205 protein-coding genes and 2 other RNA genes (1 of these 207 running past the window's edge) are annotated in these 227,591 nt (G+C 68.1%); 88 read left to right on the top strand and 119 right to left on the bottom strand.

The window, feature by feature from the left end; translation table 11 throughout:
• From EDC64_RS05280 to EDC64_RS05270, 3 genes are all read left to right on the top strand, one after another.
• Positions 1-437, top strand: the final stretch of a protein-coding gene (locus EDC64_RS05280; RefSeq protein WP_132030208.1) for a LysR family transcriptional regulator. Its footprint begins 499 nt before the window's first position; the window shows 437 of its 936 coding nt (coding positions 500-936); the start codon falls outside the window, past its left edge; its stop codon occupies positions 435-437.
• A gap of 96 nt (positions 438-533) precedes the next feature.
• Positions 534-1,244 (top strand): AzlC family ABC transporter permease, encoded by a 711-nt coding sequence (locus tag EDC64_RS05275; protein ID WP_132030207.1) that lies wholly within the window; start codon positions 534-536, stop codon positions 1,242-1,244.
• Positions 1,237-1,545 carry an AzlD family protein gene (locus tag EDC64_RS05270; protein ID WP_132030206.1) on the top strand — a complete coding sequence of 103 codons (309 nt, stop codon included), beginning with the start codon at positions 1,237-1,239 and terminating at the stop codon, positions 1,543-1,545. Before EDC64_RS05275 ends, EDC64_RS05270 begins: the two co-directional genes overlap by 8 nt.
• A gap of 3 nt (positions 1,546-1,548) precedes the next feature.
• On the opposite strand, the gene EDC64_RS05265 is transcribed toward EDC64_RS05270, so the two are convergent.
• From EDC64_RS05265 to EDC64_RS05205, 13 genes are all read right to left on the bottom strand, one after another.
• The gene (locus EDC64_RS05265; RefSeq protein WP_132030205.1) at positions 1,549-1,995 is read right to left on the bottom strand and encodes a DUF3592 domain-containing protein; all 447 of its coding nucleotides are present in this window, start codon (positions 1,993-1,995) and stop codon (positions 1,549-1,551) included.
• Between the two features lie 130 nt (positions 1,996-2,125).
• A complete protein-coding gene (locus EDC64_RS05260; protein WP_132030204.1) occupies positions 2,126-3,352 on the bottom strand; it encodes an MFS transporter in 1,227 nt (408 codons plus the stop codon).
• A 7-nt stretch (positions 3,353-3,359) separates the two neighbouring features.
• Positions 3,360-3,860 carry a MarR family winged helix-turn-helix transcriptional regulator gene (locus EDC64_RS05255; protein ID WP_165933646.1) on the bottom strand — a complete coding sequence of 167 codons (501 nt, stop codon included), beginning with the start codon at positions 3,858-3,860 and terminating at the stop codon, positions 3,360-3,362.
• A gap of 152 nt (positions 3,861-4,012) precedes the next feature.
• Positions 4,013-4,804 carry an ABC transporter permease gene (locus EDC64_RS05250; protein ID WP_132030202.1) on the bottom strand — a complete coding sequence of 264 codons (792 nt, stop codon included), beginning with the start codon at positions 4,802-4,804 and terminating at the stop codon, positions 4,013-4,015.
• Between the two features lies 1 nt (position 4,805).
• Positions 4,806-5,696 carry an ABC transporter ATP-binding protein gene (locus EDC64_RS05245; protein ID WP_132030201.1) on the bottom strand — a complete coding sequence of 297 codons (891 nt, stop codon included), beginning with the start codon at positions 5,694-5,696 and terminating at the stop codon, positions 4,806-4,808.
• A complete protein-coding gene (locus EDC64_RS05240) occupies positions 5,696-6,754 on the bottom strand; it encodes an ABC transporter substrate-binding protein (RefSeq protein WP_165933645.1) in 1,059 nt (352 codons plus the stop codon). Before EDC64_RS05240 ends, EDC64_RS05245 begins: the two co-directional genes overlap by 1 nt.
• Before the next feature lie 95 nt (positions 6,755-6,849).
• Positions 6,850-7,854, bottom strand: coding sequence for an amidohydrolase family protein (locus EDC64_RS05235; RefSeq protein WP_132030199.1), 1,005 nt, complete (start codon positions 7,852-7,854; stop codon positions 6,850-6,852).
• Between the two features lie 14 nt (positions 7,855-7,868).
• A complete protein-coding gene (locus tag EDC64_RS05230) occupies positions 7,869-8,378 on the bottom strand; it encodes a (2Fe-2S)-binding protein (protein ID WP_132030198.1) in 510 nt (169 codons plus the stop codon).
• Positions 8,375-9,199: an FAD binding domain-containing protein gene (locus EDC64_RS05225; protein ID WP_132030197.1), complete on the bottom strand. Its 825-nt coding sequence runs from the start codon at positions 9,197-9,199 to the stop codon at positions 8,375-8,377. The genes EDC64_RS05230 and EDC64_RS05225 overlap by 4 nt, the downstream gene beginning before the upstream one ends.
• Positions 9,196-11,556, bottom strand: a complete 2,361-nt coding sequence (locus tag EDC64_RS05220; RefSeq protein WP_132030196.1) for a xanthine dehydrogenase family protein molybdopterin-binding subunit — start codon at positions 11,554-11,556, stop codon at positions 9,196-9,198. Before EDC64_RS05220 ends, EDC64_RS05225 begins: the two co-directional genes overlap by 4 nt.
• A gap of 131 nt (positions 11,557-11,687) precedes the next feature.
• Positions 11,688-12,908, bottom strand: a complete 1,221-nt coding sequence (locus tag EDC64_RS05215; RefSeq protein ID WP_132030195.1) for an FAD-dependent oxidoreductase — start codon at positions 12,906-12,908, stop codon at positions 11,688-11,690.
• 525 nt (positions 12,909-13,433) lie between these two features.
• Complete coding sequence (locus EDC64_RS05210; RefSeq protein WP_132030194.1) at positions 13,434-14,141, bottom strand: cupin domain-containing protein; 708 nt, start codon at positions 14,139-14,141, stop codon at positions 13,434-13,436.
• Between the two features lie 197 nt (positions 14,142-14,338).
• Complete coding sequence (locus tag EDC64_RS05205) at positions 14,339-15,406, bottom strand: ABC transporter substrate-binding protein (protein ID WP_245504563.1); 1,068 nt, start codon at positions 15,404-15,406, stop codon at positions 14,339-14,341.
• 189 nt (positions 15,407-15,595) lie between these two features.
• Between EDC64_RS05205 and EDC64_RS05200 the strand changes: the two genes are divergently transcribed.
• Entirely contained in the window at positions 15,596-16,273 is a 678-nt protein-coding gene (locus EDC64_RS05200) for a TetR/AcrR family transcriptional regulator (protein ID WP_165933643.1), read from the top strand.
• A complete protein-coding gene (locus tag EDC64_RS05195) occupies positions 16,270-17,064 on the top strand; it encodes a glutathione S-transferase family protein (protein ID WP_165933642.1) in 795 nt (264 codons plus the stop codon). The genes EDC64_RS05200 and EDC64_RS05195 overlap by 4 nt, the downstream gene beginning before the upstream one ends.
• A 27-nt stretch (positions 17,065-17,091) precedes the next feature.
• On the opposite strand, the gene EDC64_RS05190 is transcribed toward EDC64_RS05195, so the two are convergent.
• Together EDC64_RS05190 and EDC64_RS05185 are read right to left on the bottom strand one after the other, a co-directional pair.
• Positions 17,092-17,403, bottom strand: coding sequence for a hypothetical protein (locus EDC64_RS05190; protein ID WP_132030190.1), 312 nt, complete (start codon positions 17,401-17,403; stop codon positions 17,092-17,094).
• 122 nt (positions 17,404-17,525) lie between these two features.
• Entirely contained in the window at positions 17,526-20,084 is a 2,559-nt protein-coding gene (locus EDC64_RS05185) for a ligase-associated DNA damage response DEXH box helicase (RefSeq protein ID WP_132030189.1), read from the bottom strand.
• Positions 20,085-20,383: 299 nt separating this feature from the next.
• On the opposite strand from EDC64_RS05185, the gene ftsW reads away from it, so the two are divergent.
• From ftsW to EDC64_RS05120, 13 genes are all read left to right on the top strand, one after another.
• Entirely contained in the window at positions 20,384-21,553 is a 1,170-nt protein-coding gene (ftsW, locus tag EDC64_RS05180; protein WP_132030188.1) for a putative lipid II flippase FtsW, read from the top strand.
• Positions 21,550-22,677 carry an undecaprenyldiphospho-muramoylpentapeptide beta-N-acetylglucosaminyltransferase gene (murG, locus tag EDC64_RS05175; protein WP_132030187.1) on the top strand — a complete coding sequence of 376 codons (1,128 nt, stop codon included), beginning with the start codon at positions 21,550-21,552 and terminating at the stop codon, positions 22,675-22,677. Before ftsW ends, murG begins: the two co-directional genes overlap by 4 nt.
• On the top strand, positions 22,674-24,089 hold the full coding sequence (murC, locus tag EDC64_RS05170) for a UDP-N-acetylmuramate--L-alanine ligase (protein WP_132030186.1): 1,416 nt from the start codon (positions 22,674-22,676) through the stop codon (positions 24,087-24,089). The genes murG and murC overlap by 4 nt, the downstream gene beginning before the upstream one ends.
• A gap of 75 nt (positions 24,090-24,164) precedes the next feature.
• A complete protein-coding gene (locus EDC64_RS05165; RefSeq protein WP_132030185.1) occupies positions 24,165-25,052 on the top strand; it encodes a cation diffusion facilitator family transporter in 888 nt (295 codons plus the stop codon).
• Positions 25,053-25,120: 68 nt separating this feature from the next.
• On the top strand, positions 25,121-26,056 hold the full coding sequence (gene murB, locus EDC64_RS05160; RefSeq protein WP_132030184.1) for a UDP-N-acetylmuramate dehydrogenase: 936 nt from the start codon (positions 25,121-25,123) through the stop codon (positions 26,054-26,056).
• Positions 26,057-26,119: 63 nt separating this feature from the next.
• A complete protein-coding gene (locus EDC64_RS05155) occupies positions 26,120-27,040 on the top strand; it encodes a D-alanine--D-alanine ligase (RefSeq protein ID WP_132030183.1) in 921 nt (306 codons plus the stop codon).
• Complete coding sequence (locus tag EDC64_RS05150) at positions 27,007-27,978, top strand: cell division protein FtsQ/DivIB (RefSeq protein ID WP_245504545.1); 972 nt, start codon at positions 27,007-27,009, stop codon at positions 27,976-27,978. Before EDC64_RS05155 ends, EDC64_RS05150 begins: the two co-directional genes overlap by 34 nt.
• 32 nt (positions 27,979-28,010) lie before the next feature.
• A complete protein-coding gene (ftsA, locus tag EDC64_RS05145) occupies positions 28,011-29,300 on the top strand; it encodes a cell division protein FtsA (RefSeq protein ID WP_132030425.1) in 1,290 nt (429 codons plus the stop codon).
• 86 nt (positions 29,301-29,386) lie between these two features.
• Positions 29,387-31,057, top strand: a complete 1,671-nt coding sequence (ftsZ, locus tag EDC64_RS05140; protein WP_132030182.1) for a cell division protein FtsZ — start codon at positions 29,387-29,389, stop codon at positions 31,055-31,057.
• A 285-nt stretch (positions 31,058-31,342) separates the two neighbouring features.
• Positions 31,343-32,296, top strand: a complete 954-nt coding sequence (gene lpxC / locus EDC64_RS05135) for a UDP-3-O-acyl-N-acetylglucosamine deacetylase (protein WP_132030181.1) — start codon at positions 31,343-31,345, stop codon at positions 32,294-32,296.
• Between the two features lie 287 nt (positions 32,297-32,583).
• Positions 32,584-33,003 carry an SRPBCC domain-containing protein gene (locus tag EDC64_RS05130; RefSeq protein WP_132030180.1) on the top strand — a complete coding sequence of 140 codons (420 nt, stop codon included), beginning with the start codon at positions 32,584-32,586 and terminating at the stop codon, positions 33,001-33,003.
• A 39-nt stretch (positions 33,004-33,042) separates the two neighbouring features.
• On the top strand, positions 33,043-34,680 hold the full coding sequence (locus EDC64_RS05125; RefSeq protein ID WP_132030179.1) for a UbiD family decarboxylase: 1,638 nt from the start codon (positions 33,043-33,045) through the stop codon (positions 34,678-34,680).
• 158 nt (positions 34,681-34,838) lie between these two features.
• The gene (locus EDC64_RS05120) at positions 34,839-35,018 is read left to right on the top strand and encodes a Myb-like DNA-binding domain-containing protein (RefSeq protein WP_132030178.1); all 180 of its coding nucleotides are present in this window, start codon (positions 34,839-34,841) and stop codon (positions 35,016-35,018) included.
• A gap of 58 nt (positions 35,019-35,076) precedes the next feature.
• Here the strand turns inward: EDC64_RS05120 and EDC64_RS05115 are convergent, their stop codons facing one another.
• From EDC64_RS05115 to EDC64_RS05100, 4 genes are all read right to left on the bottom strand, one after another.
• A complete protein-coding gene (locus tag EDC64_RS05115; protein WP_132030177.1) occupies positions 35,077-35,538 on the bottom strand; it encodes a hypothetical protein in 462 nt (153 codons plus the stop codon).
• Between the two features lie 201 nt (positions 35,539-35,739).
• Entirely contained in the window at positions 35,740-36,915 is a 1,176-nt protein-coding gene (locus EDC64_RS05110) for a hypothetical protein (RefSeq protein ID WP_132030176.1), read from the bottom strand.
• Positions 36,916-37,005: 90 nt separating this feature from the next.
• On the bottom strand, positions 37,006-37,845 hold the full coding sequence (locus tag EDC64_RS05105; RefSeq protein WP_132030175.1) for an alpha/beta hydrolase: 840 nt from the start codon (positions 37,843-37,845) through the stop codon (positions 37,006-37,008).
• Positions 37,846-37,942: 97 nt separating this feature from the next.
• Complete coding sequence (locus EDC64_RS05100) at positions 37,943-38,527, bottom strand: TetR/AcrR family transcriptional regulator (protein ID WP_132030174.1); 585 nt, start codon at positions 38,525-38,527, stop codon at positions 37,943-37,945.
• Between the two features lie 139 nt (positions 38,528-38,666).
• On the opposite strand from EDC64_RS05100, the gene EDC64_RS05095 reads away from it, so the two are divergent.
• The 3 genes from EDC64_RS05095 (at position 38,667) to EDC64_RS05085 (ending at position 40,699) form a co-directional block, all read left to right on the top strand.
• Entirely contained in the window at positions 38,667-39,368 is a 702-nt protein-coding gene (locus EDC64_RS05095; RefSeq protein WP_132030173.1) for a glutathione binding-like protein, read from the top strand.
• Between the two features lie 11 nt (positions 39,369-39,379).
• Positions 39,380-40,090, top strand: coding sequence for a glutathione S-transferase family protein (locus tag EDC64_RS05090; protein ID WP_132030172.1), 711 nt, complete (start codon positions 39,380-39,382; stop codon positions 40,088-40,090).
• 78 nt (positions 40,091-40,168) lie between these two features.
• Positions 40,169-40,699, top strand: a complete 531-nt coding sequence (locus tag EDC64_RS05085; RefSeq protein WP_207915903.1) for a flavin reductase family protein — start codon at positions 40,169-40,171, stop codon at positions 40,697-40,699.
• A gap of 10 nt (positions 40,700-40,709) precedes the next feature.
• Here the strand turns inward: EDC64_RS05085 and EDC64_RS05080 are convergent, their stop codons facing one another.
• The 12 genes from EDC64_RS05080 to EDC64_RS05025 form a co-directional block, all read right to left on the bottom strand.
• The gene (locus tag EDC64_RS05080) at positions 40,710-41,627 is read right to left on the bottom strand and encodes a LysR family transcriptional regulator (RefSeq protein ID WP_132030171.1); all 918 of its coding nucleotides are present in this window, start codon (positions 41,625-41,627) and stop codon (positions 40,710-40,712) included.
• A 137-nt stretch (positions 41,628-41,764) separates the two neighbouring features.
• Entirely contained in the window at positions 41,765-42,754 is a 990-nt protein-coding gene (locus EDC64_RS05075; protein ID WP_132030170.1) for a Gfo/Idh/MocA family protein, read from the bottom strand.
• A gap of 214 nt (positions 42,755-42,968) precedes the next feature.
• Positions 42,969-44,144, bottom strand: coding sequence for an MFS transporter (locus EDC64_RS05070; RefSeq protein WP_132030169.1), 1,176 nt, complete (start codon positions 44,142-44,144; stop codon positions 42,969-42,971).
• Between the two features lie 16 nt (positions 44,145-44,160).
• Positions 44,161-44,922 (bottom strand): sulfite exporter TauE/SafE family protein, encoded by a 762-nt coding sequence (locus tag EDC64_RS05065; RefSeq protein ID WP_165933641.1) that lies wholly within the window; start codon positions 44,920-44,922, stop codon positions 44,161-44,163.
• A gap of 246 nt (positions 44,923-45,168) precedes the next feature.
• A complete protein-coding gene (locus EDC64_RS05060) occupies positions 45,169-46,275 on the bottom strand; it encodes an LLM class flavin-dependent oxidoreductase (RefSeq protein WP_132030167.1) in 1,107 nt (368 codons plus the stop codon).
• Positions 46,276-46,478: 203 nt separating this feature from the next.
• Positions 46,479-47,291 (bottom strand): 3-oxoadipate enol-lactonase, encoded by an 813-nt coding sequence (gene pcaD / locus EDC64_RS05055; RefSeq protein ID WP_132030166.1) that lies wholly within the window; start codon positions 47,289-47,291, stop codon positions 46,479-46,481.
• Positions 47,292-47,457: 166 nt separating this feature from the next.
• Complete coding sequence (locus EDC64_RS05050) at positions 47,458-48,858, bottom strand: TRAP transporter large permease (RefSeq protein WP_132030165.1); 1,401 nt, start codon at positions 48,856-48,858, stop codon at positions 47,458-47,460.
• Positions 48,859-48,867: 9 nt separating this feature from the next.
• Positions 48,868-49,383, bottom strand: a complete 516-nt coding sequence (locus EDC64_RS05045; RefSeq protein WP_132030164.1) for a TRAP transporter small permease — start codon at positions 49,381-49,383, stop codon at positions 48,868-48,870.
• Positions 49,384-49,471: 88 nt separating this feature from the next.
• Positions 49,472-50,554: a C4-dicarboxylate TRAP transporter substrate-binding protein gene (locus EDC64_RS05040; protein ID WP_132030163.1), complete on the bottom strand. Its 1,083-nt coding sequence runs from the start codon at positions 50,552-50,554 to the stop codon at positions 49,472-49,474.
• Between the two features lie 357 nt (positions 50,555-50,911).
• The gene (locus tag EDC64_RS05035; RefSeq protein WP_132030162.1) at positions 50,912-51,355 is read right to left on the bottom strand and encodes a cupin domain-containing protein; all 444 of its coding nucleotides are present in this window, start codon (positions 51,353-51,355) and stop codon (positions 50,912-50,914) included.
• Positions 51,356-51,387: 32 nt separating this feature from the next.
• The gene (locus EDC64_RS05030; RefSeq protein ID WP_132030161.1) at positions 51,388-52,626 is read right to left on the bottom strand and encodes an FAD binding domain-containing protein; all 1,239 of its coding nucleotides are present in this window, start codon (positions 52,624-52,626) and stop codon (positions 51,388-51,390) included.
• Positions 52,627-52,742: 116 nt separating this feature from the next.
• Positions 52,743-53,594: a TetR/AcrR family transcriptional regulator gene (locus tag EDC64_RS05025; protein WP_245504544.1), complete on the bottom strand. Its 852-nt coding sequence runs from the start codon at positions 53,592-53,594 to the stop codon at positions 52,743-52,745.
• A 117-nt stretch (positions 53,595-53,711) separates the two neighbouring features.
• On the opposite strand from EDC64_RS05025, the gene ku (EDC64_RS05020) reads away from it, so the two are divergent.
• Both ku (EDC64_RS05020) and ligD read left to right on the top strand, forming a co-directional pair.
• Positions 53,712-54,602: a non-homologous end joining protein Ku gene (gene ku / locus EDC64_RS05020; RefSeq protein WP_132030159.1), complete on the top strand. Its 891-nt coding sequence runs from the start codon at positions 53,712-53,714 to the stop codon at positions 54,600-54,602.
• A gap of 3 nt (positions 54,603-54,605) precedes the next feature.
• Complete coding sequence (gene ligD, locus EDC64_RS05015) at positions 54,606-57,233, top strand: DNA ligase D (RefSeq protein WP_132030158.1); 2,628 nt, start codon at positions 54,606-54,608, stop codon at positions 57,231-57,233.
• A 10-nt stretch (positions 57,234-57,243) separates the two neighbouring features.
• Here ligD and ku (EDC64_RS05010) read toward each other — a convergent pair whose 3' ends face one another.
• Positions 57,244-58,116: a non-homologous end joining protein Ku gene (gene ku, locus EDC64_RS05010; protein WP_132030157.1), complete on the bottom strand. Its 873-nt coding sequence runs from the start codon at positions 58,114-58,116 to the stop codon at positions 57,244-57,246.
• A gap of 195 nt (positions 58,117-58,311) precedes the next feature.
• Here ku (EDC64_RS05010) and mbfA point away from each other — a divergent pair, with 195 nt between their 5' ends.
• Positions 58,312-59,289, top strand: a complete 978-nt coding sequence (gene mbfA, locus EDC64_RS05005) for an iron exporter MbfA (RefSeq protein WP_132030156.1) — start codon at positions 58,312-58,314, stop codon at positions 59,287-59,289.
• Between the two features lie 12 nt (positions 59,290-59,301).
• Here the strand turns inward: mbfA and EDC64_RS05000 are convergent, their stop codons facing one another.
• The 5 genes from EDC64_RS05000 to EDC64_RS04980 form a co-directional block, all read right to left on the bottom strand.
• Complete coding sequence (locus EDC64_RS05000) at positions 59,302-60,714, bottom strand: allophanate hydrolase (protein WP_132030155.1); 1,413 nt, start codon at positions 60,712-60,714, stop codon at positions 59,302-59,304.
• Positions 60,711-61,499 carry an ABC transporter ATP-binding protein gene (locus EDC64_RS04995; RefSeq protein WP_132030154.1) on the bottom strand — a complete coding sequence of 263 codons (789 nt, stop codon included), beginning with the start codon at positions 61,497-61,499 and terminating at the stop codon, positions 60,711-60,713. The genes EDC64_RS05000 and EDC64_RS04995 overlap by 4 nt, the downstream gene beginning before the upstream one ends.
• On the bottom strand, positions 61,496-62,287 hold the full coding sequence (locus tag EDC64_RS04990) for an ABC transporter permease (protein ID WP_132030153.1): 792 nt from the start codon (positions 62,285-62,287) through the stop codon (positions 61,496-61,498). Before EDC64_RS04990 ends, EDC64_RS04995 begins: the two co-directional genes overlap by 4 nt.
• A 36-nt stretch (positions 62,288-62,323) precedes the next feature.
• Complete coding sequence (locus EDC64_RS04985) at positions 62,324-63,349, bottom strand: ABC transporter substrate-binding protein (protein WP_132030152.1); 1,026 nt, start codon at positions 63,347-63,349, stop codon at positions 62,324-62,326.
• 283 nt (positions 63,350-63,632) lie between these two features.
• Complete coding sequence (locus EDC64_RS04980; RefSeq protein ID WP_165933640.1) at positions 63,633-69,218, bottom strand: Calx-beta domain-containing protein; 5,586 nt, start codon at positions 69,216-69,218, stop codon at positions 63,633-63,635.
• Between the two features lie 233 nt (positions 69,219-69,451).
• Between EDC64_RS04980 and EDC64_RS04975 the strand changes: the two genes are divergently transcribed.
• The 3 genes from EDC64_RS04975 (at position 69,452) to EDC64_RS04965 (ending at position 75,816) form a co-directional block, all read left to right on the top strand.
• A complete protein-coding gene (locus EDC64_RS04975) occupies positions 69,452-70,555 on the top strand; it encodes a sensor histidine kinase (RefSeq protein ID WP_132030150.1) in 1,104 nt (367 codons plus the stop codon).
• On the top strand, positions 70,540-71,289 hold the full coding sequence (locus EDC64_RS04970; RefSeq protein WP_132030149.1) for a LytR/AlgR family response regulator transcription factor: 750 nt from the start codon (positions 70,540-70,542) through the stop codon (positions 71,287-71,289). The genes EDC64_RS04975 and EDC64_RS04970 overlap by 16 nt, the downstream gene beginning before the upstream one ends.
• 312 nt (positions 71,290-71,601) lie before the next feature.
• On the top strand, positions 71,602-75,816 hold the full coding sequence (locus tag EDC64_RS04965; protein ID WP_132030148.1) for a Calx-beta domain-containing protein: 4,215 nt from the start codon (positions 71,602-71,604) through the stop codon (positions 75,814-75,816).
• Between the two features lie 60 nt (positions 75,817-75,876).
• Here the strand turns inward: EDC64_RS04965 and EDC64_RS04960 are convergent, their stop codons facing one another.
• The gene (locus EDC64_RS04960; RefSeq protein ID WP_132030147.1) at positions 75,877-76,917 is read right to left on the bottom strand and encodes an Ldh family oxidoreductase; all 1,041 of its coding nucleotides are present in this window, start codon (positions 76,915-76,917) and stop codon (positions 75,877-75,879) included.
• 102 nt (positions 76,918-77,019) lie between these two features.
• Complete coding sequence (locus tag EDC64_RS04955; RefSeq protein WP_132030423.1) at positions 77,020-77,904, bottom strand: VOC family protein; 885 nt, start codon at positions 77,902-77,904, stop codon at positions 77,020-77,022.
• A gap of 334 nt (positions 77,905-78,238) precedes the next feature.
• Here EDC64_RS04955 and EDC64_RS04950 point away from each other — a divergent pair, with 334 nt between their 5' ends.
• On the top strand, positions 78,239-78,760 hold the full coding sequence (locus EDC64_RS04950) for a MarR family winged helix-turn-helix transcriptional regulator (protein ID WP_132030146.1): 522 nt from the start codon (positions 78,239-78,241) through the stop codon (positions 78,758-78,760).
• A 7-nt stretch (positions 78,761-78,767) separates the two neighbouring features.
• Here the strand turns inward: EDC64_RS04950 and EDC64_RS04945 are convergent, their stop codons facing one another.
• From EDC64_RS04945 to EDC64_RS04920, 6 genes are all read right to left on the bottom strand, one after another.
• The gene (locus EDC64_RS04945; protein ID WP_132030145.1) at positions 78,768-79,670 is read right to left on the bottom strand and encodes an alpha/beta hydrolase; all 903 of its coding nucleotides are present in this window, start codon (positions 79,668-79,670) and stop codon (positions 78,768-78,770) included.
• A gap of 82 nt (positions 79,671-79,752) precedes the next feature.
• Positions 79,753-80,802 (bottom strand): LolA family protein, encoded by a 1,050-nt coding sequence (locus tag EDC64_RS04940; RefSeq protein ID WP_245504543.1) that lies wholly within the window; start codon positions 80,800-80,802, stop codon positions 79,753-79,755.
• Positions 80,803-80,846: 44 nt separating this feature from the next.
• Complete coding sequence (locus EDC64_RS04935; RefSeq protein WP_420808945.1) at positions 80,847-83,402, bottom strand: DNA translocase FtsK; 2,556 nt, start codon at positions 83,400-83,402, stop codon at positions 80,847-80,849.
• A 13-nt stretch (positions 83,403-83,415) separates the two neighbouring features.
• The gene (locus EDC64_RS04930) at positions 83,416-84,615 is read right to left on the bottom strand and encodes an aminotransferase class I/II-fold pyridoxal phosphate-dependent enzyme (RefSeq protein ID WP_245504542.1); all 1,200 of its coding nucleotides are present in this window, start codon (positions 84,613-84,615) and stop codon (positions 83,416-83,418) included.
• A gap of 188 nt (positions 84,616-84,803) precedes the next feature.
• The gene (locus EDC64_RS04925; RefSeq protein WP_132030143.1) at positions 84,804-85,772 is read right to left on the bottom strand and encodes a bifunctional riboflavin kinase/FAD synthetase; all 969 of its coding nucleotides are present in this window, start codon (positions 85,770-85,772) and stop codon (positions 84,804-84,806) included.
• Positions 85,773-85,859: 87 nt separating this feature from the next.
• Positions 85,860-86,750, bottom strand: coding sequence for a TIGR01459 family HAD-type hydrolase (locus EDC64_RS04920; protein ID WP_132030142.1), 891 nt, complete (start codon positions 86,748-86,750; stop codon positions 85,860-85,862).
• Between the two features lie 334 nt (positions 86,751-87,084).
• Here EDC64_RS04920 and EDC64_RS04915 point away from each other — a divergent pair, with 334 nt between their 5' ends.
• Complete coding sequence (locus EDC64_RS04915) at positions 87,085-87,873, top strand: hypothetical protein (protein WP_132030141.1); 789 nt, start codon at positions 87,085-87,087, stop codon at positions 87,871-87,873.
• A 15-nt stretch (positions 87,874-87,888) separates the two neighbouring features.
• Here EDC64_RS04915 and murD read toward each other — a convergent pair whose 3' ends face one another.
• The 3 genes from murD to EDC64_RS04900 form a co-directional block, all read right to left on the bottom strand.
• The gene (gene murD / locus EDC64_RS04910) at positions 87,889-89,277 is read right to left on the bottom strand and encodes a UDP-N-acetylmuramoyl-L-alanine--D-glutamate ligase (protein ID WP_132030140.1); all 1,389 of its coding nucleotides are present in this window, start codon (positions 89,275-89,277) and stop codon (positions 87,889-87,891) included.
• Between the two features lie 130 nt (positions 89,278-89,407).
• On the bottom strand, positions 89,408-90,325 hold the full coding sequence (locus tag EDC64_RS04905) for a cation diffusion facilitator family transporter (protein WP_132030139.1): 918 nt from the start codon (positions 90,323-90,325) through the stop codon (positions 89,408-89,410).
• Between the two features lie 142 nt (positions 90,326-90,467).
• Complete coding sequence (locus EDC64_RS04900) at positions 90,468-90,803, bottom strand: hypothetical protein (protein ID WP_132030138.1); 336 nt, start codon at positions 90,801-90,803, stop codon at positions 90,468-90,470.
• Positions 90,804-91,238: 435 nt separating this feature from the next.
• Between EDC64_RS04900 and EDC64_RS04895 the strand changes: the two genes are divergently transcribed.
• Together EDC64_RS04895 and EDC64_RS04890 are read left to right on the top strand one after the other, a co-directional pair.
• Positions 91,239-91,451 carry a hypothetical protein gene (locus EDC64_RS04895; RefSeq protein ID WP_132030137.1) on the top strand — a complete coding sequence of 71 codons (213 nt, stop codon included), beginning with the start codon at positions 91,239-91,241 and terminating at the stop codon, positions 91,449-91,451.
• A gap of 250 nt (positions 91,452-91,701) precedes the next feature.
• Complete coding sequence (locus tag EDC64_RS04890) at positions 91,702-91,914, top strand: cold-shock protein (protein ID WP_132030136.1); 213 nt, start codon at positions 91,702-91,704, stop codon at positions 91,912-91,914.
• A 296-nt stretch (positions 91,915-92,210) separates the two neighbouring features.
• Here EDC64_RS04890 and mraY read toward each other — a convergent pair whose 3' ends face one another.
• The 7 genes from mraY to EDC64_RS04855 form a co-directional block, all read right to left on the bottom strand.
• Positions 92,211-93,293, bottom strand: coding sequence for a phospho-N-acetylmuramoyl-pentapeptide-transferase (gene mraY / locus EDC64_RS04885; RefSeq protein WP_132030135.1), 1,083 nt, complete (start codon positions 93,291-93,293; stop codon positions 92,211-92,213).
• 4 nt (positions 93,294-93,297) lie between these two features.
• On the bottom strand, positions 93,298-94,734 hold the full coding sequence (locus tag EDC64_RS04880; RefSeq protein WP_132030134.1) for a UDP-N-acetylmuramoylalanyl-D-glutamyl-2,6-diaminopimelate--D-alanyl-D-alanine ligase: 1,437 nt from the start codon (positions 94,732-94,734) through the stop codon (positions 93,298-93,300).
• Positions 94,731-96,176: a UDP-N-acetylmuramoyl-L-alanyl-D-glutamate--2,6-diaminopimelate ligase gene (locus tag EDC64_RS04875; RefSeq protein WP_132030133.1), complete on the bottom strand. Its 1,446-nt coding sequence runs from the start codon at positions 96,174-96,176 to the stop codon at positions 94,731-94,733. Before EDC64_RS04875 ends, EDC64_RS04880 begins: the two co-directional genes overlap by 4 nt.
• Positions 96,177-96,249: 73 nt before the next feature.
• A complete protein-coding gene (locus tag EDC64_RS04870; protein ID WP_132030420.1) occupies positions 96,250-98,010 on the bottom strand; it encodes a peptidoglycan D,D-transpeptidase FtsI family protein in 1,761 nt (586 codons plus the stop codon).
• Positions 98,011-98,231: 221 nt separating this feature from the next.
• The gene (ftsL, locus tag EDC64_RS04865; protein ID WP_132030132.1) at positions 98,232-98,900 is read right to left on the bottom strand and encodes a cell division protein FtsL; all 669 of its coding nucleotides are present in this window, start codon (positions 98,898-98,900) and stop codon (positions 98,232-98,234) included.
• Positions 98,901-99,938: a 16S rRNA (cytosine(1402)-N(4))-methyltransferase RsmH gene (rsmH, locus tag EDC64_RS04860; RefSeq protein ID WP_132030131.1), complete on the bottom strand. Its 1,038-nt coding sequence runs from the start codon at positions 99,936-99,938 to the stop codon at positions 98,901-98,903. It lies immediately after the preceding gene.
• The gene (locus EDC64_RS04855) at positions 99,935-100,405 is read right to left on the bottom strand and encodes a division/cell wall cluster transcriptional repressor MraZ (protein WP_132030130.1); all 471 of its coding nucleotides are present in this window, start codon (positions 100,403-100,405) and stop codon (positions 99,935-99,937) included. The genes rsmH and EDC64_RS04855 overlap by 4 nt, the downstream gene beginning before the upstream one ends.
• A 284-nt stretch (positions 100,406-100,689) precedes the next feature.
• On the opposite strand from EDC64_RS04855, the gene EDC64_RS04850 reads away from it, so the two are divergent.
• The 4 genes from EDC64_RS04850 to EDC64_RS04835 all read left to right on the top strand — a co-directional run bounded on the left by EDC64_RS04850 (position 100,690) and on the right by EDC64_RS04835 (position 103,268).
• Entirely contained in the window at positions 100,690-101,397 is a 708-nt protein-coding gene (locus EDC64_RS04850) for a TerB family tellurite resistance protein (RefSeq protein ID WP_132030129.1), read from the top strand.
• Positions 101,394-102,161, top strand: coding sequence for an N-acetylmuramoyl-L-alanine amidase (locus tag EDC64_RS04845; protein ID WP_245504541.1), 768 nt, complete (start codon positions 101,394-101,396; stop codon positions 102,159-102,161). The genes EDC64_RS04850 and EDC64_RS04845 overlap by 4 nt, the downstream gene beginning before the upstream one ends.
• A 59-nt stretch (positions 102,162-102,220) precedes the next feature.
• Positions 102,221-102,593: RNase P RNA component class A (rnpB, locus tag EDC64_RS04840), an RNA gene on the top strand.
• A gap of 186 nt (positions 102,594-102,779) precedes the next feature.
• On the top strand, positions 102,780-103,268 hold the full coding sequence (locus EDC64_RS04835) for a DUF1993 domain-containing protein (RefSeq protein WP_132030128.1): 489 nt from the start codon (positions 102,780-102,782) through the stop codon (positions 103,266-103,268).
• A gap of 99 nt (positions 103,269-103,367) precedes the next feature.
• Here EDC64_RS04835 and EDC64_RS04830 read toward each other — a convergent pair whose 3' ends face one another.
• A complete protein-coding gene (locus EDC64_RS04830) occupies positions 103,368-105,407 on the bottom strand; it encodes a c-type cytochrome (protein WP_245504540.1) in 2,040 nt (679 codons plus the stop codon).
• A 210-nt stretch (positions 105,408-105,617) separates the two neighbouring features.
• On the opposite strand from EDC64_RS04830, the gene ligA reads away from it, so the two are divergent.
• The 3 genes from ligA (at position 105,618) to EDC64_RS04815 (ending at position 109,871) form a co-directional block, all read left to right on the top strand.
• A complete protein-coding gene (gene ligA / locus EDC64_RS04825; protein WP_132030127.1) occupies positions 105,618-107,768 on the top strand; it encodes an NAD-dependent DNA ligase LigA in 2,151 nt (716 codons plus the stop codon).
• 197 nt (positions 107,769-107,965) lie between these two features.
• Positions 107,966-109,303 carry an Nramp family divalent metal transporter gene (locus EDC64_RS04820; protein ID WP_132030126.1) on the top strand — a complete coding sequence of 446 codons (1,338 nt, stop codon included), beginning with the start codon at positions 107,966-107,968 and terminating at the stop codon, positions 109,301-109,303.
• A gap of 70 nt (positions 109,304-109,373) precedes the next feature.
• Entirely contained in the window at positions 109,374-109,871 is a 498-nt protein-coding gene (locus tag EDC64_RS04815) for a ferritin (RefSeq protein ID WP_132030125.1), read from the top strand.
• Between the two features lie 136 nt (positions 109,872-110,007).
• Here the strand turns inward: EDC64_RS04815 and recR are convergent, their stop codons facing one another.
• Positions 110,008-110,613 (bottom strand): recombination mediator RecR, encoded by a 606-nt coding sequence (gene recR, locus EDC64_RS04810; RefSeq protein WP_132030124.1) that lies wholly within the window; start codon positions 110,611-110,613, stop codon positions 110,008-110,010.
• A 205-nt stretch (positions 110,614-110,818) separates the two neighbouring features.
• Between recR and EDC64_RS04805 the strand changes: the two genes are divergently transcribed.
• Together EDC64_RS04805 and EDC64_RS04800 are read left to right on the top strand one after the other, a co-directional pair.
• Positions 110,819-111,988: an HPP family protein gene (locus tag EDC64_RS04805; protein ID WP_132030123.1), complete on the top strand. Its 1,170-nt coding sequence runs from the start codon at positions 110,819-110,821 to the stop codon at positions 111,986-111,988.
• Positions 111,985-112,371 carry a group III truncated hemoglobin gene (locus tag EDC64_RS04800; RefSeq protein WP_132030122.1) on the top strand — a complete coding sequence of 129 codons (387 nt, stop codon included), beginning with the start codon at positions 111,985-111,987 and terminating at the stop codon, positions 112,369-112,371. The genes EDC64_RS04805 and EDC64_RS04800 overlap by 4 nt, the downstream gene beginning before the upstream one ends.
• A 7-nt stretch (positions 112,372-112,378) precedes the next feature.
• On the opposite strand, the gene EDC64_RS04795 is transcribed toward EDC64_RS04800, so the two are convergent.
• The 4 genes from EDC64_RS04795 to ffs all read right to left on the bottom strand — a co-directional run bounded on the left by EDC64_RS04795 (position 112,379) and on the right by ffs (position 114,870).
• Positions 112,379-112,699, bottom strand: coding sequence for a YbaB/EbfC family nucleoid-associated protein (locus tag EDC64_RS04795; RefSeq protein WP_132030121.1), 321 nt, complete (start codon positions 112,697-112,699; stop codon positions 112,379-112,381).
• Positions 112,700-112,711: 12 nt separating this feature from the next.
• Positions 112,712-114,502 carry a DNA polymerase III subunit gamma/tau gene (locus EDC64_RS04790; RefSeq protein WP_132030120.1) on the bottom strand — a complete coding sequence of 597 codons (1,791 nt, stop codon included), beginning with the start codon at positions 114,500-114,502 and terminating at the stop codon, positions 112,712-112,714.
• Between the two features lie 52 nt (positions 114,503-114,554).
• Positions 114,555-114,752 (bottom strand): hypothetical protein, encoded by a 198-nt coding sequence (locus EDC64_RS04785; protein WP_132030119.1) that lies wholly within the window; start codon positions 114,750-114,752, stop codon positions 114,555-114,557.
• Between the two features lie 19 nt (positions 114,753-114,771).
• An RNA gene (gene ffs / locus EDC64_RS04780) (signal recognition particle sRNA small type) lies at positions 114,772-114,870 on the bottom strand.
• 120 nt (positions 114,871-114,990) lie between these two features.
• Here ffs and EDC64_RS04775 point away from each other — a divergent pair.
• The 3 genes from EDC64_RS04775 (at position 114,991) to EDC64_RS04765 (ending at position 118,438) form a co-directional block, all read left to right on the top strand.
• Positions 114,991-115,401: an HIT domain-containing protein gene (locus EDC64_RS04775; RefSeq protein ID WP_132030118.1), complete on the top strand. Its 411-nt coding sequence runs from the start codon at positions 114,991-114,993 to the stop codon at positions 115,399-115,401.
• A gap of 77 nt (positions 115,402-115,478) precedes the next feature.
• A complete protein-coding gene (gene nudC, locus EDC64_RS04770) occupies positions 115,479-116,441 on the top strand; it encodes an NAD(+) diphosphatase (RefSeq protein WP_132030117.1) in 963 nt (320 codons plus the stop codon).
• Between the two features lie 260 nt (positions 116,442-116,701).
• Positions 116,702-118,438, top strand: a complete 1,737-nt coding sequence (locus tag EDC64_RS04765) for a uracil-xanthine permease family protein (protein ID WP_165933639.1) — start codon at positions 116,702-116,704, stop codon at positions 118,436-118,438.
• Positions 118,439-118,488: 50 nt separating this feature from the next.
• Here the strand turns inward: EDC64_RS04765 and EDC64_RS04760 are convergent, their stop codons facing one another.
• Positions 118,489-119,337 (bottom strand): prephenate dehydratase, encoded by an 849-nt coding sequence (locus tag EDC64_RS04760; protein WP_132030115.1) that lies wholly within the window; start codon positions 119,335-119,337, stop codon positions 118,489-118,491.
• Positions 119,338-119,578: 241 nt separating this feature from the next.
• Here EDC64_RS04760 and EDC64_RS04755 point away from each other — a divergent pair, with 241 nt between their 5' ends.
• Positions 119,579-120,274, top strand: a complete 696-nt coding sequence (locus EDC64_RS04755) for a c-type cytochrome (protein ID WP_132030114.1) — start codon at positions 119,579-119,581, stop codon at positions 120,272-120,274.
• Between the two features lie 166 nt (positions 120,275-120,440).
• Here the strand turns inward: EDC64_RS04755 and EDC64_RS04750 are convergent, their stop codons facing one another.
• From EDC64_RS04750 to EDC64_RS04720, 7 genes are all read right to left on the bottom strand, one after another.
• Complete coding sequence (locus EDC64_RS04750; RefSeq protein WP_132030113.1) at positions 120,441-121,688, bottom strand: phenylacetate--CoA ligase family protein; 1,248 nt, start codon at positions 121,686-121,688, stop codon at positions 120,441-120,443.
• 25 nt (positions 121,689-121,713) lie between these two features.
• Complete coding sequence (locus EDC64_RS04745; protein WP_132030112.1) at positions 121,714-122,565, bottom strand: ABC transporter ATP-binding protein; 852 nt, start codon at positions 122,563-122,565, stop codon at positions 121,714-121,716.
• Between the two features lie 116 nt (positions 122,566-122,681).
• Complete coding sequence (locus tag EDC64_RS04740) at positions 122,682-123,962, bottom strand: ABC transporter substrate-binding protein (RefSeq protein WP_132030111.1); 1,281 nt, start codon at positions 123,960-123,962, stop codon at positions 122,682-122,684.
• Between the two features lie 74 nt (positions 123,963-124,036).
• On the bottom strand, positions 124,037-125,107 hold the full coding sequence (locus EDC64_RS04735) for a branched-chain amino acid ABC transporter permease (RefSeq protein ID WP_132030110.1): 1,071 nt from the start codon (positions 125,105-125,107) through the stop codon (positions 124,037-124,039).
• 4 nt (positions 125,108-125,111) lie between these two features.
• Entirely contained in the window at positions 125,112-126,005 is an 894-nt protein-coding gene (locus EDC64_RS04730) for a branched-chain amino acid ABC transporter permease (RefSeq protein ID WP_132030109.1), read from the bottom strand.
• A 136-nt stretch (positions 126,006-126,141) separates the two neighbouring features.
• Positions 126,142-128,085, bottom strand: coding sequence for a long-chain fatty acid--CoA ligase (locus EDC64_RS04725; RefSeq protein WP_132030108.1), 1,944 nt, complete (start codon positions 128,083-128,085; stop codon positions 126,142-126,144).
• A gap of 22 nt (positions 128,086-128,107) precedes the next feature.
• The gene (locus tag EDC64_RS04720) at positions 128,108-128,914 is read right to left on the bottom strand and encodes an ABC transporter ATP-binding protein (protein ID WP_245504539.1); all 807 of its coding nucleotides are present in this window, start codon (positions 128,912-128,914) and stop codon (positions 128,108-128,110) included.
• Between the two features lie 285 nt (positions 128,915-129,199).
• Between EDC64_RS04720 and EDC64_RS04715 the strand changes: the two genes are divergently transcribed.
• The 5 genes from EDC64_RS04715 (at position 129,200) to EDC64_RS04695 (ending at position 135,328) form a co-directional block, all read left to right on the top strand.
• Positions 129,200-129,883, top strand: a complete 684-nt coding sequence (locus EDC64_RS04715; RefSeq protein WP_132030107.1) for a TetR/AcrR family transcriptional regulator — start codon at positions 129,200-129,202, stop codon at positions 129,881-129,883.
• 159 nt (positions 129,884-130,042) lie between these two features.
• Positions 130,043-131,650 (top strand): carboxyl transferase domain-containing protein, encoded by a 1,608-nt coding sequence (locus EDC64_RS04710; protein WP_132030106.1) that lies wholly within the window; start codon positions 130,043-130,045, stop codon positions 131,648-131,650.
• A complete protein-coding gene (locus tag EDC64_RS04705; protein ID WP_132030105.1) occupies positions 131,647-132,423 on the top strand; it encodes an enoyl-CoA hydratase-related protein in 777 nt (258 codons plus the stop codon). The genes EDC64_RS04710 and EDC64_RS04705 overlap by 4 nt, the downstream gene beginning before the upstream one ends.
• Positions 132,420-134,426, top strand: coding sequence for an acetyl-CoA carboxylase biotin carboxylase subunit (locus tag EDC64_RS04700; protein WP_132030104.1), 2,007 nt, complete (start codon positions 132,420-132,422; stop codon positions 134,424-134,426). Before EDC64_RS04705 ends, EDC64_RS04700 begins: the two co-directional genes overlap by 4 nt.
• Positions 134,423-135,328, top strand: a complete 906-nt coding sequence (locus tag EDC64_RS04695) for a hydroxymethylglutaryl-CoA lyase (protein WP_132030103.1) — start codon at positions 134,423-134,425, stop codon at positions 135,326-135,328. Before EDC64_RS04700 ends, EDC64_RS04695 begins: the two co-directional genes overlap by 4 nt.
• A gap of 15 nt (positions 135,329-135,343) precedes the next feature.
• Here the strand turns inward: EDC64_RS04695 and EDC64_RS04690 are convergent, their stop codons facing one another.
• The 4 genes from EDC64_RS04690 to EDC64_RS04675 all read right to left on the bottom strand — a co-directional run bounded on the left by EDC64_RS04690 (position 135,344) and on the right by EDC64_RS04675 (position 138,651).
• The gene (locus EDC64_RS04690) at positions 135,344-136,210 is read right to left on the bottom strand and encodes a type 1 glutamine amidotransferase (protein WP_132030102.1); all 867 of its coding nucleotides are present in this window, start codon (positions 136,208-136,210) and stop codon (positions 135,344-135,346) included.
• 89 nt (positions 136,211-136,299) lie between these two features.
• Positions 136,300-137,247: a DMT family transporter gene (locus EDC64_RS04685; RefSeq protein WP_132030101.1), complete on the bottom strand. Its 948-nt coding sequence runs from the start codon at positions 137,245-137,247 to the stop codon at positions 136,300-136,302.
• Between the two features lie 6 nt (positions 137,248-137,253).
• Complete coding sequence (locus EDC64_RS04680; RefSeq protein WP_132030100.1) at positions 137,254-138,006, bottom strand: SDR family NAD(P)-dependent oxidoreductase; 753 nt, start codon at positions 138,004-138,006, stop codon at positions 137,254-137,256.
• A gap of 153 nt (positions 138,007-138,159) precedes the next feature.
• Positions 138,160-138,651: a MarR family winged helix-turn-helix transcriptional regulator gene (locus EDC64_RS04675; RefSeq protein WP_132030099.1), complete on the bottom strand. Its 492-nt coding sequence runs from the start codon at positions 138,649-138,651 to the stop codon at positions 138,160-138,162.
• A 301-nt stretch (positions 138,652-138,952) separates the two neighbouring features.
• Here EDC64_RS04675 and EDC64_RS04670 point away from each other — a divergent pair, with 301 nt between their 5' ends.
• Complete coding sequence (locus tag EDC64_RS04670; protein WP_132030098.1) at positions 138,953-139,759, top strand: creatininase family protein; 807 nt, start codon at positions 138,953-138,955, stop codon at positions 139,757-139,759.
• Here the strand turns inward: EDC64_RS04670 and EDC64_RS04665 are convergent.
• The 9 genes from EDC64_RS04665 to EDC64_RS04625 all read right to left on the bottom strand — a co-directional run bounded on the left by EDC64_RS04665 (position 139,749) and on the right by EDC64_RS04625 (position 150,997).
• The gene (locus tag EDC64_RS04665; RefSeq protein WP_132030097.1) at positions 139,749-140,369 is read right to left on the bottom strand and encodes an NUDIX domain-containing protein; all 621 of its coding nucleotides are present in this window, start codon (positions 140,367-140,369) and stop codon (positions 139,749-139,751) included. The two genes, EDC64_RS04670 and EDC64_RS04665, sit on opposite strands and share 11 nt — an antisense overlap.
• Positions 140,366-142,000 carry an ABC transporter ATP-binding protein gene (locus EDC64_RS04660; protein WP_132030096.1) on the bottom strand — a complete coding sequence of 545 codons (1,635 nt, stop codon included), beginning with the start codon at positions 141,998-142,000 and terminating at the stop codon, positions 140,366-140,368. Before EDC64_RS04660 ends, EDC64_RS04665 begins: the two co-directional genes overlap by 4 nt.
• Before the next feature lie 63 nt (positions 142,001-142,063).
• Complete coding sequence (locus tag EDC64_RS04655) at positions 142,064-143,224, bottom strand: ABC transporter permease (protein ID WP_132030095.1); 1,161 nt, start codon at positions 143,222-143,224, stop codon at positions 142,064-142,066.
• A gap of 3 nt (positions 143,225-143,227) precedes the next feature.
• Complete coding sequence (locus tag EDC64_RS04650; protein WP_132030094.1) at positions 143,228-144,337, bottom strand: microcin C ABC transporter permease YejB; 1,110 nt, start codon at positions 144,335-144,337, stop codon at positions 143,228-143,230.
• 46 nt (positions 144,338-144,383) lie between these two features.
• A complete protein-coding gene (locus tag EDC64_RS04645) occupies positions 144,384-146,318 on the bottom strand; it encodes an extracellular solute-binding protein (protein WP_132030093.1) in 1,935 nt (644 codons plus the stop codon).
• On the bottom strand, positions 146,315-148,243 hold the full coding sequence (locus tag EDC64_RS04640) for an extracellular solute-binding protein (RefSeq protein WP_132030092.1): 1,929 nt from the start codon (positions 148,241-148,243) through the stop codon (positions 146,315-146,317). Before EDC64_RS04640 ends, EDC64_RS04645 begins: the two co-directional genes overlap by 4 nt.
• Before the next feature lie 145 nt (positions 148,244-148,388).
• Positions 148,389-149,057 (bottom strand): YceI family protein, encoded by a 669-nt coding sequence (locus EDC64_RS04635; protein WP_245504538.1) that lies wholly within the window; start codon positions 149,055-149,057, stop codon positions 148,389-148,391.
• 86 nt (positions 149,058-149,143) lie between these two features.
• Positions 149,144-150,424, bottom strand: a complete 1,281-nt coding sequence (gene ispG / locus EDC64_RS04630; protein WP_132030415.1) for a flavodoxin-dependent (E)-4-hydroxy-3-methylbut-2-enyl-diphosphate synthase — start codon at positions 150,422-150,424, stop codon at positions 149,144-149,146.
• Between the two features lie 57 nt (positions 150,425-150,481).
• Entirely contained in the window at positions 150,482-150,997 is a 516-nt protein-coding gene (locus EDC64_RS04625; RefSeq protein ID WP_132030091.1) for a Fur family transcriptional regulator, read from the bottom strand.
• Positions 150,998-151,162: 165 nt separating this feature from the next.
• On the opposite strand from EDC64_RS04625, the gene EDC64_RS04620 reads away from it, so the two are divergent.
• The 3 genes from EDC64_RS04620 (at position 151,163) to EDC64_RS04610 (ending at position 153,634) form a co-directional block, all read left to right on the top strand.
• Complete coding sequence (locus tag EDC64_RS04620; protein ID WP_132030090.1) at positions 151,163-151,651, top strand: hypothetical protein; 489 nt, start codon at positions 151,163-151,165, stop codon at positions 151,649-151,651.
• 143 nt (positions 151,652-151,794) lie between these two features.
• Positions 151,795-152,580, top strand: a complete 786-nt coding sequence (locus EDC64_RS04615; protein WP_132030089.1) for a 3-hydroxybutyrate dehydrogenase — start codon at positions 151,795-151,797, stop codon at positions 152,578-152,580.
• A gap of 13 nt (positions 152,581-152,593) precedes the next feature.
• Positions 152,594-153,634, top strand: coding sequence for a patatin-like phospholipase family protein (locus EDC64_RS04610; protein ID WP_132030088.1), 1,041 nt, complete (start codon positions 152,594-152,596; stop codon positions 153,632-153,634).
• Between the two features lie 8 nt (positions 153,635-153,642).
• Here EDC64_RS04610 and EDC64_RS04605 read toward each other — a convergent pair whose 3' ends face one another.
• Positions 153,643-154,389: a DUF3750 domain-containing protein gene (locus EDC64_RS04605; RefSeq protein WP_245504561.1), complete on the bottom strand. Its 747-nt coding sequence runs from the start codon at positions 154,387-154,389 to the stop codon at positions 153,643-153,645.
• 136 nt (positions 154,390-154,525) lie between these two features.
• Here EDC64_RS04605 and EDC64_RS04600 point away from each other — a divergent pair, with 136 nt between their 5' ends.
• Positions 154,526-155,080: an O-acetyl-ADP-ribose deacetylase gene (locus EDC64_RS04600; RefSeq protein WP_245504537.1), complete on the top strand. Its 555-nt coding sequence runs from the start codon at positions 154,526-154,528 to the stop codon at positions 155,078-155,080.
• A complete protein-coding gene (locus EDC64_RS04595; RefSeq protein WP_132030086.1) occupies positions 155,049-155,804 on the top strand; it encodes an RluA family pseudouridine synthase in 756 nt (251 codons plus the stop codon). Before EDC64_RS04600 ends, EDC64_RS04595 begins: the two co-directional genes overlap by 32 nt.
• On the opposite strand, the gene EDC64_RS04590 is transcribed toward EDC64_RS04595, so the two are convergent.
• Positions 155,794-156,678: a DMT family transporter gene (locus EDC64_RS04590; protein WP_132030085.1), complete on the bottom strand. Its 885-nt coding sequence runs from the start codon at positions 156,676-156,678 to the stop codon at positions 155,794-155,796. The genes EDC64_RS04595 and EDC64_RS04590 overlap by 11 nt on opposite strands.
• Positions 156,679-156,849: 171 nt before the next feature.
• On the opposite strand from EDC64_RS04590, the gene EDC64_RS04585 reads away from it, so the two are divergent.
• Positions 156,850-157,707 (top strand): LysR substrate-binding domain-containing protein, encoded by an 858-nt coding sequence (locus EDC64_RS04585; protein ID WP_132030084.1) that lies wholly within the window; start codon positions 156,850-156,852, stop codon positions 157,705-157,707.
• 80 nt (positions 157,708-157,787) lie between these two features.
• Here the strand turns inward: EDC64_RS04585 and EDC64_RS04580 are convergent, their stop codons facing one another.
• The 4 genes from EDC64_RS04580 to EDC64_RS04565 all read right to left on the bottom strand — a co-directional run bounded on the left by EDC64_RS04580 (position 157,788) and on the right by EDC64_RS04565 (position 161,802).
• Entirely contained in the window at positions 157,788-158,735 is a 948-nt protein-coding gene (locus EDC64_RS04580) for a glucokinase (protein ID WP_132030083.1), read from the bottom strand.
• 114 nt (positions 158,736-158,849) lie between these two features.
• On the bottom strand, positions 158,850-160,337 hold the full coding sequence (locus EDC64_RS04575; RefSeq protein ID WP_132030082.1) for a tripartite tricarboxylate transporter permease: 1,488 nt from the start codon (positions 160,335-160,337) through the stop codon (positions 158,850-158,852).
• Positions 160,337-160,801, bottom strand: a complete 465-nt coding sequence (locus EDC64_RS04570) for a tripartite tricarboxylate transporter TctB family protein (RefSeq protein WP_132030081.1) — start codon at positions 160,799-160,801, stop codon at positions 160,337-160,339. The genes EDC64_RS04575 and EDC64_RS04570 overlap by 1 nt, the downstream gene beginning before the upstream one ends.
• 17 nt (positions 160,802-160,818) lie before the next feature.
• Positions 160,819-161,802, bottom strand: a complete 984-nt coding sequence (locus EDC64_RS04565) for a tripartite tricarboxylate transporter substrate binding protein (protein WP_420808948.1) — start codon at positions 161,800-161,802, stop codon at positions 160,819-160,821.
• Between the two features lie 394 nt (positions 161,803-162,196).
• Between EDC64_RS04565 and EDC64_RS04560 the strand changes: the two genes are divergently transcribed.
• From EDC64_RS04560 to EDC64_RS04535, 6 genes are all read left to right on the top strand, one after another.
• Positions 162,197-162,940 carry a Tim44/TimA family putative adaptor protein gene (locus tag EDC64_RS04560; RefSeq protein WP_132030413.1) on the top strand — a complete coding sequence of 248 codons (744 nt, stop codon included), beginning with the start codon at positions 162,197-162,199 and terminating at the stop codon, positions 162,938-162,940.
• 25 nt (positions 162,941-162,965) lie between these two features.
• Positions 162,966-164,165 (top strand): murein transglycosylase A, encoded by a 1,200-nt coding sequence (gene mltA, locus EDC64_RS04555; protein ID WP_245504536.1) that lies wholly within the window; start codon positions 162,966-162,968, stop codon positions 164,163-164,165.
• Positions 164,162-164,731 carry a Smr/MutS family protein gene (locus EDC64_RS04550; protein WP_132030079.1) on the top strand — a complete coding sequence of 190 codons (570 nt, stop codon included), beginning with the start codon at positions 164,162-164,164 and terminating at the stop codon, positions 164,729-164,731. Before mltA ends, EDC64_RS04550 begins: the two co-directional genes overlap by 4 nt.
• Entirely contained in the window at positions 164,728-165,093 is a 366-nt protein-coding gene (locus EDC64_RS04545; protein ID WP_132030078.1) for a helix-turn-helix domain-containing protein, read from the top strand. Before EDC64_RS04550 ends, EDC64_RS04545 begins: the two co-directional genes overlap by 4 nt.
• Positions 165,094-165,161: 68 nt before the next feature.
• Complete coding sequence (locus EDC64_RS04540) at positions 165,162-165,479, top strand: PRC-barrel domain-containing protein (RefSeq protein ID WP_132030077.1); 318 nt, start codon at positions 165,162-165,164, stop codon at positions 165,477-165,479.
• A 108-nt stretch (positions 165,480-165,587) separates the two neighbouring features.
• Complete coding sequence (locus tag EDC64_RS04535; RefSeq protein ID WP_132030076.1) at positions 165,588-168,191, top strand: TIGR02302 family protein; 2,604 nt, start codon at positions 165,588-165,590, stop codon at positions 168,189-168,191.
• Positions 168,192-168,296: 105 nt separating this feature from the next.
• On the opposite strand, the gene EDC64_RS04530 is transcribed toward EDC64_RS04535, so the two are convergent.
• On the bottom strand, positions 168,297-169,226 hold the full coding sequence (locus EDC64_RS04530) for a glycosyltransferase family 2 protein (protein ID WP_165933638.1): 930 nt from the start codon (positions 169,224-169,226) through the stop codon (positions 168,297-168,299).
• 151 nt (positions 169,227-169,377) lie between these two features.
• On the opposite strand from EDC64_RS04530, the gene EDC64_RS04525 reads away from it, so the two are divergent.
• The 3 genes from EDC64_RS04525 to EDC64_RS04515 all read left to right on the top strand — a co-directional run bounded on the left by EDC64_RS04525 (position 169,378) and on the right by EDC64_RS04515 (position 173,031).
• Complete coding sequence (locus EDC64_RS04525) at positions 169,378-170,796, top strand: lipopolysaccharide biosynthesis protein (protein WP_165933637.1); 1,419 nt, start codon at positions 169,378-169,380, stop codon at positions 170,794-170,796.
• A gap of 94 nt (positions 170,797-170,890) precedes the next feature.
• Positions 170,891-171,559, top strand: a complete 669-nt coding sequence (locus EDC64_RS04520) for a hypothetical protein (protein WP_132030073.1) — start codon at positions 170,891-170,893, stop codon at positions 171,557-171,559.
• Entirely contained in the window at positions 171,559-173,031 is a 1,473-nt protein-coding gene (locus EDC64_RS04515) for a hypothetical protein (protein WP_132030072.1), read from the top strand. Before EDC64_RS04520 ends, EDC64_RS04515 begins: the two co-directional genes overlap by 1 nt.
• A gap of 19 nt (positions 173,032-173,050) precedes the next feature.
• On the opposite strand, the gene EDC64_RS04510 is transcribed toward EDC64_RS04515, so the two are convergent.
• Genes EDC64_RS04510 through EDC64_RS04495 form a run of 4 tightly spaced genes read right to left on the bottom strand, consistent with a single transcriptional unit; the run spans position 173,051 to position 176,594 of the window.
• Entirely contained in the window at positions 173,051-173,737 is a 687-nt protein-coding gene (locus tag EDC64_RS04510) for a P-loop NTPase family protein (RefSeq protein ID WP_132030071.1), read from the bottom strand.
• A 25-nt stretch (positions 173,738-173,762) separates the two neighbouring features.
• Positions 173,763-175,949 carry an SLBB domain-containing protein gene (locus EDC64_RS04505; protein ID WP_132030070.1) on the bottom strand — a complete coding sequence of 729 codons (2,187 nt, stop codon included), beginning with the start codon at positions 175,947-175,949 and terminating at the stop codon, positions 173,763-173,765.
• Position 175,950: 1 nt separating this feature from the next.
• Entirely contained in the window at positions 175,951-176,316 is a 366-nt protein-coding gene (locus tag EDC64_RS04500; protein ID WP_132030069.1) for a hypothetical protein, read from the bottom strand.
• Positions 176,313-176,594: an STAS domain-containing protein gene (locus EDC64_RS04495; protein ID WP_274594936.1), complete on the bottom strand. Its 282-nt coding sequence runs from the start codon at positions 176,592-176,594 to the stop codon at positions 176,313-176,315. Before EDC64_RS04495 ends, EDC64_RS04500 begins: the two co-directional genes overlap by 4 nt.
• A gap of 186 nt (positions 176,595-176,780) precedes the next feature.
• On the opposite strand from EDC64_RS04495, the gene EDC64_RS04490 reads away from it, so the two are divergent.
• The 3 genes from EDC64_RS04490 to EDC64_RS04480 are packed head-to-tail and all read left to right on the top strand — an operon-like array spanning position 176,781 to position 179,658.
• Positions 176,781-177,863, top strand: coding sequence for a glycosyltransferase (locus tag EDC64_RS04490; protein WP_132030068.1), 1,083 nt, complete (start codon positions 176,781-176,783; stop codon positions 177,861-177,863).
• Positions 177,860-179,014 carry a glycosyltransferase family 2 protein gene (locus EDC64_RS04485; protein WP_132030067.1) on the top strand — a complete coding sequence of 385 codons (1,155 nt, stop codon included), beginning with the start codon at positions 177,860-177,862 and terminating at the stop codon, positions 179,012-179,014. Before EDC64_RS04490 ends, EDC64_RS04485 begins: the two co-directional genes overlap by 4 nt.
• 5 nt (positions 179,015-179,019) lie before the next feature.
• A complete protein-coding gene (locus EDC64_RS04480) occupies positions 179,020-179,658 on the top strand; it encodes a sugar transferase (RefSeq protein WP_132030066.1) in 639 nt (212 codons plus the stop codon).
• Positions 179,659-179,686: 28 nt separating this feature from the next.
• On the opposite strand, the gene EDC64_RS04475 is transcribed toward EDC64_RS04480, so the two are convergent.
• The 3 genes from EDC64_RS04475 to EDC64_RS04465 all read right to left on the bottom strand — a co-directional run bounded on the left by EDC64_RS04475 (position 179,687) and on the right by EDC64_RS04465 (position 183,453).
• Positions 179,687-180,826 carry a glycosyltransferase family protein gene (locus EDC64_RS04475; RefSeq protein ID WP_132030065.1) on the bottom strand — a complete coding sequence of 380 codons (1,140 nt, stop codon included), beginning with the start codon at positions 180,824-180,826 and terminating at the stop codon, positions 179,687-179,689.
• An 8-nt stretch (positions 180,827-180,834) separates the two neighbouring features.
• A complete protein-coding gene (locus EDC64_RS23445) occupies positions 180,835-182,283 on the bottom strand; it encodes an O-antigen ligase family protein (RefSeq protein WP_165933636.1) in 1,449 nt (482 codons plus the stop codon).
• Positions 182,284-182,391: 108 nt separating this feature from the next.
• Positions 182,392-183,453 carry a glycosyltransferase family 4 protein gene (locus tag EDC64_RS04465; protein ID WP_132030064.1) on the bottom strand — a complete coding sequence of 354 codons (1,062 nt, stop codon included), beginning with the start codon at positions 183,451-183,453 and terminating at the stop codon, positions 182,392-182,394.
• A gap of 170 nt (positions 183,454-183,623) precedes the next feature.
• Here EDC64_RS04465 and EDC64_RS04460 point away from each other — a divergent pair, with 170 nt between their 5' ends.
• Together EDC64_RS04460 and EDC64_RS04455 are read left to right on the top strand one after the other, a co-directional pair.
• On the top strand, positions 183,624-184,322 hold the full coding sequence (locus EDC64_RS04460) for an orotate phosphoribosyltransferase (protein WP_132030063.1): 699 nt from the start codon (positions 183,624-183,626) through the stop codon (positions 184,320-184,322).
• Positions 184,323-184,331: 9 nt separating this feature from the next.
• Entirely contained in the window at positions 184,332-185,402 is a 1,071-nt protein-coding gene (locus EDC64_RS04455) for a quinone-dependent dihydroorotate dehydrogenase (protein ID WP_132030062.1), read from the top strand.
• A 12-nt stretch (positions 185,403-185,414) separates the two neighbouring features.
• Here the strand turns inward: EDC64_RS04455 and mscL are convergent, their stop codons facing one another.
• Positions 185,415-185,840, bottom strand: coding sequence for a large conductance mechanosensitive channel protein MscL (gene mscL / locus EDC64_RS04450; protein ID WP_132030061.1), 426 nt, complete (start codon positions 185,838-185,840; stop codon positions 185,415-185,417).
• Between the two features lie 330 nt (positions 185,841-186,170).
• On the opposite strand from mscL, the gene fabA reads away from it, so the two are divergent.
• From fabA to EDC64_RS04425, 5 genes are all read left to right on the top strand, one after another.
• The gene (gene fabA, locus EDC64_RS04445; RefSeq protein WP_132030409.1) at positions 186,171-186,701 is read left to right on the top strand and encodes a 3-hydroxyacyl-[acyl-carrier-protein] dehydratase FabA; all 531 of its coding nucleotides are present in this window, start codon (positions 186,171-186,173) and stop codon (positions 186,699-186,701) included.
• 68 nt (positions 186,702-186,769) lie between these two features.
• Positions 186,770-187,987, top strand: coding sequence for a beta-ketoacyl-ACP synthase I (gene fabB / locus EDC64_RS04440; RefSeq protein ID WP_132030060.1), 1,218 nt, complete (start codon positions 186,770-186,772; stop codon positions 187,985-187,987).
• Between the two features lie 109 nt (positions 187,988-188,096).
• Entirely contained in the window at positions 188,097-188,948 is an 852-nt protein-coding gene (gene fabI, locus EDC64_RS04435; RefSeq protein ID WP_132030059.1) for an enoyl-ACP reductase FabI, read from the top strand.
• A 196-nt stretch (positions 188,949-189,144) separates the two neighbouring features.
• Positions 189,145-189,918: a bestrophin-like domain gene (locus tag EDC64_RS04430; RefSeq protein ID WP_132030058.1), complete on the top strand. Its 774-nt coding sequence runs from the start codon at positions 189,145-189,147 to the stop codon at positions 189,916-189,918.
• A gap of 99 nt (positions 189,919-190,017) precedes the next feature.
• The gene (locus EDC64_RS04425; protein ID WP_132030057.1) at positions 190,018-192,033 is read left to right on the top strand and encodes a methyl-accepting chemotaxis protein; all 2,016 of its coding nucleotides are present in this window, start codon (positions 190,018-190,020) and stop codon (positions 192,031-192,033) included.
• 158 nt (positions 192,034-192,191) lie between these two features.
• Here EDC64_RS04425 and pnp read toward each other — a convergent pair whose 3' ends face one another.
• From pnp to rimP, 8 genes are all read right to left on the bottom strand, one after another.
• Positions 192,192-194,369 (bottom strand): polyribonucleotide nucleotidyltransferase, encoded by a 2,178-nt coding sequence (pnp, locus tag EDC64_RS04420; protein WP_132030056.1) that lies wholly within the window; start codon positions 194,367-194,369, stop codon positions 192,192-192,194.
• Positions 194,370-194,586: 217 nt separating this feature from the next.
• Positions 194,587-194,856, bottom strand: a complete 270-nt coding sequence (gene rpsO / locus EDC64_RS04415) for a 30S ribosomal protein S15 (RefSeq protein WP_132030055.1) — start codon at positions 194,854-194,856, stop codon at positions 194,587-194,589.
• 231 nt (positions 194,857-195,087) lie between these two features.
• Entirely contained in the window at positions 195,088-196,128 is a 1,041-nt protein-coding gene (gene truB, locus EDC64_RS04410; RefSeq protein ID WP_132030054.1) for a tRNA pseudouridine(55) synthase TruB, read from the bottom strand.
• Positions 196,125-196,544: a 30S ribosome-binding factor RbfA gene (gene rbfA / locus EDC64_RS04405; protein WP_132030053.1), complete on the bottom strand. Its 420-nt coding sequence runs from the start codon at positions 196,542-196,544 to the stop codon at positions 196,125-196,127. The genes truB and rbfA overlap by 4 nt, the downstream gene beginning before the upstream one ends.
• 142 nt (positions 196,545-196,686) lie before the next feature.
• Complete coding sequence (infB, locus tag EDC64_RS04400; protein WP_132030052.1) at positions 196,687-199,938, bottom strand: translation initiation factor IF-2; 3,252 nt, start codon at positions 199,936-199,938, stop codon at positions 196,687-196,689.
• On the bottom strand, positions 199,935-200,678 hold the full coding sequence (locus EDC64_RS04395) for an RNA-binding protein (RefSeq protein ID WP_245504535.1): 744 nt from the start codon (positions 200,676-200,678) through the stop codon (positions 199,935-199,937). The genes infB and EDC64_RS04395 overlap by 4 nt, the downstream gene beginning before the upstream one ends.
• Positions 200,679-200,699: 21 nt before the next feature.
• The gene (gene nusA, locus EDC64_RS04390; RefSeq protein ID WP_132030051.1) at positions 200,700-202,307 is read right to left on the bottom strand and encodes a transcription termination factor NusA; all 1,608 of its coding nucleotides are present in this window, start codon (positions 202,305-202,307) and stop codon (positions 200,700-200,702) included.
• Positions 202,307-203,239, bottom strand: coding sequence for a ribosome maturation factor RimP (rimP, locus tag EDC64_RS04385; RefSeq protein ID WP_132030050.1), 933 nt, complete (start codon positions 203,237-203,239; stop codon positions 202,307-202,309). The genes nusA and rimP overlap by 1 nt, the downstream gene beginning before the upstream one ends.
• Positions 203,240-203,587: 348 nt before the next feature.
• Here rimP and EDC64_RS04380 point away from each other — a divergent pair, with 348 nt between their 5' ends.
• The 3 genes from EDC64_RS04380 (at position 203,588) to EDC64_RS04370 (ending at position 205,568) form a co-directional block, all read left to right on the top strand.
• Positions 203,588-204,322, top strand: coding sequence for a dienelactone hydrolase family protein (locus EDC64_RS04380; RefSeq protein WP_132030049.1), 735 nt, complete (start codon positions 203,588-203,590; stop codon positions 204,320-204,322).
• Positions 204,323-204,502: 180 nt separating this feature from the next.
• The gene (locus tag EDC64_RS04375; protein ID WP_132030048.1) at positions 204,503-204,922 is read left to right on the top strand and encodes a hypothetical protein; all 420 of its coding nucleotides are present in this window, start codon (positions 204,503-204,505) and stop codon (positions 204,920-204,922) included.
• A gap of 40 nt (positions 204,923-204,962) precedes the next feature.
• Entirely contained in the window at positions 204,963-205,568 is a 606-nt protein-coding gene (locus tag EDC64_RS04370; RefSeq protein WP_245504534.1) for an OmpA family protein, read from the top strand.
• A 69-nt stretch (positions 205,569-205,637) separates the two neighbouring features.
• On the opposite strand, the gene EDC64_RS04365 is transcribed toward EDC64_RS04370, so the two are convergent.
• Positions 205,638-206,087, bottom strand: a complete 450-nt coding sequence (locus EDC64_RS04365) for a YbjN domain-containing protein (RefSeq protein ID WP_165933635.1) — start codon at positions 206,085-206,087, stop codon at positions 205,638-205,640.
• 213 nt (positions 206,088-206,300) lie between these two features.
• Between EDC64_RS04365 and croR the strand changes: the two genes are divergently transcribed.
• The gene (gene croR / locus EDC64_RS04360) at positions 206,301-206,753 is read left to right on the top strand and encodes a 3-hydroxybutyryl-CoA dehydratase (RefSeq protein ID WP_132030045.1); all 453 of its coding nucleotides are present in this window, start codon (positions 206,301-206,303) and stop codon (positions 206,751-206,753) included.
• 64 nt (positions 206,754-206,817) lie between these two features.
• Here croR and EDC64_RS04355 read toward each other — a convergent pair whose 3' ends face one another.
• Positions 206,818-207,402 carry a cob(I)yrinic acid a,c-diamide adenosyltransferase gene (locus tag EDC64_RS04355; RefSeq protein ID WP_132030044.1) on the bottom strand — a complete coding sequence of 195 codons (585 nt, stop codon included), beginning with the start codon at positions 207,400-207,402 and terminating at the stop codon, positions 206,818-206,820.
• Between the two features lie 87 nt (positions 207,403-207,489).
• The gene (locus tag EDC64_RS04350; protein ID WP_132030043.1) at positions 207,490-207,684 is read right to left on the bottom strand and encodes a twin transmembrane helix small protein; all 195 of its coding nucleotides are present in this window, start codon (positions 207,682-207,684) and stop codon (positions 207,490-207,492) included.
• A 237-nt stretch (positions 207,685-207,921) separates the two neighbouring features.
• Between EDC64_RS04350 and EDC64_RS04345 the strand changes: the two genes are divergently transcribed.
• Positions 207,922-209,928 carry an acyltransferase family protein gene (locus EDC64_RS04345; RefSeq protein ID WP_132030042.1) on the top strand — a complete coding sequence of 669 codons (2,007 nt, stop codon included), beginning with the start codon at positions 207,922-207,924 and terminating at the stop codon, positions 209,926-209,928.
• 12 nt (positions 209,929-209,940) lie between these two features.
• Here EDC64_RS04345 and EDC64_RS04340 read toward each other — a convergent pair whose 3' ends face one another.
• The 3 genes from EDC64_RS04340 to secB all read right to left on the bottom strand — a co-directional run bounded on the left by EDC64_RS04340 (position 209,941) and on the right by secB (position 212,882).
• Positions 209,941-211,635 (bottom strand): acyl-CoA dehydrogenase family protein, encoded by a 1,695-nt coding sequence (locus tag EDC64_RS04340; protein ID WP_132030041.1) that lies wholly within the window; start codon positions 211,633-211,635, stop codon positions 209,941-209,943.
• 138 nt (positions 211,636-211,773) lie between these two features.
• A complete protein-coding gene (locus EDC64_RS04335; protein ID WP_132030040.1) occupies positions 211,774-212,403 on the bottom strand; it encodes a hypothetical protein in 630 nt (209 codons plus the stop codon).
• The gene (secB, locus tag EDC64_RS04330) at positions 212,400-212,882 is read right to left on the bottom strand and encodes a protein-export chaperone SecB (RefSeq protein ID WP_132030039.1); all 483 of its coding nucleotides are present in this window, start codon (positions 212,880-212,882) and stop codon (positions 212,400-212,402) included. Before secB ends, EDC64_RS04335 begins: the two co-directional genes overlap by 4 nt.
• A 104-nt stretch (positions 212,883-212,986) precedes the next feature.
• Here secB and EDC64_RS04325 point away from each other — a divergent pair, with 104 nt between their 5' ends.
• Entirely contained in the window at positions 212,987-213,202 is a 216-nt protein-coding gene (locus EDC64_RS04325; RefSeq protein ID WP_132030038.1) for a DUF1674 domain-containing protein, read from the top strand.
• 16 nt (positions 213,203-213,218) lie between these two features.
• Here EDC64_RS04325 and EDC64_RS04320 read toward each other — a convergent pair whose 3' ends face one another.
• A complete protein-coding gene (locus tag EDC64_RS04320; RefSeq protein ID WP_132030037.1) occupies positions 213,219-214,025 on the bottom strand; it encodes an undecaprenyl-diphosphate phosphatase in 807 nt (268 codons plus the stop codon).
• A 227-nt stretch (positions 214,026-214,252) separates the two neighbouring features.
• Here EDC64_RS04320 and EDC64_RS04315 point away from each other — a divergent pair, with 227 nt between their 5' ends.
• Genes EDC64_RS04315 through EDC64_RS04305 form a run of 3 tightly spaced genes read left to right on the top strand, consistent with a single transcriptional unit; the run spans position 214,253 to position 217,016 of the window.
• Entirely contained in the window at positions 214,253-214,942 is a 690-nt protein-coding gene (locus EDC64_RS04315) for a glutathione S-transferase family protein (RefSeq protein ID WP_132030036.1), read from the top strand.
• A gap of 17 nt (positions 214,943-214,959) precedes the next feature.
• Entirely contained in the window at positions 214,960-216,129 is a 1,170-nt protein-coding gene (gene queG / locus EDC64_RS04310) for a tRNA epoxyqueuosine(34) reductase QueG (RefSeq protein WP_420808944.1), read from the top strand.
• On the top strand, positions 216,126-217,016 hold the full coding sequence (locus EDC64_RS04305; RefSeq protein ID WP_132030035.1) for an SDR family oxidoreductase: 891 nt from the start codon (positions 216,126-216,128) through the stop codon (positions 217,014-217,016). The genes queG and EDC64_RS04305 overlap by 4 nt, the downstream gene beginning before the upstream one ends.
• Here EDC64_RS04305 and EDC64_RS04300 read toward each other — a convergent pair.
• From EDC64_RS04300 to hpt, 3 genes are read right to left on the bottom strand one after another with little or no spacing between them, the layout of a single operon-like run.
• Entirely contained in the window at positions 216,971-218,290 is a 1,320-nt protein-coding gene (locus tag EDC64_RS04300) for an SGNH/GDSL hydrolase family protein (protein ID WP_132030034.1), read from the bottom strand. The genes EDC64_RS04305 and EDC64_RS04300 overlap by 46 nt on opposite strands.
• A 4-nt stretch (positions 218,291-218,294) precedes the next feature.
• Positions 218,295-219,617, bottom strand: coding sequence for a hypothetical protein (locus tag EDC64_RS04295; RefSeq protein WP_132030033.1), 1,323 nt, complete (start codon positions 219,615-219,617; stop codon positions 218,295-218,297).
• 15 nt (positions 219,618-219,632) lie between these two features.
• Positions 219,633-220,169: a hypoxanthine phosphoribosyltransferase gene (hpt, locus tag EDC64_RS04290; protein WP_132030032.1), complete on the bottom strand. Its 537-nt coding sequence runs from the start codon at positions 220,167-220,169 to the stop codon at positions 219,633-219,635.
• A gap of 339 nt (positions 220,170-220,508) precedes the next feature.
• Between hpt and EDC64_RS04285 the strand changes: the two genes are divergently transcribed.
• On the top strand, positions 220,509-222,431 hold the full coding sequence (locus tag EDC64_RS04285; protein ID WP_165933634.1) for an ATP-dependent helicase: 1,923 nt from the start codon (positions 220,509-220,511) through the stop codon (positions 222,429-222,431).
• Positions 222,432-222,437: 6 nt separating this feature from the next.
• A complete protein-coding gene (locus EDC64_RS04280; protein ID WP_132030030.1) occupies positions 222,438-222,896 on the top strand; it encodes a hypothetical protein in 459 nt (152 codons plus the stop codon).
• 182 nt (positions 222,897-223,078) lie between these two features.
• Here EDC64_RS04280 and EDC64_RS04275 read toward each other — a convergent pair whose 3' ends face one another.
• From EDC64_RS04275 to EDC64_RS04260, 4 genes are all read right to left on the bottom strand, one after another.
• Positions 223,079-223,618, bottom strand: coding sequence for a DoxX family protein (locus EDC64_RS04275; protein WP_245504533.1), 540 nt, complete (start codon positions 223,616-223,618; stop codon positions 223,079-223,081).
• A 523-nt stretch (positions 223,619-224,141) separates the two neighbouring features.
• Positions 224,142-224,882 (bottom strand): HvfC/BufC N-terminal domain-containing protein, encoded by a 741-nt coding sequence (locus EDC64_RS04270; protein WP_132030029.1) that lies wholly within the window; start codon positions 224,880-224,882, stop codon positions 224,142-224,144.
• Positions 224,883-224,885: 3 nt separating this feature from the next.
• A complete protein-coding gene (gene bufB / locus EDC64_RS04265) occupies positions 224,886-225,746 on the bottom strand; it encodes an MNIO family bufferin maturase (RefSeq protein ID WP_132030028.1) in 861 nt (286 codons plus the stop codon).
• A gap of 51 nt (positions 225,747-225,797) precedes the next feature.
• Positions 225,798-226,085, bottom strand: coding sequence for a BufA1 family periplasmic bufferin-type metallophore (locus EDC64_RS04260; RefSeq protein ID WP_132030027.1), 288 nt, complete (start codon positions 226,083-226,085; stop codon positions 225,798-225,800).
• 190 nt (positions 226,086-226,275) lie between these two features.
• On the opposite strand from EDC64_RS04260, the gene EDC64_RS04255 reads away from it, so the two are divergent.
• Positions 226,276-226,839: a sigma-70 family RNA polymerase sigma factor gene (locus tag EDC64_RS04255; protein ID WP_132030026.1), complete on the top strand. Its 564-nt coding sequence runs from the start codon at positions 226,276-226,278 to the stop codon at positions 226,837-226,839.
• The gene (locus EDC64_RS04250; protein WP_132030025.1) at positions 226,836-227,471 is read left to right on the top strand and encodes an NrsF family protein; all 636 of its coding nucleotides are present in this window, start codon (positions 226,836-226,838) and stop codon (positions 227,469-227,471) included. Before EDC64_RS04255 ends, EDC64_RS04250 begins: the two co-directional genes overlap by 4 nt.
• Positions 227,472-227,591: the final 120 nt, after the last annotated feature.

The following is a 227,591-nucleotide window of genomic DNA, read 5'->3' as shown; positions in this document are numbered from 1 at the left end:
GCGCCACCCCCGCTTATCTCGCGCAGGCGGGCGAGCCGCAAAACTTCGCCGATCTCGCCGGCCACCGCCTCCTCGCCACGCACAGCCAGGATCCGTGGCGGCTGGAAGGGCCGGAGGGACCTGTGGTCCACCGGGTGCATTCCACCTTGCGGACCAATTCCAACGAGGTGGTCCGGGCGGCGGTGCTCGCCGGCGTGGGCATCGCGCTGCGCTCGACCTGGGATGTCGGGCCGGAACTGCGCTCGGGTGCGCTCCGGGTGGTGCTCCCGGCATTCCACGCATCCAGCCGGGTCGGCGTGTTCGCGGTCTACCCCTCGCGCCGCTTCCTGCCGCAGAAGGTGCGGGTCTTCATCGACCATTTCGCGGCGCTGTACGGATCGGTCCCGCCCTGGGACGAGGGGCTGGACACGCTGCTCTCCCCCGCACTGACGGCGTAGCTCGCCCCCCGGCCATGCGCAAATCGGGTTGGTCGGCGCCGTCACCTGTTGCATAAGCGGCCAACTTCTCGTGCCGGATGTCGTGTGCCCCGGGCTATGGACGACACAGCTTCCCCCCGCGTCCGCTTCACCCGCGCCGGCTTTCTCGCAGGCGCCCGGGTGATGGGGCCCATGATGCCGGGCATGTGCCTGTTCGGCCTCGCCTTCGGTGCCGCGGCGGCGCAGAAGGGCTTCTCCGCCTTGGAAGTCGCGCTGTCGAGCGGCCTGGTCTTCGCCGGGCTCGCCCAGATGGTCGCGCTGGAAGGCTGGACCAACGACTGGACCCCCGGCGGACTTCTCGCGCTCGGCTTCCTGACCTTCACCGTGAACACGCGCCACCTGCTGATGGCGGCCTCGATGCGGCCATGGCTCGGCCAGTTGCCGGGCTGGCAGGCCTACCCGACCTTGTTCTTCCTCGCCGACAACAATTGGGCGGCGACCATGCGCTACCACACGAAAGGCGGGCGCGACGTCGGCTATTTCGTGGGGTCCGGCGCGTTCACCTGGCTGATGTGGGTGCTCTCCTCCGCCGCCGGCCAGGTGCTAGGCGGCGGGCTGCCGGACCCGAAGGCGGTGGCGATCGACCTCGTCGTGCCCGCTTTCTTCATCGCCATGCTGGTGCCGAACTGGCGCGGGCGGCGGGAATTCGTCGGCTGGGGCGTGGCGGCGGCGGTGTCGGTCGCCGCCTCCTTCTTGGTGCCGGGCTGGTGGTTCATCTTCATCGGCGCCGTGGCCGGCGCGGTGGCGGGCGGGTTCGTCGATGAATAGCGTCGATGCCGGGACCCTCGCCGGGATCGCCGTGATGGCGGTCACCACCTTGTTCAACCGGACAGCCGGCTTCGTACTGATGCGCTTCGTGCCGCTGACGCCGCGCGTCCGGCGTATCCTGGAATGCCTGCCGGGCGCGGTGCTGATCGCGATCATCGCCCCCGCCGCCGCGCACGGCGACCTCGCTATGATCCTCGGCCTCGCGGCCGCTCTTCTCGCCGCGAAATTCCTCAAGAGCGACTTCTTCGCCGTCCTCGCCGCCGTGGTGGTCGGTGCGACGGTCCGCTATTTCGGCTATTGAGCCTCACAGCAGGCGGCGAAGCCCCAGCAGCAGCAGACAGACGAGCGTCACGCCCAGACCGGCCCAGCCGAAGGCGGCGGGCGGCGGGGTGAGATCCAAGGCGGCATCCTCCGGCAAAGCGGGATTGACCTTCACCTCCACGTCGCGCGCCCCGGCAAGTCGCGCCTGTACCGCCGCCGCATCGGGCCAGAGCCGCCCCGGCCAGTCGATCAGCCGCACGCGCCCGCCTTCATAGGCCCGGCCGCCGAACCTGTAACGGTAGCGCAGTCCGCCCCCGAGCGTGCCCCAAGCGGTCGGACGCGCCGCGCGCGTCACCTCGCCACGGGCGGCGACCCAGCCCGCGGCCTTCCCGGCCTTGGCCCGGGCGCCGAAGGCGATGGCCGCGAAAATGATCCCACCGATCACGCCGACCGACAGGACATACGCGACCACGCGGCCGACGATCTCCATCCGCTGCTCCTCCGGCGTTCTGCCGCCCGTCGAGCTTCGTGCCCTGGCCCGGCAACGTCAATGCGCCGAGCGACGCAGCCGAGCGCCACCGTCGATCAAGGCGGCGCACACGAACGGGCGCCACCGACCCTCAATCCACCACGGCGGCCGGCGCGGACGATAGGGCCGGCGGCCGGCGGCGGCCGACGAGGCTCAGCACGATCGCGCCGAGCGTGAATGCGGCGACGACGAGGAACACGCCGCGCGGTGCGCCGTGGTCCATCAGCGGCCCGAAGATGAAGGGCGCAACCATGTTGCCGAGGCTGAAGCCGGTGGTGACGATCGCGAACACCCGGCCGAAGGCCCCCGCGGGCGTCGCCGCTTTCACGATCAGGTCGCGCGAGGGCAGGACGAGGCCGTTGGTGAAGCCGCCCACCGCAAACACCACGAGCAACATGGTGGCATCGAATTGCAACAGCCCGACCAGGACGAGCGCGGCGGCGGAGGCGCCGAGCCCGGTTGCCATGACGAGATCGTGCCGGGGAAACCGCTCGGCGACGAAACCGCCCACCAACACGCCGAGGGTGAGGAGGAAAAGATAGCTCGACACCGCCGCCGCGCCCGCCACGATCGGCATCCCCCAGGCCTGCGTCAACGCGACGACGGTATAGCCCTGGACGCCGGCATTGGACGCGGCGAGGCAGGCGAAGACGAACAGGTTGCGCACCACTTCCGCCGACCAGATCCGGGTCGGACCGGACGGCGCCGTCGTCACCGGTGCGGAGGAGCGATCTGCGAGCAGCGGCCAGCCGGCCAGAAGGATCAGCGCCACCACCGCGCCGAGGCCGGCGGCGCACAACATCGCCATCCGCCAGCCGAACAGCGAAGCGAGCAGAATCAGGATTCCGGGGGCGCAGGCCGCGCCGAGGAAACCGGAAAAGGTGTGGACGGAGAAGGCATAGCCGAGGCGCTCGGGGGCGATCCGATAGGCGAGGATCCGATAGGCGGCCGGGTGATAGGCGGTGTTGGCGAGGCCGAGCACGCCGAACGCCACCACGAGGCCGGTAAAGCTCGACGAGAGTGCGGCGGCGGCGACGGCGGCAGCCCCGAGCAGAAGCCCGAGCATGAACACGCCGCGCGCGCTCCAGGCATCCGCGAGCCCACCGACCGGCACCTGGAGCAACACCGTCACCAGACTGAAGGCGGCGAGCGGCAGACCCAGCGTGGTGAAGCCGACGTCGAAATCCGCCTGTACCGCCAGGAACAGCGGCGGCAGAAGCAGCATGTAGAAATGGCTGACGAAGTGCGCCGCGCTCACCAGCGCTACGACGCTCGCATCCCGGCGGCGCGTGCCGCCCTTCCCGACGTCCTGCCCCATGGTCCTCTTATCGTTCCGCAAACCGCAGGACCGTGCGGCCCAGTGAATTGTTCTCCTCGATCAGCTTGGAGAGAAGGGCAAGAAAGATTTTCCGCTCGGTCGCCGAGAGCGGGCCGAGGAAGCGCTTCTGGATGTCGGCAAACCGTTCGTTGCCGGCCAGAACCATTTCGCGGCCGCGTTGCGTCAGATAGACTTTCTTGGTGCGGCGGTCGTGGGGCGCGGTATGCCGCACGATCAGGGCGCCCTTCTCCAGCCGGTTCAGCACGTCGGCATTGTTGGCACGGTCGACGCCGAGTTCGGTGCCCACCGCGGCCTGCTCCATCCCCGGATTGACCGCGATGATCGAGAGAGCACCGAACTGAAGCGGGGTCAGCTCCAGCTCGGCCATGCCCTCGATGAACACCGCGACGCTGATCTGGTGCAACCGGCGCACCAGAAAGCCGGGACGCGACCAGAGCGAGAACAGGCCCTCCACCGGTTCGGTGATCTCGGTCCCGTTCAACGCCATCGCCGCCGCTTCGGTGCCGGCCCCCGCGCGGGGGAGACGGACGGTCCGGCCAGGCTTGGGGGCAGAATTTGGGGGAGACTTGGGCCCAGGATTGGGCCCAAGCTTGGCCTCAGGCGTGGCCTCAGACTTGGCCTCAGACTTGGGGGACGGCCTCACCCGCCACCCCCCGGCGCCAAATTCTGCCCGCGCACCGCCCATCCGGTCATGCGCCTCTCGATCACGGCAAAGAAGAGATAGGTGACGACGCCCATGGCGGCGATCACGGCGAGGCCAGCGAACATCAGGGGGACCCGGAACTGGGAGGAAGCCTGAATCATCAGATAGCCGATGCCGTCGTTCGACGCCAAGGTCTCCGAGATCACCGCCCCCACGAAAGCGAGGGTAATCGCGACCTTCAGCGAGGCGAAGAAATAGGGCATGGCGCGCGGCAGGCCCACCTTGAGCAGAATGTCGGTGCGCGAGGCGCCGAGCGAGCGCAGCACGTCCTCGAGTTCCGGCTCGACCGTCGCGAGCCCGGTCGCCACATTGACCGCGATCGGGAAGAAGCACAGCAGGAAGGCGGTGGCGACCGCGGTCGGCTGACCGATGCCGAGCCACAGCACCAGGACCGGCACCATCGCGACCTTCGGCACCGAATTAAAGCCGATCAGGACCGGATAGAGGCCGGCATAGACCAGCCGCGAGGAGCCGATGAAGATGCCGAGCAACAGGCCGACGACAATGCCCAGCACGAAGCCGAGCAGGGTCGATACCATGGTGTGCCAGGCATGGATCAGGATCGAATCGCGATACTGAAGAAAGGCCTCGAAGATGGCGGTCGGCGCCGGCATCACGAACGGCTCGATCTGGAACACCATCACCACGGCCTGCCAGATCAGCAGCAGGCCGATCGTGACCACCCAGGGTGCCAGCCGCTCCATGTTTCTGCGGGAGTTCGGGCTCATGTCAGGACGCCTTTGCCTTGGCCGCTTGCTTCGCCTCGTTCCGGACCTGGGCGATTTGGCTACGGATGGTGTGGACCAGATCGACGAAACGCGGCTCGAAGGTGCTGTCCACCGTGCGCGGCCGCGGCAGGTCGACCTCGTGCTTCGCGATGATCGTGCCGGGGCGGGCGCTCATCACATAGATGGTGTCGGCGAGAAAGGCCGCCTCACGCAGATCATGGGTCACCAGGATGCAGGTGAAGCGACGCTCCATCCACACCTCCTGGAGCACGCCCCACAATTCCTCGCGGGTGAAGGCGTCGAGCGCGCCGAACGGTTCGTCCAGCATCAGGAGATCCGGGTCGTGGATCAGCGAGCGGCACAGATTGGCGCGCTGCTGCATGCCGCCCGAGAGCATCCAGGGGAATTTGTCCTCGAATTCCCCGAGCCCGACGGTCTCGAGCAGATCCCGCGCCTTGCGCAGATACTCCGCCTTGTGAGCGCGCAGCCGCGTGCGGTGCGGCTGGACGATTTCGAGCGGCAGCATCACGTTGGACAGAAGCGGCCGCCAGGGAAGGAGCGTCGGGTTCTGGAACGCCATGCCGACGATCTTCAGCGGCCCGGCCACCTTCGCGCCGCCGACCGAGATGCTGCCCTCGGTCGGCGGCAGCAGCCCGGTCACCAGCTTCATCAGCGAGGACTTTCCGCAACCCGAAGGGCCGACCACCGCGACGAAGCGGCCCTTCTCGATCGCCATGTGCGTATTGGACAGGGCCTTCAGCCCTTCCGGACCGCCATAGGAGAGGCTGACGCCGTCGAGCTTGACGAACGGCGCCGCACCCGGGCCGCCGCCCGCATCCCCCTGGGGAGCGGACGGAAGCGCCGAAGCCGGGGTTGGAGAGAAGGCCAGCATCAGGTGAACCGCCGATCCTTGAGGGGGGGCAGGAACTGGTCGTCATAGACCTGGGCGACGCTCGGCTCCGGCTTGAGGTCGAGGCTCTCGGTGAGGATGCCGATGCTCTTGACCAGACGCTCGTTGGTGACCGCACCGAGGCCGTTCGCCATCACGTTCTTGGTCAGGACGTGCTTGGCATAGACGAAGTTGAGCCGCGCCAGTTCCACCTTCGGATCGAGCAGGCGCTCGCGCTTGCTGACGGCGGCGATGCAGCCCTCTCGGTCCTTATTGCCCTCGACCCAGCAGCGGGCGATCGCCTGCGCCATGCGCTTGGTCAGGTCCGGCTTGGTCTCCATCATCGCCTTGGAGGCGACGAAGGAATTGCCGGGCGCGGCGAAGCCGTTCTCCGAATAATAGAGCAGGACGATGTCCTCCTGCTTCACACCGCTCTCCATGAGATTGAAGATCGCGGTGTAGTCGAACGCGATCACGGCATCGACTTCGCCCTTCAGCAACAGCGTGTCGCGCAGCTTCACATCGATATTGACGAAGTCGATCTTGGTCGGATCGATATTGTGGGCCTTCAGAAGCGCCGGAAGAATCCGGGTGGCGGCGGAGGAGGCCGCGACGCCGATCCTCGCCCCGACCAGCTGATCGAGCTTGGTGAGCGGCTTGCGCTTGAGGCTCAGGACCACGGCGGGGAAGTTGTCGAACACCATCATCGCCGACTTCAGGCCCACGGTCGGATTGCGGCCGACGAACTCGACCACGGTCGCGAAATCCGCCGTCGCGAATTCGTGGGTCCCGCTGGCGATGCGCCGGACGGCTTCGCCCGAGCCGGCGGATCCGTCGAGCTGGATGTCGATGCCGAGATCCTTGAAGAAGCCCTTCTCGACGCCGTAAAAGAACGGCGCGTTACCGCCGTAAATGCGGAATTCCAGGCTGAATCGCACGGAATCCGCCGCCCGCGCGACGTGCGGCATCGCGACGATGCCGGCGGCGCCGAGCGCGGCGGCGCCCTGAAGCAGGGTGCGACGGGTCAGACCCGGCAATCCCGGAAGTGTCAATTTCGTCATGTCGATCCCCATTTCTTCGGTTCAAGAAATCTGGAAGTGATCTTGTCGGCGGGCCCTTTCCGGGCCCGCTTCTGGGCGGTTACGCGGTACGATCCTCAGCTCAACTTCATCATGCGGCGGAGATTGCCGCCCATGATCTTCTCCCGCTGCTCCGGCGTCAGATCGAGGGCATCCAGCACGCGCAGGGTCTCGCGGATGAACTGGTAGCCCCCCTCGGGGTCGAACGGGCAGTCGCTGGCGAAGACGATCTGCTCGACCGGGAAGAAATCCAGGCCGCATTTCGTGCCGGACAGCGAACCGAACAGCGCCGTATCGGCGTAGAACATGCGGAAATAGTCGATCGGCCGCTTCTTCAGCGACTTCAGCAGGCCTTCGTAATCCTCGTCATTGGTGCGGCTGCCGAGCTGGTCCCAGCCGGGGCCGACGCGCCCCTCGAAGAACGGGATCATCGCCCCCATGTGGTGGGTGATGATCTTCAGAGTCGGCAGTCGCTCCAGGATCTTGGAGAACACGATGTGGGACATGGCGGCGCTGGTCTCGTACGGCCAGCCGAATGTCCACCAGATCTCGTATTTCGACTTCTTCTCCGACTTGTAGTCGACGAAATCCGGACCGCGCGACGGGTGCAGCCAGATCGGCAGATCGTGGTGCGCCATGCGCTCGAAGATCGGATAGAACTCCTCCTCGTCGAGCGGCCGGCCATTCACATTGGTGAAGATCTGCACGCCCTTGGCACCGAGATCGCCGATCGCCCGGTCTATCTCTGCGACCGCCGCCTCGGGATTGTTCATCGGCAGTGAGGCGATAAAGGCGGGGAAATGATCGGGATACTTGGCGACGAGCTCCGCAAAACCGTCATTGGCGATGCGCGAGAGTTCCGGGGACAGATCCGGGCCGACGATGTACTCCACCGCGGGCATGGAATTGGCGAGAACCTGCTGGTAATCGCCGAAGCTGTCGATCATGCGCAGCCGCGCCTCGACGTCCCAGAGGGTCGGCAGGTTCAGCCAGCGCTTGATCGCGCCCTTATTGGCGACGTGCTGCTGCATCCGCTCGAAATAAGCCGGCGGAAACAGGTGCGTATAGGCATCGAGACGCATGGACGGGTCCACCCTCAACTCGTTGACAGGTCTGGTGTGCGAAGGTCCGCGCCCGGCGCGGGATGAAGCTCGGCCGCGGCGGCGCGGATGGCGGCGACGATGCCCATATAGCCGGTGCAGCGACACACCTGGCCGGACAGCTCGCGCCGCACGGTGGCCTCGTCCGGCCGTGTGTGGCGGGCGATGATGTCGCGCGCGGCGATCAGCATGCCGGGGGTGCAGAAGCCGCATTGCAGCGCATGCTGCTCGTGGAAATGGCGCCGGATGACGTCCATGGTGGCATCTGCCCGGGTGCCCTCGATGGTCTCGACCGTCCTGCCGTCGCACATCACCGCGAGCACGATGCAGGACCGCACCGGTAGGCCGTCGAGCGTCACCGTGCAGGCGCCGCAGGCGCCGTGCTCGCAGCCGAGATGGGTTCCGGTCAGGCGCAGCCGGTCCCGCAGCAGATCGGCCAGGATGTCCCGCGGCTCGACCTCTTCGCGGACGCGGTCGCCATTGAGGGTGAGAGTGATGGCGGTCATGCGCTCCACGCCTCCTCGGCGGCACGGGTGACGGTGGCGAGATGACAGCGGGCGCGGTAGGGGTCCGCATCTTCGCCGAGGGCGGCGAGCTCGGCCTTCACCGTCGCCCGCAGCGCAGCGGAATCGCGCGCCGCCAAAGCCGCGCCCGCCGCCGGCAGGAGGCGGGGATGAGAGGACGTGCCGGTCAGGGCGATCCGCCCGCCGCCGTCCGGAAGCAGGATCGCCACGGCGAGCGAATCCGAGAAGGCGCCGCTCTTGCGGGCCACTTTGCTGGTGCCCCAACGCGCACCCTCCGCCAGGCGCGGAATCCGGAAGCCGGTGATGATTTCCGCCGGTGCCCGCGCGGTCTCGTACGGGCCGAGGAAGAAGCCGTCCGCCGGCAGCGTCCGCGCGCCGTCCGGCCCGGCGAGCAGGATGTCCGCGCCGAGCGCCAGAAGACAGCACGGCCAGTCGGCGGCGGGGTCGGCCAGCGCGACCGAGCCGCCGATCGTGCCGAGATTGCGGACCGCGCGATAGGCGATGCGGCCGGCAATGCGCGCCATCAGGCCATGCGAGGGATCGGGGATCGCGCCGTCCTCGATCGCGGCATGGGTCGTGGCCGCGCCGATCACGACATGGGTCGCATCGGTCTCGGTCCGCTTCAGCGCCGCGATCCGCGAAATATCGACGAGGGTCTCGAAGCCGGTGAGCCGCAGGCTCATCATCGGGATCAGGGACTGGCCGCCGGACACCGGCATCGCCGCATCGCCGGCCTCGGCGAGGAGAGAACAGGCCGCGGCGAGGTCCGCCGGGCGCACATAATCGACCGCAGCGGGCTTCATACGGCATCCTCCGAACGATCGCCGCACGCCGCCGCAACCGCGTCCGAGACCCGGCGCGGCGTGAGCGGGGTTTCCCAGATCCGCGCCCCGAAATCGCGCAGGGCATCGCTTACCGCATTGGCGATGGCGGCCGGCGGGGCGATGGCGCCGCCCTCCCCCATGCCCTTCACACCGTATTCGGTGCCGTGCGCCGGGGTGACGAGATGATGGATGCGCAGCGCCGGAAGCTCGGGCGCGCAGGGCACCATATAATCCCCGAACGTGGTCGCGAGCGGCTGGCCGTCCGCGTCGTAGGGGATCTCCTCATAGAGCGCCGTCCCGATGCCTTGGGCGACCCCGCCGATGATCTGGCCGTCGACGATCATCGGATTGATCATCGTCCCGCAATCCTCGGCGATGGCATAATCGAGGGTCGTTGTGACGCCGGTCTCCGGGTCCACCGCCACCACCGCCGCATGGGCGCCATAGGAGAAGAAGCCGCCGGATTCCTCCGGCTCGTAGGTCGCGGTCTCGTCCAGCAGAGGCGGCATGCCGGCAGGCAGGAATTCCTGGCGGACATTCGCCGCGCGCGCGATCTCGGCGAGCGAGACCTTGCCGTTCGGCCCGTGCACCGCTCCGTCCGCGAGGCGGGTGTCGGCAACGTCCGCCTGGAGCAGATGGGCGCCGATGCGGCGGGCCTTGTCGGCGAGGGCGCGCGTCGCCCGCGCCACGGCGCCGCCCGAAAACACGATGCTGCGCGAGGCGAAGGTGCCGAAGCCGAACGGCGTCAGCGCGGTGTCGCCATAACGTACCGAGATGGCGTGGGGATCGAGAGAAAGCTCCTGCGCCGCGATCTGGGCGAGCGAGGTTTCGAGACCCTGGCCATGATTCTGGATGCCGACGAGCAGAAGCAGCGTCCCGTCCGGCAGCATGCGCGCGGTCGCCGATTCGTAGCCCGGGACGATGCGCGACTTGCGCTTGGTCCATTCCGCGGCGCCGTGGCCGCTCTGCTCGGTATAGACCGCGAACCCGACGCCGATGCGCCGTCCGTCGTCTTCGCCCGCCTGCTGGCGCCGGCGCAGCGCCGCGAGGTCCACCATCTCCCGAACCCTTTCGAGCGCCTGGGGATAATCGCCGGAATCGAGCTGCATGCCGCCGATGGTGCGGTAGGGCATCTGGTGCGGTCCGACGAGATTGATGCGCCGGACCTCGGCCGGCTCCATGCCGATGGCATGCGCCAGTTCGTCGACGGCGCGCTCGATCGCGAAACAGGCGCCGGGGCGCGCGACGCCGCGATAGGGTCCCATCGGCGCCTTGGAGGTCGCGACCGTGTGGGTTTCCACATGGAGCGCCTGCATCTGATAGGGGCCCGGCAGGTTGCGGGCCGCCATGCTCGCTTCCATGAACGGACCCGACGGCCAGAGCGAATAGGCGCCGGCATCGATATGGACCTCGCCCTTCAGGCCGAGGAGCCGCCCCTCGCGCGTGGCATAGAGCGTGATGTCGTAATGGTGCTCGCGGCAATGCACCGAGGCCATGAGATGTTCGCGGCGATCCTCGATCCAGCGCACCGGGCGGCCGGTCTTCAGCGCCAAGGCACAGACCGCCACCTCCTCGGGCATGAGCCGGTTCTTGCCGCCGAAACCGCCGCCGACGTCTGGCGCGATAAGGTGCAATTTGTGCTCCGGCAGCCCGAGTGCCATGGCAAGGCCGATGCGCATCACATGCGCGCCCTGGGTGGAGAGCGTCACCACCAGTTCGTCCAGCCGGTGATCCCAATACGCAAGCACGCCCCGGCCTTCGAGCGACACCGTCGCCTGCCGGTTCATGCGGAAGGTCCGGCGCAGCGCGACCGGAGCGGCGGCTGCGACCGCGGCGATGTCGCCCTCGGTGACGGTCGCGTGGATGAAGGCGTTGTCCGGGAATCCGTCGTGGAGGATCGCGGCGCCGGGGGCGAGCGCCTCTACCGTGTCGACCACCGCCGGGAGCGCATCGACCTCGACCCCGACCTGGTCCGCGAGATCCTCCGCCTGCGCCCGCGTCGGCGCCAGGCAAGCGGCCACGATCTGGCCGACGAAATGCACCTTGTCGCGGGCGAAGGCATGGTACGGCGCGGCGCGGAAGCTCGGCAGTTCCGGGCCGCCGTCGATCGGCTTCAGGTGAGGAAAGTCTTCCGCCGAGAAGACGCGGGCGCCGTCGGGCTTCGCCACCGCGCCGAGCCGGCCATGGGCGAACTGGCTGCGGACGAACGCGACCTCCAGCAGTCCGGGCACCCGGACGTCCGCGGTGAAGGTTGAGGCGCCGAGGAGATGGCGGCGATCCTCCTTGCGCAGGAGGCGCACCCCGACCCAGCCCTGCGTGTCAGCATCTGCGGACATGCCGCGGTCACCCCGTCTGAACGCCTTCCGATAGGGAAGGACAAGTGGTCTAGACCCCGCGACGCGGGACGAAATGGACTTCGCGCCCGGCTCCCTCCCGTGCCGCCGAGGCGCGGGACCGCGGCCCGCCTTCAGAGCACCTCGTTGGCTTCGCGCAGACTGTCGAACAGCGACGAGCGGAACAGGAACTTGCGGTGCAGTGCGAGATCCTCGGAGGTCTTGCGCAGCCGGTCGAGATGCTCGCGTCGCAACGCCGGATCGCGTTCTTCCAGCGACTTCTTGTTGAGGATCGTCTGGGCCTGGACGAAATCGACCTGCGCCTTGCGGCGCTGGCGGGTGTAGCGGTCGAACACGTCCGGCTCGGCCCGGCCGAACCAGACGTCGGCGAGCTTGTCGGCGAGGTTCATGGCATCGTGGATGCCACCATTCATGCCCATGCCGCCGATCGGATTGTTGACGTGCGCGCTGTCGCCGGCGAGCAGGACGCGGCCCTTGTTGAAGGTTTTCGCGACGCGCTGATGCACGGCATAGAGCGCGTGATAGGCGATGTCGTAATCGCCCGCCTTCGGGAACAGGCCCTGAAGGCGGCGCTGCACGCCCTCGGCGCTGAGGGCCGCCTCGTCGGGCTCATCGGCCGGCACGGGGAAGATGCCGCGCCAAACACCCTCTTCGTCTTCACCCTTCACCTTGAACAGGTTCAGCCATTCGTCGGGATCGGAGAAATAATTGCGGGTGCAGTAGCCGGTGCCGGCACCGATGAAGTCGAACTGGGTGCCGATCTTGATGAAGCGCTCCGGCCAGGTGAAGCCTTCGAACTCGATGTCGGCGAGCCGGCGCACCGTGGAGCGTCCGCCGTCTGTGCCGATGATGTAGCGCGCCTGGAGGAGTTCGGTCTCGCCGGCCGGATTGACCACCGTCGCCTCGACCTTGTCGGCGCTCTGGCCGAGATCGACGAGGCGGGTCGAGAAGCGCATGTCGGCGAGCGGATGGCTCTCCAGCCGTTTCATCACGGCGCGCACCAGCTTGTACTGCTCCCATTGCAGCACGAAGGGATAGGCGACCTCCCCTTCCAGCACCTGCACGTCGAACACCGCCACGAGTTCACCCGTCGTGCGGTCGCGGAAATGGAAGATCGGGGACTGCAGGCCGGTCTCGAATGCATCGTCGAGAAGGTCGAGTTCGGCGAGCATTTCGACCGTCGGAGGGTGCACGGTGGCGGCGCGCTGGTCCATTTTCGGCTCGGCGTCCGCCTCGACGATCGTCACCGGAATTCCTTTGCGGATCAGGGCCAACGCCATCACGGCGCCCACCGGCCCGCACCCCGCCACGATGACCCGCTCCACCGACTTCATCACCCTCGCCCTCGCCGCTCCGGACCACAAGAATGTAAGGATACTTACAAATGTGCGCGGGCGGATCAATAGGTCGCGCGCATTTTTTGATCGAGATCAATGTTTGTGCATATGCAGCATGCGTAGGCAGCGATTCCCTTGCGCTGCAACACTCCGGCGTCGCCGTCAGACCGGCGCGCGCCGTCGCAGGCCGCGAAATGCAGCGGTCAAGGATGGTGCAATGGCGGGAGGGGAAGCGCGTGCCAGGCGGAGAATGCCGAGGCGGAATCGGCGAAGCGAGGCAGGCGCTTGGCGCGCGTGCGGGCCGCGGACGCCGATGCGGGATCCTGCGAACGCCGGATCGGATCACGCCGCTGCGACGCGGTCGAAACTCGAATTATTGACAGGACAGAGACGGCTCAGCCGCCGGCGCCCGAACGCGAAGACTGAAACAAATGAAGCCGACGTCCCCGGGGCGTCGAGGCGACCGACAAAGGCCGCCTCGGGACGCCGTCCGGCCGCCGATTTCAGCAGCCGGCGCTGCGTTCAGGAGGCCTCGTGGACCGTAACGAACTTGCTGGGGGCGTGAAACTCGAGAAAGCTCAGGCCTTCTTTGTCCGCGCTGCGCAGCCCATGGCTGTCGTTGACCGCGAAATAGACGAAGTCGCCGGCCGAAACCGGATGCTCCGCCCCATTCGCGAGAACCAAAGCGTTGCCGGTGAGAAAGAAGAACACGCTCTCCGCATTGGGATGATGGTGGCTCTTGGTCCAGGTGTCGCCGGTATATTTGACGATCATGCCGTGCGACCGCTCGGACGGGATCGATTCCTTGCCGACGAGAAATACGCGCTGCTTCAGCTGCTCGGGAACGTCGAGCACCGGGAGCGAATCGACCAGGATCGCGTCGGCGGTCGCGGGAACACCGGGCAGGTCCGGGCCTTTGGCCGTGACGACATAGAGCCGGCTCTGCCCTGCCACCCCGGTAATCGTGACCACGCCGCCCTCGGCGAGCGGCAGGAAGGCGCCGGCGGAAAAGGGCTGCGTCCGCCCGGCCGTTTCGAGCACCGCATCGCCCGAGAACAGATAGAGATAGGCGTCCGTGCCCGGCGCGGCCTCGACCGCATGGGCACCGCCTTTCGGCAGATCGACGAAGCGGGCGGAAAGGAATTCGCCCGGCTCGATCAGATCGATTTCGGAGGGGCCCGCACCGGCCGCCGGCGAAGCGAGATCACTGGAACGCACAAGTTGAGACATGGACGACTCCAAGGCAAAGCGCGAGCGCCAGATCCGGGCCGACGGGCCGCATCTCTGACGTCATGAAAAATTTTCGTGTCGGGGGGTGAAAGGCGGCCCCCTCAAATCCAATTGTCCGACGCCGCCGCGGGCGTGAAGACCGTTCGGAGGGCCCGAGCGACGCCCGCAGAGCCATTTGTGCTGCGGGCGTCGAACCGTCAGAGCGGCGGCTTCAGTCCGGCGAGCCATTTCGCGATCTCGGCGTCCGTCTCGGGAACCTTCAGGCCCCGCGCCCATTCGCGCATCGCCTTGTCGTCGATCGTGTTGACGCCGTCGATCAGTTCGGAGGTATAGAAATCCATCGGATCGACCTTGCCTTCGAGGCCGAGAATCTCGACGAAATCGGTCCAGTTCTCCTTCGAGAAGGAACACCATTTGTCGTTCGCCGCCGCGTCGCGGGAAATCAGCGGCGCGCGCGTCTTGATGATGGTGACGGCATCGCTGATCGCCTTCTCGCGCGAGATGCCGCTCGGGATCGACGCCGGGTGCATGTAATAGCTGACGCGCACCGCAGCTTCCGGGTTCTCGGTCATCACGATGATCGAGCGGATCAGCCCCTTGAGGATGCCGAGGGCTTCCGCCTTGTGGCCCTCGTACCAGGGCCGGGCAAAGGCGAAGACATAGGCGGTTGCCGCATTCTTCATATTGTCCGGCTGATCGAGCACGCGCACGTTCACGCCCAAGGTCTTCAGGCGCACCACGTCCACATCGGCGTTCAGCAGCGCGTCGATGCGGCCGGAATCGAGCGCCACCGCCGCCTGCTGCCCATCTCCTACCGCCACCAGATTGACGTCGGCGAAGGCGATGCCGGCATGTCGAAGCGCGAATTTGAGATAACCCACGCCGCCATAAGCGAGCGTCGGAACGCCGATCCGCTTGCCCTTCAGATCCGCATAGCCCGTGATCGGGCTGTTCGGCAGGACCGAAATACGGTGCAGCACGCCACGCAGATAGACGCAGGGGATGACCGCCGGCAGCTTCCGCCCTTCGGCCGCCGAGGTCAGGATGATGTCCTGTGTGCCCGTGCTCATGGTGATCTGGCCGGACAGCATCAGCTGAAGGTTTTCGGACGCCCCCTGGGTACCGACCGATTTGGGCTGAATGTCCTTGCCGAACAGGCCCAGCGCCTGGCCGATCCACATGTTGGAGAAGCCCGGATTAAAGCTGCGCGAGGACACGCCGATGACCGGCTCGGCGACTTGCGCGAAGGCCGGGGCCGGCAGCATCAAGGCTGCGCTCAACAGGACTGTAGAGATACGGAGGGTTCGTCGCGGCGTCGGCATGCCCAAGCTCCCGGATTGATCGAGCAACCTCTTCGGTGGTCTCCAGCAGCCATTCGGCTTTCTTGAGAAGCTGGAACAAGCCGTTGAAAAAGTCAAACGTCCGTCTTATTTTTTATCGCCTGGAGAACGCCCTTGAACCGGTCGGAAGACACCACCGCGATCCCCGCCGCCGACGACCCGAGCGGGCGCCTGCTGGATGCCGCCGAGCGGCTCTTCGCCGAACGCGGGTTCAATGGCGTTTCGGTGCGCACGATCACGGCGGAAGCCGGGGTCAATCTCGCCTCGGCGCATTATTATTACCGCACCAAGCTGTCGCTGTTCCGCGCCGTCTTCGAGCGCCGTGTCCTGCCGATGAACGCGGAACGCCTCGCGCGGCTGGAGAAGGCCTGGCCGGACCGCAGCCTCGCGCCCGATCTGCGCGAAGTGCTGGAAGCCTTTATCGGCCCGACCATCATCGTCAGCAGCGAGGCCGGCGAGACCTTCCGCCGGCTCTCCGGCCTCTCCTCGACCGATCCCGCGCCCGAAGTGCGCGAAACCGTCTTCGGCCTCTATGACGAGGTGGCGCCGCTGTTCGTCGCGGCGCTGAGGAAGATCCGGCCGGATCTCGGCGAGCGCGATCTGCTCTGGCGCCTGAAATGCATCTTCGGCGCGATGATGTTCGTGCGCGCCGACAATGGCCGCCCGGAGCAATTGGTCGGCCTCCCGCACGCCCCGGTCGATGCCGAAGAGGCGATGCGGCATCTCATCCCCTATCTCGCGTCGATTTTCGAACTGCCCCCTGTCGCACCCACCAAAAGGCGCCGAAAATGATCGAAATCTGGCATTCGCCTCTGTCGCCCTGCGCGCAAAAGGTGCGCCTCGTGCTTGCGGAAAAGGGGCTCGCCTTCGAGGGCCATATCGTCAATCTCGCGGACAAGGAGAACCTTCGTCCCGAGTATCTGGCCCTCAACCCCAAGGGGGTGGTGCCGACGCTGCGGGACGATGGGGTGATCGTGACGGAATCGACGATCATCATCGAATATCTCGACGACCGTTATCCCGATCCGGCGCTGCGGCCCCACGATGCGGTCGGCCGCGCCCGGATGCGCTATTGGACCAAGATGGTGGACGAGAAGATCCATCCCGGCTTCGGCGAACTCGGTTGGCCGCTCATGGTCCGGCCGGCCTGGCTGAAAAAGACCGAGGCGGAGCAGCAGGCGATGCTCGCGGCGGTGAAGGACCCCAAGCGGCGCGAACGCCAGGCGCGGCTTCTGGCGGCCGGCCTGTCCTCCCAGGAAACCCGTGATTCGGTGCGCATGCTCGACGCCACCATGGCCGAGATGGATGCCGCCTTGTCCACGGGCGGTCCGTGGATCACGGGAGAGACCTTCAGCCTCGCCGACGCGGCCCTCATTCCCTATGTCTGCGCGCTGGAGCATTTCGGCATGGGCGACATGGTGCGCGAGCGCCATCCGCCGGTCGCCGCCTGGATCGCGCGATGCCGGCAGCGCCCGTCTTTCGAAGTGGCGATCCGGGCGGTGGTGCCGGCATCGCGCTGGGCGGAACTGGCCGAGCGGGGCGCCGACGCCTGGGCGACGCTCCGCCCGAGCCTCGCGGCCTGACGCCGGATCGGCGCCGCGCCGCGGCGCCTATCGCGGGCTTGCGCGCGACTTGATGTTCTCGATTTCGAGAAGCTGCGCCTCGAGCATCACCAAAGCCCGACGCTCCGGCTCGGTGAGCTTGCTGTGGTCCATGTGGCGCATGATCACCTGGAGCGCCTCGCCGATCCGGCCGATCTGCCGGCCATAGCTGCCGACATCCTTCAGGATGGTCTTTTCGAGATCCGGGCGCGGCGTGTCGCCGATGATGACGTTGAAGAAGCCGAACTGGGAGCCGAAGAACTCCCAGGGATTGATCGGCTGGTAGAGATTTTCCGGAGCGAAGGAGAAGGGCGCAGCCATAGGTCGATCTTCCGATAAGGAGGCCTCAACCCTGAATTGCGTCTCCGCGCACGGTCAAAGTCAAGCTCGGATCTGACCTCCGCTCGTCGACGGGCGCGGATCGCCGGCCGGGGCCATGCACCTCACGTCATCGCCTCCCGGACGAGTGCCTCCTCGGCCTCCTCCAGGAGCGCCTCCGAGGTGTCAGCGCCGCCGACGCTTTCCCGGCCGATCTCAAGCAGAACCGGCACCGAGAGCGGCGAGACCCGGTCCAGCGGCTGATGGACGATGCGGCCCCGCACCCGCATCAGCATGTCGGACAGGCGCCGCACGTCGAGCAGCCCGGTGGCGGCGTCCGCCCGCGCGGCGCGCAACAGCATGTGGCCAGGTTCATGCCGGCGCAGCACGTCGTAGACCAGGTCGGTGGACACCGTGACCTGGCGCCGCGTCTTCTCCTTGCCGGGAAAGCGCCGCTCGATCAGCCCCGCGATGATCGCGCACGTGCGGAAGGTACGCTTCATCAGCGAACTCTCGGCGAGCCAGGCTTCGAGGTCGTCGCCGAGCATGTCGGGATCGAACAGGGCCGCGAGCGAAAGCCGCCCGTCCGACACCGCGGCACCCATGTCGCCCGCCGCATAGACCGCGATGGCATAATCGTTGGCGACGAAGCCGAGCGGCTTGAGCCGCGCCCGCTCCAGCCGGCGCGTCAGCAGCATGCCCAGCGTCTGGTGGGCGAGCCGACCCTCGAAGGGGTAGCAGACCAGATAAAAGCGCCCGGCCCGTGCGAAGGTCTCGACCAGCAGATCGCTCCGCCCGGGAAGGCGGGAGCGGACACGCTGCAATTCGAGCCAGTCGCGCACCTGGGCCGGCAGGGCGCCCCAGCGCTCCGGCGCCGCGAGCAGCGCCCGCACGCCCGCGGCGAGGAAGGTGGAGAGGGGGAACTTTCCGCCCTCGTAGGACGGCACCTTGGGCTCGGTGGCGGTGCTGCGGGAGACGTAGATCTCCTCTTCCACCATCGCCTCGTAGCGCAGGATTTCGCCGGCGAAGACGAAGGTGTCTCCCGGAACCAGCGTCTCGACGAAATATTCCTCCACCTCCCCCAGCACTTTGCCGCCATAGCGCGGCCGTCCCGCCACGCCGCTCTTGGCGGCGCCGCGCGCGGAGACCAACCGCACCTTGATCATCGTCGCCTCGACGATGGTGCCGACATTCAGGCGATAGGACTGGGCCACCATCGGATTTGCGACGCGCCAGAGGCCGTCCTTGGTCCTGCGGATCTTGGCGTAGCGCTCATAGGCGCGCAGCGCGTAGCCGCCGGTGGCGACGAAATCGACGACCTGCTCGAAGTCGGCGAAGTCGAGATCCCGATAGGGCGCAGCCGAGCGCACCTCGCGGAACAAAGCCTCGGCCGAGAAGGGCGTGGCACAGGCCATGCCGAGCACATGCTGGGCGAGCACGTCGAGCGCACCCGTCCGCTCGGGCGGGGTGTCCTGGGCGCCGGCCCGCACAGCCTCCAGCGCGGCGCGGCATTCCAGAACCTCGAAGCGGTTCGCCGGAACGAGGACGGCGTGAGAACTCTCGTCGAGCCGGTGATTGGCGCGTCCAATGCGCTGCATCAGGCGCGAGGCCCCTTTGGGCGCGCCGATATTGATCACCTGGTCGACATCGCCCCAGTCGATGCCGAGATCGAGCGAAGAGGTGCAGACCACCGCCCGCAGCCGCCCCGCGGCCATCGCGCTCTCGACCCGGCGCCGCTGCTCGACGTCGAGCGATCCGTGGTGGAGCGCGATCGGCAGATTGTCCTCGTTGATGCGCCACAATTCCTGGAACAGGAATTCCGCCTGCCAGCGCGTATTGACGAAGACCAGGCTCATTTTATGGGCGCCGATCAGCCCGTACACTTCCGGCAGCGCGTGCAGCGCAGTGTGGGTCGCCCAGGGCATTGGCACACGGGTCTCAAGCATCGAGACGTCCGGTGCCGCACCGCCCGCGGCGACGAGAAGATCGGCCATGGCCCCGCTTTCGGTCTGGCCGACCAGATAGCGGCGCAGATCGTCCGGCTCCGCCACCGTCGCCGATAGCCCCACCGCCTGGAGACCGGGCGCGACGGCGCGCAGCCGTGCCAGCGCGAGCGCGAGGAGGTCGCCCCGCTTGGATATGACGAGGGCATGCAGCTCGTCGAGGATCACGCGCTTCAGCCCCGAGAACAGATGGGCCCCGTCGCTGGAGGCGAGGAGGAGAGAAAGCTGTTCGGGCGTGGTCAGGAGGATGTCGGGCGGGTCGCGCCTCTGCCTCTGACGGCGCGAAGCGGGGGTGTCGCCGGTGCGGGTCTCGACCCGGATCGGCAGGCCCATTTCCGCCACCGGCGCCTCGAGATTGCGCGCGATGTCCACCGCCAGCGCCTTGAGAGGCGAAATATAGAGGGTATGGAGCGGCGAGATCCGCTCCGGCGGCGTGCGCCCGGCACTGCCGGAGGTGCGCCGCGCGTCGCGGGCCTCCCCCAGTTCCACAAGGGTGGGAAGGAAGCCCGCGAGGGTCTTGCCCGCACCGGTCGGCGCGATGAGCAGAGCGGACCGGCCGGCTTGGGCGCAGGCGAGGAGGTCGAGCTGGTGGGCGCGCGGCTGCCAGCCCCGCGCCGCGAACCAGGCGCGAAAATTCGCGGGCAGCGCGCGGGGCGCGTCGGCACGGGGCGCCGCCGTCACCGCCGCGCGTCCCGGAGCGGCGCCGGCATGCGCGCGCGCATGTCGCGCGATCGGCTCGCAGGCAGCGCAGAACCCGCCGCCGATGTCGGATCGGCCGGCGCGGGAGCGGCGCGGGGCGGGGCGGCATCCCGGGGCGGAGCCAAAACGCCACTCATGTGTCGCGCGCCCCCGTCCGGAGGGAAAGGGGCCGGATCCGGCCGACCGCGCGAGATCGCGCAACGGAGGCTGCGGGCCTTAATCGCGTGTCAACCAAGCAGCCCCATTCTGGCGCTCCGCATCCAGCCTGGAGTTCCGTCCCCATGATGTCGCGCGCCGATCGCACCGTGCTCAGCGAATGGTGGTGGACGGTGGACCGCCTGCTGCTCGGCGCCCTGTTCGTGCTCATGACGATGGGGATCGTGCTGTGCCTCGCGGCCAGCCCACCCGTGGCGGCGCGGCTCGGCATTCCCGATCCGTTCCATTTCGTCCAGCGGCAGGTGCTGTTCCTGGTGCCGGCGACCGCCGTGCTGATCGGCACGTCCTTCCTCTCGCCCCGCTCGATCCGGCGCGTGTGCATGGCGGTATTCCTCGTCTTCCTGGCCCTGCTGTTCGCCACCCTGGTCTTCGGTCCCGAAGTGAAGGGTGCGCGCCGCTGGCTGATGATCGCCGGCATCACGGTCCAGCCTTCGGAATTTCTCAAGCCCGCTTTCGTCGTGCTCGCAGCCTGGCTGTTCGCGGAGAGCAGCAAGCGACCCGAAATGCCGGCGCAGCTTCTCGCCATGGGGCTGCTCGGAATCGTGGTGCTGCCACTCATCATGCAGCCGGATTTCGGCCAGACCATGCTGGTCATTCTGGTGTGGGGCGCGCTGTTCTTCCTGGCCGGCCTGCGCTGGATCTGGATGGTCGGCCTCGTCGGGCTCGGAATCGGCGGCATCGTCACGGCCTATAATGTGGTGCCGCACGTCCGAAAGCGCATCGACCGCTTCCTCGATCCCGATTCGGGCGACACCTACCAGATCGACACCGCGCTCGAGAGCTTCCGCCATGGCGGCTGGTTCGGCCAGGGACCGGGCGAGGGGACGGTCAAGCGGATCCTGCCGGACGGCCACACCGATTTCGTCTTCGCCGTGGCGGCGGAGGAGTTCGGCATCATCCTGTGCCTGATCCTGCTCGGCCTGTTCGCCTTCATCATCGTCCGCAGCCTGACCCGCGCGCTCGACGAACAGGACCCCTTCGCCCGCTTCGCGGCGACCGGGCTCGCCTTGCTGTTCGGGCTGCAAGCCTCGATCAACATGATGGTGAACGTGCATCTCATCCCGGCCAAGGGGATGACCCTGCCCTTCATCTCCTATGGCGGCTCCTCGCTGATCTCGCTCGCCTTCGGCATGGGCATGCTTCTGGCGCTGTCGCGCCGGCGCCCCGGCGCGGCCGCCCTCGCCGCGCTCAGCGAACCGCCGATGGACCGGCGGGCCGCGTCCGGCGCCGCATGAGCCCGCAGCTCGCGCTCCTCGCCGCCGGCGGCACCGGCGGCCACCTCTTCCCCGCCGAGGCCCTCGCCGCGGCGCTGGAGGCGCGCGGCCTGCGGGTCGACCTCGCGACCGACCACCGCGCCGCGCGCTATGTCGGCGCCTTTCCGGCCGGCCGGATGCATATCCTGCCCTCCGAGACGGTGCGCGGCCGCTCGCCGGTCGCGCTCGCCAAGACCGCCTATGCGCTCGCCTCCGGCCTGCTCGCCGGCCTCGCTTTAATGCGCCGGCTGAAGCCGGCGGTGGTGGTCGGCTTCGGCGGCTATCCCACCCTGCCCCCGCTGGTGGCGGCGCGCCTTCGCGGCGTCCCGACCCTGATCCACGAGGCGAACGGCGTCATGGGGCGGGCGAACCGCCTGCTCGCGCCGCGCGTGACGGCGATCGCAACCGGATTTCCCGGCATCTGCGCCGGCGAGCCGGCGCTCGCGGAAAAGGCGGTCTGGACCGGCAACCCGCTGCGCGCGGCGGTGATCTCGGCCGCGGCCTTGCCCTTCCCGCCCACCGGCGAGGCGTTTCGGCTGCTCGTGTTCGGCGGCAGCCAGGGCGCCCGCGTGATGGCGGACGTCGTCCCCGACGCCGTCGCCCGCCTCGAACCCGCGCTGCGCGCCCGTCTCAGAGTGGTCCAGCAGGCCCGCCCGGAGGATATCGAGCGGGTGCGGGAAGCCTATGCCCGGGCCGGCGTCGCGGCGGACATCGCGCCCTTCTTCAAGGATCTGCCGGAGCGCATGGCGCAGGCCCATCTCGTCATTTCGCGCTCCGGCGCCTCGACGGTGGCCGAACTCGCCGCGATCGGCCGGCCCGCTGTCCTGGTGCCGCTGCCCCACGCGCTGGACCAGGACCAGGCCGCCAATGCCCGGCTCATCGAACGCGCTGGCGGCGCCCTGCTTGTGCCGCAGGACGCCTTCACGCCCGAGCGGGTCGCCGGCGAACTGCGCCGCCTCGCGGCCGATCCCCACGCATTGACGGCGATGGCCGAAGCGGCGAGAAGCGCCGGCGCGCTCGATGCCGCCGACCGGCTGGCGGACCTCGTCGTGCATCTGGCGCGGGGGGCGCCGATCGCCTCGTTCGAAGGAAGGTCCACGGAATGAAGCTGCCCCAGGCCCTCGGCTCGATCCATTTTGTCGGCATCGGCGGCATCGGCATGAGCGGCATCGCCGAGGTGCTGCACAATCTCGGCTATCAGGTCCAGGGCTCGGACGTGGCCGAGAGCGCGAACGTCAAGCGCCTGCGCGACAAGGGCATCGCCGTGACCGTCGGGCACGATGCGGCGAACGTCGCCGCGGCCGACGTGGTCGTGGTCTCCTCCGCCATCAAGCGCGACAATCCCGAGCTTCTCGCTGCCCGCGCCCGCCGGCTGCCGGTGGTGCGCCGCGCCGAGATGCTGGCGGAACTGATGCGCCTGAAGAGCTGCGTCGCCATCGCCGGTACCCACGGCAAGACCACGACCACCTCTCTGGTCGCAACCCTGCTCGATGCCGGTGGCATCGACCCGACCGTGATCAATGGCGGCATCATCAACGCCTACGGCACCAATGCCCGGCTCGGCGACGGGGAATGGATGGTGGTCGAGGCCGACGAAAGCGACGGCACCTTCCTGAAACTGCCGGCCGAAGTCGCGATCGTCACCAATATCGACCCCGAGCATCTCGATCATTTCAAGACCTTCGAGCGGGTCCAGGAAGCCTTCAAGGCGTTCGTCGAAAACGTGCCGTTCTACGGCTTCGCCGTGATGTGCATCGACCATCCCGTGGTCCAGGCCATGGTCGGGCGGATCGAGGATCGGCGGGTCATCACCTATGGCGAGAACCCGCAGGCCGACGTCCGGCTGGTCGACGTCGATCTGAAGGGCGGCATCACCCGCTTCTCGATTCTGTTCCGCGACCGCGCCGGCGACGTCGTCCACCGCATCGACGATCTGCGCCTGCCGATGCCCGGTCGCCACAATGCGCTGAACGCCACCGCCGCGATCGCCGTCGCGCACGAGCTCGGCGTCTCGGATGACGCCATTGTCGGCGCCCTGGCCGCCTTCGGCGGCGTCAAGCGGCGCTTCACCCGGACCGGCGAGTGGAATGGGGCCGCCATCTTCGACGATTACGGCCACCACCCGGTGGAGATCGCGGCCGTCCTGAAGGCCGCCCGCGCGGCGACCGAGGGGCAAGTGATCGCGGTCGTCCAGCCGCACCGCTACAGCCGCCTCGCCGCCTTGTTCGACGATTTCTCCACCTGCTTCAACGAGGCCGACCACGTCATCGTGGCGCCGGTCTATGCCGCGGGGGAGGCGCCGATCCCCGGCGCCGACCGCGACCATCTGGTGCAGGGCCTGCGGGCGCGCGGCCATCGCAGCGTGACGGCGCTCGAAGGCCCCGAAGCCCTCGCCGGCCTCGTCGCCGGCCTCGCCAAGCCCGGGGATTACGTGATCTGTCTCGGCGCCGGCAACATCACGCAATGGGCCTACGCGCTTCCCGCGGAACTGGCCGCGGGCGCCGCCGAGGCGCGGTGACGGCCGCGGTTGCGCTGCAGCGCGGGAGCCGCTAGGCAGTCGGCATCGCAACCGATCCCGGGGGACCCGACGAGGATGAAGCGCGCCCTCTGGGTCGCCGCCGCGAGCGTCGGCGTCGGCATCGCCGTCCTCGGCATCAAGACGCTCGCCTGGTGGGTCACCGGCTCGGTCGCCCTGCTCTCGGACGCGCTGGAAAGCATCATCAATGTCGCCGGATCGCTCGGCGCGCTGGTCGCGCTGAAGATCAGCGCACAGCCGGCCGATGCCAACCATCCTTACGGGCACCACAAGGCCGAATATATTTCCGCCGTCGCGGAAGGCGTGCTGATCGTGCTGGCGGCGGGCTCGATCCTGCGCGAGGCCTATCTCGGCTTCCTCGATCCGCGGCTGCCCGACCAGCCCTGGGACGGCGCCGCGCTCAATGCCCTCGCCACCGTGATCAATGCCGCGTGGTGCGTCGTTCTGATGCGCACCGGCCGGAAATGGCGCTCCCCGGCGCTCAGCGCAGACGGCCGCCACCTCTTCACCGACGTCGTGACCTCCGGCGGCGTCCTGATCGGCTTCGCCTTGGTGCCGCTCACCGGCTGGCCCGTGCTCGACCCGGCGATCGCCGCCATCGTCGCAATCAATATCCTGTGGACCGGCTGGAGCCTCATGCGCAGTTCGGTCAGCGGCCTGATGGACGAGGCCCCGCCCGCCGACGTCGTGGCGCGGATCCGCGATCTGGTGTCCATTCATGCCGAAGGCGCGCTCGAGGCCCATGATCTGCGCACCCGCCATGCCGGCCGCATCACCTTCGTCGAGTTCCATCTCGTGGTCCCCGGCGCGATGACGGTCGCCGCCGCGCACGACATCTGCGACCGGATCGAACAGGCGTTCGAGGCGGACATGGAGGACATGGAGATCACCATCCATGTCGAGCCGGAGGGCGAGGCCAAGCATCGCGGCGTGGTGGTGCTGTGACGGAACTCCGCGGCGGCCCGGTCGCGGTGCGCGTTGGCAGGGCGCCGGCCAGAAGGTAAAGCGACGGCATGCACGCCCCCGGTCCCGGCTTTTCCGATCTCGTTCCCGCGCTGTCCGCCGCGCTGCCGGAGCTGCGCGGCCGGCTGGTGGCGAACGCCCCGCTCGCCCCCCTCACCTGGTTCCGTGTCGGCGGACCGGCGCAGGTCCTGTTCGAGCCGGCGGACGAAGCGGACCTCGCTTATGCGCTGACGCACCTCCCGGCCGATCTCGCCGTCACGGTGATCGGCCTCGGCTCCAACCTGATCGTGCGCGACGGCGGGCTGCCGGGTCTCGTGGTCCGCCTCGGCAAAGGCTTCGGCACGATCACCGTCGAGGGGCTTGACGTTCAGGCGGGCGCGGGCGCGGCCGACGTGAAGGTGGCGCGGGCGGCCGCCGAGGCCGGGATCGGCGGCCTCGCCTTTCTGCGCGGCATTCCCGGCGCGATCGGCGGCGCGCTGCGGATGAACGGCGGCGCCTATGGCGGCGAGGTCAAGGACGTTCTCGTCTCCTGCCGGGCGGTGACGCGCAACGGATCGGTCCGCGTCCTGAGCGCGGCCGAAATGGGCTTCACCTATCGCCATTGCGCCGCTCCCGACGACCTGATCTTCACCGCGGCGCGGTTTCGGGGTGCCCCCGGCGTGCCCGCCGAGATTGCTGCGGAAATGGCGCGAATCACCGCCTCGCGCGAGGCGACGCAGCCGGTGAAGAGCCGCACCGGCGGTTCCACCTTCAAGAATCCCGAAGGCGGGAAGGCCTGGCAGCTCGTCGATGCGGCGGGCTGCCGGGGCCTGACCCTCGGCCGGGCCCAGGTGTCGGACCTGCACACCAATTTCCTGATCAATCTCGGCGGGGCGACCGCTGCCGAAATTGAGGCGCTGGGCGAGGAGGTCCGCCGCCGCGTGCGCGAGACCAGCGGCATCGCGCTCGAATGGGAAATCAAGCGGATCGGCATCCCCGCCGGTTAAAGGATTGCAAACGCCGCGCGCGCTTTAATCCGTCCCGCCCTCCGGGATCAACAGGATCATTCCATGCCGAAACATGTCGCGGTGCTGATGGGCGGCTGGTCCGCCGAGCGCGAGGTCTCGCTCCGGTCGGGGGCGGCCTGCTCCGCCGCGCTCGAGGCCGCGGGCTACGCGGTCACGCGTGTCGATGTCGGGCGCGACGTCGCCGAGGTGCTCGCCCGCTTGAAGCCGGACGCCGCGCTCAACGTACTGCACGGCCGGCCCGGCGAGGACGGCACGATCCAGGGCATTCTCGAAATCCTGCGCATCCCCTATTCGCATTCCGGCGTCCTCTCCTCGGCGCTCGCCATGGACAAGGCACAGGCCAAGGTGGTGATGGCGGCGGCCGGGATCGCGGTGCCGGACGGCTTCGTGGTGTCGCGGGCGGAAGCGGCGCGGGGCCACGTGATGGCGCCGCCTTACGTGCTGAAGCCGGTGGCCGAGGGCTCCAGCGTCGGCGTCTTCATCGTGCGCGAGGACCAGGATCACCCGCCCCAGGAGTTGCACCGCACGGATTGGCCGCACGGCGAAACCCTGCTCGCCGAGCGGTTCATTCCCGGCCTCGAACTGACCTGCGCGATGATGCGCGGGGAGCCGCTGGACGTCATCGAGATCGAAGCGACCCACGCTTTTTACGATTACGAATCCAAATACGCGCCCGGCGGCTCGCGGCACATTCTTCCGGCCCGGATTTTACCCGAAGTTTACCAACAGGTGCGGATACTTACTGCACTGGCGCACAAGGCGCTCGGTTGCCGGGGCGTCTCCCGTGCGGACTTCCGATACGACGCGCGGACCGGGGATGCCTCGGGCCTCGTCTGCCTGGAGGTCAACACGCAGCCCGGCATGACCGAGACCTCTTTGGTGCCCGAACTGGCGGCCCATGCGGGCGTTTCTTTCGGCGAGCTTGTGACATGGATGGTGGAGGACGCATCGCTGGACCGCTGAAGCCCGGCTCCGCGCGCCGGGACGCCGGCCAGCCCGCCGGCCGCCGCACGCCGGTTCCCATGCGCGAGCCGGCGCCTGCCAGCCGCACCGCCCTCCTGCTCCGCCGAATCACCGTGCGCCTCGGCGCCTCGCGGATCGGACGGCGCGGCGCGAGCCTGCTCACTGTTCTGGTGATCGGAGGCTTCTCGGTCTATGGCGTGATCCTCGGCGGCCATATCGAAGAAGCCGAATCGATCCTGGTGGATGTCGGGGATCTCGCGGCGAACGCCGCGGGCTTCAAGGTGCGGCAGGTCAATCTCTCCGGCCAGAACCATGTGACGCCGCCCGAAATCCTGGCCGCGGCGGGGATCAAGTCCAGCACCTCGATCCTGTTCGTCGATGCCGACGCGACGCGCGCCCGGCTCGAAGCGATGCCCTGGATCGCCGCCGCCACGGTCCGCAAGCTCTATCCGGATCGCATCGATATTTCGGTCGTAGAGCGCGAGGCCTATGCGCTCTGGCAGTTCAACGGCCAGATCCAGGTGATCGCGCGCGACGGCATGCCGATCGCGCCCTATTCCGACGATCCGCGCTATGTCAGCCTGCCGATCGTGGTCGGCGAAGGTGCCGAGAAGCGGGTCGGCGAGATCGTCGAGGCGCTCGGCCGGGTACCGGTGATCCGCGACCGGGTGCGCGCGGCGATCCTGGTCGCCGACCGCCGCTGGACCCTGAAGATGCGCAATGGCATCGACGTGCGGCTTCCCCAGGAAGGGCTGGACGACGCGCTGTTCCAGCTCTCCGAGCTCGACCGCGAGAAGAAGCTGCTGACGCGCGACATCACCATCGTCGACCTGCGGCTGCCGGACCGGATCGTGGTCCGCCTGTCGGACAGCGCGTTCGAGACCCGGATGCAGGCCCTGAAGGCGAAAGCCAAGGCCAAGAAGGGAGGCGCGGCGTGAGGCACCGGCTGGCTCAGGGCTTCGCCCCGAAAATGCGTCCGATCCCGCAGAAGAAGAGCGGCATCGTCGCGGTGCTCGACATCGGCACCAGCAAAGTGGTGTGCGCGATCGCCCGGCTGAAGCCGCGCGGCGCCTCCGACGTTCTACACCGCCGCACCCATGCGATCGATGTGCTGGGCATCGGCCATACCCGCGCCCATGGGGTGAAGGGCGGCGCGATCATCGACATGACCCGCGCCGAACTGGCGGTGCGCCAGGCCGTCGACATGGCCGAGCGGGCGGCGGGGGTGCAGATCGCCTCCGTCATCGTCGGCGTATCCGGCGCCCGGCTCTCGTCGCAGCATTACGAGGCGGCGGTACGCCTGACCGCCCCGGCGGTCGAGGAATTCGACATCCGCCGCGTGCTTGAGGCCGCCTCCACCTTCGCCGTGGGCGACGGGCGGGCGGTGATGCACGCGCTGCCGGTCGGCTATTCGCTCGACGGACGGCGGGGCATCGGCGAACCGTGCGGCATGCTCGGGCGCGAACTCGGCGTCGACATGCATGTGGTGACCGGCGACATGACGTCGCTGAAGAATCTCGTTTTGTGCATCGAGCGCTGCCATCTCGGCATCGAGGCGATGGTGTGCGCGCCCTATGCGGCGGCGCTCTCCTCGCTCACCGACGACGAGATGGAACTCGGCGTGACCCTCATCGACATGGGCGCCGGCACCACCACCTTCTCCGTCGTATCCGGCGGCCACTGCCTTTATGTCGACGGCATCGCGCTCGGCGGGCAGCACATCACCAACGACGTGGCGCGCGGCCTGCCGGCCCGGCTCGCCGATGCCGAGCGACTCAAGGCGCTGCACGGCGCCGTGGTCGCGGTGTCGTCCGACGACCACGACATGCTCACCATCCCCGCTTTGTCTGGGGATGACCGGGACCAGCCGAACATGGTTCCGAAATCCCGCCTCGTGACTATCGTAAAACCGCGAGCGGAAGAGATCGTGGAACTGATTCGCGACCGCCTGAAGGCTTCCGGCCATGCCGGCGATGCGGGGCGCCGGCTGGTTCTGACCGGCGGCGCGGCGCAATTGCAGGGTTTGCCGGACCTTATGGCGCGGGTGATCGGGCCGCAGGTGCGAATCGGCCGCCCGCTCGGCGTGTCGCGGCTGCCGGAAGCGGCGCGCGGCGCCGCGTTCGCGGTTGCGGCGGGTTTGCTGGTCTATCCGCAGGTGGCGGGGCTCGAACATTTCGAGCCCCGCCGCCGCCAGGCGGCCGGCGCCGAGGGTGCGACGTATTTCGGCCGCGTTGGACGCTGGTTGAAGGACAGTTTTTAGAGATGGTTAACCGAGTTGGTCTTAACTCGGGTCAAGCCTCGGAATCGAACGGCGTCACGGCGCCTCTGGCGCTACGGAGTGAGAACATGTCGATCAACCTTCAGATGCCCGACATTCGGGAGTTGCGGCCCCGGATCACCGTGTTCGGTTGCGGTGGCGCCGGCGGCAACGCCGTCAACAACATGATCAATTCCGGCCTGACCGGCGTCGAGTTCGTGGTCGCGAACACCGACGCCCAGGCCCTGTCCCTCTCCAAGGCCGAGCGCCTGGTGCAGATGGGCGTCGCGGTGACCGAAGGTCTCGGCGCCGGCTCGCAGCCGGAAGTCGGCCGCGCGGCGGCCGAAGAGGTGCTCGACGAAATCCGCGACCACCTGTCCGGCTCGCACATGGTGTTCATCACCGCCGGCATGGGCGGCGGCACGGGCACCGGTGCGGCGCCGGTCGTGGCCCGCGCGGCACGCGAACTCGGCATCCTGACCGTCGGCGTCGTCACCAAGCCGTTCCATTTCGAAGGCCAGCGCCGCATGCGGGTGGCCGAGCACGGCATCAACGAACTGCAGAAGACGGTCGACACGCTGATCGTCATCCCGAACCAGAACCTGTTCCGGGTCGCCAACGAGAAGACCACCTTCGCCGACGCCTTCGCGATGGCCGACCAGGTGCTCTATTCGGGCGTCGCCTGCATCACCGATCTGATGGTCAAGGAAGGCCTGATCAATCTCGATTTCGCCGACGTCCGCGCCGTGATGCGCGACATGGGCAAGGCGATGATGGGCACCGGCGAGGCCTCCGGCGACAAGCGCGCCCTCCAGGCCGCCGAGGCGGCGATCGCCAATCCGCTGCTCGACGAGACCTCGATGCGCGGCGCCGGCGGCCTGCTGATCTCGATCACCGGCGGCAACGACATGACGCTGTTCGAAGTGGACGAGGCGGCGACCCGCATCCGCGAGGAGGTCGATCCCGACGCCAACATCATTCTCGGCGCCACGTTCGACCAGAGCCTCGACGGCATCATCCGCGTCTCGGTGGTCGCGACCGGCATCGATCCGGCCGTCATCCCCGAGCAGATCCAGACCCGCGGCGAGGGCCTGCCGGACCTGCAGGGCCGCAAGATGTCGAATGCCGGCCGCGCCGCGGTCGAGCAGGCGCGCGACGCGCAGATCCGCAAGGCGGTCGATGCGATCACCGCCGAGGATCTGATGGCGCTGGAAATGAAGGCCCCGCCGAAGCCGGCGCCCGCCCCGGCGCCGCAGCAGGCGGTCGCGATCGACGAAGTCACGATCCGCGCCGCCGCGCCCAAGCAGACCTATTATGCCGAGCCCGAACCGGCCCCGGCGCCGGCCCCGGCCACCCACGAAGACGAGTTCTCGCCTTATATCCCGCCCCAGGCGCAGCGCCCGCGCACCCCGCGCATGCCGCGCGTGGAGGAATTGCCCATGCCGGCGCAGAACCAGATCCGCGCCCAGCGCGGCGAAGCTCCGGCCGAGCAGAAGAAGATGACGCTGCTCCAGCGGCTCGCCAATGTCGGCATGGGCCGCCATGCGGAGGAGCCGGAGGCGGCGCGCGCGCCCCAGCCGACCCTGCGCGCCCCCGCCCCGCCGGCCGCCAAGCCGCAGGGCCGCGAGCCGGTCTCGGAATTCGCCAAGCGCCCCGCGGCGCGGCCGGCGGCCGAGGTCCCGACCCGTCATCCCCAGCAGCCCGGCCACGAGGACGACCAGCTCGAAATTCCCGCCTTCCTGCGCCGCCAGGCGAACTGACGGTTAAGCGAAGCGGTAACCCTGTTGGCTGTAACACAGGCTTGCGCCCGGACCTCGTGTCCGGGCGTAATCATTTGATAAGAAAGATAAAATTAGGATTTGGCCTCGGTAACAGGCGGTAAGCAAGCGTGATTTGGCGCAGTGCGGCAAGCCGTCTAGTTTCTCGCTCGAACCTTGCGCAACGCTGACGTGGTCGATTCGATCCATGCCGGCGCAGATGGGCAGGGAAATGACGATCAGAGGCGAAGGCAGAGCGGCATCGCGCCGGGGCGCTTTCGAGGCGGAATGACTTCAGATCTGCAGACGACGCTCGCCGGTCAAGCCGCACTCAAGGGTGCGGGCGTGCATGCCGGCGTCGATGCCCATCTGGTCCTGAAGCCCGCCGGCGCCGATACCGGCATCGTCTTCTCCCGCACCTTCGCCGATCAGGCGCCGCGCCGCATCGCAGTCTCCCGCCAGTCGGTGCAGGCCACCGATCTCGCGACCGTCCTCGGCGACCGGTCCGGCGCGCTGGTCGCCACCGTCGAGCATGTGCTCGCCGCGCTGTCCGGCCTCGGCGTCGACAATGCCGAGGTCGAGATCGACGGGCCGGAAGTGCCGATTCTCGACGGCAGTGCCGCGCAGATCGTCGCCGCGGTCGATTCGGTCGGTATCGCGCCGCTCTCCGGCCGCCGCAAATATCTCAAGGTGCTGAAGCCGGTCCGGGTTGAGAACGGCGCCTCGTTCGGCGAACTCAGCCCCTATGATGCCGGCTGCCGGCTCGAGGTGGAAATCGAGTTCGACCATCACGCCATCGGCCGCCAGCGCTTTGCCGGCACGCTCTCGCCCGGCGTGTTCCGCCGCGAACTCGCCCCCGCCCGGACCTTCGGCTTCCTGCGGGATGTCGAGCGCCTGCGCGGCGCGGGCTATGCGCTCGGCGCCTCGCTCGACAACACCGTCTGCCTCGACGCGGACGGCGTGATGAATGCCGAGGGCCTGCGCTTTTCCGACGAATTCGTGCGGCACAAGGCGCTCGACGCGGTGGGCGACCTCGCGCTCGCCGGCCTGCCGCTGCTCGCCCGCTACCGGTCGTTCCGCGGCGGTCACAAGCTGAACTTCCAGGTGGTCGACGCCCTGCTCGCGGACCGCTCGGCCTTCGCCGTGGTCGAGGCCCCCGCCCGCACCCGTCGCGAGGCGGCCGAGCTGTCGGTCGGCGGCTCCGTCGGCGCCCCGGTCCTCGCTTACGCGCCCGAGCGCTGAGGCCCACAGCCGGCGACGCAGCGGGCCGTCTCTCTTCGACCGGAGCGGCCAGCCACCTCCCCGACGCATTCCGTCCGACCGACCTGTTTTCCGCCCTGCGCCCCCCTTGAGAGAGCGACCATATCCGCGTCTCAAAAAGTTGAGCCGGCGACCGCGAACGGTCTGGAGACCAGAGCCGACACTGGCGTGTCGCAATCCTTCATCTATAAGCCTTTCCACTTAAAAAGCGCTGGTAGCGAAGCCTTTTCTTCTGCAAATTGAACTAAGCTGGCCATCAGGGGGATAGGATGCCGGAGCACGCGTTGCACCATGAGGTGAAGATCCAAGCCGAATTCAACCGCGTGCAGGAGGCCCTGATGACGCCCGAGGGCCTGTCCGGCTGGACCATGGCGCAGGTGTCGGGCCCGGTGGACGGCGCCTGGACCCTCGCTTACCCCGATGGTCCTGTCTTCGTCTGGAAAGTGCGCGCGGAGCAGACCGCCCGGGTCGTTTGGGATTGTGTCGACGGGCCGGGCGACGCCCCCGGCACGCGCCTTCAGTTCGATCTGAGCCAATTGCCCGACGGTCGCGTCAAGGTGGTTTTCGCCCATGACGGCTGGCCGCACGACGCCGGCAATTTTAAGACCTGCAACGCGCTCTGGGGCCTGCTGCTGCATCAATTGCGAGGCTTCGCCGAGACCGGCGCGCCCGCGCCGCTCTTGTCCTGACATCGCCCGGCTTATTTCCTCACAGACCCAGGCAGCCCCATGGCCGCACAGCAATCCTTGCCCGATTTCGTCGCCGCGCTCGATGCAGCCGGCTTTCTGGTGCGCGTAACAGCGCCGACGCGGGTCGACCAGATCCCGCACGTCCTGGAATCCAATCCCACCAAAGCGGTGCTGATCGAGACCATCGTCGACAGCGAATTCTCGCTGCTCGCCAACGCCTATTCCAACCAGGACATGTATGCCTGGGCGATGGAATGCGACAAAACCCGGACCGGGCTCGAAATGGTCGCCAAGGCGAAGGGGCGGGTCAAGTGGGAGACGGTCGCGACCGCCCCCTGCAAGGAGGTGATCCTCACCGGCGACGACGTCGACCTCACCCGCCTGCCGATGTTCCTCCACCACGACCGGGACGGCCACGCTTACACCAACGACAATCTGTTCATCAGCAAGCACCCCGACACGGGGGTGTATGACTGGGGCGTCTACCGCTCGATGTTCCGCGCCAAGAACGAGAAGTCGGTCGACATGACCTGCACCTCGCACCGCCAGCGCATCAATGCGATGGCGGCGGCGGCCAAGGGGCAGAATCTCGAGGTCGCCATCGTCATCGGCGGGCCGATCCTCGACAAGATCGCGTGCCTTGCCGGGGTCCCCGGCGACACCGACGATTTCGAAGTGCTGGGCAGCTTCTACGGCGCCCCGGCCAAGATGGTGAAGTGCGAGACGATCGACGTGGTGGTGCCGGCCAATGCCGAGATCGTGCTCGAATGCGAGCTGATGGCGCTGGAGGGCCTGTCCTTCGACGAGGGTCCCTATGGCGAGTTCACCGGCATGTATGGCGGCGGGCTGAAGCACAATTACCGCCTCAAGGTGAAGGCGATGACCTACCGCAAGGGGGGCATCTACCAGCACGGCACGATCGGCGGCCTGCATCCCTGGTTCACCGACAACATGCTCCAATTGCCAGCGATCGAGGCCGATCTGTTCGGCGCGCTGAAGCAGGCGGGGATCGACGTGAAGGAGGTGCGCTCGCCGGCCGGCGGCCTCTCCAACATCGCCTATGCCAAGATCAACCCGCTCGGCGCGGGCGATGCCAAACAGGCGCTCGGCATCATGCTCACCGCCTCCAAGCAGGGCCTGCCCAAGGTGGCGATGGTGTTCAACACCGATGTCGACATCTGGGACGACCAGGCGGTTCTCGCCGCGATGGCGTTCCGCTTCATGCCGGACCGCGACACCGTCATGATCAAGGACTGCAACACCATGACGGTCGACCCCAAATGCGAGATCCCCGGGGTCGCCTCCAAGATCGGCTTCGACTGCACCATTCCGATCGGGCCGTCGTGGAATCCGGACGAGTTCGCGCGCAGCGCCCTGTGCGACCTCGGCGATCCCCCGGCCGGGGTGGTACCGATGACGGAAGAGGCTCTCACCGCCGACATGGAGGCCCTGATCAAGGCGCAGCCGCGCGCCTGGCGCGAGATTCTCGCGCATTATCATGGCCAGCCTTATCCCGTGATCTACCGCGCCTTCGGCGCCCTGCGCCATCGCCTCGGCCGGGCCAACGACGCGCCTTGGTACCGCTACACCTTCGCGGACGGCCCCTTCGCCTATGAGGCGAAGCCGAAGCCGGCATCGAACTTCGATCCCAAGCACGTCGCGCCGACACCCGTCTAACGCACGCACCGATCAGGTTGCCTCAGCCTGATCGGTGAACCGGCCTCTGAGGCCCCCTGCTCGGGTCGGCACCGCCATGAAAGTGGGACGGTTCGTCGCCATCACGGCTATAGAAGGCGCGAACGCCGGAGATGGAGCCGGCCCAGCAGGAACAGACCATGGCCGAGCGATTTGAACGGCACCGCCAACCCTGGACGCACGAGGAGCTCGAGAAGCTCAAACTGCTCGCCAAGAAGGGCATGTCCCTGAGGGCGATTTCGAAAGCCATGACGCGCAGCGAGGAATCCATCAAAGACCGCGCCAAACTCGACGGCATCGGGATCGCCCGGCTCCGCTAGGCCGCGTGCAGCCCGCGGCCGCGCGCCCCGCCTCAGCCGGGCGAGCCCCGCCGGAGCCTCAGCAGCCCTCCTCCCAGCGCACCGTCATCGCGCCGTGCCCGGACGGTCCGCTCCATTCGAGACGCCCTTCGCCGCCTTGCCCGCCGCCATCATTCCGCACGGCTGGATTCACACGGCCCTTGATCATGCGGATCTGTCGCCCGCCGACGGTCCCGACCCAATATGCGGATGGGTCGCCCGCCGTCGCGGTCGCGGCGGTGATCCTGCCATCGATCTTGAAGAGCGCCTTCTTCCGCGCGTCCTGCGTGTCGAAGATGGCGACGAGATCCTTGTTGCGAAACAGCGCGAAGCTGCAGCCGGAGGACTGCCACCGGCCAAGGTCGGCGTTGGAGATTGCGGCGAAGTCGAGCTTCGGGGAATTTGCCGCTCCCGCGAGGATCTGTTCCGCCGCTGAGGAAAAAGAAGGCGCGGCCAGCGTGCCGACGGCGGCCAGCGCAAATACGAATAGCGAATGACGCATCGTGCGATATCCCCGTTCCTGCGACCCTGACCCCTGGCCTGGTCCCCTCTGGCGACGGACGGCCGGCGTCGACCAAGCTGGATTGGCTTCGACGCCCTATCTCGAGCACCTGAAGCGAAGTCAATCCACCCGCCGTTTTCCGGACGCACGCGGCGTCCGGCTTTGGCCGCCCCTCCTGCGGCGGCGTTCCGCGCGCGCCGGTCAGGCGGCCCCGCGCGTCGCTGGGGTGATCGGCGCCAGCAGGAGCAGCGCGAGGATCAGGGTCGCCGCCACGATCGCAGAGGCGCTGAGCTCGCCGGCCGCGCCCACGGCCCAGGCCGCGCCGAGGCCGGTGCACAGCAGCGGCACCGATACGCCGAGGCCGAGATGCAGGAGCGCCGGCCAGCGCCGCCAGTTCGCCAGCATCAGCGCGCCGGTCACGGCGCACAGGGCGATCGTGCCGGCGGGGAAGAGATACCCGCTCGCCGCGGCATAGCCCTGGCCCTTTCCCAAGACGTGCAACGGTGGAAAGAAACCGGGCGCCGTCGCCCAGCTCCACAGATCGAGGACCAAAGCGAAGGCGGTTGCGGCGAGGCCCACGGAGATCGCGACCTTCCAGCCCCGGACCGGGACCAGTGCGAATGCGACCAAGACCGGCCAATAGAGAAAGACGATCCGCGCCGTCCCGAGAAGACCAAGAGCCAAAGTGAGGACGACCAGGACCGCCGGCGACCGGGCCTCGGCGAGACCCAGCGTGACCGCCACGAGGAGCAGCATGAGGGGGATGTAATCAAGCCCGGTCACGGTCATGTGCCAGGCGGCGAGGCTCGAGAACAAAAGCGCCAGAGCGAGATTGATCGCGCCCCAGGAGGTGCCGCCGGTGCGTGCGGCGAAGGCCGCCGCGGCGATGGCGAGGGGCGTGAGGAGGCCGTACAGGCCGGTGAGCGACAGCGGCGCCACGAGGAGGATCCAACCCGGCCCGGCGCTGATCGGATTGCCGGTATAGAGCCGCATCGCGTAGGAATTTCCCGTGCGCACCAGTGATTGCGCACCGGTGATGAGCCCGTCGTCATTGTCGCTGCCGAGGCCGGACGTCTTGCGCGCGTCGGCATAGGAATAAATGATCAGCGTGAGCAAGGTGATAACGGCGAGACCGCACCAGAACATCCAGCGGCGGTCGAGCGCCGCGATCAGCGCCGCGCGCCGGGATGGGACGAGCGCATACCAGCTGCCCCCGAGCGCCAGCGCGAGATAGAGCGCGCCGGCCGGCCAGGGATTGGGGACGAAACGGAAAATCGCATAAAGCGAGGGGACATGCAGGACCAGCGGCAGGACGGCCCACCAGACCGCCTCCGCCGGCACCTTCAGCCGCTCCGCCGCCGCGCTCCCGCCCGACACGTCTCGTCTCCCGCCTGAAACGCCCGCTTGCGCGCGCGGATTTCCGCGAGGGAGTAAAGCAGGACCCGCCGGCCGGAGCCACCGCTCAGGTCACGCATCCGCTCCGAGGGTGCGGCGCAGCCAGTCGGCGACGCGGGCGCAGACCAGATCCTCGACGCCGTTGTAGAAATGATCGCAGCCCGGCAGGACCTGGGCCTCGCACGGGCCGCCGGCCCGTTCGGCATAGATCTCGGCGGGATAGCCGACCGGAGATTCGTCGTCGCCGCGGATATAGAGGGTCGGCACCTTGATCTCGGGGGCAAGGTCGAGGATGGCGTGCATCGTGGTCAGCCGGTCGACATAGCTGGCGGCGGAGATGACGTACCACCAGCCGGGCACCAGCATCAGCGTGTCGCCGCGCCCCTCGGCCACCAAGGCCCGGGCCTCGGCGAGAACCTCGGCGCTGCGCGCCTGGGCGAGATGGCCGGACATGGACAGGCTCTGGAGCACGGTGTCGCCCGCGCCCCCGCGATGCGCGGAGAGCAGGATCAGCGCCGGCGTCTCCGGCCGGTCGTGAACGTGCTTCACGGCCAGCATGCCACCATTGCTGTGGCCGATGACGACCGGCGCGGGAAAGCCGCGCTCGGCCATCCAGCGCGCGGCGAGGGCATTGTCCTCGATCCCTTCGGCGGTGGTCTGGAACGCGGCGCCCTCGGCGGCGCGGCTGTTGCGGATCGACAGAATGTCGTGGCCGCGCCGGTTGAAGGCGAGGCAGGCATAGCCCATGGAGGTCAGAACCGGCGGCAGGAAACGCAGCGCGCCGGTGTAGAAATTCATCGTATTGCCGTGGAACAGCAGCACGCCGCCGCGCACCGGGCCGGACTCCGGCTCATGGAACGCCCCGTCCAGCGGCAAAGTCGGGGTGTCGATCGAAACGAGCTGCGTACGCATATTGGCCTCCCGGACGTCCTGAGGACGCGTTGGTCTTGGGCAGGTGGATATCGGCGGAGACCCGGCCGGGTCAAATGGCGGAGAACGAAAGGCGGGGTCAAACCGCGGGATCGGGGGGAACGAGCAGGTCGACCAGGGTGCGCGCCGTGGCGCGCAGAGCGGCCGGATCGCCGTAGACGCGCTCCATCACCGCGAGGCCGCGCGTGAAGGTCACGACGAGGCGGGCCGCCGCCTCGGCCGGCACCGCCAGCCGTTCCGCCGCGCCGGGACGCGCCAAGGCCGCCATCAGGATCGCGTCGAGCCCGTCGAGCAGGCCGCGGACCTCGGTGCGGATCCGCGCGCCGGTCGGCTCGCCGGCGGTGCGGGTGGAGAGGCATCCCGGCGCCGGGGACCCGGAGGTCATATTGTCGATTGCGGCTTCGAGAAAAGCCTGAAGAGCCAAGCGGATATCCGGCCCCTCCAGGGCCTGCGCCACGGTGGCGAGGAAGCGCGCCTCATAGCGGCCGAAGGTCCGCAGGAAGAGTTCTTCCTTGTCGCCATAGGCGTGATAGAGGCTGCCGCGCTGGACCCCGGTGGCGCAGGCAAGATCGAGCATGGAGGTCGCGCCGAAGCCCTTCGCGCGGAACACGGCCTCCGCCTTGGCCAGCACGTCCTCCTCGTCGAACCTGCGCACTCCGGCCATGAGCGGCCCGCCTCCTCGTCCGATCTCTGACAGCTGATGCTTGACAGTCCTGTCAAATTTGACACTCTTGTCAAGGATACAGGGCGCGCCGCCTCTGTCCAGGGCCCCCCCGAGCGCGCCGACCCTCAGGGAGACCAGGATGATCGAGCTGCTGTACTGGACCACGCCCAACGGCCACAAGGTCCTTCTCGCGGTGGAGGAAATGGGGCTCCCCTACAAGATCACCACGGTCAATATTTCCAAGGGCGAGCAGTTCGATCCCACCTTCCTCGCGACCAGCCCGAACAACCGCATCCCGGCCATGATCGACCACGCGCCGGAGGACGGCGCAGGGCCGCTCGGCGTGTTCGAATCGGGCGCAGTGCTGGAATATCTCGCCGACAAGAGCGGCCAGTTCCTGCCGAAGCCGGCGCGCCCGCGCTACGAGGTCCTGCAATGGCTGTACTGGCAGATGGGCGGGCTCGGCCCGATGGCCGGGCAAGCGCATCATTTCCTGCATTACGCGCCCGAGCGCATCGCTTATCCGAGCGAGCGCTACACCAAGGAGGCCAATCGGCTCTATGGCGTGCTCGACCGGCGCCTGGCGGTCGCGGATTATGTCGGCGGCGACTATTCAATCGCCGACATGGCGATCTATCCCTGGGTGCATCTCGCCCCGCGCCATGGCCAGGACATGGCCGAGTTTCCGAACGTGAAGCGCTGGTACGATGCCATCGCCGCCCGCCCGGCGGTGCAGCGCACTTATGAAATCGCCGCCTCGATCAACACCGCGCCGAATGTCAGCGAGGCCTCGCGTGCGCTGCTGTTCGGCCAGACCGCCAAGCTGCCCGCAGCGACCTGAGGGGACACGCCATGACCGCCCCCGCCACCTTGTACGAACTGGCCGGCGCAGATCCGGATCTGCGCTTCAGCCCGCATTGCTGGAAGGCCCGCATGGCGCTCGCCCACAAAGGCGTCGCGGTCGCCGGCGTGCCGTGGCGCTTCACGGAGAAGGAGGCGATCGCCTTCTCCGGTCAGGGCCTCGTCCCGGTTCTCGTCGCCGACGGCGAGACGGTGAGCGATTCCTTCCGCATCGCGGAATATCTCGAGACGCGCTATCCCGACCGTCCGTCGCTGTTCGGCGGCGAGACGGGCCGGGCCATCGCGCGCTTCGTGAATTCCTGGGCGGACACCGCATTGGTCCCGGCGGTCGCCAAGCTGGTCGTGCTCGACATTTATGAGCGGCTCGACCCGAAGGACCGTGATTATTTCCGCGCCACCCGTGAAAAGCGCTTCGGCATGCCGCTCGAACAGGTTGTCGGCGACCCCGCGGTGCGGCTCTCCGAGCTGCGCCAGGCGCTCACCCCGCTGCGCCACATGCTCCAGCACCAGCCCTTCATCTGCGGCGCCGCGCCGGCTTATGCCGATTATTGCGTGTTCGGCATGCTGATGTGGGCGCGTTGCGTCAGCCCGGTCGAAACGCTGGCGGCGGACGACCCGGTGCATGGCTGGCGCGAGCGCCTGCTCGACGCGTACGACGGCCTCGCGCGGGGCGCGCGCCATTGCGCACCGTGCGGCAATTAGCGGTTCTGATCAGGGCAATTACACATCATAATTTGAGTTTATGCAGTGGGCTCCCCATGTTGCGGGGAGCCCCTTGCCATGAGGATTGTCTGCGTGAGCCATATGCCGCCCGATCTCGAAACGCTCGCCCCGATCCTGCCGCGCCATCTGCGCGACGTGCTGGGCTCGTTCACGACCGGCGTCGTGGTGGCCACGACGCTCGGGACCGGGGGACGCCCGGTCGGCCTCACCATAAATTCGTTCAACTCGGTGTCGCTCGATCCGCCGCTGATCCTGTGGAGCCTCGCGCTGAAGGCGCCCAGCCTGTCCGCGTTCCGGGCGGCCGACAGCTTCGTCATCAACATTCTGGCCGAGCACCAGGAACAGCTCGGCCGGCGGTTCGCGACCCCGTCCGAGGACAAATTCGCCGATGTCGCCTTCGAGGCGGGCATGACCGGCGCGCCGGTCCTCCTCGACACGGCGGCCCATCTCGAATGCCGCGTCCATGCCCGCCACCCCGGCGGCGACCACGAAATCTATCTCGGCGAAGTGGTGGCGCTGCAGGATCGCGGCCATGCGCCGCTGGTCTATCACCGCGGCAAGTTCTGCCGCATCGACGCCCAGGGCTGAGCCCGGCCGGTCAGAAATAACCGGCCCAGAACTGATTGAGGCGCTCCGCCTCCTCGCGCAGCAATTCCAGGAACATCGCGGCGGGCGGCGCGATGACCTGGCGCGACGGCTCGATCAGGACCAGATCGAGCGGCGCCACCGGGTCGACGATGGGCTGGACCGAAAGCGGCAGCCGGTCGATATCCGCGGCCAGCATGATGGCCGGGACCACGGTGCGCCAGTCCGAGGCGGCGACGAAATCCAGCGTGCCCATCATCGAATCCATTTCCAGCATGCGCTCGATCTGGACCCCGTTGGAGGCGATATAGGTCTCGATCAGCGAGCGCCGCGTATTGGCGATCGAGGGCAGGATCAGCTTCACCGGCCCGAGCGCCTTCATCTTTACCGGCTTGAGGTGCCAGTCCGGTTCCATCCGGCTGACCAGCGTCTCGTGGGTGGTAAGGAAATGCTGGGTCTTCAGCCCCGGCCGCCCCGGGATCGAGGGCACGATGGCGAAGTCGAGTTCGCCGGTCAGCACGCTGTTGGTGAGGATCGGGCTGAACGCCTCGACAACGCGGATCGAGACGTTGGGATAGTCCTTGATGAAGCGCCGCATCGCCGGGGCCAGGGTGACGCGGGTCATGGTCGGCATCAGGCCGACCGCGATATCGCCGGAGACGCCGTGGCCGAACATCATCATGGCCTGGTTGGTCGCCTCCTGGAGGCGCAGCATCTCGACGCAGCGGCTGTAATAGGCATCGCCCGCCGGGGTCGGCGTCACCCGCCCCTTTTCGCGGGAGAACAAGCGGACCCCGAACCGCTCCTCGAGCTTGCGGATGTGCTGCGACACGCCGGACTGGGTGCCATGTTCGCGCAGCGCCGCCGCGGTGAAGGACCGCTCCTCATAGGCGGCGACGAACAGGCGGATCTCTCTCAGGCTTTCGGCCACGGCGGCACGGGTCTCCAGGCAGGCGCAAACGTCCGAAGCCGGCTCTACAGGCGGCACCGGCGGCGTGCAAGGACGGGACGGCCAGGCCGTCCCGTCCGGGCGCGCAATTCACCGTGTCCCGGCGTGGCCGGCCCCGATCAGGGGCAGACCGCGAGCTCGTTGGTCTGCGCCGAGACGAACACCGCCTCGAGCGCCGCGACGGTGTCGATCATCTGGTCCATCTCGATCGGATAGGGCTCACCGCCGGCCGCGGCGCGGGCGAACGCCTCGAGATTGGCGCGGACCGCCGGCGCGGGCGGATATTCCAGGTCCTCGCGCGGCTTGTCGCGGATCACATAGGTCGCGGTCCAGCCCTCGGAATTCTCCGGATGCGCCTTGTCGCGCACCTCGGCCCAGCCCTTCGAGCCATAGACCGCGATGCGGCCGTCGAACGGCGTGGTCAGGATCGCCGACAGAAGCGAGGTCGAGCCGTTCTTGAAGTTCAGCGTCAGGGCCAGGGTGTCGCCGTTCTCCCATTCGGTGGCGAGGGTGCGCAGCGAGGTCAGGACGCGCTCGCACGGACCGAGAATGGCGGTCGAGAGATCGAGCAGATGGACGCCGGTGGCGGTGACCGGGCCGACCGGATTGGACGCTGAGATGCGCCAATTGCCCTTCGGCAAAGCGAGGAACTTGTCCTGGCTGAAATTCGCCTCGACCTGGACGATGGTGCCGAGCTCGCCGGCCTTGATGCGCTTCATCATGTCGATGATCGGCGGCTCGAAGCGGCGCTCGTGGCCGACGCCGAGGACCACTTTGTTGGCGCGGCACACCGCGACCGCCGTCTCGGCGTCGGCACGCGTCAGGCAGAGCGGCTTCTCGCAGAAGACGTGCTTGCCGCGGCTCGCCGCCGCCACGATCTGGCCGGCATGGAATTGCTGCGGGGTGCAAAGCACGACGCCCTCGACCTCGGGATCGTCCAGCACCGCCTCGAAGCTGGGCAGGAAACGCGCGCCGCGCTCGGCGGCCAAAGCGTCCTTCGCCGGATCGATGTCGGTCGCCGCGACGATCTTGATGTCGGGGCTGCCCTGCAGCACGCGCAGAAGCGTGCCGCCCCACCAGCCCATCCCGATCAGTCCAACCTTGAGCATGTCTTTCGTCCCTGATTTTCTGGAGCGGTCGCCGGACCGCCGCACCTCGGCACGGCGCGGACCGGTCCCCCACGACCCGGCGACGTGCCGGTCCGCCAGCCTTGCATGCGCACATGCAGGCGCACCGGACCCGGTCCCGCGCGTCGCCGCGGCACTGTGCGCAAGCCGGTCCGGGAGCACAAATTATGAACTCTTCTAAAGCTCATTCGATTTTCTAATGGCCGCGCGACGCCGCGCGCCGGTCTGCCGCGTGGATCCCGGCCGCGGCGATCGTCATGGCGAGGCCGATGCCGCAGGCGAGTTCCCAGCCGCCGATCACGAAGGCCCAGGCCCCCACCGCCGAGCCGACCGCGCCGCCGGAATAGAAGATCGTGAAGAACAGGCCGTTGAGGCGGCTGCGCGAATCGGAGCCGAGCGCGAGCACGGTGCGTTGGCTGAGGACGAGGCTCGAGGCCACGCCGCAATCGAGCAGAATGCCGGCGACCACCAAGGCGCCGAGCGCGACCGGTCCGCCCGCGCCGCCGGGGACGCACAGCAGGAAGGCGACCGCCGAGGCGGCGAGCGCCGCCAGCGCGCCGATCCTGCCCCAGCCGCGATCGGCCGCCCACCCGACCCAGGGCGCGGCCGCCGCGCCGGTCACGCCGATCAGCGCGAAGATCGCGATTCCGGTCTGGCTCATGCCGTAGGCCGGACTGGCCAGAAGCAGGGGAATCACCGTCCAGAACAGTGTGAAGGCGCCGAACAGGAAGAATTGCACGCCCGCCCGCCGCCGCAGCACCGGATGGGCACGCAGCAGATCGCGCATCGAGCGCAGCAGCGTGCGATAGCGGAAGCCGGCGCCGGGATGGCGCTTGGGCACCTGCCGCGCGATCGCGGCGGCGACCAGGGCCACCAGCCCCGCCGACATCAGGAAAATGGCGCGCCAGCCGAGCACGTCGGCGACCAGGCTGGAAATCGGCCGCGCCAGCATCATCCCGAGCAGGAGGCCGGACAGGACCTTGCCGACCACGCCGCCGCGCGCCTCCGGCGGGGCGAGATGGGCGGCGAACGGCACGATGACCTGCGCCACCGAAGCGGAGATGCCGAGCACGAGGGCGGCCGCCAGGAACATCGCCGCATTCTGCGCCAGGCCCGCACCGATCAGCGCCAGCGCCACCACCAGGAGGGCGGTCACGATCAGACGGCGGTTTTCGAACCGGTCGCCGAGCGGCACGACCAGCATCATGCCGAGGCCGTATCCGACCTGAACCACGGTCATGGCGAGGCCGGCCGCGGCCGGCGAGATGCCGAGATCGACGCTGATCGGGCCGAGCAGCGGCTGGGCATAATACAGGTTCGCGACCGCGACCCCGCCGGCAAAGGCGAGAAGGAGGGTGAGACCGGGACCCATCAGAACACACCCGCCATCATGGAATCAGACCGACCGCGCTGCCGAGCAGCTTGGCGCCCGCCAGCACCAGGAGGATGTGCACCCAGAACAGGAGCCGGTCGCGGTCGAGCCGGTCGTGCAGCCGTTTGCCGAGATAGGCGCCGAGCGGGATCGCCGGGAACAAAGCGGCGGAATAGATCAGCAGATGCGCACGATCGAGCCCGATCGCCGCCATCAGCGGCAGCCGGGTGACGTTGGCGATGGTGAAGACCGCCGACATGGTGCCGGCATAGACCGTCTTGGTGAGGGGACGGCGCATCAGATAGACCGCCACCGGCGGCTGGCCGGCATTGGCGAGGAAGGTCGTCAGCCCGCCCACGAGGCCCCAGCCGAGCGCGCGCACCCGGGACAGATCGAGCGGCGGCTTGGGTGCCGGGCCGAACAGCAGGCGGCGCAGCGCGAAGGCGAGGATCGCCGCGCCGATCAGCGCGCCGGTGGCATCGCGCGGCAGGCCGGCAAACACCGCCGCGCCGAGAATCATACCGCAGAACACGCCGGTCGCGATCCACACCACGTCCGGCATCGACCAGGTGCGGGGCGGAAACACCTTCAGCGAGGCGATGTCCATGAGCGGCAGGAGCGGGGTGAGAACCACCGCCGCATCGACCGGGTCCATGACCAGAGCGAGCACGGGTATGCCGACCACGGCGAGCCCGCCGCCGAAGGCGCTCTTGGCGAAAGCGATGAGGAAGACCGCGGCGAAGCCGGCCAGAACGATCTGCGGTGCGAACTCCGACATCCCCATCCCCGTTGCGCCGGCCGCCGTCCGGCAGGCGCAAGCGTCACGCGTGCAAAATCCCGGCCGCGCCGCGGATTATGCGGGCGGATCTCCCGGCCCGATCGCCGCAGGCGGCACACAGGGGCGTGGCGCGGAAGACGGTGCGGACCGGGCGAAAGAAACGGCAGGGCGAAAGAAACAGCAAAAATCCGCCGGGGGCGAAAACCCCCGGCGGCAGGTCGAGGCATCGGTCTCGGGGACTGAAGCCTATTCGGCGGCGCGCGAGGCGCCTGCGGTGCGGCCGTCGATCAGCGGCACCACCTTCTCGGCGAGGAGCACCATGGAGCGGCGCGCGAGATCGCGATCCGCCCAATCCTTGCCGGCATAAAGCAGAGTGCCGAACGGGCCGGTCTGCTCCTGGAACTTCAGGAGATCGTCAGCCACCTTGTCGGGCGTGCCCCAGATCACCAGCTCGTCCACCACCTTCTCGATCGTGAGGTCGTCGTCGGACATTTTGGGATCCGACTTGAAGAGCTCGGCCCGCTTGTTGGCCTTCATCTTGGTCAGAAGCTGATTGTAATAGAAGCGATACGGGCTGTTCGGCCCGGTCGCGTACTCGCGCGCGGTGGCGAGATCATCGGCGACGAACACGCTCTTGGCGACGCGCCAGTCGGCCGGGTCGGCGACGCGGTTCACCCGCTCGCAGCCCTCGACATATTTCGGCCAATGGGTCGCGACCCATTTGGGCATCAGGAAGTTGGCCGAGATCGGCAGCCAGCCGCGGGACGCGGCCTCGACCACGCCCTTGGAATACGGCGCCACCACCGTCACGACGATCGGCGGATGGGGGCGCTGCAGCGGCTTGGCGATGATGCCCTGGCCGATCGCCGCCATCAGCTGGCGCTCGGTGCTGATCTTCCAGTATTTGCCGTCGATATTATAGGGCGCCTCGCCGGCCCAGATCGCCAGCACGGAATTGATGCCCTCGACGAACATGGCGTTGCGGTCGGCATCGAGATTGCCGAACACTTCCGCGTCCGACAGCAGGCCGCCGGGGCTGATGCCGAAATTGAACCGGCCGTCCAGCATGTGGTCGAGCATGGCGATTTCCGCGGCGACCGCTGCCGGGTGGCTGTTCGGCATATTGATGGTGCCGGTGCCGAGCCGGATATTCTTGGTGTGCGAGGCGATCCAGGCGAGGAACATGGCGCAGGAGGTGATGTTCTCCGCCTGGTCCGTGACATGCTCGCCGCAATAGGCCTCGGTGAAGCCGAGTTCGTCCGCGAGGACGAAGGCCTCCCGGTCCTCCGCGAGGGTTTTGCGCCAATCCTTGTCCAGGGGATGGATCGGCATGGTGAAGAAACCAAGCTTCATCACTACGCTCCGTCAGTCTGCCCGCAGAATAGGGCGCCGGCCCCATGCGGAAAAATGATTGTTCCTGATGCCGGGGATTACCCGGCCTGATCGCCACGTCGCAGATGCGTCGCGCCGGCCTGCCCCCGGACAGACCGCGCGGCCCGCGGGTGCGGACCCGGCCGGAGCCGGGCCGCGGCCTCCGGGTTTCGTCCTGAGGCGCTCTATTTGAGGCCCGCGCCGCTCAGCCAGCCGCCGACCGCCGCATTGTAGGCTTCGGGATTTTCCATCGGGATGATGTGGGCGGCCGGGGCGATCTCGACATAGGCCGCGCCCGGGGTGAGCGCCGCCATCTCCTTCATCGCGGCGGGCGGGGCGCCGCCGTCGGATGCGCCGGCGACATAGAGGACGGGGGCCTTGATGGTGTCGAGGCTGCGCTTGTAGTCGAGCCCCTTCAGCGCTTCCGCGCAGGCGATATAGCCTTCGGTGTCGCAGGCGAGAATCATGGCGCGCGCTTCCTCGATCGCGTCGGGATTGGCGGCGCGGAAGCCTTCCGTGAACCAGCGCTCGATGGTGAAGTCGACCACGCCCTGCATGCCGCCGGCGGCACGGATCGCCGCGATGCGGGTGTTCCAGCTGTCGACGAAGGGCGGGATCGAATCCGACCGCGCCGCACAGCAGACGAGGCGGTTGACGCGGTCGGGATAGGTGATGGCGACGCCGAGGCCGGTCATGCCGCCCATGGACAGGCCGACGATGTCGGCCTTGTCGATGCCGAAATGGTCCATCAACCCGACCAGATCGGCGGCGAAGGTGGCCATGGAATAAGGTCCGGCCGGCGCGGAAGAGCGGCCATGGCCGCGGGTATCGTAGCGCAGGACCCGGTGGGTGGCGGTGAAGGTCGCCATCTGCAGGCGCCAGCTTTCCAGCGTGCAGGCGAGGGAGTTCGACAGAACCAGCCAGGGCTTGCCGGCCTCGCCATCGACGCAAGCGGCGAGGTCCGCACCGTTGACGGAAATCTTTTCGATGTCGCTCATGAAATCCTCCCAGATGGGCCAGGGTCGTTGGGACCGGGCGCCGCCGCGGCGGCTTGCCGAAACGGGTAGCGCACCGGGGAATGGCAGCGGAAATCATTGTTTATGATCCCGCGGATTACCGGCTCTGATTGGCGCCGGCCGCACGTGCGGCCGGCGGGACTGCGCCCTACCCGCCGACCTTGCCGAGATTGGGCAGCCAGGTCGCGATCTGGGGGAAGACGATGAGCAGGACGATCACCGTCAGAAGGCAGATCCAGAACGGCACCGCGCCGCGGAAGATCTCGCCCACCGAGAGGTTCTCCTGTGGCAGCGCCGCTTTCACGGTGAAGACCAGGATGCCGAAGGGCGGGGTCAGAAGGCCCGTCTCGATCGCGATGATGCCGATCATGGCGAAGGCCAGCGGATCATAGCCGAGGGCGGCGGCGATCGGGGCGAACACCGGAACCGTCAGGAGGATGATCGAGATCGAATCGATCACGCAGCCGAGCACGAACCAGATCAGGATCATGATGCCGAGAATGGCGAGCGGCGGCAGCCCGGTATCGAGGAAGAAAGCCTGCACCGCCCCGGTGATGCCGGTCATCGACAAAACGCGGGAATAGAGCTGCGCCATGACGAGCAGCAGCAGGAGCGGCGCGGAGGTGCGGCCCACCGTGAGGACGACGTCGAAAATCTCCTTCAGCCGCATGCCGCGGCCGATGGCGATAAACAGCGCGAGGGTCGCGCCGACGCCGGCGCCCTCGGTCGGGGTGAACACGCCGAACCAGATGCCGCCGAGCACGCTGAGGATCAGGACCAGGACCAGAAGCGTGCCGACGAGGGTCTTACGGAAGTCGGCGTCTTCGACGACCGGCGCCACCGCCGCCACGCGCGGCCCGCCGCGGCCTGCCACAGCAGTCCCCGACGCGGTGACGGAGACCACGCCGGGGGCGGCGGCTTCGCCGACCAAGGCGGGGTTCCGAATCGCGAAGATGACGATGTAGACGCAATAGGCGGTGACGACGAGGAAGCCCGGCACGATGCCGGCGAGGAACAGGCTGCCGATCGACTGCTCGGTGATCACCCCCCAGACGATCATCAGCACCGAGGGCGGAATGAGCATGCCGAGGCAGGCGCTGCCGGCGATGCAGGCGAGGGAGAATTGGCGGTCGTAGCCGTAGCGCTTCATCTCGGGATAGGCGATGCGCGAGAACGCCGCCGCGGCGGCGATGCTGACGCCGGAGACGAAGGCGAAGATGGCGTTGGCGAACACGGTGGCGATGCCGAGCCGGCCGGGCAGCCATTTGGTCAGCCTGTTCACCAGCGTGAACAGATCGCTCGCCGCGCCGCAGCGGGCGAGGAACTCGCCCATCAGGATGAACAGCGGGATGACCGCGAAGATATAGTCCCGGATCGCCTCATAGGCGGTGTTGGAGATGAAGGACCGCACGACCTCCAGGTCGCCGTTCATCATCAGGTAGATGCCGAGGGCGGAGGTGATGCCGAGGGCGACGGCGATGTGGGTCCCGAGGAAGACCAGGCCGAGCAGGACCCCCACCACCAGCATCATCTGGGTTGCATCGAACATGGGGAAGCCTCAGTGGGAGACGCCGGTGGACACGATCTCGGCGCGCCGGGCGGCGACCACCTGGCGTGCGGCGAGGAGCAGATAGGCGAGGAGCGCAAGCCCGGTGCCGGCGAGCACGGCGAGACGGACGGGCCACATCGGCACCCGCAGGGCGCCCTCGCCCTCATATTCGCCGCTGTCCCAGGCGTGCATGAACCCGTCGATCGAGCCCCAGAAGATCAGGCCGAACAGAAGCGCGCCGAGCAGCGAGCCGAGAATGCCCAGCACCACCTGGACCGGAACGGGGAAATTGGCGGTGAAGGCGTCCACCTGCATCATCCCGCCGGACAGGATGGCGTAGCTCGCCTGCAGATAGCAGATGATGACGATCGAGCTCGACACCAATTCCGGCGTGCCCTTCAGCGGCGTGCCGAACAGGACGCGGCCGATGACGTCGGCGCACACCACGAAGCAGAGCAGGAAGGCGAGCGTGGAGGCGATGACGAGGAGCGCCTTCGAGACGACGGTAAGCGCGGTTCCGATCATGACGAACCCATTTGCTTGAACGACCGGCGAACATGCGGACCCGGGCCGCCCCGAAGGGCGGCCCGGATCGCAGGCGCGGACGCAGATGTCACTTGAGCTGGTAGCGCACCGGCCATTTGTGGCCGTTCTTCTCGTACAGCTCCAGGGCGAGGGTCAGCACCTCGGTGCCCGGCAGGCCGGCCTTGTCGAGCTCGGCGGCCTTCTCCTTCGGCCAATCCTTCAGCGAGTTGGCCCAGTCGAGGCGGACGCTGTCGGGGACCGCGCTCTTCACCTTGGCGCCGAGCTCCTTGAGCTGGGCGATCTGCTTGGGATAGTTCTCGTCGTTGACCGTGCCGGTCTTGGCCTCGAACTCGCGCGCGACCTCGAGGATGATCGCCGCGACGTCCTTCGGCAGCCTGTCGAAGCGCGACTTGTTGATGGTCAAACCGTGCCAGGTGATCGCGCCGAAGCCGGTCTCGGTATAATAAGGCGAGACTTCGTAGAGCTTGAAGTTGACGACGCCCGACGGGAACATGATCCAGCCATTGTACACGCCGGTCTGCATCGCGGTGTAGGATTCCGGCAGCGAGGACTGGACCGGGATCGCGCCGGCATATTCCAGCCACTTCAGATTGAGGCCCGCGCCCGCCAGCTTGCGGCCCTTCAGGTCCGCAACGGTGTTCCAATCGAAGGTGGTGGTGAGGTTGTAGCCATTGTCCGAGATCAGGGCGATCAGCTTCTGATTGAACTTCTTCTCGAACACTTCGCTCATGTACGGCACCTTGTCGTACACTTCGCGCGCCACCTTCACGCTCGTCACCGAGCTCATGGAGGAGAAGGGCAACATCACCTGGAACGCCTGCATGGGCAGATTCGAGGGCTCGAAGCAGAAGCAATAGCCGCCGATGTCGATGATGCCGGACTGCACGCCTTCCAGCGTGTCGGCGACCTTCACCATCGATCCGCCATAGCCCTCGACGAACTCGATCTTGTGGCTGGTCTTCTCGGCCACCCGCTTCGTGACTTCCGGCACGAAGAAATTCTGCATCAGATTGACATAGGTGTTCACGGCCGGATGTCCGGACGCGATGCGCAGGCGGATCGTCTCGGCCGTCGCCGGCAGCGCGAACACCGCGGCGAGGCCGCCGGCGAGCGCCGCGGCGAGAGTGGATTTGCGCAGAATTTGATTCATCTCAAAGTTTCCTCCTGGAACAGTGATTATTGAGACGGGCCGCTAACCTTTGCGCCATCGCAGCGCAGCATGCTGAGCCCCCGGCATTCGCAGATGCGAAAGGCAGATCGCTCTGCTTTCACATGATCCCGTGCCGTCTTTACCTCGTATTAGGTGCGAGGCCGGGACATCGCCAAATGATCATTTGTGATCGAGAGTATCATTTTTTCTAATGTCCGGCATGCGTCGGTCGCGATCTTCAGACGCGCCGAAACGTGCCCGCCGGCCTGCCCGACGGACACAAAATTTCCTTCAAATTCAAGCCCTTACTGAGCCTGCCGAAAGGGCGGGCGGGAATTTCTCCGCCGCGGGGCGGCGCTAGGCGGCCTGTTCCAGGCCCGCCAGAACGGGCGCGGCGAGAGGCAATGGCGCGTTCGCGCTGTCAAGAAATTCCACGGTTGTGAACACGAGGTCCGTGGTGCCGAGATTCTCCAGGTCGTGCGTCATGAAGCCCCCCGCCTCGAAGCTCAGATGGCGGGTCTCGCCGGGCGTGTAGGTGACGTCGACGATGCGGCCGTCGCCATAATGGGAGCGTGCCTCCCCGCCGGTGACCGAGGTCCAGAAATAATCCAGGACATGGGTGTGGAAGCCGATGCGCTCCCCCGGCTTGAGGGTCAGGGTCCAGACCCGGACCCGATCGGTCTGCGAGACGAGGCGGGTGCCCACCTCGCCATTTCCGGCGCGGGCAGCGAATTCCGCCCGCAGCGCGGCGGGCCATTCGGCGGGCGCGTCCGGCCAGCTCGTGATGACGTGCTTGGTCATGGCTGATCCTCCCTTCGGTTCAGCGGCGGGGATTACGCGGCGATGCCGGCATTCACGGCGGTCTCCGCCATGATGGCCTCCGGCTGCCGGTGGCGTTCGGCGCTGATTCGCTCGTCTTCGGTCAGAAGCTGGGCCTGCATATAGGCGCCGAGCTGGCGGGCGCGGCGCACCACGGCCGCGCCGTAGGGCCGGCGCAGCGCGTCGAACGCCTGGAGCGCGGCTGGCACGTCGGAGGTCCGGGCGAGCGCCGCGGCGAGCGCCGCGGCATCGCCGGCCGCTTTGGTGACGCCCATACCGACATGCGGACGCGCCACGAACGCGGCATCGCCGAGGATGACGGTATGCGCGCCGAGCGCCATGCGCGGCGTCTCGAGATCCTGGATCACCTGGATGAAGGGCTGGGCGGTGCGGGCGACCACTTCGGCGAACTGGGGCGAGAGCGTCTCGGCCGCGGTGCGGCGCAGCGCGGCGATCACATCGGGCCGGATCTTGTTCGGCGGGATCGACAAAGCGTGCTCGACCCCGTCGCTGTCGGTCAACAAATCGCGCAGTACGGTGTCGGACGGCGCCGGACGGTACCAGACGAAATTGTAGCGCCGCCGGCCATATTCCATCGCCTCGTCCTCGCCCGCCACGGGATAGCCGAGCATCTGCTCGCCGGGCGGCAGGGAGAAGGCGAAATAATTCACCATGTCCGCCCGCGCGCGGGCCGACAGGTCGCTCTCGGGGACGAGGCCGCGCCAGGCGATATAGCCGGCATATTTGGGCTTGGCCTCGGGCACGAACTGCCCCCGCACGGTGGAGAAGATTCCGTCCGCGCCGACCAGGAGCGCGCCCGTCTCACGCCCGCCATCCTCGAAATGGGCGACGACGCCGTCGGCGCCCTCCTCGACCGCGGCGAGATTGCGGCCGTGATGATAGAGATCGGCGGGCAGCGTCTCGCGCAGGATGCCGTAGAGATGGCCCCAGGAGGTGACGACCTGCTCCAGCGCGCGCTCGCCCGACACCGATCCGTCGCGCGCGAACACCCGGCGTCCGGGAACGAACACGCCGACCCGCGCGGCCTCGCTGTCCGCGCCGCAGGCCTTCAGGATCTCGAACAATTCGGCATGGGTGACGATGCCGGCGCCGCGCCCCGAAAGCTCGGAGCCGATGCGCTCATAGACATGCACGTCCCAGCCGAGCCGGCGCAGGCTGAGCGCCGTGAACAGACCCGCCATGGACCCGCCGATGATCAGCGCGCGCTTCGACGCCCCGGCCGTGCCCGCCATGTCGCTCTCCTCGCATCCTCCCCGGCCGCCACCTTCACCGGGGGCGTTCCGGTATTGATCAGTCGATAAATGATGCCGCAGAAGCGCGCTACGGTCAAGCGCTATTTATCGACCGATCAATTACCGCTTCGAGCCGGCGGATCCCGCCGCGCCCGGTGCCCCTTCTTCGCCGTCGGCGGGGCCGCCTTCACGGGTGCGGCGATCGCCTTCTGCCGAATCCGGGGCGCCGCCCCCTCCACGGCCGTCCGGATCCCGGCCTTCGTCTCGGCCGCGGTCTTCGTCGCCATCCTGGTCTTGGATTTGGTCTCCGCCGCCACCGGCGCATCGAGGCTGGCGAGCGCTTCGGGCGCGCCCTTTAGGAAGGCGCGCACCCGCAAAGCGAGATCGGCATCGAGATCGTCGGGGAACGGCATGCCATAGATGAAGCGCCGCACGCCCATATAGAAGATCGAGGCGTGCAGGCCCCAGACCAGTTCGACCTCGGCATCGGAGATCGGCGGCTCGGTCGGCAGACCGCGCTCGTGGCGCAGTTCGCGCACCACGAGGTCGAAGGCGGTGCGGTGCAGGAAGGCGAGATAGCGGGCGTTGAAGTCGAGTCCCTTCAGCCCGGCGAACATGAACAGGCGCACCCATTCGTAGGTCAGCAGAACCCGCGCATAATCCTGGTAGAAGCGCGTCAGGCGCTGTTCGAGGGGCACGCTGCGGTCCTTCAGAGCGGGCCCCCATTCCGGCTTCCACGGATTGAGGTAGACCTCCTCGTACACCCGGTCGAGGAGGGCCTCCTTGCTCGGGAAATAGCGGTAGAGCAGCGGCTGGGTGATGCCGATCCGTGCGGCGAGGTCGCGGGTCGAGCCGTCGAAGCCCTGCTCCGCGAAAAAGGCGATCGCCGCCGTGACGATGGCCGCCTCGCGCGCCTTCGGATCGAGGCGGCGCTTGTCGGCCGGTGTGCGTTCAGCCGGAAGTGGCACGCGGCTCTCCGTTGGTTGAGCCCCGGCATAGCATCGCATTTCCCCGACAGGAACCGGGAACGCAAACGCGGCGGCAGCGTTTGGAATTCCGGACTCGGGTAAGGTGGAGAAGCGATCGTGGCCCCGCGCGCAACGTGGAAAGGTTTCCTGAAGCTGGCGGACCTGTCGTGTGCCGTCAGCCTGCATACGGCGGTGTCGTCGTCCGGGCGCATCGCCTTTCGCACCATCGACCGCACCACGGGTCACGCCGTGCGCCGGCGCTTCGTCGATGAGGAAACCGGCGACGTGGTGGAGCGCGAGGATCAGGTGAAGGGCTATCCGACCGCGGCCGGCGACCATGTCGTGATCGAGCCAGAGGAGGTCGCCGCGACCGTGCCCGAGGCCGACAAGATGCTCGACGTCGCGGGCTTCCTGCCGTGCGACGCCATCGATCCGGTGTTCTTCGACCAGCCCTATTTCATCGCCCCCGCCGACCCGGTCTCCGCCAAGGTCTTCTCCGTGCTCCAGGCCGGCATGACCGCGAAGAAGGCGGCCGCAATCGCCCACGCGGTTCTGTTCCGCCGCGCCCGCACCGTCCTGCTGCGTCCCCATGGCGAGGGGATGATCGCGACGACGCTGCATTTCGACTACGAGGTGCGCGCCGAGGAGGAGGCCTTCTCGGACATCGCCGACATGAAGGTGGAGGGCGAGATGCTCGATCTCGCGACCCATATCATCGCCACGAAAAGCGGCGAGGTGGACCCGCACGAATTCGAGGACCGCTACGAGGCGGCGCTGGCCGATCTCGTGCGGATGAAGATCGCGGGCAAGCCGATCCGCGCCAAGAAGGCGCCCGCGCGCACCAATGTCGTCAATCTGATGGACGCCCTGCGCCGCAGCGCGGCCGGCGACCCGCCCGAAAAGTCCAAGAAGGCGCCGGCCCGCAAGGCCGCGTCCCGCACCAAGGCCGCGGCCGAGAAGCCGTCCAAGACGGCCGCGAAATCCCCCGCCCGGCGCAAAGCGGGGTAAAGCGTGGCGCTCGACCGCTACAACGCCAAGCGCGACTTCGCCCGCACGAAGGAGCCGCGCGGCGAGGCTGGCGCCGACGGCGGCAGGGCCTATCTGATCCAGAAGCACGACGCCCGCCGGCTGCATTACGATCTGCGCCTCGAACTCGACGGCGTGCTGCTGAGCTGGGCGGTGACGCGGGGCCCGAGCCTGGTGCCGGGGGAGAAGCGACTCGCGGTCCATGTCGAAGATCATCCCCTCGCTTACGGCGATTTCGAAGGCACGATCCCGAAGGGCGAATATGGCGGCGGCACCGTGCTGCTCTGGGACCGGGGCAGCTGGGCGCCGATCGGCGACGCCAAAAAGGGCCTGAAGAAGGGCCACCTGGAATTCACCCTGGACGGCGAGAAGCTCACCGGGCGCTGGCACCTCGTCCGGCTGCGCGGCAAACCGGGGGAAAAGCGCGAGAACTGGCTGCTGATCAAAAGCGAGGACGCCGCCGCCCGCGCGCCGGAGGCCCCCGACATCCTCGAGGAACGTCCGGAATCGGTGAAGACGGGGCGGCAGATCCCCGACATTGCCGGCGAGGCGCCCGGCTGGTCGTCCAAGACGGGTGCCATCGCGTCCGCCCGGGATAAGACGGCAGGGACCAAGAAGACGGCTGCCGATTCCGCCGGCAGATCCGCCGGCAGATCCGCGCGCGCGAAAACCGCCGGCTCGCCATCGCCCCGCAAGCCGCGCGGCGAGAGCACGATGCAGAAGGGCGGCACCCCTCCCCCCACGGCATTGGAGGGGGCTCGGCCGGGTCCGCTGCCCGATTTTCTCCCGCCGCTGCTCGCGACGCGCGTCATGGCCGCGCCGGCGGGGGAAGCTTGGATCCACGAGATCAAATTCGACGGCTACCGGATCCAGGCGCGCATCTCAGGCGGAAAGGTCCGCCTTCTGACGCGCGGCGGGCTCGACTGGACGGCACGGTTCGGCGCGGCCATCGTCGACGCGCTGCGCGCTTTGCCGGCGGACGCGGCATTGATGGACGGCGAACTCGTGGTGGAGGGTGCCGGCGGCGCCTCGGACTTTTCCGCCCTGCAGGCGGATCTGTCGGCGAGCCGCAAGGATCGCTTCATCCTGTATCTGTTCGACCTGATGCATCTCGACGGCGCCGATTTGACGGGCTGTCCCCTCATTGTCCGCAAGGCGGCGCTGGCCGCGCTGCTCGACGGTGCGGGCGATCCCTTGCGGGTGAGCGCGCATTTCGAGGAAGACGGGGCCCTCGTGCTGCGACATGCCTGCCGGCTCAGCCTGGAGGGCGTGGTCTCCAAAAAGCGGGACTCGCGTTACGTCCCCGGCCGCGGGCGGACCTGGGTCAAGAGCCGATGCGCGGAGCGTCAGGAACTGGTGATCGCCGGCTACGTCCCCTCCACCACCGGCCGCGATGCGATCGGCTCTCTGGTTCTGGGCTATTATGGCCCGGACGGTCTGGTCCATGCCGGGCGGGTGGGAACCGGCTTCTCCCAGGCGACGGCGGGCGCGCTGATGCGCGAGCTGAAGCCGCTGAAGCGCAAGACCAGCCCGTTCGCCGCGCGCCTGCCGGCCGAGGCGGCGCGGGGCGCCGTCTTCGTCGCGCCCGACCGCGTCGCCGAGGTCGAGTTTCGCGGCTGGACGGCGGATGGCAGCCTGCGGCACGCGGCGTTCCGCGGGCTGCGGGACGACAAGGATCCGCGCGAGGTGGTGCGCGAGAGCGGAGGAGACGCCATGGCGCAGGCGCCGCGCAGCAAGGTCCGCCTCACCCATCCCGACCGGCTCTATTGGCCCGATGCCGGGGTCACCAAGGCCGGGCTCGCGGACTATTATGCCGAGGTCTGGCGCGCCATCGCGCCGTTCGTGGTCAACCGGCCGCTGGCGCTGGTGCGCTGCCCGGAGGGGATCGCGGGCCAGTGCTTCTTCCAGAAGCATGTCTGGCGCGGCGCCGCGAAGGCCATCCGCCTAATGCCCGATCCCAAGGCGCCGGACGATCAGCCGCTCGTCAGCGTCGCCGATCTCGACGGGCTGATCGGCCTGGTCCAGGCCGGCGTGCTGGAAATCCATCCCTGGGGCGCGACCTTCGACGCGCTCGAACAGCCGGACCAGATGATCTTCGATCTCGATCCGGGGGAGGGCGTCGCCTGGCCCGAGGTGATCGCCGCCGCCCTCGAGGTGCGCGCGCGGCTCGCGGCGCGGGGCCTCGAAAGCTTCGTGAAGACCTCCGGCGGCAAGGGGCTGCACGTCGTCGCGCCCTTGGTGCCGAAGGCGGACTGGACTGTGGTCAAGCCCTTCACCAAGGCGCTCGCTGACGAAATGGCCAAGGACGCGCCGGACCGCTTCGTCGCCACCGTCGCGAAGGCGAAGCGGACGGGGCGCATCCTGATCGATTATCTCCGCAACGGGCGCGGCAGCACGGCAGTCGCGCCCTATTCCACGCGGGCTCGGCCCGGCGCGCCGGTCTCCATGCCGCTCGCCTGGGAGGACTTGTCGCCGGAAATCGGACCCGCGCATTTCACGGTGCTGAACACGGTGGCCCGGCTGGCCGCGCTCGAACGCGATCCATGGGCGGACTTCCGGGCGGCGGCAAAGCCGCTCCCGGTGCCGGCGTCCCGGCGCCGCAAGAGGGATTAGCGCCGCGCGGTCAGGACTTGCCGCGCCGGCCTCCCGGCTTCTCCGCGGCCAGGGAGCGCCGCAGGGCCTCGGTGATGTCGACCACGTTGCCGGGCGCGTCCTGCGCCTTGTCTTCGCTCCGGGCGGCGCGGCGCGGCCGGCCGCCCTTCTGCTTGCGGGCGATCAGCGCCCGCACCTCCTCCTGCACCGGATCGGCGAACAAAGCGGCGTCCCATTTCACCGTGCGCGCGTCGATCAGCCGCTCGATCAGCTTGGCGACCTTGGGATCGGCCTTGCCGTCGTCCGAGGCGGGATAGAGCCCATCCGGCGCGCGCACCTCCTCGCCATAGCGCAGCGTCCAAAGCAGCATGCCCTTGCCGCGGGGCGTCACCAGAACGGGATGCTCCCGGCGATAGAGGACGAGGCGCGCGAAGCCGGCGGTTCCGGTCTTCTCCATGGCCGCGCGGATGACCGCGAAGGCTTCCGCGCCGACCGCCCCGTCGGGCGCCAGAAAGTGCGGCTTGTCGTACCAGAGCCAAGGCACGGAGGCGGCCGCGACGAAACGCTCGATGTCGATGGTGCGCGTGCTGTCGAGCGCCACCGCCTCCAATTCCTCGTCCTCGAAGGCGATGTAATCGTCCGCGCCGCGCTCGAAGCCCGGCCGCAGATCCTCCTCTTCGACCGCTTCGCCGCTCTCGGGATCGTAATAGCTCGCGCGCACCCGGTTGCCGGTGGCGCGGTTGAGGGTGTGGAACCGGACCTTGCCGCTTTCCGTCGTCGCGGGAGTGAGGGAAACCGGGCAGGTGACGAGGGAGAGTTTCAGAAAGCCCTTCCAATACGCGCCCCGCCCTGCCCCGGCGCCCGTGTGCGTCTTTGCGCGTTTCTCTTTCGACCGTGCCGCCATGGGTCATTCTCCTGCTGCGGCAACGCCCGCGCTGACCAAACGGTTGCATTCCGTTCGCCGCCGGCCTCGGGCAGAGCCAAACTGCCGCGGCAACGCCATCTGGCCGCAGGCCCCCGCCCGTGCCAGAGACAGGCATCTGGGGGCGGTTCCGCAGAACGCGCGGCGCCCTGCCTCAGGACGGCAAGGGGCACCACGATGATTCCCGGCTTCGGCGCGCGGCGCCAGTTCTCCGATCTCACCGAGAAAGAAATCCTCGCGCTCGCCATCTCCTCCGAGGAGGATGACGGGCGCATCTATGCCGATTACGCGGAGATCGTGCGGGCCGACTATCCCGCCACGGCCCGCATGCTGGACGGCATGTCGGCGGAGGAGAACCGCCACCGCCAGGCGCTCATCGCGGAGTTTCAGCGCCGGTTCGGCCCGCACATCCCGCTGATCCGCCGCGAGCATGTCGCCGGCTATTACGCCCGGCGCCCGGTCTGGCTGGTGAAGAATCTCGGCATCGCCCGGATCCGCGGCGAGATCGCGCGGATGGAGGACGAGGCGGCGCATTTTTACCGCGCGGCGACGGCCAAGGCCGCCGATACCGGCACCCGAAAGCTGCTCGGCGACCTCGCGGCGCAGGAGGAGCAGCATCTCGCGACCGCCGAGGCGCTGGAAGCCGCCAACCTCCCGCAGGAAGCGAAGCACGAGGAGGACGAGAAGGAAAAGCGCCAGTTCGTCCTGACCTGGGTCCAGCCGGGACTCGCCGGGCTGATGGACGGCTCGGTCTCGACCCTCGCGCCGATCTTCGCCACCGCCTTCGCGACGCAGGATTCCCACACCACGCTTCTGGTCGGCGTGGCCGCTTCGGTCGGTGCGGGGATTTCCATGGGATTCACGGAGGCCGCCCATGACGACGGCGTGATTTCCGGCCGCGGCTCGCCGCTCAAGCGCGGCTTCGCCTCCGGGATCATGACGGCGGTCGGCGGGCTCGGCCACGCGCTGCCTTATCTGATCCCGCATTTCTGGACCGCGACCGCGCTCGCCTGCGTGGTCGTGTTCGTCGAGCTCTGGGCCATCGCCTGGATCCAGAACCGCTACATGGAGACGCCCTTCTTCCGCGCCGCCATCCAGGTCGTGCTGGGCGGCGCTCTGGTTCTCGCCGCCGGCATCCTGATCGGCTCGGGCTGAGGGGCGCGCCCCTCAGCCCTGTGGCCCCCCGGTGACCGCGCCGGAGGCCGTCAGATAGGCGTCGCCGAACGAGGCCACGACGGCGTCCTGAAGCTCCAGGGCGAGGAAGGTGATGCCCTGGGGCAGGCCGTCGCTTCGAAAGCCGTTCGGCACCGCGACGCCGCACATGCCGAGCAGATTGACGAAATTGGTGTAGATGCCGAGCTTGGAATTGAGGGCGATCGGGTCGGCCTCGACCTGCGCCTTGGTGAAGGTGGTCGGCGTGCTCGGCACCACGAGGACGGAAATCTCACGGAACAGGCGCCGGACATATTGCCGGATCTCGGCCAGCCGGTGCTGCGCGCGGAACAGGTCCCGGGCGGAGTATTGGTTGCCGGATTCCAGGATGGTGCGGGTCACGGGGTGGAGCTGGCTGCCATAGCGCTCCAGCTTCGGCGCGAGCCAGGTGGTGCGCTCGGCGATCCAGGGTCCGTCATAGAGGATGGCCTGCGCCTCGTTCAACAGCGCGAAATCGATCTCGACCGGTGTGCCGCCCATCGCGGTCAGCCGCGCGATCGCGGCGTCGAACAGCGCGGCCGCATCGGCATCGCCGTGGAAGTCGCGCTGCGCCGCCATCGGGACGCCGAACGCGAAGCGCTCCGGAATGGGCGCGATGGCGAGGTCGACCGTGTCGGCCTGGGGCCGCGAGAACGCGTCCGCATCGTCATAGCCGGCCATTTCGCGGAATACGGTCATGCCGTCGGCGCAGCTCAGGGCGAAGACCGAGATGGTCTCGATCGAGCGCACCACGCCGCCGCCGCTCACCGCGCGGTTGGAGATCAGACCGGGGGTGGGCTTGATGCCGACGATGTTGTTCAGCGCCGCCGGCACCCGCCCGGATCCGGCGGCATCGTTGCCGAGCGAGAAGGCGACGAGGCCCGCCGCCACCGCCACGCCCGACCCGGCGCTGGACCCGCCGGGGATGAAGTCCGGGTTGAACACGCACGAGGCGGACGGCCTTTCCGTGCGCACGCCGACGAGGCCGAGCGCGAACTGGTCCATCGAGGTCTTGCCGATCACGATCGCCCCGCCCGCGATCAGGCGGCTGATCGCAGGTCCGGTGGTCTCGGCAATGTAACGCGAGACGGCGAGCCCGCTCGTCGTCGGCAGGCCCGGCACGTCGAGATTGTCCTTGATCGCGCAGGGGATTCCCCAGAGCGGACCGGCATCTTGGGGGATTTCTCCGAGGGCCGCGGCCTGCGCCAGCGCCGTCTCCTTCGGAACGAGATGGTTCCACACGCCGTCCTCGCCGCGCGCGGCGATCCGCGCATAGACGAGCTCGATGATTGCGGCCGGGGTCAGGGTGCGGGCGCGATAGGCGCGGCCCAGCGCGCCGATCTCGAGCCGCATCCCGGGATCGACAGGGTTCGACGCGGTCTCGGTCATTTTCTAACCTCGCGCTGGAAGACGTCCAGCGTATGGGCCTTCGTCGCCACGAAGGCGGGCGTTGAGAGGGTCGCCACGGTGCGGGGCCGCGGCACGGTGAAGTCGATGATCTCGGCGATCTGGGTGGGGCGCTTGGTCAGGAGCAGAACGATGTCGGCGAGGAACACCGCCTCTTCGAGATCGTGCGAGACCAGGACCATGGTCGTGCCGGTCTCCATGAACACCTGCTGGAGCTTCTCGCGGATGAACAGGGTCATCTCGTAATCGAGGGCGGAGAACGGCTCGTCGAGGAACAGGACCTCGGGCTCCGGCACCAAGGCGCGCATGATGGAGACGAGCTGCTGCTGGCCGCCCGACAATTCGTAGGGATAGCGGGCGAGATCGAACCGGACGTCGAACGCGGCGACGATCCGGTCGACGCGGGCGGCGATCTCCGCGCGCGCCATGCCGGCAAGGGCGAGGGGGTAGCGGATATTGTCGATCGCCCGCTTCCAGGGAAACAGCGCGTCCCGGTAGTTCTGGAACACGTAGCCGACCTTCGTGTCCTTCAGCGTCTTGCCGTCGAACAGGATCTCGCCCCGCTCGTAGGGCATCAGGCCGGCGATCATGTTGATCAAGGTCGACTTGCCGCAGCCGTTCGGGCCGAACACCGCGATGATCTTGTTGCGCGGGATGTCGAGATCGAAATCCCGGTAGAGCGGCGCCGGTCCAAAGCTCTTGCAGAGCCCCCGGATGGTGATCGCCGGCCAGGTCCGGCCGCCGGAAGCTTGAGGCGGGCGCGTCATGCCCGCCCGCTCCAATGCACCACCTTCTTGTCGAGGATCAGGAACAGGAGATTGAGGACATAGCCGAGCACGCCGGCAGCGAGGATCGATCCGTACATTTCCCGCACATTCATGATCTGCTGCGCATTGATGATGCGCTGGCCGAGCCCGCTGTCCGAGCCGATGAACATCTCCGCGACGACGACGATCACCAGAGCGAGGCTGATTCCGCTGCGCAGGCCGACAAAGGTCTGCGGCAGGCTCTCCCAGAGCAGGACGTCGCGGAACACCTGAAAGCGGGTCGCCCCCATGACGGTCGCCGCCATGACCCGCGTGCGCTTGGCGTTCATCACGCCATAAGCACTGTTGAACAGGATCACCAGGACGGCGGCGAAGGCCGAGATCGCGATCTTGTTGAAGTCGGAAATCCCGAAGATCAGCATGAACAGCGGGATCAGCGCGCTCGACGGCGTGGAGCGGAAGAAGTCGATGACGAATTCCACGCTCCGATAGAGCGATTCCGACGCGCCGAGGGCGACGCCCAGCGGCACCCCGATGACGGTCGCGATCAGGAAGGCCTGCACGGTCCGGCTCAGCGTCATCAGGAAGTCGCCCGCGACGGCACCGCTGACCGTCACCGACCACAGATGCTTCAGGGTGGAGACCGGACCGGGCAGAAGGATCGGGCTGATCGTGCCGCTCTCGACCAGAAGGCTCCAGGCGGCGATGAGCAGCGCCGGCCCGATGAAGGGCAGCCAGAGCCGCCGGCTGCCCAGCCGCCGGGCGATGGGCGCGAGATAGGATGTCATGGGACGCCTTGTCGTACGATGCGTGCCGGCGCGCGCTCAGCCCTGATAGGCCATGCGGGCCGCGTTCAGTTCCTGCATCACGACCTTCTTTGCGAAGAAGAGGTCGAACAGCTTCTGCGTCATCGCCCAGTCGTCCGGCGTCATCTCGCTGTACATGCGATAGCCCGACACCGGCACCTCGGAGATCAGGTCCCCCTCGATCGCCGTGTAGCCCTTGAGATATTTATTCGCCTCGGTCTTCTTGTCCCGGACATAGGCGACGCCCTTCGCATAGGCGCCGATCACCGCCTTGGCGGCGGCGGGATTGCGGGCGATGAAATCCGCGCTCAGCGAGGCGGCGCCGCCGAACCAGGGCGCCTGTGGATTGCCGAAGACGTAGCGCGAGACCACGGCGGTTTCGAGGATCTTGGAGATATTCTGCTTGCGGCCGACCACGGCGGTCGGTTCGAGGACATAGGCGGCATCGACCTGGCCGGCGGCGAGCGCGGGGAGAAGCTGTGGCACCGGCAGCTCGATCACCTTGGGCGCAGCGATGCCGGCGCCTTCGAGCACCGCCTTGGCGAGCGTGACGTTGTTGATGCCGGGACCGCAGGCATAGCGCTTGCCGGCAATCTCCTTGACCGAGGTCAGCGTGCTGTCCTTCGGCACGATGATGTGGTCGATGACGTAGGTCGCATTGGCGAAGTTGAGGCAGAACAGCTTGATCGAGCCGGGCGCCTGGGCATCCGCGAGCGCCAGGGTCGGCGAGGAGGTGCCGTTCGCCGAGCCCTCGACACGGCCGGCGATGATGGCTTCGACGACCTGATTGGGACCAGCGAACTTGACTGCCTCGATATCGATCCCCGCCTCGGCGAAATAGCCCTCCTCGACCGCCGAAAAGAAGGCAAGCCCGCCGGAGATCGGCCAATAGCCGAGCTTGACCTTGGTCCGCGCCTGGGCGATCGCCGGCATGGCGAGAGCGGTCGCGGCTGCGACCGATCCCACCAGGACGGACCGGCGGGTGACGGAGGACGCAGCGCCGGAGGCGGACAGGGCCGGAGCGCGTGTCTTCTCTGTGGACATGAACAGTTCCCCTTGCGCAAACAATTTTCTTAAGGGGAAAGCAAGGGCCGTGCCACGTGCGCCGCGGGGCCGCGTGTTCGTCCGTAAGGGAAAGTGAAGATCTGGCTGCGGGCCGATTCCCGACAAAGCGGAACCGCGCCCGTTATTGCGGCAGGGAGCCGCCCAGTTCAGCGCCAGTCCGGCACCGCGCGCGCAGCGGCTCCGGGCGTCGGGGAACGCCCGGAGCCGTGCCGCGCCCGGCGCCCGTGCGGGCGGCGGAGGCCGGAGGCGGCGGGGGCGGCGATCAGGCGAACAGGTCGATCAAGCCGGGATTGACCGACCCCGCGCCGATAAAGCCGAAGCTCACCTCGTCATCGGCACCGAGCGCCCCGTTCCAGGCCGCGTTGCGGATGACATAGCCGTCGGCGTCGCGGGAGACGATTTCGGCGTTCCAGATGTCGGTGATTTCGTAGGGCATGCTGATCTCGATCTGCCAGCCGCTCGCCGCCGCCCCGTCATTGTGGAGGGTCACCGCGGCATTGAAGCCCGATCCCCACGAATCGATCACCGCGAGCATGGCTTCGAGATCGCCCGTGGGGGCCGGATCGTCCGGGTCTTCGCCGGGATCGACCGGATCCGGATCGACAGGATCGACCGGCGCGGCGTCGTCGTCGAGAATGGTCGCGCGTCCCTCCGCCATGCCGATCATCGCGCCCTGCGCATCGGTGAGCATCAGCAGGAAATATTCGTCGGCCTCGTCCAGAGTGTCGGGCGTGACGGCGACCGAGATCACTTTGCTCACTTCCCCGGGCGCGAACGTGATCGTGCTGCTCACCGGGGTGAAGTCGGACGCGTCGGCATCCCCGGCCAGGGTGTGATAGCCGACCGTCACCGCCTCGCCGGACGCCTCCGACAGCGTCACGAGGAAATCGGCCTGGGTGACCACCGGCGCCCCGCCGCCGTCGCCGCCCGGCACGTCGGTCGAAAAGTCGAACTGGATCGGCTCGAGATAAGCGAGCTTCTCCGAAATGGCGGTGCGCCAGTCATCGGCGAGGATGCCGCCGGTATCGGTCGAATTCGGGTTCCACGACCAATAGGTCCAGGAAATGCCCTGATCGCCCGGGGCGAGATCGGAGACGCCGTCATTGTCGAAATCGCCCGCGAGATACGAGGTGATCGCCTCGAACCAGGGCGCGTCCTTAGGGTCCTGAAGGCGCGTGCCGAACTCGCCGATCAGCACCGGGGCGATGTTCTCGCGATAGATGTAGCCCCACATCTCGTCGAACTTCGCCGGCAAATCGGCGGCGAAATCGGGGTCCTGGAACCAGGGCTGGGCATAGATCGAGTTGGGATAATCGTGTGCCGAATAGACCAGTTTGTTGTCGACATCGAGGTCGATCGGCCGGTCGCGCACGCCCTGGAGGTTGCCGCCCCACCAATAATTGTCGCCTTCATAGGACCCGATGCCCTCGACGAAGATCAGCCAGTCGGCATTGACCGCGCCGATCGCATTGCCCGCCCGCTCGGCGGCCGCCGCCCAGTCGTTTGCGCCGCCACCGCCCCAGGTGCCGTTGTGCGGCTCGTTGTGGAGGTCGGCGCCGATCACGGTCGGATCGCCGGCATAACGCTGCGCCAGCATCTGCCAGTCGGCGATCCACTGCGCCTCGGAATGCCCGCCATCATACCAGAGGCCGTTCTCGGAGGTGCCGGCGCCGAGCGAGGAGCGGTGATGGTCGAGGATGATCTTGAGGCCGATCTCCCCGGCATAGGCGACCACCTTGTCCATGATCTGGAGCGGGGTCAGGCCGACCAGATCCGGATTCTTGGAATAATCGATGCCGCTCGCGCTGGTGGCGCGCAGCATGTCGCTGGCGAATGGCAGGCGGATCGTGTTGAAGCCCAGATCCGCCATCTGGTCCATCATCTCCTTATAGCCGCGGGTCCAGATGCCGTGCGGGGCGGCATTGGAGGATTCGAAGCCGAACCAGTTGACGCCGGAAAGCTGCACCGTGTTGCCGGCCGCGTCGACGATCTGGTTGCCGCGGGTCGAGAACCAGCCCTCGGCCGCCGCGCCGGTCGCGGGATCGCCCTCGGTGACGGCGACGTCGCCGACCGACACGGTCGGCAGATCCGGCGCCGGGCCGACCGCATCGTCATTGCGGATCGTGCCGATCGCCGTCGCGTCGGCGAGGGTCGCGCCGACGGGGGCGGACAGGACGAGCTGGAAGGTCTCGTCGGCCTCCACCACGCCGTCGCCGATCGCCGAGATATGGATCATCTTGCTGGTTTCGCCCGGCGCGAAGGTGAGCGTGCCGGAAATGCCGGCATAATCGCTTCCCGCTCCCGCCGTGCCGTTCTGGGTGGCATAGGCGACGGTGACCGGGGTCGCGGAGGCGGCCGAAAGCGTCACCGTGAACATCGCCATGCCTGGCGCGGCCGCCGATCCCTCGGCGAAGCCGACATCCGCCACCGACAGGGTCGGCACAGGGGCGACGTCGTCATTGAGGATGGTTCCGGTGGCGCTGCCATCGGCCAGGGTGGCGCCGCCGGCATTGGACAGAGCAAGCGTCAGCGTCTCGGCCGCCTCGACGGCGGTGTCGCCCGCGACCGCGACATGGACCATCTTCGAGGTCTCGCCCGGCGCGAAGGTGAGCGTGCCGGACAGGGCGGCATAGTCGCTGCCCGCGCGCGCCGTTCCATCGGCGGTGGCATAATTCACCGTCACCGGCGTCGCGGAGGGTGCCGAGAGGGTGACCGTGAACATCAGCTGCGCGGTGCCGGAATCGCCCTCCATGACGCTGGCGTCGCCGACCGACAGGCTGGGCGGAACGGGGGCGGGCGCCTCGCCCACCGCCGCGCCATTGACCAGGAAGCCGGTGGCCGCGGTGCCGCCGCTGCCGGGGGTCGCCTGGAAGCCGAAACTCACCTCTTTGTCGGCGCCGACCTTGCCGTTCCAGGCGGCGTTGCGCACCACATAATGGGTGCCGACATGGCTGACGATGACGGCGTTCCAGATATTGGTGATGGTGAAGCCGGCGTCGAACGCCACCGTCCAGCCATCGAGCCCGGCACTGCTCGCGCCGAGAGTCATCGCGGCGACGAAGCCGGATCCCCAATTGTCGTTGACCACGTAATCGAGCGTCGTCCCCCCCGCGGGCGGGGCGGCAACGTCGTCATTGAGGATGGTGCCGGTCGCCGACGCGTCGGCGAGGGTGGCGCCGCTGGCATTGGACAACGTGACGAAGAGGGCCTCGTTCGCCTCGACCGACATGTCGCCGACGAGCGCGACATGGACCATTTTCGAGGTCTCGCCGGCTGCGAAAGTGAGCGTACCGGAGACCGCAGCATAGTCCGAGCCGGCGGTCGCAGTGCCGTTCGAAGTGGCGTACTGCACCGTCACCGGGCCTGCGGCCGGCTGGGACAGCGTGACGGTGAACATCATGGTGGCGCTGCCGGCATTGCCCTCGGCGAGCGCGACGTCGCCGATCGACAAAGCCGGCAGGACGGGGGGCGCCGCATCGTCGTCGTGGATCGTGCCGGTCGCCGTGCCATCGGCGATGGTGAGGCCGTTCGGAGCGGACAGGGTCACGGTGAAGGTCTCGTCGCCCTCGACCAAAGTGTCGCCGAGAATGTCGACATGCACCATTTTCGAGGTCTCGCCCGCCGCGAAGGTCACGACGCCGCTTTCTGCGACATAGTCGGCCCCCGCGAGGGCGCTGCCGTTCGCGGTCGCGTAAGCGACGCTCACCGGCCCGGACGCGGCGCGGTCGAGCGTGATCACGAACATGAAATGCACATGCCCGCCATCGCCCTCGACCACCGACAGGTCGCCGATCGAGGCCGCCGGCAGCGCCGGCGCCGCCGCATCGTCGTTGAGGATCGTGCCGGTCGCCATGCCGTCGGCGATGGTGACGCCGTTCGGCGCCGACAACGTGACCGTGAAGGTCTCGTCGCCCTCGACCATCGTGTCGCCGAGAATATCGACATGCACCATCTTCGAGGTCTCGCCGGCGGCGAAGGTCACGACACCGCTCCCGGCGGCGTAATCCGTGCCCGCGAGGGCGCTGCCATTGGCGGTCGAGTAAGCGACGCTCACCGGCCCGGGTGCGGCCTTGTCGAGGGTGACGAGGAACATGAAGTGCATGTGCTCGCCGTCGCCCTCGGCGACCGAGAGATCGGCGATCGAGACGGCAGGGAGCACGTCCGGCGTCGTGTCGGCATCGTCATTGGCGAGGGTGCCGAGCGCCGAGCCGTCCATGATGGTGGCCCCGCTCGCCGCGGACAGATGCAGGCTGAAGCGCTCGTCCAGCTCGACCAGCGTGTCGCCGAGCACCTGGACCGCGATCTGCTTTTCGGTTTCGCCCGGCGCGAAGGTCACGGTGCCGACCGCCGAGGCATAATCCTGGCCGGCGGTCGCGGTGCCGTTGAGGGTCGAATAGCTCACGCTGACCGAGGCGTCGGACGGCGCGCTCAGGCGCACCGTGAACTGGATCAACGAAACGCCGGAATCGCCCTCCGCGACGCTGGCATCGTCGAGCGAGAGGACCGGCAGGGCGGCCGGCGGCACGGCGGCGTTGATCAGCCCCTGCCATTCGGCGCGCGCGCCATTGTCCAACGCGATGATATTGGTGATTTCGAGCTGCCAGAGCGCGACGCCCGGCAAGGTATAGGTCTGGTTGTTGCCGGTGATGGCGATGACGAGGCCGGAAGCGGTCTCGGTCACGGCGAATTCGTAATCCTTGAACCAGCCGAAATCGAGCGTGTCGGTGGCCGGATCGAAGTCGATCTCGATATGGCTGCCATAGTCCCAGCCGATCGTCGTGGTGGTCCCGACCGTCCCGGTGGGGGGCGCGCCGCCGCCGTCGCCGGTCGGCCAATCATTGGTGCCGGCGATGGGGACACCCTGGGGCAGGATCTGCGAATCGGGAACCGGGGCGACCCCGAGCTGCTGCGGAATGCGGTCCTCGCGCGCCTGGGCGAAATGGAAGAGGAAGTTTTCCGCGGACAGATCCGCCTTTTCCACGCCGAGCAGAATGAGCGCCTGGCCGGTGCCGGAATTGGAGATCACGACCCCCTCGGGGCTGTCCTCCATATAGACCTGCTCGCGCGTGCCGAAATACCGGAAGTCGACGATGTCGGTCGCGGGATCGAAGGAGACGCGGTCGATCTGGCCGATTTCATGCGAACGGGCATAGACGGTGCCGGGGGCGGCCGTGATGCCGTGCTCCCAGGCCAAGGCGCCGGACAGATCCTGGCGCAGATGGTCGTTCTGGATCGGCGCGAAGCTGTCGATCGTGAGCTGGCCGAGTGAGACGCCAACCAGCACCGCGACCTCGCCGGACCAGGGATTCATGAAGCCGACGCCTTCGGCGGTGTCGACGACGATGAAATTGTGGACCGACACGTCGCCGAGATCGAGCTTGTCCCTGGCCGGATCGAAGCCGACGATGTCGGGACCCGACGTCGTGATCTGGAACATCCGGCCGGGGCCGCCGGCGTCCGGCTCTTCCGGCGTCTCCGGCTCTTCCGGAGTCTCGGGCTCTTCGGGGGTCTCGGGCTCCTCGGGCAGATCGGGCGGCGTTCCCTCGACCGGCGCGCCGTTCACCGCGAAGCCGCCCGCGGCGGTGCCGCCGGCCCCGGGTGTCGCCTGAAAGCCGAAGGTCACGGCGCCGCCGGCGGCGACGTCACCGTTCCAGGCCGCCGCGCGGATCACATAATGGGTGCCGGTGCGGCTGACGATCTCGGCGCCCCAGATATTGGTGATGTCGAACCCGGCATCGAATTCGACGGTCCACCCACCCGAAATGGCCTGCGGTCCGGCCGCGACCGTCATGCTGCCGACGAACCCGGAACCCCAATCGTCCGCGACGGCGTAAGTGATGTTCGCCATGGGTCTTGCTCCTGATCGGCTGCCCAGCTTGTCGCGCCGGTCTTGCCATGGCGTTGGGGAATGCGCACCGCCAGCGCCCGCGGCACTCGATGAAGACGGCAGGAAATTCGGCGAGCCGGGCGCGGTGCGCAGCGGCGGGCTCCCCACCATCTTGCCCGCCGGCATCTTGCCGGCCGGCCCGGAATGGCCTTTGCTCTCGCCCGGCGCAGCCGCGCCCAAGCCGAGGCGGGCGAATGCTGATGCGTTGGAAGGAAGAGGTCGTGGCGCGCTGGTCCGCCTTGCCGCTCTTCTGGCGCGCGCAGATCATCGGCTGGTCGCTGTTCGGCATCATCGACGTGGTGAACCGGCAGCTCGCCTATCGCGACATCGACATCGCGCTGCTTCTGACGATCGCGGTCTATCCGGTGCTGATCGCACTCTCGGGCGTTCTGCGCTGGCTCTATGCCCGGCTCATTCCCGACAATCGGATCACCGCCTATGCCGTCGCGACGATCTTCATTGTGTCCGGATCCGCCGCGGCGATCGTGATCGCGATCGCCGCGGCATTCCGCTCCCTGACCGGCTGGTCGATCCCGCAATGGGGACAACTCGAACAGGTCGGCATCCCGCTCATCCACTACACCTTCGTCCTCTCGGCGTGGAGCATCGGCTATTTCTGGATCTGCACCACGGTCGAGCGGGAAAGCGAGACCCGGCGTGCCTTGGCCGCAGAGGCCGAGGCACTGCGCACCGAAATCCAGCATTTGCGGCTTCAGCTCGATCCGCACTTCCTGTTCAACGCGCTGAACGGGGTGGCCGAGGAGATTCCGGAGCACCCCAAGGCTGCGCTCGCCATGATGCGCGACCTTACCGACTATCTCCGCCATTCCCTGGCGGGGATCGACCGGCCGGTGGTCCCGATCGAGGCCGAGGTGGCCTCGCTCGCCGCCTATCTGCGGATCCAGGAGGCGCGGTTCGGCAAGAAGCTGCGCACCCGGCTCCGCCTGGACCCGGCGGCCGCCGGGCGGCCGATCGCCAATTTCCTGCTCCAGCCGCTGGTGGAAAACGCGGTCAAGCACGGCGCTCGCGCCCATGGGCTCGAGGTCGAGGTCGAGATCACGGTCGTGGCCGACGCTTTGACCGTGAAGATCGCCAATACCGGCAGCCTGGACGCCACGGTCACCCGCCGCAGGGGGCGCGGCATCGGTCTCCAGAATGTCCGGCGGCGTCTCGACGTGCATTATCCCGGCCGCCACAGCTTCGCGCTGCGCGAAACCTCGGGCCGCGGCGGGACGGCGGACGCGGACCGCGTGGTGGCGACTTTGGTGCTGGAGGGGCCGCCATGCTCAGGGTCCTGATCGTCGACGACGAACCGCTCGCGCGCCGCGCCATCCGCCGGCTGCTCGCCCCGCATGCCGGCGTGCAGATCGCGGGCGAGGCCGAGGGCATCGCGGATGCGCTGGATCTGATCGCCCGGACCCGGCCGGACGCGGTGTTTCTCGACATCGAGCTCGGCGGCGCCGACGGCTTCGACCTTCTCGCGGGGCTCGAAACCCCGCCCAAGATCGTTTTCGTCACGGCCTATGCCGAATATGCCGTGGAGGCGTTCAAGGTGGAGGCGGTCGACTATCTCCTGAAGCCCGTCGCCCCCGAGCGCCTCGCCGAAGCGCTGGCGCGGATCGAGCGGCTGCAGGCGGCGGCGCCCGCGCGCGACGCGGCCGGGCTGATCGAGCTGCGCACCCCGAATCGCACGGTCCTCGCCGCGCCGGGCGACATCGTCGCGCTGCGCGCGGACGGCGACTTCACCCGCATCCTGCTCGCCGACCAGCCCGCCCTGATGATCTGGCGCACGCTCGGGCATTTCGAGACCGTGCTGCCCTGCCCGCCTTTCCTGCGGCTGGGCCGCTCCCTGATGATCAACCGCGCGCGGCTGCGGCGCATCGATTCCCGCACGCGCGACGATGTCCGGCTCACCTTCAGCGGCCTGACCGAGCCAGTTCCGGTCGGCCGAACCGCGGCGCTCCGGCTGCGCGAGGCGCTGGGACAGATGCGCACGCCCAGCGCTCCGTCGGATGAAATCGAGCGAACGTGATCGCTGGTTCCGTCCCAGCCGAATCGCACCCTCCGAGGCGTCCCGCAAGGCGAAATCCGCCGTGGAAACGACCGACAGCCCGTAAGGGAATTTGATCGAAAATGCAGCGAACTGTGACGCTTTTTGCGGCGCAGCAGCCATGTCCGAAATATACGAACCGGGACCGTCAAATATTGCGTCTTCGATAATTGGTTGAGCAGAAATATTTTCGCTCCCCCTGAGTGGACCTTTGCCTAGCTTTAGCTAAGAGTACGTCGGCTGGATGCGCGGTATTAAATTGCCGCGGCGCCGGCGTGCAAGCGGGAGTTGCAGATGTCGAACGGGGGCTTTACGGATTTCTTGAATGCGTTGCGGGCGTTCGAATCCGGGGTCGACTATGATCGCTATCTGTCCGGCCAGATCACCGAATGGCAGATCCGGGGCTGGGTCGGAGACGCGAACTGGAACGCCTACCAAGCCGGCCAGATCACCTGGCGGGAGATGCAATATACGTCCGTCAATGCCCTCGGCTTTGTCGGATACCAGTTCGGCGAGGCCCTGCTCAACGATCTCGGCTATTATCAAGGCACGACCGGGAACCAGTGGACCGGCACCTTTACCGGCAAGAACGGCCTCGACAGCTTCGCGGAACTGAAGACCGACATCCAGGAAGTCCTGATCCTCGATGCTTTCGGCTTCAATCTCAACGTCATCGAAAGCGGGCTCCAGGCCCGGGGCACCAGCCTCGATGCGCTGATCGGCGCCGAGCGCACCTATACCGACACCAACGGCCAGACCGTCACGGTGACCCTCACCCTCACCGGCATTCTTGCCGCCGCCCATCTGCGCGGCGCCTGGGGCACGCTCGATCTTCTCACGCGGGGCACGGCCTCGGCGGACGAGTACGGCACTTCGATCCTGAAATATATCCAGCAGTTCGGTGGCTATGATTCCCCCGACGTCAGCGTCCTCATCGCCGCCCACCAGTCGGGCAAGACGCTCGCCTTCGCCGAAGAATTGTGGAGCGACGATTTCAACGCTGACGGCATCGTCTCCGATTATTCCGGCTGGGACGGAACGCAGAGCGACGGCGGCGGGACCGGCGGCGGCGACGATGGCGGGGATGACGGCGGAGACGATGGCGGCGATGGCGGTGAGGGCGGCGGAGACGGCGTGCCGACCGTCACGACCATCACCTGGCAGTGGGGCACAAACACGGTCCTCGCCTTCGATCCCGGCCTCGACATCCTGGATTTCGGCTGGTTCCAGGCCGACAATTTCTCCATCGCGGAGGTGAACGGCTCGGTGGTCATCACGATCGCCAGCAACAACCAGACCTACAAGCTCGACGGCGTCGCGCTCTCCGAACTGTCCATGGCCAATATCCGCGCCAAGGACAGCAGCGCGATCGCCGAATGGGATGCCGCCTTCGACACAGCCGGGCCGGCGACACCCAGCCTCTCGATCGCCGACGCCGCGGTCACGGAGGGCAATTCCGGCACCAAGCTGATCAATTTCACCGTGACGCTGTCGGCCGCCGCGGCCGGGCCGGTCACGGTGGGCTATTCCACCGCGAGCGGCACCGCCACGGCCGGCAGCGATTTCGTCGCCGCGAGCGGCACGCTGACCTTCGCCGCCGGCGAGACGTCGAAGACGATCCAGGTCACCGTCACCGGCGACACGGTCGTCGAGAGCAGCGAGACCTTCACGGTCAGCCTCACCAATGCGAGCGGGGCGACCATCGCCGACGGCACCGCGACGGGCACCCTCACCAATGACGACGCGGCCCCCGCGCTGCCCGCATTGTCGATCGCCGACGTCGCGGTGAGCGAGGGCAATGGCGAGCACGTCCATGTCACCTTCACGGTCACGCTCGACAAGCCCGCGACCGGGCCGGTGACGGTGGCGTATTCCACCGGGAACGGGACCGCGACCGCCGGTGCGGATTATGTCGCCACCAGCGGCACGATCACCTTCGCGGCCGGGGAGACCTCCAAGCCGGTCCATGTCGAGATCAGCGGCGACAGCCTGGTGGAGGGCAACGAGACCTTCACCGTCACGCTCTCGGGGGCCTCCGGCGCGACGATCGCGGACGCGACCGGCATCGGCACGATCACCGACGACGACACGGCGGCGACCCCGCCGGCGCTCTCGGTCGCCGACGTGACGATGCGCGAAGGCGATGCGGGCACGGCCGAGATGATGTTCATCGTCACCCTGGACAAGCCCGCGACCGGGCCGGTGACGGTGACGTACACCACCGCCAACGGCACCGCGTCCGCCGGGTCGGACTATGCCGCGCTCACGGGGACGCTGACCTTCGCGGCCGGCGAGACCTCGAAAATGGTCCATGTGGCGGTCTCCGGCGACACCACCGCCGAGACCGACGAGACCTTCACCTTGACGCTGTCGAACGCGGTCGGCGCGAGCATCGCCGACGGCACGGCGATCGGCCGGATCACCGACGACGATGCGGACGAGGATCCCGGAACCGGAACGGGCACCGTCTATCTCATCAATTCGGTGAGCGGCGCCGACATTGTCGGCTTCGACCCGGCGGTCGACCGGATCGACCTCGGCAACGCCAATATCCACTCCTTCATCATCATCGACACGCCCCAGGGCTTCGGCTTCATGAGTCCCTGGAGCGGCGAGACGATCATCGTGCAGGGCGTGCGGCTCGCCGATCTGACGGTCGAGAATTTCGACTATATCGACAACAACCATCTGCGCGAGGCGCTGAGCGGCGCCCTCGCCTGGGAGAACGGCCCGGTTCTCGCGGACGACACCGTCTATATGCGCTCCCACGAGGTCGGGCAGGTCGACCGGGTGGCCTTCGACCCCGCGACCGACGTGGTCAGCTTCAAATTCTACGGCAGCCGTGAAAATCTCACGATGGCCGACAGCGCCGAGGGCGTGGTCATCTCCGACCTCAGCACGGGGCAGAAGCTGATTCTGCTCGGCGTCACGCGGGCCGAGCTCTCGGGGGCGAACTTCGAATTCACCTTCACCCAGGTCCGCGAGGACGACCTGTCCAACAAGATCGGCATGGGGCAGGCGGACAACAGCCAGATCGTCGACTTCAACCTGCCGATCGCCGGCGGCGGCACGGTCGCGGGGGCGTCCGGCGCGACCGACGGCGTGACCGGAGACGACGATGCCGGGGCGCTGCCGGCGCTCTCCATCGCCGACCTGTCGGTGACGGAAGGCCATGGCGACCATGTCCATTTCATGTTCGTGGTGACTTTGGACAAGGCCGCGACGGGACCGGTCACGGTCGGCTATGCCACGTCCAACGGCACGGCGACCGCCGGCGCCGATTATGTCGCGGGGAGCGGCACGGTCACCTTCGCGGCCGGCGAGACCTCGAAGACGATCCATGTCGACATCCTCGGCGACACCCTCGCCGAGGGCAATGAGACGCTGACCGTCACCTTGTCCAATGCCGCCGGCGCCACCATCGCCGACGCCACCGCCACCGGCACGATCGTCAATGACGACGCCGCGCCGACTTTGCCGGCGCTCTCCATCGCCGACATGTCGGTGACGGAAGGCAATGGCGACCACGTCCACTTCATGTTCGTGGTGACGCTCGACAAGGCTGCGACGGGGCCGGTGACGGTCGCCTACGCCACGTCCAACGGCACCGCGACCGCAGGCGCGGACTATGCCGCCTCAACCGGCACGGTCACCTTCGCGGCCGGCGAGACCTCGAAGACGATCCATGTCGACATCCTCGGCGACACGGCCGTCGAGGCGAACGAGACCTTCACCGTCACCCTCTCCAACGCCTCGGGCGCGACCCTCGCGGATCCGACGGCGATCGGCACGATCGTCAACGACGATGCCGCGCCGACTTTGCCCGCGCTCTCCATCGCCGACATGTCCGTCGCCGAGGGCAATGGCGACCATGTTCACTTCATGTTCGTGGTGACATTGGACAAGGCCGCGACGGGGCCGGTGACGGTCGCCTATGCGACGGCGAATGGAACCGCGACCGCAGGCGCGGACTATGCCGCCTCAACCGGCACGGTCACCTTCGCGGCCGGCGAGACCTCGAAGACGATCCATGTCGACATTCTCGGCGACACGGTGGTCGAGGGGAACGAGACCTTCACCGTCACGCTCTCCAACGCCTCGGGCGCGACCCTCGCGGATCCGACGGCGATCGGCACGATCGTCAATGACGATGCGGCGGAAGAGGGGCATGTCGGCAATGGCGTGGCGGACAAATTCGCCATCACCTGGGCCTGGGGAACCAACAAGGTGATCAATTTCGACACCGCCCTCGACACGCTCGACTTCAGCTGGATGACGAAGAACAATTTCTCCATCGCCGAAGTGAACGGCTCGACGGTGATCACGATCGACGGCAACAACCAGACCTACAAGCTGACCGACGTCGCGCTTTCGGAACTGACTTTGGCGAACATCGCCGCCAAGGATGCCAGCGCGATCGCGGAATGGACCGCCGCGCTGGAAGCGGCGCATGCCGCCCATGATCACGCCGTCGCGGCGGAGACCGCCGCGCACGACACGCTGATGTGACGCCCCCCGCATGGCGGCCGGACACGGCCGCCATGCCCCTTTCCGACCCTTTCCCCGGCCTCAGCCCGCCAGCGCCGCGAGATCCGCCATCAGCGCGTCGGGCACCGGCACGCCCTCGCGCAGCCGGGTCGCCATCAAAGCCTTGGAGCGCTCGCCGGGCAGGAGGATGTCCTCGACCCCGTCCTGGCGCGGCAGCGCCTTGATCGCGGCGCGCAGTGCCTCGACCTCGTCCGCGAACGCCTCCGGCGCGCCGAAGGCGGCGGGGTCCATCACCATGATCAGCGCGCTCGAGCCCCGGCCCGGCCCGTCGGGATCGGCGAGCGTCGGCACCAGAACCGGGGCGCCGGAGAGCATCCCGGTCAGCGCCTCGAACATCAGAGCGAGGCCCGACCCCTTCGGGCCGCCGAGCGGAAGCGGGATGACGCCGTCCCGCGCCCGCGTGGTCGGCTGGCCGTCTTTGTCCAGCGCCCAGCCTTCCGGGATCTCGGCATCGCGCGCCGCGAGCTGACGGAGCCGGCCGAACGAGGCGATGCTGGTCGCCATGTCGAGCAAAAGCGGCCCGCTCGGCCCGCCCGGCACCGCGATGGCGATCGGCCCCGTGGGCAGGCTCGCCACCTTGGCCCCGTGATAGGCCATGATCGGCTTGCCGGAGCAGATGACGAGCGCGGCGAGGCCCGCCTCCGCCGCGCGCAACGCGTAATAGCCGATCGCCCCGGTATGGGTGGTGCGGCGGACCATCGCGAAGCATCCGCCCTGGGTGCGGGCGCGGGCCACCGCGCGGTCGGTGGCGGCGACCATGGCGATCGGGCCGGCGGCGCGATTGGCGTCGAGAAGCAGCGTCGCCGGCAGCTCGCGCTCCACGGTCAGCTGTCCTTTCGGATCCAGCTCGCCGCTGCGCGCCATCTGGGCATACCAGGGCACGCGCACCACCCCATGGCCGTCCCGGCCGGTGAGATGCGACCAGATCAGCATGTCGGCCAAGGTCGCGGCGTCGGCGGCGCTCGATCCGAGGCGTGTGAAGATGCGGACCACGAGAGCGTGCAGGTGCGCGGGATCGCGCAAAGGCGCACCCCCCTTCGCCGGGGACGGGGTGTCGGTCATGGGACGTCTGGCCTCCGCTTGCGGGACACTGTTCGTTTCGGCCCCAGGCGGCACGCCACACCCGAGCGGTGCGCCCGCCGGGACGCGGATGACCGATGCCGATCAGTCCCGATGACCCGGCGGCGGCCCGTCGCCCCAGAGATTGACCGCGTTCTCCACGCTCCAAACCTTGGGGCGCTGCGGGCGGTCTCGGTGCCACGGGCGCGGATCATAATAGCCCAGCGCCTCGTTGGACATCGTATCGAGTTCCGTGAACAGCTCGATGATCTGCCCCTGCGGGTTGCGGTGATAGGTGAAGATGTTGTGGCCGATGCCGTGGCGGCCCGGCCCCCAGGTGAGCTTGTAGCCGCTGCGGGACAGCCAGTCGCAGGCCGACTGGACATGTGCCCAGTCCCGCAGCTCGAAGGCGAGATGGTGCATGCCGCGGCGGGGCGAGGCGATGAAGTTGCAGGTGTGGTGGTCCGGCCCGCAGCGCAGGAAAACGAAGAAATCCTCCATCCAATCGGCGACACGGAAGCCCAATATGTCGCGATAGAAGGCGACCGCCGCCTGGATGTCGGCGACGAAGAAAGCGATGTGACCGAGCTTCAGCGGCGCGATCGCCGGGCTGGGTGCGACACCGGCGCGGGACGGAGCGGCGGCGAACAGCTCGAGGCGGGTGCCGTTGCAATCGAGAAAGGTGAGCGCCTCGGGGATGCCGGGCTGGGGATCACGGCGGATCTGCGCGGCGATGCCGTGCCCCTCCAGCCGATGCGCGACGCCGGCGAGGCCCTCCCCCGCCGCGATTTGAAAGCCGAGCGCACGGCAGGCGGTCTGCGAGCCCGTGGCGAGGACGACGCAGGTTTCGCCGGCCGGGCTCGCGAGATGGATCGTGCCGGCGCTGCGCGCGACCTCGAAAAGACCGACCACCTGCACGTAATAGGCGGCGAGCTGATCCGGATCCGGGGTGTCGAATGCGGCATAGGCCAGGCGCTGGATCTCGATCATGGAACGCAACGACCCTCTCCCCCGCTGAGGCACTCGGTCAATTAAGTAACATTTGATAATTAATCAAGCCGCCGCCTCCGCCCCCTTTCCGCTGGGGCCATGCCGGGCGCGGATCGATCCCGCATCTCACGCTGCTGGAATGCGCCAAAGCGCTGTATCGTCCCGGCGCCGCCTTCGCTGCGCATCTCGAGACCGACATTGCGGAGAAGGCCCGGCTGCTCGCCACGCGCGATACCAAATGGTCGGCCCCGCGCGGCCGGCGCCGCCGCCTTCCGGCGGGCCCGGGATGGCTCTATGACGGACCGGTGTCGTTCCGCAGGGAGTCGCCCGGATCATGGTTTCCTCCCCGCCGCGCCGCAGCCGTCGCGCCGACGCCCAGGCCCGGACGCAGGCGCGCCTCGATGCCGCCGAGGCGGCGATGCGCACCGAGCTTTCCCTGCTCTGGCGAATCCATGTCCTCTCGTCTCTGATGGTGCGACGCGTCCAGGCCGATCCGAGCCTGCATTCCGGCCTGTCTCTGGTCGCCTGGCGGGTGCTGCTCACCCTGGTCCACGCCCCGGGTCTCTCCGCGCACGAGATCACCGCCCTGTGGGGCTTCGAGAAGATGGCGGTCAATCGCGGCGTCAGGGAGCTGACCGGGCGCGGCCTGATCGCCGGCGGGACCGACCCGCATGGCGGGCGGCGCATTCCCCTCACCGCGACCGAGGCGGGCGCCGCGCTGCACGCCGCCGCCTGGCCCGGCGCGGCGCACGATTATGCGGCGCTCGGGTCGGCGCTCTCCGCCGAAGAGCTTGCCACCCTGTCCGGCCTGATGGACAGGCTGATCGCCCGCGCCCGCGACGTCACCGGCGGATAACGTCCGATTATTGGGCGGTCACCGGAAAATACCGCGCGAGCCAGGCCCGGATCGCGCCCCAGACGCGCGGATTGTCTTCGGCGAACATCCAATGGTCGGCATCGCTGAACAGATGCAGTTCGGTCGGCTGGCGGGCGTGCTGGAACAGCGCGATCGACTGCTCGGTCGGCGTCACCGAATCCGACGCGCTGTGCAGCAGGAGGAGCGGGCGCGGCGCGATCTGCCCGACCACGTCGTCGGCGGTGAAATCGAACATGCTCTGCACGGTCTCGGCAGGGAATTCCTGGAGCGCATTGGCCGGCCAGAGCTTCACCTGCTGCTGCGCCATCGTGTCCTTCAAATGGGTCGGCACGGGCACGATATCCTCCCGCGCCACCATCAGCGACCGGCCATGGGCGGCGCGGTATTTCGGCCCGTCCGCAAGGATCTTCTGGAACCGCGCCCAGGCCTCGGGCGTCGCGTGCTGGCCGCGGAACTTGCGCGCGCCATTGCCCCAGCCGCCGTTCGAGATCACCGCCGCGATGCGCGGGTCGACGCCCCCGGCATAGCAGGCCACCGCGCCGCCGAAGCTCGTGCCGACCACCGCGATGCGGGCGGGATCGACGCCCGTCTGGCCCGCGAGAAAGGTCAAGGCGTTGGAGGTGTCGGCGACCTGTTCGAGGCAGATCACCCGGCCGCGCTCGCCGCCGCTGGTGCCGCAGCCGCGCATGTCGAAGCGCAGCGTGACATAGCCGAGCGCATTGAGGAGCCGGGCCGGTCCCATCACATTGCCGGATTCCTTGGTGCTGCCGAAACCGTGCAGGACCAGGAAGGCGCCGCGCGGCGCGCCCTCCGCCAGGTCGTCGGGGACGCTGACCACGCCCGACAGGTCGAGGCCGTCGGAGGGGATCGTTACCGGATACTCGGCCATGGCTCCTCCCGGCGCGCTCCGCGGCGCGTTCGAGAGTCGAATATCATCTGTGGTTCAATTTGCAATCAGGCCCGCCGGGGCGTCATTGCAGCATGCGCTCGAAATTGATCACGAACAGCTTCGGGTCGGGGCGGGCGGAATAATTGAGGTTCGAGATCGCCACCGAGGTGTCGTAGCCCTGCGGATCGGTGACGATCCACTGGCGCAGCGTGTAATCCTTGGCGTCGAACAGCAGCATGAGCTTATAGGTGCCCAACATCGGCACCTTCTCCTCCATCACCACCGTGACATAGAGATTGTCCTGATAGGCGCCCACGACGTGCGGGTCGCGCGCGAGGTCGGTGCGCTCGGCGAGCAGGAAGCGCAGCGGCGTCTGGGACAGAGGCGTGATGTCCTGGGTGTTGAGGTTGCGGTCGCGCACCGCCACCGACTGGCCGTTGGAGATCAGCTCGAGCGGCACCGGGGCATCGTATTCGAACCGCACGCGGCCCGGCTTCTGCATGTAGAAATCGCCGGTCTTGCGCGAGCCGTCCGGATCGACCTGCACGAATGTGCCCGAGAGCATCTGCACCCGGTTCCAATAGTCCGAGACCCTCTGCAACGTGTCGCCCGCGGCCCGGTTCTGGTCGCGCTGCGGCGCCGCGACGGTCGCCGGCAGCGCCGGGCTCGCAGCGAGTTGGGTCGGCGGCGGCAGGGTCTGGGCCGGAGCCGCATTGGCGCTGGCCGGCCGGGGGGCCGGCATCGGGATCGGCGGCGCGGCGATGACGGGGGGTGCGGCGCGGGTCTCCGCCGGGACGGAGGCGGCCGGCGCGGCCTGCAGCGCGACCGGCTGGATCGTGGCCGGCTGTGACGCGGCCGGTTGCGCCGGGGCGGCGGGGCGCGACGCCGGCGGCGACGCGGAAGACGGCGGCAGGAAGATCACCTGCGGCGAAAACATCTGGGACAGGGTCGGCTGCGCCGCGCCGGGAATGTCGGCGCGCGGCCGCAGGACCTCGCCGGGCGGCAGCAGGACGCCCTGCGCGCCGGCGGATCCCGCCGACGCGGCGGCCGCGAGGACGGCGAAGACGAGCGATGCGGCGGCGCGCGCGGTCATGGTGCGGTCTTCCAGGCGGGACAAGCGTGTCACGGTCACCGATCCCTCCTAAGCCGCGCCTATGGCGAACCTGTGGCCCCGCCTCACTCGGCCGCCGCTTCGGGCATCAGGATCTCCCGCTTGCCCGCATGGTTGGGGGCGCCGACCAGGCCCTCGCGCTCCATCCGCTCCACCAGCGAGGCGGCGCGGTTGTAGCCGATCTGAAGTCGGCGCTGGATGTAGGAGGTCGAGCACTTCTTGTCGCGCACGACCACGGCCAGCGCCTGGGAATAGAGGTCCTGCCCCTCCTCCCCGAAACTGCCTTTGTCGAACACCGCCTGATCCTCGTCCTCCGCGCTGCCCTCGTCGAGATCGGCGGTCACCGCCTCGACATAAGACGGCGCACCCTGGGTCTTGAGGTGCCGCACGATGCGCTCGACCTCGTCGTCGGACACGAACGGGCCGTGGACGCGGCTGATCCGCCCGCCGCCCGCCATGTAGAGCATGTCGCCTTGGCCGAGCAGCTGCTCGGCGCCCATCTCGCCGAGAATGGTGCGGCTGTCGATCTTGGAGGTCACCTGGAACGACACGCGGGTCGGGAAATTCGCCTTGATGGTGCCGGTGATCACGTCCACCGAGGGGCGCTGGGTCGCCATGACGAGGTGGATACCGGCGGCGCGGGCCATCTGAGCAAGGCGCTGGATCGCGCCCTCGATGTCCTTGCCCGCGGTGAGCATGAGATCGGCCATCTCGTCGACGATGACGACGATGTACGGCAGCGGCGAGAGATCCATCTCCTCGCGCTCGTAGATCGCCTCGCCGGTCTCGTGGTCGAAGCCGGTCTGCACGGTGCGGGCGATGCTCTCGCCCTTCTTCTCCGCGTCGACGATGCGGGCATTGAAGCCGTCGATGTTGCGCACCCCGAGCTTCGACATCTTCTTGTAGCGGTCCTCCATCTCGCGCACCGCCCATTTGAGCGCGACCACCGCCTTCTTCGGGTCGGTCACGACCGGGGCGAGCAGATGGGGAATGCCGTCATAGACGGAGAGTTCCAGCATCTTGGGATCGACCATGATGAGCCGGCACTGCTCCGGCTTCAGCCGGTAGAGCAGCGACAGGATCATGGTGTTGATGGCGACCGACTTGCCGGACCCGGTGGTGCCGGCGACCAGCAGATGCGGCATGCGCGCGAGGTCGACGATCACCGGCTCGCCGCCGATCGTCTTGCCGAGCGCGATCGCCAGCTTGTGGCCGCTTTCGGAAAAGTCCGAAGTGGCGAGGAGTTCGCGCAGCAACACCTTCTCGCGCTTGGCATTGGGCAGTTCGATGCCGATCGCGTTGCGCCCCGGGACCACCGCGACGCGCGCCGAGATCGCGCTCATCGAGCGGGCGATGTCGTCGGCGAGACCGATCACGCGGGAGGATTTGATGCCCGGCGCCGGCTCCAGCTCGTAGAGGGTGACGACCGGGCCGGGCCGCACCTGGATGATTTCGCCGCGCACGCCGAAATCGTCGAGCGTGCCCTCCAGAAGGCGCGCCGTTTCGTTCAGTGCCTCCGGGCTCATCGCGGGAGCCTTGGCGGGCGGCGGCGGGGCGAGCAAAGCGAGGTCGGGATGCTGGTAGACGCCCGGGCGGCCGCGCGGCGGCGGCTCGTCGGACCGGGCCATGCGGCTCGCGGGGGACGCTTTGCGGGGCGGCGCAGGCGGCGGCGGCGCAGCGGCGAAGGCGCGCTCCTCCTCTTCGTAGAGCGGAATTGGATCGGCGGCGATGACGCCGCGCTCCGGCACCTGCGGCGCGAAGGCCCCGCCGAGGCGCGGCTCGACCCGCCCCTGGGGCGAAACCGGGGGCGGAGGCGCGGCGAACAGGCCGCTCATCGCGCGCCGCGCGAGGCCGGGCTCCGCCGCGCGCCGGTCGCGGCGCGGGAACAGGCGCGCTTTGGCCGAGAGCAGCGTATGGGTCAGCGCGCCGAGCGAAATGGCGCGGCGGTCGCGCGCATCCTCGGCATCGAAATCTTCGTCCGCGTCGGGATCGGTCTCGGCCTCGGCCCGGGCCGCGCCCGCCGCCGGGCGGCTGATCCCGAAATAGAGGCCGGCAAGGCCGAAGAGAAAGCCCGCCGCCCCGATCGCCACGGCATCGAGGGTGCGCACCTCGCCGCCGCGCACCAGTCCGGCAATGCGCAGGAAGAGATCGCCGATCGCCCCGCCGAGACCCGCCGGGATCGGCCAGGCCGGAAGCGCCGGCAGCGCGCCGAGAAAGGCACAGATCCCGAGCACCCCGACCGCGAGCGCCCCCGCCCGCAGCCGCTCGCGGCGCAACGGGCGCGCGGTCAGCAGCCGCCAGCCCCAGAAGGCCAGCGACAGGAGCAGAGCCAGCGATCCGAGCCCGAGCAATTGCATCAGCAGATCGGCGACGATGGCGCCGGGCCGGCCGAGCAGGTTGTTCACCTCCGCCTGGCTGGCATTGGACAGGCTCGGATCGGTCGCCGACCAGGTGACCATGGCGGCAAGGCAGAACAGGCTGAAGCCGAGCAGCGCCGTGCCGGCGATCTGGCTGGAGCGGCGGCGCAAGGCCCGGCGGGCGCTCTCCGGCAGAAAGTCCATGCCGAAGCCCGGCGGCCGGAGCGCGAGGGGCGATGCGGGGCGGCGGCGGGCGGCGGGCATCGGCGCGTCTCCTTCAGCTCAGCCCGGCGAGGAGGCGGTCCAGCACCTCCCGGCAGGTTTCGAGATCGTGAACCAGGGCCACGCGGATATAAGGCGCGCCGGGATTCTGGCCGGTCGCATCGCGGCGCGCGAGATAGCCGCCGGGGACGACGCGCAGGCCCTGCTCGGCCCATAGCCGCAGCGCCGCCGCCTCCCCGCCGCCGGCCGCGCCGACGTCGAGCCAGAGGAAGAAGCCGCCGGCCGGCCGCTCATAGCCGAACCGCCCGGCCAGCACCCTGTCGGCGAGGTCGAACTTTTCGCGATAGAGCGCGAGCGAGGCCGCGACATGGACCTCGTCGGCATAGGCCGCGATGCCCACCGCCTGGAGCGGCTCGGGAACCTGGGGCGAGGCGACCCAGCGAAAGGCGAGGAACGCCTTCAAGAAATCGGCATCCCCGGCGCAGAAGCCGCAGCGCAGGCCCGGCAGAGAGGAGCGCTTGGACAGCGAATTGAACGCCACCACGCCGGAATAATCGCCACCGCAGGCTTCCAGAATCCCGGCCGGCGGCGCATCGCCGAGATAGATTTCCGAATAGCACTCGTCGGAAAACAGCAGCGCGCCATGCGCGCGGGTGAGCGCCACCAGCCGCGCGAGATAGGCGCGCGAGGCGATCGCGCCCTGCGGATTGGCGGGCGAGGCGATGAACACCGCGACGGTGCGCGCCAGCAGCGCCGGGTCGAGGGCGTCGAGGTCGGGCAGCCACCCGCTGGCGCGGGTGGTCGGCATCACCACCGCCTCGCACCCCGCCAGCTCTGCACCGGCGGCATAAGCGGCGTAGAAGGGATTGGGCAGCAGCATGACGGGCGGCCCGGCGCGCTCGGGCGCGAGGCGCCGCGCGATCGCCGCGGCGGAGACGAGGCCCTCGCGCGACCCGTTCAGCACCAGGATTTCCCGCTCGGGATCGAGCGGGCGCGGCAGGGCGTAGCGCCGGTCGAGCCAGCCGGCGACCGCCTGGCGATAGGCGGGCAGGCCTTCGGCACGGGGATAGCGGGCGAACCCGCCCACGGCCCCGGCCAGCACGTCCGGCACGAAATCCGGCATGGCGTGCTGCGGCTCGCCCACGGCGGCGCTCAGCGCCGGCCGGCCCGGCTCCGTCCCTGCGAGCAGCGCCGCGAGGCGCACGAAGGGGGAGCGGCGGTCTTCGGCGGGGGAATCGGCAGCGGGCGCGGGCATCGTCTCTCTGTCAGGATCGCGCCGACGATGCCGCATCTCGGTTAAGAGCAGCCTAATTCCGCCGCCTGCCCGCGCTCGGGGCCTGATCCGATCAGGTTGAACCAACCGGATCGGTAAATCCGTCTCTAATGATATGTTGGAGAACGCGTTTTCCGATCGACTTGCGATGCGAGCCGATCGGCGCGTGCTCAGCCGGAAAACCGCTCCGGCTGTGCGAGAATCTCCCGGGCGGCGGCGGAATCCGCGTCCATCTGGACGATGAGCGCGTCGACGCTGTCGAACTTCAATTCCGGCCGCAAATAAGCGTGGAACGCGACTTCCAGCGTCCGGCCATAGAGATCGCCGGAAAAATCGAACAGATGGACTTCGAGCAGGGCGGCGCCGTTGTCGAAGGTCGGGCGCCGGCCATAGCTCGCGACCCCGTCATGGGCCGCGCCGTCGAAATGGACCCGCACGGCATAGATGCCGAAGGCGAGTTCGGTGCCCGGCGGCAGCACGATATTGGCGGTGGGATAGCCGAGGAGACGACCGCGCTTCTCGCCGTGAACGACCGTTCCGTCCACCGACCAGGCCCGGCCCAGCATGTGCGCGGCATGGCCGACCTGGCCGGCGGCGAGCGCGTTGCGAATCGCCGTCGAGGAGATCGGATCCCCCTCGTCCCGCATCGGCTCCACCACCGCCACCGGGAAGCCGAGCCGCGCCCCCTCCGCGGCGAGGAAAGCCGGGGATCCCGCACGGCCGCGGCCGAAGTGAAAGTCGAAGCCGACGACGATGCCGGTGACACCGAGATGGTCGATCAGGATGTCGGAGAGGAAATCCTCCGCCGTGATCGCCGCCAAGGCGGCGTCGAACGGCAGCACGATGGCGCCGTCGAGGCCGGCGCGGGCCAGATGCACCAGCTTGCGCGGGCCGGGCGTGAGGCGGAACAGGGTGCGGTCGGGCTGGAAGAAGCTGCGCGGGTGCGGCTCGAAGGTCAGCGCCGCCGCCGGCCGGCCGAGATCGCGCGCCATCCGGCGCGCCGCCTCGATCACCGCGAGATGACCGCGATGCACCCCGTCGAAATTGCCGATCGCCAAAACCGGCCGCAGCAGAGCCGGCGGCAGGGGCGCGAGGCCCGCGACGATGGGGAAATCAGGCGGATCGACGGAACAGGACATCGGCAGATCGGGCCGGAGAGGGGCGGGCGACGCCACCCTTCGCGCAGGCCTCCGCAAGCGTCAAGCGGCGCGCGCCCGCGCCGGCGCTCACCAGGCGAGACGCGGCATCACGCCGCGCGGGTGGGCATGGCCGGAAAACAGGTTGGCGAGCGCCTCGAGGCTCGGCTCGGCGCCCTCCTGGGCGTTCAGCTCCTCGGCATGGATGCCGGAGGCGATGAACAGGCTGTCGAAGCCGGCGGCGGTGGCGCCGATAATGTCGGTCCGCAGGGCATCGCCGATGCACAGCACCCGGCCTTCGCCCACCGGACCGCCGCGCACCGCGGCGGCCTCCGCCAGAGCGGTTTCGTAGATCGGGCGGTGCGGCTTGCCGCAATAATGCGTCCGGCCACCCATTTCGTCATAGAGTTTGGCGATCGCCCCGGCGCAATAGACCAGCTTGGCGCCGCGCTCCACCACCAGATCGGGATTGGCGCAGACGAAAGTGAGATCGCGCGCGTGCATGTCGGCGAGCCGCTCGGCATAATCGAGCGGCGTCTCGGTCTCATCGTCGAACAGGCCGGTGCAGACCACGAGTTCGGCCGCACTCAGCGGCCCGACGACGAGGTCGAGCCCGTCGAACGTGCCGATGTCGCGCGGCGGGCCGAGGTGGAAAATCTGCACGCCGGGGCGGGCGGCGAGCACCGACCGGGTCACGTCGCCCGACGTGACGATCCGGTCATAGGCGCCGCGCGGCACGCCCAGCCGGTCCAGCATGGTGACGATGAAGCCCGAAGGCCGCGGCGCATTCGACACCAGGATGACGCTCGCCCCGCCTGCGCGGGCGCGGCTCAGCGCGTCGCAGGCGGCGGGAAAGGCGGTCAGGCCGTTATGCACCACGCCCCAGACGTCGCACAGGATGAGGTCGTAGCCCTCCGCCAGCTCGGCGAGCCCCGCGACCCGCTGCGGCGCCACGAAGGCGGTGTTCTCTTCCTGCACCATAGGCCGGCTCCCGTTTCGGACCGGGAGGAGGTGCCATGCCCGGGCGGCGGGAACAAGGCTTTTGCCGCCCGTGCGTCACCGGGCCGGCCCACCCCGAATCGGGGCCCACCCACCGTCTCGCGCTCCCAAACCGCCCCATATCCAAGGGTCGAGGGCGACACCCTCGCGATCGATCTGCAGGATCTGCATGGAGTTCCGGTGCGCCCCTGCGCCGCGCCTGGCGTTTTTTGGCCGCGAGGCGCGCGCCCCTTCCGTGGATCGCGTCGCGCTCATAATGTCCGCCCGAACCGATACGTTCACGCTGCGCTGTGGCCGGCGTGCCGGAGGAGGGGATATGAAAGCTTGGCTCTTCGGCGGGATCGCTCTGGCTGCATCGGCCCTGAGCGCGCTCGCGCAAACGCCCGCACCGCAAGCATCCGCACCACAAACGGCAGCGCCGCAGACGCCCGCCGCGCCACCCGCGCCGGCGGCGGCCGTGCAGGCGGCGGCCGTGCAGGCGGCCTCCGCGCCGCGCCCGGAGCTGCGGGATGCCCGCTATTGCGAGATCCTGCCCATCCTTCTCTCGCTGCGCGGGCTCGAGGCGACCGTCTACAGCACGATCGGCCACAATGACTGCCCGCAGGCGGCCTGGGCGGGACTGTCGGAACCCGCCTTGCGCAAGCAGTTCGGCGCCGTCACCGTGATCATGAACGGGCCGCGCCATTTCCTCATGGACCGCATCATCCCGAAGGGCGCAACCGCCAAGGGCGAACTCCTGACGCTGAACGGCATCACCTTCGAGAGCCGGGCGGAGGTCAAGCTCTCGCTTTTCGAACTGCAGGAAAAGCCCTATTCCGAGCACACGATCGACCGCGAGACGGTCTACCAGTTCGATGCCGGCAAGCCGACCTTCCAGCTCAAGGCGCCCGACGGGACGGTCTATGTGATGCAGGCCTATGCGCAGATCGTCGACCCGACCTTGTCCTATGCCGATCTGCCCAAGCTCGGCGAACGGCTGAAGCCGCCCGCGGGCTGGACCTATTCGGCCGTCACGCCGGCCGATACCCTGCTGCTGAAGGCGGAGGGCAAGGCGACGGTGATCCAGGACGAACTGAAGAACACCTATCAGAAGCTCGTCCCGTGAGGCGGTGACGGGCGCTCAGCCGATGCCCGGCAGCGCCCGCACGAGGGCGCGGAAGGCGTCGCCCCGCGCCTCGAAATTGGCGAACTGATCGAACGAGGCGCAGGCCGGCGAGAGCAGCACCACGGCCTGCGCGCGCCCCGCCGCGGCGGCGTCCCGCGCGGCGGCGGCGAGCGCGGCCTCCAGCGTCCCGGACAAATCGTGCGGCACGTCCGCGAGGGTGCGGGCGAAGTCCGGCGCCGCCTCGCCGATCAGATAGGCCTTGCGGATCCTGGGGAAGAGCGGCGCCAGCGGGGCGATGCCGCCGGCCTTCGCCTTGCCCCCGGCGATCCAGAACACGTCGTCGAAGGATGACAGCGCGCGCTCCGCGGCATCGGCATTGGTCGCCTTGCTGTCATTGACGAACAGCACGCCGTCCTTGCGGCCGACCTCCTCCATGCGGTGGGCGAGCCCCGGAAAGCTGCGCAGCGCGACCAGGATCACCTCCGGCGCGAGGCCGAGCGCGCGCGCCGCCGCGAAGGCCGCCGCCGCGTTCTGGGCGTTGTGGACGCCGCGCAGCGACGCGATGCCGGCGAGCGGAAGCCGGAAGCTCTCGGCCCCCGCCGCGCTTACCACGAGGTCGGTGCCGTCGCGCCAGACGCCGTCGGCGAGCGGACGGGTCACCGAGATCCGCACGACATGGGTCCCGGCCCGCTCCGCCCGGTCGGCGATCGCGACCGAAAAGGCGTCGTCCACCCCGATCACCGCGCTGCCGCCGCGCTCGACGCCGGCGATGAGCTGCTCCTTGATCGCGGCATAGGCCTCGATCGTGCCGTGGCGGTCGAGATGGTCGGGCGTCAGGTTGAGATGGATTCCGACCGAGGGATCGAGGCTCGGGGCGAGGTCGATCTGGTAGGAGGAGCATTCCACCACATGCACCCGCCGGCCGGCCGGCGGCGCGAGCGCGAGGATGGGGATGCCGATATTGCCGCCCATCTGGACGTCGCGCCCGCCCTTGCGCAGCAGATGCGCGAGGAGGGCCGTGGTGGTCGACTTGCCGTTGGTGCCGGTGATGGCGGCGAACGGGGAGTGGCGGGCGTGCGCCCTGCGCTCGCGGCAGAACAGTTCGATGTCGCCGATCACCTCGATCCCGGCCTCCCGCGCCCTCCGCACCGTCCAATGCGGCTCCGGATGGGTGAGCGGCACGCCCGGCGACAGAACCAGCGCGGAAAATGTGCGCCAGTCCGCGGTCTTCAGATCGCCGAGCGGGAGCCCCGCCGCCTCGGCCTTGGCGCGGCCGGCGGCGCCGTCATCGTCGGCGACGACCCGGGCGCCGCCTTCGATCAGCGCCTGCGCGGTGGCGAGGCCGGAGCCGCCGAGCCCGAACACGGCGACGGTGCGGTCGTTGAAGCTGGAAACGGGAATCATGGCGGTGCCGGCGCGACAAGGAAGCTACCGGAGACGTAGAGCGCGCGCGGCGCGAAGGGAAGATCCCCCGCAGGCCGGCCGCGCGGCGCTCCACGAAATCCTCGCCGCGTCGGTCGCGGAGCGCCCGGCCTTACAGCGCCCGGGGCACCACCGTCACCACCGCGCCTGGAATGAGCGCGACCACCGCCCCCTTCACCGCGTCCGCGACCGCCTGCACATCGGCCATGGTCCGCTCCGGGCCGAAGCCGAGTTCGATCTCGACATGAGGCGTGTTGCCCGAGAGGCGCGAGCGAACGGCGAACAGGCTGTCATAGGCCTCGAAATGGGCCGCCAGCGCGCGGTTGATGCGCTGCTGCTGATGCTCCTCCAGGGTGCGGTCAAGCAGTGAGGGCAGGGCTTCGCGCCACATCGCGACCGCGAGCTGGAGCATGACGAAAGCAACGAAGGCCGAGCCCGCCACTTCGGCGATATGACCGATCGGCCCGCCTTGGAACACGAGATTGACCAGCAGCGCGATCAAGACCAGCACCGAGGAGACGAGCTTGGCGAGGCGCGTTCGCACCTGGCCGGTCAGGATCACCGAGCCGCCGTCGCGCCCCGCCAGCCACAAGGCGCGGAACACCACCGCGTTCTGGACCAGGTTCGCAGCGCCCACCGCCGCGGCGAATGCGAGCCCGAGCCCGGCCTGGTCGGGCGGATGGAACCAGCGATAGGCCGCGCCGACCGCGACGGAGACACCCGCCAGCCCCATCGCCGTGCCGATCCCGGCATTGGCGAACTGTTCCAGCTTGCCGGCGCCGTAATCGAAATCGTGGGTGCGCCCACGCTGGATCCGCATCAGCAGGAGCAGCAGCAGGAATTCGAGCATCACCAAGAGCAGCGCGCGCACGCCCTCGGCGAGGATCATCAGCGAATTGGCCCAGAGGCCGGTGGCGAACAGGCCCGCGATCAGGACCAAATCGGACAGGGCCGCCAGCAGCATCGACCGCTCGCGGGCGCGGGCGGCAGGATCGAGCGGAGGCGCGAGCGCAGCGGAGGGATGGGACATCGGAGGATCCGGCACGGAGCGACGCGCAGAGCCTCGCAACTTTCCGGTCGGGTTTCCAGGCAAACCCCGCGCCGCCTGGCAGGTCGAACGGAGCGGCGGCCGGGGAGAGACGAAGCGGACCCCGGCGACGCGCCGGACCGGATCAGACTTTGGCCGGCTGGCGCTTCCGCGCGGGGTCGGCGGCCGGCTTGGCGGCGGCCGAAGTGGTTTTCCGCACGGCCTTGGGCGGCGTCACGCCGGCCTTTTCGTTGGCTCTGGCACTGGTCTTGGCGGGGGCCTTGGCGGTCTTGCCTTCTGCGGCCTCGGCCGACATGGCGCTCTGGTGCGCCTCGCGCAGCGCCTTGAGGCGTTCCGTCTTCGTCCGCATCAAGTCGCCCTCGGACTTGTAGCGGTCCATCGCGACCGCGACCGATTCCTCGATCTGCCGGCGGCGCTCGGAGGTGGAGAGGGGCTTGGGACGCTGTTCGGCGGGACTCATGGGAATATCCGATGCAATTCGCGGGCGGTAAGCCGCGGCACGGAGGAAGGCCGTGGCCGGCGCTCCGCAAAGCGGCCCGGACTCACGCGGCGTTCGATCACGCACCCAGCGGGTCGCAGTCCGACCATGGCTTTGGCGGCATTATCTCCCGCTCGGCCAAAAATTGAAAGGAAAAAAACCCCGACCGAAAACAGGAGCGGAAATATTTCGGGCATATTCGATCGCGATCGGAGCGTTTTTCGATGCCGCGCGAGACTTTCGCCAAGTTTTTTCAGATCGCGCGTCCCCCGCACATCATTTGACCATCTTTGTCGGCACAATGTGACGCGCCGGTCGTGGGGTCTCCGCCCGCGAGGCAGGATTCGATAGCCCGCCCCACGCGGCATCGAATGCTCTGGACGGCCCCTGGCGGTCCAAACGAAAGATCAAGACTGAATGCCAAGCTCAAAATTCCGCCTGGGTTCGCGGGTCCTGCTGAACCGTTCCGCCGCCTATCGCTCGGCCGCCACCGAGTTCGAAATTGTCGGCCTGATGCCGACGGAGCACGGCGAATGCCGCTACCGGCTGCGCTCGTCCCAAGAAGCTTTCGAGCGCGTGGCGGAGGAAAGCCAGATCGAGGCGGTCACGTCCACGGCGAATGAGAGCTGACGGCTTCATTTGACCGAGGTCATTTGACCGGCTGCGCGGCGCGGGATTTCACGCCATCGTAATAAAAATAATAAAAATTGACTTCTGTCTGCAAACTCTTCATCTTCCGACGGTCGATCCCTGATCAGATGAATTGTCTGCGCGAATACGAAGCTTTCTGCTGAAGTCTCCCGCCGAGAATATCCGATTTCGACAATCCGCAGATTGGTTTTGCGGGCACCTATTCAATATCTAAACGAAAGGGTTTCCCATGACTACGGGAACCGTCAAGTGGTTCAATTCCGAAAAAGGCTTCGGCTTCATCGCCCCTGAGGGCGGCGGCAGCGATGCTTTCGTGCATATCAGCGCTGTGGAGCGCGCCGGCCTGCCCGGTCTGCACGAAGGCCAGAAGATCGGTTTCGATCTCGTCGCCGACCAGCGCAGCGGCAAGATGTCCGCCGCGAACCTCAAGGTCATCGACTGATTTCGCGCTGGCGACGCCCTGCGTCGCCGGCAGAGCCCGCCTGGATCGGATTGGTTTCCAAGCCCGATCCGGCGGCTCAAGGCCCGCCACCCGCGCCGATCCACGTCGGCGCCGGTCGAACGGCCCGCAAACATGGCCTCGCTCCTGGAAGGGACGCGAGGCTTTTTCATGTCCGGACCCGCAGGTTCAAGCCCGCCGCGGCGCACGTTCCGCCGAATGACGCGGTTGGGCGACGCGATCGGCGCTCCCGCGCGTGCGAGCCGCAGCCTCCGGGGATCTGCCGTCCGCCGCCAGGTTCAGCGCAGCTTCAGAGTGGCGAGGCCGAGCAGCGCCAGCACGACCGAGACGATCCAGAAGCGGATCACCACCTGGCTCTCGGTCCAGCCCAATTGCTCGAAATGGTGGTGGATGGGCGCCATCTTGAACACCCGTTTGCCGGTGAGGCGGAACGAGATCACCTGCACGATCACCGACACCGCCTCGAGCACGAACAGGCCGCCGATCACCGCCAGCACGATCTCGTGCTTGATCGCCACGGCGGTCGCGCCGAGCAGGCCGCCCAGCGCTAGAGAGCCGGTATCGCCCATGAAGATCTGCGCGGGGGGCGCGTTGAACCACAGGAAGCCCAGCCCGGCGCCGATGATCGCGCCGCACAGCACCGCGAGTTCGCCCGCCCCCGCCACGTAATGGATCTGCAGATAATCCGAGAACACCACATTGCCCGAGAGATAGGTGACCACGCCGAACGATCCGGCGGCGATCATCACGGGGACGATGGCGAGCCCGTCGAGGCCGTCCGTGAGATTGACCGCATTGCCCGCCGCGACGATCACGAAGGCGCCGAACAGAACGAAGAACCAGCCCAGATCGAGCATCAGGTCCTTGAAGAAGGGGAAGGCGAGCGAGGAGGACAGATCGGCACGGCCCACATGCATGAAGGCGACGACCGCAAGCCCGCCGATCAGAAATTCGGCGGCGAGGCGCGCCTTGCCGGAAAAGCCGGCATGGGTCTGCTTGGTCACCTTCAGATAATCGTCGTAGAAGCCGATCATGCCGAAGCCGAGCGTGACCCCGAGAACCACCCAGACATAGGGGTTGGACAGATTCGCCCAGAGCAGAGCGGCGACGAAGAGCCCGGAGAGGATCATCAGCCCGCCCATCGTGGGCGTGCCCTTCTTCAGAAGATGCGATTGCGGCCCGTCGGAGCGGATCGGCTGGCCCTTGCCCTGCCGCACCCTGAGCGCCGAGATGATCGAAGGCCCGAACAGAAAGACGAACAGCAAGGCGGTGACGATCGCCCCCCCGGTCCGGAACGTGATGTAGCGGAACACGTTGAGGCCGGGGAAGACATCGCTGAGTTGCGAGAGCCACTGGAGCATCGGACTATCCTTCGAGCAACGCCCCGTCGGGGGCGCGGAAGCGCTCCCCAAGCGCCTTCACCAGCGGCCCCATGCGCGAGCCGTTGGATCCCTTCACCATCAGCGTGTCGCCCGGGCGCATCGCTGCGGCGAGCATCGGCACCAAAGTGTCGGATGCTGGCGCATAGCCTCCCCGACGGTCCGCTGGCAAGGCGTGCCACAGCCCGCGCATCAGCGGCCCACAGCAGAACACGAGATCGATGCCGCCGGCGGCGATCGGCGCCGCGAGGTCGCGATGATGCGCGGGGCCGTCTTCGCCCAGTTCCAGCATGTCGCCGAGCACCGCGATGCGGCGGCCGCGCGGCCCGACCGGGGTGCGGCTGAGCACGTCGAGGGCGGCGCGCATGGAAGCCGGATTGGCGTTGTAGCTCTCGTCCAGCAGGGTGGCGCTGCCGCCGGGCAGAGAAAGTTCGACCGGGACGCCGCGTCCGGGCGGCGGCTTCAGCCGCGCCAGAGCAAGTCCGGCGAGGGCGATGTCGGCGCCGAGCAGGCGGGCGGCGGCGAGAACCGCGAGCACGTTCTGCACGATGTGCCGGCCGGGCATGCCGACCTTGAGCGTCACCCGGGTGCCCAGGACCTCGGCGACCAGCGTCGAGCAATGGGCCTTGAGGCAGAGATCCACCAGCCGGGCATCGGCCTGCGGTGCCGCGCCGAACGTCACCACGTCGAGCCCACGGGCCGCCGCGGCCGCGGCGAGGCGGGCGAAATGCGGGTTGTCGAGATTGAGCACCGCCGCGCCGCCGGGCTCGACGCCCGCGAAAATCTCCGCCTTGGCGTCGGCGATGGCCGCGATGCCGGAGAATTGGGCGATATGGACGGGTTCCACCGTCGTCACGACGGCGACGTGCGGGCGCACCATTTGAACCAAAGGCGTGATCTCGCCGGGATGGTTCATGCCGATCTCGAACACGCCGTAGCGCGCCGTGCGCGACAGGCGGGCGAGCGAGAGCGGAACCCCCCAATGATTGTTGTAGGAGGCCGCCGAGGCGTGGGTTTCGCCGTCCGCCGAGAGCGCGAGGCGCAGCGCCTCCTTGGTCGTGGTCTTGCCGACCGAGCCGGTCACTGCGGCGATCCGCGCCGCCGACCGGGCGCGCGCCGCCTTTCCGGTCGCGACCAGCGCGTCGAGCACGTCCGCGACGACGAGGAGCGGCGCATCCGGGGCAAAGCCGTCCGCTTTGTCGCGCGCCACCACGGCGAGGGCCGCCCCGTTCTCCAGGGCGCGGCCGACATAAAGATGTCCGTCGCTGGCGTCCCCGGTGATCGCGAAGAAGGCGTCGCCCGGCGCCAGCGTGCGGGTGTCGATCGAGACGCCGGTGATCGCACCCGGCACGCCGCGCACGGTGCCCGACGTGGCCGCCGACAATTCGGCGATGTCGTGGAGCGGAGTCCCGGTGGTGGTCATGGGGCTTGCTCTCCCAATGCGGCGAGAACCGCCGCCGCGTCCGAGAAGGGAAGGATGCGGTCGCCCACGATCTGGCCGGTTTCATGACCCTTGCCGGCGACCACGAGCGCATCCCCAGGTTGAAGCATCCGCACGGCGGCGTCGATAGCCGCGGCGCGGTCGGCGATGTCCAGCGCGCCGGGCGCCGCGGCCAGGATTTCGGCGCGGATCGCGGCGGGATCCTCGCTGCGCGGATTGTCGTCGGTCACGATCACGACATCCGCACGCGCCGCCGCGATCGCCCCCATCAGCGGGCGTTTGCCCCGGTCGCGGTCGCCGCCGCAGCCGAACAGGCAGACGAGGCGCCCGGGCACCGCCGGCCGCAGCGTGTCGAGGACGGCGGCGAGGGCTTCGGGCTTATGAGCATAATCGACGAAGACCAGGCGGTCCGGGTCGCGCCCGACCCGCTCCATGCGCCCCGGCACGCCGGGCAGCGTGGCGAGCGCGGCGAACACCGGCTCGGCCGCCTCGCCGAGCGCAAGCGCGAGGCCGGCCGCGAGCAGCGCATTGTCGGCCTGGAACGCGCCGATCAGCGGCAGGGCGATGTCGCGCCCGCCGGCCAGCCGGATCCGCTGCCCTGCCCCGTCCGGGACGATCTCGACGACGTCGATATCGCCGGCCGGCCCGATGGCGAAGGTCCTCAGCCCGCGGGTGAAGGCGACGGCGAGCGTATCCGCGCCATAGGGCGCGGTGCGCACGGCGACGGCCGGCGCACCCTCGGGAAGCAAATCGGTGAACAGACGCAGCTTGGCGCGGTAATAGGCCTCGACCGTCGGGTGATAGTCGAGATGGTCGCGCCCGAGATTGGTGAAGCCGCCGGCCGACAGGCACACGCCGTCCAGCCGGAACTGGTCCAGCCCGTGCGAGGAGGCTTCGAGCGCCATGTGCGTGACCCCCGTCGCGGCCAGCCGGTCGAGGGTTTCGTGCAGGTCCACCGGATCGGGCGAGGTGAGCCCGCCATAGACCGCCCCTTCCGGGCCGATCAGGCCCAGCGTGCCGAGATAGGCGGCACGCCGGCCGAGATGGGCGAAGATGTGCCGCAGAAAGAAGGCGACCGAGGTCTTCCCCGCGGTGCCGGTCACCGCGGCGATGATCTGCGGCTGGCGCGGATATAGGCGGGCGGCGCCGAGCGCGAGCGCGCGGCGCGCATTGAGCGTGAAAGCGAGGGGAAACTCGCCGGCGGGCGGCGCCCCGGTCGGCTCCATGAGGACGGCGCCGGCCCCCCGTGCCACCGCGTCCGGGATGAAGCGGGTGCCGTCGGCCTTGGTGCCGGGGATCGCGACGAACAGCGTGCCGGGCCCGACTTTGCGGCTGTCGGCGGTGATCGCGGAGATCGGGGCGCCGGCATCGCCGCGCACGAGGCGGCTATGGCCCGAGAGGAGGGCGCCGAGCGGAAGTGTCATGGCCTCGGCCCGCTCCGCCTTACAGGTCCGCGCGCCGGGCGCGGACGGATCCGGGTTTCGCCGCGCGTCGGCCTCACCGCCGGTCCGCCACCTTCTGCGCCGGTTCGGAGGCGCGCAGAATCTGTTCGGCATTCGGCAGGTTCTGGCGCGGCATCACGCCGAGCATCGGGGCGATGCGCTCGATGATCTTCCCCGACGTCGGCGCCGCGTTCCAGCCGGCGGTGGCATAACCGTGGGTCTCCGGCAAAGCCTGCGGCTCGTCCAGCATGACGAGAACGAGATAGTGCGGCCGGTCCATCGGGAAGACGGCGGTGAAAGAGGTGAGCAACTTGTTCTTGGCGTAGCGGCCATTCACCACCTTTTCGGCGGTGCCGGTCTTGCCGCCGACCAGATAACCCGGCACTTCGGACTTTCCGGCCGTGCCCTTCTCGGCATTGAGGCGCAGCAGATAGCGCATCTTGTCCGAGGTTTCGGGCTTCAGCACGCGGACCGCCACCTTCTGCGCTTCGGCCTCGTTGCGCTTCAGGAAGGTCGGCGGGATGAGATAGCCGCCATTGACCATCGAATTGACCGCCATCACCGCCTGCAGCGGGGCGACCGACAAACCGTGGCCGAACGCGATCGTCGCGCTGTTCAACTCTCCCCAGCGCCGGGGCACGATCGGCTCGGAGCTTTCCGGCAGCTCGGTACGCAGCCGGTCGAGCTGCCCCATCTTCCTGAGAAAGGCCTTGTGCGCCTCGACGCCGAGCGACAGCACCATTTTGGCGGTACCGACGTTCGAGGAAACGAGGAAGATCTCCGGCACGGTGAGAACCCGGTTCTCGGCGTGATAATCGTTGATCTTGAAGCGTCCGAACGAGAGCGCGCCGCGCGCGTCGAACGAGGAATTGAGGCCGATCCGGCCGGAATCGAGCGCCATGGCGAAAGACAGCGCCTTGAAGGTCGATCCCATCTCGAACACGCCGGTCGTGAGGCGGTTGAGATAGGCGTCGTCCTTCGGATTGCCGCCGATATTGGGGTCGAAATCCGGCAGCGAGACCATCGCGATGATCTCGCCGGTGCGCACGTCGGTGACGACGCCCATCGCCGCTTTGGCCTTGAATTTGTCCTTGGCCCGCATCAGTTCGTCGCGCACGGCATTCTGCACGCGCACGTCCATCGAAAGCTGGACCGGCTCCTGCTGGCGGTCGACGGCGAGCCCGGCGAGGTGCAGTTCGGACAGGCCGTTGCCGTCGATATATTTCTCGAGCCCGGCAATGCCCTGATTGTCGATGTTCACGCCGCCGAGGACATGCGAGATGGTCGGGCCGTCGGGATAGACGCGGCGGTTCTCGCGGACGAAGCCGATCCCGGGCAGGCCGAGGCGATAGATGGCGCGCTGCTGGGACGGGGTGATCTCCCGCTTCAGCCAGGCGAAGCCCTTGCCGGAATTGAGCCGGGCCCGCGCTTCCGCGACATCGAGGTCCGGCAGCACTTTCAGCAGCCCCTCCAGCGCCTCGTCCGGATCGATCAGCCGGCGCGGCTCGGCGAACAGCGAGGGCGACTTCACATCGATGGCGAGAATGTCGCCGTTGCGGTCGACGATGTCCGGGCGCGCCGACGCCACGGCATCCGATCCGCCGCCGCGCCCGCCATTGGGGTCGGCGACGATGCCGAGAAAGGTCAGCCGGCCGGCGATGGCGACGAAGATCAGGCAGAAGGCCAGCACGATCAGCTTGAGCCGGGCGCGTGTGACGGTCTCGGCGTCCTGCCGGTCGAGGCCGAACAACGCCCGCACCAGGCCGATGGCGAAGCGGATCGCGAAGCGCACCAGGCCGACGGCGAAGCGGAGCATCCCCATGATCACGCCATGGATGATGCGCGCCACGCGGTGCGTGAGGCCGAGATAGACCTCGGCGACCGCGCTCAGGATCGCCGTCACGATGCGCAGCAGGAGCCTGCCGAGAAAGCCGAACACGATCCGCACCGGCCGCGGCACCGCGACCGCCGGGAGGCGCAGATGCGGCAGGCGGATCGGAGACAGGCGGGGAACGGGCATGGTCATGCGTCTGGCTCTCATTGCCCGCTGGAGGGAACGACGGGACCGAAAAAGCTGCCGATGCCGCGCAGCAGGCCTTCGACCGGGGTCGCGGCGGCGGACGGCGGCGCGGCGGCGACCGGCGGCGCGGAGACCGCCGGCGGCGGAACGGAGCGCGGCGCAGCAGCGGCGGCGGCCGGGCGGGGCGGAAGCGCCGTGCCGGCGGCCGGCGGCGGCTTCGGCGTGCTCACGGGCGCCGAGGCGGGCCGCAGCGCGGATGTCGCCGGCAGAATTGCGGCGCCGCCATTGGCGGCGGCCGACGGCGAGGCCGACGCGGCGGGCGGCCGGTCGGGCTTGCCGATCGAGGAGGTGACCAGCGGCGCATCGGAGAGCGCCTCGATCATGCCGCCGATGCCGTCACTTCCGCCCGCCGGCTTCTCCGGCAGATCGTCGAGCATCGACATGGCGTCCGTGCCGAGCACCTGGAGGTCGAGATGGCGCTGCACCAGGCCCTGGATGTAGAGCGGCGACGTGCGCCGCGCCCATTCGGCGCGCATCACCGCGATCGCGTCGCGCTCGGCGCGGATCGACTGTCGCAGATGCGCGAGCCGCTCGGCATCGGCCGTCGAGGCGTATTTCACCTGATAGACCGCGGCCGCGGTCACGAGCAGCGCCACGACCATGACGAGGTTGGCGATGCGAAACATTCAGCTCCATCTCCGCCCACGGCGTTGCAATTGCTTCGGGCGCAGGCCCGAAAGGTCGTCCTCCCCGTGGGCCGGGGCCTCGGTGCGCTCGGCGGCCCGCAGCTTGGCGGAGCGCGCGCGGGGATTGGCCGAGACTTCTTCGGATCCCGCCTCCACCATCCCCTTCGCGAGAAGGCGGAAGGATGGGGCGGGTCCCGTGGCCAGAGGCTGGTGGCGCGAGGAGGACGGTGCCTTGCTCCGATGTGCCAGAAAAGTCTTAACGATCCGGTCTTCGAGCGAATGGAAGGTGACGACGACGAGACGCCCGCCGGGGCGCAGGGCCCGTTCGGCGGCGGCCAAAGCGTCGACCAGTTCGTCGAGTTCGCCGTTCACCGCGATGCGCAGCCCCTGGAAGGTGCGGGTGGCGGGATGCATCTCGCCCGGCTTGGTGCGCACGACCCGCGCGACGATGTCGGCAAGCTGCCCGGTGCGCACGATCGGCGCCTCGGCGCGCGCCTGAACGATGGCCCGGGCGATCGGCCGCGACAGGCGCTCCTCGCCGAGCGTGTAGATGATGTGGGCGAGTTCGACCTCTTCCAGCTCCGCCACCAGATCGGCGGCGGACGGCCCGTCGCCGCCCATCCGCATGTCGAGCGGCCCGTCGCGGCGGAACGAGAAGCCGCGCTCGGCCTGATCGAGCTGCATCGAGGAGACGCCGATGTCCAGCACCACCCCGTCGAGCGGCGCGAAGCCGAGGGTCTCGGCCAGCACGTCGAGGCTGGAGAAGCGATCCTCGGCCAGAACCAGCCGGCCATTGGACGCCGCGACGAGATCGGCGCCCGCTGCGATGGCGGTGGGGTCGCGGTCGATCGCGAGCAGCCGGCAGTCCGCCGCCGCCAGGATCGCCCGGCTGTAGCCTCCCGCGCCGAAGGTGCCGTCCACATAGGTGGCCGCATCCTTCGGCGCGAGGTGCGCGAGAACCTCGGCAAGCATGACGGGAAGATGACGGGCCGGTCCGCCTGCGGCGTCGGTGGGCCCGACCCCGCGGCCCGTTTTCATCCCTTGCTGCCTCCATTCTCCGCTCCGGAGCCGAGCGAACGTCGTAACTGCCGCACCTTCTCGGTGGCCTCCGCGAGATGGGCACGCAGACGTTCGGGCTCCCAGATCCTGAATTTGTGGCCGAGCCCCACGAAGGCCACCTGGTCCGTGATGGACGCATGCGCCTTCAGGGTTTCGGTGAGGGCGATCCGGCCTTCCGAATCGACCTTCAATGTCTCGCTTGTGCCGTACAAGGCGGCCGCCAGTTCCTCGCGCGCTTCCGAATAGGGGGGATAGCGCGCGATCAAGGTGTCGATCTCCTCCAGCAGGCGCGAGCCGCCGGCATCCAAAGCCGGCTCCGCGAGGCTCGGATGGCAGTACAGCGCGTCCGCCCCGTCGCGCGCCAGCACGCCGCGATACGGCGCCGGGACCGAGACCCGGCCCTTCGCGTCGAGGCGCATGGTGTAGGTGGACACGAAGCGGTCCATGACGCGCGCGCTGCCCCTCCTGCCCGATGGAACATCCCACACGGCCGGAAACCACCCCTGGCTGCGCCGAACGCGACGCGGAAGCCGATACGGGGGTGAGGGATCGCTCGAATGGGTCATTATGGGCTAACATGGGATGGGATGGGACGTCAATGAATCTGCCTGGGTTCCGGCCTTCGCATTTACGGTCCATGCACCTTAAGAAAGCTTGAAACGGCACCGGCGCGGACCCCATTGGCCGAACCTGCGGGCCGTGGCAGAACACCGTCGGAAAGCGAGGAACGATGGCGTATGTCGGGCTGATCGGGGGGGCGGGCGTGGGCCTGGCTTTGGGCGGCCCGCTCGGGGGGCTCGTCGGCGCGCTGGCGGGCCATGCGCTCGACCGCCTGCTTGCGCCGGCGCCGCGGGAGGCGGCCTTTTCGATCGGGCTGATCGCCCTTTCCGCCAAAATGGCGAAGGCCGACGGTGTGGTGGTGCCGCTCGAGGTCGCCGCCTTCCGCGAGGTGTTCGACATCCCGCCGGAGGAGCTGGCCGGGGTCGCGCGGGTGTTCGACCTCGCCAAGCAGGACACCGCCGGCTTCGAATCCTATGCCCGCCAGATCGGCAGCCTGTTCGCCGACGAGCCGGAAACCCGCGAAGACCTTCTGGACGCGCTGTTCCATGTCGCCAAGGCGGATCACGCTTTGCACGCGCGGGAACTGGTGTTCCTGCAGGAAGTGGCGCGGCTGCTCGGCTTCGAGGGCGCCGCCTATGAGCGCATCGAGGCGCGCCATGTGCGCCGGCCGGGCGATCCCTATGCCGTCCTGGACCTCCCGCCCGACGCCTCGGATGCGGACGTGAAGGCGCGGTGGCGGACCCTGGTGCGCGAGCACCATCCCGACCGCATCGTCGCGCGCGGCCTGCCGCCTGCGGCCGTGAAGCTCGCCACCGACCGGGTGGCCGCCGTCAACGCCGCCTATGGGCAGATCGAAAAAATGCGGGGCCTGACGTGACCGCCCCGCCGTTTCGCCCCGACACCCGGCTCGTGGGCGCCCTCGCCCCCTCCCCGAACCATGGCGAACGCCGTCTGCCGGTCGACATGCTGGTGCTGCATTATACCGGGATGGCGCGCGCGGACGCCGCGATCGAGCGGCTGCGGGATCCCAAGGCCGAAGTGTCGGCGCATTATGTCGTCCTCGAAGACGGCACCATCGTCCAGATGGTCCCCGAGGCGCGCCGCGCCTGGCATGCCGGCGTCGCGTCCTGGGAAAACGTGCGCGACATCAATTCCCGGTCCATCGGCATCGAGATCGTCAATCCCGGGCACGGCCTCGGCTATCCCGATTTTCCCGAGCCGCAGATCGTCGCGGTGGCGGCTCTGTGCGCCGACATTCTGGCGCGCCACAAGATCCGCGCCGACCGCGTGCTGGGACATTCCGACGTCGCCCCCGACCGCAAGGACGATCCGGGGGAAAAGTTTCCCTGGGACTTCCTCCACCATGCGGGCGTGGGACATTTCGTGCACGAGGCGCCCCCGAGGGGCGGGCGCTTCTTCATGCTGGGCGATTCCGGGGAGCCGGTCGCGGCCCTCCAGGCCATGCTGGCCCTCTATGGCTACGGCATCGCCGTGACCGGCACCTACGATGGGCAGACCGAGGCCGTGGTGCGCGCCTTCCAGCGCCATTTCCGTCGCTCGAAGGTGGACGGCGTCGCGGACGCCTCGACCATCATGACATTGCGGGACTTGATCGGCAGCCGGCCGATGGATGTGGCCTGACGGCGGTTTGCCGGCTTCACCCCTTGACGCGGCCGGCCGGGACGCCCATTGCTCCGCCACCAGCCGGCCGGGCGGCCGCGTCACCTTCGGGTGCCGAGGAAAGTCCGGGCTCCACGGAGACACGGTGCCGGATAACGTCCGGCGGGGGCGACCTCAGGGAAAGTGCCACAGAAATCAAACCACCCGCGCGTGCGCGGGCCAGGGTGAAACGGTGGGGTAAGAGCCCACCGCGCGACCGGCAACGGAAGCGGCACGGCAAACCCCACCGGGAGCAAAGTCGAATAGGGACGGCATCCCTCGGGAAGGCCCCGTCTTCGGGCCGCCGTCCGGGTTGACTGCTCGAGGCGCCGGGCAACCGGCGTCCCAGATGAATGGCCGCCACGCGGGCGCAAGCCCGCCGTACAGAACCCGGCTTACAGGCCGGCTGGTATTTTCCAAGAGGGCCGAGCGGTCATCTCTGCGTCGAGACGGCGCCTTCGCGCACCGGCAGGTCGCACCCGCCGTCGCGCTTGGCACGTCGGCGCGGGTGACGCTGCGCAACCTCCCCTCCCGTTTCGCGACAGGCTCCCCAGATAGGGTCTACGGCCAAGATGGCCGGGCGCGTCCAGGGAAGCCTTCATGTCGACCTATGCCTACACCGTCCCCGTCCTGGTGAGGGGCCTCACAATTCTGTCCGGCTATATGGACAAGGCGGCCGCCTTCGCGGCGGAAACCGGCACGGACCCGGCGGCTTTGATCGGGGCGCGGCTGGCGCCGGACATGCTGCCGCTCGCCGGTCAGGTCCAGCGGGCCAGCGACACCGCGAAGGCGTCGATCACGCGCCTCACCGGCCTTGAGGCGCCGAGCTTTCCGGACACCGAGACCACCTTCCCGGAATTGAAAGAGCGCATCGCGAAGACCATCGCCTTCGTGGAGACGGCCACGCCGGCGGACTTCGAGGGATCGGACGCGCGGGAGATCGATCTGCGCGTCGTGACCACGACCGGCGCCGACTATCCCGCGCTCTTCATGCTGCCGAACTTCTTCTTCCACCTCGCCACGGCCCACGCGCTGCTGCGTCAGGCCGGGGTGGCGGTCGGCAAGAAGGATTATCTCGGCATCGCCTGAGGGCAGCCACGCCGGACACGATGGGGTGTCCGGCGTGAGGCCGGGTCCGAATCGCCTCGACGTCGCGCGCCGACGTCGAGGTCCGCCTCGGGTTTCGGCTTATTTCTTCGCCGCGTTGAACATCGGCGCGCCGAGCTGGAGGGTCTGGACGACCTGCTGGCCGAAGCCGGTGAGGAGCGAATATTGCTCCGCCACCGAGCTGTTCGGCTTCGCCACGACCAGCGGGCAATAGGCCGAGATCAGCGCATTGGCGACGTCGGAGCGCCGCGCCTTGGGGCTCTGCTGCATCAGCGCCGTGGCGTAGCGGCTCGCCGCATCGCCCGAGACCGGGACGGCCGGCTTCCCGACCAGGGTCGTGGCCGCATCGACCAAGGCCTTCGGCACCAATTTGCCGTCCGCCACGTCGGGGCAGGTCAGCTTGGCGGCGATGCTGGTGGGCTGGCGCGCCACCAGGGACGCCCCGGTCGGGGACGCCCAGATGATCGAGACCGGCGGCATGGCGGGGCCGGCGAGGCGTTCCGAAATGGCGGCCGCGACTTGGAGGGTGAAGCGCTGGAGTTCGGCGGCCTTCTGCCAGTCCGGCCGCTGGCTCTGCGCCACCACCGGGCAGTAAGCGGCGGTCAGCGCGTCGACGACCGTGCCCGCGGAGGCGTCGCTGTCGTCGTTCTGATAGGCGCTGATGAGGACGTGCGTCTCGCGCTCGCCGCCCTGCATCATCTTGCTCAGCGCCGCCACCGCGTCGGGATCCGGACCGTTCGCGCCCGGCGCGCCGCCGACCTTCGGGCAATCGAAGGCGGAGGCCTGCTGGGTGCCGTAATCCGGCACATTGGCGGTGGCGCGCCAGGCCGCGACCATGGCCGGCGTCGCGTTCGCCGCCCCGCCATTGTGCCAGGCGGTGCGCACGTAATTCACCAGATTGGCGACCTGCTGATCGTCGAGCCGCCCGGCGAAGGACGGCATCGGCCCATAGGTGCCGCCCGCCGGCAGGCCACCGAGCACCGCCATGATGACGTTATAGGGCTCCGCCGAGATCACAGCGGGATTGCCCGCGAGCGTCGGCACCACGTCCGACGAGCCGGTGCCCTTGGATTGGTGGCAGGGCGCGCAATTGTCGATATAGAGCTTCGCCGCGCTCTGGAACACGTCGGGCGGCAACGGCGAGGCGGCCTGCGGCGCCGGCACGTCCTTCGGCGGCGGGCTGTCGAGCAGATAGGTGACGAGCGCGGCGCGATCGGCCGGCGTCAGATAAGCGAGGCTGTCGCGCACCACTTCGGCCATCGGACCGAACACCTCGGTCTTGCCGGGGACGGAGCCATTGGTGAAGAACTGGGTCAGCGTCTCGCGCGTCCAGCCATCCTTCGTGAGGGTCGCGGTGTCGATCGCCGGCGCCCAGAAGCCGTCGATGTCGGCGCCGAGGAAATGCTCCTTCGCCTTCACCGCGCCCATCAGATTGCGCGGGGTGTGGCAGTCCGAACAATGGCCGAGCGCCTCGACCAGATATGAGCCGCGATTCCATTCCGCGCTCTTGCCGGCGGTGGGCTGCCAATAGGCGGCATCGAAGAACAGTTCGCGCCAGGCGAGCAGGCCGAGGCGGACGTTGAACGGGAAGCCGAGTTCGTTGGGCTTGCGCGGTTCGGGGATCGGCGGGATGCGCCGCACGAAGGCCCAGAGCGCCTTCAGATCGTCTTCGGGGATGCCGGTATAGGCGTCGAACGGCATCGCGGGATAGAGATAGGCGCCATCGGCACGGATGCCGTTATGCAGCGCGCCCTTGAAATCCTCGAAGGTCCAGGTGCCGATGCCGTAGGTCGGGTCGGAGGTGATGTTGACCGAATACATCACGCCGAACGGCGTGTTGAAGGAGAGGTTGCCGGCATACGGCTTCTTCGGATCGCCGCTGTGGCAGGGCATGCAATCGGCCGCGCGGGCGAGATAGGCGCCGCGATCCACAAGGCCGGCATCGTCGCCCGGCAGCGTGAGGAGCGGCACCGGCGCCATCGGACCGGGCGTCTGCGCCGCCGTCTGGGCGGCTGGCGCCGGCGCGGCTGGAGCCTGTGCGGCCGGCGCCTGCGCGAAAGCGGGCCCCGCAAAGGTCGCGGCCGCCGCCGCCAGCACCGCCAAAGTCCGAATCCCCGCCATCGCCCCATCCCTCCGCGACGCATCACCTATCCTGGACATCTTACAAATTGGCGACGGGAAGGCCATCACCCTTCTTTCGCGACCGGGCGCCAACGCGCAACCGCACCCATGACGAGACGCCGCCGGACCATGTGCGGCCTTGCAAAGCGCCCGGGCGGAGGCGACAACGTCGCACATCCGCGCATCGCCTGTTTTCGGTCCCGACCCGCCATGAGCGCCTCTTCGACCCCGCCGTCCGCCCCGTCCCCGCTGCGCGCCTTGGCCGTCGCCGCTCTCGCGCGCGAGGATGCCGCCAACGAACTCGCCGCGCTCGCCGACGAGATCGCCGGCCACGACCGGCGCTATTACCAGGACGACGCGCCCACCGTCTCCGATGCCGAATATGACCGGCTGCGCCGCCGCTACGAGGCGATCGAGGCGCGCTTTCCCGAGCTGAAGGGCGAAGACAGCCTGTCCGACCGGGTCGGCGCCGCGGTCTCCGCGCGGTTCGCCAAGATCGCCCATGCCGTGCCCATGCTCTCGCTCGCCAATGCCTTCTCGGACGAGGAGGTCGCGGACTTCGTCGCGCGGGTGAAGCGCTTCCTCAATCTCGGCACCGAGGCGGTGGCGTTCACCGCCGAGCCGAAGATCGACGGCCTGTCCTGTTCGCTGCGCTACGAGGACGGCCGCCTGGTCAGCGCGGCGACCCGCGGCGACGGCATGGTCGGCGAGGACGTGACGGCCAATGTGCGCACCATCGGCGAGATCCCCCAGGTGCTCGACGGCGCGGACGTCCCCGCGGTGATCGAGGTGCGCGGCGAGGTCTATATGGACGCTGCCGACTTCCTCGCCCTCAATGCCCGCCAGAGCGCCGCCGGCCGGCCGCAATTCGCCAATCCGCGCAACGCGGCGGCGGGCTCGCTGCGCCAGCTCGACGCCGCCGTCACCGCCAGCCGGCCGCTGCGCTTCTTCGCCTATGCCTGGGGGGAGGCGAGCGCGCTGCCGGCCGACACCCAGTCCGGGATCGTCGCGGCGTTCGCCCGCTGGGGCCTGCCGACCAATCCCCTGACCATCCTCGCCGACGACACCGCCGGCCTGCTCGCCCATTACCGGCGGATCGAGGCCGAGCGGGCGCGGCTCGGCTACGACATTGACGGCGTCGTCTACAAGGTGGACCGGCTCGACCTGCAGCGCCGGCTCGGCTTCGTCTCGCGCTCGCCCCGCTGGGCGCTGGCGCACAAGTTTCCCGCCGAGCAGGCGACCACGGTGCTCAATGGCATCGAGATCCAGGTCGGCCGCACCGGCGCCCTGACGCCGGTCGCCAAGCTCGCGCCGGTCACGGTCGGCGGCGTCGTGGTCGCCAATGCGACCCTGCACAACGAGGATGAGATCGCCCGCAAGGACGTGCGGATCGGCGATACGGTGGTGGTGCAGCGCGCCGGCGACGTCATCCCGCAAGTGGTGTCGGTGGTCCTCGACAAGCGCCCCGCCGGCGCCGAACCCTACGCCTTCCCGACGACCTGCCCGGCCTGCGGCAGCCATGCGGTGCGCGAGGTCGATCCGAAGACCGGCAAGCAGGATGCGGTGCGCCGCTGCACCGGCGGCCTGATCTGCCCGGCCCAGGCGGTCGAACGGCTGCGCCATTTCGTTTCCCGCAACGCCTTCGACATCGAGGGCCTGGGCGAGAAGCAGGTCCACGCTTTGTTCGAATGGGAGCTGGTGCGCGCCCCGGCCGACATCTTCACCCTGGAGCGGCGCAATGCGGCCTCCCTCCAGCGCCTGGAGAATCGGGACGGCTGGGGCAAGACCTCGGCCGCCAATCTGTTCGCGGCGATCGAGAGCCGGCGCAGGATCGCGCTGGACCGGTTCGTCTTCGCCCTCGGCATCCGCCATGTCGGCGAGACCAATGCGCGGCGCCTGGCGCGTCATTACGGATCGATCGAGGCCCTGCGCGAGGCCGCGACCGTGGCGCAGATGCCCCGGGAGGAGGCGCCCGCCAACGAGGCGTGGCGCGAAATGATCGACATCGAGGGGATCGGTTCGGTGGTGGCGGAGGCGGTGGTCGATTTCTTCGACGAGCCCCATAACCGCGCCGCGCTCGAGGCCCTGCTGAAGGAGGTGACGCCGCAGCCGCTCGAAGCGGTCGCGGCGGGATCGCCGGTGTCCGGCAAGACGGTGGTGTTCACCGGATCGCTGGAAAAGATGACCCGGGACGAGGCCAAGGCGATGGCGGAGCGGCTCGGCGCCAAGGTCGCGGGATCGGTGAGCGCCAAGACGGATCTGGTGGTCGCCGGCCCCGGCGCCGGCTCCAAGCTCGATAAGGCGCGGGCGCTGAATGTCGAGGTGATCACCGAGGCGGCGTGGTTCGAATTGGTCGGCTGACCCCGACAGCGCAAGTCAGAGCTGTTCCAGATCCGCCCGCGACCCCGCGCCAAATCTGAATTTCCAGCGTTTCCAGGAGTTTAGATAAACTCGAATGTAACGATTTACCGCCCCGAGGCGGTTGATCGCAAAGATCCCGCCTGTACCGTTGCCGGCATATCGGGGCGATCGGCTCTCCGCGCAATCCGGAGGACGGGATGGGAAAGACGACCGAGACGCGGCCGCAGGCGCCGGAAATTCCGCTGCCGCGGGGCGAAGCTTATGCGCTGCCCGGTGCGGCGCCGGTGCATCGGCCGGCCTGGTGGAAATTCTTCGGTCCGGCCTTCATCATCTCGATCGGCTATTTCGACCCCGGCAATTGGGCGACCGACCTGCAGGCCGGCAGCCAGTTCGGCTACACCCTTCTGTGGGTGCTCTCGCTGAGCTGCCTGATCGGCGCTTTGGTGCAGAATCTATGCGCCAAACTCGGCATCGCCTCGGGCAAGGACCTCGCCCAGCATTGCGCCGAACGCTATCCGCCCTGGATGGCGAAGATCTTCTTCGTGTCCGCGGTGATCTCGATGATGGCGACCGACCTCGCCGAGATCATCGGCGTCGCCGTGGCGCTCCACCTTCTGTTCGGCATCCCGCTCTGGCAGGGCGCGATCATCACCATCATCGATGTGTTCCTGATCCTGCTGCTGAACCGGTGGGGCTTCCGCGCGGTCGAGATGGTGTTCCTCACCTTCCTGACCTCGGTCTCGGTGATGTATGTGGCCGAGATGTTCATGAGCCGGCCGGATTACATGGCGGTCGCGCTCGACAGCGTGATCCCCTCGGCCGACATTCTCGCCGCCGACGCTCTGTTCGTCGCGGTGGGCATCATCGGCGCCACCATCATGCCGCATAACCTCTATCTGCACTCGCATCTGGCGCTGTCCCGCCTGCGCGAAAAGCTCGCGGCGCCGGAAACGCTGTACCGCTGGTCGCTGTGGGACACCAACATCTCGCTGTTCGTCGCCTGGTTCATCAATGCCGCGATCCTGGTCGTGGCGGCGGCGGTGTTCCACCCGATCTTCCTGAAGGACGGCACCGTCATCCAGTCGTTCAACGATGCCTATAAAACGCTGGTGCCGATCCTCAGCCAGAGCGCCGGCCTGATCTTCGCGCTCGCGCTGCTGGTCTCCGGCGTCGCCTCCTCCACCTCCGCGACGCTCGCCGGACAGGTGGTGTTCGAGGGCTTCCTGAAGATGGAGCACGTCAATCCGTTCCTGATCCGCCTCGTCACCCGGCTCGTGACCATGGCGCCCGCGCTGATCGCCATCCTGATGCACGCCCACCCGGTCGACATCCTGATGTGGAGCCAGGTCATCCTGTCGATCCAGCTGCCCTTCGCCATGCTGCCTTTGGTGATGCTCACCGACGACCGGGCGGTGATGGGGGCGATGGTCAATCGCGGCTGGGTGCGGCTGGTCATGTGGCCGGCGACCGCGATCCTGCTCGTGCTCAACATCGTGGTTCTGGGGCAGACCATCGGCTGGATCCCCGGCGGCTGACACGCCCCCAAGCCTTCGACGCGATTTCCGGCGGCGCCCTGGCGGCGGCGCCCAATTCTGGAGTGACACGATGGTAAGCGAAAAGCTCGAGACCAAGCTCAACGAGCTGCTGAACGGCGAACTCGAAGCCCACCACATCTATCTGCAGGCGGCCGCCTGGGCGTCCGCCATGAAGTTCGAGGGCGCCAAGAACTTCCTCCTCGTCCATGCCGCCGAGGAGCTGACCCACATGCTGAAATTCTTCACCTTCCTGGACGATCTCGGCGCCCCCATCGCGCTGAAGGCGCTGCCCAAGCCGGTGATCGACGCCACGACGATCAAGGCCCTGTTCGTCCGGGTGCAGGAGGAGGAGCGCAAGGTGTCGCAGCACATCTTCGAGGCCATCGATCTCGCCCGCGCCGAGCACAGCTACGAGACCGACCAGTTCCTGCAATGGTTCGCGGCCGAGCAGCACGAGGAGGAGAAGCTCTGCCGGCAGATCCTCGACAAGATCGAGCTGATCGGCGAGGGGCCGAACTCGCAATATTTCGTCGACAAGGAGCTGGGCGCTCTGGCCAAGGTCGACTGAGACCGCGCGCCCCGCGTGCCCCGGTTGCGCCGGGGCGCGCGGCAGCGCCGGCACGCCGCAGCGCCGGATCCGATCAGGGCTCGAACATGATCGGTGAATCAGTCTCTAAATCATTGGCGTAGAACGTTTTACCGCGCTAGAGCGGGGTGCGCGCCCGCATCGCGGCGGACAAAGTGCCCTCGTCGAGATAATCCAATTCGCCGCCAACCGGCACGCCATGCGCGAGCCGCGTCACCGCCACGTCGCGGCCGCGCAGCAGATCGGTGATGTAATGCGCCGTGGTCTGGGCATCGACGGTGGCGCCGAGCGCGAGGATCACCTCGCGGACCTCGTCCTGGTGCACCCGCTGGACCAGGCCGGAGAGATTGAGATCGTCCGGCCCGATGCCGTCGAGCGGCGAAAGCACCCCGCCGAGCACATGGTATTTGGCGCGGATCGTCCCCGCCCGTTCCAGCGCCCAGAGATCCGACACGTCGGCCACCACGATCAGCGTTCCGACTTCCCGCTCCGCATCGGTGCAGACCGTGCACGGGTCGCGGACGTCGATATTGCCGCACACCCGGCAGGTGACGATCTTGCCGAGCGCGTCGTCGAAGGCCGCCGCGAGCGGCTGCATCAGCGTCTCGCGCTTCTTGATCAGATGCAGCGCCGCGCGCCGCGCCGAGCGCGGGCCGAGGCCGGGCAGGCGCGCCAAGAGCTGGATCAGGCGTTCGATTTCGGGGCCGGCGACGGCACGGGGCATGGGCGAAGATCTCGTGGCGACGATCCGCATGTAGCGCGGGCGGGCGGGCATTGCCATGGTGCGCGCGCAACGGGTGTCCCGGAAGCGCGGGCCGCCGCGCGAGCCCGGAGCCGGGATTGCTCCCGCTTTGAGCGATTGCTAGTTTGTTGGGCATTTCCTCGCGTCTCCCGCGCCCTCCGGCGGTCGCGGCGCCATTGGATGGCCCATGCCCGCCTGGACCGATCTGCTCGCACGCTTCCGTCCCACCCTCGCCCCGGTCAGCCCCGCCGAATGGCTCCGCGCCGGGAGTGGCGCCCTGATCGGCCTCGTCGTGACCGGCGTCGCGACCCGCTTCGCGCTCGGGGCGGACGCGCCGCTGCCCTTGCTGATCGCGCCCATGGGGGCCTCCTCGGTGCTGCTGTTCGCGGTGCCGGCGAGCCCGCTGGCGCAGCCCTGGTCGCTGATCGGCGGCAATCTCGTCGCCGGGCTGGTCGGCGTGACGGCGGCGCAGATCGTGCCCGATGCGCTGCTGGCCGCGGGTCTCGCGGCCGGCCTCGCCATCGCTTTGATGCTCGCGCTGCGCTGCCTGCATCCGCCGAGCGGGGCCGTGGCGCTGACCGCGGTGCTGGGCGGGGAAGCCGTCCGCAGCGCCGGCTACGCCTTCATCCTCGCCCCGGTGCTGCTCAACTCGCTTCTTCTCCTCGCCGCCGCGCTCGCCTTCAACGCCGCCACCGGCCGGCAATATCCCGCCGCCGCCCCGGCAGCGGGCCGCGCCACGCGCGATCCCGCGCCCTCCGCCCGGCTCGGCTTCTCGGCCGCCGATCTCGACGCCGCCCTGAAGCAATATGACCGGCTGCTCGACGTCAGCCGCGCCGACCTCGAACAGGTGCTGCGCCTCGCCGAAGTGCGCGCCTATGCGCGGCGCTCGGGCGAGATCCGCTGCGCCGACATCATGTCCCGCGACGTCGTGGCGATCGCCCCGGAGGCCTCGATGCGCGAGGCGCTGCATTTGCTGCGCGGCCACCATGTCAAGGCGCTGCCGGTGACGACCGAGAGCGCGCGGGTGGTCGGGATCGTCACCCAGTCGGATCTGCTGGACAAAGCGGCCTGGGGGATCAAGGGGCCGCGGGTCGCGTTCGCCCAGCGGCTGCGCCACGTCGTCCGGCTCGCCCGGGCGCCGCAGGGCTCGGTGCAGGAAATCATGACCGTGACCGTGCGCGCCGCCCGGCCCGAGACGCCGATCGCCGACCTCGTTCCGCTGATGGCCGATGGCGGCCTTCATGCCGTGCCGGTGGTGGATTCGAACGACCAGCTCGCGGGCATCGTCACCCAGTCCGATTTGATCGCCGCCTTGTTCCGCGACCGGCTGGCGGGTCCGCAGGCGGGCGCGACATGACCGCGCCCCTCGACCCGGCGGCGATCCGGGCGCATCTCGACGCCTTTTACGACAAGGTCCGGCGCGATCCCGCGCTCGGCCCGGTGTTTGCGGCGGCGGTCGAGGACTGGCCGCACCATATGGACACGCTCGCGGCCTTCTGGGGTGCGGTGCTGCTCAAGTCCGGCGGCTATGCGGGCAATCCCCTCGCGGCGCACAAGGCCCTGCCGCTCGCCCCGGAGCGCTTCGCCGCTTTGTTTCCGGTCTGGCTCGGCCTGTGGCGCGAGACCGCCGCGGAACGGTTTCCGCCGGAGGTCGCGGCGCTGCTGACCGAGCGGGCGGAACGCATCGCGCGCAGCCTGGAGGCGGGGATCCTGTTCGATCCGGCACGCCGCCCCGTCTAGATTGGGCTCAGAACAGCTTGAGGCCGGGCGGCAAAGACAGGCCGCCGGAGAGCGCGGACATCTTTTCCTGCATCACCCGCTCGGCCTTGACGCGGGCATCGCCGAGCGCCGCGACCAGGAGGTCTTCCAGGATCTCGCCCTCGTCGGGCTTGAGGAGGCTGGGATCGATCCGCACCGCCTTGGCCTCACCCTTGGCGGTGAGCCGCACGGTGACGAGGCCGCCTCCCGCGGCGCCTTCGACCTCGATGCTGTCCAGCTCCGCCTGCATCTGCTGCATGCGGTCCTGAAGCTCCTTGGCCTGCTTCATCATGCCCATGAGGTCGCGCATTCCGCAGCTCCGTCAGTCGTCGCCCGCTTCGTCCGGGCCCGTCCCCATATAGGCATCCTCCTCGACCGGAGCGAGCCCCTGTTCGGCGGGCTCCTCGCGCGCCCGCACGTCGACGATCTGCGCGCCGGGAAAGCGCGCCAGCACGGCGGCGACGAGTGGATCGGCGCGGATGCCGTCCTCCCGCTCGGCCTTGGCCGCGGCGGCGGCCTCCGCCAAGGTCGGCGCGCCGCTGTGGCCCGGCGCCAGGGTCACCAGCCAGCGCCGCCCGGTCCAGTCCTGGAGCTTGCGGGAGAGGTCCTGCGCCAGGCTCGGATTGCCGCCCGGCGTCTGGACGAATTCGATGCGCCCCTCCTCGAAGCGGATCAGCCGCATCTGGGTCTCGATCGCATGCTTCAGCAGGATGTCGCGCTGGGCGGTCACCAGCGCCACCAAGTCGGCCAGCGAAGCGAGGCGCGGGCCGTCCTGCGCCCGGCGCGGCGCGGCGTCCGGCGCCGGATCGGAGCGCGCCGCCAGAGCGAGACGCTGACCGCCGCCGCCCGAAGGCGGTGGGGCCTGCGGTGCGGACTGGGGCGCGGATCCGCTCTCCGGCATATCCTTCAGCCGGCGCAGCGCGTCTTCCGGGGAGGGCAGGTCCGCCAGATAGGCCACCCGCACCAGAACCATTTCGGCCGCCTGGGCGGGCTTGGCGGCCTGCTGGGTCTCGGCGATCCCCTTCAGCAGCATCTGCCAGACCCGCGACAGATCGCGGATCTGCAGCTTGGCCGCGAACACCAGGCCCCGCTCGCGCTCCGCCTCGACCAGAGCGGCGTCGGACGGGGCTTCCGGCAGCAGCTTGAAGCAGGTGACGAGATGGGTGAATTCCGCGAGGTCGGCGAGCGTCACGACCGGGTCGGCGCCGGCATCGTAGAGGTCGCGGAACTGGCGCAGCGCGGCGGCGAGGTCGCCGCCCATCAGCACCTCGAACAGATCGATGATGCGCGCGCGGTCGGCGAGGCCGAGCAGGCGCCGCACCTCCTCCTCGTCGACGCGTCCGCCGCCATGGGCGATCGCCTGGTCGAGCAGCGAGAGCGCGTCGCGCACCGAGCCTTCCGCGGCGCGGGCGATGATGGCGCGCGCCCCGGCCTCGATCTCCACCCCCTCCTTCGCGCAGATGCCGGCGAGATGGGCGGAGAGCACGCCCGATTCCACCCGCCGCAGGTCGAAGCGCTGGCAGCGCGAGAGCACGGTCACCGGCACCTTGCGGATCTCGGTGGTGGCGAACACGAATTTCACATGTTCCGGCGGCTCCTCCAGGGTCTTCAGCAGGCCGTTGAAGGCCGCCGTGGAGAGCATGTGCACTTCGTCGATGATATAGACCTTGTACCGCGCCATGACCGGGCGGTAGCGCGAGCCCTCGATGATCTCGCGCACGTCGTTGATCGAGGTGTTGGAGGCGGCGTCCATCTCCAGCACGTCGACATGGCGCGATTCGATGATGTCGCGGCAATGCCGGCCCGGCACCGAGAGGTCGAGGCTCGGCCCGCCGCCGCCCTCCATCGGCTCGTAATTCAGGGCACGGGCGAGGATGCGGGCGGTGGTGGTCTTTCCCACCCCGCGCACGCCGGTCAGGAGATAGGCCTGGGCGATGCGGCCGGAGGCGAAGGCGTTGGAGAGCGTGCGGACCATCGCCTCCTGGCCGATCAGATCGTCGAAGGTCTGCGGCCGGTATTTGCGCGCCAGAACGCGATAGGGCGTCGCCTGAACCGGCGGGCTCGCGGCGGGGAGGTCGAAGGCGGGCATATCCTCGGGGGCGTCGGCGCTCATGGCGCCTTCATATCATTTCGGCGGACCCGATGCCCATCCGCCGACACCAGATTCACGCCGTCTCTCGGGTCTTGGCGAACCGGAGCAGCGCCCAGGCCCCGCCGAAGCCGAGCAGCAGGGCGAGCGCGCAAAAGGCGAGATCGGTCGCCGTGTCGTGAGGAAAGCGCACCGCCGCCGTCACCGCGGTGACGATCAGGACGATGGCGGCGCTCTGTTCGGGCCTGCGGGCCTTGCTGATCCACCCGAGCATGGCGTGCCCCGTGGGGAGAGGTGGGAGGCTGGTCAGAGACCCGAGACCGGGCTCGTTGGGGCTGCTTCCTTCCGGACCTGACCCGGTTGGCGAGTGGCTCGTCCACCGCCAACCTCCCGACGCCTATATCGGGGCAAAGAGCCGGCTTGGCAAGGGCGGGGGAAAGGCGGGGGCGAAGGGCGCCCCCGATTCGCGGTCCGGCGCTTGCGCGCCGCTTGGCCGCGCGCCAGAACAGGCCATGACCTTCCGCCTCGATCCCCGCCTCGCCGCCGACGGCCCGCCGCTCGGCGACCTGCCGCTGTGCCATGTGCGCCTCGTCGACGATGCCCGCTTCTTCTGGATCGTGCTCGTCCCCCGCCGGCCCGATCTGGTCGAGATCATCGACCTGCCGGCGGCGGAGCGCGCCCTCCTCATGGAGGAGATCGCCGCGGCCTCCGCCGCGCTCAAGGCGGCGAGCGGCTGCGCGAAGCTCAACGTCGCCGCCCTCGGCAACATGGTCGCCCAGCTTCACGTCCATATCATCGGCCGCTCCCCCGGCGACGCCGCCTGGCCGGGGCCGCCCTTCGGCGCCGGGCCGCGCGTGCCTTTGGGGCCGGACCTCGACGGCCGCGTCGCTCTGCTGCGGGACCGGCTCGGGCGCGCGGGATAGCCAAAGCGCGGCGGCTTGCCTCGCTGCGCGCCGCGTGCCACCGTCCGGAAGCTCTCCATCCGCCTCAGGCGCCCCCCATGACCTCCGACCCGATTCCCGATCTCGGCCCCTGGCCGGCCCTCGGCTATGTCGACAGCCCGCTCGACCGGGCGGCCAACCGCCGGGGCGAGGCCGAGGCGCTCGCCGCCCGGCCGGACGCGCGGACCTATCTCTGGGGCGGCGAATTGGTGGCGGCGCAGCGGCGCGGCGCGGCGCTCGACCCGCTGTTCGACGCCGCCGCGGTGGCGGCGCTGGGCGGCGGGATGCCGCTGTTTCTCGGCCTCAGCGACGGTGCGCCGCGCTTCGCCGCAAGGTTCGATCCCGCCCGGCGCGAGGAGATGGAGGCCGCCGGATTCTTTGTCTCCGATCTGCGCTCGACCGCCGTCGCGGGGCTGTTCGGGCCCGAGCATCTCGGCCCCCTCGCCTGCGGCAAGGCGCTCGGCACCTGGCATTTGCGGCACCGCTTCTGCGCCAATTGCGGCACCGAGACGCGCATCATCGAAGGCGGCTGGCGGCGCGACTGCACCGCTTGCGGGGCGCAGCACTTTCCCCGCACCGACCCGGTCGTGATCATGCTCAGCTCCCGCGGCGCGCGCTGCCTGCTCGGCCGGCAGGCGCATTTCGCCCCGGGCATGTGGTCGGCGCTCGCCGGCTTCGTCGAGCCCGGCGAGACCGTCGAGGAGGCGGTGCGCCGCGAGCTGCTCGAGGAATCCGGGATCGAGACCGGGGCGGTCTCCTATCTCGCCTCCCAGCCCTGGCCATTCCCCATGTCGCTGATGATCGGCTGCCAGGCCGAGGCACTCGGCGACGACATCGTCGTCGACCGCAGCGAACTCGAGGATGCCCGCTGGTTCGACCGGTCCGAGGTGGCGCTGATGCTCGCGCGCACCCATCCCGAGGGCCTGTTCACCCCGCCGCCGGTGGCGATCGCGCACCACCTCATCCGGGCCTTCGTCGCCGGAGCGCACCCGCCGGCCGGCGCGCGCCGCGAGCGGGCCTGATCCGGGATCGGATCGGGTCGGAAAATCGTTGTCTCGCGCGGGAGCGGGGCTGGATCGGAACCGCCGCCCCACCCCGCTGCAAACCGGGGCCAAATGCGCCAGTATGGAGCCGAACGGTTCGGCGGAGCGGCGGAGCGGCGGAGCGGCGGGGCGGCGGAGCGGCGGAGCGGCGGGGCGGCGGAGAACGGCATTTGGACGAGTGGGCAAGAGCGGGAAAACGGCGCAGCCCGGCGGGGCGCGGACGCAGGATGCCGCGCTGGATGCGCCGGCTTCTCGGGCCGCCGCCCGGTCCGCTCCGCCCGCCACGCCGCCCCCCCGACCTTCTCTACGCGCTCGACGACACGGTTCCGCCTTCGGCTTTGATCCCGCTCGCCGCCCAGCATGCCATGCTGGCCTTGACCTATCTGCTCTACCCTCTGGTGGCGGCGACCGAGGCCGGCCTCTCGCCGGCGGCGACCCAGTCGATCCTCACCGCGACTACGCTCTGCATCGGCCTCGCCACCATCGTCCAATGCGCCCGCACGCGATTCGGCAGCGGCTATCTGGCGGTCCACGTCCCCTCCCCCGGCGCCATCCCGCTCGCCGTCACCGCCATGACCTTGGGCGGACCCGCCTTGATGGCGGCGCATCTCGTGCTCACCGGCCTCTGCCAGCTCGTCCTGGCGCGGGTGGTCCGCCCGCTTCGGATCCTGTTGCCGCCGGAAGTGTGCGGCGTCGCCGTATCGATGCTGGGGGTCTCGCTCGCCGCCCCCGCTCTGCGCCGGGCGCTCGGGATGGACGGGGCCGAGACGGCGGTTTCGGGGGCAGCCTTCTCGGTCGCCGCCGTCACCCTGTGCGTCATTGTCGGGGTCACGGTGTTCGCGCCGCGGCGCCTGAAACTGTTCGCGGTGCTCGCCGGAGCCGCCACCGGCTGGATCGTCGCCGCCTTCACCGGCGAGACCGGCAGCTCGGCCGTGCTCGCCGAGGTCGATACCGTGGCCCTGCCGAGCCTTGCGCTGCCGGCGCTGCGGCTCGATGCCAGCCTGCTGCCGCTGATGGGCCTGATGGTGCTCATGAGCATTGTGGACGTGCTGAGCACGACGCTGTCGCTGGAAAAGATGAACGATGCGGACTGGCGCCGGGCCGACATGGCGGCGGCCGAGCGGGCGGTCAAGGCGCTGGGAATCGGAAACATCCTGAACGGGCTGACCACCGGCTTCCAGTCGAGCCTGTCCTCCTCGGCGGTCGGCCTCGCCTTCGCTTCGGGGGCGACCGCGCGCATCATCGGCATCGTCGCCGGGATCCTGCTGTTCGCCACCGCCTTCTTCCCCAAGGCGATCGTCGCCCTGACCCTCATTCCCTCCCCGGTGATCGGCGGCATCCTGCTCTACACCGCCTCCTATCTTCTGGTCGCGGGGATGGACCTCATTCTCTCGCGGCGGCTCAGCGAACGGCGCGTCTTCCTGGTCGGTCTGTCCATGCTGGCGGGCCTGTCCGTGGCCCTGCTGCCGATCTACGATCAATTGCCCGGCTGGGCGCAGCCTTTGTTCTCTACCCCGCTGACCGTCTCGGCCTGCCTCGCCATCCTGCTGAACCTGCTGTTCCGGATCGGCATCTCGCGGGAGAGCACGCGCACGGTGCAGGCAGGGGAGAACGCCTTCCTGGCGGTGCAGGACTTCCTTGAAATCCAGGGCGGGCTCTGGGGCGCGCGCCGCGACGTCATCGCCGCCGCGATCCCGGTCGCCGCGCAGGCGCTCGAAATCGTGCTCGACACCGAACTCGCCGCCGGCCCGGTGGAGCTGCGCGCCCGGTTCGACGAGACCCATCTCGACGTCTTCATCCTCTATCAGGGCGAAGTCCTGGAGGCGCCCAAGGAGCGGCCCTCGCCGGACGCGCTGCTCGGCGACGCGAAGGAGGTCGCGGCCTTCGCCGCCTATATGCTGACGCGGCTCGGCGACCGCGTCACGTTCGGCCGCCTCGGCGCCCGCGCCCGGATCGCGCTGCGCTTCGACCACTGACCGGCGCCGGGCGACGCGAGCCGGGCGACGCGGGCCGGGCCGCGCCGGGCTCAGGCCTCGGCGAGGCCGAGGCGATAGGCGTGCGCGGGATAGACGCCGAGAATGCGCAGCTCGCGCGAGAAGAAGGCCAGCTCCTCCAGGGCGAATTTCAGCCCCCGGTCGTCGGGATGGCCGTCGACGTCGGCATAGAATTGCGTGGCGGTGAAGGCGCCGTCCATCTGGTAGGATTCCAGCTTGGTCATGTTGACGCCGTTTGTGGCGAAGCCGCCGAGCGCCTTGTAGAGCGCGGCCGGCACGTTGCGGACCCGGAACACGAAGCTGGTGACGACCGGGCCGTTGCCCGCCGGCGCCCAGTCGCCGTCCTTGGCGAGGATCACGAAGCGCGTCGTATTGTGGCTCTCATCCTCGATATTCTCGGCCAGGATGTCGAGGCCGTAGAGTTCGGCGGCGAGGCGCGAGGCGATCGCGGCGCGGGTCGGATCGCCCGCCTCGGCGATTTCGCGCGCCGAGCCGGCGGTGTCCGCCCCGATCACCGGGGCGAGGCCGAGCGTGCGCATCGCCTTGCGGCACTGGCCGAGCGCCATGACATGGCTCTGCGCGGTGCGGATCGTGGCGAGGCTCGCGCCGCGAATCGCCATGAGCTGGTGCGACAGCGGCAGGAAATGTTCGGCGATGATCGACAGGCTGGCGCGCGGCAGCAGATGGTGGATATCGGCCACGCGCCCGGCGACCGAATTTTCGATCGGGATCATGGCGAGGTCCGCCGTCCCGCCCTCGACCGCGGCGAAGCAGTCCTCGAAGGTCGCGCACGGCACCACCTCGTGGTCGGGATAGGCCTCGCGGCAGGCGATATGAGAATTGGCGCCCGGCTCGCCCTGGAACACGATACGGCGGCTCATTTGTTCCTGATCCTTGTGTCGCGCGACGCATATCCACCCTCACGCCGGCAAAGTCCACATGCCTGCGTCCGGCCGCGCCGCGCGGGTCAGGATCCGTGGCATTGGGGCGCGCCCCCGACGGGTTGCGCGGGCTTGGGCAAAATGATTAGTGTCCGACCGGTCGTGCCCCGCGTGCGGCGCGCCGGCGCTGGATTTCGCGCTGCAAGAGTGGAAAATTGGGGCTCCGAGGAGCGAAGCGCCGATGGACAGTTTTGAATTGAACAAAATCGCGGGCGCGGTGCTCGGCACCCTGACGCTCACGCTCGGCCTCGGCATCGTTTCAGAGATCCTCTTCGCTCCGGAGGCTCCGGCCAAGCCGGGTTACGAGATCGCGGTGCCGGACGGTCCCTCCGAGGCCCAGGTCGCCGCTCCCGTGAGCGTTCCGATCGAGGAATTGTTCGCCAAGGCGTCGATCGAGAAGGGCGCCAACATCGCCAAACGCTGCGGCTCCTGCCACAATTTCCAGGAGGGCGCGGGCGCCAAGGTCGGACCCGACCTTTATGGCGTGGTCGACCGTCCCGTCGCGGGGGTTGCGGGCTTCGCTTATTCCGCCGCGATGAAGGCCAAGGGCGGCGACTGGACGCCGCAGGCGCTCAACACCTTCCTGACCAATCCCAAGGCCGACATTCCGGGCACCGCCATGGCGTTCGCCGGAATTCCCAAGGAGATGGAGCGGGCCGATTTGATCGCCTATCTCAATTCGCTCTCGCACAATCCCAAGCCGCTGCCGACGGCGACCGCCGCGGCTTCGCCGGCCGCCCCCGCGGGCGCCGAAGCCAAGCCGCCGGGCGGCGACCCCGCCAAGCCTTCGGACGCCCCGGCCGAGAAGGTTCCCGAAGCGCCCCAGCCGGCCGCACCGGCAGGTTCTCCGACCGCCGATCCCAAACCGGCGCAGTGAGCCGGCGCGCCGAACAGGCGATGCCCCGGACCTGGTCCCGTCCGATCCCAAAGGGCCGATCCCACGATCGGCCCTTTCTTTTGGGCCGGATCCGGTGACCTCGGCCGTCATGGCCGGGACGCGGGTTTCTCTGGCCTGAGCCGCGCCGCGCGAGCCGCGCCGCCGCTCAGTCCAGCGGCCGGCGGTCCTCGATGGTCTTGGCGTCGGCGGGGAGCGTGCCGGGGGCGACCAGAGCGAGGCGGCCGCGCAACTTGGTGGCGGCGCGCAGATCCTCCAGCAGCGCGTCCTGCGACAGCCCGGCCGGGTCCGCCGCCTCCACTTCGAGCAGCATGTCGTCGGCGCCGTCGGCCCGCGTGACGACCAGCCGCGCGCGGACGACCGCCGGGTGCTTCTTCACGGCGGCCGCCACCTGGACCGGATGCACGAACATGCCGCGGATCTTGGTGATCTGGTCGGCCCGGCCGAGCCAGCCGCGCAGCCTTGTGTTGGTGCGCCCGCAGGGGCTGAGGCCGGGCAGGACCGCCGACAGGTCGCCGGTGGCGAAGCGGATGAGGGGATAATCGCCCTCGAGCAGCGTCACCACGACCTCGCCGACCTCGCCCTCCGTCTCGACCGGATCTCCGGTGCCCGGTCGGAGAATCTCGACGATCACGTCCTCGTCGAGGATCATCCCCTCTTCCGCCTCGCTCTCATAGGCCACCAGACCGAGATCGGCCGAGCCGTAGCACTGGCGGGCGACGATGCCGGCCTCGCGCAGCGCCGCCCGGTGCGGCGGCAGGAAGGCCTCGCCCGTCACCAGCGCCTTCTTGAGGCTGGATATGTCGGTGCCGTCGGCCTGCGCCTTGTCGACCAGGATCTTCAGGAAGGACGGCGTGCCGCCATAGCCGTCCGGCCGGATGTCGGCGATGGCGCGCAATTGCAGGTCGGTCTGCCCGACCCCCGCCGGCACCACGGCGCAGCCCAGCGCATGGGCGCCCGATTCGATCATCGAGCCGGCCGGCGTCAGATGGTAGGAGAAGCAATTGTGGACGATCTCGCCGGCGCGGAACCCGGCGGCATAGAGCGCCCGGGCGAAACGCCAATAGTCCGGCCGCCGGCCTTCGGGATCATAGATCGGCCCGGGCGACATGAAGATCCGGGCGAGCTGGCCGGGCCGGGTGCCGTTGAGCCCGCCGAACGGCGGATGTTTCGGCTGCAAAGCCGGCAAATCGGACTTGCGGGTGACGGGAAGCCGCGCCAAGGCCGCGCGGCTGTCCACCGCGGCGGCGTCGAAATCCTTGAGGAGTTCGGCGAAATAGGCCGAGCGGGCCTTGGCGGTGGCGACCTGCGCCGGAAGCGCCTCCATCAGCGCCGCCTCGCGCCGGGCCGGATCGCGGGTCTCGCAGGCGTCGTAATAGCGGCTCGCCTCGGTCATCTCGCTGGCTCCCGTCCCGCCGCCGTCACAGCCACCTTTTGCGGCGCTTGAAGGATTTGAGGTTCTTGAACGATTTGCGCGCCTCGCCGCCGCCCTGGCCGAGATAGAATTCCTTCACGTCCTCGTTCGCTGCGAGGTGGGCGGCGGTGCCGTCGAGCACGATCTTGCCCTGCTCCATGATATAGCCGCTGTCCGCCACCGAGAGCGCGACGCGGGCATTCTGCTCCACCAGCAGGATGGTGACGCCGAGGTCGCGGTTGAGCTGGCGGATGATGCCGAACACTTCCTTGACCAGGAGCGGCGACAGGCCCATCGAGGGCTCGTCCATCAGGATCAGTTTGGGCCGCGCCATCATCGCCCGGCCGATGGCCAGCATCTGCTGCTCGCCGCCGGAGAGATAGCCGGCGAGACCGGTGCGCTCCTTCAGCCGCGGAAAATACGCGTAAACACGCTCGATATCGTTTTTGATGTCGTTGTCACGGCGTATGAACGCCCCTAATCTCAGGTTTTCCATTACCGTCATGTCGGCGATGATGCGGCGTCCCTCCATCACCTGGAAGATGCCCCGCCGGACGATCTGGTCGGGCGAAACGCCGTTGATGCGCTCGCCGAGAAAGGTGACGTCGCCCCGGGTGATCACGCCGTCCTCGGATTTCAGGAGGCCGGAAATCGCCTTTAGCGTCGTGGACTTACCCGCCCCGTTGGAGCCGAGCAGCGCGACGATCTGGCCCTGCGGGACCTTCAGAGACAGCCCCCGCAGCACCAGGATGACGTCGTTATAGACCACCTCGATATTGTTCACCGCCAGCATGGGCGCCGGCTCGGGCGCGCCGAGCGGCGCCGCCTCGCGGTCGATCTTCAGTGCGGCATCTGCCATGGCGGCCTCGCTCCGGGCGATGGCCCCGCCCCGCGTACGGGGAAGGGCGAAGGGAAATTCCTAAGGCCCGACAAGCCCTTCTTCCGCATGCAGAGGAAGGGGGCCGTCGCGCCGGGTCACCAGCCCTGCAGCTCGGTCTTGCGGGGCAGCTCGATGGTCGCGACCTTTTCGAGCTTGATGGTGCCGTTCTTGACCAATTCGGCGAGCGGCGCGTCCGTCGGGCCGCTCACCACCGAGCGGTAGAGATCGACCATGGTGGTCGGCCGATGGTCGGTCGCGGTCCAGGTCGAGGGGTTGCACACGCCCTCGGTGCCCTTCGGCACCCAATTGGCCTTCTGATACATGCCGTCGCGAATCTTGACGCCGGTCACGCCGCCATTCTTGTCGGCCCAGTCCATGGCCTCCTTCATGTAGAGCACCGTGCAGATCGCCGCCATGTAGTGCACCGGGCGATAGGTATTGCCGCTCGGATCGGACATCTTGGAGATGTCCTTGAAGGTCGTCATCCCCGGCGCGGTGCCGGACCAGGTGACGGCGGTGCGCACCGGGAACACCACGCCATTGGCGGCCGAGCCCGCGGCCTTGGCGGCATTCTCGTCCATACCCCACACATTGCCGAGGAACTGCACCTTCACGCCCGCCGTCTCGCACGCCTTCAGCACCGAGATATTCGAGCCGGCGGTGTTGCCGAGATAGGCGTAGTTCGCCCCGGACTGTTTCAGCGTCAGGCATTGGGCGGTGTAATCGCCCGGCGTCAAAGCGAAGGTGATCGGATCGAGCACGTCGAAGCCGAGGTCCTTGGCATAGGCTTCCGCCGCCGCTTTGGGTGAGTTGGGATAAGGGTGGTTGGCGCCCATATGGACCCATTTGGGCTTGCCCTGGCCGCCCTTCTTCTTCCAGTCGTCGGCGGCCCATTGCACCATGGCGCGGGCGGCGTCGGAATAAGACGGGCCGTAGAAGAAGTTGAACGGCGCCGAGCGCTCGCTCTTGGCATTCACCTTGCCCTTGGGATCGGTGAGCGAGGCGGAATAGGAGCCCGAATAATAGGGAATCTCCTCTTTCGTCACCATGCCGACCAGCGCTTCGGTGTCGGCGGTGCCCCAGCCCTGGATCGCGACGACCTTGTCGCTGCCGACCCATTTCTTGAACGCGGCGAGGGCGCGCGGCACCTGGTAGCCATATTCGGTGAAGTCGGAATTGATCTGCTTTCCGGCCACGCCGCCATTCTTGTTGATCCAGGCGATGGTGTCCTGGACGCCCTGTCCGTAGGGCTGGCCCACGTCCGAGGTGCCGCCGGAATAGTCGGCGAGGTGGCCGATATTGATCGACTGGGCCATGGCCGGCGACGCGACCGTGAGCGCGAGCGCCGAGACCAGGGATAATGCGAGCGTCTTCATCGATCTCTCCTTGTGTTTCCGTTTGTCGTTCGCGGGCGGTCTTATGCCGCCTTGGGTCTTGGTTGTATCTCGGGTCAATACGAGAAGGGATAGAGCTTCCAATAGGCCTTGATCTGACGCCAGCGGTGGGCGAGGCCGTCCGGTTCGAAGATCAGGAACAGGATGATCACCGCGCCGATCAGCATTTCGCGCATATAGGTGATGCCGTCCTTCAGATGCAGCGCCTTGTCGATCGCGCTGCCCTGGAGCGCGGAGGCGAGCGCACCGGTCATCTCCGGCAGCAGCACCATGAAGATGGTGCCGAGCAGCGAGCCCATGACCGAGCCGAGCCCGCCGATGATGATCATCGCGAGGAACTGGATGGAGAACAGAATGTCGAGGCCCTCCACCGACATGTAGCCGATATAATGGGCATAGAGGGCGCCGCCGATGCCGGCATAGAAGGACGAGATGCCGAACGCCATGGTCCTGTATTTGGTAAGATTGACCCCCATCATCTCGGCCGAGAGATAATGATCGCGCACCGCGATCAGCGCCCGCCCGTCGCGCGTGCGCATCAGATTGGTGGCGAACAGATACATCACCACGACGAACACCAGCACGACATAGAAATAACGCTGATCGCCCGACATGTCGTAGCCGAAGATTTCGAACGGCGGAGCGATCGCGCCGTGGGTGCCGCCGGTGAACCATTCCGCGCGGACGAAGAAGTCCTGAAGGATGAACTGGGCCGCCAGGGTGGCGATGGCGAGATAGAGGCCTTTCACCCGCGCCGCCGGGATGCCGAACAACAGGCCGACGGCGGTGGTCCACAACCCCGCCAGGACGATCGCGATCGGCACGGGCACGCCATGTTCGGCGAGAAACACCGAGGCGAAGCCGCCGAAGCCATAGAACACCGCATGTCCGATGGAGATCTGGCCGGAAAAACCGACCAGGATGTTGAGGCCGAGCGCGGCGATGCCGAGATAGCCGATCTGGATCAGCAAGCTCAGAAAATAGTTCGACAGGAACAGCGGCGCGAGCGCGAGCAGCGCGATGCCGCCGATCAGAAAGGCGAGCGTCAGCCGCGTCGTGAAGATCGTCTGATCTGCCCCGTAGGAGCTGCGGAAGTCGCCGCAGGGGCGAAGGGTGTCCATGGCCACGGCGTCACACTCTCTCGATGTCGCGGGTGCCGAACAGCCCGTAGGGCTTGATCATCAGGATGATGATCAGGACGTAGAACGGGACGATCTCGTAGAGATTGCCCCATTTGAGGAATTGGCTGTCGACATAATGGGCGAGGTTCTCCAGCAGGCCGATGATGAGCCCGCCGACCACCGCGCCGAGGACGCTGTCGAGCCCGCCCAGAATTACGGCCGGAAACACCTTGATGCCGAAGAAGGAGAGCGCGGAGGACACGCCATTGACGATGCCGACCACCACCCCGGCGACCGCCGAAACCGCCGCCGAGATCCCCCAGGACAAAGCGAACACCTGGCGCACCGAGATGCCGAGCGACTGCGCCACCTGCTGATTGAAGGCGGTGGCGCGCATCGCGAGACCCATGCGCGAATATTTGAAGAACCAAGCGAAGCCGGCCATGATGGCGAGGCTGACGCCGGTCGACATCAGATAGGCGGTCTGCACCTGGAGGCCGAACACGTCCACCTTCTGCACCGAGAAGATCGGCGGGAACGGCTGGGCGAACGTGCCGAACATCCATTTCATCAGGGCCTGGAAGAAGATCGACAGGCCGATCGTGACCATGATCACGGAGATCACCGGCTCGCCGATCAACGGGCGCAGCACCACGATCTGCAATGCGAGGCCGAACAGCATCATGAAGGCGAGCGAAACCAGGAAGCCCCAGAAGAACGGGATCTGCCAATAGGTCAGCAGCCACCAGCAGGTCCAGGCGCCGATCAGCAGGAACTCGCCCTGGGCGAAGTTCACGACCTGCGAGGCCTTGTAGATCAGCACGAAGCACATGCCGACGACGCCGTAGAGCGTGCCGATGATGAGCCCGTTGATCGTGAGTTGGAGCAGAAGCTGGAACGTCATCTGGGCACACCCACAAAAGCCCTGTCCCGGTTACGGAAGAGAGAGGAGGGGAGGAGGATGAAAGCGGCAGAGGCGACCTGCGGCTCCTGCGCCGAGCCCGCCTCCCGCGCGGCAAGGCCGGCATGGTGGGCGCGCGTCATGCCGCCCTCCGCTTCGATGCGGGAGCGGGCTGAGCGACATCGAGATCGACCACGTCGATCACCGTCTTGATGCGCTGCTTGGTGCCGTCCTGGAAGGTGATCGTGGTGTCGATGTCGATCCGGGGATCGCCCCGATACATGGCGTCGATGATGTCGCCATAGCGGTCGTTGATCACACCCCGCCGCACTTTGCGGGTCCGTGTCAGTTCGCCGTCGTCTGCGTCCAATTCTTTGTAGAGAAGAAGGAATTTCGCAATGCGCTGCTTCTCCGGCAGACTCCGATTGACGCTCTCGACCTCCCGTCGCAGCAGCGCGATCACCTCCGGCTTGACCGAGAGATCGGTGTAGGTGGTGAAGGCGATGCGGTTCTTTTCCGCCCATTTGGCGACGATCGGAAAGCGGATGCAGATGATCGCGGCGAGATGCGCACGCCCGTCGCCGAGGATCACCGCCTCGCCGACATAGGGCGAGAATTTGAGCTTGTTCTCGATATATTGCGGCGAAAACCGATCGCCCTGGGCGGTGCGCGACATGTCCCGGATCCGGTCGATGACGACGAGATGGCCCTTCGGATCGATGAAGCCGGCGTCACCGGTGCGCATCCAGCCGCCCTCTGCAAAGGCGTGCGCGGTCTCATCGGCATTGCGGTAATAGCCGGTGAAGACATTGGGATGCCGGGTCACGATCTCGCCGAGGCCGTTCGGATCGGGATCGTCGATCCGCAGTTCCACCCCCGCCATCGGCACACCGACCGTGTCGAAATCGACGTCTTTGGCGGTGTGAATGGTATAGGCGCCGAGCAGTTCGGTCTGACCATAGAGCTGGCGCATCGGCACGCCGAGCGCGAGAAAGAACCGGAACGTATCCGGCCCGAGGGCCGCGCCGCCGGTCGCCGCCGACTTGAGGCGCGAGAAGCCGAGCCGGTCGCGCAGCGCCCGGAACAAGATCAGGTCCGCAAGAGGCGAGCGTCGCCCCTCATCCAGCGCCTTCAGGCCGAGCTTCATACCGATCGCGAACATGGCCCGCTTCAAAGCCGAGGCGTCCATCATCCGCGCCCGCACGTCGGCGGCGATCTGCTCCCAAACCCGCGGGGCGAAGAGGATGAAGGAGGGGCCGATCTCGCGCATGTCGGCCATCATGGTCTCGGGCTCCTCGACGAAGCTCACCTTCATCCGCGAGATCAGCGCCTGCCCGAAGGCGTAGATCTGCTCCATGATCCACGGCATCTGAAGGACACTGACATATTCGTCCTCCGGCCCGCGAAGATCGACGTCGAGATAGGACCGGCAATGGCGCAGCAGTGCGCCCGCGGTCAGCATGGCGAGCTTGGGATGCGAGGTGGTGCCCGACGTGGTGCACAAGATCGCCACCTCCTCGCCCGAGCCGGACGCGACCAGCGCGTCGTAGCGCCCCGGATCGGCGGCATGGCGCGCGGCGCCGGCCTCCTCCAGATCCTTCAGGGCGATCAGACGGGGATCTTCGTATTTCCTTAGGCCGCGTGGGTCGCTGAACACGATGTGGCGGACGGTCGGGATGCGCTCCTCGAGCTGGAGCAGCTTGTCCACCTGCTCCTCATCCTCGGCGAAGACGACCTTCACGTCGGCATAGGTGACGAGATAGGCGACCTCGTCGGCCAGCGCATCGCGATAGATGCCGAGGCTCATCCCCCCGGCGGCATGGGCGGCGATCTCGCCCATCAGCCATTCCGGGCGGTTGTCGCCGATCAGCGCCACCACGTCGCCCCGCCCCACGCCGAGCGTCTCCAGGCCGAGCGTGATCCGGCGCACGCGCTCGGCCACCTGGCTCCAGGTGAAGGCATTCCAGATGCCGAGATCCTTCTCGCGCAGCCAGATGTCGTTCGGATGCTCGCGCGCATGAAGCGCCAGGAGCTTGGGGAAGGTGTCGTGGACCTTCAGGTCCGGCAAAGCGGCGGCGCTCATGGGGCGGATGTCCGTGCGGGCCTCATGCGGAGAGTGCTTCCGGCTCTTCGAGCAGCGGATCCTCTTCACCGAGATAGGCCTTTCTCACATGCGGATTGGCGAGGATCTCCTCGGGCAGGCCCTCGGCAATCTTCCGGCCGAAATCGAGCACCATGACGCGATGGGAAATGTCCATGACGACCCCCATGTCGTGCTCGATCATGATGATGGTCATGCCCCATTCCTCGTTGAGGTCGACGATGTAGCGGGCCATGTCCTCCTTTTCCTCGAGGTTCATGCCGGCCATGGGCTCGTCGAGCAGGATCAGCTTGGGCTCCAGCGCCACGGCGCGCGCCAGTTCGACGCGCTTGCGCAATCCGTAGGAGAGCGTTCCCGCGGTTGCCTTACGGACATGCTGTATATCGAGGAAGTCGATGACGTCCTCGACCTTGCGGCGGTGCTGAAGCTCTTCCTTCTGGGCGCCCCCGATCCAATAGAGGGCGCCGGTGAACAGGTTGTTCTTCAACAAATGGTGCCGTCCGACCATGATGTTGTCGAGAACGCTCATATGGCTGAACAGAGCGAGGTTCTGGAAGGTGCGGCCGATGCCGATCGCGGCCCGCTTGCTCGGCTTCTGGCGCGTGATATCGCGCCCCTCGAAGCGAATTTCGCCGTCCTGGGGCGAATAGCGGCCGGAGATGCAGTTGAGCAGCGACGTCTTGCCCGCGCCGTTCGGTCCGATGATCGAGAACAGCTCCCCCGAATTCACGGAGAACCCCACCTCGCTCAGAGCCCGCAGGCCGCCGAAACGCAGCGAAATAGCACGCACGTCCAAGAGTGCGGTGGTCACGCTCTTCCTCCCTCGATGGGGAGGCGGCTTGGCTCTCCCCTCATTGGCTCCCACCTTTGGCAGGAGCCCACCCGATCGTGCCGCCGGGCTTCTTCAGGAAACAATCGAACGTTCTTTTTTTACGCTGGTCAAGGCTCTTTTTTCGCCTTTGCCGGCTTGCGCCGGACCCGAGGGACGCTCACTCTAGGAAGCCGTCCGGCGCGACGGTCCCCATCCAACACCCGAGCCTCGGGGCAGGCAAGGCCGATCCTTCAGGTCGAGAGGATCCTTCAGGTCGAAAGTCAGATGGCGCGCACGATCGGTTCAAATGGCGCACGGACGGCAAAAGCCATCCGACAGGCGGGTGTTCAGCTGATTTACCGGCACGGCTATGAAGCGATGAGCCTGCGCCAGCTCGCTTCCGAGGTCGGGCTCCAGTCCGGCTCGCTCTACAAATATTTCGAGAACAAGCAGAGCCTCCTGTTCGACATCGTGCGCGACCATATGGAGGATCTGATTTCCAAGGCCGAGGCGGCGATGGACGGGGTCGACGGCCCGCTGCCCCGGCTGAAGGCCTTCGTCGACTTCCACCTGCGCTATCACATGACGCGCAAGGCCCACGTCTTCATCGCCAACATGGAGATCCGGTCGCTCGACGCCCCGCATCGGGCGGTCGCGATCGAGATGCGGCGGCGGTACGAGCAGATGCTGGAGGACGCGCTGCGCCTGGGGGCGGCAGAAGGCGCGTTTCGTGTGTCCGAACCAAAGGTTTCGACCTACGCCATCATCTCGATGCTCACCGGGATCTGCATGTGGTACCGGCCCGACGGCCGGCTCACCCAGGACGAACTCGTCGCCATCTATACCGACCTGGTCGTCGGTGGGGTCGCCTCGCCGGAGCGTGGGGCAGCAAAGCCGGCCGAACTTTCGGCGCCCGCTGAGGCGCCGCCGACCGCGCCATCGGTCCGGAGCCGCCGCGTGCGGGCATGACATCCCGCCATCAAGCCCCTTGCGTCGGCGTTAAAAAAACGTACGGTCGTTTATAAGCCGGCCTGGATCGGCGACGGGAGGAGAGGACGTGCGCGGCAGCGCCCTTCGGTGCGGGCGGCAGCCGACCGGTCCTCCGCTGATGGAAGACGAGGCAGGGGCATGGCCGCGATCGAGGACGCCATCGACCGGAGATCGGACGCCTATCGGCGCAACCGGGAGGCCCTCGCCGCGAGCGTCGCGGATCTGCGCGGCCATGTCGAGCGAATCGCCGAAGGCGGTGGCGCCGTCGCCCGCGAACGGCATCTGAAGCGCGGAAAGCTTCTGCCGCGCGATCGCATCCGCACCCTGCTCGATACCGGCTCGCCCTTTCTCGAACTTTCACAGCTCGCCGCCTTCGGCCTTTATGAGGACGAGGTGCCGGCCGCAGGAATCATCACCGGGATCGGACGGGTTTCGGGTCGCGAATGCATGATCGTGGCGAACGATGCGACGGTGAAGGGCGGCACTTATTTCCCCATCACCGTGAAGAAGCATCTGCGGGCCCAGGCGATCGCGAGAGAGAACCACCTGCCTTGCCTCTATCTCGTCGATTCCGGCGGCGCCAATCTGCCGAACCAGGACGAGGTGTTCCCCGACCGCGAGCATTTCGGCCGCATCTTCTTCAACCAGGCCAACATGTCGGCGGAGGGGATCGCCCAGATCGCCGTGGTGATGGGATCCTGCACCGCCGGGGGAGCCTATGTGCCGGCCATGGCGGACCAGTCCATCATGGTGAAGAACCAGGCCACCATCTTCCTCGGCGGCCCGCCGCTGGTGAAGGCGGCGACCGGCGAGGTGGTCACGGCCGAGGAGCTGGGCGGCGCGGACGTCCACACCCGGACCTCGGGGGTCGCCGACCATATGGCGGAGAACGACGCCCACGCGCTCGGCATCGCCCGCACCATCGTCGCCAATCTCAACGCCTCGAAGGCCCACGGCCTCGACATCGCGCCGCCGCGCCCGCCGCTCTACGATCCCGATGAGATCTACGGCATCGTCTCGCAGGATCCGAAGAAGCCGTTCGACGTGCGCCAGATCATCGCCCGCATCGTCGATGGTTCGGAATTCGACGAGTTCAAGCCGCTCTACGGCCAGACTCTCGTCACGGGCTTTGCCCGCATCTTCGGCTATCCCGTCGGCATCATCGCCAATAACGGCATCCTGTTCTCGGAGAGCGCGCTGAAGGGCGCGCATTTCGTGGAATTGTGCTGCCAGCGCGGAATCCCCCTGGTGTTCCTCCAGAACATCACCGGCTTCATGGTGGGCCGCCGCTACGAAGCGGGCGGCATCGCCAAGGACGGCGCGAAACTGGTCAATGCCGTGTCCTGCGCCGCCGTGCCAAAGTTCACCGTGGTGATCGGAAACTCGTTCGGCGCGGGCAATTACGGCATGTGCGGACGCGCCTTCGACCCGCGCTTTCTCTGGATGTGGCCGAACGCCCGGATCTCGGTAATGGGCGGCGAGCAGGCGGCGAACGTGCTCGCCCAGGTCAAGCGCGACGGAATTGCCACCCGAGGCGGCGATTGGTCGGACGAGGAGGAGGCGGCCTTCAAGGCGCCGATCCAGGCGCAATACGAGCGGCAGGGCCATCCCTATTATTCCTCCGCGCGGCTGTGGGACGACGGGGTTATCGATCCCGCCGACACCCGGATGGTGCTCGCGCTCGCTTTGTCGGCCGCCCTCAATGCCCCGGCCAGGGAGACGCGCTTCGGCGTGTTCCGCATGTGAGCCTGCGCGTCGCGATCGCCGACGGCGTCGCCCTCCTCACCCTCGACCGGCCGGAGGTCCACAACGCCTTCGACGACGCGCTGATCGCCGCGCTGACGTCGGCCTATGACGGCGCCGCCCGCGACCCGCAGGTGCGCGCCGTGCTCCTGCGCGCCGAGGGGCCGTCCTTCTGCGCCGGGGCCGATCTCGGCTGGATGCGCCGTATGGCGGGCTATTCGCATGCCGAGAATCTTGCCGACGCGGAACGGCTCGGCGCCCTGATGCACGCGATCGACACCTGCCCCAAACCGACCCTCGCGCGGGTTCAGGGCGCGGCCTTTGCCGGCGCGATCGGCCTCATCGCCTGCTCCGACATCGCTGTAGCGGTGCCCGAAGCGGTGTTCGCCGTGACCGAGGTGCGGATCGGGCTGATCCCCGCCGTGATCAGCCCCTATCTGGTACGCGCGATGGGGGCCCGGCAGGCCCGGCGCTATTTTCTCACCGCCGAGCGCTTCTCCGCCGAGACCGCGCTGGCGCTGGGTCTTGTCCACGAGGTGGTGCCGGCGGCGGACCTCGACGCCGCCCTCGCGCGGCACCTGAAAGCGCTGCTCGGGGCCAGTCCTGCGGCCCTGACCGCGACCAAGGCTCTGGTCGCGGCGGTCGACCGGCCGCTGTCCGCCGCCGTCATCGCCGACACGGCGGCACGCATCGCCGACCAACGCGCAAGCCGCGACGGCCGCGAAGGCCTGTCGGCCTTCCTCGAAAAGCGCAAACCCGAATGGGGACAGCCATGATCCGGCCTATCCGCACGCTGCTGATCGCCAATCGCGGCGAGATCGCGGTCAGGATCATGCGCACCGCGCGCACCATGGGCATCAAGACCATCGCGGTCTATTCCGAGGCCGATGCGCGCGCGCTCCATGCCGAAACCGCCGACGAAGCCTATCCGGTGGGACCTGCTCCGGCGCGCGAGAGCTATCTGCGCATTCCCGCCATTCTCGACGCGGCCCGCCGCAGCGGTGCGGATGCGATCCATCCCGGCTACGGCTTCCTCTCCGAGAATGCCGATTTCGCGCAGGCCTGCGCGGATGCCGGCATCCTGTTCGTCGGCCCGCCCGCCGCGGCGATCCGCGCCATGGGGTCGAAGAGCGCCGCCAAGTCCCTCATGGCCCGCGCCGGTGTTCCCCTCGTGCCGGGATATCACGGGGCCGATCAAGATCCCGCCCTCCTCGCCGAGGAAGCCGGAAGGATCGGCTATCCGGTCCTGATCAAGGCCTCGGCCGGGGGCGGCGGCAAGGGGATGAAGGTGGTCCGCGCGGCGGAGGATTTCGCCGCCGCCCTCGCCTCGGCCCAACGCGAGGCACAGAGCGCGTTCGGCGACGACCGCGTCTTGATCGAGAAATATCTCACCCAACCGCGCCATATCGAGATCCAAGTGTTCGCCGACCGGTTCGGCAACGCGGTGGCGCTCCACGAGCGCGACTGTTCGATCCAGCGCCGCCATCAGAAGGTGGTTGAGGAGGCTCCCGCCCCCGGCATGAGCCCCGCGCGCCGCGCCGCCATGGCGCGCGCTGCCGTCGATGCCGCCAAGGCGGTCGATTATGTCGGCGCCGGGACGGTGGAATTCATCTCCGAGGGCGACGACTTCTTCTTCATGGAGATGAACACGCGCCTCCAGGTCGAGCATCCGGTCACCGAGGCGATCACCGGACAGGATCTTGTGGAATGGCAGATCCGCGTCGCGCGCGGGGAGCCGCTCCCCCTCGCCCAGGCCGACATCCCCCTGTCCGGCCATGCCATCGAAGTTCGGCTCTATGCCGAGGATCCCGAGCGGGACTTTCTGCCGCAGACCGGACGCCTCGACCACCTGGTCCTGCCGGACGCGATCCCCGGCGTGCGGGTGGATTCCGGCGTCCGGGCCGGCGATTCGGTATCGATCCATTACGACCCGATGATCGCCAAGATCATCGCCGCCGGCGCCGACCGGGCCGAGGCGCTGGGCCGGCTCGCCGCGGCGCTCGCTGCAACCGAGGTGGTCGGGCTTCCCACCAACCGGTCCTTCCTTCAGGCGATCATCGCGGCCCCGGCCTTTGCCGCCGCGGAACTCGACACGGGCTTCATCGAGCGACACCGCGACCTGCTCCTCCCTCCGCCCGCTCCGGTCGAGGCCCGCACCCTCGCGCTCGCCGCTTTGCACGTGCTGTTGGACGAGGCGCGCCTGTCGGCGAAGGATGCCGACCCGGCGGATCCCTTCTCCCCCTGGGGGCTCGCACCGGGATGGCGGCTGAATCGGTCCGCCTTCGTCGATCTGACCTTCGCCGCTGGCGCGGAACGCATCGCCGTGCGGGCGCATTTCGTGCCCGGCGGCTTTCGCCTGGATCTGCCCGGCGGGGCGATCGACGTCGAGGGGACGATCACCGCCGACGGGACCCTCGCCGCCCGTCTCGACGGCGTGCGCCTGCGGGCGCGCGTGGTGCGGTCCGGACAGCGGCTGAGCGTGTTCGCCGCCGGCACCGAACGCAGCCTCGACCATGTCGATCCCCGCCAGGCATCGATCGAGGCCACGGGGACCGCCGGCCGCCTCGTCGCGCCGATGCCGGGCACCATCATCCGTGTGGCGGTTGAGCCGGGCGATGCGGTGGAGAAGGGCGACGCGCTGGTCGTGGTGGAGGCGATGAAAATGGAGCATACCGTCGCCGCGCCGCGCGCCGGCACCGTGAAGAGCGTGCGCTTCGCGGTCGGCGATCTGGTCGAGGAGGGCGCCGAGCTTCTGGCGCTGGAGGAGGAGACGACGTGAGCCGGCCGAGCGAAATCCGTATCGTCGAAGTCGGTCCGCGTGACGGCCTCCAGAACGAGGCCGGCCTGGTGCCTCTCGCCGCCAAAGTGGCGCTCATCGATGCGCTGGGGGCGGCGGGTCTGCGGGTGATCGAAAGCGGTAGTTTCGTCTCGCCGAAATGGGTGCCGCAAATGGCGGAGACGGCGGAGGTTCTGGCTGCGATCCGGCGATACCCCGGCGTATGCTACCCCGTCCTCGTGCCGAACGAGAAGGGCCTTAATGCAGCACTTGCGAGCGGCGTCGAGGAAGTCGCCGTCTTCGCCGCCGCGTCCGAAGCCTTCAGCCGGAAGAACATCAATTGCTCCATCGCCGAGAGCCTGGACCGCTTCCGGCCGGTGATGGCGGGCGCTAAGGCGGCCGGCGTTGCGGTGCGCGGCTATGTCAGCTGCGTCCTCGGCTGTCCCTATCAGGGTGACGTGCCGCTCGCCGATGTGGTCCGGGTCTCCGAGGCTCTGACGGACATGGGATGCTACGAGGTCTCGCTCGGCGATACGATCGGTGTCGGAACAGCGGACAAGGCTGCAGCCATGGCAGGCGCGGTGGCCGCGTCGATCGGCATGGCACGAACGGCCGTGCATTTTCACGACACCTATGGTCAGGCGCTCGTAAACGTGCTCGCCTGCCTCGATCTCGGCGTGAGGGTGGTGGACAGCGCCGTCGCCGGGCTCGGAGGCTGTCCCTATGCCAAGGGCGCGTCCGGAAACCTCGCCACCGAGGACCTCGTCTATATGCTGGAGGGGCTCGGGATCGCGACGGGTGTGGATCTCGACGCGCTCGCAGCCGCGGGACGCACGATCACCACCGCCCTGAACCGGCGGCCGGCTTCGAAGGTCGCGCAAGCGCTCGCGGCCAAAGCCGGCTGAGGCACACGACCGGGATCAGCCCCGCCCGCGCCGGGTGCGCGTCGGAATGACCTGATTGTACACCCAATTGCGGATTTCGCGGGTGCGCAGGTCCTTGGAGATGACCGCGCCGTCGACGCCGTTCCGCCAGACCAGTGCATGGTTTGCGGGTTCGCGTTCCAGCTTTTCCAGATCGGCGATATAGGCGGCCTGCTCGTCCTCGTCCTGAAAGAAGCCCTCCGCCACCAGAGACGGGCTCAGCCGGCGGAAGATCGCCGCCATCTCGCGGAACGGATATTCCGGGTGATACTGGACGCCCCACGCCATGGTCTTGCCGACCGGCACTTCGGCCGCCTGAACCACGGAATGATCATTGCTGGCGAGCAGGCGCGCACCCTCTGGAAGGGTTTCGACCTCGTCGAGATGCACGGTCATCGCCTCGAACACCGACGGCTTGCCATCGAACATGGGATGGCCGGCGCCGTCCTGCGTCACGCGGATACGGCGGCCGAATCCGACCTCGCGGCCACGCGGATTCTTGCGCACCACCCCGCCCGCCGCGACCGTGATGAGTTGAAGCCCCCAGCACGAGCCGAACACCGGCGTTCCCGTGGCGAAGGCGGTCCGCAACAGGTCGATCTGCTGCGAGATCGCGGGATCGCGATTATAGATGTTCAGCGAAGAGCCGGTTATGGCGATCCCGTCATAGCCTTCGAGCCCGCCGGAATCGGGCAGATTCGCGCCCGCATCGGCGGGGTAGCAGATGTCCGTCACCGCGTCGGGGAAGAGTTCGCGCAGGAGGCGCGCATAGCCCTCGCTGGCGGCTTCGCCGCCGAAACTGACCTGGCGGGCACGGGCTTCGGCGGTGTTGCCTTCGATGACGAGGAGGCGTGGCGGAGACATGATGCGCGGGATCTGCCGAATGACTCTGTGCCGTGCAGCATAGCCGCTATTTTGACGAAAGCGAGATTGCCGGGATCGGCGGCGCGCCGTTACTCCGAAAAGGTCGATTCCACGACGCTCTGTGCCCGCTGCCGTCGCTCCTGAAGCAGGAGATAGACGCCGGATGCGACGACGATCGCCGCCCCCGCCAGGGTCCAGAGGCTTGGCACGTCGTTGAACAGCAGCCATCCCAAGGCCACCATGCCGAGGATCTGCAGATAGATGAACGGCGCAAGGGTCGCCGCCGGCGCCCGGGCATGGGCCAGGATCAGCATGAAATGGCCGGTCCCCGCGACCGCGCCGAGTTCGAGCATCGCGGCATAGACCATGGGCTCGTGCGGCGTTTCCCAGACGAAGGGCAAAGGCAAGGTCGCAACGATCGAGCCGACGAGCGCCGAATAGAACAGCGTCGTCGGGGTGGGATCATATGGCGCCAGCATTCGGGTCGTGATGCCGTAGAGTGAATAGGTGATCGCCGCCGCGAGCGAGAGCAGGGCGGCGGGGTGAATGCCCTCGCCCGGCTGGGCGACCAGAAGGATCCCGGCAAACCCCACCAGAATGGCCGCCCAGCGGCGCGGCCCGACCCATTCCCCGAGCATCGGCCCCGCGAACAGGGCGACGAAGAAGGGGGTGGAGAACATGATCGAGACGGTCTGGTCGAGCTGGAGAAACTGGAGCGCGAAGAAATTGAGCGCAGTGGTCGCGAACAGCAGCGCCGACCGCACCAATTGCAGGACCGGCCGCCGCGTCCGCAGAAGGCCGGGGACGGTCCAAGGATTGAACACGATCAGTGAAAACGCGAAATGGACGACGTAACGGGCCCAGACGATCATGAAGACGCTGGTATGGCCCGAAAGCCATTTGGCGGTGGCGTCGGTGACTGCAAAAGAGGCCACCGCCAGGCACATGAGCCCGATCCCGACAAAGGTCGATCCCCCCGCGCGGACCGAGGCGGAGGTGGGCGGCGGCGCCGCGCCGGGCTCAGCGGGCGGCGGCATGCTCGTTCAATAGGTCGCGCGGCCGCCGGAAATGTCGAACACCGCCCCGGTGGTGAAGGAGCACTCCGCCGAAGCGGCGAACGCCACCGTCGCCGCGACCTCCTCGACCCGCACGAAACGGCTGCGCGGAATTTTGGCGAGCATGTAGGCGATGTGCTCCTCGGTCATCTGGTCGAAGATCGCGGTCTTCGCGACGGCGGGGGTCACGCAATTCACGGCGATGTCGTACTCCGCAAGCTCCTTGCCCAGCGATTTCGTGAGCGCGATGACGCCCGCTTTCGAAGCGGAATAGGCGGAGGCGTTGGGATTGCCCTCCTTGCCCGCGATCGACGCGACATTGACGATGCGTCCGTAATTCTGCGCGATCATGGTCGGCACCACCGCCCGGCAGCAATTGAACGGCCCCGTGAGGTTGATCGCGAGCACCTGCGCCCAGGCATCCGGCGGATAATCCCAGAGGCGGATGTTCGGGCCGGAGATCCCGGCATTGTTGACCAGAATGTCGATCCGGCCGAGCACCGCCAGGGTCTCGCGCGCCGCCGCCTCGACCGCGGCGAGATCGGTCACGTCGACCTCCACGGCAGCGACCCGCTCGAGACCGAGCTCGGCAGCGGTCGCGCGCGCGAGCTCGGCATCCCGATCCCATATCGCGACTTGGGCACCCGAGGTCAGGAAGCGCTCGACGATGGCGCGGCCGATGCCTTGCGCGCCACCGGTGACGACGGCGCAGCGCTTTTCCAGATCGATGGCGTTGGGCATGTTTCCCCCTCTTTGACCGTAATGCGGTCTTAATCGATTAGATCAGGCATAGCCCGGCAGGCCGCTGGGGGAAAAGCGCTTTTCTTGCATATGGCCTTGCGGTCGCATGCGTGATGCGCGGGTCCGCCGGAAAACCGCCGGGCCGGCCCCGTCTCACGCCTCTTCTTCCTCCTCCGTCGCCTCCGGCTCGTCGTCCACGCCGCCATCGGTCCCCAGCCTGTGAGCCAGGTTCTTCTCCACCTTGCGCAGCAGTTTTCGCAGGCGCTTGCGGTCTTTTCCGTCGAGCCCGGCGACCATTTCGGTCTCGAGCGTGTCCCAGATGCGATCGATCGAGCCGCCCCGGCCACGGCCGGTTTCGGTCAGGAAGACGCGCACCAAGCGCCCGTCTCCGTCGGTGGCGCGACGCTCGACGAGCCCCTGCGTGGTCAGGCGGGCGATCGTCTTGGAGGCGGTCGGAGGCCGGACGCGCAGCGCGCTGGCGAGGTCGCCCATGGTCCGCCCGTCCTGCTCGACGAGGAGCTTCAGCACAGATTCCTGTCCTGGAAAGAGGCCGAGATCCGCGAGGAGCCGCGCCGACAGCGCCTTCTGGAGGCGGGCCGTATGCGTCAGGCGATAGCCGATGGTCTTGGCAATCGGATCCTTCATCCCACTCCCCTTGCTCGGAGGTCCGGGTGCACCGCCGCGAAGGCAGCGCAGTCGGTATCCCGCACCGCCGCAGCGTACTTATCCACGCGCCGGCTTACAATTTTGCGAAGGTGGTCAACGATCTTGGACTTTCCGTGTCTTAAGCTTCCTTCCATGCGTGCATCCGCCGCGTTTCTGCAGGCATTCCCACAGCCGGCAAAGCCGTGTCGGCCCCGTTCGCCCTGCCGCACCGCGGTGTGATGAGCGATTGACGCGAGAACGACACTGGGTGCTGTTCGGTGCGCGAGATCGAGGGGACGCGATGAAACGATTCTGGACCGAGCTTTCCGCCACGGAATTGGAGCTGGCGGCACCCGCGGATGCCATCGCCATCCTCCCGGTTGCGGCGGTCGAGCAGCATGGGCCGCATCTGCCGCTCGGCACCGACATGTTCATCGCCGAAGGCTATATCGCCGCCATCCTTCCCCTTCTTCCGGCCGCCCCGGTCTTCTTCCTCCCGATCCAGTCGGTCGGCGCCTCGGCCGAGCACAGATCGTTTGCGGGCACCCTGTCGCTGGCGCCGGAGACGGCCTTGGCCGTATGGGGTGAGATCGTCGCGGACCTGTCCCGCGCGGGCGTCCGCCGCCTCGTCGTCCTGAACACGCACGGCGGCAACGTCCCGGTCATCGACCTGCTGGCGCGGCGCGCACGAGAGCGGCACGCCATGCTCGCCGTGACCTGCTCGATGCACCGGCTGGGCTATCCCGAGGGCGTGTTCAGCGATGCCGAACGCGCACACGGAATCCATGGCGGAGAGATCGAGACCGCGCTGATGCTGGTCTTCCGTCCCGACCTTGTGGATATGACGAAAGCCGCCGACTTCCGGCCCTGGAGCACCGAGATGGAGCGGACCTTCACCCGGCTACGGGCGAACCATCCCGTCGGCTTGGGCTGGATGAGCGAGGACCTCCACCCGACCGGTGCGATGGGAAACGCGGCGCGTGCCACTGCGGAGAGCGGCCGCGTGGCGGTCGAGCATGGGGCGCGCGCCTTTATCGATCTGCTTTGCGACGTCGCCCGATTCGACCTTGCGCGCTTCGGGTCGGACCCTGACCGGCTCAGCCGGTAAAATCGATCCGGGCGCGATTGAGCGCCAGCCATTGCAAGGCGAGAAGGAGATAGCCGTTCACGCAACCGCCCTCGTCGAGAAGCCGCAGCGCGACGTCGACCGGGACGGCAAACGGGACGGTCACCTCGCTCTCGGTCGCAAGGCCTGCACGGGCCGGCAAGGTCGACGCGTCGACAAGAGCGAGGAACAGCGCACAATGTTCGTCGATCACCCCAGGCGTGGACATCAGCTCGAACATCGGAAACAGCCGAAGCGGCGTCAGGCCGGTCTCCTCGACGCATTCGCGCCGCGCGGCCTCCGCCCTGTCCTCCCCCGGATCCACCCGGCCCGCCGGAAGCTCCACCATCTGCCCGCGGCCAGTCGCGAGATGGGCGGCGAGACGGAACTGGCGGATCAGGACGATGCAGTCGCGCGCGAGGTCGAGGCACAAAATGCCCACGACAGCCCCGACGCGCACCACGTCACGTTGCAGAACCGCCCGACTGCCGTCGGCGTGGGTGAGGCTGACCTTGTAATGCTCGTATGTGAGATAGGCGTCGGCGAGAATTTCGGGCGGTGAAAGGACAGCGTCGGCCGCGGCATCGGCCGGGACAGCGGGCGCACCGCTCATTGTGCGACGCTCCCGGCATTGGTCGCGTCGAGATTGAAGGCGGCCGCGAACAGCGCCTTGGTGTAGTCCTCGCGCGGATGCCGGAAGACATCGCGAGCCGGGCCTTCCTCCACCACCTTGCCGTTGCGCATCACCAGAATGCGGCTCGCCAGCGCCGAGACCACCCGCAGATCGTGCGAAATGAACATGTAGGTCAAGTTTCGCCGCTTCTGAAGTGCGCGCAACAGATCGACGATCTGCGCCTGGACCAGCATGTCGAGCGCGCTGGTCGGCTCATCCAACACCACGAAAGAGGGTTCGAGCGCCATGGCGCGGGCGATCGAAATGCGCTGGCGCTGCCCGCCGGAAAACTCATGGGGGTAGCGGTAGCGGCTTTCTGGATCGAGGCCGACATCCGACAAGGCGGCGATCACCCGCGCTTCGCGCGCCTCCGACGACAGCTGCTTTTGGTGGATTTCGAGGCCTTCGGCCACGATGTCGGCGACAGACATACGGGGGGACAGCGCGCCGTACGGATCCTGGAACACGATCTGCATGTCCCGCCGCAACGGTCGCATGCCCGCAAACTTGAGGCCGTCGATCCGTTGGCCGAGAAAGGCGATCGGCCCCTCACTCGAAATCAGCCGCATCAAAGCGAGGCCGAGCGTGGTCTTCCCGGATCCCGATTCGCCGACCACGCCGAGCGTCTCGCCCTGATGGATGGCGAGGGTCACGCCGTCCACCGCTTTCACATGACCGACGGTTCGACGCAGGATCCCGCGCTTGATGGGAAAATGGACCTTCAGCCCCTCTGCCGCGACCACGATCGGCGCCTCTGGTGCCGCCGGGGCCGGATCGGGCTTGGGCTCGGCCTGGAGCAGCGCCTTCGTATAAGGGTGCTGCGGGTTGCTGAACGTCTCCTCAGTCCCACCCTGCTCGACGATCTGCCCATGCTGCATCACGCAGACCCGATCGGCGATCTTACGGACGATACCGAGGTCATGGGTGATGAACAGCATCGCCATGCCGAGCCGGGCCTGGAGCTGCTTGAGCAGGCGCAGGATCTGCGCCTGGACCGTGACGTCGAGCGCCGTGGTCGGTTCGTCCGCGATCAGGAGATCGGGCTCGTTGGCGAGCGCCATGGCGATCATGACGCGCTGGCGCTGGCCGCCGGAGAGTTGATGGGGGAAGGCGCCGAGCCGGCTTTCCGGCTCGGGAATGCCGACCTCGTGCAACAATTCGACAATCCGTGCCTTCGCCGCCTGACCGGTGAGACCGGTGTGCAAAAGCAGCATCTCCCCGATCTGTTTCTCGATCGTATGCAGCGGATTGAGCGACGTCATGGGCTCCTGGAACACCATGGTGACGTCGTTGCCGCGCACCGCGCGCAGATCACGCTCGGGAAGCGCGAGCAGATCGCGGCCTTTGAACAGGATGCGCCCGGAAGGGTGGCTTGCGGAGGGATAGGGCAAGAGCTTGAGGACCGACAAAGCGGTGACCGACTTGCCCGACCCCGATTCGCCGACCAAAGCCACGGTCTCGCCCGGCTTCACATCGAAGGAGACCCGGTCCACCGCCAGGGCAGGCGGTCCATCCACGCGACGGAAGGCGACGGAAAGGTCTTGGACGGACAGAAGGGGCTCAACGGACATCGGCGAAAACCTCCTTCGGAGACGGGTACGCAGATCGCCGCGCGGGAACGCAATTGCTTCTCGTCACGTGAAGGTCTTTCGCGGATCGAAGGCGTCGCGGATCGCCTCGCCGACAAAGATGAGCAGGCTCAGCATCAGCGCCACCGTGAAGAAGCCGGTGAGGCCGAGCCAAGGCGCCTGGACGTTCGCCTTGCCCTGCGCCAGCAACTCGCCGAGCGAAGGTGACCCCGGGGGCAGTCCGAAGCCGAGAAAGTCCAGCGCGGTCAATGTCATGACCGACGAGGAGAGGATGAACGGCAGGAAGGTGAGCGTCGCTACCATCGCATTGGGCAGAAGGTGCCGCATCATGATGGTGAAGTTGCCGACGCCGAGCGCCCGCGCCGCCTGAACATATTCGAAATTGCGCGCCCGCAGAAACTCTGCCCGCACCAGCCCGACGAGCGAGACCCAGGAGAACAGGAGCAGAATGCCGAGCAGAACCCAGAATCCCGGCACCAGCACGGAAGAGACGATGAGAAGGAGATAGAGCGAGGGAATCGAGGTCCAGATTTCAATGAAGCGCTGGAACAGGAGATCCACCCAGCCGCCGAAATAGCCCTGCACCGCCCCCGCCGCCACGCCCACGACCGAAGAGACGATGGTCAGAGCGAGCCCGAACAGGACCGAGATCCGGAAGCCATAGATCAGCCGGGCCAGCACGTCGCGGCCTTGGTCGTCGGTGCCGAGCCAATTGTATTCGAGGCCGGCGCAGCCCGACACCCCCTTGCGCTCCGCCACCGTCTTGCACTGGGCCTCGGTCAGCATCCAGGTCGGCGGCGACGGCGCAGGGGTGGGCAGATCGAGATTGTGGGTGGAATAGGAGAAACGGACCGGCGGCCAGACCATCCACCCGCCCTTCTCGGCGATCAGGCGCTGGACGAACGGGTCGCGGAAATCGGTCGTGGTCTCGAAATCTCCGCCGAACCGGGTCTCGGGATAATCGTGGAAGACCGGCATGTAATAGGCGCCGTCATATTCCACCAGAATCGGCCGGTCATTGGCGAGGAATTCGGCGAACAGGCTGCCCACGAACAGCACCATGAACAGGCAGAAGGACCACCAGCCCCGCCTGTTGCCGCGGAAATTCCGCAGGCGCCGGCGATTGAGCGGCGACAGCCAATCCTTCTTCACCTTGGCGGCGGGCGGCAGCGTGGCGGCGGGAGCCGAATCGGTGCGGGTGTCCATGGGTCAGACCTCCCGCGTCTCGAAGTCGATGCGCGGATCGACGACCATATAAGTCAGATCGGAGACCAAGCCGATGATCAGCCCGGCGAGGGAAAAGATGTAGAGCGTGCCGAACACCACGGGATAGTCGCGGTTCAGCACGCTTTCAAAGCCGAGCAGCCCCAGGCCGTCGAGCGAAAAGATGGTTTCGATCAGCAGAGATCCGGTGAAGAAGGCCGAAATGAAGGCGCTGGGGAAGCCCGCGATCACGATCAGCATGGCGTTCCGAAAGACGTGACCATACAGGACCTTGCGCTCGCCCAGGCCCTTCATGCGGGCGGTCGTGACATATTGCTTGCGGATCTCTTCCAGGAACGAATTCTTGGTGAGCAACGTCATCGTTGCGAAGGCGCCGAGCACCATGGAGGTGAGAGGCAGGACCAAGTGCCAGCCATAATCGAGGATGCGCTCCGGCCAGGACAGGTCCGCCCAATTGTCCGAGGTCAGGCCGCGCAGCGGGAACCAATCGAGGAAAGAACCGCCGGCGAACAGGATGATCAAGAGGATCGCGAACAGGAAGGAGGGGATCGCATAGCCTACGATGATCACCCCAGAGGTCCAGACGTCGAAGCGCGACCCGTCGCGCATCGCCTTGGAGATGCCGAGCGGAATCGAGATCAGATACGTGAGCAGCGTCATCCATAGGCCGAGCGAGATCGAGACCGGCAGTTTCTCGGCGATCAGGTCGAGGACGCGGATGTCGCGGAAATAGGAGCGCCCGAAATCGAACTGCGCATAGTTCCAGATCATCAGCAGGAACCGCTCGTGGGCCGGCTTGTCGAATCCGAACTGCTTCTCCAGCTCCTTGATGAATTTCGGATCGAGCCCCTGCGCCCCGCGATATTTGGAGGCCGAAGCATCCATTCCGCCACCGGGAGGCGCGGCCCCCCCGGAAAAGTCGCCCCCGCCGCCGGATACGCGGGCGGTCGCCGAGACGTCATCGCCGGTCAATTGGGCGATCACGCGCTCCACCGGACCGCCGGGCGCGAACTGCACGACGACGAACGACACCAGCATGATGCCGAGAATGGTCGGCACCATCAGGGCGATGCGACGAAGAATGTAAGCGAGCATCTGGCCTCCGGATCCTAGGTGACGGTGCGGGCCGGCACGGCGCGCGTCAACCGTCCTTCGCCACGGCGGGCGCACCGGCGGGGGCACCGGAGCGCGTCCACCAGGTGTCGAGGATGCCGGTGTCGTATTTCGGCTGGGTGCCGGGACGGGCGAACACGTCCCAATAAGCGACCCAGTGGGACGCCTTGTACCATTGCGGGATCCAATAGCGGCCCGCGCGCAGCACACGGTCGAGCGCGCGGCAGGCAGTCACGAGTTCGGCGCGCGTCTGCGCCGCGAGCGCTGCGGCGATCAGCCCGTCGACCGCGCTGTCCGAAATCCCCGAGAGATTGTTGGAGCCGCGCATGCCTGCCGCCTCGCTGCCGAAAAATGCCCGCAACTCCTCTCCCGGACTGACGGAGACGGAATAGCGCCGAACCACCACGTCGAAGTCGAAATCCTTCAGCCGCGCCTGATATTGCGCGGGATCGACGACGCGAAAGGACGCATCGATGCCGAGCACCTTGAGATTGCCGATGAAGCGCGAGGTGTGGCGTTCGAAGGATCCATCGTCGTCCAGGAATTCGATCGTGAGCGGCTGATCGTTCGCATCGACCAACCGACCCTGCTTCACCTGATACCCGGCCTCCTTGAGCAAAGCGGCGGCGCGGCGCAGCATCGCGCGGTCCTGGCCCGAGCCATCCCCGACCGGCGGCACATATGGATCGCCGAACACCTCGGCCGGCAATTGGGCACGATAGGGCGCGAGCAGGTCTTCCTCGGCGGCGGAGGGCTTGCCCTCGGCCATCAAATCGGAATTCTGGAAGAAGGACACTGTCCGATCGTATTGGCCGAACATCAGGTTCCTGTTGGTCCACTCGAAATCGAAGGCGAGGGCGAGCGCCTCGCGCACCTTGCGATCGGAAAATTTTTGACGGCGGGTGTTGAAGAACCAGCCCTGCGCGCCCGAGGGAGTCTCGTCGGGCAGCACATCGCGCTTCACCCGGCCGTCCTTCAGCGCGGGAAAATCGTATTGCGTCGCCCAGGTCCGCGAGGTGAACTCCTCCCGGAACAGATAAGCATGCGCCTTGAAGGCCTCGAAACCGACGTCGCGGTCCCGGAAATACTCGTACCGTACGACGTCGAAATTGAATCGGCCGCGATTGACCGGCAACCCCGCTCCCCAATAGGTCGGGACCCGGTCATATTCGATGTAGCGTCCGCTCTCGAACCGGCCGATCCGGTACGGCCCGGATCCGAGAGGCGGATCGAGCGTGGTCTCTTCGAATTTGTGTGTGGCGTAATAGGCCTTGGAGAAGATCGGCAGGCTCGCGGCGTAGAGCGGAACGTCGCGCGCCCGCTGCGCGGTGAAGCGCACCGCGACACGGCCCGGACCCTCGGCCTCTGCGTCCAAAAAGTCCCGCAGCCCCTGGCGAATGAGGGGATGCCCCTCCGCCTTCAGGGTGGTCAGGGAGAACACGACGTCGTCGGCGGTGAGCGGGGTTCCATCGTGGAACCGCGCTTCCGGGCGCAAAGTGAAGCGATAAAGCTGCCCCCCCTCGCTCACGCTCACGCCGGACGCCACGAGACCGTACAGCGAATCGGGCTCGTCGGATGCCCGCGCCATCAGGCTGTCGAAGATCAACGCGACGCCCTGGGCCGCGTCACCGCGCAGGATGTAGCCGTTCAGCGAATTGAAGGTCTGATAGGATTGGTTGTAAGCCGCGCGCGGGCCGATCAGCGAAAACGCGCCGCCCTTGGGGGCGTCCGGTTTGACATAATCGAAATGGGGGAAATCGGCGGGATATTTCAGCTCTCCGAAGGCGGACAGGCCGTGCCGCTCGCCGCCCTCCCCCACCGAGACCGAAGGGGCCGAAGGGGCCGAAGGGGCCGAAACGCCGGCCTCCTGGCCGAAGGCCGGCCGCGCCAGCGCCACCGTGGCCGCACCGGCGGCAAAGCGCAGCACACTGCGCCGGGTGGGCACCAGAACCGCGGCGGTCATTGCGGCACGGCTCCGATCTTCGCCGCCTTGGCCGCGTCCCACCACCAGATGGACGGGAAGTCGAAGCTGTATTTCGGCAGGGTGTCGGGCCGCGCGAACCGGTCCCAGCGGGCCGTGCGGGTGAAGCGGAGCGTCCAGGCCGGGATGACGTAATCATTCCACAGCAGAACCCGATCGAGTGCCCGGGTCGCCGCGATCAGCTGGTCGCGATTCTCGGCATAGATCACCTTGTCGATCAGGTGATCGACGGCGGGATTGGCGATCCCGGCATAGTTGCGCGATCCATCCCGTTTGGCGCTTTCCGAGCCCCAATATTCCCGCTGCTCGTTGCCCGGCGACAGAGACTGGCCCCAGGCGGCGATGATCATGTCGAAATCCCGGGCCCGAATCCGGTTGATATATTGGGAGGAATCCACCATCCGCACGCTCACCTGCATGCCGAGCCGCTCCAGGCCCGGCTTATAGAACAGGGCGACGCGCTCGAAGGCCGGGCTATTGATCAAAATTTCGATGGTAAAGGGTTCTCCGGCCGCATTGCGCAGGGTGCGGCGGGTGATCGGCTTCGACAGACCGACGGCGATCAGGATCTTGTCGAAGAAAGACGGGGGATGATCGGGATTGACCTCGTCCCGGACCGTCCATCCGGCCTGTCGCAGCAAGTCGAACGCGGCACGCAGATTGGCGCGGCGATCCTCCTCGTTGCGTGTGACGGGATTGGTATAGGTCTTGGTGAACAGCTCCTCCGGCACCTTGTCTTTGATGGCGTTCAGGAATTCCAGCTCCTCGCCGCTCGGCGTGCCGCTCGACGCGAGTTCGGTGCCGGAAAAATAGCTGGAGATCCGGGTGTATTGGTCGAAGAACAAGGTGTGGTTCATGCCCTCGAAATCGAGAGCATAATTCAGAGCCCGGCGGACCCGCGGATCCTCGAATTTCGGCCGGCGCAGGTTCGGCACGAAGGCCTGCATGACCCCCGAGGCGCGGTTCTCGAACATTTCGAGCACCACCTTGCCCTCGTTCTTGGCCGGAAAATTATAGGCCGTCGCCCAGTTCTTGGCGGACGCCTCGACACGGAAATCGTAGTGGTCGGCCTTGAAGGCTTCGAGCTCCACGGTTTCGTCGCGGTAATATTCGTAGCGGATCTCGTCGAAATTGTTCGACCCGATATTGACCGGCAGATCCTTGCCCCAATAGGTGTCCACCCGCTCATAGGACACGGTACGTCCGGGCACGAAGGATTTGACCCGGTAGGGTCCCGAGCCAAGCGGCGCCTCGAGCGTGCCTTGCGTGATATCGCGCGGCTTTCCACCCGCGTCGGTGCCTGTCCACCAATGCTTCGGCAGCACCATCATCTCGCCGACGATCTGAGGCAGTTCGCGGTTCCCGCCCTGGTCGAACGTGAAGGTGACGTCCCGCTCGCCGGTTTTCTCCACGCTCTTCACGTGGCGATAATAGAAGGCCTGGCCGGGATTGTTCTTGGTCAGAACCTCGAACGACCAGACGACATCGTCGGCCGTGATCGGCTGCCCATCATGCCATTTGGCATTCTCGCGGAGCCGATAGGTGACGGTCGAAAAGTCGTCGGGATAGGACAGGCCCTCGGCGACCAACCCGTAGGCGGTCGCCACCTCGTCGTGCGACTGGGTGGTGAGGGTGTCGTAGATCAAGCCGATGCCGGCCGCGACGGCACCGCGCGGAATGATGGCATTGAAGCTGTCAAAAGTGCCGGTCTCGGAAAAGCGCACCAGCCCGCCCTTCGGAGCGTTCGGGTTCACATAATCGAAGTGTTTGAAGTCCGGCGGGTATTTCGGCTCGCCGAGGAGCGACGCTGCCGCCCGGAAAGGCGCCGGTGCCGGCTGCGCATATGCCGGGCTCGCCGCGGCGAGCACAGCAAGAGCGAGGGCGAGGCGGCGGACCTTCAACAGCATTGCGGGGCTCCGAAACGGCGGCAGGGGAAGAATGAAAAGCGCCATAGCCGATAATCACCCTTGAGGCGACGGCAGAAACAAGGCCGGGAGGGGCCGGCGCGTGCAAAATCCGGTGAGAAAACCACGCCGGCGGCGAAAACCGACGTTATTTCGCGAGGAATTCAGCCTCTATACGCAGATCGACCGCGTCCCCGACGAGCGGCAGGAAAGCCGTCATGCCGAAATCGGAGCGTTTGATCGTCGCTGTGGCATCGAAGCCGACCGCATAGGCCTTGTCGGTCGGCCGCGGACCCGCCCGACGGAACGTCACGTCCAAGGTGACCGGCCGGGTGACGCCGCGCAGGGTCAGGTCACCGGTGATGCGCGCGGTCCGGCCCGCCGCCTCGATACGTGTCGATCTGAAGGTCGCGGTCGGATATTTGGCGCTGTCGAAGAAGTCGGACGTCTTCAAATGGGCGTCGAGTTCCGGATCGAGCGTTCCCGCGCGCGCCACCGGCACCGTCACCTCGACGCGGCTCTTGTCGGTATCGTCCTCGTCCAGAACCAATGTGCCCTCAACCGCCGGAAGAAGGCCGCTATAGGTCGAGAAGCCGAGATGACTGACGCTCCACGTGATGCGGGTGTGGGCGGGATCGGCGGCATAGGTCCCTGCGCGCACCTGTGCGGAGCTCGTGCTGGTCGCCTCCTGTTCGGGAGCTTCTTGCGCGGACAGCGGCGGGATGGCGGCGAACGGCAAAGCGAGCGCCGCGATCGCGCCGAGGGCGGCGGATGCCGCATGCCCCTTCGCGGGACGGGTGCGCTCCGCGGACGGCAAGCGGGAGAAAAGTCGACAACACATCATAAGCGGCGATCTCCGTTGACCGCAGCTTGATGCCAGCCCCGTCTGGCAGGAGAATGGCGTTATTCCGCAGCGTCAGCCGGCGCCGGGCGAGCCAATCCGAAGCGCCGGGCGACATAGTCCTCGACCATCACCCGGAAATCCTCCTGGATGTTGGGTCCGCGCAGCGTCGCGACCTTCTTGCCGTCCATGAAGACAGGCGCGGAGGGGCTTTCGCCGGTCCCGGGCAGCGAAATGCCGATATCGGCATGCTTGCTCTCCCCCGGCCCATTCACGATGCACCCCATCACCGCAACGTTCAGCGCCTCCACGCCAGGATAGGACTTCTTCCATTCCGGCATGCGCGTGCGGATCATGTCCTGCACGCTCTGGGCAAGCTCCTGGAACACGGTCGAGGTGGTGCGTCCGCAGCCGGGGCAGGCCGCGACCAAAGGAACGAAGGTGCGCAATCCCATGGTCTGGAGGATTTCCTGCGCCACCTGCACCTCGCGGGTGCGATCGCCGTTCGGCTCCGGGGTGAGCGAGACGCGGATCGTGTCGCCGATGCCGGCCTGCAGGACCACGCCCATCGCGGCAGTCGAGGCGACGATGCCCTTCGAGCCCATGCCCGCTTCGGTGAGGCCGAGATGCAGCGCATAATCCGAGCGGCGCGAGAGTTCGGAATAGACCGCGATCAGATCCTGCACGGCCGAGACTTTGGCTGAGAGAATGATGCGCGTGCGCGGAAGGCCGATCTCCTCCGCGAGCCCCGCGGACAGGAGCGCCGAGCGGACCAGTGCTTCGCGCGTCACCGCACGCGCCTCGGCGGGGCGCGGCAGCCGGGCATTTTCGTCCATTAGGCGCGTGAGAAGTTCGTTGTCGAGGGAGCCCCAGTTCGCGCCGATCCGCACCGGCTTGTCGTAGCGGATGGCAGTCTCGACGATGGCGGCGAACTGGCGGTCCTTCTTGTCGCCGAACCCGACATTTCCGGGATTGATGCGGTATTTGTCCAGCGCCTCGGCGCAGGCCGGGTGATCGGCAAGGAGGGTGTGGCCGATATAGTGGAAGTCGCCCACCAACGGCGCGTCGATCCCCATCCGCAGCAGCTTGTCCTTGATGTGCGGCACAGCGGCGGCGGCCGCGTCGCGGTCCACCGTAATGCGGACGATCTCAGAGCCCGCTTTGGCGAGCGCGGCCACTTGGCGGACCGTGCCGTCAATGTCGGCAGTGTCGGTATTGGTCATGGACTGAACCACGACCGGCGCCCCGCCGCCGACCAAGACACGCCCGACGGGCACGCCGACGGTGGGCTTGCGCAGGGCCGGTCCGGCTTCCAGGAGTTCGTCTGGAACCACGCTCGTCATGCTCATCTCCGGCTTCCCGGGGGGTCGGCGCAGGCGTAGGACGCGACGCCGCCCGCGTCAATCGTGCCCATCGGCCGGTGCCGCACCACGGCAGTGGGCGCAAAGCCCGGCGAGTTCGAGCACCCTTTGGCGCGGCTCGAAGCCGGCCGCGCGCGCCGCCCAGGCGAGATCGCGTCCAAGCGCGTGAGACGCCACTTCCCGGGTCGCCCCACACCGCTCGCAGATGAGGAACAGGGCGACCTCTCCGGTCTCGTGGGCATGGCCGCAGGCGAGGAATGCATTGCGGCTCTCGATGCGGTGCGCGAGTCCCTCGGAGACCAGGAAATCCAGCACCCGATAAACCGACATCGGCGGCGGGCGTTCGCCGCTGGTGGCCAGCCGCTCGACCAATTCGTAGGCGCCGAGCGGCACATGGCTCTCGGCCAGAGCTTCCATCACGCGCCGACGCAGGGGCGTGAGCCGCAGCCCCCGCTCCGCGCAGCGCCGCTCGACGCGTTCGACCGCTCCCGCGACACATTGCGCATGGTCGTGATCGTGCGCGGCCGGTGCGGGATCTGGGGTCACGTTGGGCATGGTGCCAATGTAGGGACTTCGGCGCGCGCTTTCCAGCCGATGCGCCGAAAACCGGGCGTTACGCGCAACAGAGGCCGAACGTTATCCTGCCACCGCCGGTTCGGCTTGTTGCGGGGGCGGCGTCATTGCAGGATGCGACCGTTCTTTGAGGCTGGGAGGGTAATCATGCGGATGTTGAGGGTGGCGTTGCTGGCGGCGCTGGCTTTGCCTTTGGCGGGATGCTTCGAGGGCCCGGCCGGGCCGGCGGGGCCGAAAGGCGAGGTCGGTGCCGCGGGTCCGGCAGGCCCAGCAGGCCCGACCGGACCGGCGGGTCCCGCGGGCCCGGCAGGACCGGTGGGGGCTGCGGGACCGGCGGGTCCGGCTGGACCTTCAGGACCGATCGGCCCGGCCGGTCCGGCTGGCCCTGCAGGTCCGGCGGGTCCGGTCGGCGCGACGGGTCCCGCGTCCGCACAGGTCACTCTGCGCGCCCAGGATTGCCCGGGCGGCGGCTGTTCCAGCGCTTGCCAGACCGGCGAGCAGATCATCGGCGGCTATTGCGTCAATCCGGACAGCGGAACGCAGCATGTCGCGGTCTTCACCATCCTGGATGGCGGGACAGCGGTCCAATGCTTGAGCCCGGTCCGCCAAGTGGTCGCGGTCTGTCTCAAGCCCTGAGGGCGGGTCGCCGTTGCGCCGACGCCCGGAGAGGGGCAAGGTCGCGAACAGGACCGAGGGCGTGACGCAGGCGTCACAGCCCTCGGCTAAACCGGGCTTAGGTCGTTCCGACGACCTACCCGCCAAGCTATGGGGAACCAATCATGTCCTTGCAAGGTAAAGTCGCCGTCGTCACGGGTTCCACCAGCGGCATCGGGCTTGCGATCGCCCGCGCCTTTGCCAAGGACGGTGCGAACGTCGTCATCAACGGCCTCGGCGATGCCGCCGCGATCGAGACCGAGCGCAGCAAGATCGAGACCGATTTCGGGGTGAAGGCGCTCTATTCGCCGGCCAACATGCTGAAGCACGAAGAGATCGAGGCGATGGTGAAGCTCGCCGAGACCGAACTCGGCGCCTGCGATGTCCTGGTCAACAATGCCGGCATCCAATATGTCGCGCCGGTCGAAGACTTCCCGATCGAGAAGTGGGATCAGATCATCGCCATCAATCTCTCGGCCGCCTTCTATGCGAGCCGCGCCGCCATCCCCGGCATGAAGGCGCGCAAATGGGGTCGGATCATCAACACCGCCTCGGCCCATGCGCTCGTGGCCTCGCCCTTCAAATCGGCCTACGTCTCGGCCAAGCATGGCATTGCCGGCCTCACCAAGACCATCGCGCTCGAAGTCGCGACCTTCGGCATCACCTGCAACGCCATCTGCCCCGGCTATGTCTGGACCCCCCTGGTCGAGCACCAGATCCCCGAGCAGGCCAAGGCGCGCGGCATCACCGAGGAACAGGTGAAGCGCGACGTCCTGCTCGCGGCCCAGCCGACCAAGGAATTCGTGACGGTCGAGGAAGTGGCGGATCTCGCCATGTGGCTGACCTCGGATGGCGCGCGCTCCATCACCGGCACGATGCAGGTGATCGACGGCGGCTGGACCGCGGAATGACCGGGAGGGCGTGATGGCCCGCGCAGACGCCATCAAGCCCATCTCTCTCGCGCTCCAGGGCGGCGGCGCGCACGGCGCCTTCACCTGGGGCGTGGTGGACCGCCTCCTGGAGGAGGAACGGTTCGCCATCGCCGGCATTACGGGAACCAGCGCCGGGGCGATGAATGCCGTGGTGATGGCCTCCGGCCTCGCGGCCGGTGGCCCCGCTTCCGCCCGGGCCGCCTTGGCGAATTTCTGGCGTGACGTGTCGCGCGACGGGCGGCTCTCGCCGCTCCAGCGGACCGCCTTCGACCGGCTGCTCGGCAATTGGTCGCTCGCCAAGAATCCGGCCTATATCGCCTTTGAAGTGGCGACGCGCTTCCTGTCGCCCTACGACTTCAATCCCCTGAACATCAATCCTCTGCGCGAAATCCTCGACGCCCATGTCGATTTCGCGGCGATCCGCGGCTCCGACGTCAAGGTCTTCGTGTCCGCGACCAACGTCCATACCGGACGCGCCCGGATCTTCGGCCATGAGGAGATGACCGCCGACGCGGTGATGGCCTCGGCCTGCCTGCCCCTGTTGTTCCAGGCGGTCGAAATCGACGGGGTGCCCTATTGGGACGGGGGCTATATGGGCAATCCGCCGCTGTTCCCGCTTTACGAGCATGTCGAAGCGGACGATATCGTCCTGGTACAGATCAATCCCATCCTGCGCGAGGAAACGCCGCGTTCGGCGGCCGACATCCAGAACCGAATCAACGAGATCACTTTCAATGCATCGCTTCTGGCGCAGCTGCGGGCCATCGATCAGGTGACGAAGCTGATCGATCAGGGCCTGCTCACGCGCTGGACGCTCGGCACATCGGGGTTCCGCCGCGTGCGCCTGCACCGGATCGGCGGGGCGGACCAGCTCTCCGACCTCGATCTGTCCTCCAAGCTCAACGCCGAATGGGCGTTCCTCCAGCATTTGCGGGATCTCGGCCGCGCCGCGGCGGATGCCTTCGTCTCGAAGCACGCCGGCGATGTCGGCCACCGCTCGACCCTCGACCTCCGGCTCGAACTCTCGGACTGAACAACGGCTCAGCCGTCGACCGCCGCCATGCCGACGCGCCCGATCGCCGGCAGCTTCAGCGCCGGGCGGCGCAGGTCGAGCCCGGCCACCGCCCCGAGAATGTTCAGTTCGAGCCCCTCCACCCAGCCGGCGGTCAAGCCGAGATACCCGCCCAGCGTCACCCGGATGCCGGTGCCGGAGGGGGTGCGAGCAATCCAGCGCCCATCGACCGGGTAATCCTTGCCGATCGCAGTGGGCGGCAGAACGGCGTCGGTGGCGGGCAATGCCGCGAGGACCGACGCGACGAAGGTGTTGGAATTGGGCCCCGGCCACGCCGCGTAATCGCCCAGCTGCCGCGGTCCATAGCTTCGGATCGCCGCGCGGATGCCCGGGATCAGGCGGGCGGCCGCTTCGTCGTCCGCGGCGTAGACCAGCTCGGGAACCTGACCGAACCAACGGCCGTCTGCCTCGAAGCCATTCACCCGGATCGGCTCGCCCCAGGCCGTGTAATCGTAACGCTCGTAGCGCGCGGCGCCGGCTTCCTTCAACACGATCCAGCTATGGACGGCGAAGATGCCGCGCCAGCGGACGGTCCGGGCGGCAAAGACCCGCACCACCGCCCCGGGGTGCACCTCGGCCGGCGGCAAGAGGCCGGCGCTGCCGCGGTCGGCCGCCCGCCAGTCGCGCGGCGCATCGCCCGTCAGCCAGAGCGCGCCGGCAAGACCGATCGGCAAGAGGTAGAACAGGACGAAGCCGACGGCGGCGATCTTCAGCACACGGATCAAGCCAGGGTCCGGAACGATGACAGGGCGAAGCCGAATTCATAAACTCGCTCTTCCCTTACGGCGAACCGCGACCGCCTCGGGATCACAGTTCCGAGACCGCCGCCGCCGCGGTATCCCTGAGAGGCCCATGAGCATGGCCACCCGCCACAGCGCCCGCCGAAAGGACGCCCAGCTCGACATCGTGGTCGGCGACATCACGCGCCTCGCGCTCGATGCCATTGTGAATGCCGCGAACGCGACGTTGCGCGGCGGCGGCGGCGTGGACGGCGCGATCCACCGCGCCGCCGGGCCGGGCCTGCTCACCGAATGCCGGGCGTTCGGCGGATGTGAAACGGGCGACGCCAAGATGACGCTCGGCTATGGGCTGCCGGCGCGCCACGTCATTCACGCCGTCGGTCCGGTCTGGCGGGGCGGTGGAGCGGACGAGGACGCGCTCCTGTCCGCCTGCTACCGGCGCGCAATTGTGCTGGCCGCGGAACACGGGCTCAAGTCGATCGCCTTTCCCGCCATCTCGACGGGCATTTACGGATTTCCGGCTGCGCGCGCGGCGCCGCTCGCAGTGGGCGCGGTGCTGGAAGCGCTGGACGCGCACGGCAGCCTGTCGCATGTGGTCTTCTGCTGCTTCTCCGAAGGCTCCGCCGCCCATCATCATGACGCCTTCCGCCATCACGGCCTCCTCTGATCTCATTGCCGCGCGCGTTCTGCATCGCGACGGGATGGTGCTCGTGCTCGACAAGCCCGCGGGGTTGCCGGTCCATCCTGGCCCCAAGGGCGGCACGACACTGCATGATCACCTCGACGCGCTGCGCTTCGGTCTGCCGCGCCGGCCGGAACTCGCGCATCGGCTGGACAAGGACACGTCGGGCTGTCTGGTGCTCGGCCGCCATCCAAAGGCGATCGCCCTTTTGAACAAGCTGTTTGCGGAGGGGCGCGTCGGCAAGACTTACGTCGCGGTCACCCGCGGCGCGCCGGAGGGTCCGGCGGGTCGCATCGATCAGCCGCTCGCCAAACGCTCCCCGCATCGCGGCTGGTGGATGCAGGCTGTCCCGCCGGGAAGCCCCGGGGCGCTCGAAGCCGTGACCGACTGGCAGGTCCTGCTGCGGGCGGAGGGGCTGGCGGTGATCGCGCTGTCGCCCCTGACCGGGCGCACCCACCAATTGCGCGCCCACCTCGCTTATCTCGGCTGTCCTATTCTCGGCGATGCGATCTATGGCGGGGCCTCCCGGCTGCCGGGCGGCCCGATGCTGCATCTGCATTCCCGCCGGGTCGTCCTGCCGGTGACGCGGAGCGGTGGGCCCTTGACCGTCGCCGCGCCCTTTCCCGCACATCTGGCCGAGACGATCGGCGCGCTCGACGGCGATGTCGCTTCCCTGGAAGCCGCGGCTGACGTGGCGTTCAGCGGGTGACCAGCCAGATCCCGGCGGCGATCGGCACGATGCCGACCAAATCGAGGAGCGGCACCGTCTCACCCAGGATCAGCCAGCCGAACATCAGCCCGAGCGGCGGCATGAGGAAGTGAAGGGCCGTAGCCTCCGTCGCGCTCGATCGGCCGAGGATGAAATACCAAAGGCCATAACCGCCCATGGAGACGCCGAGGACCATGTAGGCGAAGCTCCAGAGGAAGGTCGGCGTGGCATGGAGAGCCCCGACATCCTCGGTGAGCAGCGCCACAGGCAGCAAAGCCAGGGACCCCGCGAGAAGCTGGATCGCCGTACCCTGCCAGAGATCCGACGCGGTCGGCAGGCGCTTATAGACCAGCGTCCCGGCGGTCAGCGCGAACAGGCCGGCGAGCACCAGCAAGGTTCCGGCCACCGCCTCGTGCCCGCCCCCGATCCGCGAACGCAGGACCACGACCACGCCGATGAAGCCGAGAACGAGACCGAGCGCCTTGCGCCGGTTCAGCCTTTCGCCGAGCACGGGACCCGCCAGGAGCGCCGTCAGGAGCGGATTGGCCGAGATGATCACGGCTGTGAAGCCAGAGGACACCTGCGTCATTCCGGTGAAGCTGAGGCCGAGATAGAGGCCGTTGTTCAGCAGCCCGGCGAGGACCAGCACACCCGCGTCCCGCCGCGAGAGGCGGCGCCACCGTCCGAGCGCCATGCAAAGGCCGCCGAGCACCAGAGCAGCGACCAGGAAGCGCAATCCCAGCAGCAGCAATGGCGGACAATCCGCCAGCGCCACCTTGCCGACGGCGAAGGCGGAGCTCCAGAGGATGCAGAACAGGGCGATCAGGCCCGGTGTCGCATCGAGGCCGGGCGCGGCGCGCGGCGGGGCGATCATGGGAGTGGCTCCTTCCCGCAGCCCGGTGTCCGTTCGTCGGTAGGGCATCACGCAGCCTCTGGGAATGGCGATCCGGCGAAACACCGTCTGGTGCCAGAAGCCACAGACGCTTTGAATTTGGAAATTGAATGTGACAATGCTTATCAGTGAAAATCTGAATGGCTTTCCGCGATGCTCGATCTCGATCTTTTACGCGCGTTCGTCAGCGTCGTGGATGCAGGCGGCTTCACACGGGCGGGCGAGCGGGTCCACCGGACGCAGTCCACGGTCAGCCAGCAGATCAAACGGCTGGAGGCCGAAGCCGGCCAGCCCCTGTTCCTCAGGGCCGGGCGCCGGGTCCGGCTGACCGAACCGGGCGAACGGCTGCTTGGATATGCGCGCCGGATCCTCGCCCTCAGCGCCGAAGCCAAGGCGGCACTCGGACACACAGCGCCGGTGACGCTGCGCCTCGGGATTCCAGACGATTTCGCTTTGAGTGCGCTGACACGGGCGGTCGGGACCTTCGCAGCGGCACGGCCAGAGGTGCGGCTCGCGGTGCGCTGCGGCGTCTCCTGCGATCTTTCCGCCGATCTCGCCCGCGGGGATCTCGATGTGGCACTCCACAAGCGCGAGCCGCGCAGCGGATCGGCTTATGCGGTGTGGCCGGAGCAGCCATGCTGGATCGCAGGGGCGGACCACCCTTTGCCCGCGCTCGACCCCGTGCCCTTGGTCGCTTTCACCCATGGCTGCCTCTATCGCAGCCGGGCGATCCATGCGCTCGAAGCCGCCGGCCTCGCCTGGCGGATCGCCTATGAGAGCCCCAACCTTCTGGGGCTTCAGGCGGCGCTCGCGTCGGGTCTGGGCATCGCGGTTCTGGAACGGCGGATCGTGACCGCGGAGCACCGCATTCTCGGCACCGCCGACGGCCTTCCGCCGGTGCCGCCCACGGAGATCGCCCTCGGCGTCGCGGACGGCGCCCCCCCGGCCGCGTTGGATCTCGCAGCGGCACTCGCGCGCTTCTGTGGCACCGTGCAGGCGCACGCCGCCTGAGAGCCAGAGGGTAGCGCGCCTCGGGGCGCGGCCCGGATCTGGGCATGCTTGGCCACGGGCCAAGGCCGGCGGACCTCTCCTCAGTCGGCGGCGAGAAGGCGCCGGCCGACCTCCGCGGCGCCGGCCAGGCCGGGGGTGGGGTGAACCACAACCTCCACGCGGACATTGGCGAGGTGTTCGTGATAGGGCGGATGGTCCTCGAAGGCGGCCCGGAAAGGCGAACCAGCGAACAATGGCGCCATCGCAGCGCCCACGCCGCCGGCAATGAACACCCCGCCCCGCGCCATCGTCAGCAGGCAGAAATCGCCCGCGATGCGGCCGAGCACGCGCAGAAAGACGTGGCAGGTGTCGAGCTCACGCCGATGCCCGCCGAGCGCGGCTTGAATAATGGCGTGCGAACTCGCGGTCTCCCCCGAGAGGATGCGGTGCAGGCGCACGAGACCGGGGCCGGACACCACATGCTCGACCGAGACGGGTCCGAGATCGCGGACCAGATGGGCGATGACGCGCGCCTCGTCCGCAGTAACCGCCCCAAGCCGCACGTGCCCGCCTTCTCCGGGAAGGACGTCGAAGCCCGTCCCGTCGCGGCGCGGCAGGAGCGTGGCCGTGCCGAGCCCGGTCCCCGGACCGCACACCAGGATCGGCGCACCCGGAACGTCATGGCCCGCCCCCACCCGGACCAGGTGCTCGCGACCGAGCGTCGGGATGCCGTGCGCGAGCGCAGCGAAATCGTTGAGGATGGCGAGGGCGTCGAGCCCCAGCGCCCGCGCCAGAGCGGGCCGGTTGAAGCTCCAGGACCGGTTGGTCATGCGGATGTCGTCGCCATCTACCGGTCCGGCGATGGCGAACACGCCGGCCCGGGGACGTTCCGCGCCAAGAGTGGCGAGATAGGCGCCAAACAGCTCCTCGAGGCCGCCATAGCCGTCATTTGCCTCCATCCGCACATCGAACGGCGCGCCGTCGCGTCCGGCGCGGGCGATGCGCGTGGTGGTTCCGCCGATGTCGGCGAGCAGGATGGTGGGAGCCATGGGACGTCCAGAGGTGAGGCCGCACGATTTCCGGTTTTTGCCGGCCGAATCAAGCGGGAGGATGTGTACGTCCGATGAAAATGCGGCGACGGCCAAGGTTGTTCCGTCGCATTCCTATGCCGACCTCAGGGCGCGGCGCAGCCGGCCCAAGAGCGGCAGGCACAAAACCAGCAGGGTCAGGACCCCGAGGCCTGCGGCCATCGGTCGCTCGAAGAAAGCAAGGAGCTGGCCGTCCGCCTTGATCATGGAGGTGACGAAAGCCTCCTCCAACAGCTTGCCCAGCACGATTCCGAGCACGCAGGGCGCGATCGGCACGCCATGCTCCTCCATCAGGAAGCCGAGCACCCCGAAGCCGAGCATCAAGACCACGCCATAAACGGAATTGTTCACGGCATAGGCCCCGACGATGCAGAATACCAGGATGATCGGCATCATCAGCTTGCGCGGCACGCGCAGCAGGGCGGTCCCCGCCTTCAGCGCGGCGAGGCCGAGCGGGATCATCGCGAGATTGGCGAGAATGAAGATGGTGAACACCGCATAGATGGCCTGCGGGTTGTTCAGGAACAGCGTCGGCCCCGGGTTGAGCCCCTTGAGATAGAGCACGCCGATGACGATCGCGGTGATGCTGTCGCCCGGTATGCCGAACACCAAGGCCGGCACCCACGCGCCGGCCAATGCGGCGTTGTTCGACGACGTGCTCTCGATGATGCCTTCGACATGGCCGGTGCCGAATTTTTCCGGCGTCTTGGAGAATTTCCGGCTCATCGCATAGGACACCCAGGCGGCGATGTCCGCCCCGGCGCCGGGCAGGATGCCGATCGCCGTACCGGTGATGTTGCCGCGGAGTTGTTGGGGCCAATAGGTGACGAACATGCGCCCCCACCCCTTCAGGGGGTTGCGCATGGCCGTCTGGCGCATCTCCCAGTCCGGCGCCCCCGACGCCATCGCGCGCAGAACCTCGGACACCGCGAACAGGCCGATCATTGCGGGGATGAAATCCACCCCGCTCAAAAGCTCGGCATTTCCGAACGTGAAGCGCGGAATGCCGGCTGGATTGTCAAGCCCGATGGTCGCGAAGAACAGGCCGAGCAACAACGAGAGCAACCCCTTCAGCGGTGCGCCGGTGCCAATGAAGATGGCGCAGGACAGGCCGAGCAGAGCCAGCCAGAAATATTCGAACGAGGAGAAGCCCAGGGCCACCTCGGCCAGAAGCGGCGCGGCGACGATCAGGACCGCCGTGCCGAACAGACCGCCGAGGGCCGAAAACAGCACGTTGGCGCCGAGCGCCACCTCCGCCTCGCCCTTGCGGGTCATGGCATAGCATTCGTCGGTATAGGCGGCGGAGGCCGGGGTGCCCGGCATGCGCATCAGGGTCGAGGGAATGTCGCCGGCGAAGATCGCCATCGCCGAGCAGGCGATCATCGCGCCCACCGCCGGGATCGGCTCCATGAAGAAGGTGATGGGCACGAGGAGCGCGATGGCCATCGTCGCGGTCAGGCCGGGAATCGCCCCGACCACGATGCCGAAGGCCGCTGCCGCGAGGATGGTGAGGATGACGTCGAACCGCATCACCATGGCGATGCCCGCCTCCACGGCCCCCATCAGAGCCACCCCTCGACGAGGCCGTGCGGCAGCGGCACGCGCAGAAGATGGGCGAACGCATAGAAAACACAGAGCGAGGCGATCCCCGCCGCCGCCGCGGCGACAGGCAGGCGCACGCCGAGCAGCAGGAACAGGCCGAGAAGCACCAGGGCCGACGTCGCAATGAAGCCGAGGGACGGCGCGGCGAGCATGTAGAAGATGATCGCCGAAAGCGTTGCCGCGACACGCCATGCGGCACCGGGCTCGGCAGCCCAGGTGCGGGTCACGAACGGCACCCGCGCCCCGCGCAAGGCGCCGAGGCCGAGCACGACCCCGCAGAGGAACAAGCCTCCGGCTATGGCGAGCGGGAACACCGCGGCGCCATAGTGCTGGCCGGGGATCGGAGGCAAGGTCCAGGCGGCACCCGCCAGCACGCACGCGCCGGCGAGCACCAGGACCGCGAGGACGAGATCATTGACCCGCATGGCGCCGATCGGGCCGGCTATTTCGCCAGCCCGACCTCCTTCATCACCTTTCCGAGCGAAGCGTCGGCCTCGGTCATGAAGGCCCCGAAGGCTGCCCCTTCCGCCCACCGGCCCCCGAAGCCGCGGCTCGACAGAAAGTCTTGATACGCTTTGCTGTCATAGGCCTTCTTCAGCGCCGGGATGAGCCGGTCGGTGACCTCCTTCGGCAGGCCCTTGGGACCGGCAACGCCGCGCCAGGCGCCGATCGTCCAGTCCGAGCCCGTCGCTTCCTTCAGGGTCGGCACGTCGGGCATCAGCTTCGAGCGCTCCGTGGCCATCACGGCGAGGCTCTTGACCCGCCCGGCCTCGATCAGCGCGCGCGCTTCGGGCAGCGAGCACGTGACGATCTGCACGCCGCCGGCGACCAGATCCTGCAGGCCGGGCGCTGCGCCATTGCTCGGCACCCACGGCACCGCCGTGGGCTGGACCTTCAGCGAGGTGAGCATGCCGGCGAGGGCGAGATGCCAGATGCCGCCTTGTGCGGTCCCGGACGCCTTGTATTTGCCGGGCGACTTGGTCACGTCGTCGATCACGTCTTTGGCGGTCTTATAGGGTGCGTCGGCGCGGACCTGGAGGCCGGCGGGATCCTCATTGACCAAAGCGAGCGGCGTGTAGGAGGCCGGATCGAGCTTGGTCAGGCCCTGCCAGTGCATCATCGCGATCTCGACCGTCAGCAGACCGATCGTATATCCGTCCGGCGTCGCATCGGCGATCGCCTGATGCCCGACCACGCCTTGGCCGCCCGTGCGGTTCACCACCGCGACCGGCTGGCCGAGATCGCGCTCGAGCAGCGACGCGATCATGCGGGCGACCGAGTCCGTCCCGCCGCCAGCGCCCCAAGGGACGATCAGGGTGATGGGACGTTCGGGATAAGCGGCGATGGCCGGAGCGAAAGACAGGCAGACGGACAAGGCGAGCCCGGCCGCTGCGACAAGCAGACGTTTCATGGCGCTTCTCCCCAGAATGGCGTTTCCGCCAAGAGCCGCGTGGGCCGCGGCGTCATCTAAATCGTTTTGATGCACGCTAAGGGAGGCAATCGGTCAGGTCAACGCGTCTGCCGAGCCCCGTCGGGATAGTCCTCGCGGAGGTGGCATCGCGGCGCGTGGTGCCGTAAGGTGCGGTCCAGGCGGCGAACGTGCGCATGGCGGGACTGGAAAACGGGCGCGGACAGCGTACATAACGCTAAGAGCGCAGCCGGGACAGGCGTCGGATGCGGGCGGGAGCGCACCTCGGGACGGATCCGTCCGCCCGCGAATGGAGCGCGAACCGACGTCGCAGCGTCCGGGATGGGCTCGATACTGGATCAAGGCGGATGCGGCGTAGGCTGCGCCGTCCAAGGCATGGCGAAGCGCAGTGCTGGACATTTACACCATCATTTTTCTGGCCCTGGCCGTGTTCATCTTCATTCGGCTGCGGAGCGTGCTGGGCCAGCGCACCGGTCGCGAACGGCCGCCTTACGATCCCTATTCCCGCGACGGCGCGCGGCAGACGCCGCCGGCGACGGACAAGGTTGTCACCCTGCCGAAGCGCAATGCCGACGCCCCGGGGACAGACCCATCCACTGTTCCGGGCGACGACAGCACCGCCTTTCCCGCCGACGCCGAGCCCGCCCGGTTCCGATGGGAGGGCGTCGCCACCCCCGGGACGCCGTTGGCTGCCGCCTTGGACGAGGTCGCGGTCGCCGAGCCGGATTTCGACGGCCAGCATTTCCTCACCGGCGCCAAAGCCGCTTATGAGATGATCGTGCTTGCCTTCGCCAATGGCGACCGGCGTGCGTTGAAGGACTTGCTGTCGAAGGACGTCTATGACGGCTTCGTCGCCGCCATCACCGATCGCGAGAGCCGGGGTGAGACGATGGAATCCCGCTTCATCTCGATCGACAAGGCGGAACTGGTCGATGCCAGTGTGCGCGGCCGAACCGCTCAAGTGACGGTGCGCTTCGTTTCCCAGCTGATCACCGCGACGCGTGGTCGGGACGGCAACATCGTCGACGGCAGCCCCGACACGGTCGCCGACGTGACGGACGTGTGGACCTTTGCCCGCGACCTCGGCGCCCGCGATCCCAATTGGAAGCTGGTGGCCACCGAAGCCGCGGCGTGATGTCCCGCTTTGCGGGGACGAAGCCATGCGCTGCCTGCGACCTGTCCTGATCGTCCTCGGCCTCTCGGCGCCGCTCCTTCCCGCGCCGATATCTGCGGCCGTGCCGGTGCCGGCTCCCGCTTTGGCGAACGCCAGTCTCCGGCCAATCGGCTTCCACGACCTTCCCGGCTGGGGCGAGGACGATCAGGCCGCAGCCTTCCGCACCTTCCTCGTCAGCTGCCGCGCTCTGGCTCGGACGCCGGATGAGGTCGGCCCGACCTCGGTTCCCGCGCTCGTGCCCGGTCTCATCCGTGCCTGCGCCGCCGCCCGCGCCCTCGGCACGCCGACGCCGACCGCCCGCGTCGCCCGGCTGTTCTTCGAAGCCAATTTCCGCCCCTATTCGATTGTGCCCGAGGGAACCCCCGCCGGCTTTCTCACCGGCTATTACGAGCCTGAGGTCGACGGGTCACCGGTCCGCGACGCGGACTTCACCGTGCCGATCTACGGGCGCCCCGCGGACCTCATCCCGACCGCTCCACCCCAGGACAGCAATCGCGGCGGCGCCCAGCGCCGGCAAGGCGATGCGCTCGTGCCTTATTACGACCGGGCTGAAATCGAAGACGGCGCGCTGGCCGGCCGCGGGCTCGAAATCGCCTGGCTGCGCCACCCCGTCGACCTGTTCTTCATGCAGATCCAGGGTTCGGCCCGCATCCGCTTGCCCGACGGACGGGTGCTCAGGCTCAATTATGACGGCCATAACGGCTATCCCTATGTGCCGGTCGGCCGGCTTTTGATCCAGCGCGGCCTGGTGCCGCGCGAAGAGATGAGCATGGATCGCATCCGGCAATTCATCGAGGCGGATCCGGCGGCCGGGCGCGCGCTGATGCGGGAGAACCGTTCGTTCGTCTTCTTCAAGGCCGTGCCGCTCGCCCATGGGGCCGGCGCCCTGGGCGCGCAAGGCGTGCCTCTGACCCCCGGCCGGTCGATCGCGGTCGACCGCGCCCTCCACACCTATGGCGCGCCGATCTTTATCGCCGCCGATCTCCCTTTGGCGGGCCCGGACGCGCTGTCCCCGTTCCGCCATTTGATGATCGCCCAGGATACCGGCTCGGCGATCGTGGGCCCGGCGCGCGCGGACCTGTTCTTCGGCGCCGGCACGGAACCGGGCGCGGTCGCGGGGCGGATCCGCCATCCCGGCGCCTTCACGCTGCTGGCTCCCCGCTTCCAGGCGGACGCTGCGCCATGAGCCGCCGCCGCCGCCTGCGCACCCTCGATCCGGAGGAGCGGGCGCTGTGGCAACACGTCGCCCGCTCGGTCCAGCCGCTGCGCCCGCGCGATGCCATTCTGGTGGAGGCGGCGCCGGCGGCTGCCGAAACGGTCGCGGACGATCCGGCCCCCGGCTCGCCCGCGCCGCGACCGCGCGCCGCGCCGCGGCCCGCTCCGCCGCCTCTCGCCGCGCTTGAGCCCCGGGTGCGGCGCAGCCTGTCGCGGGGCGCGGAGGTCGATGCGCGGCTCGATCTCCACGGACTGACGCAGGCGGCCGCGCACCGTCGGCTGCACCTCTTCGTCGTCGAGGCCCAGGCACTCGGCCATAGCGTCATCCTGGTCATCACTGGGAAAGGCGACGGCGCAATGCGACTGGTGGGGCTGTCCGAACGCGGCATTCTGCGCCGAACCGTGCCGCTCTGGCTGGCCGATCCGAGCCTGCGGCCCTACGTGGTCGGCTTCGAGACCGCAAGCCGGCGACACGGGGGCGACGGTGCGCTCTACGTCCGCATCCGCCGTCGGCGCGGCGCGGAGGATCGGGGGTGACGCCGTTCGGCCGGCGCATGCGCGATCTGCGGGCCGCGCGCGGCGTCACGCTCACCGAGATGGCGGGCGCGATCGGCGTCACGCCGACCTATCTCTCAGCCTTGGAGACCGGCCGGCGGGGCCGCCCCACCTGGGCGCTGGTGCAGCGCATTATCGCGTATTTCAACATCATCTGGGACGAGGCCGAGGACCTCCAGCGCCTCGCCGAACTGTCGCATCCGCGCATCGTTGTCGATACGGCCGGGCTCACGCCGGAGGCGACCGAGCTCGCCAATCTTCTGGCCCGCGAGATCGCGCTCCTGCCGCCCGAAGCGGTGGCGGAACTGCTGGGGCGGCTCAAGATCCTCCGGCGGCGCGGCTGACGCCCCGCGCTTCCCCTGGAACCCACCCCTCCCCGATCCGTTGACCTGTGGACCACAGGAGGACACCCATGGCGCACGAGGACGAAACCGCCGTCTTGATTTCCGCAGGCAAGGTGCAGGGCGCCGACGTCTACAACACCGAAGGCGAGCATGTCGGCATCGTTCACGATCTGATGATCGAGAAGCAGACCGGACAGATTTCGTCCGCGATCCTTGCGATCGGCAGCATCCTCGGCATGGGCGGGGAACACCAGCCGGTGCCGTGGCACAGTCTGAAATACGATACCCGCCAGAAGGGCTATGTGCTGGGGATTCCTCTGGCTCAGATGCAGGACGCGCCAGAGGAGCCGGAAGAGGCGTGGGCTCCGGTGGCCAAGCTCACCTGACAGTCGGACCCGCCTCCTGACCAAGACGTGAGCCGCCGCCACCATGCTCGCACTGGCGGCGGGGGAAAGCCGTGTTAAGCTGCCTCTCTGGATTTGCTCGGAGGGCGTGTGACCGCCACACCGGACTTGAAGCGGCCGCGCGACGCGGCGGAAGATGCAACGGTCTCATTGGATCGCGTGGTGGGCCGCGCGCGCGCGGTGATCCTCTGGGAGCGGCTCTGGCCGCCGCTCGCGCTCGTGGCCGTCGCTGTCGGCGCCTTCCTGACCGTTTCCTGGGCGGGACTCTGGCTGCATCTGCCGCCTCTGGGGCGCATGCTGGGCGTCGGCCTGTTCGGCGCTCTGCTCCTCGCCAGTCTTTGGCCCCTGGCAAAAGTGCGCATCCCGTCCCGCGCCGAAGCGCTGGCGCATCTCGACCGCCGAAGCCATCTCGCCCACCGTCCAGCGACGGCGATCGCCGACGGGCTCGCCACCCGTCCGGACGACCCGGTCGGGGCCGCGCTGTGGCGGGCGCATATGGCGCGGACCCTCGCCGCAGCCCGAAGCCTGAAGGCCGGCCTCCCCGCGCCGAAACTCGCGGCACGCGATCCGCGCGCCTTACGGGCGCTGGCCCTGCTGGCGATCGTCGCAACCTTCGTGCTGGCGAGCGGCGACCGTGTCGGCCGGGTGAGTTCCGCCTTCGACTGGCGCGGTGCGGTCACGCCCAAGGCCTACCGGCTTGATGCCTGGATCGATCCGCCGGCTTATACTGGGCGACCGCCGGTCGTGCTGCCCGGCCTGCGCTCGGATGATCCGACCCAGATGCAGGCGACCGCCCTCTCTGTGCCAGCGGGAAGTACCCTGGTCGTGCGCACCGTGGGGCTCGATGGTTCGGGGCTGAAGACGGAAGGCGGCATCGCTGAATTGAGGCCCACACAGGAAACAGCGCAGGCGGAGGCGAAACCCGGACCGCCCGCGCGCCCGGCCGCCGAGGCCGGGGAACGTCGCTTCACCATCACGAACGCCGGGAGCGCCTCTTTCATCGGTCCGGATCAACGCGCCGTGACCTGGCGCTTCTCCGCAATTCCGGACCACGCGCCGGTCATTTCCTTCGTCCGAGACCCGCAGAGCGGCCAACGCAACACCCTCGTCCTCACCTATCGGATCGAGGACGATTACGGCGCGACGGAAGGCAAAGCGGGATTTGCCGCCGCGCCACCGGAAAAGCCGCTTTTCCCGCGTCCCGGCGCTCCCGCCCCGAAAGCGGCGCAGCCTTTGGTGGCCCCGCCCGATTTCGCGCTGCCCGTGCCCGCCGCCGGATCGAAATCGGGGACGCAGACCACCCGCGATCTTGTCACCCACCCCTGGGCCGGCGCGCAGGTAGCGATCACGCTCACGGCGCGCGACGAGGCCGGCAACGCGGCGACGAGCGAGACCAAGACCTTCCGCCTTCCCGCCCGCACCTTCACCAAACCTCTGGCGCGCGCTTTGATCGAAGAGCGGCGCCGCCTCGCCCTCGATGTCGCCGCGCGGCGGCAGGTTGAAACCGTCCTCTCCGCTTTGACCTTGGCGCCCGCCAAATTCGGCATCGAGCCGGGAGAATATCTCGGCCTCCGGACCGCCTATTGGCGGCTCCACAATGCGCGGTCGGAAGACGATCTGCGCGGGGTCGTCGACTATCTCTGGGAGATGGCGCTCGCCATCGAGGACGGCGACCTCTCCGACGCGCAGCGCGAATTGAGAGCCGCCCAGGACGCCCTTCGCGAGGCGCTCGACCGGGGCGCCAGCGACGAAGAGATCCGCCGCCTGATGCAGGATCTGCGCGCGGCCATGGACAAGATGATGCGCCAGCTCGCCCAGGAGGCGCAGCGCGACAGCGGAACCGATGCCCGCCCGCTCGATCCCAACACCCGCGTCATGCGCCCCCAAGACCTGCAGCGCATGATGGACCGGATCGAAAATCTCGCCCGCTCCGGCGCCCGCGACGCGGCGCGCCAGCTCTTGGACGAGATGCAGGCCATGATGGAGAATATGCGCCCCGGAAACCGCCAGGCAGGTGGCCAGCAGGGGCAGCAGAGCGAACTCGGCGATATGATCCAGGAGCAGCAGCGGCTGCGCGACCGCACGTATCGCCAGGGGCAGCAGGGACAACGCGGACAGCAGGGCCAGCAAGGTGAAAACGGCGAGATGGGCGACCTCCAGCAGGGCCAAGGCGAATTGCGCCGCCGGCTCGGCGAGATGCTCGACCAGCTCCGCCGGATGCAGCCCGGACAGGGTCAGGGACAGCAGGGACAGCAAGGGGAAGGTGGCGAAGGGGAAGGCGGTGAGGGGCCCGCCGGCCGTGCCGGCCAGGCGTTCGGCCGCGCCGAGCAGGCGATGCGCGACGCCGAGGGGGCGCTCGGCAGCGGCAACGGCCAAGGCGCGCTGGACGCCCAGGGGCGCGCGCTCCAGGCCCTGCGGCAAGGCGCCCAGGCCCTCGCTGAAGGCCAGCAGCCGGGCAATGGTGAGGGACCGGGCCCCGGTGGCCCATCCGGCGAGCAGGCCCAGCGCACCGATCCACTCGGCCGCCCCCTGCGCAGCCAGGATTATGGCGACGACTATTCCGTCAAGGTTCCCGAGGAAGTCGATGTGCAGCGCGCGCGTCAGGTTCTCGAGGAATTGCGCCGCCGCCTCGAACAGGTGAACCGGCCGCAGCTCGAACTCGATTATATCGAGCGGCTGCTGGAGAATTTCTGACGGCCGCTTGGCTCTTTCCGCGACTGGCGCGTCTGGTGACGACGGCCGGAAGACCCCGCGTCCGCCGCCGGGGCGGGGGACCTGCCTGGGTCGACCCCACCCCGGTCATGCCCGGCTGTAATAGGTGTCGCGGATGAAGGGCAGGTTGCGGGCGATATAATAGCCCGCGAATTTGCGCAGCTCGATCTCGGCCAAAAAGCGCCGGCTCGGCTCCATCGGGCGCACGAGGCCCGCGAAGCTGGTCGCGGCGTTGCGCAGCGCCTCTCCCCACAGCCAGCGCGGCGCGCCGAGAAGAGTGCCGCCCGCCTGGCGGGTCTCCTTGCCGAGCGTGCGCCCCTCCTGGAACGCCCAGCGCCGGTAATAGGCCTTGGTCAAGCGCTTTGCCGGCACCTTCGCCCGCACCGCCAGCTCGGGCACCCACCAGCCTTGCGCCCCGAGCCGCATCAACTGGTTCCACATATAGCGGTCCTCGGCATAGAGATCGCCGTCGCGATAGGGACCGCAGGCGGCGAGCACCACTCGGCGCATGGCGAAGTTCGCGCCCGTGAGCATCGCCGGAAATCCCGGCTCGCCATAGCGGCGCCGAACCGGCCCGTTGTCTACCAGCCCCAAAACGCCGCCATAGCCGGCGCGCGGCAGCCAGTCCGGCGGCGTCACGTCCCATTCCGGCACCACCGGCCCGCCGATAAAATCGGTGGCCGGATCGGCCATATTGGCGAAGATGACCTCGACCCAATCCGGCGCCAGCCGCTCGTCATCGTCGAACTGCCCGACGAGATCGGCCTTGATCCGCGCCATCGCGCAATTGAGCGCATGGTGCTTGCCCTGCTTCGGCTCGAACAGGGCAAGGCAGGCTCCGGGCCATCTCGACCGAAACTCGGCCACGACCGCAGCGGTATGGTCCGTCGAATTGTTGTCGACCACGACGAGGCGGACGCGCGCGCCGAACGGACGCGCCGCCACGGCGAAGCTTTCGAGCGCGCCGCGCAGGATGTCGGCGCGGTTGTACGTGGCCAAAATGACGTCGAGCTTCATGCCGCGCCCCTCCCGGCATGTATCCCTTTCCCTCCGCGCCTTTTCAAGGGCATAAGCGCAATCGTCCGGCACCATGGCCCGGCGCCGACGGAGCGACGTCACCCCACGCATGCTGTCTTTAGTCAGAACCCGCCTCGAGGCGCTCCGGGCCATGCCGGCCCTGCGGGAGAGCCTCTATTATGCCTTCGGGCTGGTCGCCGGGCGGGCGATCAGCCTGCTCATGCTGCCAGTCAACACCCATTTCCTGGCTTTGGCGGAATATGGTCGCCTCGAAGTGCTGATGGCGCTCGCGGATGTCGGCGCACTCGTGTTCGGCCTCGCTCTGCCGACCACCTTGAGCCGGTTCGTCGGCACCGCCGAGACCTGGGAGAAGCGGCGCGAGGTCTGCGCCCACATCTTCGCCGTCGCCATTCTGACCTCGGCCGTCCTGACGCTCGTCGGCTTCGCGGCAGCCGGCGAGATCGCCCGCCTGCTGCCCGGCGATCCCACCGCGACCGAGGTGCGCCTCCTGGTCGTGACGCTGAGCATGGAGGGTCTCCTGGGCGTCGGCCTCACCTGGCTGCGGATCCGCTCCAAGGCACGGACCTTCTTCCTTCTGTCAATCGGACGAGGACTCGTGTTCGCGGTGCTCTCGGCGAGCCTGCTGGTGCTCGGCTTCGGGCTTCCCGGCGTGCTCGCCGCCGGCGCGGTGGCCTCGGTGCTGCAAGGGGTCGCGGTCGGCGTCGTGGTGCTGCGCGAAACCGGCGTGCGGGTGCGCGGCATCGATTGGGGTCCGCTGATGATCTTCTCCGGGCCGCTGCTTCTGTCGGCACTCGCCATGTTCGCCCTGGGCAGCCTCGATCGCTGGTTTCTCGCCGACGCGGTCGGCACCGACGACCTCGCCATTTATGGCGTGGCGGTACGGATCGGGGCGATGACCGCCGTCCTGCTCCAGCCGTTTCACATGTGGTGGTTTCCCAAACGCTTCATCGTGCTGTTCGAGCCGGACGGGGTGGAACGAAGCGCGCGCATCGTGGTGCTCGGCCTGATCATCACCCTGCTCGGCGCCATGATGGTGTCGCTCGGCGGGCCGCTGGTCATTCGGCTGCTCACCCCCCCGGCCTATCATCCCGCCATCCTGTTCATTCCCTGGATCGCCTTGATCTATGCAATCCAGGAAACCGCGAGCCTGCTCGAACTCGGCAGCTTCCTGCGCAAGGATGGCTTCGTGCCGCTGGCGACCAATACGTTCGGCGCGGTGATCGTGGTGGCGCTCTATTGGCTTCTGATCCCGCCTTACGGCATAGCCGGGGCGATCGCGGCGACATTGGCCGCACAGACCGCGCGGGCGATCGTCATTCATGTCGTCTCGCAATATTATAAGCGGCTGCCCTACGCCTTCGGTCCGCTCGCGATCGTCGTAGGCTTCGGGACGGCGAGCACCGCGCTCTGCTACCTGATGCTGCCTCCGGGTCTCCTGGTGGTCGGCGGGGCGATCGCCGTCCCTTTGACGGCCGCCTGCGCCTATTGGCTGGGCGTCATCGCGCTACCGGCGCCGCCGATCGCCGCGGCGGACATGCGTAGAGCGTAACCTAGGGTCATTTCCCTCACAGCCCGCCGGGCTCTACTCTATCCCGGTGATTCGCACCTTCTCCGTGCCCCGCCTGCGCGCGCAGGAGATCGACATGTCCGAACAGCGAGCATTTTTCAGAGCTATAGCGGCGCTCGTGTGCCTCGCGCTGGGCGGCTGCGCGACCACGTCCGATCCCTCGGCCTTGATTCCGCCGGACGTGCGCGCCTCGGTCATGGCCGAGGACCAGTTGCTCGGCGTCAAGGGCGGTGGGGGCAGCGTCTCGGTGGACGAGATTCTGGCGCGGGCGCGGGGCGCAAACCAGGACGGAACGCCGGGCCAGGTCGGCGCCGCTTCGCCGGCCGATCCCACGTCGACCGGCGCGATCGCGGCGCATGCGGACGGGGTCAGGACCGCGGCAGCACCGGGTGCGGTCCCCCCGCCGTCTGCCGCCGCGCCCAAGCCGTCTGCCGAGCCCAAGCCTCCGGCAGAGCCGAAACCCTTCTTCGAGATAACCTATGACGGCCACGAGGACACCCCACCCGCGACGGCGGCCGATGCCTTGGCCAAAAAGCTGAAATCGGCGCGGCTCGCAGCTAAGACAGAAGTAACGATACTTGCCGGGCCCGGACCCGGAACAACCGCATTTGATCAGGCGCTGCTGGCAAATCGCCGCGCGCGCAATATAAGGTCTCTGCTTCCCGAGGGGTGGAAGATCAGCCAGGTCTACGATCCGGCATTTCCTCCCGACACCGTAAGGATCCTGGTGGGCCCGAGAAGCTGATGGTCGCAATGTTCGAATCGACGTCGGAAACGTTCGCCTACCTGGCACAGGTGGCGTGGCGGCGGCGTTTCCTCGCCTTCGTTCCGATCCTTCTTCTGCCGCCTCTGGCCTTCATTGCCGCGACGCTCGCCCCGCAGCGCTACGAAACCCGGATGACGCTGCTGGTTCAGGAGCCGTCCAAGCTGAACCCGATCCTCAACGACATCGCGGTGAATCCGAACCTGAAGGAGCGCATGTCCGCGCTCATCGCGCTCGCCCATTCGGAAGTGGTGCTGGGACGCGTGCTGGAGGATTTGGGGCGGATCGGCCCAAACACCGACCCGCGCGAGCGGGAGACCCTGGTGCGCTCGCTGTCCTCGGCGGTGAACATCCAGCTCGTCGGGACCGACGTCATCGAGATGCGCCTGCGCGCGCTGGACCCGGTCTCCCCCTCGATCACCCTCGAAGCCCTCTCCAAGCGCTTCATCGAGCGGCTCGTCTCGCCCGAGCGCACAGCCGTCGAAGATAGCGAGCGCTTTCTCAAAGGCCAGATGAACGAGCGCCGGCAGGCTCTCGACGCAGCCGAGCGCGCCTACACGCAGTTCAAGACCGCAAACGCCGACAAGCTGCCGGCGCTCTACAACAGCACGGTCCAACGCCTCGCCCAATTGGAGCAGCAGATCGAGACCAAGGAGATGGATCTCGGGACCGCGAGCGCCACGCTCGAAGATCTGCGCCGCCGGCTCGCAACCACCAATCCCCTGATCGGCCGGATCGAAGAGGGCATCGTCCAAGTCTCGGCCGACCTCGCCTCGCTGCGCGCGCGCTATACCGACCAGCATTCCGAAGTCCAGGCGGCAGAACGCAAACTCGCCCGGCTGGAGGAGGAGCGCCAGCATCTTCTGAGCTCGGCGCGGGACATTCAGAACGTCGATCTCGACCGGCTTTGGAACCTCGCCGCCGGCGTCACCCAGACCAACGGCCAGGGTGACGAGACCCGCACCGCGCCGCTCTTGGTCTCGCAGCTCCAGAAGCTGCAAGAGGCCCAGGCGAAGCGCGTGGGCCTGGAAAAGGAGGTCGAGCAGCTCAAGGCCGCCTCGGTGATGCTCCAGCGCGATATCGCCGCCTTCGGCCCGATCGAACAGCAGCAACAGATGCTGGAGCGGGCGGTGACCAGCACCCGCGAGAATTATGATGCTCTGGCAAAACGCTACGAAATGGCGCGCATCACCGGTGCGCTCGGCCAGTTCGAAGCGCCCGAGCGCGTCAAGACGCTCGAGCCGCCGTCCAATCCGGCGCAGAAGGTGACGCCCGGCTATTTCCTCTACATCCTCGCGGGCATCTTTGCGGGCTTCGCCTTAGGCGGCGCGCTGGCCGGAGCGGCTGAACTGCTCGATACCCGCCTGCGTCGGCCGCAGGATTTTGCGCGCGTGCTCGGCGTTCCGGTGATTGCCCGAATTCCGCGCATCGAACCGGTCGCTCACGCCGCCTGACGGGGCGAAGGGCGAACGGTCAAATCTTGGTGTTGAGGACGCGCGTGCGCTGGATCAGCCCGATGAAGCGGTCGACCAGGCCGGGCGCGATGTTCTGAAACCGGGAGACTTCGTCGATCATCTCGTCGCCGACCGTCTGATTGAACCGGTCGTTGATGACGATGCCCTGGAGCGGCGCATTCGCCTGACGTAAAGCGGCGGCCGCACGGCTGAGTGAAGTCCGGGTGTCGCGTCCCGCGAGGCACACAACCACTACGCTCTCGCAGGCGGAGGCGATGGTCGTCACCGGCACCGCCACGCGCTCGCGCGGTTCGACCGCGGCGAGATCGACCACGATGGCGCCGTAGGTCTCGAGCAGGCGGTCGAACATGGTCCGGATCGCCACCGCGTTGCGGAACGCGAAGCTCTGCTCGGGATTGGGAAGCGCGACCAACGAATCGAAGCCGCGCGGATCTGTGGCGACATATTCCTCGACATCGTCGTCGGTCGGCAGCCAGACGCTCGCCTGGGCCGGCACTGCGGCGGTCGGGTCGGAGAGACCGACGAAGAGCGTGCGGGTCTGACGCTGGGACCGCTCGGCCAGCGCCGCGGACAGGACCGAAACCCCGCTCCCGCTGCGCACGCTCGTGACCCCGACCACCCGCGCGCCCTGGCCGAAGGTCGCGAGATAGACCGATTCGACTTCGCGAAGGCCCCTGCCCCACATGACACGCGTCCTCCGGCGGCTCGGGTCAGCCGCCGAACGCGGCGATGAGGGCGATGATCGGCAGGATGTTCTGCATCGCGTCCGTGAAGACCTTCCAGTCGCTCTGGCTGGCATTGGGTATGTAGACCGTATCCCCGGCTTGTACCACGGGAAGCTTGGTGATGTCGCCCGTGCGCGCGAACTCCACCAAATTGAACAGACGGGCCTGTTCGCGGCAGCAGCCGAGATTCACCACCACAATCTTCTGCTGGTAGGCGTCCGCCGTCGGGCCACCGGCTTCGGCAAGCAAATCGAGGAGGGTCATATCGTTCACGAAGCGATAGCGCCCGGGCTTCGCCACGGAGCCGAGCACGCGGACCGTGTTCTCCTTCGGATCCTCGAACCAGTCCTTGTTCTGCCGGTCCGGGACGAAGATGACATCGCCGTTGCGCACTTTCGGCAGGAGGGTCTCGTCGCCGGTGGCGAAATATTGCGCGAGATTGACCTGGGTGACCTTCGAGCCCGACAGGCCGCGGTGGGAAATCCGGACATTGCGCAGGTCCGCGCTCTGGGTCGGGCCGTTCGCCGCGGTCAGAATGTCGAGGAAGGTCATGTTCTTGTTGAAGGCGTACCGGCCGGGGATGGAGACCTGGCCCATGATGTAGATCACGTCCTCCTTCGGCAGCGTGACCCAGTTGCCCTTATTGTCGATCGGCGAGGAGGGCAGCTCGGGGATCCGCACCACGTCGCCCGCCTGGATCTTCGGCAGGTCAGAGATCGAACCGCCTTCGGACAGGAAGGTCGCGAGATCGAGGGTGATGGCCCTGCCGTCGCCGCGGGCGCGGACGATCTGGAGATGGGCGAGATCGCCGCGCTGGGTCGGGCCGCCGGCCTCACCGATCAGGTCGAGCAGGCTCATCTCGTCGGACCATTCGTAGCGGCCGGGACGTGTAACGGCGCCGATCACTTCGACCGCGCGCTGCGGCGCGATCTTGAGCCAAGACGGGCGATCCGCCGATTCGATCTTTTCCGGGACATAGACGGCATCGCCGGGCAGGATTTCCGGCAAGGTGCCCACACCCGTCTCCGAAAAGCGTGAGAGATTGAAGTTTTCCGTTCCGCCGTCGGCCTTGAGGATGCGGATGCGAGTCGTGTCGGCATAGCGCGTCGGGCCGCCGGCATTGGCGAGAATCTCGATCAGGCGCGAATCGGGCGGCGCCTCGAAGGCGCCCGGCCGGTTGACCTCGCCGATCACATAGACGGTCCGGATCGACCGGCGGATCTCTTCCTCTTCCTTCGGCACGAAGATCGTCGCGCCCGGCTGTATCCGCGGCAGAAGAGAGGTATCACCGGTATCGAGGAAGCCACGCATGTTGAACACTTTGGGCTCGCCGCCTTCGATCACGCGGATCCGGTCGATCGAGGCGTAGCGGGTGACACCACCGGCCCGCATGATCATGTCGACCACCGACATGCCGTCCTTGTAGGCAAAGGAACCCGGGCGGTTCACCTCGCCGAACACCTTGATCGCATTCGGGTTGTCGGTGCCGTCGCCCTGCTCGGACAAGGTGCGGCTGTCGAACGGAACGAGCACATTGCCGGTCGCCGGCGAAGAGGGGATGAAGATTGTGTCGAGCGGCTGGAGCGTCGGCAGGATGCGCGGATCGCCAGTGTCGAGATAACGCTTATAGTCGAAGACGATGACACGATTGCCACGACGCACCTGGAACTTGTCGAGCTGTGCGCCCTGAATGAGGCCGCCCGCCGCCGAGATGGCTTCCTGTACGGTCGAGTCGGCGGGCAGATCGACTTCGCCGGGTTTCGCGACATAGCCGAGGACGGTAATGAACAGCCGACGCTCCTTCAGCGTCACCGCGAGCGGTGAAATGTTGCGGTAGGCCCGCGCCAGCGCATTTCGGATGATGGTGTTGGCCTCGGGGAGCGTCCGACCGGCGACGTCCACCGCGCCGACCTCGGGCAGGACCACGCGGCCGCGCCGATCGACCGGGAATTCGCCGTTCAACGCCGGTTCGCCCGGCAGCGACAGGGTGAGGATGTCGCCGATCCGCAGCCGCACTTCGTCGTTCGGCGTCGCCGGCTGCGCCAGCACGCTCCCCGGCAGGAGAACCAGCAGGGACAGGAGAACGGCGAGGAACAGCGCCCAATGCACCGAGAACACCCGCGCCTCGCCGGGCGGGCCGGCCGAGCGCGGCAGGGATCCGCTGACCGCCATCTCAGGCTCCTTTCCGGGTGCCGGTTTTCATGGCGATCACGCGATCGATGTGGTCCATCTGGAGTTTGAGGCGCGCGATCTCGATCTCGCTATCTTCGGGAAATCCGCCTTCGGAGAGGCGGCGGATCTTGACGAGCGTGAATTCCGCATCCTGGAAATCGGCCGCTGCATAATAGCGGGCATTGCGCTCGGCGAGCCTGAAGAGACGGTTCTGAAGCGCGTCGATTCGGGCGTCGGTGGACGGCCGACGCTCGGCGAGGCCGCCGGTCCCGTTGGGGGGCCAGGGCACGAAATTCGAGCTTTCGCACGCCGACAAGACCATGGCGACGAGCGGCAGAGCGGCGCGGATCAAGGCCATGAGCCTCATGGGCGGCGCCCTTCCTCGATGAGATCGGACAATCTGAGGTGGATCACCAGTTGCAGAGGCTGGCCGGCAGCTCCGCGCAGGCGCAGCTTGCGATTGGACTTGTGCAGGCGCTTGTAGAGAAAGACCAATCCACCGATCCCCGACGAATCGACGAATTCGACCGCCGACAGATCCAGGGTCACGTCGTCGGTTCCGGCGGCGAGCTCCTCGAAAACCGGCTTCAGCCGCGCCATCCCGGCGGCGTCCATGTCTCCTGAGATCTGTACAAGCCTCGGCATCATGCCCTCGCCGCAGTTCACGCCCGCCCCGAATCCGCCGTCCGCCGGCGGCTCCGAAGCGCGATCCCTGCAAATTGCGCCCCTCGCAACAACAGACGATTTACCTTAATAGGCGGTTAAATCGGGGGGCTTCGCTCGGATCGGGAGCGAGGATACGGTGGGCCGGCGACGCTGGGGGATGCGTGGGTGACGGAGGAAACCGGCGGGGTCGTGCAGATCGTTCAGCGGATCATCCCAGGAGGGATCGAGACGCTTGCGCTTGAGCTTGCGGCACGGTTGCCGGGCGAGAACCAGGTGCTCAGCCTGGAATGGTCCAATGCGCGGATTGTCGACAACTGGCCGGCGATGGCAGCGCGGTCGCACACGTTTTCGGGCCTCGAAAAACCCCCCGGTTTGCGCCCGGATTTCATTCTCGCGCTTGCCCGCCGCCTGAAGGCGCTCGCGCCGCGTGCCGTGATGGCGCACCATATCGGGCCGCTTTTCTATGGCGGGCTGGCCGCCCGCCTCGCCGGGATTTCCCGCTTCGTCTATGTCGAGCACGACGTCTGGCACTATGAGAATTCCGTCGACCGGCGGCTCGCGCGGATCGCATCCCTGATCGCCCGGCCCCGCATCGTCGCGGTCTCGGCCTCGGTGGCGCGGACGGTCGAACGCTTCATGCCCCGCTGCCCCATCACGGTCATTCCCAACGCCGTCGACACGGATCGATTCGTCCCGTCCGATCGGCAGGCGGCGCGGGACAGGCTGGGCCTATCCCGCACGTCCCGCATCATCGGCGCGGCCGGGCGGCTCGAACCCGTAAAGGGCCAGGACGTGCTGGTGGCCGCCATGGCGCAGATCCCCGACACCGCCCTCGTTCTGGTCGGCGACGGCAGCGCTGCCGATGCACTCAAAGCACAGGTCGCGGCGCTCGGCCTTTCGGAGCGGGTCCATTTTTTGGGCCATCGCAACGACTTGCCGGAGATCTATCCGGCTTTCGATCTGGTGTGTCTGCCGTCGCGAAACGAGGGGCTTCCGCTCTCGGTCCTCGAGGCGCAGGCATGTGGGATCCCGGTCGTCGCGACCGATGTCGGCTCGGTGCGCGAAGGAATCTGCCCGGGAACCGGAGCCCTGGTCCCGCCGGACGATCCGGACACCCTCGCGGCGGAGCTCAGGGCGAAGCTCGCGGCACCAGCGACAGGCTCCCCGCGCGCGTTCGTGCTGCAGCATTTTTCGTGGAGGCGGATGATCGCCGCCTACGAAACCCTGCTGGGCCTGCACCGCCCATGACCGCGCTCGCCATCCTCTTCTGGGGCAGCGTGGCGGCCATCCTCTATCATCACGTGCTCTATCCCCCATTGCTGCGGCTGCTGGCCCGCGCGAAGGCCCCGGCGCCGATGCCTGCGCCGCCGAACGAACTGCCGCCGATCACCCTGGTCATCCCCGCCTATCAGGAGGCCGGCTTCATCGCCCGCAAGCTCGCCGACTGCGCCCGGCTCGCTTATCCGCGGGACAAGCTGAAAATTATCGTCGCCTGCGACGGCTGCACCGACGGGACCGAGGCGACCGCCCGGGCGGCACTCCGCGAGCCGGACTGTGCGGGGCTCGACGCGGAAATCCGGGCTTTTCCCGAGAACCGCGGCAAAGTGGCCGTTCTGAATGCGGTCGTCGGCGGGCTCTGCGACGGTATTGTCGGCCTGTCGGACGTCTCCGCCAGCCTTTCGCCGGATTGCCTGGCCCGCGCCGCCGCGCATTTCACCGATGCCCGCGTCGGCGTCGTTGCCGCCACCTATGTCCTCCGGAGCGCAGGCAGCGCCGGGGAGGCGCGCTATTGGCGGTATCAGACCGCAATCAAGGCCGACGAGGCCGCGCTCGGAGGGCCGATCGGCGTGCATGGCGCCTTCTATCTGTTCCGCCGAGGCTTGTTTACGCCGCTGGAGGCGGACACCATCAATGACGACGTGATCCTGCCGACGCGCATCGTCGCCGCCGGCAAGCGAGCCGTCTACGATCCGGGAATGATCGCGACCGAAGAGGAGCGCACTGTCCGCGCCCAGGAATTCCGGCGCCGCGTGCGGATCGGTTCGGGAAATCTCCAGCAGGTGGTGCGGCTGTGGCGGCTCGCCGCGCCGACTCGGCCGGGCCTCGCCTTCGTGTTCGTGTCCGGCAAGGCTTTGCGCGCGTTCGTGCCGTTTCTGATGGTGTTGGCCCTTGTCTCCAATATGGTCCTTGCCGTATCCAGTTCTGAGATCTACCGGATCTTGTTGGCGGGACAGATCGGCTTTTATGCGCTCGCCGCCATCGCCATGCTGGAACCCCAGGGAATGCCGCGTGTCGCCCGCTTCGCCGCCTATCTGGTCGAAGGGCACGCCGCGGGGCTGGTCGGCGGCGTGCGCCAGATGACGGGACGCGACCGGGAACGCTGGAGCAGAGCGGGGTAAGCGTCTTGGCGGAAGAGGATTTCATCCATCCCGGCGTGCGGATCGGCAAGCGCGCGGTCGATATCGTCCTGGGCTGCGGGGCGCTGATCGTTCTCGCCCTGATCTTCGTTCCCGTGGCCCTCGCCATCAAGCTGACCTCGCCGGGCCCGATCTTCTATCGCCAATTGCGCGTGGGGCTTGCGGATCAAACCCGCACGCGGCTGTTCTATCTCTTCAAGTTCCGCTCGATGTATATCGACGCCGAAAAGCGCGGCGCGGTCTGGGCGAGCGCCAACGATCCCCGCGTCACGCCGGTCGGCCGGTTCCTGCGCAAGACCCGCATCGACGAACTGCCGCAGGCGGTCAACGTGCTGAAAGGCGAGATGTCGGTGGTCGGGCCGCGCCCGGAGCGGCCGGTCTTCTTCCAGAAGCTGGAGACCGAGATTCCCTTCTATGTCGAGCGGACCTTCGGCCTGAAGCCGGGGATTACCGGGCTCGCCCAGGTCAATCAGGGCTATGACGCCTCGATCGAGGACGTGCGCTCCAAGGTCTCCTACGACCACGCCTACGCCATAAGGCTGATGTATCCCCTCGACTGGATCAAGACCGATCTGTGGATCATCCTGCGCACCTTCTCGACCATGGTGCACGGGCGGGGCCAATAGCGTCGGCGCTGATCGGAACGGGCGCGCATCAAAGGTTCGACAGCAGCGCGTCGACCGCCGCCGCCCTCCGGTCCCATCCTTCGTCCGCGACAGCGGCGCGGCGGGCGGCTCCGTCCACCTGCCCGGCGGCGGCGTGGATGGCTGGAGCGAGGGGCGCCGCCGGGTCGATGGTGCAGACCAGCGGCTCGTAAGGGACAAGCGCGGGAAAGCGGGTCGCCGCGATGGGCGTGCCGCTTGCGAGGTATTCCCGCAATTTCAATGGGTTGCAGGCACGGATCTGGGGCGTGTCGCGGAATGGGATGAGCGACACGGTCCAGTGCTGGACGTAGGACGGCAGCGCGGCGTGTGGCCGGGGGCCGAGCAGGCGGACGTTTGGAAGTGCGGCGAGACGGCTGACATCGGTGCGCACCGGCCCGACGAACACGAAGATCCAATCCGGCATCGCCGCGGCCGCGGCGGCGATCATCGGCAGATCGAGCCAATCCGAAATGCTGCCATAAAAGCCGGCGACCCGGCCCTCCGGCAGATCCGCGGCGCGGGGCGCGGGGCGCGAGAAAAGATCGACATCGACCCCGTGGGGAACGAGATGGGTCTTCGCTGCCGGAAAGCGACAGGCCAGTTCCGCGCTCGCGGCGATCACCAGATCCGCCCGTGCGACAAGCCGCCGCTCCATCTCCAGGACCGGCGCGTGGTCGACGCCGGACAGGGCACCGAAATCGTCGCCGCAATAATAGACCACCGCCCGCTCGCCGATTCTGCCGACCGCGGCCACTGCGCTCGGGAGGGACGCCCAGAGGATTGGACGGGCGATGCCCGCCTTTGCCAGAATCGGCCGCAGCCTTGCGCCGAGCAGAAGTCCGTTGAGGCGCTCCGCCAGCGGGTTGCCCGGCCAGGGGACAGCGAGGGGCGAAATCACCGTGAGATTGTCCGGCCGGGCCGATGCCGCCGGGCCTGCCGCTCCCGGACCTGCCACTGCCGGGCGAACAGCCGCCTTGAGCTTGCGCACCGCCCGCAGGGCATCGGCCTGGGTGAGGCGCGGCCGGCGCAGGCCGATCGAGTTGACCCACACCACCCTTCGGCTGGCGAGGAGATGGCCCACGAGGTGCTGGGTCGACGATGGATGTCCGCCCCAATCCTCGGCGAAGACGACAAGATCGCTGGGTGCCATGGCTGCGGTCAGATCCGCCGGACGGGTGTCGGACGCGGCGGCGGCGACAGGCCGGGGGCCGCCTGCGCCTCCTGGTCCTGATAGTCCGTCAGCACCCGGAACAGGGAGATCGTCAGAGCGAAGATGATGTAAAACGGCCAGGTGAAGCCCTGTGTCAGGAAGGTGCCCGACACACAGAAGCTCGCGAGGCCGGCGGAGAGCGCCGCAGCAGCCGTGTGCAGCCGCGGATCGGCTCCCGGCCTGTTCACCATTTTGAGGCAGCGCCAGCTGACCAGTCCGGTCGTCCCGACCATTGCGAGGAACACCAGGAGCCCGGGAAATCCCGTCTCCGCAAGGACGCCGAACCAGGTGGAATGAACCGCATGCGCCTTGCCGTCCCAATAAGGCGTGAATTCCCAATAATTGTCGGCGAAGTTTCCGAGCCCGACACCGGTGAGCGGCCGGGCGACCGCCATGTTCCAGGCGGTGTGCCACGCATTGAGACGGCCCTCGGAGGATTCGTCGATCCCCTGCCCAGCCCCGCCCGACGAGCGCCCGCCAATGCCGGCGACGACGAAAAGAAAAACCACGGCGGCAGCGCCGATGCCGATCAGGAGGATCTTGCTCTTGATCATGCGGCTGGCGAACACCGCGAACAAAGCTGCGACACCGAGCAAACCACCCCGGCTCTGGGTGAACAAGATGCCGAGTAAGATGGTCGAGGTGCCGGCGAGCCCGATCAGCCGGTCGACCACGTTCACCCGCCCGACCGCCAGCGCCACCGCGAAGCTGAGCGGGAAGAGCAAAGCGAGCGAGAGGTCGTTGGGATCGCCGAGGACGGATCCCATCGCGCGCCCGATCGTGACGCGCGTGCCTTCCACCAGCCCCTCGCCATCGAACCAATTGTCGATCGCCACCAGCGAGACCGCCGCGCCGAACAGCGTGAGGATGCGCGCGATCAGCTGAAAGTCGGTCGCCGCACGCGTCGACCAGGTCAGGACCAGGACGATGACGCCGATCTTCAGATAAACGTCCGCCCATTGCACATAAGACTGCTCACGGTTGGTCGAGGTGACGATGGTTGCCGTCGTGATCAGAAAAAACGCCGCGAACAGAGCCAGTTCGCGGCTCCAGAACGGCTTCATCGACCGCGCCAGGACAAGGTGCCAAAACACCACGACGATGGAAAGCTGCGCCAGCAGCTGCGGGATCCGCCAGGGGATCAGGAAGGGGAAGGCTTCATGCACCCGCAGGAAGGAGAAGATCACGAAAAACAGGCAAGGGATCGCGGGCCGCTTGAACCCGGCGACGACCAGAATCGCGCCGGCGCCGATGAGCATCGGGAGGTCGATGCCTGGATATCCAAGCCACACATAAAACAGGCCACCGGTCGCCGCGAGCGCGATCAGGATATCGCGCCACCGGTGCTCGCCGGGCTCTTCGGCATGCGGCCTGTAGATGCCGGAATACTCGTTCACGGACTTGTCCCGCACATCGGAGGTCGCGCCCAGCCTATCATGGACGGCGGATTCGCGCGCGTAAGGGGAGCTGGAGTGGAGTCGCTCCGCGCCCGAAACATCGCCATGTCACGCATCCGGGCTTCCTCCCCGCGGCAGTTCGACGGACTCTCGACGCATTGCGATCGTCCGCCGATAAACGGCGAGAACGTCCGGCAGCCGGGTCGCGACCGCGAACCTCTCTTGGACGCGGCTCCAGGCGGCGTGCGACCATGCGGCGCGTTGGCTGGAAGTCCCGTCGGCCCAGGCGCAGACCGCCCGCTCCGCCGCGTGCAGATCACCCGGCGGAAACAGCCAGCCGTCCTCTCCGTCGCGGATCAGATCCGGCAGCGCGCCCACAGCGCTGGCTGCAACCGGCACGCCTTGAGCCATCGCCTCGATGGCCGCGAGCGGCAGCCCTTCGGCCCGTGACGGCATCAGCAGCAGGCCGACTTGCGGAAAAATCCGCCCTGGATCCGTTACCAGGCCGTGGAAACGGACCCAGGCGCCGTAGCGCGCCTCCAGATCGGGGCGCAGCGGACCGTCGCCGAACGCTGCGAAGGCGAGCCGCCCGGCGAAGCGCTCCGCCAGCGCGCAGAACAGATCCGGCCCCTTCTCCGGGCTGAAGCGGCCGACGAAGGCCACGGTGCGCGCGGCCGGCACCGGCGGCGGCGTGTCCGGCACCGGGACGAAATTGCCGATCACCGCCACCGGCTTCGGCAGGCGACGCGCGATCGGCGCGCTGACGGCGATCCGGGCACCGAGCCGGGCGGTGGCCTCGTCGAGCCGCTGGTAAAGCCAGACCGGAAACGGGCCGCGCTCGCCGGCATGAAAGGTGGAGACGCTGGGGATGCCGCAAAGCCGCGCGGCCAGCCGCCCCATTATACCGGCTTTGTAACCGTGGGTGTGCAGCAGCGCCGGACGTTCCGTCCGCAGCCGATGGCAAAGCGTCGAAAATCGGCCGTCCAGACTTTCGGCCGGGACGCCTGCCGCCTGCAGCTGGGCCATCCAGGGATTGCCGCCATGGTCCGCAAGAAGCACGACGCGGCACGGCCAGCCCGCCGCATCGAGTGCCCCCGCCAGCACCCGAACGTGAGTCTCGATGCCGCCGATTCCACTGGAATCGACGAGCTGCCAGATTTCTCCAGACACATGTCCTCCGCCGCCCGCTCTGAAGCGGACCGCCTGTTCGGCCGCCGTGAGTTTCGCCCTGACCGATTTAGGAAAGGTGAGGATGCTGCCGGCCGCGCGCGATTCTCCTGTGCCTTCGGCGCAGCTCTGTTATATCCGCCTGTCGGCAGTCCAAAGGGGTCGATCCGCATATGTCCAACGTCACGTCCTTCCCGGATCAGGCGACCATCGCCGAGCTGAGTGCACGCATGTTCGTGGAGGTGGAGGCAGTCCGCTTCTCGGAGGACACGCCGTTCATCTTCACCTCCGGATGGGCGAGCCCGGTCTATATCGACTGCCGGCGCCTGATTTCCTTCCCGCGCGTGCGCCAGACGCTGGTGGATTTCGGCCTCTCGACCATCTATCGCGAGATCGGCTTCGAGAAGTGCGACGCCGTCGCCGGCGGCGAGACCGCCGGCATTCCGTTCGCCGCATGGATCGCCGATCGGATGATGATTCCGATGCAGTATGTGCGCAAAAAGCCGAAGGGCTTCGGGCGGAACGCCCAGATCGAGGGGCATCTCGAACCCGGAACCCGGGTTCTCCTGGTCGAGGATCTCACCACGGATGGCCGCAGCAAGGTCAATTTCGTCCAGGCGCTGCGCAATGCCGGCGCCGAGTGCGGCCATTGTTTCGTATTTTTCTATTATGACATTTTCCCCGAAGCGAAGGAGATCCTCGCCTCCTCCGGGCTCCAATTGCACCGGCTGTGCACCTGGTGGGACATCCTTGCGGTCATCAAGACCATGGAACGCTTTTCGACCAAGCAGATCGACGAGATCGAAGCCTTCCTCCACGATCCCCATTCCTGGTCCAAGGCCCATGGCGGCGCCACCAGCATGACCGAGTAGCGCGCGACGATGGATCTGTACGCACTCGCTCGTCCGGCGCTCCGCCGCATCTCGCCGGAGACGGCCCATGGGCTCGCCGTGCGGGCCCTGAAGCTCGGCCTTCTCCCGCCGCCGCGCGAGCCGGACGACCCGCTTCTCGCCACCCGCCTGTGGGGCTGCGATTTTCCCAATCCGATCGGCCTCGCGGCGGGGTTCGACAAGCATGCGGAAGTGGTCGGTGCCTTGTTCGGTCTCGGCTTTGGCTTTGTCGAGGCGGGTTCGGTGACGCCGCTGCCGCAGCCCGGAAATCCGCGTCCGCGCCTCTTCCGCCTGGACGAGGATGCGGCGGTCATCAACCGATTCGGGTTCAATTCCGAAGGTCTCGCGCCGTTCGTGGCGCGCCTGGAACGGTGGCGGGCGTCCGGCGGGCGGGGGATCGTCGGGGTCAATCTCGGCAAGAACAAGCAGAGCACCGACGCGCAGGCGGATTACGCGACCGGCATCCGCGCAACGGCGCGGCTCGCCGATTATCTCGTCTGCAACCTCTCCTCTCCCAACACGCCGGGGCTTCGCGCGCTTCAGGCCCGGGCCGCCATGCAGGACCTCGTCGCGCACGCGATCGCGGTGCGGAACGCGGCGCAGCCGGGCAGCGCGCGCCCGACGCCGTTGCTGGTCAAAATCGCCCCCGACCTCGACGATGCCGGCCTCGAAGATGTTGCGGCGGTGGCACTGGCGAGCGGGATCGACGGGATCATCATCGGCAACACGACGCTTTCGCGCCCCCCGAGCCTGCGTAGCCGACACTGCGGGGAAGAGGGCGGGCTGTCCGGCCAGCCGCTCTATGGCCTGTCCACCGAGCGCCTGGGCGCCCTGTACCGGCTGGTGGGACGTCGGATTCCGCTGATCGGGTGCGGCGGGGTCTCCTCCGGCGCGGACGCCTATGGCAAGATCCGCGCCGGGGCCAGCCTGGTCCAGCTTTACTCGGCGCTGGTGTTTCACGGGCCGGGGCTCGTCGCCACCGTCAAGCGCGACCTCGCCGCCCGTCTCGCCGCCGACGGATTTCGCTCGCTGGACGACGCGGTCGGCATCGACCACCGGTGAGGCCGGCGCCGCTCAGGCGCCTTGGCCGTCGCGCTTTGCCAGAAGATCCCGGATCTCCGCCAGCAAGACCTCGCTGCGGCTCGGCGCCGCCGGTGGCTTCGCCGCCTCCTGGGCCTTCAAGGTCTGGATGCCCCGGACCAGGAAGAACAGGATCCACGCGACGATCAGGAAATTGATCGCGAGGGTGATGAAGTGGCCATAGGCGATGACCGCGCCCTGCTTCTTCGCGTCCGCCAGATTGTCGGCCGTCACCGCCGATGAGAGCGGAATGTAATGATTGGAAAAGTCGAGCCCGCCGGTGATCGCGCCGATGATCGGCATGAAAATGTCCGCCACGAGCGAGGACACGATATTGCCGAACGCGGCGCCGATGATGACACCGACTGCGAGGTCGACCACGTTGCCCCTCACGGCAAATTCGCGGAACTGTTTGAACATGGAGTCCACTCCTCTTTACGCGGCACGCCGGGTCCGACCCGCGTGCGGCCGGAGGATCGGGCGCGCGGCACCCTTCCGGCGCACCCCCAACGCGCCGGCATGGCTCAAGGTTGCCTCACCCCCGCGCGGCGCGCATCGGGCGGCTTGGGAATTGGGTGGGATTTTTCACGGCCGGCGGTCAGCCGTGACGCTTTCATGACTTTGAGCGCGCATCCGCCTATGTTAGGGAGTGCCGCGTTCGGAAGCGGGCGGCACCTCGGTTCGGCTGCGCTTCATCCTCGAACAGGACATGACATAGAGCCCATGGACAGCATGGTGGTACCAGCGACAATGGCGGAACGGCAGACCAGCTACGACTATGAGGCCCTGCTCGCCTGTGGGCGCGGAGAGCTTTTTGGCGCCGGCAATGCCCAATTGCCCCTGCCTCCCATGCTGATGTTCGACCGGATTTCCGAGATTTCCGAAGACGGCGGCCCTTATGGCAAGGGGATGGTCCGCGCCGAACTCGACGTGAATCCGGATCTCTGGTTCTTCGGCTGCCATTTCAAGGGCGATCCTGTCATGCCCGGCTGTCTGGGGCTCGACGCCATGTGGCAGATGGTCGGTTTTTTCCTGGGTTGGCTGGGTGCCCCGGGGCGCGGGCGCGCGCTCGGCCTCGGCGAGCTGAAATTTTCGGGCCAGGTCCTGCCGAATGTCCAGAAGGTGGTCTATGGGGTCGATTTCAAGCGCGTCATGCGCTCGAAACTCGTTCTCGGCATCGCCGATGGCTGGCTGTCCGCCGATGGAGAGATTATCTATCGCGCCAAGGATCTGAAGGTCGGGCTGTTCCAGGCGGACATGGCTCCCTCCGCGGGGGGCTGACCGCGGGACGGACAAGGCGGCGCCATCATCGCGCGCCATGGTGCGTTTTTTCACCTTGAGGAGGTGACATGCGGCGTGTCGTCGTCACCGGGATGGGCATCGTCTCGTCCATCGGAAATTCCACGCAGGAGGTTCTCGCCAGCTTGCGCGAGGCTAAGAGCGGCATTTCCTTCGCCACCGATTATGCCAATCTCGGCTTCCGCTCCCAGGTGCATGGCGCGCCGAGCCTCCATGCGGAAGAGGTCGTCGATCGCCGAGCCATGCGCTTCCATGGCGGGGGAACCGCCTGGAATCACGTCGCCATGGACCAGGCCATCCGCGATGCCGGCCTCGAACCTCACGAGATTTCCAACGAGCGCACCGGGTTGGTGATGGGCTCCGGCGGATCCTCCACCAGGACCATCGTCGAGGCGGCCGACATCGCCCGCACCAAGGGACCCAAGCGCGTCGGACCGTTCGCGGTGCCGAAGGCGATGGCCTCGACGGCGTCGGCCACGCTGTCGACCTGGTTCAAGATCAAGGGGCTGAGCTATTCCATTTCGGCCGCCTGCGCGACCACGAACATCTGCATCGGCAATGCCTATGAGCAGATCCTGTACGGCAAGCAGGACCGCGTTTTCGCCGGCGGCTGCGAGGATCTGGACTGGACTTTGTCGGTGCTGTTCGACGGCATGGGTGCCATGTCCTCCGGCTATAACGACCGGCCGGAAGTGGCCTCGCGCGCCTATGACAAGGACCGCGACGGCTTTGTGATTTCCGGGGGTGCCGGCGTGCTGGTGCTGGAGGATCTGGAGGTGGCGAAGGCCCGCGGCGCGCGCATCTATGCCGAAATTGCCGGCTACGGTGTCTCTTCCGACGGCGCAGACATGGTCGCACCGTCGGGAGAGGGCGCCGAGCGCGCCATGAAGCTGGCCATAGCCGGCATCAAGGCGCCGATCGACTATATCAATCCGCACGCCACATCGACGCCGATCGGCGATCTGAAGGAAATCGAGGCGATCCGGGCCGTCTTCGGTGCGAAGTGTCCGCCGATCTCGGCCACCAAGTCGCTGACCGGTCACTCCCAGGGGGCCACCGGCGTGCACGAGGCCGTCTATTCCATCCTGATGATGCAGAACGGCTTCATCACCCAGAGCGCCAATATCGACGAGATCGATCCCGCGTTCGCGGACATGCCCATCGTGCGCGAGCGCATCGACAATGTGGCGCTCGGCCATGTGCTTTCAAACGGCTTCGGTTTCGGCGGCGCCAATGCTTGCCTGGTGCTGAAGCACCTGGACGCCTGATCGCAGGCCGCCGGCTCGGGATCCGTCGCGGATCGTAACGACGCCGAGGTGGCGCGGTCCGGGAAGGTCTGCTATCGCCGCATGCGGCTGGTGATGAAGGATGGTCGGCATGCGGGATGTCATGAAGGGCAAGCGCGGCCTGGTTATGGGCGTGGCGAACGACCATTCGATCGCCTGGGGCATCGCCAAGGTTCTCGCCGGCCAGGGGGCCGAGCTGGCCTTCACCTATCAGGGCGAAGGCATGGCCAAGCGCGTGCGCCCCTTGGCCGCCGGGCTCGGCGCGTCGCTGGTTTTGCCGTGCGACGTCGAGGATCTCGCCAGTGTGGATGAGGTGTTTCGCCGGCTTAAGGACGCCTGGGGCGGCATTGACTTCCTCGTCCACGCCGTCGCCTTCTCCGACAAATCGGAGCTGAAGGGGCGCTACGCCGACACCACCCGCGAGAATTTCTCGCGCACGATGGTGATTTCCTGCTTCTCCTTCACCGAAGTGGCGAAGCGTGCGGCGGCGCTGATGAATGCGGGCGGGGCCATGATCACGCTCACTTATGGCGGATCCACCCGCGTTATGCCCAATTACAATGTGATGGGCGTCGCCAAGGCCGCGCTGGAGGCGAGCGTGCGCTATCTGGCGGCGGATTACGGGCCGGCCGGGGTGCGGGTGAACGCCATTTCCGCCGGCCCGGTCCGCACATTGGCAGGGGCCGGCATCGCCGATGCGCGCCTCATGTTCAATTACCAGAAGCGCCACGCGCCGCTGCGGCGCACCGTCACCATCGAGGAGGTGGGCGGCTCGGCGCTCTATCTCCTGTCGGACCTTTCCCTGGGGGTGACCGGCGAAATCCATTTCGTCGACAGCGGCTACAACATCATTTCGATGCCGCATCCCGACGTCCTGAAGACCCAGGAAGACGCGGAAGCCAAGCTCGACCACGGGACGCATCCCGCCAAAGCGGCGGAATAAGCGTCCGCCTTCCGCCCGTGACGGCGCTCGGATGAGGGCCGAAACCGGTCTGTTCCGGCCCTATCTCGCGCCGTAACACGGCATCTACCGGCATTGTTTCGAAAACGGTACGCTTTGCGCGGCGACGCTTGCGGTCGGGGGCAGCGCGCCTTCTCCCCTCGGCGCGAGATCGCCGTGTTGCGTTCGGGGGCTTGGCATGGACACCTGGGTCATCGCGATCAGTTCGTTCGGCGGCATGTTCGGCGGCGGCCTCGCCGCCATCTTCATCGCGCGGGGGCTCGCCGCGCATCACGTGTCGGCCAAGACCCAGGATACGGTGAAGCTGGGGGTGGGGATGGTGGCCGCGATGGCCTCGCTGATCCTCGGCCTGATGACGGCGTCGGTGAAGGGCAATTTCGACCAGACCGACAAGGACGTTCACACCTATGCCCTGAACATCCAGTCGCTGGCGGTGGACCTGCACCATTATGGGCCGCCGGCCTGCCATGCCCAGGTCCTGCTCGGCGATTATACCCGGGCCGTGGTGCGGGAGACCTGGCCCGACGGCCCGGACCTTCCCGCCCGGGCCTCGCAGGCGCGATCCGGCGAGATCCTTCTTCTGATCGACACGATCGTGCGCAATTTCACGCCCGACACCCCCATTCTCCAAGAGGTGCGCAGTGCGGCGATGGGCGATCTGCGGTCCATCCTGACGACGCGGTGGACGGTCAGCGAAGACGCGATCACCGTGGTCCCGACGGCCTTCATCGTGGTGCTGGTGGTCTGGCTGAGCCTGATTTTCGTCAGTTTCGGGCTGTTCGCGCCGCCCAACCGGGTGGTTGTCATTTCCTTCTTCCTGTGCGCGATCTCGATTGCCGGCGCGCTGTTCCTGATCATGGAGATGAGCGGCCCGTTCGACGGCATGATCAAGGTGCAGCCGAAGCCGATGGTCCAGGTGATCCAGTCCATCGACGACAATGGCTGCAAATGACCCGCCGTGACCCGCCGACCGCTCCGAGGAAAGTCCCGCGCAAGCCTGCCATGACGTGATCGTCTCCCGAAAGCTGCTGTCAGCCGGGAGAGACATGGAATGCGTATCGGGATCGGGCTGAAACTCGGGATCGCCTCGGCGGCCCTGGTCCTGTTGTCGGCCGGCGTGATCGTCAGCCGCCAGGTCGCGATGGCGCGGATCGAGGCGGCCGCGGCGGACACGCGGCGGCAAGCGGACATCCTGAAGGAAGCCGAAGCGGTCAGCACGCTGCTCGGCCGGATCCGGCTCGATGCCGGCGAGATGCGGCTTTCCTTCGCCAGCCTGGACAATGCCGGCCTGATGAAGCGGATCTCCGAGGACAATGCCGCGGCGCAAGCCGGGCTCGACCGCCTGATCGCCCTCGAAAGCCATGAGGATGACCGGCAGGAATTCCTGGCTCTGAAGGCCAAGCTCGACGCGATCCTCGCGGCCACCACCGAGATCCATGCGTCCCAGATCGCCCAGCTCGACGCCGTCGACACCCGCCCGGCGCTGCGCATGCGCAGCCGGGCTCTGTTCTCGACCCTGGTGCGCGACCTCGAAAATGCCGGCATGAAGGACGCCGCGCGCCAGATGGACTCTCTGGAGCCGCTGCTCGACCAGCTCAACCTCGCCTCCGCTTTGTTCCTGACCGAGGCCGATCCCAAGCAGATCACCCTGATCACCGTCATCCAGGACACCGGCGACAAGACCCTGGCGGCGCTCGAGGAGAAGGTCGCGGACGACCACACCCTGAGCGACACGCTGGCCCGCGCCCGCAAGACGTTCAACGGCTATGCGAATTCCATCAGAGCCGGCATCGCCGAGGTGAAAAAGCGCGATCAGATCGTGGCGGCGCGCAGCATCCCCATGATGCGCACCGCCGCGGAGATGCTGCATATGGTGACGCAAGCCAGCGCCGATCAATTGGCGGAAGCCGAGACCCAGTCGACCGAAGCGCTGCGGAGCGGGATGCTTCAGATTCTCGCCTTCTCGCTCGTGGCGATCCTGGCCGCCGTCGCGGCCGGCGCCTATTCGGTGTTCGGCGTCGCCCGCCCGGTGCGCCGGATCACGGAGGCCATGGCGCAGGTGTCGGGCGGCGATCTCGCCGCCGCTATTCCCTATGCGGCGCGCGGCGACGAAATCGGCGACCAGGCCCGCGCCCTCACCGTGTTCCGCGACGGGCTCGCCGAAGCCGACCGCCAGCGTGCGGCCCGGCAGGCGGAAGCGGCCGAGGCGGAGCACCGCCGCAAGGCGGAGATGCACGCCCTCGCCGACCAGTTCGAGGCGGCCGTCGGCGCGGTGGTGGAGACCGTCGCCGCGGCGGCCGGCGAGCTGGAACTGGCCTCGAAGACGCTCAATTCCACCGCCGAGGAAACCACGGCGCAGGCCGGCGCGGTGACGTCCGCCGCCCAGCTCGCCACCACCAATGTGCAGGCGGTGGCCGCCGCCATCGAGGAATTGTCCGCCTCGGCGCGGGAGATCGGCCAGCGGCTCCAGGACTCGACCCGGATGACCGAGCGCGCCGTGACCGAAGTGGACGGAACCAACGGCCAGATGGGCGATCTGCGCCGCTCGGCCGAGCAGATCGGCGCCGTCGTCGGCCTGATCGACACCATCGCCGGACAGACCAACCTGCTCGCCCTCAACGCCACGATCGAATCCGCCCGCGCCGGAGAGGCCGGCCGGGGCTTCGCCGTGGTGGCGCAGGAGGTGAAGGACCTCGCCGGCCAGACCGCGAAGGCGACCGCCGATATTTCGAGCCGCATCTCCGGCATTCAGGACTCCACCGGCGAGGTGCTCGGCACCATTACCGGCTTCAGCCAGACCATCGGCGAACTGCGCGCGGGCGCGACCGCGATCGCCGCGGCGATGGAGGAGCAGAATGCCACGACCCTGGAAGTCGCCCGGCGGATCCAGTCCGCGGCGAGCGGGGCCAACGAGGTCACGGCCAACATTGCCGGCGTGGAGCGCGCGGCACAGGCCTCGTCCACCGCCGCCCTCCAAGTCCTCTCCTCGGCGGCCGACCTGTCGCGACAGGCCGACGCTTTGCGCGGCCAGGTCCGCAGCTTCGTCGCGACGGTGCGCGCGGCGTGAGGACCCGATCGGGTCGAACCACCGGGACCCGTGAGCCCGTATCCAGGGCCTGATCCCTCTCGGGCTCTAACATTTTTGAGAGAACGCCAAAAAAAGAGGCGGCCGAAAAGGCCGCCTCGATCTTCTGGAGGGGGCCGGGGCGAGGCCCCGGCCGGGCCTCACTCGGCGGCGCCGGCCTCGTTCGCGCCGTCGCGGGGCGCGTCACGCTCGGCCTTGTGCTTGGCTTCGAGATCCTCGCCGGTGGTCTGGTCGACCACCTTCATGGACAGGCGGGTCTTGCCGCGCTCGTCGAAGCCCATCAGCTTCACCTTCACCTTGTCGCCTTCCTTGACCACGTCGGACGATTTGGCGACGCGATCCTGGGCGAGCTGGGAAATGTGGACCAGGCCGTCCTTGGAGCCGAAGAAGTTCACGAAGGCGCCGAAATCCACCACCTTGACGACGGTGCCGTCATAGATCTGTCCGACCTCGGGCTCCGAGGCGATGGACTTGATCCAATTGATGGCGGCCTTGATCGCGTCGCCATTGGCGGAGGCGATCTTGATCGTGCCGTCGTCCTCGATGTTGATCTTGGCGCCGGTCTTCTCGACGATCTCGCGGATCACCTTGCCGCCGGACCCGATCACTTCGCGGATCTTGTCGACCGCGATCTTCATCACCTCGATGCGCGGGGCGTGCTCGCCCAGCTCGGCGCGGGCGGAGGTCAGGGCCTTCGCCATCTCGCCGAGAATATGGGCGCGGCCGTCCTTCGCCTGGGTGAGGGCGACCTGCATGATCTCCTCGGTGATGCCGGCGATCTTGATGTCCATCTGGAGCGAGGTGACGCCCTGCTCCGTGCCGGCCACCTTGAAGTCCATGTCGCCGAGATGGTCCTCGTCGCCGAGAATGTCGGACAGGACGGCGAACCTCTCGCCCTCCAGGATCAGGCCCATGGCGATGCCCGCCACCGGGCGGCGCAGCGGCACGCCGGCATCCATCAGCGCCAGGGAGGTGCCGCAGACGGTGGCCATCGAGGAGGAGCCGTTGGATTCGAGGATCTCCGACACCACGCGCAGGGTGTAGGGGAATTCGTGCTTCAGCGGCAGCATGGGATGGATCGCGCGCCAGGCGAGCTTGCCATGGCCGATCTCGCGGCGGCCGGGCGACCCCATGCGGCCGGTCTCGCCCACCGAGAAGGGCGGGAAATTGTAGTGCAGCAGGAAGTTTTCCTTATAGGTGCCTTCCAGGCTGTCGATGAACTGCTCGTCCTCGCCGGTGCCCAAGGTCGCGACCACGAGGGCCTGCGTCTCGCCGCGGGTGAACAGCGCGGAGCCGTGGGCGCGCGGCAGGACGCCGACTTCCGAGACGATCGGGCGGACGGTCTTCACGTCGCGGCCGTCGATGCGGATGCCCTCGTCGAGGATCGCCCAGCGGACGATCTTCGCCTCCAGGCCCTTCAGCACTTCGGAGACGATCTGCGGGTTGGGGGCCGCCTGGCCCTCCACCGCGAGGCCTTCGAAATACTTCTTCACCTTGGACTTGGCGGCGCCGACCGCCTCGTAGCGGGCCTGCTTCTGGCGGATCTTGTAGGCGGCGCGCAGGTCCGCCTCGGCGATCTCGCGGATCTTCGATTCCAGCGCGGAATGGTCCGCCGGCTCGAACGCGCGCGGCTCCTTCGCGGCCTTTTCAGCGAGGCGGATGATCGCCTCGATCACCGGCTGGAAGTGGCGGTGGCCGAACATGACCGCGCCGAGCATGATCTCCTCGGGCAGTTCCTTGGCCTCGGACTCGACCATGAGGACGGCGTCGGCGGTGCCGGCGACGACCAGGTCGAGCGAGCTTTCCTTCACTTCGTCGACGGTCGGGTTCAGGACATACTCGTCACCGATGAAGCCGACGCGCGCGCCGCCCACCGGGCCCATGAAGGGCACGCCGGACAAGGTCAAAGCGGCCGAGGAGGCCACCAGCGCGACGATGTCGGGATCGTTTTCGAGATCGTGCGAGAGCACGGTGACGACGACCTGGGTCTCGTTCTTGTAGCCGTCGGCGAACAGCGGGCGGATCGGCCGGTCGATCAGGCGGGAGACCAAAGTCTCCTTTTCGGAGGGACGGCCCTCCCGCTTGAAATAGCCGCCCGGGATGCGGCCGGCGGCATAGGTCTTTTCCTGATAGTTCACGGTCAGGGGGAAGAAGTCCTGGCCCGGCTTCGCCTCGCGCGCCGACACGACGGTCGCGAGCACGGTGGTGTCGCCATAGGTGGCCAGGACGGAGCCGTCGGCCTGACGCGCCATCTTGCCGGTCTCGAGGACGAGGGTGCGACCGCCCCAATCGAGCTCCTCGCGATGAATGTCGAACATTGGATGTCTCTCTCTTTCGTTCAACGAAGCGGGAGAGCCATGAGCAAGACGGCCGGACGCACCGCGCGTCCGCTGCCCGTTTTCGGGGCGCGTACGACGGCTGCGTCCGGCGATCCTGCCATGACTTTCCCTGGGCTTCGCGTACCCGCGGCGAGCCCCATGCCCGCCGCGTCTGCGCCGCCGGACCGGCGGCGCGCCCGATGCGCTTTCGTCTCGGTCAGCGGCGCAGGCCGAGCCGCTCGATGAGCGACTTGTAGCGCGCCTCGTCCTTGCGCTTCAGGTAATCGAGCAGGCTCCGGCGCTGGGAGACCAGCTTCAGAAGCCCGCGCCTGGAGTGGTTGTCCTTGTTATGGGACTTGAAATGCTCGGTCAGGTTCGAGATCCGCTCGGAGAGGATGGCAACCTGAACCTCGGGCGAACCGGTATCGCCGGACTTCGCGCCATATTCCGTAATGAGCGCCTGCTTGCGCTCGATCGTGATCGACATCGGGACTTCCTTTCGAAATGGAGTGATATAGGGCGTCCGGCGCCGCTCGCGCGTGATGCGGGAACAGTGCGGAGGATCGCCTGCCCCATCGGCCGGGCCGGGATGTCGTCCAGCGCGGTCGAAAATGGGGACTTGCGAACAAACGGACTTGGCCGGAAGCGGGATCGACCCCGGAACCGGCCGGCGCACCATACACGAAACCGCGCGGCGCGCCAGGGGATTGTCCGCGCCTCAGCCGGCGCGGCGCAAGGGTTTCGGGGCGCCGGCGCGGGACCAGTTGAACACCCGGTGGGGCCGCACCTCGCCCCCCGCGGCGTCGCCGATGGCGATCAGCGCACCCTGGCAGGTGATCGAGACATGGCCGTCGAGGATCGGCGCGTCCCGGCCGCGCAGAATGATGTTCTGGCCGCAGCGCAGGCGGTGCGCGTCGGAGGGCGTGACGGAGAGGCCGACCAGATCCTCGAGGGCGCAGGCGACGCCTTCGAGCGCCTCGAACAGCTCGGCATCGCCGGCCTCGGCACGGGTGCTCAGCGCCTCGACGCCGACCAGATTCTCTTCCAGGAACGGACCGACCGCGGTGCGCCGGAGCGCGCAGACATGGCCGCACGTGCCGAGCAGCCGGCCGAGATCGCGCGCGATGGCGCGGACATAGGTGCCCTTGCCGCACTCGGCTTCGAGCACCGCATGGTCGCGATCCGGGCGGGCGACGAGTTCGAGGCGGTGGATGGTCACGGGCCGCGCCTCGAGCGTGACGACCGCGCCTTCGCGGGCGAGGTCATAGGCGCGGTTGCCGTCGATCTTCAGCGCCGAATAGGCCGGCGGCACCTGGAGCACCTCGCCGAGAAAGCCGGCCAGCGCGGCGCGGATCTCGGCATCTTCGGGGCGCAGGTCGCTGGTCGCGACCGGGCGCCCCTCGGCATCGTCGGTGTCCATCTCGGCGCCGAAGCGCACGGTGAAGCGATAGGTCTTGCGCCCGTCCATCACGTAGGGAACGGTCTTGGTGGCCTCGCCGAGGGCGATCGGCAGGCAGCCGGAGGCGAGCGGATCGAGCGTGCCGGCATGGCCGGCCTTCTTGGCCGCGAACAGCCGTTTGACCACCGCGACCGCCTGGGTCGAGGTCATGCCGGACGGCTTGTCGAGCAGAACCCACCCGTCGACGTCGCGGCGGGGCACGCGCGGGCGCTGCACCCGGCTCTCATCGTTCCGCGCCCCGGGAAGGGGCTGCGGTTCGGCCGGCCGGTCGTCCCGGACCTCGTCTTCGGTGCGCATCATTGGTCCGTTTCAGTCTCGCCGGGGCCGGCAGAAAGATCGCGCGCCACCTCGGGCGAGCGCAGCAAGGCGTCGATGTGCCGGGCTTCCTCGAACGAGGTGTCTTCGAGGAAGCGCAGGTCCGGCACCGATTTCAATTCCACCCGCCGGGCCACCTCGGCGCGCAGCATGCGGGCATTGGCGGCCAGCGCCTTGATCACCGGGCGCAGGTCCTTGCCGCCGAGCGGCATGACGTAGCAGGTGGCGATCTTGAGGTCCGGCGACATGCGGACTTCGGGCACCGTGATCATGTGGCCGGCCAGGACCGGATCGAGATGGTCGCCGCGCGACAGCACGTCGGCGAGGGCATGGCGCACCAGTTCGCCGACGCGCAGCTGGCGCTGGCTCGGGCCGCTGCCCGGCTTGTTCTGTTGTCTCATGGTCTTTCGGCGACGCCCGCGCGCCGCCTCTCCTTGCACGATGCCCGGCGGGATCGGACCGCGGGACTCCTGAATGATTGCGGCGGACCGCCGCCCGGAGCAGGCTCCGGGGGCGTCCGTCCGCACGAGGGGTGCGCGCGTCTTACAGCGAGCGCTGGATCACTTCCACGCGGTAGCACTCGATCACGTCGCCGGCCCGCATGTCCTGGTAGTTCTCGAAGGACATGCCGCATTCCTGGCCCGCCAGAACCGTGTTCACGGAATCCTTGAAGCGGTTCAGGGTCGCGAGCTTGCCTTCGTGGATCACGACATTGTCGCGGATGAGGCGGACATGCTGGCCGCGTTCCACGATGCCGTCGGTGACCCGGCAGCCCGCCACCTTGCCGACCTTGGAGACCGCGAAGATCTCCAGGATGAGCGCATTGCCGAGCATCGTCTCGCGATTGATGGGGGCGAGCAGGCCGCTCATGGCCTTCTTCACGTCGTCCACCAGGTCGTAGATGATGTTGTAATAGCGGATCTCGATGCCCGCGCGCTCGGCGGCGTCGCGCGCCTCCTTGTTGGCGCGGACATTGAAGGCGATGATCGCGGCGCCGGAGGTCTCCGCCAGCGTGACGTCGCTCTCATTGATGCCGCCGGCGCCGGAATGGATGATCCGGGCCTGGACCTCGTCATTGCCGACCTTCTCCAGCGCGCCGATGATCGCTTCCACCGAGCCCGAGACGTCGCCCTTGATGATGAGCGGGAATTCCTTGCGGCCCGAGGAACGGACCTGGCTCATCATCTGCTCCAGCGAGCCGCGGATGGTGGCGGACCGGGCCGCCGCCTTCTCGCGCTTCTGGCGCTGGCGATAGTCGGTAATCTCGCGGGCGCGGGCTTCGCTCTCGACCACCGCGAGCCGGTCGCCGGCCTCCGGCGTCGAATTGAAGCCCAGCACCTCGACCGGGAAGGACGGCCCGGCCTCGGTGGTGTTCGCGCCGGTGTCGGTGATGAGGGCGCGCACGCGGCCCCATTCCGCACCCGCCACGACGATGTCGCCGATATGCAGCGTGCCGCGCTGGACCAGGACGGTCGCAACCGGGCCGCGTCCGCGATCGAGCTTGGCCTCGATGACCGTGCCTTCGGCGGGACGATCCGGATTGGCCGTCAGATCGAGCAGTTCCGACTGCAGCGCGATCGCCTCGAGCAGCTTGTCGAGATTGATCTGCTTGGTCGCCGAGACCTCGACCTCGAGCGTCTCGCCGCCCATGGTCTCGACCTGCACCTCGTATTGGAGCAGTTCGGAGCGCACCCGCTCGGGCTTGGCGTCGGCCTTGTCGATTTTGTTGATCGCGACGATCATCGGCACCTTCGCCGCGCGGGCGTGGTTGATGGCCTCGATCGTCTGCGGCATCACGCCGTCATCGGCCGCGACCACCAGCACCACGATGTCCGTCACCTTGGCGCCGCGGGCGCGCATGGCGGTGAACGCCGCATGGCCGGGCGTGTCGATGAAGGTGATCTTGCTGCCGGACGGTGCCGTCACCTGATAGGCGCCGATATGCTGGGTGATGCCACCGGCTTCGCCGGACACCACGTTCGCCTTGCGGATCGCGTCGAGCAGCGAGGTCTTGCCGTGGTCGACATGGCCCATAATGGTGACGACGGACGGACGGGGACGCATCGTCTCCGGCGCGTCGGCGACGTCGAACAGGCCCTCTTCCACGTCGGATTCCGACACGCGGCGCACCGTATGGCCGAATTCCTCGGCGATGATCTCCGCGGTGTCCGCGTCGATCACGTCGGTGATCTTCAGCATCTGGCCCTGCTTCATCAGCAGGCGGATGACGTCCACGCCCCGCTCCGACATGCGGTTGGCGAGTTCCTGGATGGTGATGGTCTCGGGCAGGATGACTTCGCGGAGGACCTTCTCCTTGCTCTCCGTCGTCCGATGGCCGGTCATGCGCTGCGTGCGGCGGCGGAACGAGGCGACCGAACGCTGGCGCTCCTCGTCGGTCGACAGCGCATTCGTCAAGGTGAGACGGCCGCGGCTGCGCTCTGCTGCACCCGGGGCCTTCGGCAGCTTGACCGGGGCGACGGGACGCGGCGGGGTGGCGCCGCGGCGGACGGGACGGCGCTCCTCATCCTCCCCCTCGGTCGTCGTACCCGGCGTCGCGCCGGCCGGACGCGGGGTCAGCGGACGCGGTGCGGCGGCACCGGCCGCGGTGCGCGCCCCGGCGCCCTGCTCTTCGCCGAAGCGCTTGCGCGCCTCCTGCTCGGCCTTGCGCTTGCTTTCGTCGTCATGCGCGCGGCGGCTTTCCTCGTCGCGCTTGCGCGCCTCGGCGGCCTCGCGTTCGGCGCGTTCGGCCCGCTCGCGCTCGGCGCGGCGGCGTGCCTCTTCCTCGGCGATGCGCCGCTCTTCCGCCATCCGGCGTTCTTCGACTTCGCGGACCCGCGCATCGGCCAAGGCGCTGGCGCGGGCGACCCGCTCCTCCTCGGTCAAAGTGCGGAGCACCACGCCGGAACCCGACGGACGGTTTGACCCGGGGCGGGCGGCGGGGCCGCCGCCGCGGCGATCCTGGTCGCGGCTCTGGCCGCCGCGGTCGTTGCGGTCCTGGCCCGGACGCTGCGGGGCGCCGGAGCGCTGCGGACCCGAAGAGGGACCGCCGGACCGATGGGGCGCGCCGGAGCCCTGCCGGGGCGCGCCGCCGGAGGGGCCGGAGCGCGACGGAGCGGACGCGCCGCCCGCCGGCCGCGCCGGCGCGGCCGGAGCCGGACGCGTCGCCGGGGCGGCGCTGGCGGGGGCCGGTGAGGCAGGTGCAGCGGCCGCGACCGGCGCCGGTGCTTCGGCCGGGGCCGGCGGGGAAACCGGTTCGGCGGCAGTCGGAGTGGCGGCGGGAGCAGGTACGGGCGGGGCGGCCGGCGCGGCGGCCGCAGGCGGGGTCACCGCCACCTTGGCCGCGACCGGCGGCGCGGCGGGCCTCGGCGCCTCGGCGACCGCAGGGGTCGCGGGGACAGCAGGAGTCGCAGGGACAGCGGGAGTCGCAGGGACGGCAGGGGTCGCAGGGACAGCAGGCGGCGCCGTCACCGGCGCGCCGACCGTCGTCTTGGCCTCGACGGGCGCAGGAGCCGGCGCGGCGGCACGGGGCGCCGGCACAGCGGCGGCCGGGCTGACCGTCGAACCTGCCGCCGGAGTTGCAGGCGGAGTTGCAGGCGGAGTTGCAGGCGTACTCGCCGGCGCGGCCTCGCCCGGCGCGAACACGCGCCGCTTCACCTTCTCCACCACAACCGCCTTCGAGCGGCCATGACTGAAGCTCTGGCGAACCGTCCCCTGCTCCACCGGGCGCTTGAGGGTCAGCGTCTTGCCGGGGGCGGGATGGAGCGTCTTGTCGCCGGGGGTCTTGGTGTCGTTCATTCCTGGTCCGTTCCTGGCATCCGTTCGGGTCGCGGGCATGGCCGATCGTGCGTACCGGCGGACGTTTCCATCCGCCAGCGCTCCAGCCTTCGGCAGCGCGCGAGAAATCCTGCGGTCGTCGGATGCGCGATCAGCGCAGCGTGTACCACATTTGACCGTCCGAGCGCCAAGTCCAATTCAACGCCCGTAAAACAGTCGATGACAGCCACGTCGCCCCTGCGTGCCGGCGGTTCGCCGTCGGGGCCCGTGGCCTGTGCTCGGCGGGCGGCCCCGTCGAGCTTGCGCACCCCGTCGGGGCGCGCATCGGCGGCATGCATCAGCACGGCCGCCTGTCCGGAAAAAAGTGCCGCCTCGACCTTGGCGGTGCCGGTCACGACCCGGCCGGCTTTGTTGGCGATCGAGAGGGCGGCGCGCGCATCCGCGACCAGCCGGGCCTCCACGAGATCGGGAAGATCCTCCCGCGTCGTCCCCTTGCCGCGGAACGCGCGGCCGAAGGCCTTGCGCTTCAGGGCGGTCGCGAGGGCCGCGCGGGTGGCGGTCACCCAGGCGCCGCGCCCGGGAAGATTACGCGCGAGATCCGGAATGACGGCGCCGTCCGGCGCCACCACATAGCGGATCATCTCCGCCACCGGCGTGACGGTGCGGGTGGCGAGGCAAAGACGTGCCAGCGGCGCGCGCACGGACGCAAGCCCGCGCGGCCCCCCATCGGTCTCCTCTGCCTCTACCACCTGCTCCAGCACGCCGGGTCATCTCCCCGTCTCTCAAGCCGGGCTGTCTTCGGCGGGCGCATCCTCGTCGGCGTCGTTCGCCACGAGGTCGTCCTCCGAAAGCCAGCCGGCTGTAACACGCGCCCGCATAACGAGCTGCTCCGCGCCCTCCCGATCAATCTCGAACCCGTCGAGCGCGCCGGGATAGCGCACCGTCTCCCCGTCCTTGCGTTCGCTCCAGCCGACCAGATCGTCGGTGGCGCATCCGGCCAGGTCCTCGACGGATTTGATGTCGCTCTTGCCGAACGCCACCAGCATGGCGGTCGTCACGCCCGGCACGTCCTTCAGGTCATCCGCGACACCCAGCGCCTTGCGCTCTTCGTCCAGCGCCTCCTCGACATCGGCGAGGTGCTTCAGCGCGCGGGCCTGGAGCTCGCCGGCGGTCTCCTCGTCGAAGCCTTCGATCATCGCAAGCTCGTTCAGCGGCACATAGGCGATCTCCTCGACCGAGGTGAAGCCTTCCGAGGTCAGGAGCTGGCCCATCATCTCGTCGAGATCGAGCGCTTCGGCGAACATCTTGGTGCGCTCGGCGAATTCCTTCTGGCGCCGCTCGCTTTCCTCCTGCTCGGTCATGATGTCGATGTCCCAGCCGGTGAGCTGGGAGGCGAGCCGCACATTCTGACCGCGCCGGCCGATCGCCAGCGAGAGCTGGGCGTCCGGGACCACGACTTCGATGCGCTCGCGATCCTCGTCGAGCACCACCTTGACCACTTCGGCCGGGGCGAGCGCGTTGACGATGAACGTCGCGATATCCGGGTTCCAGGGAATGATGTCGATCTTCTCGCCCTGCAGTTCGTTCACCACCGCCTGGACGCGCGAGCCGCGCATGCCGACGCAGGCGCCGACCGGGTCGACCGAGCTGTCCCGCGAAATGACGGCGATCTTGGCGCGCGAGCCCGGATCGCGGGCTACCGCCTTGATCTCGACGATGCCGTCATAGATTTCCGGCACCTCCTGATAGAACAGCTTCGACATGAATTGCGGATGGGTCCGCGACAGGAAGATCTGCGGGCCGCGCGGTTCGCGCCGCACGTCGTAGATATAAGCGCGGATGCGGTCGCCGACCTTCACGGTCTCGCGCGGCAGAAGCTCGTCGCGCCGCAGGATGGCTTCGCCGCGGCCGAGATCCACGACCACGTTGCCATATTCGACGCGCTTGACGGCACCGTTGATGATCTCGCCGATGCGGTCCTTGTATTCGTCATATTGCCGGTCGCGCTCGGCCTCGCGCACCTTCTGGACGATGACCTGCTTGGCGGACTGCGCCGCGATGCGGCCGAAATCGAACGGCGGCAGGGTGTCGGCGATGATGTCGCCGACCTGCGCCGCGGGATTGTGGCGCCGGGCGCCGTCGAGATTGATCTCGGTCGCGAAATTGTCGACCTCGTCGACCACGAGGAGATGGCGGGCGAGACGCAATTCGCCGGTCCGCGGATTGATCTCCGCATGGATGTCCGTCTCCTGGCCGTAGCGCGAGCGCGCGGCCTTGGCGATCGCATCCTCCATCGCGGCGATGACGATGCTGCGATCGATCGTCTTTTCGCGCGCGACTGCATCCGCGATCTGCAGCAATTCCAGCCGGTTTGCGCTGACGGCAACCATCAGTGCGTCTCCTTCGCTTTGCCGGCCCGCGCCTTGCGGGTGGCGAGATTCGTTGTTTCGAGGTCGGCTTCCTCGCTGGCGGAGCGGCGGAATTTTCCGCCGCGCTCGGGCGCGGGCGCCAGAGCCTTCTCCGCCTTGGCGGCCTTGCGGGCCGCCCTGTCGGTCTTGGCCTGCGCGCGCTCCGCGGCTTTCTTGCGGCCGGCGCGCGCGGCATTCGCGGCATCGCGCGCGGCCTTGTCGCCGTCCGAGTCGACATCGTCGGTGTCGAAATCGTCCAGATCGGCCTCGTCGGCATCGCCGTCGAGGCCGCGCAGGGCCGCCTTCGCCTGACGCAGAGCAAGGGTGATGAGGGCGTCGGTCAGGACCAGCTTCGCCTCGCCGATATCGCCGACCGGCAAGGCGACGACAGGATCTTCGCCGGCGGGCGCATCGAGACGCTTGAGCATGGCCTCCGACCCCTCGGCGCCGACGAGGATGCCGCGAAACCGCTTGCGGCCCGCGAGCGGCACCGCCATCTCGACCTTCACTTCATGGCCGGCCCAGCGCAGGAAGTCCGAGAACCGCACCAGGGGACGGTCGATGCCCGGAGACGACATTTCCAGCCGATACGCGCCGGAAACTGGATCCTCCACGTCGAGGATCGGCGAGATGGCGCGCGAGGCCGCCTCGCAATCGTCGATCGACATCGTGCCGTCCGGCCGCTCGGCCATGATCTGCACGGTCCCGCCGTCGCGGCTCGACACCTTGACGCGAACCAGCCGGTAGCCGAGATCCGCCACGACCGGCTCGACGATGGCGGCAATGCGCGCCGCCACCCCGGTCTCGGTGATGAGACGGGGCTCGCGGGGATCGCTCTCCAGGATCTGGGTGCGGTCCTGCGTGGACGGGCGGTCCGAGGCTTTGCCCGCCTCGGCGTCGAACGTGTCGCTCATATCCCTCCGGGACTGACGGGGCGCCGGACCGGGTCCGGGCGCAGTGAAATCTGGTCTCGAACCCATTGCGCGCCCGATGGGACGCGACACGCGCAGCGGCGGAGATTCCGCATAAGCGAAAAAGGAGCGGGTCCCGGGCGGGCCCCACTCTCATCACCTTCGACTGCGATGGCTCTGAGGTATCCCCAATAGGGACAGCGGCAATATAGCGGAAATGCGCGCAGATGCAAGGGTCGCGATCGCGCCGGGATGATATCGGCCGACGCTCCGGCCGCGCGGTGGGCGCCCTTGCGCGTCGCATCGCTCCGCTGGCACAAGCCCAGGAGGCCCAGAGGGATCGGAACCGACATGCCGTTCGAACAGATCACGCTCACTTTGGCGGACGGGCGCTGCGCGGCGCTCCTCGCGCGTCCCGCCACGCCGCGCCCGGGCCATCCGGGGGTCATCCTCTATATGGATGCGTTCGGCCTTCGGCCCGCCCTCGGCGCCATGGCCGAGCGGCTGGCGGACAATGGCTATGCCGTCCTCGTGCCCGACCTCTATTACCGCGTGGCGGATCACGGCGCGTTCGACGCCAAGACCGCCTTCCAGGTCGAGGAGACGCGGGTCCGGCTGCGCGCGCTCATGGCGCAGACGCCGCCGGCATTGACCGAGCAGGACGGGCCCGCCTTCATCGCCGCCCTCACCGAGGCCGGCGCGCGCGGACCGCTCGGCGCAGTCGGCTATTGCATGGGCGGCGGCCGGGCGGTGGTCGCGGCGGCCGCCTTCCCGGACCGCATCGCCGCCGCCGCCAGCTTCCATGGCGGCAATCTCGCCACGGAGGCGCCCGACAGCCCGCATCTGCGGGCGGCCGCCATCACAGCCCGCCTCTATGTCGGCAGCGCCGGCATCGACGCCGGCTTCCCGCCCGACCAGTCGGCACGCCTCGCCGAGGCCCTGCGCAGCGCCGAGGTCGACCACATCATCGAGAATTATGCCGGCATGGCGCATGGATGGGCGGTTCCCGACCATCGGGTGCACGATCGCGCCGGCGCGGCGCGGCATTGGACGCGGCTGCTCACTTTGTTCGACGAGTGCCTGTGACCCCCGGCGGGGCGGTGCGCGGCCCCGCCGGACTCCCGTGCGCGATGCCGTTGCGGCACCGCGTGCCTTAACCTAACGGCCTGATTCTTTGCGTTTCTGCGCGCGATCCCGCGCAGCTAAGGTTTGACGCGGCTTTACGGTCTGGTAAGCCTGTCCTCACCACCGGGAAGGGAGGATATGATGAGGGGCTTTAGAATTCTGCTGGCGGCTGGGCTGCTGGCGGCCTCGGCGGTCGCGGCCGAGGCGCAGACCATGAGTTATGGTCAGGCCGGCGCTCTCCTCGCGAAGAGCTGCGGACCGGACATCAACAAGCTGTGCCCGACCGTGAATCTTGGCAATGGCGCGCTGAAGGCGTGCATGGATTCCAAGATCTCGCAGGTCAGCCAGAAGTGTCAGGCCGACTACGCCATGGCGATCGCCTCGATCGCCAAGCGGGACGCCGCGCAGGACGCGATCGCGCACATCTGCAACGCCGACGCCGCCCGCCTCTGCCCCGGCATGATCCCCCAGGACGGCAATCTCCTGTCTTGCCTGCTGCAGGCCACGAAGGTGGTGTCTGCGTCGTGCAACCAGGCGATCACCGATGCCGGCTATCGTTGATTTCCGCCCCACCCGAAACGCAAAAGGAAGGACGACACAGATGACGTCGCCTCTGATCCGCTTCGCGCTGGCGGCTTCGCTCGCGCTCTCCGCGGCACCCGCTCTGGCGCAGACCTCGCTCTCCGACTCGCAGATCCTGCAGGGCCTCCAGGGCCTCACGGACAGCGCGCCGACCATGACCGCCCAGCAGATGCGCAACATGGTGCAGCAGCACATGTCGCAATATCCCGGCGAGGCGCTGACCCGCCCGTCGCTGGCGCTCAATCTCGACAAGCTGCCGCAGATCAACGTGCAGATTCAGTTCCGGCTGAACTCGTCGATCATCGAGCCGTCGTCCTACGGGACGCTCGGGTCGATCGCCGACGCGATGCACAACCCGGTCCTGCACGGCTACAAGTTCGTCGTCACCGGCAATACCGACGTCACCGGGCCGCGCGACTTCAACCTGAAGCTCAGCCAGGCCCGCGCCGACGCCGTGGTGAACGCGCTGGTCACGGTGTTCAACGTCAATGCCAGCCGGCTCGAAGCCGTCGGCCTCGGCGAGGAAGTGCTGCTCGACCCGAAGAAGCCGACCGATCCGATCAACCGCCGGGTCCAGATCTTCACCATCGGCCGCATGGGTCCTCCCCCGCAGCCGATCCGCTGATCCGAACCGGATGTCCCCATCCCTCACGCATGCGGGGGATGGGTCCGGTCCGCGCCGCGAAATGCGGTGTCAGTTGGCCGCGGCCGGGGTCGCCGCGGCCGGCGAAAGGCGTGCGGCTTCCTCGCGCAGCGCCGAGATCAGCTCGTTCAGCAGCTGGTTCCACAGTTCGAGCGTCACCGCCAGATACCCGTCCTGCACGCCGGTTCCGAGGATGACGTCCATCTCCATATTGAGCAGGCCGTCGCGCGTGTGCAGGCGGGCAAAGCGGCGTCCGCGATTCCAGTCGGAGCAGATGTCCTCCAGCGACAGGCCTTCGAGGCGGAAGCTCGTGAAATAGGTGAAGTCGTGATAGGCGCCCTTGGCGCCGTTGCCGAGCACCAGGTGGAACACGACACCGCTCGTCGCGCTCTTCAGAGCCTCGCGTCCGCCGGTCCAGTCGACCTTCTCGGCCCGAAACCCTCTGTCGTTCAGCACTGCGGCGAGACTATCTGCCGTCACCGTGCGGATCCCCGAATCCATATCCATCTCCCCTGCCCGGACTTGGCCACGGGCGGCCGTCCCACCCGCGCGAAATATGGCGGTCGGGCGGGCGCAAGCTACAAGCGGGCCGGCAAGGTGTAAACCGGATCCGGTGCGCGCGCCCGTTCGGACAGTTTTCGCCAGGGCCGGTCTTGAAACCGCCCCCGCTTCCCGGGCTTATGCTCTGCCACCCGTCTTTGTCCGGAGCGCGCCATGCTGCCTGAACTTCGCGTCCTGCATTTCGAGGATCTCACGCTCGGCCTCGCGGAAGAGCTCCGCAAGACCATCGCCGCCTCGGATGTGGTCGGTTTTGCGGAGGTCACGGGCGACCGCAATCCGATCCATCTGTCCGAGCATTTCGCGGCCAAGACCCCGTTCGGCCACCGCATCGCCCACGGCCTCTATACGGCGAGCCTGATCTCGGCCGTGCTCGGCACGCGCTTGCCGGGACCGGGCGCGATCTATATCTCGCAGACGCTGAATTTCCGCGCGCCGGTCAAGATCGGCGACGAAGTGGTGGTGCGGGTGGAGGTGGCGGAACTGGTGGCCGAGCGGCGCCGCGCGCGGCTCGCCTGCACCTGCTCGGTCGGGGGCGAGGTGGTGCTGGACGGCGAGGCCTGGATCAAGGTGCCGACCCGCCAGGAAAGCGCCACCCCGCCGATCTGAAGCCCCGGCCTGACGCACCGGTCCCGGCGGACCGCCGGACCCGCGCCGATGCGGCAATCGGAGGCTATCGGTTGGCGCCGGGCACCCAGAGCACGTCGCCGGCGCCCTGCGCATTCACGTAGCGGCTCGCGACGAACAGCAGGTCCGACACCCGGTTCACATAACGGATCGCGTCGGCGCCGACGATCTCGCCCGCCACCTGCGACAAGGCCACCATCTGGCGCTCGGCGCGGCGTGCGACGGTGCGCGCCTGATGCAGGAAGGCGGCGGCCGGTTCGCCGCCGGGCAGTACGAAGGAGCGGAGCGGGGCGAGGTCGGCATTGAACCGGTCGATGTCGGCCTCGATCCGCGCGACCTGGGACGCCACGATGCGCAGCGCCTCATAGGCCGGCGGCGGCGCGCCCGGCCGGTCCGGCGTGGCGAGGTCGGCGCCGAGGTCGAACAGGTCGTTCTGCACCCGCCCCAGCACCCGGTCCAGATCGGGCAGATGGGCGAGATGCAGCCGGGCGATGCCGATCGCGGCATTCGCCTCGTCCACCGTGCCATAGGCCTCGACCCGCAGATCGTGCTTGGCCACGCGCTCGCCGCTGCCGAGCCCGGTCGTGCCGTCGTCGCCGGTGCGGGTATAAATCTTGTTCAACTTGACCACGGTCGCCCCTTCCCGCTCCCCGTCCCGCCGCGCGCCCCACGCCGCCCTTCGGCGGCGGGCGATGGCGAACGCGGTCGATTTCCGCCGTCAGCTGCCCATGAAATAGATCGTCACCATGACCAGCACGATCGCCAGGAATTGAAACAGCACGCGCATCTGCATGAGCTTCTGGGACCGCGCGGGCGAGCCGCCCGAGGCGAGATTGACGAGGCCGAGGATCAGCACACCGCCGACGATCGCCAAGGCGATGGGGATCAGGAGATAGATCGTCCAGGACATCATGGGCGCACCTTGTTCCGAAGGGCGGACTGCGTCAATTCGGCCGAATCCGCGCACCCGCCGGAAGGCGCCGTGCCGCAGCCACGCCATCCGTCCGCGCACGGGCTTGCGCTTGTTACGCGGCCCGGTGGCGCGCGGACCAGCCCGGCGCGCAGACTTTCCGGCCCCTTGCGTTGTTTGATCAACCTCCGCCGACTGGATAAGGTCCGCGTCGTTTGATTGGGCGGGGCCGCGGCGCGCATGGGTCATGGGGAGTACAGGCCGGACATCGACGGTATTCGCGCACTCGCCGTGCTCCTCGTCCTCTTCTTTCACGCCGGCTTTCCGCCGACCGGCGGGTTCATCGGCGTCGACGTCTTCTTCGTCATTTCCGGCTATCTGATCACCGACATCATCCTGCGCGAAGCGCGCGACGACCGATTCTCGTTTCTCGGCTTCTATGCCCGGCGGGTGCGCCGGATCGTTCCCGCGCTCCTGGTGGTGATCGCCGCGACTTTGGCAGGGGGCGCGCTCATTCTCCTGCCGGGCGCCTTCGCGGTGACGGCGGAGAGCGGCGCCTTTGCCGCGCTCGGCCTCTCCAACTTCTTCTTCTTCCGCAATACCGACTATTTCGACGGGCCGGCGGACCTGATGCCGCTGCTCCACACCTGGTCGCTCGGCGTCGAGGAGCAATTCTACCTCGTCTGGCCGCTTCTGCTGGTCGGCGCCGTGCGACTGTCGCGCCGGTTTCCGAGGGCTCTGGCCGCGCTGTTCGCGCTGCTCGTCGCGGCCAGCCTCGCGCTCGCGATCTACAAGGTTTCGCAGGGGGCGAAGAGCGCCTTCTACCAGCCGTTCGGACGCGCCTGGGAATTTGCCGCCGGCGGCGCCCTGGTTCTGGCGCGCGACCGGCTGGTGGCCATGCCGCGCGTTTTGGCCGAGGCGCTGAAACTGGCCGGCCTCGCCGCGATCCTGATCCCGGCCTTCCGCCTGACCTCCACGAGCCCCTTTCCGGGGACGAATGCGATCGCCCCGGTGGTCGGGACGGCGCTCCTGATCCTGCCGACGGCGGCGCCGACCCTGGTCGCCCGCGTCCTGGCGTGCCAGCCCTTTCCCTTCATCGGCAAGATCTCCTATTCGCTCTATCTCTGGCATTGGCCGGTCCTGGCGCTGCTGCGCCATTATGTGAACGGCGAGCCGCTCACGGCCGCACAGGCCGGCGGGGCGCTCGCGGTCTCGGTCGTGCTGGCCTGGCTCTCCTGGCGGTTCGTCGAGCAGCCCTTCCGCCGCGGACGCCTGCCGGCCGCCCGGGTGGTGCTCACCGGCGCCGCGGCAACCGCCTCGGTCGCGGTAATCGGGTTCGCCATCCACATGTCGGAGGGGATGCCGGGGCGGATGTCGCGGGAACTCGCGGATCTCGGGTCCCTCGACCGCACCTGGAACGTGCCCTGCACGCAACGGATCGCGCTGTTTCCGAATTCGACGCTCTGCGTCGTCGGCGCCGACTGGCGCAGCGCGCGCACGCGCGCCCTGATCTGGGGCGACAGCCATGCCGAGCATCTGATGCCGGCGCTCGATGCCGCGGGGCGGGAGACCGGCACCGCCATCGCCCTGCTGCGCGCCTGCCCCGCCATCTTCTCACAGGACGGGCTGCGGCGACTCCCACTCGGCCTGCCGCCGGCCTGCCAGGAAATCTATGCCGCGACGCTCGCCATGCTGAAGGCCTCGCCCGACATCACGCTCGTCATCCTCGCCTCGGCCTGGAATGCGATGCCGGATGCGATCTTCAAGGAGGGGGGATGGCCGACCGGCCATGCCGACGGCCTCGTCCTGATGGCGGAGGAGTTGCGGCGGGTCGCCGACACGTTCGCCGCGCCCGGCCGCTCGGTGGTCCTGGTCGCCGACACGCCCTATTGGAAGACCGACCCGATCCCCTGCTTCGCCGCGCGTGACGGCGCCCTCGTGCGCGCGCCGTGCGTGCGCGACCTCGGCCGGATCGGGCCGGAGGAGCGCAACCCCCGCCATGCCGAGGTCGATGCCGTGTTCCGCGCGCTGAAGGGCAAGCGGGACGATGTGGTCGTCCTGGTCCCCACCGACACCTTATGCGACGCGACCAGCTGCCCGGCGCGGCTCGATGGGGAATTCCTCTATATGGATCAGGACCATTACCGGAAGAATCTCGGTCCCGGGGCCCGGGCGCTGCTGGCCGAGAAGCTCGGCTTCACCGCCTTGTTCCGCGCCTTCGACGGCAAGACCGCCGCCGTGCGGTGAGACCAAGAGGGCTCAGTTGCGGGCGCCCTCCAGAAGCCGGCGGGCGATCACCTGGGCCTGAATTTCCGCCGCGCCCTCGAAAATGTTGAGGATGCGGGCGTCGCACAGGAGGCGCGACACCGGATATTCCAGCGCGAAGCCGTTGCCGCCATGGATCTGGAGGGCATTGTCCGCCGCCGCCCAGGCGACGCGGGCGCCGAGCAGCTTGGACATGCCCGCTTCGAGGTCGGTCCGCCGGCCCTCATCCTTGGCGCGGGCGGCGAAATAGGTGATCTGGCGGGCGATCGCGATCTCCACCGCCATCATGACGATCTTGTCGGCGACGCGCGGGAAGGCGATCAACGGCTTGCCGAACTGGATCCGCTCCTCGGCATAACGCAGCCCCACCTCCATCGCCGCCTGGGCGACGCCCACCGCGCGGGCGGCGGTCTGAATGCGCGCCGCCTCGAACGTGTTCATCAATTGCTTGAAGCCCTGGCCCTCGACCCCGCCGAGCAATTGCTCCGCCGGGACTTCGAAGCCGTCGAAGCCGATCTCGTATTCCTTCATGCCGCGATAGCCGAGCACCTCGATCTCGCCGCCGGTCATGCCCGCGGCGGGGAACGGCTCTTCGTCGGAGCCGCGCGGCTTCTCGGCGAGCAGCATGGACAGGCCCTTATAGCCGGGCTCGGCCGGGTCGGTGCGCACCAGGAGGGTCATCAGATCGGCGCGGACCGGATGGGTGATCCAGGTCTTGTTGCCGTTGACTTTATAGACCGCGCCGTCCTTCACCGCGCGGGTGCGCAGCGAGGCGAGGTCGGAGCCGGTATTGGGCTCGGTGAAGACCGCGGTCGGCAGGATCTCGCCGGAGGCGATCTTGGGCAGGTATTTTTCCTTCTGGGCGTCGGTGCCGCCGCCGAGGATCAATTCGGCCGCAATCTCCGACCGGGTGCCGAGCGAGCCGACGCCGATATAGCCGCGCGACAATTCCTCGGTGACGAGGCACATCGCCTCCTTGGGCAGGCCGAGACCGCCATATTCCTCCGGGATCGTCAGGCCGAACACGCCGAGATCGGCGAGGCCCTGGATGATCTCCATCGGAATATAGGCATTCTCCAGGTGCCATTCGTGGGCGTGGGGCGCCACTTCCGCCTCGACGAAGCGGCGGATCTCGCTGCGCATCGCCTCCATGGTCTCGTCGAGGCCGGCATCGCCGATCGTCGTGGCGCCGTGCGCCTCCCGGATCAAAGCGGCGAGGGCGGCGCGGGCGGCCGCCGTATTGCCGCCGCGCAGCAGCGCCGCCACCGCCGGCTCGCCCCGCACCGCGGCGAGGGTCTCGGGCGAAAGGAAAAGGTCCTCCAGCCGCACCGTCTCGCCCTGGCTCATCGGGATGCCGCCGAGGATCTGGGCGAGATATTCGCCGAGCCCGATCTGCACCAGCAGCCGTTCGGTGGCGCCGAAGCGCTCCATCTCGGCCATCCGATCGGCATAATGGACCAGTTCGCGGACGCCGAAGACATAGGTCGCCAGCCAGGCGAGGCCGTGGGTCGCGCGCTGCTCGGCATCGAGCAGAGCCGGCGAGAGACGCCCGCCTTCGCTCACCCGCGCCCGCACGGCGGAGGTCGCCTCCGCCAGCAGCTTCTCCAGAACGCTTCCGACCTCCCGCCCGAGGGCGACGGCGTCGAGGTGCTCATCCTCGACGGTACGGAGCACGGCGCTGGTGGACATCGTGACGGCCCTCTGGTTGTGCGGCGCGGAATTTTCCCAATCCTGACCCCGCGCGTGGCGCGGCGCAACGGGTTTCGTGCGGTGCGGGGCAATCTCGGTGCGGCGCGATATCGCGCGGCGGCGCAGGCGCGAAGGCCGCTATTCGGTCCAGCCGAGCGTCAGGCTCTCGACCCGGGGCGCGGCGGCCCGCATGGCGGGCGAAGCCGAGGAAAATTCGCGGTCGCCCGAAACCGCGCGCAGATCCTCCTCGCTCCCGTCGGGATCGGGCCTCAGGCGGACGCCGAAGATGCAGCCGCCCGGAATGCGCGACAGGGCGCCGCCGTTCCAGTCGACATAGCCGCCATAATCCCACTCGAAGCCGGTAATGGTGAAGGGGCGGCCGTTCAGCCTCTCGAGTTCGGCGAGGCTGGTGCCGATGCCCACGCTCCGGTCCGCGGCGACCGCGACGCGCCAGATGCTCTCGGCGCCGACGCGCACCATTTCCGGCCGACGCCGGGCCTTGTCGTCGTGCCAGACGATGTCGATGCGGCGGCGCGGATCGTCCGGGAACACGAGCGTTCCGGGGAGCGTGGTCCCCTCTGCCGCCGGGATCCGCCCCCGCTTCACATTCTTTGCGCCGAAGAGTTGGGCGAGGCCCGCGGCATCGGCGCTGCGGCCGATCGGCCCGCTGCAGGCGAGCAGCGGGGGCGGCTGCGCCGCGCCGGCGGTCGCAAACAGCGCAACGAGACAGAGCGCGGCCGCGACGACGCGGCTGCGCCCGGGTTTCACGCCTGGCCGGCGGTCGACAGGCGCTGCGCCTCGACGGCCATGCGCTGCTGATAGAGGGCGGCGAAGTCGACCGGATCGATCATCAAGGGCGGGAAGCCGCCGCCGCGCACCGCCTCGGCCACCACCTGGCGGGCGAACGGGAACAGCAGACGCGGGCATTCGATGAGCACCACCGGCTGCAGGCTCTGCTCGGGGATGTTGCGGACCCGGAAAATGCCGCCATAGACGAGGTCGAAGGCGAACAAGGTCGAGCCGGCGACGGTCGCGCTGCCGTCGATCTTCAGCTCGACCTCGAACTCTTCGTTCGGCAGCGGGCGGGCGTTCACATTGATCTGGATGTTGACGTCCGGCTGGCCGCCATGATTGCCGAGCGAGCGCGGCGCGTTGGGATTCTCGAAGGAGAGATCCTTGATATACTGCACCAGCACGTTGAGCGCGGGCGCCTTGCTGTCCGTGGGGCTGCCATTCTGCGTCGCCATGCGGGTCTCCTGCGTATAAACTGGGCGCGCCCCATGCGGGCCGGGGGTGCGCTAGCATGCCTGCGGAGCGCGGGCAAGGACGGGTGCGAGCGGAGAAGCAGCGGATGAGCGAGGATCAGGTTTTCGGGCGGGCGACGCTGGTGCCGGAGGAGCGCCCCTTGAGCGAGGCCGCCAAGCGCGCGCTCGCCGAGGCGGCCGAACGGCGCGCGGCCATCGATGCGGCCGCGGCGGCGATGCCGAAGGAACTCAACGGGCGCGGCGGCAAGGAGCCGGTCCGGTACGGCGACTGGGAAGTCGGCGGCATCGCCTCCGACTTCTGAAGGCGCCTCCGGCCGGTCAGCCGAACACCATCAGCCCGACGAGGCCCGCGACGCCGACGCCGATGCGCCACCAGCCGAACGGCGCATAGCCGTGGCGCGCGACGAAATCGAGCAGGCTGCGCACGACCAGCACCGCCGCGCAGAAGGCCGCGACGAACCCGATCGCGATCAGCAGCCCGTCATCGAGCGAGAGCGCCGCGTGGTTCTTGTACAGGTCGTAGGCGAACGCCCCGGCCATGGTGGGCAGCGCGAGGAAGAAGGAAAACTCCGCCGCCGCCCTTTTGTCGACCCCGAACAGCATCGCCCCGACGATGGTGCAGCCGGAGCGCGACATGCCCGGGATCATCGCCACGCACTGGCACAGGCCGATCTTGAGCGCCATCGAGAGCGGCAGGCCCATCGCATTGTTGTAGCGCGGCTCGGGCGCGACATGGTCGATGAACAGCAGGACGATGCCGCCGATGATCAAGGTGCAGCAGATCAGAAGCGGGCTCTCGAACAGCACGGTCTTGATGAAGCCGTGGGCGAGCGCGCCGATCAAAGCCGCCGGCAGGAAGGCGACGAGGACGCCGATCACGAACCGCCGCGCGCCGGGGCTCGACGGCAGCAGCAGCGCGATCCGCAGGAAGCGCTGGAAATACACGGTCAGGATCGCCAGCACGGCGCCGAGCTGGATCAGGACCTCGAAGGTTTTTCCGGTGCTTTCGAATCGCAGGAAGTGCGCGGCCAGAAGCAGATGGCCCGTCGACGAGACGGGAATGAACTCGGTGAGCCCTTCCAGAATGCCGAGGAGCAGGGCTTCGAGCATGGTGCCGAGGGTCATGTGTCCGTCCGAATGCGGGATCAGGCCCCGACCGGGGCGGGCGCATCCTGCGGCGTCGGGCCGGGCCGCGCAATCGCGCCGTCCGGCCGCCCACAAATTGCCCAAGGGAGAGCCGATGGCTTTGGTTCACCATGTGGCGGCATTGCCACAGCCGTCCGCGACATCCGTCTTGCGGCACCGCAAGAACATCTCTAGACCGGAAGCGCCGGAGCGGCCATTTCCCCCATATGCATCTGCATCATCATCCCTTCTGCCCCCACTCGCGGTTCATCCGCCTGGTTCTCGCCGAATACGGCATCGAGCCGGACCTGGTCGAACAGCGCGTCTGGGAGCGCCGTCCAGACTTCCTCGCCCTCAACCCGGCGGGCGAGACGCCGGTGATCGTCGAGCAACAGGCGCCCTCCGTGCCCGGCGCGGCGATCATTGCGGAATATCTCGACGAAACGCGCGGCCTCGCGCTCGGCGACCGGCGCCTGCTGCCGAACGGCCCGGCCGAGCGGGTCGAGGTGCGCCGCCTGATGGCCTGGTTCAACGACAAGATGTTCCTGGAAGTCACGGACCATCTGGTCCGGGAGCGGATCTACAAGCGCTATATGAAGGCGGACCAGGGCGGCGGGCCGCCCGACGCCACGGTGCTGCGCGCGGCGCGCACGAATATCCGCTATCATCTGAAATATATCGGTTGGCTTGCAAAGGCGCGGAACTGGCTGGCCGGCGAGCGGATGAGTCATGCCGACCTCGCCGCCGCCGCCCATCTCTCCGTCGCCGATTATCTGGGCGATGTGCCGTGGGACGAGGACGAGGACGCGAAGGCCTGGTATGCGCGACTGAAGTCGCGGCCGACCTTTCGCGGCCTGCTGAACGACAGCATTCCGGGCATGCCGGCCTCGAAGACCTACGCGGATCTCGACTTCTGAGCCGGACGCCTCCGCCCGTGGCACCCGCAGCCGCGATCCCTCCGCCCTCTGATCTGCCCGGCCTCAAGGCCCGTTTCGCCACCCTCGCCGCCGCGGAAGGATTCGATGCGTTCGGGGTCGCCGACCCCGACGCCGCACCGGACGCCGGCCCGCGCCTCGCGGCCTGGATCGCCGCCCGGCGCCACGGCGAGATGGAGTGGATGGCGGACACCGAGGACCGCCGCGCCCATCCCCGCGCGCTGTGGCCGGACATCCGCGCCCTCATCATGCTCGGCTTCAATTACGGACCCGACGAGGACCCCCGCGCCGTCCTCGCCGCCCGCACCAAGGGGGCGATCTCGGTCTATGCGCGGGGCGAGGATTATCACGACCTCATCAAGGCCAAGCTGAAGCGGCTGGCGCGGGCGCTGCTCGCCGCGGCCGGCGCGGGCGACGTGAAGGTGTTCGTCGACACCGCGCCATTGATGGAGAAGCCGCTGGCGATGGCGGCCGGGCTCGGCTGGCAGGGCAAGCACACCAATCTCGTCTCGCGCGCCCGCGGCTCCTGGCTGTTCCTGGGCGCGATCGCGACCACGCTGCCGCTGCCGCCGGACGCGCCCGCCGCCGACCATTGCGGCGCCTGCCGCGCCTGTCTCGACGCCTGCCCGACGCGCGCCTTCCCGGCGCCCTACCAGATCGATGCGCGGCGCTGCGTGTCCTATCTCACCATCGAGCACAAGGGGCCGATCCCGCGCGATCTGCGGCCGCTGATGGGCAACCGGATCTATGGCTGCGACGACTGCCTCGCGGCCTGCCCCTGGAACAAATTCGCCCAAGAGGGGCGCGAGATGCGGCTCGCGGCGCGGGCGGAGAACCGCGCGCCGGATCTGTCCGACCTCGCCCGGCTGGACGAGGCGGGATTCCGCGCGCGCTTCGCCAAGAGCCCGATCAAGCGCACCGGGCGCGCCCGAATGGTGCGCAACGTGCTGATCGCCATGGGCAATTCCGGTGAGCCGGGGTTTGCCGCCGAGGCCGAGGCGCGGCTCGTCGACGAGGATCCCCTGGTGCGGGGCGCCGCGGTCTGGGCCGTGTCGCGGCTCGTTCCGGCGCCGGCCTTCGCCGCGCTCGCGGCGCGCCATGTCGGAGCGGAGACCGATCCGGACGTCGCGGAGGAATGGCGCGTGGCCGGCGTGCAGGCGGCGGCATGACGGCGCTTCTGGCGGTGGGTCTCGGCTATTGCGGGCGCCATCTCCTGGCCCGGCCCGGCCAGCCGTTCGACCCTGTCGTCGGCACGCGGCGCAGCGCCGAGGCGGCGCAGGCGCTGGCCGGGCTGTCGCGGCCCGGCTGCCGCGTGACCGGACTGCGCTTCGACGGCGAGACGGCTGATCCCGCGCTGGTGGCGGCGATCGCCGACGCCGACACCCTGCTCCTCTCCGCGCCGCCCGGCGCCGCGGGCGATCCGCTGCGCGCGACCGCGGGCGACGCCCTGCGGGCGAGCCGCCGGCTTTCCCAGGTGATCTATCTCACCACGCTCGGTGTCTATGGCGATCATGGCGGGGCCTGGGTCGACGAGACCACGGTGCCGCGTCCCGGTTCGGACCGGCTGCGGCGGCGGCTCGCAGCCGAGGCAGACTGGCAGCGGTTCGGCGCCGAATTGGGGATCCCGGTCGCGATCCTGCGCCTTGCGGGGATCTACGGGCCGGGCCGCAGCGCTTTGGTTCAGCTCAAGGCCGGCGAGGCACGGCGCATCGACAAGCCGGGCCAGGTGTTCAACCGGATCCATGTCGACGACATCGCCGCCAGCATTCTGGCCGTGGTGGCGCAGCGCTTCGACGGCATCGTCAACGTCACGGACGACCTCCCCGCCCCGCCCGGCGATCCCGTTTTGTTCGCCGCCGGCCTGCTCGGCCTGGAGCCGCCGCCGGCTGTGCCCTTCGCGGAGGCCGCCCGCACCATGAGCCCGATGGCCCTGACCTTCTGGGCCGGCAACAAGCGGGTGCGCAACGACGTGCTGAAGACGCGGCTCGGCGTGTCGCTCGCCTTTCCGACCTATCGGGAGGGGCTCGCCGCGCTCGCGGAGGAAGCCGGGCAATAGTCCGGATGCGCCTTCAGGAAGCCGAGGAGCGCCTGGGCCGCCCAGAGATGGCCGTCCGGATTCCAATGCATGTCGGCGGGAAAGGCGGAGGCGAAGGGGCTCCTGCCGCGGCTGACATTGTAATCGTACATGTCGATGATGGGGATATTCCGCGCCGCCGCGAGCGCCTCGAGGCGCTTGTAGCGCCGGTCGGCGGGCTGGTCGTCATAGCGCATGTTCTCGGTCGACACGATCACCAGCTTCGCCCCGTCGCGCCGGGCGCGGGCCACGAACTGGTCGAGGGCGAAGCCGGTAAAGGCCAGTCCCTCCTCGAAGATCGGCGGCATTTTCTCCCAGGTGAAGGGCATGTCGACGGCGGTCGTGGCATCGACCGGATTGTCGTTGTCGGGGAGATTTCCCGAAAAACCGGCGAGCAGCGCGGCATTGCCCGGGCGGGCGGCGAGGGCGTCGCGGCGCGCGGTATTGGCCGCGATCTGGTTGAAGCCGTACAGCCAGGTGGTGAATTTCGGCAGCACCATCTGAAGCTTGGTGTAGATCCAGGCATAGAAATAGGAATGGGTGCGCAGGAAGGCGTTGGCGCGCTGGACCAAACCGTCGCCCGGCGCGCTCGGGAACAGGTGGGCGCGCCAGCCGTCATTGTCGACCGGCAGCATTGCGATCGTCCCGTCGGCGGCGCGCCGCGCGAAGGGGCGGGGCGGATGCTCCGGATCGAAACCCGAGCGGATCGCCTCCAGCAGCGCCGTATTGTTGGCGAAATCGTTCATGACGAAGACCAGGACGATGACGTTCGGCCTGTATTTTGCAGCATAAAAATCGTAGAAGGGCAGTTGATTGAGCTGGCCGGTGGCGGCAAACCCGAACGCCGCGGCGGAAATCGGCACGTTCGGCAAGTCCTTCGGCGCCAGTTCCATCAAGCGGGTCTGCATCTTCTGCGCGATCACCACTTCGCGGGCATCGACGAAGCTGTCGCCGACGAAGGCGATGCGGCATTTGTCCTTCACGGTGTCGAAGGGCGGAACGGGCAGATCGAGGAAGCCGTCGGGATTGCTTTTCTGGACGGTCCAGAAATCGAGCTGGTTGGTGTAACGCTGCTCGGTATCCGGCGCATAGAGAAAGCCGAGGTCGCGCACGAAGCGGGTCGGCTGGTCGCTCAGGAGAAACGGCCGCGTCATGCGGAAATAGATTTCGCCGCCCGCAAAGAAGAGGCCCGCGATAAAGCCCGTGACCAGCAGGCTGATCACGCTGTCGCGCAGCACCGCACCGAACGCCCGCATGAGATCAGCTTCCTTTTTCCGCAAGGGGCGCGCACAGGGCCGGGTGCGCCGCGATGTAATCGAGCAGCGCCTGCGCGGCCCAGGCATGGCCCGCGGCGCTCCAATGCATGTCGTGCGGGAACGACGCCGCGCGCGGGTCGTGGCCGTGCGCGCGGAGATACTCATACAGATCGAGGACCGGGATGCCACGCGCATCCGCAAGCGATTTCAAGCGCTTGAAGCGCAATTCGTCGGGCGGTTCGCCGAGCCGCAGGCTCTCGGTGGCGAGGATGAGGAGGTGGGCGCCGTCGCGTTGGGCGCGGGCGAGGAACTGGTCGAGGGCGAAGCCGGTGAAGGCCAAAGCCTCTTCGAACGCGCCGGGCAGGACCGGCCAGGAGAAGGGCTCGTCCACCGCCAGCGCCGCCCCGCCCCGCACGGCGACGCTGGCGACCGCCTTCGGATCCGCCGCGTGGCCGGAGAAGCCCTTGAGAAGGTTCGCATAGTCCGGCCGGGCGGCGAGCGCGTCGCGGCGCTTCGCCTGTTCCTCGTAAAGGTCGAAGCCGTAGAGCGCGGCGGCGGTGCGCGGCGCCAGAAGCGACAGTTTGGTGAACGCCCAGGTGTAGAAATAAGAGTGCGTTCTCAACCACATATGGACGCGCGGGAGGAAGGCGCCGGAGGGCGTGGAATTGAACAGATGGGCGGCCCAGTCGGGATGCGGGGGCAGGATCTCGATCGCCCCGGCTGCGGTCCGGCGGGCATAGGGGCGGGCGGGGAAGGCCGGGTCGAAGCCCGAGCGGATCGCCTCCAGCAGCGCCGAATTGTTCGCGAAATCGTTCATAACGAAGACCAGAACAACGACATTCGGGCGGTAATTCCGGGCGTAGAGATCGTAGAACGGCAGCTGGTTCAATTGCCCCGTCGCCTGGAAGCCGAACGCCCCCACCGCGAGCCGCCGGCCGCCCAAACGGGCCGGCGCGCCTTCCTCCATCCGGGTCTGGACCTTCTCGGAGATCGGCACCTGCACCGCCTCGACGAAGCTGTCGCCGATCAGCGCGATCCGGCAGGCATCGGCATCGGCGGGAAGGGTCGGCGGGGCGGCGGCGAGGAAGCCGGCGGCATTGGCGCGCTGGCGGGTCCAGTAATCGAGCTGGTTGGTGAACAGATTCTCGGTGTCCGGGGCGTAGAGGAAGCCGAGGCCGGGGACATAAGCGAGGCGGTCGGTGTTCAGCAGGAAGGGGTGGACGGCGCGGAAATAGGCCTCCCCGCCCAGAGCCAGCAGAGCGACGAGCCCGGCGGTCACCGCCAGACTGAGGGCGGCGTCGCGCGCGCCGGAGAGAAACCGCCCCATCGCCCCGCCGCGCCGTCAGTCCAGCCCCTCGACCACCCCGATGAAGGGCAGCTGGCGGAAGGCGTGGGCGACGTCCATGCCGTAGCCGACGACGAAATGGTCCGGGCATTCGAAGCCGACGAAATCCGCCTCGATCTGCACCGCCCGCTTGCCGGGCTTTTCCAGCAGCACGCAGACCAGCACCCGCCGGGCGCCGCGCGCCACCAGCAGATCCTTGGCGAAAGCGAGGGTGCGGCCGGATTCGAGGATGTCGTCGATCAGCAGCACGTCGCGGTCGCGCACCTCGCTCTCGACATCGCGCAGGATCGCGACCTGGCCGGAGGAGACCGTGGCGTCGCGATAGGAGGACAGATGCAGAAACTCCACCTCCGGCGCCTGGCCGGAGGCGTGGAGCGCGCGGATCAGATCGGCGGCGAACACGAACGAGCCCTTCAGCACGGCGAGGACCAGCAGCCGGTCCGGCCGCGCCGCGGCGATCTCGTCCGCCAGCTCGCGGTTGCGCGCGGCGATGCGGTTTTCGTCGAACAGGACTTTGACAGGCGGCAGATCCATGAGCCCTCGCGTTTTGCGCGGCAGAATGGACCGGCGCAAGCGCGGCGTCCAGTTGGGGGGGGGGAGGGGGGACCCTTAGCTGCCCCTTGAGTGGGCTCTCAGAGACGTCCGCTTTGCGCCCCATACTGGCCGTTCGCCGCTACCTTATGCGGTCACAAAAGCGGCCATTGACTACTCCGCACTCCGAAGACGGAGGTCAGGTGCGAATCCTGTCGGATTCGACACCCCTCCTCAATATCTCATGGTCAAATTGGGCCTGTCGAAGGAGCTTCCCGCACTGCGCGGTGCATGCGCGCGCGAACCCTGATAGGTAAAGGAAAGCTACCCTGGGGGGAACGGATGGCTTGGGATACTGGGCTAGATAAGAGCAGCGTCGCGTACGCCATCGCCGCGGCGCCCGAGCATCGTGTGCGAGTTATCGCCGGGCCGGGCACAGGTAAGTCCTTCGCCATGAAGCGGCGCGTGGCAAAGCTGCTCGAATCAGCGATCGTACCCAAGGAAGTGCTCGCCGTGACGTTCACCCGCGTCGCGGCCGAAGACCTTCACCGCGAGCTTCAGAAGCTCGGCGTCCCCGGGTGCGAGGACCTTGAAGGTCAGACCCTCCACAGTCTCGCAATGCGCATACTGTCTCGGAAGCACGTCCTGGAGGCGGTGGGCCGCGTTCCCCGGCCGCTGAACACCTTCGAGACCAAGGCCATGATCTGCGACCTCGCGGGCGAAAACGGCGGCAAGCGCAAGGTCAAGAAGATGATCCAGGGCTACACGGCAGCGTGGGCCCAGAGCCAAGGCGATGAACCCGGTTTCGCCAAGGACGAGGCCGAGAAGCAGTTTCAGGCCGACCTGCTCGACTGGCTCGACTTCCACGAAGGCATGTTGATCGGCGAGCTCATCCCGTACCTCGTGCGCTACCTAAAGGACAATCCCGCGGCGGCCGAGCACAAGGAGTTCAAGCATCTCCTCGTCGACGAGTTTCAGGACCTCAACAAGGCGGAGCAGACGGCAATCGCCTACCTCGGCGCGGCGGCCGAGGTCTGCATCGTCGGCGACGACGATCAGTCGATCTACAGCTTCAAGAACGCCCACCCAGACGGCATCCGGGAATGGAAGGGCATCCATCCGGGCTGCGCCGACTTGGAGATGGCCGACTGTCATCGCTGCCCGACAACTGTCGTCGAGATGGCGAACGCCCTCATCGCCGTGAACAAGAACCGTACGCCTCGTGCGCTCAACGCGCTCGCGAGCAAGGGGCCGGGCGAGGTCGTAATCGTGCAGGTCCCCTACCTCCACAATGAGGCGGAGTGGATAAAAAACAAGATCGAGGGGCTGCTCGGAGCGGGCGTCCACCCGAGCGAGATAATCATCCTCGTCCAGCGCGCGGTCGCTGCGAAGCCGATCCTCCAAGCGCTGCGCGTGGCCGAGATACCGGCCAAGTCTTACTACGAGGAGAGCCAACTCGACTCCGAGACCGCGCAGATGCGGTTCGCGCTGTTCAAGCTGTTCCTCGATAACGAGGACAGGGTTGCCCTGCGCTACCTGCTGGGCTCGGACGTCGATGACTTCCGGTGCAAGCCCTACGCGCGCGTCCGGAAGTATTGTGAGGGCTCCGGCGATAGCCCCTGGCAGGCGATGAACAAGTTGGCCGACGATGCGCTCACCCTCGCCCACACAAAACCGCTGGTGGCCCGCTTCAAGCTGCTCACCGAGGCGCTGGCGGAACTGGACGCAGTCAAGGCCGACGTGCAGGCCTTCATCGACGAGCTACTGCCGGACGGAAATGAGGACCTCGCCGAGCTCCGGGCGCTCGCGCTGGCTCAGATGGAGGGCGCGGAGACGCCCGCTGATCTGCTCACCGGCATGATGCAGGAGATCACCCAGCCCGACATCCCGCCAACGGTCGAGGAGGTCCGGCTGATGAGCCTCCACAAGAGCAAGGGACTGAGCTCGCCCTACGTTTTCGTTGCCGGATGCGTCGAGGGCATCCTACCCCCTGCGTTTGACCCCGAATGGTCGAAAGACGAGAAGGACGCGGCGCTCGAAGAGGCGCGGCGGCTGTTCTACGTCGGCATTACGCGCGTGAAGGCGGACCCGGAGAACGGGCGACCGGGGAGTCTATTCATCAGCTACCCACAGCAGATGACCATCAAGGATGCCTACGGCGCGAACGTGGCGTTCAAGACCCAGTCGGGAGCGATGGCGAACCTGCTGCCCAGCAGGTTCCTGAACGAGCTCGGCCCGACCGCGCCCAAGGCGGTCGCGGGGTAGCGCGGCGTGGCGACCCGTAACGAGCTGTACGCCAAGTTCGGCATCACCGCGGAGGCCGCGCAGTTGTTCGAGACCGAGCTCGGCACGCTTTTGCTTTGCGCCCGGGGCCTGGAGAGCGGCTGGCACGTCGTCCCCGATGGCGCGAGTGGGCGCGACCTGTTGCGCGATATCGACCGGAGCACACTCGGCGGACTCTTGACCAAACTCAAACGGCACGTCGAGATCGACGACGATCTGTCTGCCCGGTTCGCGTCGGCGCTGGCCGCGCGGAACCGGCTGAACCACGGCTTCTACGAACGCCATAATTTCAAGATTCAGACCGACGAGGGGCGCGACGTGATGATGGCAGACCTCGAAGCTCTTCACGAGGAGCTCTTTACGGCTTGGCAGTTGGCTGGGGCGATGACCTCACTCGCTTCGGAGGTCATTATGCGGGAGCGAGAACGGGGCAATCAAACAGCATAAGGGCTCGCGTCCGCCGACTTCGCCTGGCACGGCTCGCATCATAATAACGATACGTCTGCTTTCGCGTTTGCTTGTCCGAAAGCCGTCAGCCCGCTCCCGGCCCCATACCGGACGTTCAGACCCGCACTTGGCAAGGTCTATTCCTTGCCCACAGCGAAATCGCCCACCACAACCGCCCCCCCTCACCGCACCCCCCGCCCGATCCACGCGTCGAGCGAGAGCGCCCCGGGGCCGCGGGCGAGGAGGAGGAGGAGGCAGGTGGCCCAGACGCCGTGGGTCGGCCAGGCATCGGGATAGACGAAGACCTGGATCACAAAAATCATGCCGAGCAGCGCGCCCGCCGCGACGCGGGTGGCGAGGCCGAGCACGAGCAGGATCGGGAAAGCGTGCTCCGCCGCCGCGGCGAGATGGGCGGCCAGCCAGGGATCGAGCAGCGGCAGGCGATATTCCTCCTGGAACAGCGCCACCGCGCCCTCGGTCACCCGCCAGCCCTCGACCTTGGTCGCGCCCGACTGCCAGAACACCGCCGCCGGGAAGATCCGCGCGCACAGCGCCAGCAGCGCGTACGGGATGGCATCGAGCGCGCCGGTGACGCGCCGCCACGCCGCGGCGGCGCGCGCCAGCGGGGTGGAGGGGGCCGGGCCATCGGCTGGCGTCGGGCCGGGGGGCATGGTGGGGGTCATGGTGGGGGTCATGTTGGGGCTCTTGGTGTGCGGGCTCATGGCGGGGCTCCTGGTGCGCAGGCGGGGGCCTGAGGGATCGGGGTGCGGGTTCGGGACCTTGGGATTCGGGACCTGGGGATTCGGGACCTAAGAACTTGGGACCTGAGGACTTGGGACCTGAGGACTTGGGACCTGAGGACTTGGGACCTGAGGACTTGGGACCTGAGGACTTGGGACCTGAGAGCCCGTTTGGAAAATGCCCAACGATCGCAGGCCCGCGCGCTTTGCCCAGCCTCGCTTGCCCCCTCCCAACCCTCCCCCGCAAGCGGGAGAGGGCTTTCTCCGCCTGGATTTCGAAGCGTGTCACTGCGGCCAGCGTGACAGGCCCCTCTCCCGCTTGCGGGGGAGGGATGGGGAGGGGGAAGGACGCAACCCACGAATTTCCAAACGGGCTCTCAGAACTTGGGACTTGAGAACTTGGGACTTGAGAACCTGGGACTTGAGAACTTGGAACCTGAAGGCGCGGGACCTGAAGGCGCGGGACCCGGGGGTCCGGGCCTGGGGACGCGCGGGGCGCCGACACTCAAAGCACGGCGGCGCCGGGCGGCAGAAAGCCGATGGCGAGCGCGCCGCCGACGAGGTCGGCGAGCGCTGCGGGAAGGTCGAGATCGTCGGCCGCCGCCGCCGCGGCGCCGAGCGGATGACCGGCGCCGAGCGCGGCGAGAAAGGTCGCCGTGCCGCAGGCGATCGGCCGGGTCACGACATCGAAGCCCGGGCGGTCGACCAGAAGGGCCTGGGGCGTCCAGTCCTCCACCCCGGCCGCCGCGCCGGTCGCGGCCGCCATTATGTCGGCGATCGGATGGACCGAGCGGATGAGCGCGACCGCCGGGTGCAAAGCGAGCCGCAGGTCGCCGAGCGCGTCCGGTGGCAGCGCGGCGAAGGCCGACGCGGCGAGCCGCGGCGTGTCGGCGGCGTGATAGGCGCGGGTGCGCGCCGCCTCGACCGCCGCGATGTCGGCGAGATAAGGCAGGTCCGCGGCCGGCGGGAAATCGGCGAGAAAGCCCGGCAGCGCGTCGCCGAACTGCGCGAGCACCGGGCTCGCGGGCGGGTGGGCGCGGATGAAGTCCCGCGCCAGGGCGCCGAAAAAGTCCGCCCCGACCAGAGCGCGCACCGCCGGAAAGCGGGTCTCCAGCGCGCCGATCAGGCCGACGGCGACATTGTTGCGGTAGATCGCGAAGCGCCGCACCGCCGGGCCGGCGAGCCCGGGCGGCGGGGCGCCGTCTTCGGCGTGGAGCGCGGCGGCGAAGGCGGCGAGCCCGGCCATGGCTCAGGCCGCCCGGCTGTGCGCGGGCGCGGCCAGCACCGCTCCGGCGCGCGCCGCCTGCGCCCGCAATACCGGCCAGTCCGGCACGTCATTGTCCCATTCGATCAGGCTCGGCAGCGGCCCGGTGCGCGCGATCACCTCGGCGAACAGCGTCCAGACCGGATCGGCGACCGCGCTGCCATGGGCGTCGATCAGAACCGGCGCGCCGGTCTCGTCGGCATCGGCATCGTGCCCGCCGAGATGGATCTCGCCCACCGCCTCGAGCGGGAATTCAGCGAGATAGGCGCGCGGATCGGTGCCGTGATTGACCGCGGAGACGAAGACATTGTTGACGTCGAGCAGCAGCCCGCAGCCGGTGCGCGCGACGATCGCGTGCAGGAAATCGACCTCGGCGAGCGTGCTCTCGGCGAAGCGGACATAGGTCGAGGGGTTTTCCAGGAGCATGCGGCGGCCGAGCGTGTCCTGCACCTGCGCGACATGGTCGGCGACCCGCGCCAGGGTCCGCGCGGTATAAGGCAGCGGCAGCAGATCGTTGAAGAATTCGCCGGAATGGGTCGACCAGGCGAGATGCTCGGAAAAGCTCTCGGGGGCGTAGCGGTCGAGCAGGGTGCGCAGCCGGCCGAGATGGGCGGCATCGAGCGGCGCCTCGCCGCCGATCGACAGGCCGACGCCATGGACCGAGAGCGCGAAGCGCGACCTTAAGGCGGCGAGCTGGGCGTGCGGCCGGCCGCCCGCGCCCATATAATTCTCGGCATGGATTTCGAGAAAGGCGAGCGGGGCGTCCGCATCGGCGGCGAGCGCGTCGAAATGCTCGGGCTTGAAGCCGACGCCGGGGCCGGCGGGAAGGGTAGGGACAGCGGGCATGGCAACCTCCTGACAGGGGAGGGAGGGCGCGCGGGGCGCCCTCCCCGGCGCTCACATCGGCTGGAGCTGGCCCATGCCCTTCGGGGTCTTGATCGTCTCGCAGGTGCCCTTGGCGACGTATTTCCACGCCTTGGTGTCGTAATTCACCTTGGAGCTGCCGGCGCAGGTGGTGCCGGCGCCCGCGGCGCAGTCATTCTTGCCGGCGAGCGAGATGCCGTAGCACTTGTCCATCGTCGGCTGCGCGGCGACCGGGCCGGCGGACGCGCTGGCGACCATGCCGAGGGCGGCGACGAGCGAGCCGGCGAGCAGGCTGGCGGTGAATTGGGTCTTGGTGGTCATGGGAAATTCTCCGAAAAGGGTCGGGCCGTCGACCGGAAGCCCGGCCGTGCCATTCCCTTCTTCGGCGGCAGGGCGCATTGCGTTACGCCGCCGGGCGAAGAAATATGCGGCCGAAAAAAAACGCCCGACCGGCCGGTCGCGGCGTAACGATTGACGGGTAGCCGGCGAATTGACCTTCGGGAACGTGTCGATGGACGATCGGGAGCGGCGCTGGTCGCGCGACATGCAGGCCGCGCTCGGCGGCGACGGCGTGGCCTATGACCGGCTGCTGCGCGAGATCGCCCCGGCGATCCGCCGGGTGGTGCAGCGCCGCCTTTCGGCGCTCGGCGCGCCGGCTTCGGACTGTGAGGATATCGTGCAGGAGACCTTGCTGGCGGTGCATCTCAAGCGGCAGAGCTGGCGCAGCGGCGATCCGCTCTCCCCCTGGCTGTGGACCATCGCGCGCAACAAGATGATCGACCATCTGCGCCGGCGCGGCCGGCGGGTGGAGGTGCCGGTCGAGGATTTCGCCGATCTCCTGGCGGCGCCGGAGGAGCGCCCCGGCACCGAGGCCGAGGAGGTCGCCCGCCATCTCGCCCGGCTGCCGGACAAGCAGCGCGACGTGCTCCAGGCGGTGGCGGTCGAGGGCGCCTCGATCGGCGAGACGGCGGCGCGCCTGAAGATGACGCCGGGGGCGGTGCGCGTCGCGCTGCACCGCGCCTTCGCCAGCCTCTCGGCGCGACTGCGCAGCGACGCTACGGAGGAGCGGACATGAAGACGGAGGATCTGATCCGCGGCCTTTCGGCCGATGCGCGCCCCACCCACAGCCTGGAAAGCGGGCTCGGCCTCGCTTTGGCCGCCGGCGGCGCGGGCGCGCTGGTGCTGTTCGCGCTGCTGCTCTCGCTGCGCGCCGGCATGCCCGGCCTTCTCATGGAGCCGCGCATTCTGTTGAAATTCGCCGTCACCCTCTCGCTCGCGGGGGCCGCCGGCTGGACCGCGCTGCGCCTCGTGCGGCCGGGGGCGCGGCCGGCGGGGGCGGCGCGCCTGCTTCTGCTGCCGGCGGGGTTTTTGGCGCTCGGGGTGGCGGCGGAACTGGTCTTCACCCCGGCGACGCGCTGGCTGCCCGATCTGGTCGGGCATTATGCGCTCGCCTGCGCCATCCTGGTGCCGGTGATGTCGGCGCCGGTGCTCGCCGCCGCTCTGCTGGCGCTGCGCCGCGGCGCGCCGGACCGGCCGGCTGTGGCGGGAGCGGCGGCCGGCCTTCTCGCCGGCGGGATCGGCGCGACGCTCTACGCCTTCCACTGCATCGACGATTCCCCGCTCTTCCTCCTCGCCTGGTACGGCCTCGCTCTGACCCTCACCACCGCCACCGGCGCCCTGCTGGGGAGGGTGGTGTTGCGGTGGTAGGGGGGGGGTTCGGAACATACGCCTCTGACCGATTCCGTTGAAAAAGTCGGCCTGTGAGGCGTGCTGGCACGAAGCCGGATTTCGCCAGCGGACGCCTTCTCCGGTCATGCCGGGCTGATC

Origin of the sequence: Aquabacter spiritensis (assembly GCF_004346185.1) — a bacterium.
Lineage (GTDB): Bacteria > Pseudomonadota > Alphaproteobacteria > Rhizobiales > Xanthobacteraceae > Aquabacter > Aquabacter spiritensis.
The sequence above is the reverse complement of the archived record's forward strand: the minus strand, read 5'-3'. Positions and strand labels throughout refer to the sequence as shown.

Coding starts and splice junctions, on each gene's coding strand:
- EDC64_RS05275 (WP_132030207.1), top strand. CDS start 534: ATGGACGACACAGCTTCCCCCCGCGTCCGCTTCACCCGCGCCGGCTTT.
- EDC64_RS05270 (WP_132030206.1), top strand. CDS start 1,237: ATGAATAGCGTCGATGCCGGGACCCTCGCCGGGATCGCCGTGATGGCG.
- EDC64_RS05265 (WP_132030205.1), bottom strand. CDS start 1,995: ATGGAGATCGTCGGCCGCGTGGTCGCGTATGTCCTGTCGGTCGGCGTG.
- EDC64_RS05260 (WP_132030204.1), bottom strand. CDS start 3,352: ATGGGGCAGGACGTCGGGAAGGGCGGCACGCGCCGCCGGGATGCGAGC.
- EDC64_RS05255 (WP_165933646.1), bottom strand. CDS start 3,860: ATGGCGTTGAACGGGACCGAGATCACCGAACCGGTGGAGGGCCTGTTC.
- EDC64_RS05250 (WP_132030202.1), bottom strand. CDS start 4,804: ATGAGCCCGAACTCCCGCAGAAACATGGAGCGGCTGGCACCCTGGGTG.
- EDC64_RS05245 (WP_132030201.1), bottom strand. CDS start 5,696: ATGCTGGCCTTCTCTCCAACCCCGGCTTCGGCGCTTCCGTCCGCTCCC.
- EDC64_RS05240 (WP_165933645.1), bottom strand. CDS start 6,754: ATGACGAAATTGACACTTCCGGGATTGCCGGGTCTGACCCGTCGCACC.
- EDC64_RS05235 (WP_132030199.1), bottom strand. CDS start 7,854: ATGCGTCTCGATGCCTATACGCACCTGTTTCCGCCGGCTTATTTCGAG.
- EDC64_RS05230 (WP_132030198.1), bottom strand. CDS start 8,378: ATGACCGCCATCACTCTCACCCTCAATGGCGACCGCGTCCGCGAAGAG.
- EDC64_RS05225 (WP_132030197.1), bottom strand. CDS start 9,199: ATGAAGCCCGCTGCGGTCGATTATGTGCGCCCGGCGGACCTCGCCGCG.
- EDC64_RS05220 (WP_132030196.1), bottom strand. CDS start 11,556: ATGTCCGCAGATGCTGACACGCAGGGCTGGGTCGGGGTGCGCCTCCTG.
- EDC64_RS05215 (WP_132030195.1), bottom strand. CDS start 12,908: ATGAAGTCGGTGGAGCGGGTCATCGTGGCGGGGTGCGGGCCGGTGGGC.
- EDC64_RS05210 (WP_132030194.1), bottom strand. CDS start 14,141: ATGTCTCAACTTGTGCGTTCCAGTGATCTCGCTTCGCCGGCGGCCGGT.
- EDC64_RS05205 (WP_245504563.1), bottom strand. CDS start 15,406: ATGCTGCCGGCCCCGGCCTTCGCGCAAGTCGCCGAGCCGGTCATCGGC.
- EDC64_RS05195 (WP_165933642.1), top strand. CDS start 16,270: ATGATCGAAATCTGGCATTCGCCTCTGTCGCCCTGCGCGCAAAAGGTG.
- EDC64_RS05190 (WP_132030190.1), bottom strand. CDS start 17,403: ATGGCTGCGCCCTTCTCCTTCGCTCCGGAAAATCTCTACCAGCCGATC.
- ftsW (WP_132030188.1), top strand. CDS start 20,384: ATGATGTCGCGCGCCGATCGCACCGTGCTCAGCGAATGGTGGTGGACG.
- murG (WP_132030187.1), top strand. CDS start 21,550: ATGAGCCCGCAGCTCGCGCTCCTCGCCGCCGGCGGCACCGGCGGCCAC.
- murC (WP_132030186.1), top strand. CDS start 22,674: ATGAAGCTGCCCCAGGCCCTCGGCTCGATCCATTTTGTCGGCATCGGC.
- EDC64_RS05165 (WP_132030185.1), top strand. CDS start 24,165: ATGAAGCGCGCCCTCTGGGTCGCCGCCGCGAGCGTCGGCGTCGGCATC.
- murB (WP_132030184.1), top strand. CDS start 25,121: ATGCACGCCCCCGGTCCCGGCTTTTCCGATCTCGTTCCCGCGCTGTCC.
- EDC64_RS05155 (WP_132030183.1), top strand. CDS start 26,120: ATGCCGAAACATGTCGCGGTGCTGATGGGCGGCTGGTCCGCCGAGCGC.
- EDC64_RS05150 (WP_245504545.1), top strand. CDS start 27,007: ATGGATGGTGGAGGACGCATCGCTGGACCGCTGAAGCCCGGCTCCGCG.
- ftsA (WP_132030425.1), top strand. CDS start 28,011: ATGCGTCCGATCCCGCAGAAGAAGAGCGGCATCGTCGCGGTGCTCGAC.
- ftsZ (WP_132030182.1), top strand. CDS start 29,387: ATGTCGATCAACCTTCAGATGCCCGACATTCGGGAGTTGCGGCCCCGG.
- lpxC (WP_132030181.1), top strand. CDS start 31,343: ATGACTTCAGATCTGCAGACGACGCTCGCCGGTCAAGCCGCACTCAAG.
- EDC64_RS05130 (WP_132030180.1), top strand. CDS start 32,584: ATGCCGGAGCACGCGTTGCACCATGAGGTGAAGATCCAAGCCGAATTC.
- EDC64_RS05125 (WP_132030179.1), top strand. CDS start 33,043: ATGGCCGCACAGCAATCCTTGCCCGATTTCGTCGCCGCGCTCGATGCA.
- EDC64_RS05120 (WP_132030178.1), top strand. CDS start 34,839: ATGGCCGAGCGATTTGAACGGCACCGCCAACCCTGGACGCACGAGGAG.
- EDC64_RS05115 (WP_132030177.1), bottom strand. CDS start 35,538: ATGCGTCATTCGCTATTCGTATTTGCGCTGGCCGCCGTCGGCACGCTG.
- EDC64_RS05105 (WP_132030175.1), bottom strand. CDS start 37,845: ATGCGTACGCAGCTCGTTTCGATCGACACCCCGACTTTGCCGCTGGAC.
- EDC64_RS05100 (WP_132030174.1), bottom strand. CDS start 38,527: ATGGCCGGAGTGCGCAGGTTCGACGAGGAGGACGTGCTGGCCAAGGCG.
- EDC64_RS05095 (WP_132030173.1), top strand. CDS start 38,667: ATGATCGAGCTGCTGTACTGGACCACGCCCAACGGCCACAAGGTCCTT.
- EDC64_RS05090 (WP_132030172.1), top strand. CDS start 39,380: ATGACCGCCCCCGCCACCTTGTACGAACTGGCCGGCGCAGATCCGGAT.
- EDC64_RS05085 (WP_207915903.1), top strand. CDS start 40,169: ATGAGGATTGTCTGCGTGAGCCATATGCCGCCCGATCTCGAAACGCTC.
- EDC64_RS05075 (WP_132030170.1), bottom strand. CDS start 42,754: ATGCTCAAGGTTGGACTGATCGGGATGGGCTGGTGGGGCGGCACGCTT.
- EDC64_RS05070 (WP_132030169.1), bottom strand. CDS start 44,144: ATGGGTCCCGGTCTCACCCTCCTTCTCGCCTTTGCCGGCGGGGTCGCG.
- EDC64_RS05065 (WP_165933641.1), bottom strand. CDS start 44,922: ATGTCGGAGTTCGCACCGCAGATCGTTCTGGCCGGCTTCGCCGCGGTC.
- EDC64_RS05060 (WP_132030167.1), bottom strand. CDS start 46,275: ATGAAGCTTGGTTTCTTCACCATGCCGATCCATCCCCTGGACAAGGAT.
- pcaD (WP_132030166.1), bottom strand. CDS start 47,291: ATGAGCGACATCGAAAAGATTTCCGTCAACGGTGCGGACCTCGCCGCT.
- EDC64_RS05050 (WP_132030165.1), bottom strand. CDS start 48,858: ATGTTCGATGCAACCCAGATGATGCTGGTGGTGGGGGTCCTGCTCGGC.
- EDC64_RS05045 (WP_132030164.1), bottom strand. CDS start 49,383: ATGATCGGAACCGCGCTTACCGTCGTCTCGAAGGCGCTCCTCGTCATC.
- EDC64_RS05040 (WP_132030163.1), bottom strand. CDS start 50,554: ATGAATCAAATTCTGCGCAAATCCACTCTCGCCGCGGCGCTCGCCGGC.
- EDC64_RS05035 (WP_132030162.1), bottom strand. CDS start 51,355: ATGACCAAGCACGTCATCACGAGCTGGCCGGACGCGCCCGCCGAATGG.
- EDC64_RS05030 (WP_132030161.1), bottom strand. CDS start 52,626: ATGGCGGGCACGGCCGGGGCGTCGAAGCGCGCGCTGATCATCGGCGGG.
- ku (WP_132030157.1), bottom strand. CDS start 58,116: ATGGCGGCACGGTCGAAAGAGAAACGCGCAAAGACGCACACGGGCGCC.
- mbfA (WP_132030156.1), top strand. CDS start 58,312: ATGATTCCCGGCTTCGGCGCGCGGCGCCAGTTCTCCGATCTCACCGAG.
- EDC64_RS05000 (WP_132030155.1), bottom strand. CDS start 60,714: ATGACCGAGACCGCGTCGAACCCTGTCGATCCCGGGATGCGGCTCGAG.
- EDC64_RS04995 (WP_132030154.1), bottom strand. CDS start 61,499: ATGACGCGCCCGCCTCAAGCTTCCGGCGGCCGGACCTGGCCGGCGATC.
- EDC64_RS04990 (WP_132030153.1), bottom strand. CDS start 62,287: ATGACATCCTATCTCGCGCCCATCGCCCGGCGGCTGGGCAGCCGGCGG.
- EDC64_RS04985 (WP_132030152.1), bottom strand. CDS start 63,349: ATGTCCACAGAGAAGACACGCGCTCCGGCCCTGTCCGCCTCCGGCGCT.
- EDC64_RS04980 (WP_165933640.1), bottom strand. CDS start 69,218: ATGGCGAACATCACTTACGCCGTCGCGGACGATTGGGGTTCCGGGTTC.
- EDC64_RS04975 (WP_132030150.1), top strand. CDS start 69,452: ATGCTGATGCGTTGGAAGGAAGAGGTCGTGGCGCGCTGGTCCGCCTTG.
- EDC64_RS04970 (WP_132030149.1), top strand. CDS start 70,540: ATGCTCAGGGTCCTGATCGTCGACGACGAACCGCTCGCGCGCCGCGCC.
- EDC64_RS04965 (WP_132030148.1), top strand. CDS start 71,602: ATGTCGAACGGGGGCTTTACGGATTTCTTGAATGCGTTGCGGGCGTTC.
- EDC64_RS04960 (WP_132030147.1), bottom strand. CDS start 76,917: ATGACCGACACCCCGTCCCCGGCGAAGGGGGGTGCGCCTTTGCGCGAT.
- EDC64_RS04955 (WP_132030423.1), bottom strand. CDS start 77,904: ATGATCGAGATCCAGCGCCTGGCCTATGCCGCATTCGACACCCCGGAT.
- EDC64_RS04950 (WP_132030146.1), top strand. CDS start 78,239: ATGGTTTCCTCCCCGCCGCGCCGCAGCCGTCGCGCCGACGCCCAGGCC.
- EDC64_RS04945 (WP_132030145.1), bottom strand. CDS start 79,670: ATGGCCGAGTATCCGGTAACGATCCCCTCCGACGGCCTCGACCTGTCG.
- EDC64_RS04935 (WP_420808945.1), bottom strand. CDS start 83,402: ATGCCCGCCGCCCGCCGCCGCCCCGCATCGCCCCTCGCGCTCCGGCCG.
- EDC64_RS04930 (WP_245504542.1), bottom strand. CDS start 84,615: ATGCCCGCGCCCGCTGCCGATTCCCCCGCCGAAGACCGCCGCTCCCCC.
- EDC64_RS04925 (WP_132030143.1), bottom strand. CDS start 85,772: ATGTCCTGTTCCGTCGATCCGCCTGATTTCCCCATCGTCGCGGGCCTC.
- EDC64_RS04920 (WP_132030142.1), bottom strand. CDS start 86,750: ATGGTGCAGGAAGAGAACACCGCCTTCGTGGCGCCGCAGCGGGTCGCG.
- EDC64_RS04915 (WP_132030141.1), top strand. CDS start 87,085: ATGAAAGCTTGGCTCTTCGGCGGGATCGCTCTGGCTGCATCGGCCCTG.
- murD (WP_132030140.1), bottom strand. CDS start 89,277: ATGATTCCCGTTTCCAGCTTCAACGACCGCACCGTCGCCGTGTTCGGG.
- EDC64_RS04905 (WP_132030139.1), bottom strand. CDS start 90,325: ATGTCCCATCCCTCCGCTGCGCTCGCGCCTCCGCTCGATCCTGCCGCC.
- EDC64_RS04900 (WP_132030138.1), bottom strand. CDS start 90,803: ATGAGTCCCGCCGAACAGCGTCCCAAGCCCCTCTCCACCTCCGAGCGC.
- EDC64_RS04895 (WP_132030137.1), top strand. CDS start 91,239: ATGCCAAGCTCAAAATTCCGCCTGGGTTCGCGGGTCCTGCTGAACCGT.
- EDC64_RS04890 (WP_132030136.1), top strand. CDS start 91,702: ATGACTACGGGAACCGTCAAGTGGTTCAATTCCGAAAAAGGCTTCGGC.
- mraY (WP_132030135.1), bottom strand. CDS start 93,293: ATGCTCCAGTGGCTCTCGCAACTCAGCGATGTCTTCCCCGGCCTCAAC.
- EDC64_RS04880 (WP_132030134.1), bottom strand. CDS start 94,734: ATGACCACCACCGGGACTCCGCTCCACGACATCGCCGAATTGTCGGCG.
- EDC64_RS04875 (WP_132030133.1), bottom strand. CDS start 96,176: ATGACACTTCCGCTCGGCGCCCTCCTCTCGGGCCATAGCCGCCTCGTG.
- EDC64_RS04870 (WP_132030420.1), bottom strand. CDS start 98,010: ATGCTCCGCTTCGCCGTCGGCCTGGTGCGCTTCGCGATCCGCTTCGCC.
- ftsL (WP_132030132.1), bottom strand. CDS start 98,900: ATGTTTCGCATCGCCAACCTCGTCATGGTCGTGGCGCTGCTCGTGACC.
- rsmH (WP_132030131.1), bottom strand. CDS start 99,938: ATGAAAACGGGCCGCGGGGTCGGGCCCACCGACGCCGCAGGCGGACCG.
- EDC64_RS04855 (WP_132030130.1), bottom strand. CDS start 100,405: ATGGACCGCTTCGTGTCCACCTACACCATGCGCCTCGACGCGAAGGGC.
- EDC64_RS04850 (WP_132030129.1), top strand. CDS start 100,690: ATGGCGTATGTCGGGCTGATCGGGGGGGCGGGCGTGGGCCTGGCTTTG.
- EDC64_RS04835 (WP_132030128.1), top strand. CDS start 102,780: ATGTCGACCTATGCCTACACCGTCCCCGTCCTGGTGAGGGGCCTCACA.
- EDC64_RS04830 (WP_245504540.1), bottom strand. CDS start 105,407: ATGGCGGGGATTCGGACTTTGGCGGTGCTGGCGGCGGCGGCCGCGACC.
- ligA (WP_132030127.1), top strand. CDS start 105,618: ATGAGCGCCTCTTCGACCCCGCCGTCCGCCCCGTCCCCGCTGCGCGCC.
- EDC64_RS04820 (WP_132030126.1), top strand. CDS start 107,966: ATGGGAAAGACGACCGAGACGCGGCCGCAGGCGCCGGAAATTCCGCTG.
- EDC64_RS04815 (WP_132030125.1), top strand. CDS start 109,374: ATGGTAAGCGAAAAGCTCGAGACCAAGCTCAACGAGCTGCTGAACGGC.
- recR (WP_132030124.1), bottom strand. CDS start 110,613: ATGCCCCGTGCCGTCGCCGGCCCCGAAATCGAACGCCTGATCCAGCTC.
- EDC64_RS04805 (WP_132030123.1), top strand. CDS start 110,819: ATGCCCGCCTGGACCGATCTGCTCGCACGCTTCCGTCCCACCCTCGCC.
- EDC64_RS04800 (WP_132030122.1), top strand. CDS start 111,985: ATGACCGCGCCCCTCGACCCGGCGGCGATCCGGGCGCATCTCGACGCC.
- EDC64_RS04795 (WP_132030121.1), bottom strand. CDS start 112,699: ATGCGCGACCTCATGGGCATGATGAAGCAGGCCAAGGAGCTTCAGGAC.
- EDC64_RS04790 (WP_132030120.1), bottom strand. CDS start 114,502: ATGAGCGCCGACGCCCCCGAGGATATGCCCGCCTTCGACCTCCCCGCC.
- EDC64_RS04785 (WP_132030119.1), bottom strand. CDS start 114,752: ATGCTCGGGTGGATCAGCAAGGCCCGCAGGCCCGAACAGAGCGCCGCC.
- EDC64_RS04775 (WP_132030118.1), top strand. CDS start 114,991: ATGACCTTCCGCCTCGATCCCCGCCTCGCCGCCGACGGCCCGCCGCTC.
- nudC (WP_132030117.1), top strand. CDS start 115,479: ATGACCTCCGACCCGATTCCCGATCTCGGCCCCTGGCCGGCCCTCGGC.
- EDC64_RS04765 (WP_165933639.1), top strand. CDS start 116,702: ATGCGCCGGCTTCTCGGGCCGCCGCCCGGTCCGCTCCGCCCGCCACGC.
- EDC64_RS04760 (WP_132030115.1), bottom strand. CDS start 119,337: ATGAGCCGCCGTATCGTGTTCCAGGGCGAGCCGGGCGCCAATTCTCAT.
- EDC64_RS04755 (WP_132030114.1), top strand. CDS start 119,579: ATGGACAGTTTTGAATTGAACAAAATCGCGGGCGCGGTGCTCGGCACC.
- EDC64_RS04750 (WP_132030113.1), bottom strand. CDS start 121,688: ATGACCGAGGCGAGCCGCTATTACGACGCCTGCGAGACCCGCGATCCG.
- EDC64_RS04745 (WP_132030112.1), bottom strand. CDS start 122,565: ATGGCAGATGCCGCACTGAAGATCGACCGCGAGGCGGCGCCGCTCGGC.
- EDC64_RS04740 (WP_132030111.1), bottom strand. CDS start 123,962: ATGAAGACGCTCGCATTATCCCTGGTCTCGGCGCTCGCGCTCACGGTC.
- EDC64_RS04730 (WP_132030109.1), bottom strand. CDS start 126,005: ATGACGTTCCAGCTTCTGCTCCAACTCACGATCAACGGGCTCATCATC.
- EDC64_RS04725 (WP_132030108.1), bottom strand. CDS start 128,085: ATGAGCGCCGCCGCTTTGCCGGACCTGAAGGTCCACGACACCTTCCCC.
- EDC64_RS04715 (WP_132030107.1), top strand. CDS start 129,200: ATGGCGCGCACGATCGGTTCAAATGGCGCACGGACGGCAAAAGCCATC.
- EDC64_RS04710 (WP_132030106.1), top strand. CDS start 130,043: ATGGCCGCGATCGAGGACGCCATCGACCGGAGATCGGACGCCTATCGG.
- EDC64_RS04700 (WP_132030104.1), top strand. CDS start 132,420: ATGATCCGGCCTATCCGCACGCTGCTGATCGCCAATCGCGGCGAGATC.
- EDC64_RS04690 (WP_132030102.1), bottom strand. CDS start 136,210: ATGTCTCCGCCACGCCTCCTCGTCATCGAAGGCAACACCGCCGAAGCC.
- EDC64_RS04685 (WP_132030101.1), bottom strand. CDS start 137,247: ATGCCGCCGCCCGCTGAGCCCGGCGCGGCGCCGCCGCCCACCTCCGCC.
- EDC64_RS04680 (WP_132030100.1), bottom strand. CDS start 138,006: ATGCCCAACGCCATCGATCTGGAAAAGCGCTGCGCCGTCGTCACCGGT.
- EDC64_RS04675 (WP_132030099.1), bottom strand. CDS start 138,651: ATGAAGGATCCGATTGCCAAGACCATCGGCTATCGCCTGACGCATACG.
- EDC64_RS04670 (WP_132030098.1), top strand. CDS start 138,953: ATGAAACGATTCTGGACCGAGCTTTCCGCCACGGAATTGGAGCTGGCG.
- EDC64_RS04665 (WP_132030097.1), bottom strand. CDS start 140,369: ATGAGCGGTGCGCCCGCTGTCCCGGCCGATGCCGCGGCCGACGCTGTC.
- EDC64_RS04660 (WP_132030096.1), bottom strand. CDS start 142,000: ATGTCCGTTGAGCCCCTTCTGTCCGTCCAAGACCTTTCCGTCGCCTTC.
- EDC64_RS04655 (WP_132030095.1), bottom strand. CDS start 143,224: ATGGACACCCGCACCGATTCGGCTCCCGCCGCCACGCTGCCGCCCGCC.
- EDC64_RS04650 (WP_132030094.1), bottom strand. CDS start 144,337: ATGCTCGCTTACATTCTTCGTCGCATCGCCCTGATGGTGCCGACCATT.
- EDC64_RS04645 (WP_132030093.1), bottom strand. CDS start 146,318: ATGACCGCCGCGGTTCTGGTGCCCACCCGGCGCAGTGTGCTGCGCTTT.
- EDC64_RS04640 (WP_132030092.1), bottom strand. CDS start 148,243: ATGCTGTTGAAGGTCCGCCGCCTCGCCCTCGCTCTTGCTGTGCTCGCC.
- ispG (WP_132030415.1), bottom strand. CDS start 150,424: ATGACGAGCGTGGTTCCAGACGAACTCCTGGAAGCCGGACCGGCCCTG.
- EDC64_RS04625 (WP_132030091.1), bottom strand. CDS start 150,997: ATGCCCAACGTGACCCCAGATCCCGCACCGGCCGCGCACGATCACGAC.
- EDC64_RS04620 (WP_132030090.1), top strand. CDS start 151,163: ATGCGGATGTTGAGGGTGGCGTTGCTGGCGGCGCTGGCTTTGCCTTTG.
- EDC64_RS04615 (WP_132030089.1), top strand. CDS start 151,795: ATGTCCTTGCAAGGTAAAGTCGCCGTCGTCACGGGTTCCACCAGCGGC.
- EDC64_RS04610 (WP_132030088.1), top strand. CDS start 152,594: ATGGCCCGCGCAGACGCCATCAAGCCCATCTCTCTCGCGCTCCAGGGC.
- EDC64_RS04600 (WP_245504537.1), top strand. CDS start 154,526: ATGAGCATGGCCACCCGCCACAGCGCCCGCCGAAAGGACGCCCAGCTC.
- EDC64_RS04595 (WP_132030086.1), top strand. CDS start 155,049: ATGACGCCTTCCGCCATCACGGCCTCCTCTGATCTCATTGCCGCGCGC.
- EDC64_RS04590 (WP_132030085.1), bottom strand. CDS start 156,678: ATGATCGCCCCGCCGCGCGCCGCGCCCGGCCTCGATGCGACACCGGGC.
- EDC64_RS04585 (WP_132030084.1), top strand. CDS start 156,850: ATGCTCGATCTCGATCTTTTACGCGCGTTCGTCAGCGTCGTGGATGCA.
- EDC64_RS04580 (WP_132030083.1), bottom strand. CDS start 158,735: ATGGCTCCCACCATCCTGCTCGCCGACATCGGCGGAACCACCACGCGC.
- EDC64_RS04575 (WP_132030082.1), bottom strand. CDS start 160,337: ATGGGGGCCGTGGAGGCGGGCATCGCCATGGTGATGCGGTTCGACGTC.
- EDC64_RS04570 (WP_132030081.1), bottom strand. CDS start 160,801: ATGCGGGTCAATGATCTCGTCCTCGCGGTCCTGGTGCTCGCCGGCGCG.
- mltA (WP_245504536.1), top strand. CDS start 162,966: ATGCGCTGCCTGCGACCTGTCCTGATCGTCCTCGGCCTCTCGGCGCCG.
- EDC64_RS04550 (WP_132030079.1), top strand. CDS start 164,162: ATGAGCCGCCGCCGCCGCCTGCGCACCCTCGATCCGGAGGAGCGGGCG.
- EDC64_RS04540 (WP_132030077.1), top strand. CDS start 165,162: ATGGCGCACGAGGACGAAACCGCCGTCTTGATTTCCGCAGGCAAGGTG.
- EDC64_RS04530 (WP_165933638.1), bottom strand. CDS start 169,226: ATGAAGCTCGACGTCATTTTGGCCACGTACAACCGCGCCGACATCCTG.
- EDC64_RS04525 (WP_165933637.1), top strand. CDS start 169,378: ATGCCGGCCCTGCGGGAGAGCCTCTATTATGCCTTCGGGCTGGTCGCC.
- EDC64_RS04520 (WP_132030073.1), top strand. CDS start 170,891: ATGTCCGAACAGCGAGCATTTTTCAGAGCTATAGCGGCGCTCGTGTGC.
- EDC64_RS04515 (WP_132030072.1), top strand. CDS start 171,559: ATGGTCGCAATGTTCGAATCGACGTCGGAAACGTTCGCCTACCTGGCA.
- EDC64_RS04510 (WP_132030071.1), bottom strand. CDS start 173,737: ATGTGGGGCAGGGGCCTTCGCGAAGTCGAATCGGTCTATCTCGCGACC.
- EDC64_RS04505 (WP_132030070.1), bottom strand. CDS start 175,949: ATGGCGGTCAGCGGATCCCTGCCGCGCTCGGCCGGCCCGCCCGGCGAG.
- EDC64_RS04500 (WP_132030069.1), bottom strand. CDS start 176,316: ATGAGGCTCATGGCCTTGATCCGCGCCGCTCTGCCGCTCGTCGCCATG.
- EDC64_RS04495 (WP_274594936.1), bottom strand. CDS start 176,594: ATGCCGAGGCTTGTACAGATCTCAGGAGACATGGACGCCGCCGGGATG.
- EDC64_RS04485 (WP_132030067.1), top strand. CDS start 177,860: ATGACCGCGCTCGCCATCCTCTTCTGGGGCAGCGTGGCGGCCATCCTC.
- EDC64_RS04475 (WP_132030065.1), bottom strand. CDS start 180,826: ATGGCACCCAGCGATCTTGTCGTCTTCGCCGAGGATTGGGGCGGACAT.
- EDC64_RS04460 (WP_132030063.1), top strand. CDS start 183,624: ATGTCCAACGTCACGTCCTTCCCGGATCAGGCGACCATCGCCGAGCTG.
- EDC64_RS04455 (WP_132030062.1), top strand. CDS start 184,332: ATGGATCTGTACGCACTCGCTCGTCCGGCGCTCCGCCGCATCTCGCCG.
- mscL (WP_132030061.1), bottom strand. CDS start 185,840: ATGTTCAAACAGTTCCGCGAATTTGCCGTGAGGGGCAACGTGGTCGAC.
- fabA (WP_132030409.1), top strand. CDS start 186,171: ATGGCGGAACGGCAGACCAGCTACGACTATGAGGCCCTGCTCGCCTGT.
- fabB (WP_132030060.1), top strand. CDS start 186,770: ATGCGGCGTGTCGTCGTCACCGGGATGGGCATCGTCTCGTCCATCGGA.
- fabI (WP_132030059.1), top strand. CDS start 188,097: ATGCGGGATGTCATGAAGGGCAAGCGCGGCCTGGTTATGGGCGTGGCG.
- EDC64_RS04430 (WP_132030058.1), top strand. CDS start 189,145: ATGGACACCTGGGTCATCGCGATCAGTTCGTTCGGCGGCATGTTCGGC.
- EDC64_RS04425 (WP_132030057.1), top strand. CDS start 190,018: ATGCGTATCGGGATCGGGCTGAAACTCGGGATCGCCTCGGCGGCCCTG.
- pnp (WP_132030056.1), bottom strand. CDS start 194,369: ATGTTCGACATTCATCGCGAGGAGCTCGATTGGGGCGGTCGCACCCTC.
- rpsO (WP_132030055.1), bottom strand. CDS start 194,856: ATGTCGATCACGATCGAGCGCAAGCAGGCGCTCATTACGGAATATGGC.
- truB (WP_132030054.1), bottom strand. CDS start 196,128: ATGATGCGCACCGAAGACGAGGTCCGGGACGACCGGCCGGCCGAACCG.
- rbfA (WP_132030053.1), bottom strand. CDS start 196,544: ATGAGACAACAGAACAAGCCGGGCAGCGGCCCGAGCCAGCGCCAGCTG.
- infB (WP_132030052.1), bottom strand. CDS start 199,938: ATGAACGACACCAAGACCCCCGGCGACAAGACGCTCCATCCCGCCCCC.
- nusA (WP_132030051.1), bottom strand. CDS start 202,307: ATGGTTGCCGTCAGCGCAAACCGGCTGGAATTGCTGCAGATCGCGGAT.
- rimP (WP_132030050.1), bottom strand. CDS start 203,239: ATGAGCGACACGTTCGACGCCGAGGCGGGCAAAGCCTCGGACCGCCCG.
- EDC64_RS04380 (WP_132030049.1), top strand. CDS start 203,588: ATGCCGTTCGAACAGATCACGCTCACTTTGGCGGACGGGCGCTGCGCG.
- EDC64_RS04375 (WP_132030048.1), top strand. CDS start 204,503: ATGAGGGGCTTTAGAATTCTGCTGGCGGCTGGGCTGCTGGCGGCCTCG.
- EDC64_RS04370 (WP_245504534.1), top strand. CDS start 204,963: ATGACGTCGCCTCTGATCCGCTTCGCGCTGGCGGCTTCGCTCGCGCTC.
- EDC64_RS04365 (WP_165933635.1), bottom strand. CDS start 206,087: ATGGATTCGGGGATCCGCACGGTGACGGCAGATAGTCTCGCCGCAGTG.
- croR (WP_132030045.1), top strand. CDS start 206,301: ATGCTGCCTGAACTTCGCGTCCTGCATTTCGAGGATCTCACGCTCGGC.
- EDC64_RS04350 (WP_132030043.1), bottom strand. CDS start 207,684: ATGATGTCCTGGACGATCTATCTCCTGATCCCCATCGCCTTGGCGATC.
- EDC64_RS04345 (WP_132030042.1), top strand. CDS start 207,922: ATGGGTCATGGGGAGTACAGGCCGGACATCGACGGTATTCGCGCACTC.
- EDC64_RS04340 (WP_132030041.1), bottom strand. CDS start 211,635: ATGTCCACCAGCGCCGTGCTCCGTACCGTCGAGGATGAGCACCTCGAC.
- secB (WP_132030039.1), bottom strand. CDS start 212,882: ATGGCGACGCAGAATGGCAGCCCCACGGACAGCAAGGCGCCCGCGCTC.
- EDC64_RS04325 (WP_132030038.1), top strand. CDS start 212,987: ATGAGCGAGGATCAGGTTTTCGGGCGGGCGACGCTGGTGCCGGAGGAG.
- EDC64_RS04320 (WP_132030037.1), bottom strand. CDS start 214,025: ATGACCCTCGGCACCATGCTCGAAGCCCTGCTCCTCGGCATTCTGGAA.
- EDC64_RS04315 (WP_132030036.1), top strand. CDS start 214,253: ATGCATCTGCATCATCATCCCTTCTGCCCCCACTCGCGGTTCATCCGC.
- EDC64_RS04305 (WP_132030035.1), top strand. CDS start 216,126: ATGACGGCGCTTCTGGCGGTGGGTCTCGGCTATTGCGGGCGCCATCTC.
- EDC64_RS04300 (WP_132030034.1), bottom strand. CDS start 218,290: ATGCGGGCGTTCGGTGCGGTGCTGCGCGACAGCGTGATCAGCCTGCTG.
- EDC64_RS04295 (WP_132030033.1), bottom strand. CDS start 219,617: ATGGGGCGGTTTCTCTCCGGCGCGCGCGACGCCGCCCTCAGTCTGGCG.
- hpt (WP_132030032.1), bottom strand. CDS start 220,169: ATGGATCTGCCGCCTGTCAAAGTCCTGTTCGACGAAAACCGCATCGCC.
- EDC64_RS04285 (WP_165933634.1), top strand. CDS start 220,509: ATGGCTTGGGATACTGGGCTAGATAAGAGCAGCGTCGCGTACGCCATC.
- EDC64_RS04275 (WP_245504533.1), bottom strand. CDS start 223,618: ATGAGCCCGCACACCAAGAGCCCCAACATGACCCCCACCATGACCCCC.
- EDC64_RS04270 (WP_132030029.1), bottom strand. CDS start 224,882: ATGGCCGGGCTCGCCGCCTTCGCCGCCGCGCTCCACGCCGAAGACGGC.
- bufB (WP_132030028.1), bottom strand. CDS start 225,746: ATGCCCGCTGTCCCTACCCTTCCCGCCGGCCCCGGCGTCGGCTTCAAG.
- EDC64_RS04260 (WP_132030027.1), bottom strand. CDS start 226,085: ATGACCACCAAGACCCAATTCACCGCCAGCCTGCTCGCCGGCTCGCTC.
- EDC64_RS04255 (WP_132030026.1), top strand. CDS start 226,276: ATGGACGATCGGGAGCGGCGCTGGTCGCGCGACATGCAGGCCGCGCTC.
- EDC64_RS04250 (WP_132030025.1), top strand. CDS start 226,836: ATGAAGACGGAGGATCTGATCCGCGGCCTTTCGGCCGATGCGCGCCCC.